The 230,686-nt window shown below is 62.6% G+C and carries 206 protein-coding genes, 1 tRNA gene, 2 pseudogenes and 2 riboswitches (2 of these 211 running past the window's edge); of the genes and pseudogenes, 95 read left to right on the forward strand and 114 right to left on the reverse strand.

Annotated elements, in window-relative coordinates; all coding sequences use genetic code 11:
• The 3 genes from P3G66_RS11050 to P3G66_RS11060 all read left to right on the forward strand — a co-directional run.
• Positions 1-2,738 carry the end of a non-ribosomal peptide synthetase gene (locus P3G66_RS11050; RefSeq protein WP_276116533.1) on the forward strand. 13,957 nt of this gene lie to the left of the window's left edge, so only the last 2,738 of its 16,695 coding nucleotides appear in the window; its start codon lies off the left edge, out of view; its stop codon occupies positions 2,736-2,738.
• 150 nt (positions 2,739-2,888) lie between these two features.
• Positions 2,889-4,235: a SidA/IucD/PvdA family monooxygenase gene (locus P3G66_RS11055; protein ID WP_007734359.1), complete on the forward strand. Its 1,347-nt coding sequence runs from the start codon at positions 2,889-2,891 to the stop codon at positions 4,233-4,235.
• Complete coding sequence (locus tag P3G66_RS11060) at positions 4,232-4,480, forward strand: MbtH family protein (protein ID WP_003945538.1); 249 nt, start codon at positions 4,232-4,234, stop codon at positions 4,478-4,480. The genes P3G66_RS11055 and P3G66_RS11060 overlap by 4 nt, the downstream gene beginning before the upstream one ends.
• 83 nt (positions 4,481-4,563) lie before the next feature.
• Here the strand turns inward: P3G66_RS11060 and P3G66_RS11065 are convergent, their stop codons facing one another.
• Positions 4,564-5,991, reverse strand: a complete 1,428-nt coding sequence (locus P3G66_RS11065) for a threonine/serine exporter family protein (RefSeq protein WP_007734361.1) — start codon at positions 5,989-5,991, stop codon at positions 4,564-4,566.
• A gap of 122 nt (positions 5,992-6,113) precedes the next feature.
• Between P3G66_RS11065 and P3G66_RS11070 the strand changes: the two genes are divergently transcribed.
• Positions 6,114-6,185: transfer RNA gene (locus tag P3G66_RS11070), tRNA-Thr, on the forward strand.
• A gap of 91 nt (positions 6,186-6,276) precedes the next feature.
• Here the strand turns inward: P3G66_RS11070 and P3G66_RS11075 are convergent.
• From P3G66_RS11075 to P3G66_RS11095, 5 genes are all read right to left on the reverse strand, one after another.
• Positions 6,277-7,074: a GAF and ANTAR domain-containing protein gene (locus P3G66_RS11075; protein ID WP_276116534.1), complete on the reverse strand. Its 798-nt coding sequence runs from the start codon at positions 7,072-7,074 to the stop codon at positions 6,277-6,279.
• 477 nt (positions 7,075-7,551) lie between these two features.
• The gene (locus tag P3G66_RS11080) at positions 7,552-8,367 is read right to left on the reverse strand and encodes a hypothetical protein (protein ID WP_003945831.1); all 816 of its coding nucleotides are present in this window, start codon (positions 8,365-8,367) and stop codon (positions 7,552-7,554) included.
• Positions 8,368-8,414: 47 nt separating this feature from the next.
• On the reverse strand, positions 8,415-8,729 hold the full coding sequence (locus P3G66_RS11085) for a multidrug efflux SMR transporter (RefSeq protein WP_007734365.1): 315 nt from the start codon (positions 8,727-8,729) through the stop codon (positions 8,415-8,417).
• A 14-nt stretch (positions 8,730-8,743) separates the two neighbouring features.
• A riboswitch (guanidine-III (ykkC-III) riboswitch) is annotated at positions 8,744-8,809 on the reverse strand.
• A gap of 43 nt (positions 8,810-8,852) precedes the next feature.
• A complete protein-coding gene (locus P3G66_RS11090; RefSeq protein WP_276116535.1) occupies positions 8,853-10,124 on the reverse strand; it encodes a hypothetical protein in 1,272 nt (423 codons plus the stop codon).
• Complete coding sequence (locus tag P3G66_RS11095) at positions 10,111-10,446, reverse strand: hypothetical protein (protein WP_007734367.1); 336 nt, start codon at positions 10,444-10,446, stop codon at positions 10,111-10,113. The genes P3G66_RS11090 and P3G66_RS11095 overlap by 14 nt, the downstream gene beginning before the upstream one ends.
• A gap of 49 nt (positions 10,447-10,495) precedes the next feature.
• Here P3G66_RS11095 and P3G66_RS11100 point away from each other — a divergent pair, with 49 nt between their 5' ends.
• Together P3G66_RS11100 and P3G66_RS11105 are read left to right on the forward strand one after the other, a co-directional pair.
• Positions 10,496-11,212, forward strand: a complete 717-nt coding sequence (locus P3G66_RS11100) for a response regulator transcription factor (protein ID WP_007734368.1) — start codon at positions 10,496-10,498, stop codon at positions 11,210-11,212.
• On the forward strand, positions 11,209-12,660 hold the full coding sequence (locus P3G66_RS11105) for a HAMP domain-containing sensor histidine kinase (protein WP_003945873.1): 1,452 nt from the start codon (positions 11,209-11,211) through the stop codon (positions 12,658-12,660). The genes P3G66_RS11100 and P3G66_RS11105 overlap by 4 nt, the downstream gene beginning before the upstream one ends.
• Positions 12,661-12,685: 25 nt before the next feature.
• Here P3G66_RS11105 and P3G66_RS11110 read toward each other — a convergent pair whose 3' ends face one another.
• Complete coding sequence (locus P3G66_RS11110; protein ID WP_276116536.1) at positions 12,686-13,957, reverse strand: alanine racemase; 1,272 nt, start codon at positions 13,955-13,957, stop codon at positions 12,686-12,688.
• 86 nt (positions 13,958-14,043) lie between these two features.
• Positions 14,044-15,519 carry an amidohydrolase family protein gene (locus P3G66_RS11115; RefSeq protein ID WP_218695518.1) on the reverse strand — a complete coding sequence of 492 codons (1,476 nt, stop codon included), beginning with the start codon at positions 15,517-15,519 and terminating at the stop codon, positions 14,044-14,046.
• A gap of 203 nt (positions 15,520-15,722) precedes the next feature.
• Between P3G66_RS11115 and P3G66_RS11120 the strand changes: the two genes are divergently transcribed.
• From P3G66_RS11120 to P3G66_RS11150, 7 genes are all read left to right on the forward strand, one after another.
• On the forward strand, positions 15,723-16,568 hold the full coding sequence (locus P3G66_RS11120; RefSeq protein ID WP_276116537.1) for a M55 family metallopeptidase: 846 nt from the start codon (positions 15,723-15,725) through the stop codon (positions 16,566-16,568).
• A gap of 208 nt (positions 16,569-16,776) precedes the next feature.
• Positions 16,777-18,057 carry an MFS transporter gene (locus tag P3G66_RS11125; protein WP_276116538.1) on the forward strand — a complete coding sequence of 427 codons (1,281 nt, stop codon included), beginning with the start codon at positions 16,777-16,779 and terminating at the stop codon, positions 18,055-18,057.
• A 14-nt stretch (positions 18,058-18,071) separates the two neighbouring features.
• A complete protein-coding gene (locus tag P3G66_RS11130; RefSeq protein WP_276116539.1) occupies positions 18,072-18,929 on the forward strand; it encodes a tryptophan 2,3-dioxygenase family protein in 858 nt (285 codons plus the stop codon).
• 143 nt (positions 18,930-19,072) lie between these two features.
• Positions 19,073-20,167: a M20 family metallopeptidase gene (locus P3G66_RS11135; RefSeq protein ID WP_007734375.1), complete on the forward strand. Its 1,095-nt coding sequence runs from the start codon at positions 19,073-19,075 to the stop codon at positions 20,165-20,167.
• Between the two features lie 2 nt (positions 20,168-20,169).
• Positions 20,170-21,108, forward strand: a complete 939-nt coding sequence (locus tag P3G66_RS11140) for a GNAT family N-acetyltransferase (protein ID WP_202426978.1) — start codon at positions 20,170-20,172, stop codon at positions 21,106-21,108.
• Positions 21,105-22,220 (forward strand): o-succinylbenzoate synthase, encoded by a 1,116-nt coding sequence (gene menC, locus P3G66_RS11145; protein ID WP_064111855.1) that lies wholly within the window; start codon positions 21,105-21,107, stop codon positions 22,218-22,220. Before P3G66_RS11140 ends, menC begins: the two co-directional genes overlap by 4 nt.
• A 47-nt stretch (positions 22,221-22,267) precedes the next feature.
• Complete coding sequence (locus P3G66_RS11150) at positions 22,268-23,887, forward strand: helix-turn-helix domain-containing protein (RefSeq protein WP_058039306.1); 1,620 nt, start codon at positions 22,268-22,270, stop codon at positions 23,885-23,887.
• Between the two features lie 71 nt (positions 23,888-23,958).
• Here the strand turns inward: P3G66_RS11150 and P3G66_RS11155 are convergent, their stop codons facing one another.
• The 3 genes from P3G66_RS11155 to P3G66_RS11165 all read right to left on the reverse strand — a co-directional run bounded on the left by P3G66_RS11155 (position 23,959) and on the right by P3G66_RS11165 (position 26,314).
• Positions 23,959-24,855: a serine hydrolase gene (locus tag P3G66_RS11155; RefSeq protein WP_007734380.1), complete on the reverse strand. Its 897-nt coding sequence runs from the start codon at positions 24,853-24,855 to the stop codon at positions 23,959-23,961.
• A 156-nt stretch (positions 24,856-25,011) separates the two neighbouring features.
• On the reverse strand, positions 25,012-25,647 hold the full coding sequence (locus P3G66_RS11160) for a ScbR family autoregulator-binding transcription factor (RefSeq protein ID WP_007734383.1): 636 nt from the start codon (positions 25,645-25,647) through the stop codon (positions 25,012-25,014).
• 238 nt (positions 25,648-25,885) lie between these two features.
• The gene (locus tag P3G66_RS11165) at positions 25,886-26,314 is read right to left on the reverse strand and encodes an HIT family protein (RefSeq protein WP_042449536.1); all 429 of its coding nucleotides are present in this window, start codon (positions 26,312-26,314) and stop codon (positions 25,886-25,888) included.
• A 102-nt stretch (positions 26,315-26,416) separates the two neighbouring features.
• On the opposite strand from P3G66_RS11165, the gene P3G66_RS11170 reads away from it, so the two are divergent.
• Positions 26,417-27,643 (forward strand): glycosyltransferase, encoded by a 1,227-nt coding sequence (locus P3G66_RS11170; RefSeq protein WP_230359881.1) that lies wholly within the window; start codon positions 26,417-26,419, stop codon positions 27,641-27,643.
• The gene (locus P3G66_RS11175; protein ID WP_276116540.1) at positions 27,640-29,787 is read left to right on the forward strand and encodes a glycosyltransferase family 39 protein; all 2,148 of its coding nucleotides are present in this window, start codon (positions 27,640-27,642) and stop codon (positions 29,785-29,787) included. The genes P3G66_RS11170 and P3G66_RS11175 overlap by 4 nt, the downstream gene beginning before the upstream one ends.
• Before the next feature lie 85 nt (positions 29,788-29,872).
• Here the strand turns inward: P3G66_RS11175 and P3G66_RS11180 are convergent, their stop codons facing one another.
• The 6 genes from P3G66_RS11180 to P3G66_RS11205 form a co-directional block, all read right to left on the reverse strand.
• A complete protein-coding gene (locus P3G66_RS11180) occupies positions 29,873-31,174 on the reverse strand; it encodes an HNH endonuclease signature motif containing protein (protein WP_276116541.1) in 1,302 nt (433 codons plus the stop codon).
• A 70-nt stretch (positions 31,175-31,244) separates the two neighbouring features.
• Complete coding sequence (locus tag P3G66_RS11185; protein ID WP_064443151.1) at positions 31,245-31,892, reverse strand: ATP-binding cassette domain-containing protein; 648 nt, start codon at positions 31,890-31,892, stop codon at positions 31,245-31,247.
• Position 31,893: 1 nt separating this feature from the next.
• Positions 31,894-32,811 carry an ABC transporter ATP-binding protein gene (locus P3G66_RS11190; RefSeq protein ID WP_064443152.1) on the reverse strand — a complete coding sequence of 306 codons (918 nt, stop codon included), beginning with the start codon at positions 32,809-32,811 and terminating at the stop codon, positions 31,894-31,896.
• Positions 32,808-33,629: an ABC transporter permease gene (locus P3G66_RS11195; protein WP_020906350.1), complete on the reverse strand. Its 822-nt coding sequence runs from the start codon at positions 33,627-33,629 to the stop codon at positions 32,808-32,810. Before P3G66_RS11195 ends, P3G66_RS11190 begins: the two co-directional genes overlap by 4 nt.
• Complete coding sequence (locus P3G66_RS11200) at positions 33,622-34,656, reverse strand: ABC transporter permease (RefSeq protein ID WP_082654891.1); 1,035 nt, start codon at positions 34,654-34,656, stop codon at positions 33,622-33,624. The genes P3G66_RS11195 and P3G66_RS11200 overlap by 8 nt, the downstream gene beginning before the upstream one ends.
• Entirely contained in the window at positions 34,653-36,275 is a 1,623-nt protein-coding gene (locus P3G66_RS11205) for an ABC transporter substrate-binding protein (protein WP_065456111.1), read from the reverse strand. Before P3G66_RS11205 ends, P3G66_RS11200 begins: the two co-directional genes overlap by 4 nt.
• A 171-nt stretch (positions 36,276-36,446) precedes the next feature.
• On the opposite strand from P3G66_RS11205, the gene purD reads away from it, so the two are divergent.
• Positions 36,447-37,703 carry a phosphoribosylamine--glycine ligase gene (purD, locus tag P3G66_RS11210; RefSeq protein WP_007734401.1) on the forward strand — a complete coding sequence of 419 codons (1,257 nt, stop codon included), beginning with the start codon at positions 36,447-36,449 and terminating at the stop codon, positions 37,701-37,703.
• Between the two features lie 242 nt (positions 37,704-37,945).
• On the forward strand, positions 37,946-39,514 hold the full coding sequence (locus tag P3G66_RS11215; RefSeq protein WP_197487702.1) for a GMC oxidoreductase: 1,569 nt from the start codon (positions 37,946-37,948) through the stop codon (positions 39,512-39,514).
• A 74-nt stretch (positions 39,515-39,588) separates the two neighbouring features.
• Here the strand turns inward: P3G66_RS11215 and P3G66_RS11220 are convergent, their stop codons facing one another.
• Positions 39,589-40,101 carry a MarR family winged helix-turn-helix transcriptional regulator gene (locus P3G66_RS11220; protein WP_231917207.1) on the reverse strand — a complete coding sequence of 171 codons (513 nt, stop codon included), beginning with the start codon at positions 40,099-40,101 and terminating at the stop codon, positions 39,589-39,591.
• A 42-nt stretch (positions 40,102-40,143) separates the two neighbouring features.
• Between P3G66_RS11220 and P3G66_RS11225 the strand changes: the two genes are divergently transcribed.
• Complete coding sequence (locus P3G66_RS11225) at positions 40,144-41,226, forward strand: ABC transporter substrate-binding protein (protein WP_231917208.1); 1,083 nt, start codon at positions 40,144-40,146, stop codon at positions 41,224-41,226.
• Here P3G66_RS11225 and P3G66_RS11230 read toward each other — a convergent pair.
• A complete protein-coding gene (locus tag P3G66_RS11230; protein ID WP_207624134.1) occupies positions 41,162-41,995 on the reverse strand; it encodes a phosphatase PAP2 family protein in 834 nt (277 codons plus the stop codon). The two genes, P3G66_RS11225 and P3G66_RS11230, sit on opposite strands and share 65 nt — an antisense overlap.
• A 117-nt stretch (positions 41,996-42,112) precedes the next feature.
• On the opposite strand from P3G66_RS11230, the gene P3G66_RS11235 reads away from it, so the two are divergent.
• Positions 42,113-42,787: a response regulator transcription factor gene (locus P3G66_RS11235; RefSeq protein ID WP_037132434.1), complete on the forward strand. Its 675-nt coding sequence runs from the start codon at positions 42,113-42,115 to the stop codon at positions 42,785-42,787.
• 3 nt (positions 42,788-42,790) lie between these two features.
• On the opposite strand, the gene P3G66_RS11240 is transcribed toward P3G66_RS11235, so the two are convergent.
• From P3G66_RS11240 to P3G66_RS11255, 4 genes are all read right to left on the reverse strand, one after another.
• The gene (locus P3G66_RS11240; RefSeq protein ID WP_208689855.1) at positions 42,791-44,179 is read right to left on the reverse strand and encodes a HAMP domain-containing sensor histidine kinase; all 1,389 of its coding nucleotides are present in this window, start codon (positions 44,177-44,179) and stop codon (positions 42,791-42,793) included.
• A gap of 87 nt (positions 44,180-44,266) precedes the next feature.
• Positions 44,267-45,664: a serine hydrolase domain-containing protein gene (locus P3G66_RS11245; protein WP_007734413.1), complete on the reverse strand. Its 1,398-nt coding sequence runs from the start codon at positions 45,662-45,664 to the stop codon at positions 44,267-44,269.
• Positions 45,665-45,684: 20 nt separating this feature from the next.
• On the reverse strand, positions 45,685-49,053 hold the full coding sequence (locus P3G66_RS11250; RefSeq protein WP_218749169.1) for a serine hydrolase: 3,369 nt from the start codon (positions 49,051-49,053) through the stop codon (positions 45,685-45,687).
• 54 nt (positions 49,054-49,107) lie between these two features.
• A complete protein-coding gene (locus P3G66_RS11255; RefSeq protein WP_276116542.1) occupies positions 49,108-50,718 on the reverse strand; it encodes an ABC transporter substrate-binding protein in 1,611 nt (536 codons plus the stop codon).
• Positions 50,719-50,880: 162 nt separating this feature from the next.
• On the opposite strand from P3G66_RS11255, the gene P3G66_RS11260 reads away from it, so the two are divergent.
• From P3G66_RS11260 to P3G66_RS11280, 5 genes are all read left to right on the forward strand, one after another.
• Positions 50,881-52,041, forward strand: coding sequence for a pyridoxal phosphate-dependent aminotransferase (locus P3G66_RS11260; RefSeq protein WP_037132442.1), 1,161 nt, complete (start codon positions 50,881-50,883; stop codon positions 52,039-52,041).
• 64 nt (positions 52,042-52,105) lie between these two features.
• Positions 52,106-52,711 carry a TetR family transcriptional regulator gene (locus P3G66_RS11265; protein ID WP_003945736.1) on the forward strand — a complete coding sequence of 202 codons (606 nt, stop codon included), beginning with the start codon at positions 52,106-52,108 and terminating at the stop codon, positions 52,709-52,711.
• A gap of 55 nt (positions 52,712-52,766) precedes the next feature.
• Positions 52,767-54,188 (forward strand): adenylosuccinate lyase, encoded by a 1,422-nt coding sequence (gene purB, locus P3G66_RS11270; protein WP_276116543.1) that lies wholly within the window; start codon positions 52,767-52,769, stop codon positions 54,186-54,188.
• A 66-nt stretch (positions 54,189-54,254) separates the two neighbouring features.
• Positions 54,255-54,668 (forward strand): HIT family protein, encoded by a 414-nt coding sequence (locus P3G66_RS11275; protein WP_042920316.1) that lies wholly within the window; start codon positions 54,255-54,257, stop codon positions 54,666-54,668.
• Positions 54,669-54,723: 55 nt separating this feature from the next.
• Entirely contained in the window at positions 54,724-56,112 is a 1,389-nt protein-coding gene (locus P3G66_RS11280; RefSeq protein ID WP_276116544.1) for a DUF1254 domain-containing protein, read from the forward strand.
• Positions 56,113-56,125: 13 nt separating this feature from the next.
• On the opposite strand, the gene fes is transcribed toward P3G66_RS11280, so the two are convergent.
• Positions 56,126-57,361, reverse strand: coding sequence for an enterochelin esterase (gene fes / locus P3G66_RS11285; RefSeq protein ID WP_070162186.1), 1,236 nt, complete (start codon positions 57,359-57,361; stop codon positions 56,126-56,128).
• Between the two features lie 66 nt (positions 57,362-57,427).
• On the opposite strand from fes, the gene fepB reads away from it, so the two are divergent.
• The 3 genes from fepB (at position 57,428) to P3G66_RS11300 (ending at position 60,507) form a co-directional block, all read left to right on the forward strand.
• A complete protein-coding gene (gene fepB, locus P3G66_RS11290; RefSeq protein WP_037132295.1) occupies positions 57,428-58,423 on the forward strand; it encodes a Fe2+-enterobactin ABC transporter substrate-binding protein in 996 nt (331 codons plus the stop codon).
• A 111-nt stretch (positions 58,424-58,534) separates the two neighbouring features.
• Complete coding sequence (locus tag P3G66_RS11295; RefSeq protein WP_276116546.1) at positions 58,535-59,848, forward strand: histidine kinase; 1,314 nt, start codon at positions 58,535-58,537, stop codon at positions 59,846-59,848.
• Complete coding sequence (locus P3G66_RS11300) at positions 59,845-60,507, forward strand: response regulator transcription factor (protein WP_003945911.1); 663 nt, start codon at positions 59,845-59,847, stop codon at positions 60,505-60,507. The genes P3G66_RS11295 and P3G66_RS11300 overlap by 4 nt, the downstream gene beginning before the upstream one ends.
• A gap of 96 nt (positions 60,508-60,603) precedes the next feature.
• On the opposite strand, the gene P3G66_RS11305 is transcribed toward P3G66_RS11300, so the two are convergent.
• Complete coding sequence (locus P3G66_RS11305) at positions 60,604-61,536, reverse strand: tyrosine-protein phosphatase (RefSeq protein WP_054781000.1); 933 nt, start codon at positions 61,534-61,536, stop codon at positions 60,604-60,606.
• Positions 61,537-61,786: 250 nt separating this feature from the next.
• Between P3G66_RS11305 and P3G66_RS11310 the strand changes: the two genes are divergently transcribed.
• The 3 genes from P3G66_RS11310 to P3G66_RS11320 all read left to right on the forward strand — a co-directional run bounded on the left by P3G66_RS11310 (position 61,787) and on the right by P3G66_RS11320 (position 65,981).
• Positions 61,787-62,821, forward strand: a complete 1,035-nt coding sequence (locus tag P3G66_RS11310; protein WP_276116548.1) for an ABC transporter substrate-binding protein — start codon at positions 61,787-61,789, stop codon at positions 62,819-62,821.
• Positions 62,822-62,976: 155 nt separating this feature from the next.
• Complete coding sequence (locus P3G66_RS11315; RefSeq protein ID WP_003945463.1) at positions 62,977-63,870, forward strand: phosphoribosylaminoimidazolesuccinocarboxamide synthase; 894 nt, start codon at positions 62,977-62,979, stop codon at positions 63,868-63,870.
• Positions 63,867-65,981, forward strand: a complete 2,115-nt coding sequence (locus P3G66_RS11320; protein WP_158170189.1) for a S9 family peptidase — start codon at positions 63,867-63,869, stop codon at positions 65,979-65,981. The genes P3G66_RS11315 and P3G66_RS11320 overlap by 4 nt, the downstream gene beginning before the upstream one ends.
• A gap of 44 nt (positions 65,982-66,025) precedes the next feature.
• On the opposite strand, the gene P3G66_RS11325 is transcribed toward P3G66_RS11320, so the two are convergent.
• On the reverse strand, positions 66,026-66,715 hold the full coding sequence (locus tag P3G66_RS11325; protein WP_003945570.1) for a response regulator: 690 nt from the start codon (positions 66,713-66,715) through the stop codon (positions 66,026-66,028).
• Positions 66,712-68,298 carry a sensor histidine kinase gene (locus tag P3G66_RS11330; protein WP_276116549.1) on the reverse strand — a complete coding sequence of 529 codons (1,587 nt, stop codon included), beginning with the start codon at positions 68,296-68,298 and terminating at the stop codon, positions 66,712-66,714. Before P3G66_RS11330 ends, P3G66_RS11325 begins: the two co-directional genes overlap by 4 nt.
• Before the next feature lie 119 nt (positions 68,299-68,417).
• Between P3G66_RS11330 and P3G66_RS11335 the strand changes: the two genes are divergently transcribed.
• Entirely contained in the window at positions 68,418-69,830 is a 1,413-nt protein-coding gene (locus tag P3G66_RS11335) for a C4-dicarboxylate transporter DctA (RefSeq protein WP_007734438.1), read from the forward strand.
• Between the two features lie 128 nt (positions 69,831-69,958).
• Here the strand turns inward: P3G66_RS11335 and P3G66_RS11340 are convergent, their stop codons facing one another.
• From P3G66_RS11340 to P3G66_RS11350, 3 genes are all read right to left on the reverse strand, one after another.
• Positions 69,959-71,182 (reverse strand): acyl-CoA dehydrogenase family protein, encoded by a 1,224-nt coding sequence (locus P3G66_RS11340; RefSeq protein WP_054188015.1) that lies wholly within the window; start codon positions 71,180-71,182, stop codon positions 69,959-69,961.
• On the reverse strand, positions 71,179-72,456 hold the full coding sequence (locus P3G66_RS11345) for an acyl-CoA dehydrogenase family protein (RefSeq protein ID WP_003945638.1): 1,278 nt from the start codon (positions 72,454-72,456) through the stop codon (positions 71,179-71,181). Before P3G66_RS11345 ends, P3G66_RS11340 begins: the two co-directional genes overlap by 4 nt.
• Positions 72,457-72,581: 125 nt before the next feature.
• Positions 72,582-73,406: a sucrase ferredoxin gene (locus P3G66_RS11350; RefSeq protein WP_276116550.1), complete on the reverse strand. Its 825-nt coding sequence runs from the start codon at positions 73,404-73,406 to the stop codon at positions 72,582-72,584.
• Between the two features lie 277 nt (positions 73,407-73,683).
• On the opposite strand from P3G66_RS11350, the gene P3G66_RS11355 reads away from it, so the two are divergent.
• The 4 genes from P3G66_RS11355 to P3G66_RS11370 all read left to right on the forward strand — a co-directional run bounded on the left by P3G66_RS11355 (position 73,684) and on the right by P3G66_RS11370 (position 77,573).
• Positions 73,684-74,622: an iron-siderophore ABC transporter substrate-binding protein gene (locus P3G66_RS11355; RefSeq protein WP_042452648.1), complete on the forward strand. Its 939-nt coding sequence runs from the start codon at positions 73,684-73,686 to the stop codon at positions 74,620-74,622.
• 47 nt (positions 74,623-74,669) lie between these two features.
• Positions 74,670-75,167, forward strand: a complete 498-nt coding sequence (locus tag P3G66_RS11360; RefSeq protein ID WP_003945816.1) for a glutathione peroxidase — start codon at positions 74,670-74,672, stop codon at positions 75,165-75,167.
• A 94-nt stretch (positions 75,168-75,261) separates the two neighbouring features.
• Positions 75,262-75,966: a DUF2334 domain-containing protein gene (locus tag P3G66_RS11365; RefSeq protein WP_007734443.1), complete on the forward strand. Its 705-nt coding sequence runs from the start codon at positions 75,262-75,264 to the stop codon at positions 75,964-75,966.
• Between the two features lie 227 nt (positions 75,967-76,193).
• Positions 76,194-77,573 (forward strand): Ig-like domain-containing protein, encoded by a 1,380-nt coding sequence (locus tag P3G66_RS11370; protein ID WP_276116551.1) that lies wholly within the window; start codon positions 76,194-76,196, stop codon positions 77,571-77,573.
• Between the two features lie 8 nt (positions 77,574-77,581).
• On the opposite strand, the gene P3G66_RS11375 is transcribed toward P3G66_RS11370, so the two are convergent.
• On the reverse strand, positions 77,582-78,229 hold the full coding sequence (locus P3G66_RS11375) for an MBL fold metallo-hydrolase (protein ID WP_007734446.1): 648 nt from the start codon (positions 78,227-78,229) through the stop codon (positions 77,582-77,584).
• A 165-nt stretch (positions 78,230-78,394) separates the two neighbouring features.
• Between P3G66_RS11375 and purS the strand changes: the two genes are divergently transcribed.
• Together purS and purQ are read left to right on the forward strand one after the other, a co-directional pair.
• The gene (gene purS / locus P3G66_RS11380; RefSeq protein WP_003945817.1) at positions 78,395-78,634 is read left to right on the forward strand and encodes a phosphoribosylformylglycinamidine synthase subunit PurS; all 240 of its coding nucleotides are present in this window, start codon (positions 78,395-78,397) and stop codon (positions 78,632-78,634) included.
• Positions 78,631-79,308, forward strand: a complete 678-nt coding sequence (purQ, locus tag P3G66_RS11385; RefSeq protein ID WP_050655460.1) for a phosphoribosylformylglycinamidine synthase subunit PurQ — start codon at positions 78,631-78,633, stop codon at positions 79,306-79,308. The genes purS and purQ overlap by 4 nt, the downstream gene beginning before the upstream one ends.
• 85 nt (positions 79,309-79,393) lie before the next feature.
• On the opposite strand, the gene P3G66_RS11390 is transcribed toward purQ, so the two are convergent.
• Positions 79,394-80,614 carry a pyridoxal phosphate-dependent aminotransferase gene (locus P3G66_RS11390; RefSeq protein ID WP_276116552.1) on the reverse strand — a complete coding sequence of 407 codons (1,221 nt, stop codon included), beginning with the start codon at positions 80,612-80,614 and terminating at the stop codon, positions 79,394-79,396.
• 138 nt (positions 80,615-80,752) lie between these two features.
• Between P3G66_RS11390 and P3G66_RS11395 the strand changes: the two genes are divergently transcribed.
• Together P3G66_RS11395 and P3G66_RS11400 are read left to right on the forward strand one after the other, a co-directional pair.
• Complete coding sequence (locus P3G66_RS11395; protein WP_276116553.1) at positions 80,753-82,159, forward strand: PLP-dependent aminotransferase family protein; 1,407 nt, start codon at positions 80,753-80,755, stop codon at positions 82,157-82,159.
• Between the two features lie 55 nt (positions 82,160-82,214).
• Positions 82,215-82,661 carry a MarR family winged helix-turn-helix transcriptional regulator gene (locus P3G66_RS11400; RefSeq protein ID WP_276116554.1) on the forward strand — a complete coding sequence of 149 codons (447 nt, stop codon included), beginning with the start codon at positions 82,215-82,217 and terminating at the stop codon, positions 82,659-82,661.
• Between the two features lie 6 nt (positions 82,662-82,667).
• Here the strand turns inward: P3G66_RS11400 and P3G66_RS11405 are convergent, their stop codons facing one another.
• Positions 82,668-83,876: a macrolide family glycosyltransferase gene (locus P3G66_RS11405; protein ID WP_276116555.1), complete on the reverse strand. Its 1,209-nt coding sequence runs from the start codon at positions 83,874-83,876 to the stop codon at positions 82,668-82,670.
• A gap of 164 nt (positions 83,877-84,040) precedes the next feature.
• Here P3G66_RS11405 and P3G66_RS11410 point away from each other — a divergent pair, with 164 nt between their 5' ends.
• Entirely contained in the window at positions 84,041-84,331 is a 291-nt protein-coding gene (locus tag P3G66_RS11410; protein WP_054800678.1) for a YiaA/YiaB family inner membrane protein, read from the forward strand.
• On the opposite strand, the gene P3G66_RS11415 is transcribed toward P3G66_RS11410, so the two are convergent.
• Positions 84,315-85,436 (reverse strand): ATP-binding protein, encoded by a 1,122-nt coding sequence (locus tag P3G66_RS11415; RefSeq protein ID WP_276116556.1) that lies wholly within the window; start codon positions 85,434-85,436, stop codon positions 84,315-84,317. The two genes, P3G66_RS11410 and P3G66_RS11415, sit on opposite strands and share 17 nt — an antisense overlap.
• Positions 85,433-86,146, reverse strand: coding sequence for a response regulator transcription factor (locus P3G66_RS11420; RefSeq protein WP_276116557.1), 714 nt, complete (start codon positions 86,144-86,146; stop codon positions 85,433-85,435). The genes P3G66_RS11415 and P3G66_RS11420 overlap by 4 nt, the downstream gene beginning before the upstream one ends.
• A 212-nt stretch (positions 86,147-86,358) precedes the next feature.
• On the opposite strand from P3G66_RS11420, the gene P3G66_RS11425 reads away from it, so the two are divergent.
• Together P3G66_RS11425 and P3G66_RS11430 are read left to right on the forward strand one after the other, a co-directional pair.
• A complete protein-coding gene (locus tag P3G66_RS11425) occupies positions 86,359-87,009 on the forward strand; it encodes a DUF305 domain-containing protein (RefSeq protein WP_276116558.1) in 651 nt (216 codons plus the stop codon).
• Positions 87,010-87,181: 172 nt separating this feature from the next.
• On the forward strand, positions 87,182-89,200 hold the full coding sequence (locus tag P3G66_RS11430; protein ID WP_276116606.1) for a heavy metal translocating P-type ATPase: 2,019 nt from the start codon (positions 87,182-87,184) through the stop codon (positions 89,198-89,200).
• Positions 89,201-89,218: 18 nt separating this feature from the next.
• Here the strand turns inward: P3G66_RS11430 and P3G66_RS11435 are convergent, their stop codons facing one another.
• The 4 genes from P3G66_RS11435 to P3G66_RS11450 all read right to left on the reverse strand — a co-directional run bounded on the left by P3G66_RS11435 (position 89,219) and on the right by P3G66_RS11450 (position 93,096).
• The gene (locus tag P3G66_RS11435; RefSeq protein ID WP_003945805.1) at positions 89,219-89,989 is read right to left on the reverse strand and encodes an alpha/beta fold hydrolase; all 771 of its coding nucleotides are present in this window, start codon (positions 89,987-89,989) and stop codon (positions 89,219-89,221) included.
• Between the two features lie 142 nt (positions 89,990-90,131).
• Complete coding sequence (locus tag P3G66_RS11440; RefSeq protein WP_228401920.1) at positions 90,132-90,713, reverse strand: hypothetical protein; 582 nt, start codon at positions 90,711-90,713, stop codon at positions 90,132-90,134.
• Between the two features lie 8 nt (positions 90,714-90,721).
• Positions 90,722-92,323, reverse strand: a complete 1,602-nt coding sequence (locus tag P3G66_RS11445) for an ABC-F family ATP-binding cassette domain-containing protein (RefSeq protein ID WP_276116559.1) — start codon at positions 92,321-92,323, stop codon at positions 90,722-90,724.
• Positions 92,324-92,541: 218 nt separating this feature from the next.
• Positions 92,542-93,096, reverse strand: coding sequence for a hypothetical protein (locus P3G66_RS11450; RefSeq protein ID WP_003945732.1), 555 nt, complete (start codon positions 93,094-93,096; stop codon positions 92,542-92,544).
• A 96-nt stretch (positions 93,097-93,192) separates the two neighbouring features.
• Here P3G66_RS11450 and P3G66_RS11455 point away from each other — a divergent pair, with 96 nt between their 5' ends.
• The 3 genes from P3G66_RS11455 to P3G66_RS11465 all read left to right on the forward strand — a co-directional run bounded on the left by P3G66_RS11455 (position 93,193) and on the right by P3G66_RS11465 (position 97,565).
• Complete coding sequence (locus tag P3G66_RS11455) at positions 93,193-95,010, forward strand: penicillin-binding transpeptidase domain-containing protein (protein WP_276116560.1); 1,818 nt, start codon at positions 93,193-93,195, stop codon at positions 95,008-95,010.
• Between the two features lie 107 nt (positions 95,011-95,117).
• Positions 95,118-96,797: an NTF2-like N-terminal transpeptidase domain-containing protein gene (locus P3G66_RS11460; protein ID WP_276116561.1), complete on the forward strand. Its 1,680-nt coding sequence runs from the start codon at positions 95,118-95,120 to the stop codon at positions 96,795-96,797.
• Between the two features lie 30 nt (positions 96,798-96,827).
• The gene (locus tag P3G66_RS11465) at positions 96,828-97,565 is read left to right on the forward strand and encodes a sulfite exporter TauE/SafE family protein (protein WP_003945554.1); all 738 of its coding nucleotides are present in this window, start codon (positions 96,828-96,830) and stop codon (positions 97,563-97,565) included.
• 6 nt (positions 97,566-97,571) lie between these two features.
• On the opposite strand, the gene P3G66_RS11470 is transcribed toward P3G66_RS11465, so the two are convergent.
• The 4 genes from P3G66_RS11470 to P3G66_RS11485 all read right to left on the reverse strand — a co-directional run bounded on the left by P3G66_RS11470 (position 97,572) and on the right by P3G66_RS11485 (position 101,907).
• Entirely contained in the window at positions 97,572-99,044 is a 1,473-nt protein-coding gene (locus P3G66_RS11470) for a peptide MFS transporter (RefSeq protein ID WP_003945468.1), read from the reverse strand.
• Between the two features lie 57 nt (positions 99,045-99,101).
• Entirely contained in the window at positions 99,102-99,479 is a 378-nt protein-coding gene (locus P3G66_RS11475; protein WP_042453523.1) for a DUF3054 domain-containing protein, read from the reverse strand.
• A gap of 64 nt (positions 99,480-99,543) precedes the next feature.
• Positions 99,544-100,092: a YceI family protein gene (locus P3G66_RS11480; protein ID WP_003945643.1), complete on the reverse strand. Its 549-nt coding sequence runs from the start codon at positions 100,090-100,092 to the stop codon at positions 99,544-99,546.
• 78 nt (positions 100,093-100,170) lie between these two features.
• Positions 100,171-101,907, reverse strand: a complete 1,737-nt coding sequence (locus tag P3G66_RS11485; RefSeq protein ID WP_270008400.1) for a 2-isopropylmalate synthase — start codon at positions 101,905-101,907, stop codon at positions 100,171-100,173.
• A 163-nt stretch (positions 101,908-102,070) separates the two neighbouring features.
• Between P3G66_RS11485 and P3G66_RS11490 the strand changes: the two genes are divergently transcribed.
• Positions 102,071-102,751: a FadR/GntR family transcriptional regulator gene (locus P3G66_RS11490; protein ID WP_007734477.1), complete on the forward strand. Its 681-nt coding sequence runs from the start codon at positions 102,071-102,073 to the stop codon at positions 102,749-102,751.
• Here the strand turns inward: P3G66_RS11490 and P3G66_RS11495 are convergent.
• Together P3G66_RS11495 and P3G66_RS11500 are read right to left on the reverse strand one after the other, a co-directional pair.
• Complete coding sequence (locus P3G66_RS11495; RefSeq protein WP_256933134.1) at positions 102,748-103,854, reverse strand: YbhN family protein; 1,107 nt, start codon at positions 103,852-103,854, stop codon at positions 102,748-102,750. The genes P3G66_RS11490 and P3G66_RS11495 overlap by 4 nt on opposite strands.
• A gap of 9 nt (positions 103,855-103,863) precedes the next feature.
• On the reverse strand, positions 103,864-105,342 hold the full coding sequence (locus tag P3G66_RS11500; RefSeq protein ID WP_003945952.1) for an adenylate/guanylate cyclase domain-containing protein: 1,479 nt from the start codon (positions 105,340-105,342) through the stop codon (positions 103,864-103,866).
• A 192-nt stretch (positions 105,343-105,534) separates the two neighbouring features.
• Between P3G66_RS11500 and P3G66_RS11505 the strand changes: the two genes are divergently transcribed.
• The 4 genes from P3G66_RS11505 to P3G66_RS11520 are packed head-to-tail and all read left to right on the forward strand — an operon-like array spanning position 105,535 to position 109,327.
• Entirely contained in the window at positions 105,535-106,713 is a 1,179-nt protein-coding gene (locus P3G66_RS11505) for an AI-2E family transporter (protein ID WP_007734480.1), read from the forward strand.
• Positions 106,706-107,929, forward strand: coding sequence for a DUF5931 domain-containing protein (locus tag P3G66_RS11510; protein ID WP_003945490.1), 1,224 nt, complete (start codon positions 106,706-106,708; stop codon positions 107,927-107,929). Before P3G66_RS11505 ends, P3G66_RS11510 begins: the two co-directional genes overlap by 8 nt.
• Before the next feature lie 28 nt (positions 107,930-107,957).
• Positions 107,958-108,590 (forward strand): response regulator transcription factor, encoded by a 633-nt coding sequence (locus P3G66_RS11515; protein ID WP_047269712.1) that lies wholly within the window; start codon positions 107,958-107,960, stop codon positions 108,588-108,590.
• Positions 108,591-108,607: 17 nt separating this feature from the next.
• Positions 108,608-109,327 carry a DUF1707 domain-containing protein gene (locus P3G66_RS11520; RefSeq protein ID WP_007734485.1) on the forward strand — a complete coding sequence of 240 codons (720 nt, stop codon included), beginning with the start codon at positions 108,608-108,610 and terminating at the stop codon, positions 109,325-109,327.
• 4 nt (positions 109,328-109,331) lie between these two features.
• Here the strand turns inward: P3G66_RS11520 and P3G66_RS11525 are convergent, their stop codons facing one another.
• Both P3G66_RS11525 and P3G66_RS11530 read right to left on the reverse strand, forming a co-directional pair.
• Positions 109,332-109,784: a MaoC family dehydratase gene (locus P3G66_RS11525; RefSeq protein WP_003945664.1), complete on the reverse strand. Its 453-nt coding sequence runs from the start codon at positions 109,782-109,784 to the stop codon at positions 109,332-109,334.
• A gap of 35 nt (positions 109,785-109,819) precedes the next feature.
• Positions 109,820-110,347: a cupin domain-containing protein gene (locus P3G66_RS11530; RefSeq protein ID WP_204856190.1), complete on the reverse strand. Its 528-nt coding sequence runs from the start codon at positions 110,345-110,347 to the stop codon at positions 109,820-109,822.
• A 152-nt stretch (positions 110,348-110,499) separates the two neighbouring features.
• Here P3G66_RS11530 and P3G66_RS11535 point away from each other — a divergent pair, with 152 nt between their 5' ends.
• Positions 110,500-111,072, forward strand: coding sequence for a TetR/AcrR family transcriptional regulator (locus P3G66_RS11535; RefSeq protein ID WP_042920278.1), 573 nt, complete (start codon positions 110,500-110,502; stop codon positions 111,070-111,072).
• A 121-nt stretch (positions 111,073-111,193) separates the two neighbouring features.
• The gene (locus tag P3G66_RS11540; protein WP_204856191.1) at positions 111,194-113,056 is read left to right on the forward strand and encodes a DUF2339 domain-containing protein; all 1,863 of its coding nucleotides are present in this window, start codon (positions 111,194-111,196) and stop codon (positions 113,054-113,056) included.
• Here P3G66_RS11540 and P3G66_RS11545 read toward each other — a convergent pair.
• The 3 genes from P3G66_RS11545 to trmB are packed head-to-tail and all read right to left on the reverse strand — an operon-like array spanning position 113,031 to position 117,443.
• On the reverse strand, positions 113,031-115,970 hold the full coding sequence (locus P3G66_RS11545; protein WP_007734492.1) for an MMPL family transporter: 2,940 nt from the start codon (positions 115,968-115,970) through the stop codon (positions 113,031-113,033). The two genes, P3G66_RS11540 and P3G66_RS11545, sit on opposite strands and share 26 nt — an antisense overlap.
• Before the next feature lie 10 nt (positions 115,971-115,980).
• Positions 115,981-116,688: an NYN domain-containing protein gene (locus P3G66_RS11550; protein ID WP_003945733.1), complete on the reverse strand. Its 708-nt coding sequence runs from the start codon at positions 116,686-116,688 to the stop codon at positions 115,981-115,983.
• Positions 116,685-117,443, reverse strand: coding sequence for a tRNA (guanosine(46)-N7)-methyltransferase TrmB (trmB, locus tag P3G66_RS11555; protein WP_007734493.1), 759 nt, complete (start codon positions 117,441-117,443; stop codon positions 116,685-116,687). Before trmB ends, P3G66_RS11550 begins: the two co-directional genes overlap by 4 nt.
• 199 nt (positions 117,444-117,642) lie before the next feature.
• Here trmB and P3G66_RS11560 point away from each other — a divergent pair, with 199 nt between their 5' ends.
• From P3G66_RS11560 to epsC, 6 genes are all read left to right on the forward strand, one after another.
• Positions 117,643-118,539 (forward strand): GTPase domain-containing protein, encoded by an 897-nt coding sequence (locus P3G66_RS11560; protein ID WP_209911800.1) that lies wholly within the window; start codon positions 117,643-117,645, stop codon positions 118,537-118,539.
• Positions 118,532-119,872 (forward strand): hypothetical protein, encoded by a 1,341-nt coding sequence (locus P3G66_RS11565; RefSeq protein WP_245361541.1) that lies wholly within the window; start codon positions 118,532-118,534, stop codon positions 119,870-119,872. The genes P3G66_RS11560 and P3G66_RS11565 overlap by 8 nt, the downstream gene beginning before the upstream one ends.
• 134 nt (positions 119,873-120,006) lie before the next feature.
• Positions 120,007-120,345 carry a DUF6802 family protein gene (locus P3G66_RS11570; RefSeq protein WP_063314962.1) on the forward strand — a complete coding sequence of 113 codons (339 nt, stop codon included), beginning with the start codon at positions 120,007-120,009 and terminating at the stop codon, positions 120,343-120,345.
• 277 nt (positions 120,346-120,622) lie between these two features.
• The gene (locus P3G66_RS11575) at positions 120,623-122,452 is read left to right on the forward strand and encodes a phosphoenolpyruvate carboxykinase (GTP) (protein WP_003945806.1); all 1,830 of its coding nucleotides are present in this window, start codon (positions 120,623-120,625) and stop codon (positions 122,450-122,452) included.
• 181 nt (positions 122,453-122,633) lie between these two features.
• Positions 122,634-123,569 carry a cysteine synthase A gene (gene cysK / locus P3G66_RS11580; RefSeq protein ID WP_003945916.1) on the forward strand — a complete coding sequence of 312 codons (936 nt, stop codon included), beginning with the start codon at positions 122,634-122,636 and terminating at the stop codon, positions 123,567-123,569.
• 5 nt (positions 123,570-123,574) lie between these two features.
• The gene (gene epsC / locus P3G66_RS11585; RefSeq protein ID WP_054187999.1) at positions 123,575-124,153 is read left to right on the forward strand and encodes a serine O-acetyltransferase EpsC; all 579 of its coding nucleotides are present in this window, start codon (positions 123,575-123,577) and stop codon (positions 124,151-124,153) included.
• Between the two features lie 57 nt (positions 124,154-124,210).
• On the opposite strand, the gene P3G66_RS11590 is transcribed toward epsC, so the two are convergent.
• From P3G66_RS11590 to P3G66_RS11600, 3 genes are read right to left on the reverse strand one after another with little or no spacing between them, the layout of a single operon-like run.
• Positions 124,211-124,513, reverse strand: a complete 303-nt coding sequence (locus P3G66_RS11590; RefSeq protein WP_065351988.1) for a hypothetical protein — start codon at positions 124,511-124,513, stop codon at positions 124,211-124,213.
• Positions 124,514-124,541: 28 nt separating this feature from the next.
• On the reverse strand, positions 124,542-125,489 hold the full coding sequence (locus tag P3G66_RS11595; protein ID WP_042452614.1) for a cation diffusion facilitator family transporter: 948 nt from the start codon (positions 125,487-125,489) through the stop codon (positions 124,542-124,544).
• Positions 125,490-125,499: 10 nt separating this feature from the next.
• A complete protein-coding gene (locus tag P3G66_RS11600) occupies positions 125,500-126,438 on the reverse strand; it encodes an alpha/beta hydrolase (protein ID WP_161120897.1) in 939 nt (312 codons plus the stop codon).
• A 52-nt stretch (positions 126,439-126,490) separates the two neighbouring features.
• On the opposite strand from P3G66_RS11600, the gene P3G66_RS11605 reads away from it, so the two are divergent.
• From P3G66_RS11605 to P3G66_RS11625, 5 genes are all read left to right on the forward strand, one after another.
• Positions 126,491-127,099, forward strand: coding sequence for a TetR/AcrR family transcriptional regulator (locus tag P3G66_RS11605; RefSeq protein WP_075832324.1), 609 nt, complete (start codon positions 126,491-126,493; stop codon positions 127,097-127,099).
• Positions 127,100-127,115: 16 nt separating this feature from the next.
• A riboswitch (cobalamin riboswitch) is annotated at positions 127,116-127,253 on the forward strand.
• Positions 127,254-127,368: 115 nt separating this feature from the next.
• Positions 127,369-128,376, forward strand: a complete 1,008-nt coding sequence (locus P3G66_RS11610; RefSeq protein ID WP_161120960.1) for an iron ABC transporter permease — start codon at positions 127,369-127,371, stop codon at positions 128,374-128,376.
• The gene (locus P3G66_RS11615) at positions 128,373-129,191 is read left to right on the forward strand and encodes an ABC transporter ATP-binding protein (RefSeq protein ID WP_161120895.1); all 819 of its coding nucleotides are present in this window, start codon (positions 128,373-128,375) and stop codon (positions 129,189-129,191) included. Before P3G66_RS11610 ends, P3G66_RS11615 begins: the two co-directional genes overlap by 4 nt.
• Positions 129,188-130,249, forward strand: a complete 1,062-nt coding sequence (locus P3G66_RS11620; protein ID WP_209911485.1) for an ABC transporter substrate-binding protein — start codon at positions 129,188-129,190, stop codon at positions 130,247-130,249. Before P3G66_RS11615 ends, P3G66_RS11620 begins: the two co-directional genes overlap by 4 nt.
• Positions 130,246-130,947 (forward strand): (2Fe-2S) ferredoxin domain-containing protein, encoded by a 702-nt coding sequence (locus P3G66_RS11625; RefSeq protein ID WP_070162153.1) that lies wholly within the window; start codon positions 130,246-130,248, stop codon positions 130,945-130,947. Before P3G66_RS11620 ends, P3G66_RS11625 begins: the two co-directional genes overlap by 4 nt.
• Positions 130,948-131,277: 330 nt before the next feature.
• Here P3G66_RS11625 and P3G66_RS11630 read toward each other — a convergent pair whose 3' ends face one another.
• The 5 genes from P3G66_RS11630 to P3G66_RS11650 all read right to left on the reverse strand — a co-directional run bounded on the left by P3G66_RS11630 (position 131,278) and on the right by P3G66_RS11650 (position 136,888).
• Positions 131,278-132,723, reverse strand: a complete 1,446-nt coding sequence (locus tag P3G66_RS11630) for an aldehyde dehydrogenase (RefSeq protein ID WP_003945530.1) — start codon at positions 132,721-132,723, stop codon at positions 131,278-131,280.
• A gap of 4 nt (positions 132,724-132,727) precedes the next feature.
• On the reverse strand, positions 132,728-133,897 hold the full coding sequence (locus P3G66_RS11635) for a hypothetical protein (RefSeq protein WP_209911488.1): 1,170 nt from the start codon (positions 133,895-133,897) through the stop codon (positions 132,728-132,730).
• Position 133,898: 1 nt separating this feature from the next.
• Positions 133,899-135,086 (reverse strand): phosphotransferase family protein, encoded by a 1,188-nt coding sequence (locus P3G66_RS11640; protein ID WP_269613246.1) that lies wholly within the window; start codon positions 135,084-135,086, stop codon positions 133,899-133,901.
• Positions 135,087-135,225: 139 nt separating this feature from the next.
• Complete coding sequence (locus tag P3G66_RS11645) at positions 135,226-136,113, reverse strand: ROK family protein (protein ID WP_209911494.1); 888 nt, start codon at positions 136,111-136,113, stop codon at positions 135,226-135,228.
• A gap of 4 nt (positions 136,114-136,117) precedes the next feature.
• A complete protein-coding gene (locus P3G66_RS11650; protein ID WP_003945692.1) occupies positions 136,118-136,888 on the reverse strand; it encodes a class I SAM-dependent methyltransferase in 771 nt (256 codons plus the stop codon).
• Positions 136,889-137,061: 173 nt separating this feature from the next.
• Between P3G66_RS11650 and P3G66_RS11655 the strand changes: the two genes are divergently transcribed.
• Entirely contained in the window at positions 137,062-138,276 is a 1,215-nt protein-coding gene (locus P3G66_RS11655; RefSeq protein WP_019747129.1) for a glycosyltransferase family 4 protein, read from the forward strand.
• Here the strand turns inward: P3G66_RS11655 and P3G66_RS11660 are convergent.
• On the reverse strand, positions 138,223-139,962 hold the full coding sequence (locus P3G66_RS11660; RefSeq protein WP_209911497.1) for a hypothetical protein: 1,740 nt from the start codon (positions 139,960-139,962) through the stop codon (positions 138,223-138,225). The genes P3G66_RS11655 and P3G66_RS11660 overlap by 54 nt on opposite strands.
• 33 nt (positions 139,963-139,995) lie before the next feature.
• On the opposite strand from P3G66_RS11660, the gene P3G66_RS11665 reads away from it, so the two are divergent.
• A complete protein-coding gene (locus P3G66_RS11665) occupies positions 139,996-141,222 on the forward strand; it encodes a polysaccharide biosynthesis protein (RefSeq protein WP_042920247.1) in 1,227 nt (408 codons plus the stop codon).
• On the opposite strand, the gene P3G66_RS11670 is transcribed toward P3G66_RS11665, so the two are convergent.
• Both P3G66_RS11670 and P3G66_RS11675 read right to left on the reverse strand, forming a co-directional pair.
• Positions 141,203-142,159 (reverse strand): ABC transporter substrate-binding protein, encoded by a 957-nt coding sequence (locus P3G66_RS11670; protein WP_064074119.1) that lies wholly within the window; start codon positions 142,157-142,159, stop codon positions 141,203-141,205. The two genes, P3G66_RS11665 and P3G66_RS11670, sit on opposite strands and share 20 nt — an antisense overlap.
• A gap of 169 nt (positions 142,160-142,328) precedes the next feature.
• The gene (locus P3G66_RS11675) at positions 142,329-143,462 is read right to left on the reverse strand and encodes a DUF3068 domain-containing protein (RefSeq protein WP_064443181.1); all 1,134 of its coding nucleotides are present in this window, start codon (positions 143,460-143,462) and stop codon (positions 142,329-142,331) included.
• 216 nt (positions 143,463-143,678) lie between these two features.
• Between P3G66_RS11675 and P3G66_RS11680 the strand changes: the two are divergent.
• Positions 143,679-144,794, forward strand: a pseudogene (locus P3G66_RS11680) (acyltransferase); the annotation flags it as partial.
• On the opposite strand, the gene P3G66_RS31960 reads toward P3G66_RS11680, so the two are convergent.
• The 4 genes from P3G66_RS31960 to P3G66_RS11700 all read right to left on the reverse strand — a co-directional run bounded on the left by P3G66_RS31960 (position 144,752) and on the right by P3G66_RS11700 (position 151,034).
• Positions 144,752-149,086 (reverse strand): alpha-(1->3)-arabinofuranosyltransferase family protein, encoded by a 4,335-nt coding sequence (locus P3G66_RS31960; protein WP_209911502.1) that lies wholly within the window; start codon positions 149,084-149,086, stop codon positions 144,752-144,754. The pseudogene P3G66_RS11680 and the gene P3G66_RS31960 overlap by 43 nt on opposite strands.
• 43 nt (positions 149,087-149,129) lie before the next feature.
• Complete coding sequence (locus P3G66_RS11690) at positions 149,130-149,303, reverse strand: DUF2613 domain-containing protein (RefSeq protein ID WP_003945488.1); 174 nt, start codon at positions 149,301-149,303, stop codon at positions 149,130-149,132.
• Positions 149,304-149,432: 129 nt separating this feature from the next.
• The gene (locus tag P3G66_RS11695; protein WP_065351998.1) at positions 149,433-150,521 is read right to left on the reverse strand and encodes an isochorismate synthase; all 1,089 of its coding nucleotides are present in this window, start codon (positions 150,519-150,521) and stop codon (positions 149,433-149,435) included.
• Between the two features lie 45 nt (positions 150,522-150,566).
• Entirely contained in the window at positions 150,567-151,034 is a 468-nt protein-coding gene (locus P3G66_RS11700; RefSeq protein WP_003945900.1) for a universal stress protein, read from the reverse strand.
• A 101-nt stretch (positions 151,035-151,135) separates the two neighbouring features.
• Here P3G66_RS11700 and P3G66_RS11705 point away from each other — a divergent pair, with 101 nt between their 5' ends.
• Together P3G66_RS11705 and P3G66_RS11710 are read left to right on the forward strand one after the other, a co-directional pair.
• Positions 151,136-152,314 carry a glycoside hydrolase family 3 N-terminal domain-containing protein gene (locus P3G66_RS11705; RefSeq protein ID WP_003945797.1) on the forward strand — a complete coding sequence of 393 codons (1,179 nt, stop codon included), beginning with the start codon at positions 151,136-151,138 and terminating at the stop codon, positions 152,312-152,314.
• 72 nt (positions 152,315-152,386) lie between these two features.
• Positions 152,387-152,986 (forward strand): TetR/AcrR family transcriptional regulator, encoded by a 600-nt coding sequence (locus tag P3G66_RS11710; RefSeq protein ID WP_003945885.1) that lies wholly within the window; start codon positions 152,387-152,389, stop codon positions 152,984-152,986.
• Positions 152,987-153,102: 116 nt separating this feature from the next.
• On the opposite strand, the gene P3G66_RS11715 is transcribed toward P3G66_RS11710, so the two are convergent.
• Positions 153,103-153,966: a MaoC/PaaZ C-terminal domain-containing protein gene (locus P3G66_RS11715; RefSeq protein ID WP_007734551.1), complete on the reverse strand. Its 864-nt coding sequence runs from the start codon at positions 153,964-153,966 to the stop codon at positions 153,103-153,105.
• Positions 153,966-155,312 (reverse strand): 3-oxoacyl-ACP reductase, encoded by a 1,347-nt coding sequence (locus P3G66_RS11720; protein ID WP_003945596.1) that lies wholly within the window; start codon positions 155,310-155,312, stop codon positions 153,966-153,968. The genes P3G66_RS11715 and P3G66_RS11720 overlap by 1 nt, the downstream gene beginning before the upstream one ends.
• Positions 155,313-155,442: 130 nt before the next feature.
• Between P3G66_RS11720 and P3G66_RS11725 the strand changes: the two genes are divergently transcribed.
• Entirely contained in the window at positions 155,443-156,798 is a 1,356-nt protein-coding gene (locus P3G66_RS11725; RefSeq protein WP_003945465.1) for an acetyl-CoA C-acetyltransferase, read from the forward strand.
• A 294-nt stretch (positions 156,799-157,092) separates the two neighbouring features.
• Complete coding sequence (locus P3G66_RS11730; RefSeq protein WP_042452579.1) at positions 157,093-159,315, forward strand: VanW family protein; 2,223 nt, start codon at positions 157,093-157,095, stop codon at positions 159,313-159,315.
• 4 nt (positions 159,316-159,319) lie between these two features.
• Here the strand turns inward: P3G66_RS11730 and P3G66_RS11735 are convergent, their stop codons facing one another.
• The 3 genes from P3G66_RS11735 to P3G66_RS11745 form a co-directional block, all read right to left on the reverse strand.
• Complete coding sequence (locus P3G66_RS11735) at positions 159,320-160,303, reverse strand: LLM class F420-dependent oxidoreductase (protein WP_007734562.1); 984 nt, start codon at positions 160,301-160,303, stop codon at positions 159,320-159,322.
• Positions 160,304-160,388: 85 nt separating this feature from the next.
• On the reverse strand, positions 160,389-160,877 hold the full coding sequence (locus tag P3G66_RS11740) for a hypothetical protein (RefSeq protein ID WP_007734564.1): 489 nt from the start codon (positions 160,875-160,877) through the stop codon (positions 160,389-160,391).
• Positions 160,874-161,119 carry a helix-turn-helix domain-containing protein gene (locus P3G66_RS11745; RefSeq protein ID WP_007734566.1) on the reverse strand — a complete coding sequence of 82 codons (246 nt, stop codon included), beginning with the start codon at positions 161,117-161,119 and terminating at the stop codon, positions 160,874-160,876. Before P3G66_RS11745 ends, P3G66_RS11740 begins: the two co-directional genes overlap by 4 nt.
• Positions 161,120-161,184: 65 nt before the next feature.
• Here P3G66_RS11745 and P3G66_RS11750 point away from each other — a divergent pair, with 65 nt between their 5' ends.
• Positions 161,185-161,763, forward strand: a complete 579-nt coding sequence (locus P3G66_RS11750) for a nucleotidyltransferase family protein (RefSeq protein WP_007734569.1) — start codon at positions 161,185-161,187, stop codon at positions 161,761-161,763.
• Here the strand turns inward: P3G66_RS11750 and P3G66_RS11755 are convergent.
• Positions 161,760-163,772, reverse strand: coding sequence for a YhgE/Pip domain-containing protein (locus P3G66_RS11755; RefSeq protein ID WP_007734572.1), 2,013 nt, complete (start codon positions 163,770-163,772; stop codon positions 161,760-161,762). The two genes, P3G66_RS11750 and P3G66_RS11755, sit on opposite strands and share 4 nt — an antisense overlap.
• Positions 163,773-163,777: 5 nt before the next feature.
• Positions 163,778-164,500 carry an ATP-binding cassette domain-containing protein gene (locus P3G66_RS11760; RefSeq protein ID WP_064111899.1) on the reverse strand — a complete coding sequence of 241 codons (723 nt, stop codon included), beginning with the start codon at positions 164,498-164,500 and terminating at the stop codon, positions 163,778-163,780.
• A gap of 179 nt (positions 164,501-164,679) precedes the next feature.
• Between P3G66_RS11760 and P3G66_RS11765 the strand changes: the two genes are divergently transcribed.
• A complete protein-coding gene (locus P3G66_RS11765) occupies positions 164,680-165,312 on the forward strand; it encodes a hypothetical protein (RefSeq protein ID WP_230359540.1) in 633 nt (210 codons plus the stop codon).
• Between the two features lie 85 nt (positions 165,313-165,397).
• Here the strand turns inward: P3G66_RS11765 and P3G66_RS11770 are convergent, their stop codons facing one another.
• The 4 genes from P3G66_RS11770 to P3G66_RS11785 form a co-directional block, all read right to left on the reverse strand.
• Positions 165,398-167,233, reverse strand: coding sequence for an acyl-CoA dehydrogenase (locus P3G66_RS11770; RefSeq protein WP_007734578.1), 1,836 nt, complete (start codon positions 167,231-167,233; stop codon positions 165,398-165,400).
• An 89-nt stretch (positions 167,234-167,322) separates the two neighbouring features.
• Positions 167,323-167,955, reverse strand: a complete 633-nt coding sequence (locus tag P3G66_RS11775; protein WP_037132341.1) for a class I SAM-dependent methyltransferase — start codon at positions 167,953-167,955, stop codon at positions 167,323-167,325.
• Positions 167,956-167,976: 21 nt separating this feature from the next.
• Entirely contained in the window at positions 167,977-170,460 is a 2,484-nt protein-coding gene (locus tag P3G66_RS11780) for an ABC transporter permease (RefSeq protein ID WP_276116562.1), read from the reverse strand.
• Positions 170,460-171,242: an ABC transporter ATP-binding protein gene (locus P3G66_RS11785; RefSeq protein WP_276116563.1), complete on the reverse strand. Its 783-nt coding sequence runs from the start codon at positions 171,240-171,242 to the stop codon at positions 170,460-170,462. Before P3G66_RS11785 ends, P3G66_RS11780 begins: the two co-directional genes overlap by 1 nt.
• Before the next feature lie 109 nt (positions 171,243-171,351).
• On the opposite strand from P3G66_RS11785, the gene P3G66_RS11790 reads away from it, so the two are divergent.
• The 4 genes from P3G66_RS11790 to P3G66_RS11805 all read left to right on the forward strand — a co-directional run bounded on the left by P3G66_RS11790 (position 171,352) and on the right by P3G66_RS11805 (position 176,135).
• Positions 171,352-172,590: a sensor histidine kinase gene (locus tag P3G66_RS11790; protein ID WP_276116565.1), complete on the forward strand. Its 1,239-nt coding sequence runs from the start codon at positions 171,352-171,354 to the stop codon at positions 172,588-172,590.
• Positions 172,578-173,219, forward strand: coding sequence for a response regulator transcription factor (locus tag P3G66_RS11795; RefSeq protein ID WP_003945784.1), 642 nt, complete (start codon positions 172,578-172,580; stop codon positions 173,217-173,219). The genes P3G66_RS11790 and P3G66_RS11795 overlap by 13 nt, the downstream gene beginning before the upstream one ends.
• Before the next feature lie 161 nt (positions 173,220-173,380).
• A complete protein-coding gene (locus P3G66_RS11800) occupies positions 173,381-174,409 on the forward strand; it encodes a beta-ketoacyl-ACP synthase III (RefSeq protein WP_003945837.1) in 1,029 nt (342 codons plus the stop codon).
• A gap of 97 nt (positions 174,410-174,506) precedes the next feature.
• Positions 174,507-176,135, forward strand: a complete 1,629-nt coding sequence (locus tag P3G66_RS11805; RefSeq protein WP_276116566.1) for a lipid II flippase MurJ — start codon at positions 174,507-174,509, stop codon at positions 176,133-176,135.
• On the opposite strand, the gene P3G66_RS11810 is transcribed toward P3G66_RS11805, so the two are convergent.
• The 3 genes from P3G66_RS11810 to P3G66_RS11820 form a co-directional block, all read right to left on the reverse strand.
• A complete protein-coding gene (locus P3G66_RS11810) occupies positions 176,121-177,275 on the reverse strand; it encodes a nucleotide pyrophosphatase/phosphodiesterase family protein (protein WP_054826163.1) in 1,155 nt (384 codons plus the stop codon). The genes P3G66_RS11805 and P3G66_RS11810 overlap by 15 nt on opposite strands.
• A 135-nt stretch (positions 177,276-177,410) precedes the next feature.
• On the reverse strand, positions 177,411-178,184 hold the full coding sequence (locus tag P3G66_RS11815; RefSeq protein WP_042452552.1) for a VOC family protein: 774 nt from the start codon (positions 178,182-178,184) through the stop codon (positions 177,411-177,413).
• Between the two features lie 262 nt (positions 178,185-178,446).
• Complete coding sequence (locus tag P3G66_RS11820) at positions 178,447-179,391, reverse strand: alpha/beta hydrolase (protein WP_042452549.1); 945 nt, start codon at positions 179,389-179,391, stop codon at positions 178,447-178,449.
• Positions 179,392-179,610: 219 nt separating this feature from the next.
• Here P3G66_RS11820 and P3G66_RS11825 point away from each other — a divergent pair, with 219 nt between their 5' ends.
• Positions 179,611-179,748 (forward strand): hypothetical protein, encoded by a 138-nt coding sequence (locus tag P3G66_RS11825; RefSeq protein ID WP_003945592.1) that lies wholly within the window; start codon positions 179,611-179,613, stop codon positions 179,746-179,748.
• Here the strand turns inward: P3G66_RS11825 and P3G66_RS11830 are convergent.
• Positions 179,730-180,491 (reverse strand): SDR family oxidoreductase, encoded by a 762-nt coding sequence (locus P3G66_RS11830; RefSeq protein ID WP_042452547.1) that lies wholly within the window; start codon positions 180,489-180,491, stop codon positions 179,730-179,732. The two genes, P3G66_RS11825 and P3G66_RS11830, sit on opposite strands and share 19 nt — an antisense overlap.
• 205 nt (positions 180,492-180,696) lie before the next feature.
• Here P3G66_RS11830 and P3G66_RS11835 point away from each other — a divergent pair, with 205 nt between their 5' ends.
• Positions 180,697-180,846 (forward strand): hypothetical protein, encoded by a 150-nt coding sequence (locus P3G66_RS11835; protein WP_021343080.1) that lies wholly within the window; start codon positions 180,697-180,699, stop codon positions 180,844-180,846.
• A gap of 109 nt (positions 180,847-180,955) precedes the next feature.
• Here the strand turns inward: P3G66_RS11835 and P3G66_RS11840 are convergent, their stop codons facing one another.
• Positions 180,956-181,801: a hypothetical protein gene (locus P3G66_RS11840; RefSeq protein ID WP_007734601.1), complete on the reverse strand. Its 846-nt coding sequence runs from the start codon at positions 181,799-181,801 to the stop codon at positions 180,956-180,958.
• A gap of 108 nt (positions 181,802-181,909) precedes the next feature.
• Between P3G66_RS11840 and P3G66_RS11845 the strand changes: the two genes are divergently transcribed.
• From P3G66_RS11845 to P3G66_RS11860, 4 genes are all read left to right on the forward strand, one after another.
• Positions 181,910-183,145, forward strand: coding sequence for a cytochrome P450 (locus P3G66_RS11845; RefSeq protein WP_042920218.1), 1,236 nt, complete (start codon positions 181,910-181,912; stop codon positions 183,143-183,145).
• Positions 183,142-183,705 carry a helix-turn-helix domain-containing protein gene (locus P3G66_RS11850; protein WP_007734604.1) on the forward strand — a complete coding sequence of 188 codons (564 nt, stop codon included), beginning with the start codon at positions 183,142-183,144 and terminating at the stop codon, positions 183,703-183,705. The genes P3G66_RS11845 and P3G66_RS11850 overlap by 4 nt, the downstream gene beginning before the upstream one ends.
• Before the next feature lie 99 nt (positions 183,706-183,804).
• Positions 183,805-184,116 (forward strand): hypothetical protein, encoded by a 312-nt coding sequence (locus P3G66_RS11855; protein WP_276116567.1) that lies wholly within the window; start codon positions 183,805-183,807, stop codon positions 184,114-184,116.
• The gene (locus tag P3G66_RS11860; protein ID WP_276116568.1) at positions 184,113-185,717 is read left to right on the forward strand and encodes an alkyl sulfatase dimerization domain-containing protein; all 1,605 of its coding nucleotides are present in this window, start codon (positions 184,113-184,115) and stop codon (positions 185,715-185,717) included. The genes P3G66_RS11855 and P3G66_RS11860 overlap by 4 nt, the downstream gene beginning before the upstream one ends.
• Before the next feature lie 34 nt (positions 185,718-185,751).
• Here P3G66_RS11860 and P3G66_RS11865 read toward each other — a convergent pair whose 3' ends face one another.
• From P3G66_RS11865 to P3G66_RS11875, 3 genes are read right to left on the reverse strand one after another with little or no spacing between them, the layout of a single operon-like run.
• Positions 185,752-186,372: an L-threonylcarbamoyladenylate synthase gene (locus P3G66_RS11865; protein WP_276116569.1), complete on the reverse strand. Its 621-nt coding sequence runs from the start codon at positions 186,370-186,372 to the stop codon at positions 185,752-185,754.
• Between the two features lie 26 nt (positions 186,373-186,398).
• On the reverse strand, positions 186,399-186,824 hold the full coding sequence (locus P3G66_RS11870; protein ID WP_276116570.1) for a MerR family transcriptional regulator: 426 nt from the start codon (positions 186,822-186,824) through the stop codon (positions 186,399-186,401).
• Between the two features lie 35 nt (positions 186,825-186,859).
• Entirely contained in the window at positions 186,860-188,359 is a 1,500-nt protein-coding gene (locus P3G66_RS11875) for a SulP family inorganic anion transporter (protein WP_276116571.1), read from the reverse strand.
• A 297-nt stretch (positions 188,360-188,656) separates the two neighbouring features.
• On the opposite strand from P3G66_RS11875, the gene P3G66_RS11880 reads away from it, so the two are divergent.
• The 4 genes from P3G66_RS11880 (at position 188,657) to P3G66_RS11895 (ending at position 192,227) form a co-directional block, all read left to right on the forward strand.
• The gene (locus P3G66_RS11880) at positions 188,657-189,871 is read left to right on the forward strand and encodes an Ig-like domain repeat protein (RefSeq protein ID WP_276116572.1); all 1,215 of its coding nucleotides are present in this window, start codon (positions 188,657-188,659) and stop codon (positions 189,869-189,871) included.
• Between the two features lie 55 nt (positions 189,872-189,926).
• Positions 189,927-191,045, forward strand: coding sequence for an Ig-like domain-containing protein (locus tag P3G66_RS11885; RefSeq protein ID WP_064074103.1), 1,119 nt, complete (start codon positions 189,927-189,929; stop codon positions 191,043-191,045).
• 289 nt (positions 191,046-191,334) lie between these two features.
• The gene (locus tag P3G66_RS11890) at positions 191,335-191,703 is read left to right on the forward strand and encodes a hypothetical protein (protein ID WP_029537646.1); all 369 of its coding nucleotides are present in this window, start codon (positions 191,335-191,337) and stop codon (positions 191,701-191,703) included.
• A 353-nt stretch (positions 191,704-192,056) separates the two neighbouring features.
• Entirely contained in the window at positions 192,057-192,227 is a 171-nt protein-coding gene (locus P3G66_RS11895) for a hypothetical protein (protein ID WP_007734610.1), read from the forward strand.
• Positions 192,228-192,252: 25 nt separating this feature from the next.
• On the opposite strand, the pseudogene P3G66_RS11900 reads toward P3G66_RS11895, so the two are convergent.
• From P3G66_RS11900 to P3G66_RS11910, 3 genes and pseudogenes are all read right to left on the reverse strand, one after another.
• Positions 192,253-192,987: pseudogene (locus tag P3G66_RS11900) on the reverse strand (HNH endonuclease family protein); the annotation flags it as partial.
• 78 nt (positions 192,988-193,065) lie between these two features.
• Positions 193,066-193,431 carry a pyridoxamine 5'-phosphate oxidase family protein gene (locus P3G66_RS11905; RefSeq protein ID WP_047269305.1) on the reverse strand — a complete coding sequence of 122 codons (366 nt, stop codon included), beginning with the start codon at positions 193,429-193,431 and terminating at the stop codon, positions 193,066-193,068.
• A gap of 112 nt (positions 193,432-193,543) precedes the next feature.
• Entirely contained in the window at positions 193,544-193,912 is a 369-nt protein-coding gene (locus tag P3G66_RS11910; RefSeq protein WP_276116573.1) for a hypothetical protein, read from the reverse strand.
• Positions 193,913-194,616: 704 nt separating this feature from the next.
• On the opposite strand from P3G66_RS11910, the gene P3G66_RS11915 reads away from it, so the two are divergent.
• Positions 194,617-195,087 carry a hypothetical protein gene (locus tag P3G66_RS11915; RefSeq protein WP_003945723.1) on the forward strand — a complete coding sequence of 157 codons (471 nt, stop codon included), beginning with the start codon at positions 194,617-194,619 and terminating at the stop codon, positions 195,085-195,087.
• 7 nt (positions 195,088-195,094) lie between these two features.
• On the opposite strand, the gene P3G66_RS11920 is transcribed toward P3G66_RS11915, so the two are convergent.
• From P3G66_RS11920 to P3G66_RS11930, 3 genes are all read right to left on the reverse strand, one after another.
• Positions 195,095-196,018, reverse strand: a complete 924-nt coding sequence (locus P3G66_RS11920; protein ID WP_003945794.1) for a DUF2797 domain-containing protein — start codon at positions 196,016-196,018, stop codon at positions 195,095-195,097.
• Positions 196,019-196,083: 65 nt separating this feature from the next.
• Positions 196,084-196,740 (reverse strand): DUF305 domain-containing protein, encoded by a 657-nt coding sequence (locus tag P3G66_RS11925; RefSeq protein ID WP_007734614.1) that lies wholly within the window; start codon positions 196,738-196,740, stop codon positions 196,084-196,086.
• Entirely contained in the window at positions 196,737-198,302 is a 1,566-nt protein-coding gene (locus P3G66_RS11930) for a hypothetical protein (RefSeq protein ID WP_003945495.1), read from the reverse strand. Before P3G66_RS11930 ends, P3G66_RS11925 begins: the two co-directional genes overlap by 4 nt.
• A 178-nt stretch (positions 198,303-198,480) precedes the next feature.
• Here P3G66_RS11930 and P3G66_RS11935 point away from each other — a divergent pair, with 178 nt between their 5' ends.
• Positions 198,481-199,068 carry a TetR/AcrR family transcriptional regulator gene (locus P3G66_RS11935; RefSeq protein WP_276116574.1) on the forward strand — a complete coding sequence of 196 codons (588 nt, stop codon included), beginning with the start codon at positions 198,481-198,483 and terminating at the stop codon, positions 199,066-199,068.
• A gap of 45 nt (positions 199,069-199,113) precedes the next feature.
• Complete coding sequence (locus P3G66_RS11940; protein WP_047269279.1) at positions 199,114-200,250, forward strand: GIY-YIG nuclease family protein; 1,137 nt, start codon at positions 199,114-199,116, stop codon at positions 200,248-200,250.
• An 80-nt stretch (positions 200,251-200,330) separates the two neighbouring features.
• Here the strand turns inward: P3G66_RS11940 and P3G66_RS11945 are convergent, their stop codons facing one another.
• From P3G66_RS11945 to P3G66_RS11960, 4 genes are all read right to left on the reverse strand, one after another.
• Positions 200,331-201,548 carry a Dyp-type peroxidase gene (locus tag P3G66_RS11945; protein ID WP_276116575.1) on the reverse strand — a complete coding sequence of 406 codons (1,218 nt, stop codon included), beginning with the start codon at positions 201,546-201,548 and terminating at the stop codon, positions 200,331-200,333.
• Complete coding sequence (locus P3G66_RS11950) at positions 201,541-202,041, reverse strand: copper chaperone PCu(A)C (protein ID WP_276116576.1); 501 nt, start codon at positions 202,039-202,041, stop codon at positions 201,541-201,543. The genes P3G66_RS11945 and P3G66_RS11950 overlap by 8 nt, the downstream gene beginning before the upstream one ends.
• Before the next feature lie 25 nt (positions 202,042-202,066).
• Positions 202,067-203,497: a PepSY domain-containing protein gene (locus P3G66_RS11955; protein ID WP_042920206.1), complete on the reverse strand. Its 1,431-nt coding sequence runs from the start codon at positions 203,495-203,497 to the stop codon at positions 202,067-202,069.
• Positions 203,498-203,605: 108 nt separating this feature from the next.
• On the reverse strand, positions 203,606-204,136 hold the full coding sequence (locus P3G66_RS11960) for a hypothetical protein (RefSeq protein ID WP_007734626.1): 531 nt from the start codon (positions 204,134-204,136) through the stop codon (positions 203,606-203,608).
• Positions 204,137-204,356: 220 nt separating this feature from the next.
• Between P3G66_RS11960 and P3G66_RS11965 the strand changes: the two genes are divergently transcribed.
• Entirely contained in the window at positions 204,357-205,064 is a 708-nt protein-coding gene (locus tag P3G66_RS11965) for a hypothetical protein (RefSeq protein WP_064112938.1), read from the forward strand.
• A gap of 309 nt (positions 205,065-205,373) precedes the next feature.
• Positions 205,374-206,540 (forward strand): MinD/ParA family protein, encoded by a 1,167-nt coding sequence (locus P3G66_RS11970; RefSeq protein ID WP_003945525.1) that lies wholly within the window; start codon positions 205,374-205,376, stop codon positions 206,538-206,540.
• A 40-nt stretch (positions 206,541-206,580) separates the two neighbouring features.
• Here the strand turns inward: P3G66_RS11970 and P3G66_RS11975 are convergent, their stop codons facing one another.
• The 3 genes from P3G66_RS11975 to P3G66_RS11985 form a co-directional block, all read right to left on the reverse strand.
• Positions 206,581-207,615 (reverse strand): hypothetical protein, encoded by a 1,035-nt coding sequence (locus tag P3G66_RS11975; protein WP_007734628.1) that lies wholly within the window; start codon positions 207,613-207,615, stop codon positions 206,581-206,583.
• Between the two features lie 201 nt (positions 207,616-207,816).
• A complete protein-coding gene (locus P3G66_RS11980) occupies positions 207,817-208,899 on the reverse strand; it encodes a M48 family metallopeptidase (RefSeq protein ID WP_042452503.1) in 1,083 nt (360 codons plus the stop codon).
• Positions 208,900-208,976: 77 nt separating this feature from the next.
• Positions 208,977-209,180, reverse strand: a complete 204-nt coding sequence (locus P3G66_RS11985) for a hypothetical protein (protein ID WP_003945456.1) — start codon at positions 209,178-209,180, stop codon at positions 208,977-208,979.
• 145 nt (positions 209,181-209,325) lie between these two features.
• On the opposite strand from P3G66_RS11985, the gene P3G66_RS11990 reads away from it, so the two are divergent.
• Complete coding sequence (locus P3G66_RS11990) at positions 209,326-209,481, forward strand: DUF6131 family protein (protein ID WP_003945912.1); 156 nt, start codon at positions 209,326-209,328, stop codon at positions 209,479-209,481.
• Here the strand turns inward: P3G66_RS11990 and P3G66_RS11995 are convergent.
• A complete protein-coding gene (locus P3G66_RS11995) occupies positions 209,475-210,653 on the reverse strand; it encodes a glutamate--cysteine ligase (RefSeq protein WP_276116577.1) in 1,179 nt (392 codons plus the stop codon). The two genes, P3G66_RS11990 and P3G66_RS11995, sit on opposite strands and share 7 nt — an antisense overlap.
• Before the next feature lie 1,273 nt (positions 210,654-211,926).
• Between P3G66_RS11995 and P3G66_RS12000 the strand changes: the two genes are divergently transcribed.
• Positions 211,927-212,652 (forward strand): GntR family transcriptional regulator, encoded by a 726-nt coding sequence (locus P3G66_RS12000; RefSeq protein ID WP_081305440.1) that lies wholly within the window; start codon positions 211,927-211,929, stop codon positions 212,650-212,652.
• On the opposite strand, the gene P3G66_RS12005 is transcribed toward P3G66_RS12000, so the two are convergent.
• The 10 genes from P3G66_RS12005 to P3G66_RS12050 are packed head-to-tail and all read right to left on the reverse strand — an operon-like array spanning position 212,612 to position 223,165.
• Positions 212,612-213,880: an FAD-dependent oxidoreductase gene (locus P3G66_RS12005; protein ID WP_065456070.1), complete on the reverse strand. Its 1,269-nt coding sequence runs from the start codon at positions 213,878-213,880 to the stop codon at positions 212,612-212,614. The two genes, P3G66_RS12000 and P3G66_RS12005, sit on opposite strands and share 41 nt — an antisense overlap.
• A 13-nt stretch (positions 213,881-213,893) precedes the next feature.
• The gene (locus P3G66_RS12010; protein WP_064112942.1) at positions 213,894-214,739 is read right to left on the reverse strand and encodes a M55 family metallopeptidase; all 846 of its coding nucleotides are present in this window, start codon (positions 214,737-214,739) and stop codon (positions 213,894-213,896) included.
• A 52-nt stretch (positions 214,740-214,791) separates the two neighbouring features.
• On the reverse strand, positions 214,792-215,886 hold the full coding sequence (locus tag P3G66_RS12015) for a serine hydrolase domain-containing protein (protein WP_065456069.1): 1,095 nt from the start codon (positions 215,884-215,886) through the stop codon (positions 214,792-214,794).
• A complete protein-coding gene (locus P3G66_RS12020) occupies positions 215,883-216,674 on the reverse strand; it encodes a creatininase family protein (protein ID WP_276116578.1) in 792 nt (263 codons plus the stop codon). Before P3G66_RS12020 ends, P3G66_RS12015 begins: the two co-directional genes overlap by 4 nt.
• Positions 216,674-217,633, reverse strand: a complete 960-nt coding sequence (locus P3G66_RS12025; protein ID WP_003945892.1) for a serine hydrolase — start codon at positions 217,631-217,633, stop codon at positions 216,674-216,676. The genes P3G66_RS12020 and P3G66_RS12025 overlap by 1 nt, the downstream gene beginning before the upstream one ends.
• Before the next feature lie 59 nt (positions 217,634-217,692).
• The gene (locus P3G66_RS12030; protein WP_276116579.1) at positions 217,693-218,673 is read right to left on the reverse strand and encodes an oligopeptide/dipeptide ABC transporter ATP-binding protein; all 981 of its coding nucleotides are present in this window, start codon (positions 218,671-218,673) and stop codon (positions 217,693-217,695) included.
• Positions 218,670-219,668, reverse strand: coding sequence for an ABC transporter ATP-binding protein (locus tag P3G66_RS12035; RefSeq protein ID WP_276116580.1), 999 nt, complete (start codon positions 219,666-219,668; stop codon positions 218,670-218,672). The genes P3G66_RS12030 and P3G66_RS12035 overlap by 4 nt, the downstream gene beginning before the upstream one ends.
• Positions 219,665-220,558, reverse strand: a complete 894-nt coding sequence (locus P3G66_RS12040; protein ID WP_276116581.1) for an ABC transporter permease — start codon at positions 220,556-220,558, stop codon at positions 219,665-219,667. Before P3G66_RS12040 ends, P3G66_RS12035 begins: the two co-directional genes overlap by 4 nt.
• A complete protein-coding gene (locus P3G66_RS12045; RefSeq protein ID WP_276116582.1) occupies positions 220,551-221,582 on the reverse strand; it encodes an ABC transporter permease in 1,032 nt (343 codons plus the stop codon). Before P3G66_RS12045 ends, P3G66_RS12040 begins: the two co-directional genes overlap by 8 nt.
• Positions 221,579-223,165 (reverse strand): ABC transporter substrate-binding protein, encoded by a 1,587-nt coding sequence (locus P3G66_RS12050; RefSeq protein WP_276116583.1) that lies wholly within the window; start codon positions 223,163-223,165, stop codon positions 221,579-221,581. The genes P3G66_RS12045 and P3G66_RS12050 overlap by 4 nt, the downstream gene beginning before the upstream one ends.
• 150 nt (positions 223,166-223,315) lie before the next feature.
• Here P3G66_RS12050 and P3G66_RS12055 point away from each other — a divergent pair, with 150 nt between their 5' ends.
• A complete protein-coding gene (locus tag P3G66_RS12055) occupies positions 223,316-224,269 on the forward strand; it encodes a hypothetical protein (RefSeq protein WP_276116584.1) in 954 nt (317 codons plus the stop codon).
• 81 nt (positions 224,270-224,350) lie between these two features.
• On the opposite strand, the gene P3G66_RS12060 is transcribed toward P3G66_RS12055, so the two are convergent.
• Together P3G66_RS12060 and P3G66_RS12065 are read right to left on the reverse strand one after the other, a co-directional pair.
• A complete protein-coding gene (locus P3G66_RS12060) occupies positions 224,351-225,757 on the reverse strand; it encodes a serine hydrolase (RefSeq protein ID WP_276116585.1) in 1,407 nt (468 codons plus the stop codon).
• A 184-nt stretch (positions 225,758-225,941) separates the two neighbouring features.
• Positions 225,942-226,829 carry a class I SAM-dependent methyltransferase gene (locus P3G66_RS12065; protein ID WP_276116586.1) on the reverse strand — a complete coding sequence of 296 codons (888 nt, stop codon included), beginning with the start codon at positions 226,827-226,829 and terminating at the stop codon, positions 225,942-225,944.
• Between the two features lie 384 nt (positions 226,830-227,213).
• Here P3G66_RS12065 and P3G66_RS12070 point away from each other — a divergent pair, with 384 nt between their 5' ends.
• Positions 227,214-227,699 carry an RNA polymerase subunit sigma gene (locus P3G66_RS12070; RefSeq protein ID WP_276116587.1) on the forward strand — a complete coding sequence of 162 codons (486 nt, stop codon included), beginning with the start codon at positions 227,214-227,216 and terminating at the stop codon, positions 227,697-227,699.
• A 44-nt stretch (positions 227,700-227,743) separates the two neighbouring features.
• Here P3G66_RS12070 and P3G66_RS12075 read toward each other — a convergent pair whose 3' ends face one another.
• The 4 genes from P3G66_RS12075 to P3G66_RS12090 form a co-directional block, all read right to left on the reverse strand.
• A complete protein-coding gene (locus tag P3G66_RS12075; protein WP_003945779.1) occupies positions 227,744-228,514 on the reverse strand; it encodes a glucose 1-dehydrogenase in 771 nt (256 codons plus the stop codon).
• Positions 228,511-229,098 carry a TetR/AcrR family transcriptional regulator gene (locus tag P3G66_RS12080; protein WP_276116588.1) on the reverse strand — a complete coding sequence of 196 codons (588 nt, stop codon included), beginning with the start codon at positions 229,096-229,098 and terminating at the stop codon, positions 228,511-228,513. Before P3G66_RS12080 ends, P3G66_RS12075 begins: the two co-directional genes overlap by 4 nt.
• A 51-nt stretch (positions 229,099-229,149) precedes the next feature.
• Positions 229,150-229,677 (reverse strand): SRPBCC family protein, encoded by a 528-nt coding sequence (locus P3G66_RS12085; protein WP_054187956.1) that lies wholly within the window; start codon positions 229,675-229,677, stop codon positions 229,150-229,152.
• Positions 229,678-229,788: 111 nt separating this feature from the next.
• Positions 229,789-230,686, reverse strand: partial view of a zinc-dependent alcohol dehydrogenase gene (locus tag P3G66_RS12090; RefSeq protein WP_042452468.1) — the 3' portion only. 290 nt of this gene lie beyond the right edge of the window; only the last 898 of its 1,188 coding nucleotides appear in the window; the start codon falls outside the window, past its right edge; the stop codon is at positions 229,789-229,791.

Genomic DNA, 230,686 nt, shown 5'->3' on the forward strand with positions numbered 1-230,686 from the left:
AAAGCTCACGGATCGAGGATGTGGTCGGCGTCGAGCGAATCCTCCTGGACGATCCGCTGATCCGTGCGGAACTGGACGAGGCAGTGATCGTCGAAACTCCCCGGCCACCAGTTGGCGTCAGCCACGCTGCCTATGTCATCTACACCTCGGGATCGACCGGCAAGCCGAAGGGAGCCGTCCTCTCCCATGACGGTATTCCGAGTCTTGTTGCCACAGCCGAGGTTCGGATGCGACTGGTACCGGGTTCGGTGGTGATGCAGTTCGCTTCGGTCGGCTTCGACGTCGCGGTATTCGAGCTGGCGATGGCACTGTGCACGAGCAGCACCCTGGTGATCGTGCCGCAGAATGCACGAGTTGCCGGTCCGGCGCTGACCGATTTCATGACGAGCAATCGTGTCACCCACGCGATCATCCCTCCCTCGTTGCTGGCCGCTCTGCCGGCAGGATGTGAAGTGCCGCAGGGCTGCACCGTGTTGGTCGGAACCGAGACGGTGCCACCGGAGCTGATCGGGCGATGGGCGGAGCGGCTGAATTTGCTTGCCGCGTACGGACTCACCGAAGCCACGGTGAACAACACACTGTGGCAGGCGGAACCCGGTTGGAACGGTCCCGTGCCCATCGGAATCCCGGACCCCAACGAACAGGCGTACGTGCTCGACGATCAACTGCGTCCGGTTCCGCCGGGAGTATCCGGCGAGCTGTACATCGCGGGACGCGGCCTGGCGAGAGGCTATCTGGGCCGATTCGATCTGACGGCGCAGAGATTCATCGCCGATCCCTTCACCGCGGGCGATCGCATGTATCGCACCGGGGACCGCGCGCGGTGGCGCACTGACGGGAACATCGACTTCCTCGGCCGCGACGACGATCAGGTCAAGATCCGCGGTTTCCGAATCGAGTTGGGCGAAATCATCGGAGCTCTCAGTGCCCATCCTTCGGTGAAGCAGGCAACGGTCGTCGCGGATCGGCAGGGCGAAATCACGCGCCTGGTCGGTTACGTGTCACCGGAACCCGGTGTCGTCGTCGACACGACGGCCGTGCGGAACCTCGCGGCAGTGTCGTTGCCCGACTACATGGTTCCGACCATGGTTGTCGCCCTTGACGGTCCGCTGCCGTTGACGCCCAACGGAAAGCTCGACCGCAAGTCGTTGCCCACTCCGGACTGGTCGGAGCTGGCGGGTGATGTTGCTCCTCGCACGGCAGTGGAGTCCACGGTTGCGGCTGCGTTCGCGGAAATCCTGCAACTACCGAGCGTCGGAGTCCACGACAGTTTCTTCGAACTCGGCGGCCATTCGATGGCTTCGATGAAACTGGTCGGTCGCATTCGTGAAGCGTTCGGCGTGGACGTCAGTATTCGAGACGTATTCGACGCGCCGAGTGTTGCGGAGTTGGCGGCCGTCGTCGCGCGTTCGGAAGGTGGGCGTCCGATACTGGCGCCGGCGGTGAAACGTCCCGAGACGATGGGTCTGTCTGCGCCGCAACGTCGTCAATGGGAGTTGTTCCGCGTGTCCGGCGCGCAACCGCAAGCAAGCCACGCTCTGGCTCTGACCCTGAAATCGAAGATCGATCCGGAGATTCTCGGGCACGCCTTGGACGATGTGACTTCGCGGCACGAACCCCTGCGGACCACCTTCGTCGAGGTCGACGGCATCGTCGTGGCAAGAGAATCGGTGCGTCCGACTGTCGATGTGGTCGATGTCGGCGCCGGCGATGTGGGTCGAGTGGTGTTCGAACTGGCTCAACTTCCGATGGATCTGCGTGAGCAATCACCGTTGCGGGTTCATCTGGTGCTCGGTGAAGACGGCTCTAGGACACTGCTTCTCGTCATGCACTACATCGCCGTCGACGAGTGGTCCGTAGTGCCGCTGTTGGGAGATCTGGTCTCTGCTTATGCAGCCCGGTCGCAGGGAGATCAACCGGTTTGGGACGAGCTTGCATTGACGTACGCCGATTACACCGTGTGGTCGGACGAGCTGTTGGGAGACCCCCGAGACGTCGACAGCCGAGCGTCGAAGCAACTTGCATATTGGCGGGATGCGCTCGACGGAATACCGACCAGTGTGAATCTTCCGTTGCCGGAAGGTGACTCGGAGCCTCGAGGTGACGTGATCGCCGTCGACATCGACGCGGGTCTGCACGCCGGAATCGACGCCCTGGCTGCGCGCACCGGCACGAGTATGTTCATGGTCCTGCAGGCCGCACTGGCCAGCGTTCTCACGAAGGCCGGCGCGGGTACTGATCTTCCCATCGGTTCACTGGTTGCGGGCAGGTCGGATCCCCGTCTCGAACCGATGATCGGATCGTTCTTCAATGTTGTTCTCCTGCGCACGGATACGTCCGGTAGTCCGACGTTTGCAGAATTGCTGGCTCGCATCCGGGAAAACAATCTGGAAGCGCTGAGCAATCAGGACGTCTCGTATGTGTATGTCGAGCAGGCACTGGGTAATCCGGCGTCCATGAGGCCTCAGGTGATGGTGATCCATCATCAACAGGCCGATTTGGACGGGCTCGGCGACTTCGGTTCTCTCGTACCGATTCCGGTGGGAGTGCCCGATGCGGATGTGACGTTGAGTTTTTACGAGCCGGTGGGCGATGGGCCTGTCTTTGCAACTCTCGGGTTCCGTGCCGACCGCGTCGATGCGGGTGCAGTCCGCGTATGGGCAGGTCAGTTGGTCGACGTGATCGAGGCTGCAGTCGCCGCCGAAGGGGATGACGCGAGCGAGGGGGCGAAACTATGACATACGTCGCATCGTTCCGTGGGGTCGACCGCTATACGGGGGCTCACAGTGTTGATACCCTCACCTCATTAAGGGTAGCCTTTGCTACTTACTTCGGGACATCGATTGGCGGCCGTACCAGGTCGTTCCGTCGGGGATGGACTACCTGTAATGAGTGAATCACCAAGAGACTCCAGCGCCGAACCTGCCATTGTCGACATCGTCGGCGTCGGGTTCGGTCCGGCCAACCTCGCGTTGGCCATTGCTGTCGAAGAACACAATGCAAATTGTGCGGCCGTTGATCGGGTGAACGCGCGGTTCTTCGAAAAGCAGTCTCAGTTCGCGTGGCATCCCGGGATGCTGCTCGACGGTGCCACCATGCAGATCGCGTTTCCGAAGGACCTGGTGACGTTCCGGAATCCACAGAGCGGATACAGCTTCTTCTCGTATCTGTTCGAGCAGGGTCGACTGGTCGACTTCGTCAACCACCAGACCTTCTTCCCCACGCGCCACGAATTCAACGACTACCTGTGCTGGGCAGCTCGACGAGTCGACGCGGACGTGCAGTTCGGTACAACCGTCGACGGGGTCGAGGGCATCAAGAACTCCGACGGCGTTGTCGATCGCTTTGCGGTTCGCACCGCCGACGGTGAAACGGTGATCGCGCGCAACATCGTTGTCGGAGCCGGACTGAAAGAGCGGATCCCGGAGTGGGCGACGCCTTCGTCCCGGTGCTTCCACAATCACCAGTTCCTCTTCCATCTGGAAGCAATGCCGGAGCCCGTACACAACCGGTTCGTCGTTCTCGGCGCCGGCCAGAGTGCCGCGGAGATCGTGGACTACCTGCACGCGAACTACCCGAACGCCGAAGTTCACAGTGTTTTTGCCCGCTACGGCTACAGCCCGGCAGACGACAGCCCGTACGCGAACCGCATCTTCGATCCCGAAGCCGTCGATCAGCTGCACGGTGCAGACGCCGCGGAACGACGCCGACTTCTCGATTTGCACCGCAGTACCAATTACTCGGTCGTCGACATCGAACTGATCAACAAGCTGTATGCCACCGAGTATCAGGAGATGGTTCGTGGGCCGCGGCGACTGTTCATGCGTCGGGCCTCGGAGATCACGAGTGCCGTGGAGACCGAATCCGGCATCGAACTGGCTGTCCGTAGCAATCTCGACGGCTTGACCGACACGCTGGCGTGCGACGCACTCATTCTGGCCACGGGTTTCACCCCGGCACCTCTGGACGATTTGTTGGGTGAACTCGTGCCGGATTCGTCCGTTCCGCGTAACGTCAGTCGGGATTATCGACTGGCTGTAACGGAGGACGTGACAGGCGGTATCTATCTGCAGGGTGGGACAGAACAGACTCACGGATTGACGTCGTCGCTGCTGTCGAACGTGGCAGTGCGGGCGGGGGAGATTCTGGCGTCGGTGCTGAGCCACCAGAACCGAACTGGTGCGCTTGCTAGTCTGGGCGCACAAGACACGTACGTAACGAGTGAGGCGAGATGAGCACTAACCCTTTCGATGACGAAGACGGCCGCTTCTACGTGCTGGTGAACGACGAGGACCAGCACTCGCTGTGGCCCACGTTTTCCGAGGTCCCCGCCGGCTGGCGAGTGGTGTTCGGTGAAGACAGCCGCAAGGCGTGCCTCGAATACGTCGAGGCCAACTGGACCGACATGCGTCCGAAGAGCCTGCGTGAGGCCATGGAAGCCGATCAGGCTGCCGGTGGAAAGCACGCAGTCGAGAGCTGATTCTCTCACCGCTCGGAACCCCCGAGTGAACAGAAAAGAGCTGGGCACCGTCAGGTGCCCAGCTCTTTCTGCTTGAACGACGCCTACTTCTCGGTGACGGGAACTCGACGCCTGCGCTTGCGGACCATCGGGCGACGTAGCGAGTCCACGCGCATCAGAATCCGTGGACGACGCAGCGTGCGCGCTCCCCATTCGCCGAGCGTGACGCCCGCGGCCAGGGCACAGCCGATACCGAACGCCGACAGCAAGGCAGTCAACCCGATCAGTACCTGGTCGTTGAGCAGCGCGTACAGGCCTCGGTACAGCGACAGACCGGGGAGCAGCGGAGTGATGCCTGCGACCGCGACAACCAGCGGAGGCGTCAGTGCGCGGCGAGCCATCAGACCACCGGCAAGACCGACCACGGTTGCGGCGATTGCGGCGGCGATCACGGGACCGACGTCGAGTGTCTGCACGAAGATCGACACACCACTGCCTGCCGCACCGCCCAGGAACGCCGCGGTGAGTGCACGCCGCTCGGCGTAGCAGGCGAGCGCGTAGAACACCGACGCACACGCACCGGAGAGCATGAGGATCGGCAACTGCGTGATGGTGGAGACTTCCACATTGATCGGTGGAAGCGTCGAACCCAACATCCCGGTCATTCGCAACGAGATTGCGACGCCCGCGATGATGCCGCCCGTCATCATCACCACTTCGAAGAATCGCGCGACAGCTGTAATGGGTGCACCCATGATCGCGTCCTGGACCGAGCCCACCAACGACAGCCCGGACAGCAGGACGACCACTCCGGCCGCGATGACCAACGACGGCCGGATACTGATCCCCAGCTGGTCCTGAAATGTATAGAGCGTGGCGGCAGGCGCAGCGGCGATGAGACCACCGACAACCTGCTGGAAGAAGAACGGCAACCCGAACCGGTTCAGTACGCGGTTGACTCGATCGATGACCATCGTCGTCAGAAACGCGACTGTGGCAACGAGGAACCCGCCGCCGAGCAGGACGGAGACCGAAGCCGCCATCGCCGCCCAGGCCATGGTCGCGGTCCACCGGTTGTACGGGTGCGGCGCCGTCGTGATGGCTGTGAGCGCGTCATGCGCTTGGTCCGGTGTGATCGCCTCACGGCGGATACGACGTGTCAGACGGTCGACGGCCGCCAGCCGCGTGAAGTCCATCGAGCGGTAGTGGACGATGCGCATCGTGCTCGCCGGCGGTCGCGTCGGGCCGCGATAGGCAGAGAGCACAATCGAGTTGTAAGTGACGTCGACGTCACACTGGGCAAGGCCGTACGTGGCGGCGATGAACTGCACCTGCTCAGCGGTGTCCATGGCCGCGGTTCCGGATGCGAGGAGGACTTCGCCTACCCGAACCGCGAGGTCCAGGACCTCTGCGACGACGGCGTCGTCTGTCAGGTCGATCGGTTGAAGCGGTGCGGGAGCCGACGTGACCGTGTCGACGGTGGCTTGCCGGTTTCCCGTCAGGCGTGTGAGTACTTCGGTGAATTTCGCCATCAGGGGGCGGAGTGGGAGTTGCGCATGGGGCCCACGCTATCTAACGTGACCCGGGCGCGGCCACCGTGACGGCTTGGATATGATGGCTCCGCAAAGTCAGTCGCGGCAACGCGTCGGTCTTCGCCTCCTTAGCTCAGTGGTAGAGCACTCGCCTTGTAAGCGAAAGGTCGTCGGTTCAATCCCGACAGGAGGCTCCGAAACTCAGAGGCACTCACCGAAGATTTGGTGGGTGCCTCTGTGTTTGCTCGGGTGCTGTGTTTGCTCAGGTGCTGCGTTCTGCCAGGTTCAGTTGGTCTCAGGCTTGCTCGAAGCCTGGCGCGGGTCGATCGCGCCGTCGATGTACTGCTGGGCAATCACTCGCAGTTTGACGTTGCTTCGCTGCGAGTCCTGGATGAGGATGCGGAAGGCTCGGTCGGCGTCGACGCGGTGGGTGCCCATGATGATGCCCTTGGCCTGTTCGATGACGCCTCGCGATTCGAGTGCACGCTCGAGGTCCATCGCGTGCTTTCTAGCCATGTCGAGGCGCTGCGAGCTGTGCAGTGCGTAGGCCGAGGTGACAGCGAAGAGTTGGAGCAATGCCGCGTCGGCTCCGGTGAAACCTCGGAGGTCGTGGCTGTAGAGATTGAGAGTTCCGAGCGGGCGATCTCTACCGGGTAGCGGCATCGACAAGAAGCTGACGGCGCCGACTGCCTTTGCCGCGCTTGCGAATTGAGGCCACCGGCTGTGGGCTTCGCTGGCATGTGCGCGTACAACCGTGCCTGTGCGTGATGACGTCACACTCGGTCCGTAGTCCAGTCGGAATTGAATCGAGTCGACGGTGCGGACAAGTTGGTGGGTGGCGGCTACGGTTCGGAACGTCGAATCCGAACCCCCGATGGTAATTCCGGCCATGTCGGCGTCGGCGATGAGGTCGACGGCGTGTTTACAGACTTGTTCGAGGAATTGCTCTGCCTGGGCGTGTGGATCCAGGTGCGCGTAGAGCGATTGCAACGCGTCCGAGGCGGCGTCCAGGCTGTCTTGCGGCGCGGATTTTCGGCCCCCGGTAGGGCCGCGGTGTTCCCTGGCGATGCGCGGCGCCGTCATTGTCTCAACCACCCTTCCCATCACGTCGCAGGCATGTCCGATTCGTCTCATTGTTGCACCGGACTAACTGTTGTGCACTCTGTTTCGGTGGACAAGTGTCTGATGGGGCGGACGGTTATGTGAAGCGGTCTGCGTATGCCCAATCGTGATGTTTGATTCGGCCGTTAGCGGGTAGTGCGCCGATCTTGGAATTATGTTGTCCTGCAACAGTTAACGTGGAAACTGCGACCGGGGTACAAGTTTTCTCCGCAATGGCGCGCAGGTCACGAACTTGGCCTATTGTCAGCGCCAGCGCACAATCTTGTACGCGTAACCCGTAGACAGTGAAGGGGATACGACGATGAACGGACTGATCGCGGCTCTGAACAGTGGAATGACCGTTGGCTTGGCCAACACGATCCTGACTTTCGGCGGAATCATCATCAACCTCAACATCGTGATCAACAACTGACCGCGTAATCGGGGAGTAACCGTTTGTTATGCCGATTCGATCGGAAGGTCAGGCCCTGGGCGGTCGCTCTTGCTCTTGAGCCACCGATTGGGAAGTTTGCCGGCAAGTTCTCCGAGTGGACCGACTGCAGCGCTGAGGATTCCGACGGTTTCCTGAAGGACCTCGATGCTCGCGCTCATCCGCTCGAGGTTGGGGGCGAGGGAAGTCAAGGTGTCGGACAGTGCAACGATCTGGTCAAGCGGGCCGCCTTCGGCGATGAGCCGTTCGAAGGCGCCGTTCTCTGCCAGGAGTGTTTCGAGGATGCCGTTCTCGGCCAGTGCGCGATCGATGACACCGTCCTTGGCAGTCAGGCGTTCGACGGCACCGTCTTGCGCTGTCAGGCGTTCCAGCGGACCGTCCTCCGCCATCATTCGGTCGAGGAGACCGTCCGGCGCGAGCAAGCGTTCCAATGCGCCGTTCTCGGCGAGCACCCTATCCAGCGGTCCGCCGGGGGCAAGAAGTCTTTCGAGTGGTCCGCCGGGAGCGAGTAGTCGTTCGAGAGTGCCGTCGGGTGCAGTCAGTTTGTCGACCGGGCCGCCGGGAGAGAGAAGTCGATCGAGTGGCCCACCGGGGGCCAAGGCCTGCCCGATGGGCCGATCGTCAGCGGTGAGTGATGACAACTGCTGGATCATCTGCATGGGTCCGCGGGGGCTTGCCAAGCCGGCAGCACCCGCCGTCACCGCGCCGGTATTACCGACGGCGATACGAACTGTCGTGACCGTCAGCTCGGCGATTCCCAAACTGATCTCTGCGGCTGCAATGCCCGCGCGTAGGGGAAGCGTGAGCATCTCCAGCAGTTTCATGCGTTAACTGTAACCGGTAACACACAAACACTCACCAGGATCGCCGGTCAGTGAAGGACCTTCAGACCGACGACACAGCCGACGATGCCCAGGATCAGCAGTATCTTGACGATCGACGTGGACTCCGCGCCGGTGATCATCGCATATCCCACAGTCAGGGCGGCGCCGATGCCGACCCAGATCGCGTAGGAAGTCCCGATGGGAAGGGTACGCATTGCATACGCGAGGCCGGCCATACTGACGATCAGGCCGAGGACGAAGACGATCGTGGGCGACATCTTGCTGAATCCGTCGGACTTACCGAGTGCGGTAGCCCAGACAGCTTCGAAAAGTCCGGAAATGACGAGCACGATCCATGCCATGGTGAACAACTCCCAAGGCACCGTCTTTTCGCTGGCCGGGTACGGTGCGCTCGTCCGGATGTCGTCGTTGACCACCCAACCATAGCAACAGAATTCTGCGTTCCGACCCGATCAGCTGGCGATTTAGGTCACCACCGCCGGTCGAACCCGCTTCAGATGGATGCTCGTCACGGCCACCACGATCGTCGCCGTCGCAGCGAGAACAGCCAGAGGAATCGGCGTGTTCACGGCGGCCGGTCCGTGTTCGACGAGCGGACCGGTAGACCACCCGAATTCCCGCGAGCCCGGGTCCAAGAAGGTCGGTGAAACCGAGAACAACGTGAAAGCGACGGGCAGCATCGCCCCGCTCGAGACTGCTTCGACGGCAACAGGCATGCATGACGTGACGGCCAGTCCCAGCGCAAGCGGGAGGACGAGGACGTAGGCAACCGTGGTCGGGGCGGCATCCAGCAATCCCGAGAGTGCAGTCACGGCAAGGAGTCCCAGCCCGAGTTGCGGCATCGGTCTTCTCCAGCCGACGACGACGCCCAACGCCAGGGCAGCAGCTCCCGCGGGCATCGCCCAGGTCCAGTCGGATGGAAAGGAAATCGAGCTGACCGAAACCGCACTGACTGCCAGTCCGACGAGTACGAAACGACCGTCGTGTGGCGGCAACCGCCAAGCCAGTGCGACGGTAACGGCAACCGCCAATACCACCGCGATCACCCATGACCCAGGTGATGTCGTCGAGCCCAACCACACATAGAGAGCCGTGAATACCAGGGGCAGAACAACTCCCAGCTTCACCAGGCGTGCGTCGATGTCGCCCGGCTCCTGATTCGGTCGTGCGAGTGCGGCGACTCCACCCACGAGAAGAGTTGCGGCGAGCAGAATCCAGACGGGAACCGTGGACGGCACGGGGTAGGAATCGCCCGGAAGTGTGAGCGACCACCTGGGGACGCGATCGCGCCACAAGTCCGCTGCGCCGAAGTACAAGGTCGTCGTGGTTACGCCGAGTCCGAGAGCGGTTTGTGCTCCGCGGTGACCCTTCGTCGGAAATGCCGCTGCCGCGAGGAAAGCGCCTGCTCCGATTGCGTTCAGAGTCACCGAAATCTGGGCGGAGGCGGGGACGAATGCAGGTAGCGCGATGGCGAGGGCGCCGACTACAGCGAAGGCACTCGCGAGACCGCCACGTCCCCAGCGATGCAGTAGCGCTACGCCGACGGCCGCAACCACCGCGGCAGTTGCTCCCGCCCACTGCGGCGTGATCACCACCGAGATAACGCCGGCGTCGGAGAAGGAGAAGTCGTCAACTCGGGACTCGGACACTGCGTACGCGGCCACCACACCGCCGACTAGCGCGGACGCCACCGGACCGTAGAGCTGAGCGATTTGAACTGGGCTACGTTGCTGCATAATTCGTCGAATTTTTGCACAACCCGCCGATACGACTGATCGTCACATCGCCGTGCGGATCCATCCACACCGGTTCCCCGTCTCGAAGTCGAGGAACCAGCAGATGGCGTCCTCGACTCGGCCACTGAACGAAGTCGTAGCCGGCCAAATTTGTCTGAACTGCGTCGGCGACCCACACCGCAGCGTCCGCGAATACAGTCTCCATCGACAGTGCGTTGAAGTAGCTGAATCCGCTGATGTCACGTGTGCCTTGCCAGCCGATCGAAGCCTGGATCCTTGCCGGGATCCTGCTGTCAGCTTTCACCTGCACCCGGCCGTTCACAGGAAGCTCCCAGGGAACATACAGCGGGAATCCAGTGGCAGGGGAGAAGATGGTTCTCGTGACCGACAAGACGCCCGAAGCCCGCATCCTCGTTGTCGACGACGAACCCACCATCGTGGAGTTGCTCTCCGTGAGCCTCCGATTCCAGGGTTTCGAGGTGGCAACTGCTTCGAGCGGCGCCCAAGGCCTGGACGTCGCACGGACATTCCGTCCCGACGCGATCGTTCTCGACGTCATGATGCCCGGGATGGACGGCTTCGGTCTGCTTCGACGCCTGCGCGCCGACGGCGTGGACGCGCCGGTCCTGTTTCTGACGGCGAAGGATTCGCTCGACGACAAGATCAGCGGCCTGACCCTCGGCGCGGACGACTACGTGACCAAGCCGTTCAGCCTCGAAGAAGTCGTGACGCGGTTGCGGGTCATCCTGCGCCGCGCCGGTCGCGGTGTCGCGCCGGAGCAGTCGCCGCGGGTGAAGTTCGCCGACATCGAACTCGACGACGACACCCGCGAGGTCTGGAAGAAGGGCGAGTTGGTTGCACTCTCGCCCACCGAGTTCACACTGCTCCGATACTTCATGGTCAACGCCGGGACGGTTCTCAGCAAACCGCGGATTCTCGACCACGTCTGGAATTACGACTTCGGTGGAGAGGTCGGAGTTGTCGAGTCCTACGTTTCCTACCTGCGGCGCAAGGTGGACACGGGGGAGACACCGCTGATTCACACATTGCGTGGGGTCGGCTACGTGATGCGTGAACCGCGGCAATGATCGCCGCCGCGGAAAACGATCAGCTTCCGAAGCGGGGTCGTTTCCGTCTCCATTCACTGCCGCTGCGCTTCACCCTGGTTGCGGCCTTGCTGGTGTTGGCCGCGCTGGGTCTGTTGGCGTCGGGTGTAGCGGTCACTTCTGCTCTCGAGAACTCACTGACCCAGCGAACCGACAAAACGCTGTACGAAGCGGTCGACGGTTGGGCAAAGCCGCACAGCAGAGACCTGCAGCCGCCCAGTGACGTCGGCCCGGGCACCCGCCCACCCAGCCCCTTCTTCGTTCGGACCGTGACCCCGGACGGACGGGTGATCATCCTGAACGACAAGTCGACGACGACCGAACCCGACCTGTCGAAAGATTCCACCAACGGCCCGATCACCGTCGGATCGAGCGACGGTTCGGACGTGAACTGGCGGGTTCTCACGACGGTCCGCGACGGCACGACCACGACTATCGGTGTGCGACTGACGGATAACGAGCAGACCGTCGACGACTTGGTCGGCCTGCAACTCGGCATCGGCCTGGTTGTCCTGCTGATCCTCGGCGGCGCAGCGTATTTCGTGGTTCGTCGGAGCCTCCGTCCGCTTGTCGAAGTGGAGGAAACTGCCGCTGCCATTGCCGCCGGCGACCTTCATCGACGTGTTCCGGAGCGCGATGACCGCACCGAGGTCGGTCGACTGTCCGTGGCGCTCAACGGAATGCTCGCGCAGATTCAGCACGCATTTGCCGCGACCGAGGCTTCGGAGGAATCGGCCCGGCGTTCCGAGGAGAAGATGCGTAGGTTTGTCGGCGACGCGAGCCACGAGTTGCGCACACCCTTGACGACTATTCGTGGGTTCGCCGAGTTGTATCGCCAAGGCGCCATGACTGATACGGAAACGCTGATGAACCGGATCGAGGGCGAGGCGTCGAGGATGGGACTTCTGGTAGAAGATCTGCTCATGCTGGCAAGACTCGACGAACAGCGTCCACTCGAGAACAAGCCTGTGGATCTGCTTGCAGTTGCGGCGGATTCGGTACAGGCGGCACGAGCGATCGCACCGGATCGAACTGTCGAACTTCAGATGACCGGCGGCCCAGGCCTGCCCGAAGTGCATGGTGACGAGGCCAGACTGCGTCAGGTAGTTGCCAATCTGGTGGGCAACGCGATCAAACACACGCCGCCGGATGCGCAGGTCACCGTTCGTGTCGGTACGACCGAGAACTCCGCGGTGGTCGAGGTTTCGGATACCGGTCAGGGTTTGAGTGACGAGGATGCCGCGCGGATCTTCGAGCGTTTCTACCGCGCCGACACCTCTCGCACCCGTGAGACCGGGGGCGCCGGTCTCGGCCTGTCCATCGTTTCGGCTTTGGTTGCAGCGCACGACGGAACCGTCAGCGTCGAGACCTCCCTCGGGCAGGGGACGACGTTCCGCGTCGAATTGCCGCGTGACCCGAAGGACGACTGACGCCGGATTGCCGCAACCGGTCCCCTCAGAAGTAGGTGTGCACCGTGCCGACGACGCGGTAATCCGAATCGACCTCGGGAATCAGTGACCACTTGTCGAATGTGGTGCAGGGATGCGAGATTCCGCAACCGAGCAGATCGCCGACCTTCACGTCGAAGTCAGCCGGAATGTCGACGTACGCGTGCTGGTCGTTGAGTGCGGTGATCGTCAGCTCTCGCGCTGATCGGTTGGATCCGTCGCGTCGGCGCCACAGGACTATGGGAAAGCCTGCGTCGGAACCGACATCGCGGCGGCCGAAGCCCAGGATCACCCGTCCGGGTTCAGGTATGGAGAGCACTACGCCCCAGACCTCTGCGGCTCCCTGCAGAGTTCGCGGACCGTCAGCCCACGGCGAAGTTTCGGCATAGAGACCGTGATCATGGGTGATATAGCAACCGCTGCGCAGCACGATGCGTACACCGTTGTCGAGTGCCCACCGTCCGGCCAGTTCGCGCACAACGAGATCGTGAAATGCGCTGCCGCCGAAAGTGACCAGTGGCCGGGGAGCCTTCGGAGAATTGTTCTCGAAGAGGTTCTCGGCCACACAGATTTCCGTGAAAACCCGCGCGGATTTGAGATACGAATCGACGGAGATACGGCGGGCTGCTACCGAGGCTCCGGGCATCATGCCCTCGAACCCCTCGACTCCGGTGAGAATCAACGAAGGTGCCTGCGATGCTGCGCGTGCGACGTCGAGTGCTTGCTCGACAGTGCGAGCGCCCGCGCGTCCGCTGTCGTAGCCGAGTTCGACGAGAACCCGGATACGGCTGGCCGGTGAGACTTTCGCGATCAACTGTTCCATCAGGCGGACGCTCTCGACCGAGTCTACGAGGGTGGTGACGAAGAAATCGGGGTCGGTGGCCTGGGCGTCGCAGATCCACCGAATACCGGCGGGATCGAGAACCTGGCTGGCGATGATGATGGTGTCCACACCGAACTCACGCAGAATGCGTGCCTGCGCAACGGTTGCGGCTGTCATCGCCCAAGCCCCGGCGTCGAGTTGCCGTCGAACCAGTTCGGGGCTCATCGTGGTCTTCGCGTGAGGCGCCAGATCCACATCGTGGTCGGAGCAGAACTGTGCCATGAGGTCGACATTGTGCGCGATCGCTGCACGGTTGAGTGTCATCACGGGTAGCAGGAGGTTGCCGTCGAGTGCCGAGATCCCCAGCGGCTCGAGGTCGGAACCGTCGCGACCTTCGAGGTCGGTGCCGAAGGCCTTGTGCTGCCAACCGATCGGGGGGTTCGCGAAATCCGTCATGGCATCGATTGTGCCGTTGATTGCAGACGATGTGTTCATGTGTGGTGACTTTCTGTCAGAACTATGCAGGTCAGGATGAGATCCGGCTACGAGCGGCGTACCGGGCGACCAGGCAACGCGTCCTGGACCACGACACCGTCTTCGACGACGGGTACTCCGCCGACCAGCACGCGGCTGATACCGGTGGAGGGGCGGGTGCCGTCGATGTACGTGGCGTTGTCGGTGATTCGCTCGGGGTCGAAAACGAGGATGTCCGCGTCGCTACCGGGGCTGATCCGACCTTTCGTCGCCATCGAGGGAACCGACTCCTCCAGAATCTGCGCAGGGATCAACGAGCAGCGCGCGATTATCTCCGACAGCGACAGCAGTCGACGCTCGCGGTACAGCGTACGAATCGCACGTGCATAGGTGCCGGCGCCGCGGGGGTGGCCGAGTGCCTTCTCCGGCAGTGGCCACTGCAATGCGTCGGCAGGCGAACGGCCGGGCCAGGTCAGTGGCATCGCGTCGCTCGCGATGGCGGCGCGATCGAAAGTCATCGCCCGTTCGAGGAATTCGCGCTGCACGGTGTCGTTCTCGTCGAGGAACTCCACCAGCACCAACCCACCGGGGTCGGTGGCCCGAAGATGTTCCAGCTGCTTGCGGTCCGCGATACGTTCACCGGTGGGTACGAATGTCAGCGACCGTGGTGTCAGATTCATCAGGTGCAGCTTGTCGGGATCGAGAAACGCAGCTCCGACGGCCGTCGACCCGGAACCGTACGGATACGCCTCCGTCGTGACGCGCGATCCGGCTGCCTGAACCTGTGCCACCACCGACAGCGCGTGGTCGACGTGCATTCCCGAGGTGCTGTTGACGTGGCAGTAGTGCATGTGTGCGCCGGTTTCGGCTGCTGCACGGGCGATTTCGACGGCACCATCCACCGGGCTCGACGGATCGGCCGAGATGAGAGGGCGCGCATGGGTATAGGTGGGAACACCGGCTCGCGCCGCGAGATCCGCCACCTGTAGGTACTCCACCGGATCGGATTTCGGCGCGTACCCGACCACCACGCCGATGCCGAGAGCGCCTGCGGCCAGATCGTTTTCGAGGAGTTCGAGAATGTGGGCGCGCTGAGAGGCGGTGGGCTCGCCCTGCCAGCTCGGGGAACCGAGATGGTGCAGGAGCGTTCTGATGTCGCCGTCGGGATCGGCCCCTGAGAGTTCGATCATTCGGGCGTGCGCCCACGACGTCGCGTAGCCGTAGTTGATCGGGCGGCCCTCGGCGCCGGCCCGGGCATATGCCTTTGCAACAGGAATGACGCCGGCTTCCAGTTCGAGGGCCGTCGTGACTCCGTCCAATGCCTGAAGTCGCTGCTCGGCGATTTCCTGTCCGTGGCTGTGCAGGTCGATGAATCCGGGGCAGATGACCTGACCGGTCACGTCGATCGTCTGCCGGGCTTCGATCGCGTCGCGACCCCACGCCGAGACCTTGCCGTCGGTGATCGCGATGCCCCGAACCTCGTCGGTCCCCGATGCGGGATCGACGACACGGCCGCCGGTGAACACGATGTCGTGGACCTGCATCAGCGCTGCACTCCTGTCGTTGGTCGAACCGCCTGGCCCGGCGAATGTCCCGATGGTTTCACGGCTCGGGTATCGGATTCTGGTGTGAACGTCCCAAATGGAGGCCGACTCACCGTTCGAGCGGACAAGAAACGGATGCGCTCGAGTGTGAAGGTGAAAGCGAAGTTATCAATTCAGCCGATTGAGATCGATGGAGGACAGGAATGCACGTCTATATTTCGGTGGACATGGAGGGTATCGCGGGTATCGCGACGCTCGATCAGACGATCCGCGGCGGTGGCGGCTACCACCGTGCGCAGATGCTCATGACCGCCGAGACCAATGCCGCGATCGCCGGTGCGTTCGACGCCGGTGCGACGAGCGTCCTGGTCAACGACAGCCACGGAACGATGGACAATCTGCTTCACGCCGACCTGGATCCACGGGCGCGTCTGATCTTCGGAACACCGAAGATGCAGTGCATGGCGGAGGGACTGACGTCCGATCACGACGTCGCTCTGTTTGTCGGCTATCACGCACCAGCCGGTGGGCCCGGCGTCCTGGCGCACACGTTCTCGAGCTTGTTCGCCGACGTCCGCCTCGACGGCAAGTCCGTCTCGGAGACCGACGTCAACACCCTCTACGCTGCCACCCAGGGCGTTCCCGTCGGCCTGGTGACGGGTGACGACATCATCTGCGGCTTGGTCGACGCGGCCTCGCCGACAACCGAGACCGTCGAGGTCAAGAACGCACATGGATGGTCGGCAACCAATTCGCTGCCGCCGTCGCTGGCGTGCGAGCAGATCCGAGCAGGAGCCGAGCGCGCAGTGCGTAAGGCCGACACACTGAAGCCGGTCGAGCTGCGTGACGAATGGACCCTCGAGATCGTTCACCCCACCACCACGGGAGCTGAACTCGCCGAGGCTGTTCCCGGCTCGCGACGGATTTCGGATCGTACGATTTCGCACACACTCGGCAGCGTCGACGACATTCTCGGTCTGATCACTGTCAATGCCCGGCTTGCAGCCGCAGGCGTCTCGACGATCGTGGCAGTCGCCAATCGCACGTGATGAAGTAGCGACTCCATCGCGAAATGCCGTCGACGCCGTGTGCGCCGGCGGCATTTGTCATCTCTTGGGGCAGAACATGTTCCGACCGACCAGACGTTGCTTCGGCTATTGGTGAAACGGACCAATGCGGTAGACGTGTTCGCTGTCACACTTCATCAGTCTTTTCAATGTTTCAGTCCATGCGGCACAAGACAATTCGGGAGGCTTGATGAAGGTGGAACGCGTCACAGTGGAAGCGCCGTCGCGGGCGAGCGACGGTTCGGTTCGAAAAATGATGGACAACAAGTCGATTCGTCGTACGACCACCGTTACGGTGGGGCTGCTCAGTACCATCTGGTTGATCGACATGGTGGATCGCGTCATGATCGGGCTTGCGCTTCCGATGATCGGCGACGAATTCTCGCTCAGCAGTACGCAGTTGGGTGGCGTGGTCTCGGTATTCGCGATGTTCTACATGCTCGGGCAGGTCCCCGGCGGAATGTTGGCCGACCGCTTCGGACCCAGGCCCCTGTTGATCGTTGCTTTGATCCTGTGGTCGGTGTTCACAGCGTTGACAGGGTTCGCGTGGGGTCTCGTCTCGCTGATGGTCATGCGTGCGATGTTCGGCATCAGCCAGGGGCTCTTTCCAGCGGCGTCGTTCAAGGCTTTGGCTGAGCGGACGCGTCCGAAAACCAGGGCGACCGCGATGGGTTTCATGCTCGGCGCCAACAACCTCGGCCCCGGCATCGCACCGCTGATCATCGCGCCGGTCCTCATGGCCGTGGGGTGGCGTGACGCGTTCTGGCTGGTGGCGATCGTCGGCGCAGTGATCGGCACGGTGGTGTGGTTGGTGCTGCCCGCACCGCTGGACACGGAAATCTCGGAAGATCCCGAGGCAGCCTTGCAACCTCTGGCGAGCGAGCACTCTCGCGCCGCGGTGTTCAAGTCCGCGTCGGTGTGGAAGTTCGCGATTCTGTTCTGCCTGGCCAACATGTCCGCGTACGGGCTGATGACCTGGGTGCCGAGTTATCTGCTCAACGACAAGGGACTCTCGCTGATCGACACGGGAATCTTTGCCGCAATCCCCTTCATCGTCACGGCGCTGGCCACGATTGTGGGCGGGCGGTTGGTGGACAAGTACTTCCACGACCGGGCCAGGATCCTTCTGGTTCCGTGTATGGCCACGTCGGCAGTCCTTTTGTTCCTGATGACCACCGCTGACACCGTCGCGATGTTCACGTTCTACGAGACGTTGGCTCTAGGCATCAGCGGTCTGTGTTCGATGTCGATCTTCGCGATGCCGTTGCGGGCACTTCCGGCCGAATTCCTCGGTTCCGGAATGGGTTTGATCAACGGTTGTGGTCAGTTCGCCGGTTTCATCACCCCGCTCGTGATGGGATGGATGGTGGACCAGTTCTCGTACATGGCTGCATTCGGAGTCCTGGTCGGAGCGACGAGCGCTGCCGCATTGGTGGCCATGATCGTTCCGCAGACCCCGGCGAAATTCTGACAAGGAGACCGAAGATGTCGGCAACGGACGGCACACGAAAGATCGAAGACGACGTCGTCGCCGATTTTTCCGGGAAGATGAGTTACGGGGCCTACCTCGGACTCGATACCCTCCTGGATTCGCAGCACCCGGTGAGCGAGCCGGAACACCACGACGAACTCTTGTTCATCATTCAGCACCAGACCAGCGAGTTGTGGCTCAAGCTGTTTCTCCATGAGATTCGGGCGGCCAGAGCAGCGATCGCTGCCGACGACATTCGGGTTGCGTTCAAGCGGATCGCACGTGTCAAACACATTCAGGCCACCTTGACCGAGCAGTGGTCGGTGTTGGCGACACTGACGCCGGCGGAGTATGCGGAGTTCAGGGGCGTTCTCGGCAACTCATCGGGGTTCCAGTCGTACCAGTACCGCGCCGTGGAATTCGTGCTCGGAAACAAGAACGCGGGCATGCTGAAGGTGTTCGAATCGGATCCGTCCGCCCATCGATTGTTGGAGACCCTGCTCGGGGAGCCGACACTGTACGACGAGTTCTGGCGGTACCTGTCCAGGCAGGGGTACGACGTTCCGGCGTCGGCTCTCGAACGAGACGTCAGCGCGCCCTACGTGCGAAACGACGAACTGATTCCGCTGGTCAAAGCAATCTACGAGAACGTCGAACAGCACTGGACGGCGTACGAGGCGTTCGAGGAGTTGGTCGACCTCGAGGAGAGCTTTCAGCTGTGGCGGTTCCGGCACCTTCGGACCGTGCTGCGGGTGATCGGCATGAAGAAGGGGACCGGCGGTTCGAGTGGTGGTGCCGGCTTCCTGCAACGTGCGCTGGAGTTGAGCTTCTTTCCCGAGCTGTTTGCCGCCCGAACAGAGATCGGTACCTGACACACCTGCTTGATGACACCCAGCTGTTCGTGACACACGACGAATCCGAGCCCGAAGGACAGGAGTCTTGGACAAGATCCGACAGGGTCGCTTCGACCAAGCTTGACTGCGAAGTTGCAAGTCGGTGACAGGAGAGCGTCGGAGTGGACAAGAAATCAATGGTGGCAGACCTGGCGGCGTTGGTAACCGCCGAGTCGCCCAGTTCCGATCTCGGCGCAGTCGATGCATGTGCGGACGTGGTGGCCGAAATCGGCGAACGCCACCTCGGAAGCACCCCCGAACGTATCCGCATCGACGGGCGCCAGCACTTGCGTTGGTCGTTCGGCGCGGAGCCGAAGGTGATGCTCCTGGGCCATTTCGACACCGTCTGGCCGCTCGGAACGCTCGCGGAGTTGCCCTGGTCTGTCACCGACAACATCGCCACCGGACCCGGAGTCTTCGACATGAAGGCCGGCATCGTCCAGCTCTTCCACGCGCTCGCATCGCTTCCGTCGCTCGACGGGGTGGTCGTGCTCCTCAATTCCGACGAGGAAATCGGCTCCCCGACCTCGCGCGCACTGATCGAGGAGCAAGCACGTCAGGTCGACGCGGTGCTGGTCCTCGAAGCCGCAGCCGACGGCGCAGTGAAGACCGCGCGCAAGGGTATGTCGCTGTACTGCGTCGACATCGAGGGACGCGCTGCACACGCCGGACTGGAACCGGAACGAGGTGTGAACGCTGTAGTGGAGCTCGCACACCAGATTCAGGCCGTGGTGGAGCTCGCGGACCCGGCGGCGGGAACGTCGGTGGTTCCGTCCGTGATCAGTGGCGGCACGACCACCAATACCGTTGCAGCGCAAGCGCAACTGTGGTGTGACGTTCGAATGTGGTCCGCGAAGGAACAGGAACGCATCGACCGTTCGATCCGTGCACTGACACCGGCGCTGGCCGAAAGCCGAATTTCGGTATCCGGAGGACCCAACCGTGGGCCACTGGAATCAGCGTCTTCGGAGAAGCTGTACTTTCTCGCTCACCAGGTCAGCAGTGAGAGCGGGTTGGGAATGCTTCGCGACTGCGCAGTCGGCGGTGCGTCGGACGGAAATTTCACCGCTGCAGTCGGAACTCCCACGTTGGACGGCCTCGGTGCCGTCGGCGGTGGTGCCCACGCAGCGACAGAACACGTAGAGATAGATCAGATGATCCCGCGCGCCACCTTGTTGGCCGGTCTGGTGACTCGAATCCTGGAGGGAGGACTGTGACGATGACGTCGCCGAACAATGTCCAACGCAAGACCGTTCAACCATTCGGAGGTGTATCGCCTTCACGGATGCGGCAGGCAATCAGCCAGGCCGAGCAGGCCGCTCTGCTTGCATGTGTGACTATCGAAACCGTCACCGGGCATGCCGAGTTGGAACAGGTATTCGGTCTGTTCGAGAAGGTATGGCAGCCGGAGAGCGGTAACCCTCCCGTCCATCGGGACATGATGAAGGCGCTCGCACACTCCGGTAACTACGTCGCCGGCGCGTTTCGTGGCGGGGATCTGATCGGCGGCTCGGTTGCATTCTTCGAGGAACCGCAACACCGTTCGTTGCATTCGCACATCACGGGGATCCTCCCGAACGTGCAGAACGGGCACATCGGCCTCGCGTTGAAACTGTTCCAGCGTGCGTGGGCACTGGAACGGGGAATTCTCCACGTGCGGTGGACTTTCGACCCGCTCGTCGCACGCAATGCCTACTTCAACGTCTCGAAACTCGGTGCGTTCCCGATCCAGTATCTGCCGCGTTTCTACGCGCCGATGAACGACAGCCTCAACGGCGGCGCAGACAGCGACCGGTTGTTGATCGACTGGGAAATCGGTAGTAGCAAGGTTGCCGACGTCGTCGCCGGTTCGGGAGAAGTCCCGACTCCCGAGTCCTTGGGGGCGAGCGAACTGCTGTCCGTCTCCGAAGCCGGCCTGCCCGTGTTGAAGTCGACCAAGAATCGATTCGTCACGGTGGCTACACCGAATGACGTGTACACACTGCGTAAGTCGGACCCGACGGCAGCGAACGACTGGCGCCTGGCAGTCCGCGAGACTCTCGGTGGTGTGCTCGCCGAGAACGGAGTGGTTCTCGCAGTTACCAGAACCGGAAAGTACGTGCTGGACCGTGCGCCGGGAACACAGGCAGGCAGGACAACAGCGGAGGTTACATCGTGAAGATCGAAGGAGTTGAATTACGCCGGGCGGCAATGCCGTTGAAAGCGCCGTTCCGTACCTCGTTCGGCACCGAGACCACCAAGGACGTGTTGTTCGTCAAGGTCGTCACCTCGGAGTCGGAGGGCTGGGGCGAGTGCGTGGCGATGTCCGAGCCTCGCTACTGCTCCGAATACACGGACGGCGCCGCCGAAGTCCTTCGTAAGTTCCTGATTCCGTCTCTGGGTGAACTCACCGATCCCGACGTGCACGCACTGAGCGCGACGATGGAACAGTTCGCCGGGCACCCCATGGCCAAAGCGGCATTGGAAACCGCATTTCTCGACGCCGAGTTACGGGCTGCCGGGACGAGCATGTCTTCGTACCTGGGTGCAGTAGTCGATCGCGTACCCGCGGGTGTCTCGGTGGGTATCAAGAATTCGATCGATGAGCTGCTAGAGGAGGTAGGCGGGTTCCTCGATGCCGGATACCTGCGCATCAAACTGAAGATCGAACCGGGCTGGGACATCGAGCCGGTTCGCGCAGTCCGCGAGAGGTTCGGCGACGACGTACTCCTCCAGGTCGACGCGAACACCGCGTACACCCTGGCTGACGCCCGCCATCTCCAGCGGCTCGACGACTTCGACCTCCTGCTGATCGAGCAGCCGCTTCCCGAAGAGGAACTGCGTGGCCACGCCAGGCTGGCCGAGATGATGCGGACGCCGGTCTGCCTCGACGAGTCGATCACCTCCGCGAAGGTCACCGCCGACGCGCTGGCAATCGGTGCGTGCAGCGTGGTGAACATCAAACCGGGACGTGTGGGCGGTTATCTGGAATCGCGTCGTATCCACGACGTCTGCAAGGCCAACGGAATTGCCGTGTGGTGCGGCGGAATGCTCGAGACCGGAATCGGCAGGGCCGCCAACGTCGCGCTTGCCGCGCTCCCCGGATTTGCCCTACCAGGCGATACATCGGCTTCCGACCGGTACTTCGCCGAAGACATCACCGAGCCGTTCGTACTCGACAACGGTTACGTGAAGGTTCCGGAAGGACCGGGTATCGGCGTCGAACCGATCCCCGACCTGCTCGAAGCAATTACCACGTCGGTCGAATGGATCGGCATGGATCGGCTTTGACGAATCACTATGACACACTTCGTTCACCGGACGAAGGAGTGATAGACGTGGGCACCGTACGACCTCGCATCAGTTTGGTGCGGCTTCTCGAAGACGTGGGAACTACGGTGCTGAATCCGGTTGTCGGCGACCCGGAGGCGGTCCAGGAGATCGCCTCGGTGGTCATTCACGACCCCGACGACGACTCACCCTCGACACCGGACTCCATGGTGCTGCTCGTCGGCGTCACCGGAGGCGAACGTATCGCGGAGTCCGTGGCCGGCCTGGCCGAGCGCGGAGTACGCGTGGTGGTCGCGCGAGTGACCGCCGAGGTCAGCGATGCGGACCGCGAATCCGTCATCGCCTCGGGCGTCGTGCTGTTGGCCTTGGCGCGAGGAGTCTCGTGGGTTCAGCTGACAAGCCTGCTTCATTCGGTGCTCTCGGCCCGAAACGAAGTCGGGCACATCCACTCACGCGGAGGCGGCCCGGCCGGCGATCTGTTCGCCTTCGCCAACGCTGTCAGCGCACTTCTCGATGCGCCGATCACGATCGAGGACCGCAGCTCACGGGTCATCGCCTTCTCCGGCCGCCAGGAAGAAGGAGACGGTCCACGTATCGCGACCGTTCTGGAGCGGCAAGTTCCTGACCAGTACATTCGAGTGCTCGAAGAGGCCGGGGTCTTCGACCGGCTCTATCGCAGCGACGATCCGGTGTGGGTCTCGGCCGAGACCCTCGGTACCAAAATGGGTCGTATCGCCGTGTCCATCAGAGCCGGCGACGAGTTCCTCGGCTCCATGTGGGTGGCAACCGGTGAGCCGATGTCCGACGACCGGATGCGTGCTCTGCGCGATTCTGCCGGGTTGATCGCGCTGCAGATGTTGCGGTTGCGCGGCGGTGCCGACGCCGAGCGCCGACTGCGCGCAGACCTGATCGCAACCCTTCTCGACGGTGGGTCAGGTGCGGTCGACGCGATGAATCGCCTCGGTCTCGGGACCGGTCCCGCACTCGTGATGGCTTTGGGTCGTAGGTCTTTCGAAGGATCGTCGAAGCCGGACGATGCCGCCCACGTGGTGCGACTGACCGACGCTCTGGCCATGCACCTCGGCGCCGTCCACTCGCAGTCGGCGGCAGCCTTGGTCAACGGAACCGGCTACGCGGTGCTGTCTGTGCGAGGGCATTCCCCGGCCGAAGCCGAGTTGCAGGCGTTCCGTGTGGCCTCGGACTTCCTGGACCGCACCGGAGCGTCCGGCGACACGATCATCGGGATCGGCCGGGTCGTGACCAGACCGGCGCAGCTGAGCCGATCGAAGCGCGACGCCGAACATGCCCTCGAAGTGTTGTTGGCGGGACGAGCGTCGGGCAGCGTCGCCACCTTCAGTAGCGTCCACGTCGATGCCATCCTGTTGGAGATCGCGTCGGAAGCTGCAGCCGAAGGGTTCTCGGACCTCGGACCGATCGAGGCGATCGCCAGCCACGACGCCGCTCATGCGACCTCGTTCGTGGACACTCTCGATGCGTGGCTCAACGCGTTCGGTGATGTCGGTGACGCCGCGGCGTCATTGCACGTGCACCCCAACACCTTTCGGTATCGTCTCAGCAAGTTGAAGGGTATGGCCGCGTTGGATCTCGACGACCCCAACGTCCGCTTCCGGTTGATGGTGCATCTTCGTCTGCGCGGTCCACGCTAGCTCGAAAGCCGAAAAATGCGGGTCGCACTGATTTCTCAGCGCGACCCGCATTCTTTGTCAGTGGGTTCGGATCAGCTGTTGTTGCGAAGTGCTTCGACAGCGATGCGGCCGACGGTTCCGATGGAGGCGTCGATCTTCGGGGCGCGGTGGGTGAGCTCGTGGGACTTGGTGAAGACACCGACGGCGTAACGCTTGCCGTCCGGGTACGCCACGACGCCGGCTTCGTTTCGTACCAGTCCCAGCGTTCCGGTCTTGGCGGCGACAGTGACCTCGTCGGGGAAACCGGACGAAAGGCGGTGCGGCCAGACCTGCTTGCTCATGATGGTTCGGACCTCTTCACAAGCCGATGCGGGGCCGGCTTCATCCCTCCAGATTGCAGCCAGCAACATTGTGATCTCACGAGGAGTACTGGAATTGGAGCGGGCGGGATCCATGACGGAAATTGTCCGAAGAATTTCGATGGGGGGCATTTCCAGCAAGGTGCCCTTGTCGACGCCGAGGTCGTCGTAGACCGTCTTGAAGAGGCCTCGGCAGTCACGGACCAAGTTGGTCTTCTCCAAACCGAGCCCGCGCAGCGTTGCGACGATGTTGTCGAGTCCGAGACGCTCGTACAAGAAATCCGTGGCGGCGTTGTCGCTGAAGCTCATCATGAGCAGAGCGAGGTCTCGCCAGCTTGCAGTCACGTCGTCGGCGCAGCCGCCGATACCGATGCCGCCGGAGCGGAACTCGGCGGTCACCGTGGCGTGCTCGGTCGGATCAAGGGTGCCTGCCGCTACTTCACGGGCGTACTGAAGCACAACAGGAATCTTGAAAACGGAGGCGAGGATGACACCTTCGTCCGCGCCGTAGCCGAACTCTTCGCCGGAATCGATGTCGCGTGCGTGGACGTAGGCATCGGTCTTCGCTTCGGCGAGTACAGCAGCGATCTCCTGCTGTGCGCTCTCAACGTACGTGGCGGTTTCGGTCATTCGAGAAGCCCTTTCGTCGGTATCCATGTATCTGGGTTATTCGTGGATCTGACGATAGTGAGTCGACGACGGGGGGTCTTGTACGAATCGACGAAGGTTGGCGCACGGTTCGGTGCTGTTGCGCCGAATCATCCGGGCGTCGGGGTGTTCTCCGGATCAGGACGCATAAGTTTCGAGGCGACATCCGACCAGTTCGGCGACGGCGCTGCGTCGCTTGTCGGAGACCACGCCTGCCAACAGGAGGGTGAACAATTCGTCGATACGGTCGTTCAAATCGCTTCGTCTGGTGAGCACGTTCGAAACCAGTTGAACGCCGGTGAATGCCGAGATCACCACGCGACCCACCGATTCCGGCTCCACATCGTCGCGGATGTCGCCTTCGAGCTTCGCGGCCTCGGCCAGTTTTCGAAGCTCGCGGATCCACGCGACGTACGGGCCTTGCGAACCGTCGGCAGAGGCCAACTCGAGGGTAAGTCGGATTCCCGCACGAACAATAGGCTCTGCGACGAGTTGGCGGCCCATCTCGTGGCACACCATGACGAGCTGTTCCAGTGCCGGTGCGCCTGTGGCTGCAACTGCGGTGAAGGCACTGATCGAGATCTGGTGCTGTTCTTCGATCACCGCCTGAGCCAGTTCGTCTTTGGACGAGAAGTGAAAATAGACCGCGCCCTTGGTCATCTGCGCCGCGGACACGATGTCATTCATGCTCGTGCTGCCGTACCCCGTGACTTCGAACCGATCAGCAGCACCTTGAAGAATCTGTCGGCGACTGATCTTGGCACGTTCCTGCATTGCTCCCTTGTCCTCCGACTGTTAACACGTGAACCAGTTTTAGGGCCCTAGGTCCCGGACCAGCGACCCACGGTAGCAGCGAATCTCGTGCTCGCGCGACAGCGCGAAACGGACTGTTCGGTGTGCAATCGCAGGTCACGGTCGGTAGGAGCGACAAATGCGACCGCCGCAACCTCCGTTGGAGGCTGCGGCGGGGAGTCCAGTTATCGGCCAGCGAAATTCGGTCGAAGGTATGCGATCAACGAGTCGAGACAGTTGCCTCGAAGCCGAGGTCGCGTAGCGCCGACTTGAGCTTGGTCTGTGCCTCGTCGAGAGATTCGGGTGACGGCGAGGTGTCGGCGCCACTGATGTCGAAGTTCCCCATGTCGTATGCGGGGAAAACATGAACGTGAAGATGCGGAACTTCCAGACCTGCGATGAGGAGACCCGACCGAGGCGCGTCGAACGCCTTCCGCACGGCTTGGCCGAGGTTGCGGGCAACAGCGGTGACCTTGGCAAAGAGTTCAGGATCCACGTCCTGCCACTGATCGACCTCGGCTCGCGGAACCACAAGCACGTGGCCCTGCGTTACCGGCGCGATGGTCAAGAACGCGACGACGTCCTCGTCCTCCCACACGAAACGTCCTGGTAGATCCCCGTTGATGATGGCACTGAAGACTGAAGGCATACCCCGAGATTAGCCCGCGTCCGGTTGCCAGGAAACTCCCAGGCTGGACGCAGGTTCGTCGGAGCCGGCCCGACAAATCTAGGACGCATGACGACAGAAGCCATGCAGACCGCGGGCAGCACGGACGCAGAGGAGGTCTCCGCGACGACTGTAGTGCTGGACGTGGTCGTCCCGGTATACAACGAAGAGGCAGGCCTCGAGGCGTGCGTGCGGCGCCTGCGCCGGCATTTACGCACGCAGGTGCCATTCTCTGCACGAATTACCATCGCGGACAACGCCAGTGTCGACGGCACGTTGGCACTCGCCCGTTCCCTCGCCGAAGAATTCGACGACGTCCGGGTCGTCCACCTGGATGCGAAGGGTCGTGGTCGAGCACTGCGGCAGGTATGGAGCGACTCCGATGCCGACGTGGTCGCGTACATGGACGTCGACCTCTCGACCGACCTCAACGCCCTGATGCCGTTGATTGCTCCGTTGCTCTCCGGACACTCGGACATCGCCATCGGTTCCCGGCTGGCACGATCGTCCCGCGTGGTGCGCGGCCCCAAGCGTGAGTTCATCTCACGTAGCTACAACCTCATCCTCCGAAGCGCACTGCATGCTCGCTTCTCCGACGCCCAGTGCGGATTCAAAGCCATGCGCGTCGATGTTGCACGCCAACTACTTCCGCTGGTGGAGGACACCGGGTGGTTCTTCGATACCGAATTGCTGGTGCTGGCCGAGCGAGCGGGCATGCGGATTCACGAGGTCCCTGTCGACTGGGTGGACGACCCGGACAGTCGGGTGGACATCATTGCCACGGCAGTTGCCGACCTCAAAGGTGTGGTCCGTGTCGGGCGAGCACTGTCTACCGGTTCCCTTCCATTGGCCGAGCTCAGGGCAAGTTTCGGACGTGAACCGTTGGTTCCCGGAGTTCCACGAGGAATGGTCGGGCAGCTCTCACGCTTTGCCGTGGTGGGAGTCATTTCGACGCTCGCGTACGCGCTGCTCTACCTCGCTCTGCACTCGATCATGGGTGCGCAGTGGGCCAACGCCGTCGCATTGCTGGTGACCGCGGTATTCAACACCGCCGCCAACCGGGCCTTCACCTTCGGGATCCGAGGGTCGGAAGGATCCGCTCGTCACCAGATGCAGGGCCTGCTCGTGTTCGGGTTCGGTCTACTGCTCACCAGCGGATCGTTGTTCGTGCTCGACGTCATGGCGCCCGATGCTTCCAAGCACGTGGAGCTTGCCGTACTCGTCATCGCCAATCTTGTTGCCACAGTCAGTCGATTCATCGCACTGCGCTGGGTGTTTCGCACCGCACAATCCGTAGGAGCCAATCGATGACCGCCATTGCAGAGACACTCGCCGCGCCGCTGCCAGCGCCGGAACCGCAACGTCAGGTGCGCTGGGAACCGTGGGCACTGGGAGTGTTGTTGGTGGGCACCGGAGTCGCCTACATCTGGGGCCTGGGTGCGTCCGGATGGGCCAACTCGTTCTATGCCGCTGCGGTACAGGCAGGTTCGGTGTCGTGGAAGGCTTTCTTCTTCGGCTCCTCGGACGCTGCAAACTCGATCACCGTCGACAAGCCGCCCATGTCCCTGTGGTTGATGTCGCTGTCGGTTCGCATCTTCGGACTCAATTCCTGGGCGATGTTGGTGCCGCAGGCACTCCTCGGGGTCGGATCGGTTGCACTGTTGTGGGGAACGGTTCGACGGTATTTCGGTGCGGCCGCCGGCCTCCTCGCGGGCCTGGTACTTGCGCTCACACCCGTAGCGGCGCTGATGTTCCGGTTCAACAACCCGGATGCTCTGCTGGTGCTCCTGATGATCGCAGCGGTGTGGGCGATGATGCGCGCCGTGCAGGACGGCCGCACCCGCTGGCTCGTGTTGGTCGGTATCTTCTGCGGATTCGGTTTCCTGACAAAGCAATTACAGGTCATGTTGGTAGTTCCACCGCTGGCGCTCACCTATCTGATCGCCGGACCGCCGAAACTGGGTAAGCGCGTACTCCAACTGTTCGCGGCACTGGGCGGACTGATCGTCTCCGCCGGATGGTGGTTGGCAATCGTCGAACTGTGGCCGGCCGACTCGCGTCCGTGGATCGGTGGTTCACAGAACAATTCGATTCTCGAACTGACGCTCGGCTACAACGGGCTCGGGCGCTTGAGCGGCAACGAGACCGGAAGCGTCGGCGGCGGCGGAATGCGCGGTGCTGGTGATGCCGCGGCCGGCGCTGCTGCGGGCGGTTTCCCAGGTATGGGCGAGGCCGCAGGTGGTATGGCCGGGGGAGGTATGGCACCAGGTGGTGGGGCCGGCGGTGGTATGTGGGGGAGTACCGGCATTACCCGACTGTTCGAATCGGCCCAGGGCGGACAGATCGCCTGGTTGATTCCTGCTGCACTGATACTTCTGGCGGCTGGAATCGTGCTGCGAGGCAGTGCACCCCGCGCTGACACGCAGCGTGCGTCATTCATCGTCTGGGGGCTCTGGCTGTTGGTGACCGGACTGACCTTCAGTTTCATGGCGGGAATCTTCCACGCCTACTACACCGTTGCGCTGGCGCCGGCGATCGCCGCGCTGATCGGTTCAGGATCGGTAGTGGCGTGGCGTCATCGTGACGTCCTCTGGGTTCGCATCATTCTGGCGGTGTCCTTGGCCGCAACCGTCGCGATGGCGTGGGTACTGCTCGGACGCTCGCCTTCGTTCGTACCGTGGCTTCGCTGGACCATTCTGGTGGTCGGCATCGTCAGCGCCGTGGCAGTGCTGATGCCGGCAGTGACGCGAGGTCGATTGGCTGTGGGAGTGATTCTCGCAGCGATCTTCACCGGTCTGGCAGGTCCGACTGCATACGCGATCGACACGATCAACACTCCGCATACCGGTTCCATAGTTTCGGCCGGACCGAGCGTCGAAGGTGGAATGGGCGGGCCCGGCGGTGGCCGCGGAGGCTTCGGTGGATTCGGTGGCACGGCTGATGGCGGTAACCGTCGGACTGACGGGGCTGGGACCGGAATGCCGGGCACGCCCCCTGTAGGAATGGGTCAGATGCCCGGTGGTGCAACAGTTCCGGGCGGTACCACGCCGACCACCGACGGGACGCGAGGCGCAATGGGAGGCGGTGCCGGTGGTCTACTGCAGGGCAGCACGCCGGGAGCCGCTGTTGTGTCCGCTCTCGAAGAGAACTCCGACCAGTTCACGTGGGTAGCCGCGGCAATCGGGTCCAACAGCGCATCGGGTTATCAGCTTGCGACGCAGTCACCGGTCATGGCTATCGGAGGGTTCAACGGGAGCGATCCGTCGCCGACGCTCGCGCAGTTCCAGCAGTACGTGGCAGAGGGCAAGATTCACTTCTTCATCGCCGGCGGTGGGATGGGTGGCGGTATGAACGCCGAAGGCACCGCTACCGCCATCTCGACGTGGGTGACCGAAAACTTCACCGCCACAACGGTGGACGGAGTAACCCTCTACGACTTGACGGTTGCAGGCTGACCAACAGGAACGCACGCCAGGTCCGCATCGGAGGTGCTTCCTCCGATGCGGACCTGGCGTGACGTTGTATGCCTGAGGTTCGTCCTCAGGTTTTGAAGGTGGTGTTCGCCGGCCTGGGTTGCTGCCCGGGGTCGATCGAGGGTGGCGGGATGAACCAGGGTTTGTTGTCGGCGCCGATGCGGATTTCCCATTTCCCGACGAACCCTGATTTCCGGTGCATCAGTCGGTGGTGTGAACGGCACAGCAGGACCAGGTTGTTCATCACCGTCGGGCCGCCGTTCGCCCAGTGCCGGATATGGTGCGCATCGGTCCAGGCGGGCACGCATGTGCAGCCCGGGAACGCGCAGCCTCTGTCGCGGGCAATCAACGCAGTCCGTTGTTCGGCGGTGACCAACCTCTTTCCTGGTTGCGCATCCAAGGGCGCGCCGTGATCGTCGAGCAGCACGGTCGAGAGGAAACAATCACACCCGAGAAGCCTTGTCTGCGAAACGGACAGCGGTCCGAGCCACGGCATGTGCCCGACATCAAGATCAGACACAGCCACTCCACCACCATCAGTTGGTGTGGCGGCGCAGTCCCGATGCTCAGCCAGATCCCGAGCATTGATGTGCACGTTTACATGCGGACGCTGACCACCATCGGTACCGGTCTTGGCGCAATCGCGATAGCGGCGAATCAGTTCGGTGAACCCATCCGCAGTCCGCTTCGCCGCCGACCGAGAATCCGGCGTCCCGTCCGGTGCCGGAGTCGGCATCGTCAGACTCGACAACGCCGACAACAACATCTCACCGGTCAGGGCGTCGAAATCACCACGCACCACCACCCGACCATTCAAGGTCGACGCGATCCGCAACTCGTTGAGATCGACATCCTCGGCGGGCGGGATCTCATCGGACTCGAACAACCGCTCCAACGTCGCGATCACGTTCCGCACCTTCGTCGTCGTCGCCTCCACACCCGACGCAGCAGCCAACAACAAATCGATACAGCGCGGGAGTGCCTCCTCCGGCATCCCCTTCGGCGGTGACTCACAGAACGCCACGATCAACACGGCATGATCGAACGAGCAATCCCCGTCATCGAACCGAGCAGCCACCGCCGGAAACGGCCGCAACGCTGAACCTAACGCGGCGATCTTTTTCCCGTCCCGAACCTGCAGCATCGTGTTGGCCGCCAACCACGCACCCACCCCGCGGCTCGTGATCACCTGATCATCCGGGCGCATCGACAACTCGTCGACCACGGCCACCCGCACGGCCTCGAGGCGCAGAATCTCCGCACTCGCCTCGACAGCAGCCTCACGCAACTCCGCAGCAGTCAACTGCCACAGGCGTCCGCGCAAACCCACCGCAGAACCAGACACCACATCCGACAACAAGACACTCATTGAATCCCCCGATCCCCTGCCCAAATCATACTCGAACATACGTTCGGGTCAAGGGTCGATTTCGCAGGGGCTAAGCGCTGATACCGTCGAGGTCGTGGACCACGTCGCAGCAGGCGCCGAGTAATTCGCGATCATGGCTGATGAGTAATACACCGACGCCGGTTTCGGCGGCGCGACTCTCGATCAACCGAATGAGCGCGGCCGTCGTGGCGGCGTCGAGCATCGCCGTCGCCTCGTCACAGATGAGGTATTTCGGTTGTTGCGCCAGCGATCTCGCCAGGCAGGCGCGCTGTAGTTGGCCGTCGCTCACCTGGTGTGGTCTGCGCGACAAGAGATCGGGAGTGAGGCCCACTTCTGCTGCCAGCGCGGCCACATCGATTGACCTACTGGCAATGTCACCGGGTTGGCCGATGATCGAGGCGAGCGTCTGCCGAGGGTCGGTCGATGCGCGAGGTGACTGAAACAGCATGGACACCGTGCCGCGTAGTGCCGCGGGTACCGAGAATTTGGTACCCACAACGGGTGATCCGTCGATCCGCACTTCGCCTGACCACGGTGCATCCAGCGAAGCGAGAATCCTTGCAAGTGTTGATTTTCCGGTGCCCGAAGGCCCGGTCAGGCCGATCAGCTTTCCCGACGGAATCTCGAGCGAGACGTTCTCGAGAACTGGCCGGTTGCGACGGTAACCGCTGGTGATTCCCAGAGCTTGCAGACTCATGTCAGCCCACCTTCCGCAGCGTTCGGTACGTGCGGTCACCCAATGTGACCAGTTCGGTCGGGCCACCGGATTGTTTCGACTCCGGGCGTCGTAGGTGATAGACGCACTCCTCGGGGAGATCGGTGAGTTGCGGTGGCGATCCCGGCATGGGAGTCAAACCTCTGGAAGGTAAGGCGCCGAGAAGGTCTCGGGTGTAATCGTGAAGCGGATCTTGGAACACCAGCGCGGCCGGACCGGTCTCCATGATGCGTGATGCGTACATGACCGCAAGTCGATCCGCGACACCGTTGCGGGTAAGGGATGCCAGGTCATGGGTGACGAGCAGGACCGCCGCTCCGGCGTCCGCGCACTCTCGAAGTAATCCCATGACGTGGTCGGTGAGTTCGCGGTCGAGGTTGGCGGTGGGTTCGTCTGCGACGATCACCGACGGATTCCCGGCCAGCGCACCGGCAATGGCCACGCGTTGCGCCATGCCGCCCGACAGTTCGTGCGGGTAGCAGTCCAGGGCCGACGGTTCGAGTCCGACGCGAAGTGCCAAGGCATCGCAAGTGTGATCGCTGCCGAGTGCGTCGATCGTCTCCTGTAGCTGCGATCGCGCAGTCCGGACGGGGGTGAGATGTGTTGCGGCGGATTGTGGAACGAGAGCCACGTGCCGCCCACGGAACGCGGTGCCGGAGAAGACGTCGATCTCGAGGTCCGGTGTTCCGACGGTGACCGTTCCGGTTCGAGAAGCATTCGGCGGCAACATGTTCATGACCGAGGTGGCGATGATCGACTTGCCACACCCCGATTCCCCGACAAGTGCGGTCACCGTGCCGGCTGGAACGTCGAGGTCGATGTCGCTCGCAGCGTGAACTACCGATCCTCCGAGTAGAGGGATCCTGACGGTGAGAGATTCGATGCGCAGGCCGTGGTTCACAGTCGCAACTCCGAAGGTCGAGGTGGTGTGAGCATCGACCGCAGGGCCGAACCGGCGACGGCAACTGCGACGGTGGCGATCACGAGAACTGCGGCGGGGAATGCCAGCGTCCACCAACCGCCGAGGAGTAGAGAACTGCGTGCCTCTTCGAGAAGCGTCCCGAGACTGGGCTTGTGCGGGGGAAGGCCGAATCCCAGGAAGGACAACGTCGATTCGTGCCAGACGGCGTGGGGCAGCAGGAGAACGACTGCGATCAAAGCCTGCGGCGCCGTCGCCGGCACGAGGTGGCGCATGATCACGTGACGTCGACTTGCTCCCGCGAGAATGGCGGCGTCGATGTAGGGACGCTCGCGCAGACTCAAGATCTCGGAGCGGATGATCCGGGCCACTTGGGTCCAGTGGGTCAGTGCGATCGAAAGCACGATGGCGGCAATGCTTCCACGGAACATCGCGACGATGACGATGCCGAGCAACAGGTGGGGGAGTGCGTTGACGGCATCGGTGCCGCGCATGACGAACCTGTCCACCCAGCCACCGACCAGTCCGGCCGTAGTGCCGACGGCGACGCCGATCACCGTGGCGAGCAGCGCGCAGGCGAGTGCGATCAGAAGTGAGGTTCTGATGCCTGCAGCTATGCGCACGAATAGATCTCGGCCCGCCGAGTCAGTTCCGAACGGGTGATCGAACGACGGAGCCAGGCGAGCCGCCGAGAAGTCTGTGACTCGGTCGTCGACGTCGGCCAACCATGGGACCAACGCCGCGTACAGCGCCACGAGGATCAGCACGCCGAGGGCGATCTTGAAGCGTCGTTCAGCCATCGGTACTCACTCTCGGGTCGAGTACTGCAACGAGGACGTCGGCAAGCAGTGAGCCGAGCATGACCGTCAATGTCGTACCGACGGTGAGGAACGCGAGCAGTGCCATGTCGAGGTCACGGGCTGACGAGACGATGGCGCCGGCGATCCCTGGCCAACTGAAGACCTCTTCCACCAGCACTGCCCCGACTATCAGCTCGGGCAGTCGCACGCCGACGATGTTCACGAAAGGCGCCAGTGAGGTCGGCAGTATGTGGCGTTTCGTGATGGTCGGCGTCGGGATTCCGCGTGCTACGGCGCCCGCGACAAATCCCTCACTTTTCGAACCCACGACGGATTCTCGGACCGCGAGTAGGAGCCACGGCATCTGCGAGATGGAGAGGACCGTCACCGGTAGGACCAAGTGCCGGATCACCTGTCCCGGTGTGGGATCGGCACCCCCGTCGGTCAACCCGGCGACCGGGAGCCAGCCGAGAGTCAACGCGAAGAGCGCGATGGCACCCAGCGACAAGACAAACGGCGGAAGTCCTTGGACCACGACGCTCAGCCCGGACACGGTCTTGTCCAAGAATCCTCCACTGCGGATTCCGGCGAGAACACCGAGTGTCAGCGAGGCGAGAATCGCGATGAGGAGTGAGATACCGACCAGCAGCAGGGTCCATGGCAGACGCTCGGAGATAACTTGGGAAACAGGCTGATTGAACGATCTGGAGATCCCGAGATCACCGGTGAACACGCCCTGGAGCCAATTCCAGTACGTGCTGTACCAGGGGTTGTCGAAACCCATCTGATCGGCGATCAACGCTTTGTCCGCGTCGCTGGTCGTCATGTATCGCGTGCCCAGGTAGCCGACAAGTGGATCGAACGGTGAGATCGCGGCGGCGGCAAAGAGTCCCGCGGACACCACGGCGATCACCGGCACGATGAACAACGCCCGCCGACCGACCATCGTGAGGATGGCCTTTCGGCGGGAGTTGCCACGGTGGTCGAGCGATTGCCGCGCGTCTACCCGAACGTCGACCGCTGTCATTGCCCTCTGGCCCACGTCTGCAGTGACCACCACGGGCCCCAGGTCACACCGTGTGAGTGTGGCTCGAGTACAGGTCCGGACATCTGCCAGTCGGAATCCTTCGAAACGTACGTATGGTCGAGGAATACGAGGATGACAAATCCGGGATCCTCGACGTACGCCTGCTGCACGTCGCGATACGCGGCGTCACGCGTTGCCTGATCCAGGCTGCGGCGTCCTACTTCCAAGCCTGCGTCGACTGCTGGATTGGAGTAGTCGCTGGCGTTGTCGTAGATGCTGCCGACCCCGGGCGCTATGTACTTCGAGTTCAGCGCGTCGTACGCCTGCGTGTCTGGATCGAAAGGTTCGTCTCCACCACCGAGAAGCGTCGAATCCTGGTTGATTCGAGGGTCTATGCGGTCCCAGGAGAGCGCTTCGAGATCCACTTCGATGCCGACAGCGAGAGCATCGGAGGCAAATGCCTGAGCGAGATCACGTCGAACGGTGTCGACGGAGTTGTACATGATCGTGAACTGCGCCCGCTGACCGTCTTTCGAACGGATTCCGTCGGCACCTTCGATCCAGCCCGCTTCGGTGAGAATTCGCTCGGCCTCGGCCGGGTCGTAGGCGAAGGTTGCGTTCGGGTTGTACGAATCGCCGTAGACCTCGGGGATCGGAGTGGCGGCGACGCGGCCGTGTCCGCCCAGGACGTTGTCGATCATCGACTGGCGATCGGCGGCGAGGTTGAGCGCCATCCGTACGGCTTTGTCGCCTGCCACGGGATTGTTCGTCGGAAGTGAGAGACCGCGCCAGTCCGCTGACTGATGGGCAGTCACCGACATGTTGTCTTTGCCTGAGAACGTATTGGCAAGCAGTGGAGGGAGATTGGTTCCGTCGATCTCGCCGGATACCATACGTTGGGCGCGGGTGTTGTCGTCCGGAACGTAGAGGAGAGTGAGCTTCTTGATCTCCGGTGCACCGTCCCAGTAGTTCTCGTTCGCCTCGAAGACCGCTCGATCCGGTGAGAGATCGACGAGTGTGTACGGACCCGTACCGACAGGCGCGGTGTTCAACGGCGATTCGGCGGCCAGTCCGGGTGTCGCGAGGGATTCCGACGGGACCATGCCGATCAGCATCTTCGTCAGCAGGGGCGCATACGAGTAGGCGAGACGAAACTCGACTGTGCTGTCGTCGACGGCCACGACGTCGCTGATCATGTCGTACGACGACCGCGCTTCGGAGGCGGAAGCCGGATCGAGGATCGCCTTGTACGTGGCAACCACGTCGTCGGCGTCGAAGGTCGACCCGTCGGAGAAGGTGACGCCGTCACGTAGCTTGACCGTCCAGACTGTCGCGTCGGCATTGGCAGTGGGCATCTCCGCGGCCAGAGACGGCTCGAATCCCGGCATGCCGGTCCCTCCGGTGAGCCGGACGAGGCCGTCGTACATCTTGGCCTCACCGGCAGCGCCGAAGCCTGCGACCGGGTTGTAGCCGCCCAGCTCGTAGCCGTCGGCCAAGACCAGGCCGTCGTTGTTGCCCGAGGAGTCGGTGCCAGTCGGGCTACTGCACGACGTGATCAGAAGTGCGCCGATTGCGGCGGTTGCGGTGAGCGTCAGAACGCCTGGTTTGTGGAGTTTCACGGGTGTCCTTTCCTTGGTGGACAGGTGTCCGAAAACATCTGTTCACCTATTCAGGTATTCATATGATCTCATCTCGAAACGGATATTTCGCACAAAGGCCGAACGCTGGGACCTTGGCCCCGCCAGTGGCACTCCGAGAGCGCTGTTATCGCAGGCCGTAGTCTGTTCCCCGTGCGCGTACTAGTAATCGGCTCCGGAGCCCGTGAACATGCCCTCCTTCTCTCTCTTGCTCGCGATCCAGGTGTCACGGCCCTGATCTGCGCGCCTGGCAATGCCGGGATCGCAAAAATCGCCGAGCAGCACCCCATCGACGTCGCTTCGGGTGACGCGGTTACCGCGCTGGCCCAGAAGGTCGAAGCCGACCTCGTCGTCATCGGACCCGAGGTTCCGCTGGTCCTCGGTGTCGCAGACGCGGTGCGCGCAGCAGGTATCGCCTGCTTCGGGCCTTCGGCCGACGCCGCCCGCATCGAGGGATCGAAGGCTTTCGCCAAGGACGTGATGGCTGTCGCCGGCGTCAAGACCGCTCACAGCGAGATCGTCGACAATCCGGCCAAGCTCGACGAAGCACTCGACCGCTTCGGTCCCAACTGGGTGGTCAAGGACGACGGATTGGCCGCGGGTAAGGGCGTAGTCGTCACGACGGATCGTCTCGCCGCGCGCGATCATGCCGCAGAACTGCTCGAGACCGGACACCCGGTTCTCCTCGAGTCCTTCCTCGACGGTCCGGAAGTTTCGCTCTTCTGCCTCGTCGACGGCGAAACCGTGATCCCGCTGCTCCCGGCACAGGACCACAAGCGAGTAGGCGACGGAGACTCCGGACCCAACACCGGCGGCATGGGCGCGTACACCCCATTGCCGTGGCTGCCCGACGAGATGGTCACGCAGATCGTCGACGACGTCGTCAAGCCTGTCGCTGCCGAGTTGGTCGCGCGCGGTAGCAGTTTCTCCGGCCTTCTCTACGCCGGTCTGGCGATCGGTGTCGACGGCCCGGCCGTCGTCGAATTCAACTGCCGGTTCGGTGACCCCGAAACTCAGGCCGTGCTTGCTCTCCTCGAAACGCCGCTGGGCGGTCTACTCAATGCGGCCTCGACCGGAACACTCGATTCGGTCGGTCCGTTGCAGTGGCGCGACGGTTCCGCTGTCACGGTCGTGATTGCCGCGGAGAACTACCCGTCAACCCCACGCACCGGCGACGTGATCACCGGAGCCGACGCCGACGGAGTCCTGCACGCCGGTACCAAGAAGCGTGAAGACGGTGCCGTCGTCTCGGCCGGCGGGCGTGTGCTGAGTGTTGTCGGAGTGGGCAAGGATCTGACCGAAGCTCGCGACGACGCCTACGCAAAGATCGCCGACGTCAAGCTTCCCGGCGGTCATTTCCGCAAGGACATCGGGCTCGGCGCCGTCGAAGGTCGTATCTCAATTCCCTGACTCGTTCTTTCGGAGGGCCGGTGAACTTTCTGTTCATCGGCCCTTTTCATGGAAAATCAACGGTTCCTTGAAGTTACCCACGAGTATGGACTTCTCGTTCGGTTTCTCCCGGTATATCTCAGCGCGGGGGTCACGGAAAGAGAAGGGCACACTTGAGCATTCGCGCTGGATCCAACGAACGGCACGCACGTACCAATTCCACGCTCTCGCGTAGAAACTTCTTGGCAGCAACAGGATTAGCTGTGGGGGCCGCCGCACTCTCGTCCTCGTGGACCACGGCGGCCGCTGCGCCCAGACGAGCATTGAACGACGGAGACCGTGTCCCCGCGCTCGTGATCGGCAGTGGATACGGCGGTGCCGTTGCGGCACTTCGCCTGACACAGGCCGGTATCGACACGCACATGGTCGAGATGGGGAAGTCGTGGACCACACCAGGGTCCGACGGCAAGATCTTCTGCCCGATGCTCTCGCCCGACGGTCGGTCCTTCTGGCTCAGAGACCGTACAGTTCAACCGGTTTCACACTTCTCCGGCGGCTCGGTGGACAAGAACATCAGCCGCTACGTCGGTGTTCTCGACGCCGAGGACTTCGGCGGGATCAAGGTCTACCAGGGCCGAGGGGTCGGCGGTGGGTCGCTGGTCAACGGCGGTATGGCCGTCACACCCAAGCGTAACTATTTCGAAGAGATCCTGCCCGGTGTCGATTCCAACGAGATGTACTCGACGTATTTCCCGCGCGCGAACGCTGCGCTCGGAGTCAACAACATCGACCCGGCCTGGTTCGAATCGACCGAGTACTACAAGTTCGCGCGGACGGGGCGAAAGACCGCTGAGAGATCCGGTTACACAACAACGTTCGTGCCGAATGTCTACGACTTCAACTACATGAAGCAAGAAGCTGCCGGCCAGGTCACCAAGTCCGCTCTGGTCAGTGAGGTCATCTACGGCAACAATGCCGGAAAGAAATCTCTGGACAAGACGTACCTCGCTGCGGCATCCGCCACCGGCAAGCTCACCATTTCAGCTCTGCACGTCGTGACCTCGGTTTCCCCGGCCGCGACCGGCGGTGGCTATCAAGTGGTGATGAACCAGATCAACGAGCAGGGCAATACCGTCGGCACCAAGACAGTGACGGCGGACAAGGTCTTCTTCGCGGCCGGCAGTATCGGGACCAGCAAGCTCCTGGTCGCGATGAAAGCGCAAGGGCAGCTGGCGAATTTGCCGGGTGCAGTTGGACAGGAATGGGGTCACAACGGCAACGTGATGGTGGGCCGCGCCAATCACATGTGGGACGCCACCGGTGCGAAGCAGTCGGCGATCCCCGTGATGGGTATCGACAACTGGGCCGACACATCCGCTCCCGTCTTTGCGGAAATCGCACCCTTCCCGGCCGGTACCGAACTGTGGGTCAGCCTGTACTTGGCGATTGCCAAGAATCCGCAACGTGCTCAGTTCCAATTCAACTCGGCAACAGGCAAGGTCGGATTGAACTGGCAGCGCTCGCAGAACCAGCCGTCGATCGACATGGCGAAGAAGCTCTTCGACAAGATCAACAAGAAGGAAGGCACGATCTACCGGACCGACCTCTTCGGCCCGACGCAGACGTGGGGCGATCAGTTGACGTACCACCCCCTCGGCGGTTGTGTGCTCGGCAAGGCGACCGACGGTTACGGTCGTCTGCCGGAGTACCCGGGTCTGTACGTCATGGACGGATCCCTCGTACCGGGCAATGTGGGAGTCAATCCGTTCGTCACCATCACCGCTCTGGCCGAACGGAATATCGAGAACATCATTGCGAACGACATGAACTAGGGCGGTAACTCGTCAGCAGGTGCGGTGCGGTGCGGCAGGTGCTGCACCGCACCGCTTCTGTATGTCCCGGAGTGTCATCGCGGTGCGTGATCTCGCAATGATCGATTGACTCGGTCGAGGATACCGACGGCAGTGGTCAATGTGTCGAGGTCGCCCTCGTCGAGGGCCGCCAATTCTTCGGCGAGAACGCCGATGCGTAGTTCGGATCGACGGTCTCGTCGCGCGCTTCGCTCGTCCTTCACGAAAAGTGTGCTCACTCGGCCGTCCGTGGGATCGGGTCGCCGCTCGATCAGGTCTTTGTCGGAGAGGATGCGCACCAGCGTGCTGACGGTGTTCGGGCGTCTGGAGAGGCGATCGGCCACGGCCCCGATGCGAGTGCCCGGATGGTGTGCGACATCGTGAAGTACTTCGGATTGTGCCTCTGGCAGAGTCGCGTCGGTACCCGACGTATCCATGTATTCCCGCAGCGCTCGACGCAATTCGAACGCCGCAGCGATGAGTGATCTCGATGCTTCTTCCGCGGTGGGCACGCGATCGGAGTAGCGATCGACCTCGTGTGATCCACGCCCTGGAACTGTATCTGACACAGATATAGTTTACAGTTCTTCAAAGGGTAGGGTCACCTAACCATGACGGAAGATGAAGCTGTCATGCTTCACGACGTACGGGACACGATCATGAATTTTCGAAAGAAGTCACGCAGTGTAATGCTGATCGGCGCACTGACATTGGTGGCAGCTCTCAGTGGCTGCTCGAGCGAGGACGCCTCGCCCACAGATGCCGAGATCAGTGCGTCGGCTCCGGCGGACTCTGCGTTTGTCGCTCCGCGAGAAGTCCCGGTTGGAATGGGGAGCGGAAAGTCGGACGGCGAGTTCCCTCGTACCGTCTCACACTTCAAAGGGGACACCACGATCGAATCGCAGCCCGAAAAGGTTGTCGTCATCTCGACCGGGCAAGCAGATGCTCTCCTGTCGCTCGGTGTCGTGCCCGCAGGTTCGACGCGTGGTGACGGTGCGGACCTGGTGCCTCCGTACTTGTTGTCTGCATACCCCGAATTCCGTACTCAGCTAAGTGATGTCGTTGACGCAGGTGGACGCTTCACACCGAATTTCGAAGCGATCGTCACGCTCGATCCTGACCTGATCTTGATGAATGTTGCAGGAAAGGACGCTGATTCGCTGTACGACCAGCTTTCTGCCATCGCACCCACGGTGGCAACACAGGGAACCGGCGTCTACTGGAAGCAGGACTTCCTGCTGGTTGCCGACGGGGTAGGTAAGACGCAGCAGGCGACGGTACTGCTGGATACCTTCAATACCGATGCCGCGGCCCTCGGTGCTTCCCTCTCGTCGCCGCCGACGGTGTCGTTCACGCGCCAGAACGGAAATCGTCTGCGCATCTTCGGTATTCCTTCGTTCACCGGCAGTATCGCCGAGGATGCCGGCTTGACCCGTCCGCAGTCGCAGCAGTTCGACGACACTTCCCGAGACATCAGTGAAGAAGAGTTGAACGTGGCGGACGCCGACTGGATCTTCTACGGCGTGCAGGGCGGGGACCCGGCGACATTGACGAACGCGCCGTTGTGGGCGCAGTTACGTGGTGTGGTCGCCAACCACGCCGTCGCTGTTGACGATGACGTCTTTTACCTCAATACCGGGCCGACTGCGGCTCGTGAAGTGCTGAAGGTTCTGCAGAGCGCATTGCAGCAGTAGTCGATTCAGCTTGGTTGTGAGTGCCGACGAATCGGAAGAGGGCTCCACCCACCGTGACTGCAAGCGTCGCGAGAATAGCTCCGGCGATGACGTCGGTGAGCCAGTGCGCACCCAAGTAGAGGCGAGTCAGCGCGACGACGACGGTGACCGTCACGGCGAGGAGCATCAGAAGGCGTTTGACGGCCGGTGTTCGGTCGACGCTCACAACGAGAACGGCAATGCCGAACAGCGCTGCTGTGCCCGTCACGTGACCGGAGGGGAACGAGTGGCCGGTCTCGAGAAGAACCTGGATGTTGGTCGGCGGACGTTCGCGACCGACGAGCGCTTTGATTACCGTGCTGGCGACCGCCGCCCCGCCAACGGTTCCGATCACGATCAAGCCCGGAACGACCGAACGCGCTCGCCATGAGATGAGCACTCCGCAGGTGATCCCGAGTAGCGCGGTGGCGACCGGGCTACCGAGATCTGTGACGGCGACCGCGATCTGGTTCAGGGCGCCGCTCCGATGATCGACCATCCAGTCGGTCACCGGCCCGTCGAAGCTCGTCAACCACCCGCTTCCATACACCTGGATCGACAGCGTCACCAGTGCAAGCACGAGTCCGCACGTGCGAAGGGCTGTAGACCGAACGCCGGAAGCTCGGTAGATCGAACCGAACGCGAACAGAGCTGCGGCCACCACGATTGCGGCAACCGCGATCTCTGCGGTGGTGCTCTCGGTCAGGACTTCGGTGACCACGTTTCGCACGGTCGACACAGTTGCAGGCATGAATGCAGTGTGACGAGCCGAAGCTGAAGAAACGCTGAACGGAACTCGGCTCTGGGTCTACCGTCTGCTCTACTGGGTGCATCCGAACAACTGCGTGGCGACGAAACGGGGCCGGTGGTGCGAGTACTGGTGGTCGAAGACGAAGTGCGCCTGGCCGAGACGATCCGGCGGGGATTGGTGGCCGAGGGATTCGTGACCGCCGTCGAACTCAACGGTGACGACGGATTCGCGACTGCGTGCAGTGACGAATTCGACGTGATCGTTCTCGACATCATGTTGCCGGGCAAACACGGGTACGACATCGTGCGGGATCTACGCGCCCGGGAGATCTGGACGCCGATCCTCATGCTCTCGGCAAAGGACGGCGAATACGACCTGGCTGATGCATTCGATCTCGGCGCCGACGACTACCTGGTCAAGCCATTCTCGTTTGTCGTGCTTCTCGCTCGGCTGCGCGCACTGGTGCGTCGCGGCGCTCCACAACGTCCGGCGATACTCTCCGTTGGAGACCTGTCCCTCGACCCGGCCAAACATCAGGTGAGCAGAGCGGGAATCGAATTGACCCTGACGCCAAGGGAGTACAGCGTTCTCGAATTCTTGATGCGCAACAATGGTGTGGTGGTCACGAAGACCGAGATCGTTCGCTCTGTCTGGGACACCAACTACGAAGGTGACGAGAACATCGTCGAGGTGTATATCGGTTACCTTCGTAAGAAGCTCGACCTCCCGTTCGGAACTCAGAGCATCGAAACGGTCCGAGGCGTCGGGTACCGCTTTGTCGGCACTGCCTGATCTTCAGTCGTTCGGTACCGGAATCGTCACCTCGAATCGACTTCCACCGCCCGCCCTCTCGCTGACGGAAATGGTTCCGTGGTGCGCCGCAACTATTTCCGACGCGATGGCGAGTCCAAGTCCGGACCCGCCTCCCTGCCTCGACCGCGGCTGGTCCAGGCGGACGAAGCGTCCGAAGATTCGTTCGCGTTCTGCTTCAGGGATTCCGGGCCCGTCGTCCTCGATCACGATGTGGGCTTCGTTTCCGGCTTCGGAGCACTCCAGATACACGAGGGTCTCCGCATGCCGCACTGCATTGTCCACGAGGTTTCGCACCATCCGCGTCAATGCTCTCGGGTCTCCGGAGACCCGAACCGGAGCCACGGCAGCGGCGACCGTAACTGCGGAGATACCGTCGATCCTTTTCTGCTCGGCGAACAAGATGTCATCGAGGTCGACGTCGACGACGACGCCGAACTTTTCGAGTTCGCTTTCGTCAGAGCGCGCGAGAATCAACAGGTCTTCGATCAACTGCCGCATTCGGCGCGCCTCGGGAAGTAGTGCGTCTTCGATCAACGCGTCGTCGAGGAGATCCGGGCGTCGGTGTGCCAGTTCGAGGGCCGTCGTGATCGTCGAAAGCGGACTGCGTAACTCGTGTGAGGCATCGCTGACAAATCGTTGCTGGGCCAGCGCACCTTCGTCGAGGCGCGCCAGCATGTCGTTCATTGTTGTTGCCAGTCGGGCTATCTCGTCGTTCCCTGACGGGACAGGCACTCGTTCACCTTGACGCCCACTCGAAATCGACGCTACCCGAGCGCGGATGCGTTCGACGGGAGCGAGGGCCGAACCGACAAGGCGGTAGGTGGCAAACGCTGCCAGCCCCAGGACCAGAGGTCCGACTATGGCCAGCAGAACGGCAACGGTCGTCACCACGGTTTCAACCGGTTCGCGGTCGGCGCCGACGAAGACGGTGACTGGTCCGGTCGGCGTCTGAGCGCCTCGCCCGATCAGCCAGTAGTCCTCGTCGTCGGACTTCTTGACCCTTCCGAGAGCGTCCGACTCGTCAGGGCCGAGAAAACGTTCGGACAGGAGGTCGCTGTCGGTTCCCGGTGATTGGGCGACTATTCGGTGATCGGCGTCGACGATCTGCACGATTCCGATCTGACTGTCTGTGGACAGAAGCGAAGGGTCGAGATCGGCCGGATTCTTTCCGTTGAGCTGCTGGACCAATTGCGTGGCGCGAGCGTCGGAGCTGTTCAGCGCGGACAGATGCAGGGAGTTTGCCAGCACGAAAACCAGTGCAAGCCCGGCGATCACCAGGCAGAAGGCGATCACGAGTGTCGAAGCCACGGTCGAACGGGCACGCACGCTCCACCGGGAGGGGTGCAGAATCGACTCGCCGATGAAGTTCATGGCGTCCAGTCTGTACCTTCTCGGCTGTGCATTTACGAAGACGGGTGACGCGGTCCCGTAATCGGACCGCGTCACCCGTCTAGAGGATCAGGCCACTCGCTTGGCGGTGCGGCCGCCGAATTCGAGCATCACGGCGCGACCGGTGTCGTCGGTGACGAAGCGGCCCAACGCCCGGGTGGTGTCGGCGCGAGCAGCGAAGTCACGGTCGTTGAGGAAGGCGATCGGGATTGCCGGCGGCCAGACGATGTCCTCGTATTCACCGAGATCCTGCGCGCTGCCCATCCGGATGCCGATTCCCTCGTCACCGGGGGCGACGGTCATCGTCAGTGAGCCGGCCTGATACTTGCCCAGGACTGCGTCGACGGCAGCGGGTTCGGGCTCGACCACGTCCAGGGATGCCGGCGTGGGTAGTTCAGTGAGGTTGGCCATGCACCAGTCGACGATCTTCTTGCCGATTCCGCCGCCGAGGGCGTTGGTCAGCACGGTGACGGCGAAGTTCTTCTCGGGCACTGTCATGAACTCGGAGACCTGGAGGTTGCTCACGTTTCCGCCGTGCCGGACTACCTGTGTGGTTCCGTATCGAGTCAACAGCCATCCCAGGCCGACTTCTTCGAACATCATCGCGGCGGGACGCTGCGGCTTCTGCATCAACAACCGGGTGGACTCGTCGAGTGGCTGTCCTTCGCCGGGGTGTTCGCCAGACAGTGCGTAACGTGCCCAGACGAGTTGGTCTCGCACCGAGGACCACATTCCGCCGCAAGGGATCATGCCGCGGTCCAGTCCGGTTTCGTTGGACACGAACGGCACACCGTCGCGGATGTAGTGACCGAGTGCGAACCGGTGGGTCATCACGTCCCAGGGCAGGAAGGCCGAGTTCTTCATTTCGAGGGGGTCGAGCACGCGCTGCTTGACCAGCTCTTCGAAGGTCAGTCCGCTGATCTTGGCCACGACATGTCCGGCGAGAACGAATCCGGAGTTGCTGTAGGAGAAGACTTCTCCGACGGGAAATTCTTGTCGCAGTTCGTTCAGCCGTGAAACCGAGCGTCCCAGGGCGTCTTCGCCCCAGCCTGCCGAGAGGCCCGCGTCGCCGGTGAATCCGCCGGTGTGGGTGAGGAGGTGACGCATCGTGACTGTGCGCGTGGCTGTTTCGTCGGCGAAGGTCAGTTCGGGGACGTACTCGACCAAAGGGGTGTCGAGATCGAGTAGGCCGTCCTCGACGAGTGCCATCGCGGCTGTTGCGGCGAACACCTTTGTGGTGGAGCCGATCATGAACATCGTCTTGTCGGTGACCGGGAGTTGGGTTTCGACGCTCTCGATGCCACTGGTGACGACGATGTCCTTGTCGCCGTGAACGATGCCGACCGAGACGCCGGGGATGTTTGCCTCGACCCTCCACTGATCGACGAGTTCTTGAAGCTGTTCTTGCATCTTTGATTCCTCGAGTTCGCTGGCGTTCTGTGTTTCGGCGTTCTGTGTTTCCGTCATCGTATGTGTATCGGTCATCGTCACGCGTTAACCCGTGGTAGGAAGCGGAATCCGACGTACACTCCGTCTCGGTGCGGCCGTACCGTCGTCCAACCGGCGGCCCCGGGTTGACGGGTGGTCCAGGTCCCCGGGATCTGCGACGGTACGAGAGTGGCTACCGTTGCAGGCTTCTTCGGAGCTGTTTCGTCTTCCTCGGGATTCGGGATTACGTCGCCGATGACGGTGATCACGGCCTCGTCAGCGGACTCTCCACGACGGAACTCGATTGCTATCCCGCCCGAGCTGTACTTTCCCAGAACCGAATCCGGAATCGACTCCACACTCGCGGGGTTCGGGGCGAGGGCTTGCGGAGGTTCGAGTCCGACCAACGCGGCCGCGGCTTCGGTGAAGAGATCACGGTAGAGGCCGTCGGCCTTGCCGCCGCTGGTCAGCAGTGCGATCGCGACATTGTGGCGGGGGAAGATACGCAGATATGCGTGTTGCCCGATGGTGCTGCCGTCGTGCCCGAAAATCTCTTCGCTCGACCAGGTTTCGTGGAACCAGCCCAAGCCCCAACCCGACTTGTCCGGGAACAGTTCACTGATGTCGATTTCCGGTGTGCGCATCGCGGCGGCCGATTTTTCCGACACGATCCGTACGCCGTCGACGCTCTGTCCTTCGAGAAGACCGAGTTCCGCGAACGTGAGTAGATCTCCGATGCTGGCAGTGATGCAGCCGGCGGGCCCCATCGAGCGGGTGATCGGCCAGACGGGCATCACGACGGAGTTCCCCGTATGACCCGCTGCCACAGAGTATCTCGGTGTATCTCCGGTCAACGTGAGTGTGTGCGCGAGGCCGAGCGGATCGATGATCCGCTCCTTGAGGATGTCGTCCCAGATGCCGCCGCGAAGAACCTCGACGATACGAGCTGCAAGGACGTACGCGGAGTTCGAGTACGCGAAGCCGTCCTCGAGTGGATGAACCTGACGGAAGTCACGCAGGCCCTCGACGTAGCGTTCGACGACGTCGTCGCCGCGACCCTTGTCGATGAACAGGTCACCGTCGATTCCGTTGCGATGGTTCAGAAGTGCGCGAACCGTGATGCGGGCAGCTGTTTCCTCGTCCTGCAGTGCGAAATCGGGCAGGATCGACCGGACGGTCGCGTCCAGGTCGAGCAAGCCTTCGTCGACAAGCTGCATGACCAGCATCGCGGTCCATACCTTGGTGATGGATCCGATCTGGAACAGGGAGTCGGTGGATACCTCGACCCCGGTGTCTGCATTGATCACGCCGGAAGCCACCGTCGTACGGGTGATTTCCTTGCCGTTGGAATCGAGTGTGAGAATACCGAATTGAGCACCGGTGACGCCGTAACGCTCACACAGTACGTCCAGCGAACGCTTCCACGCGTCGGCTCCGGCAGACGCGTTGGCCAGGCCGGTCTTGGGCAGCTTCGCGGAGGTGTATCGCTTGACCCATTCGATGAGTCGTGTGCTGTAGTCGATTCGGTGCGAGATCGAGCCGTTGACGAGGAACCCGTGGCTTGCACCGGGATACGCCACCAGACGGGTGGGTACGTGCTGCTGGCGCAGTGCGGCGAACCAGGCCTCGGCTTGACCCAGCGGGCACCGCTCGTCCGACTTTCCGTGCAGGATCAGCGTCGGGGTCACCACGTTCTTCACGGCGGCGAGCGGTGAGGCTGCCAGGAGCCCCGCGGAGTTCTCGGGAACAGTCGTGCCGGTGGCGAGTGACGCGAGGTGCGGACCGAAATCGCAGACTCCGGCCATGGCGTTGAAATCGCAGATCAGCCCGCCGGCAACCGCAGCGGCAAAACGATCCGTCGCGGACGTCAGGTGACACGTACTGTATCCGCCGTAGCTGTACCCGGTGATCGCCAGACGGTCCCCGTCGACAAGTCCCTCGGCGACAAGCGCGTCGATCGGCTCGAGGAAGTCGGCTTGGTCGGAGGTACCCCAGGCGCCGTTGACGGCGTACATGAAGTCTGCGCCGTACCCGTCCGACCCACGTGGGTTGAGGGTCAGGATGCGCCAACCCTGGGCGGCGAGAACCTGGTGGGCGGGGTGATAGGTATCTGCAACGCCGGTCCACGCGTTGTGCGGTCCGCCGTGAATGTCGAGCAGAAGGGGTGCGGCACCACTGGTTTCGGGAGCGGACAGTAACCAACCATGCACGGTGCGGCCGTCGGAGATGGTGAACTCGCGTTCCTCGGCGGCAAACAGTGTCACCTCGGGGAGTGCTTCTGCGGTGAATTTCGTCAGCGTGGTGACCGCGCCGCTGTCGAGATCGACGAGTGCGATCTCGCCGAAGGACTGCTGCGTGGTGACGATGACGGAGGCGACGCGGGCGTCACGGGCAACGGAGAGCGCCGAGACGACCTCGTTGGGATTGGCGACGAGGGATCGAGAGGTGCCGGTTTCGATGTCGGCCGCGTACAGATGCGTCCATCCACGATCGCGTAGGCAGAACACGATTTCGTCGCGAGTATTCGACAGTGCCGGTGTGCCGCCGGGGTAACCGGGTGCACCGGGCATCACGTTGCGATCGAGATGAGCTGTGAGGGTGACGTCGACCGGTGTCTCGGTTGGGCCGGGGACGGACAGCCGGATCAGGTCTGCAGTTCCGACACGGACCTCGGGAGTGCCGATGGCGACGACCGAATCTCCCTGCGGATGCCACAGTGTGGAGCCCTGCACTCCGGTGGCATGACCGAGTCGCTGCGGGGGAACCGACAGATCGTCGACGAGGATGCGGTAAGCGCTGAACGTGAGGTTCAGATCGCTGTCCGGTTCGAGATTCGCGGTGAAGGCAAGGGCCGTGCCGTCGGGCGACCAGGACGGAACGTCGGCATTCCAATCACCGTCGGTGAGCCGTCGAACTGCCTTCGTCTCCAGATCGACGGTGTGAAGGTGGCGACGGAAGGTGCCGAGCCAACCGGCACCGTCCACCTTGTATCCGAGTCGGTCGGTGACGATGGGAGCATTCGGATCGGCGGAGTCCGAGCGTGAGACCACAGCGGCGAACGCGATGGCATTTCCGTCCGGGCTCCAGGCTGCTGCACCGGCGCCGAGGGGGAGTGATGCTGATGTGGTGAGAGTTTCGGCCTCGCCACCGGCGAGCGGGATCAGGTGCAGCTGCGCGGAGTCGCCGACCTTACGCAGGAAGGCAATCGAGGTTCCGTCCGGAGAGAACCGAGGGGCAGAATCGGCGGGCCCTGCGGTGAGGCGGCGAGCCTGGGAATCGCGGGACACCGCCCAGAGCGATGTAGTTGCCTTTCCGGCAACAATTTCCGAGCGAACGAAGACGACCACGGTGCCGTCGGGAGAGATTGAGGTCTCAGTGGGTGTGACCACACGGTGGAGGTCGTCGAGAACAAATGGACGGTCAGTCATGTAGATCCTTCGAATCGGAGAAATAGATGCAGACGTAAAGCTTTGTCTTCCGGCTTATTTCAGAACGCGAATGCCAGGGCCGGCCAGGGTGCCGCCAACTGGTGCATACAGGGCCGTTGCGCCGTTGAAGAACATGAAGTTCGGCGACGTGGACACCGGAATGACGTCGGACGAGGTGAACAGTGCTTGTTCCGCTTCCTTCCACACCGAGCAGGATTCCTGCCCGGGCAGAACCGAGGCCTTCGCCGCCAGTTCGGCGTACTTTTGATTGTCGATCGATGCGAAGTTGACACCCGACGGTGGGGTGGGGCCGGCGAAGTACGGAACGAAGATGCTGGGGGTATCGCTCTGGACGGTCAGTCCGATCGAGATCGACCATGACGTCAGGTCTTTCGCTGCGAATGTGTTGGAAATGATGAAGTTGTTGTCACCACCACGAAGCTCTACCTTCGCACCGAGCTCCTGCCACTGCTTCATCGCGTATTCTGCTGCTGCAGAGGTGGTGTCGCGGTAGTTGGCAAAGATGACCGTCAATTGCAGCGCTTGACCGTCCTTGGTCAGGACACCGTCGGATCCGGGCTTCCAACCGGCGTCCGCAAGAGTCTTTTTCGCAGCGGCCATGTCGAACTTCGGAACTACACCGGTAACGCTGTCGAAGTCACACGCCCGCGGATCGACTACTGCCAGTGCCGTAGCTCGTGAGCCTTTGCCACCGGTGTTGATGTCCGTGTAATCGTCGAGATCGATCGCCTGCACGAGTGCGGTGCGTACGGCCTCGTCCTTGGTGGGGAGAGCCGCATTGTGGTTGAAGATGAACTGTCCGCTCAGGGTGTTGGACGTCATCGACTCGAGGCCTGAAGCTTCCACACGTTCGATATCCGCGCCGGCAACCGGGGCCGCGTTGACCGTTCCGGTGAGGACGAGATTCGCCGTCGTCGCGGCGTCGGTCACGACCTTGATCGTGACCGTCTTGGGCACTCCGAGCGTGTCCGACGTGGTTTCGCCGTTCGGCCCCCAGTTGTATCCGTCGCGGCGTTCGAGCGTGACGTGATCGTTGGCCACTACTTCGGTGATCTTGAACAGTCCGGTTCCGTTGCTGCTGCCTCGAACACTGGCAGGGTCGTCGAGGGCTGCCTGGCACGCCATCTTGAGAGCGCCGATGCGCTCGAGGAGGAAGGGCGCGGGTTCCGTTGTCTTGATCGTGAGCTCGTCACCATCAGCGGTTGCTACCGCAGTTTCGGGTACGGATGCTCCCAACCACGGCGAGCCGTTGGTCGTGTCGACGACCCAGTTGATGTTGTTTGCCGCTGTCTGGGCAGTGAAGGTCGTGCCGTCTTCACACGTGATCCCCTTTTTGAGGGTGAAGTTCAGCGAAGTTCCGTTCTCGCTCCATTTTTCGGCCAGATACGTGCCCGCTGCGCGGGTTTTGGGGTCGATGGCCAACAACGAGTCATTCGTATAGCTGTTGATCGCCTGCGTGGCAGTCAGATTGGTGATCAGGGGATGAAGGTTGCCGGGATCGGTGTTCACGATCGTGGTGAAACTGCCGTCCTTCGCGTAGTCGCCGGAAGAAGCGCCGCCAGGATCAGAGGTGCTTCCGCACGAGGCAACCGTGAGAACGCCGATCGTGACCAGAGCCGCAGTGGGCACTGAGCGAGCTTTCATCTGATGCACCTTTTGATCGAAGGAAGTCGTTGATCAATGTTGCGCGAGGGACGTGGCCCAGGTCTCGTTGAATCGACTCATGCTGAGCGCCTGAATCTGTCGGATCGTCACAATGGGTGGTCGTCGTTTCTTGTCGCACCACGGTTCGACTACCGTCGGAGTGTGCGCTCAGAATCTCGTCGATCAGATATCCAGACCTTCCATGTCATGGATGTATGGAAGGCCGCGACCGAACGTCAGCGGACACATGGTGACGTCCTGACCTTGGCGGCAGGTCAACCGTCGACGCCCGCGCCGGCACCGGTGCTACGTGCGACGCGAGAGATTCTGGGCACCGAACTACTCGGGTATACCGAGACTTTCGGGATCCTGCAGCTACGCGAGGCTATTGCGCGCTACCACAGCGAGCGATCGGGAATCGCCGTCGACGCCGAAGACGTGGTGGTGACGACCGGTTCGTCCGGGGCGTTCACCTTGCTCTTCCTGGCCGCGTTCGACGAGGGCGACACCGTGGTGGTTGCTCGACCCGGATATCCCGCGTACCGCAATACCCTTGCCGCTCTCGGCTGCAACGTCGTCGAACTCGACTGCGGGCCGGCAACTCGATACCAGCCGACAGTGGAAATGCTCGAGGCTTTGCCGTCGCCGCCTGCCGGTCTGATCGTCGCGAGCCCGGCAAATCCCACGGGCACGGTGATCTCGCCCGAGGAGCTCGCTGCATTGGCGACGTGGTGCGAGCAGCACGGAACTCTTCTGATCTCGGACGAGATCTACCACGGCATCGGATACGGCGATCAGCACACGTCGAGCGCCTGGGAGACCTCACGCGAATCCGTCGTGATCGGCTCGGTGTCCAAGTACTTCTCGATGACGGGTTGGCGACTCGGGTGGATGTTGGTGCCGACCTATCTTCGGCGCCCGCTGCAGAGACTCGCGTCGAACATGACCGTGTGTCCGCCCGCGATCTCTCAGTACGCCGCCGTCGAGGCGTTCTCGGACGAGGCGAAGGTCGAGTTGGACGGGCACGTTCAGCGGTACGCCGTCAATCGTGAACTGTTGTTGACCGGGTTGCCGAAACTGGGCATCACCGAGTTGGCTCCCGCCGACGGTGCGTTCTACGTCTACGCGGACATCGGCCATCTGTGTGGCGACGAGGGCGCCACCGCGTGGTGTGCCCGGTTGCTGACAGATACCGGGGTCGCGCTGGCACCCGGAATCGATTTCGACACCGTCCACGGAAACCGGATGGTCAGACTCTCGTTCGCGGGTGCGACAGCCGACATCCAGGAGGCACTGGCCCGCCTCGAGAAGTGGCTCGGGTAACAAACAGCAGGGTCTTCGAGCTGTTTCGCCATGCGGAGGTGCCCTCTGCTGGCACGATGTCGTGGTGTCTTCTGCAGCTACGCCCAAGGGCGAACGACGTCGCCAAGCTCTGGTGGCGTCCGCTGCTGAACTTTTGCTGGAGGGCGGGTTCGACGCCGTTCGTCACCGAGCGGTGGCAACCAGAGCTGACCTTCCACTGGCTTCGACGACCTATTACTTCGACTCACTCGACGATCTGATCGCGTGTGCCGTCGAGCTCAACGGCAACGCCGACATGGAAGCGATGCGCGCCAGAGTGGCTGCGGTGACCCAACGTCGGCGGGGCGCGGAATCAACCGTCGAACTGTTGGTCGAGCTGCTGCTCGGAGACGAAGAGAAGCGGCCGGAGAGCCGCGAGCGTTTGATCTCGCGCTACGAACGATTCGTCGCGTGTGCTCGTCATCCCGCACTTCGTGACGTGCAGTTGCGGCTACGAGCCCAGCTCGACGACCTGTTGACCGATGCGCTTCGACGCTCGGGCCGGTCGGCTCCCGAGGGGCAATTGCGCCGTCTCGTCGCGATGGTCGACGGTGCGATGATCACGGCTCTGGGGGAGTACGACCCGGACCCACGGGGGTTGGCCAGGGGAATGCTCTTGGAATCGATCGACGTGATGGCGCCGCCGGTCTAGCTCGGTCTCTATCGGGGGTAACGGCACTGCTTGGCCCCCGTTAGACTGAGGCCTCGTGAGCCGCATCCCGAATGTCCTTGCCAACCGCTACGCCAGCCCGGAGCTCGTCGCTCTGTGGTCTCCCGAGTACAAGATCGTGCTCGAGCGTCAATTGTGGGTGGCGGTGTTGCGTGCGCAGGCAGAGCTGGGCATCGACATTCCGGCCGACGCCATCGACGACTACGAGCGTGTCATCGACAACGTCGACCTCGAGTCCATCGCGGACCGCGAGCGGGTCACCCGCCACGACGTGAAGGCACGCATCGAGGAATTCAACGCACTCGCCGGGCACGAGCAGGTCCACAAGGGCATGACCAGCCGCGACCTCACCGAGAACGTCGAGCAGCTGCAGATCGTGCGTTCTCTCGAACATGTCTACAACCACGGCATCGCCGTCGCCGCCCGTCTGGGTGAGCGCGCCGCCGAGTACTCGTCCATCGTTATGGCCGGCCGCTCGCACAACGTCGCAGCTCAGGCCACCACCTTGGGCAAGCGTTTCGCTTCGGCCGCCGACGAGCTGCTGGTTGCACTGACGCGTCTGCGCCAGCTGATCGACCGGTACCCGCTTCGTGGGATCAAGGGCCCGATGGGGACCGCTCAGGACATGCTCGACCTCCTCGACGGCGATGCGGCCAAACTCGAGCAGCTCGAAGCGAAGGTTGCGGAGCACCTCGGATTCGCTCACGTGTTGACCAGCGTCGGCCAGGTGTACCCGCGTTCCCTCGACCACGACGTCATCTCCGCGCTCGTTCAGGTCGGCGCGGGACCGTCGTCGTTTGCACACACGCTCCGCCTGATGGCCGGCCACGAGTTGGTCACCGAAGGCTTCCAGCCCGGCCAGGTCGGCAGCTCGGCGATGCCGCACAAGATGAACACCCGCTCGTGCGAGCGAGTCAACGGACTTCAGGTGATCCTGCGCGGATACGGCTCCATGGCAGCCGAGCTTGCGGGTGCGCAGTGGAACGAGGGCGACGTCTTCTGCTCCGTCGTGCGCCGCGTCGCGCTTCCGGACGCGTTCTTCGCGATCGACGGCATGTTCGAGACCTTCCTGACCGTGCTGATCGAGATGGGCGCGTACCCGGCCGTCATCGAGAAGGAACTGACCAGGTATCTGCCGTTCCTCGCCACGACGCGCGTGCTCATGGCCGCCGTCCGCGCCGGCGTCGGACGCGAGACCGCACACGAGGCGATCAAGGAGAATGCCGTCGCAGTTGCGCTGGCGATGCGTGAAGAGGGCAAGGAGCCCGACCTGCTCGATCGCCTTGCCGCCGACGACCGTTTGCCGCTCGACCGCGTTGCACTCGACGAGGCCCTGGCCGACAAGGCTGCTTTTGTCGGTGCCGCTTCGGCTCAGGTCGATGCCGTTGTCGCCGAGGTGCAGAAACTTGTCGACGCCAACCCCGAAGCTGCGGCGTACGCGCCGTCGCCGATTCTGTAAGGGCTACGCCCCGTGCGCCTTTTCGGTGGTCACCACTACCGAAAAGGCGCACAGGGGCCGGAGACCATGGACTGCATCTTCTGTTCCATCATCGCCGGTGAGGCCGAGGCCAGTGTCGTCTACGACGATGCGAACGTTCTTGCCTTCATGGATATTCGGCCGTTCACATCCGGCCATCTCCTGGTCGTGCCGAAGCGCCACGCCAGTGGATTGTCCACGCTCGATCCCGACGACGGTGCCAGGATCTTCGCCGTCGCGCAGAAGATCGCCGCGGCGATGCGTACCGGATCTCTTCCCGTCGACGGAGTGAATCTGCACCTCTCCGACGGAGCTGTTGCGGGGCAGGAAGTCTTCCATGTTCATCTGCATGTCATTCCGCGAAATCGCGGCGACGGCTTCGGCCTGCGCGCCCTACCTCGTACGCCCAATCGGACAATCCTCGACAGCACGGCTGCCGTCATTCGAGGCGCACTGAACTAGAGGTTCACCCGGTGTGGGTGATTCGCGCCGAGGTTTCTCCCAGCACCATCTGGGTATGGCCGACATCGAACTGACGTATTCCTGCGGACTTGTCCCGAGGGACGGAGAGCTTCCCGCTCGCGAAACCATCGCAACGGTCTTCGACGAGCTCGACTTCCAAACAGCAGTGCAGGCGTACTTGTGGGCCATACCCATCGTGTCCTGGGCTCAGTGGATGGACGTGCATACCAACATCTTCGGAGCAACTGCCTCCGATATCGTCGTCTACCGCTCATATCGTGACCGACTAGGCCTGATCACCGCCAACGCGACGACTCCGTACATCTTGAACTTTTTCGATCTCGGTGCACCGGGGCCGTTGGTGATCGAATTGCCGCCAGGGCCGACCGCCGGGGGCATCGCAGATTTCTGGCAACGAGAATTCGCGGTGCTCGGTGAGATGGGCCCCGATGCAGGCAAGGGTGGCAAGACCCTGGTAGTCGGCCCAGGCCAGAGTGCCGAGGACACAGGCGATTACACCGTTGTCCACTCCCCGATGATGCACATCATGTTCGGCTTCCGCACGCTCGATCCCGACCCGGCGCGCTCGGACGCGTTGGTCGACGCCGTCCGGGTGTACCCGTACTCCGATCGTGAGAACCCGACTCCGACGCGTCTGGTCTCACCGGACGGCAAGCCCTGGAGCGGAATTCAGCCGCGAGACCTTCGATACTGGGAACTCCTTCACGACATCGTGCAGGACGAACCTGTCGAAGAGCGCGACCGCTTCCCGATGGCGTGGCTTCGGCAGCTGGGGATTGAGAAGGGCAAGCCCTTCGCCCCGGATGATCGAGTGAGAAAGATCTTGCAACGGGCCGTCGAAGTGGGGGAGGTGTTCGCCCAGGCGAATGCGTTCGTCAAACGCTTCCCCGGTTCGCGCTACTGGCCGGATCGCCAGTGGGACTTGGCGATTGTCCTGGACAACTCAGCTCAGCGAGGGGACAACTACGACGAGTTCTACGAACGCGCGTCGTGGTTCTACGAGGCGGTCACCTTCTCCGAGGCGATGAAGAGTACGACGCCCGGACTCGGGCAGGCATATCTGGGTAGCTACGCCGACGCCGAGGGGCACTGGTTGGACGGAGGAAAGAGTTACACACTCCACGTACCCGCCGATGTCCCGGCAAAGTTGTTCTGGTCCGCGACGGTCTACTCGGTCGACACACGCTGCCTTGTCGACAACCAGCAGGGCCGAGGCGACCGTGGCTCGCGAGATCCCGATCTTGTTGTCAACGAGGACGGTTCGGTGGATCTCTACTACGGACCTACAGCTCCGGTAGGGAAGGAACCCAATTGGGTTCAGACCATTGCGGGTCAGCACTGGTTCTCGTACTTCCGCTTCTACGGACCGCTCGAACCGTATTTCGATCGGACTTGGAAGCTTGGTGACATCGAGCCGGCCTAGAGCGTGGTCTGTCTCACGGACTGCCGATCAGTTCGACAACGGAGTCCAGAAGGACACTGCGCCAGCACAACCAGTCGTGGCCGCCGTCGAAGATCCGACACGATACTTGCGCTCCTGCGGCCTTCAGTGCCTGTGCGACCGCTGCGCTGTGCCCGACCATGTCGGACTCGTGCTTACCTACTTCGAGGACAACGCGTAAACCGTCCGGTACGCCGTCGCGCTCGATCCGTGCGGCTATGTCTCCACCCGGCGGGCCGTCTTCCCCGCGCTTCAATCCGGTTGGCCACCAGAACGAACCGGACCCGCTGGCGACCAGCGCGAAGTGTTCGGGGAATTCGAGTGCTGCGAACATCGAAGCCAGGCCGCCGAAGCTCTGCCCCGAGACCACCGTTCGCGTTCGATCAGACGAGAAGGGTGTGACGGCGCGCACCTGCGGAAGCAGTTCGTCGACGACTGCACTCCAGTAGTCGCGGTTGCACGGCAATTCCTGCGAACGGCGTTGATTGTCAACGGAATCGATGGCCAGCAGAACGCAGGATTTCAGTTTGCCGGTCTGGACCGCACGATCGAACGCGGCGCCTGCCGGCATGACCTCGGCCCAGTGACGCCCGTCGAGAAGTATCACGAGCGGCCGTTCTTCGAGCGGTGTCAATCCGTCGTCCACGGTCTCGTAGATCCACACCGGCCGCTCGACGTCCAAAGTCGAACTAGCCCAGGTGAGCTGTATCGACTTCCTGAAAACTGGAGCATCCCAACCGAACTGGACCGGCGCCGAGGGCATCTCGGCGACGGAACGCCTTGTGTCCACACCTGCGGAAAGCGGATTGAGTGGGTCGGCAATTCGGTGCTCGAGCAACCCCAACCAGCGGGTGCGGCGGGTCGAGTCTTCCTTGCCTGCTCCCGGATAGTCGAACTCGTCGACTACGGACTTCGGTACCGGGATGATGCTGTAACTGCTACGCCAGGTGTTCGAGACTTCGGCGGTGTAGAACCACACCGGACTGTCGCCGAGTCGCTGCATCACGCTGAGTTGTTCTGCGTGATGGTCGGTCAGCGAATTTGCATCCAGGTAAACGCGCTCGACCTCGGTCTCCTCGGGCTGACGCCAGAGGAACGTAACTCGAACAGTCTGTGTATCAATGCTTTCGATGATCGGCGTTCCTTGTTGCACTATCCGATTCCAGGACGTCTCGATGTCGGGCGAGGCTGCGAGGGTAGCGGACAATTCGGTCACCGCCTGAGTTAGCATGAGCACAGCCTAACCTAATTTGATGGGCTTTTGAATTCGAGGAGTGGTCCGCCAGTGGGCGTCACAATGAAAAAATCACGCACCCTGAAGGTGCTCTCCGCAGTCTTGGTGGCAGGGTTCGCCCTCGTCGGTTGTAGTTCTGCGGATGCCGATTCCGATGCTGACTCAGCTGCATCGCAGGGTAATTGGCCGCGTACCGTGGAAACGCCGAAGGGGCCGGTGGAGATCACGTCGAAGCCGGAGAGGATCGTCTCGACCAGTGTGACGCTGACGGGCACGCTGTTGTCGATCGACGCTCCGGTGGTGGCTACCGCATCGACGGGACCGAACACCGACGTCTCGGATGCGCAGGGGTTGTTCACACAGTGGGGCGACATAGCAGAAGAACGCGGACTTGCAGTGTTGCCGATGGGCGGTGCGAACGCGGAATCCGTTCTGGCGCAGAACCCGGACCTGATCGTCGTCTCGGCAACTGGAGGTGACTCCGTCGTCGATCTGTACGAACAGTTCACGGCCATCGCGCCGACAATCGTGGTGGACTACGGCGGAAGTAGTTGGCAGGAAGTCGCCGCTGTGCTGGGTAAGGCGACAGGTCTCGAAGACAACGCGGCGGCCACGGTCGCGAAGTTCGACAGCGCAGTAGAGGCCGCGAAGGCCAAGATCACACTTCCCCCGCAGCCGACCACTGCGCTGGTCTACTACGAGGACGGCAGCGGTGCCAACATCTGGACGCACGAGTCGGGGCAGGCGAAGTTGCTCACGGCGATGGGTTTCACGGTCGCCGACATTCCCGAGTCCGCGAAGAGCAGTGAATCCATGGGTAAGCGCAAGGACATCATTCAGGTCTCGGCGGAGAACCTCTACGACGGTATCGCGGGCAACACCCTGATCTTGGTCAGTGCCGACGACGGTGCGGTGAAGGCGGTCGAGGCACTTCCACTGTTGGCCCAGCATCCGGCAATTCGTGATCACCACGTCTATGCCGTGGGTCTGGACACCTTCCGTCTCGACTACTACAGCGCAACCAACATGGTGAACCGGTTGGTCGAGCAGTTCAGCTGAGCCATAAGTACTAGGCCTTTCACCTTCAACTAGTGCTTTGGTAGGAGTCGGGAATCGAACATTCCCTTCACGTTCGCCGAATGTGGGACCAAGTGGTGCGCGCATGCCACCATGAACGTCAATCATCGGATGCGGAATGGGGAGTGGATGTTCGACTCGGCTGGTCAGAATGCCCCGGGGCAAGCCCTGGCATCGCGAGGGTGGGGACGTTTCAACCTGAACAACCCGGCCACGGCGGCCGTGATCGTCGGCCTGCTGAGTGTGCCGTGGGTGTTCGGTCTCGCCAGTCTCAAGACTGAACCCGAGACGAGCAATCGAGTGCTGAGCGATCCGGGAACCGTCGTCGGCATCATGGGTTTCCTGACGGTGTTGACCGTTGTGGCGTGTGCGCGCCGGCGGTACCCGATCGCGTACTACCTCCTGACGTTGGCAGGATCCGGCGGATTGATGCTCTTCCTCGGCAGTCGATCGCTGGGGGCCACGCCGCTTTTCTGGTTCGCGATCATGGCAGTGTCCATCCGAGTGACAGGCATGCGCCTGGTCGGACTGCTGGTCCTCGGAATGGCGATGGACGTGATCTTGGCGATGTATCTCACCGAACGGGACGGGCTGACGGTCGCCGAGGTTCAGGTGGGGGAGTTGCCTCACTTGTTCCTCGAACCGGCGGCAAACACCGTCACGAGTTTTCTGGTCGTCGCAGCCATGGGAAAGATCGTCGCGCGCCTGCGAAAACAAGCAGTGGAGAACAGTCAGGCAGTAGCGGATCTGCACCGGGACCGCGAACGCAAGATCGCGAATGCCGTTGTCGCCGAACGGCAGGACATGGCACGTGAACTGCACGACGTCGCTGCCCACCACATGACGGGCATGATCATCCAGGCTCGTGCCGCCGACAAGTTCTTCTCGAGCAATCCCGAACAAGCGCAAGCCCTTCTGGGTGGCGTCATCGAGCAGGGACAGCGGGCCCTCAACAGCTTGCGGCAGATTGTGGGGATACTTCGCCTGGGTGAGGAAGACCCCGATTTCCCGACGCCCATGGTCTCCGACATCGACGAGTTGGTGGACGACTGCAGGCGCACCATCTCGTCGATCTCGCTGGAGAAGGTCGGCCGCTTCGACGACCTGGACAGCGGAGTCCAGTTGACGTGTTACCGCATCGTGCAGGAGGCGTTGTCGAACGTCCTTCGCCATGCGCCGGGTAGCGAGTCCAAGGTGTGTCTGAGTCGAGAAGCCGGTGCGGTGAGGGTACGGGTGGTCAATACTCTCGGGAATGCTCGCCCGGCCTCCGACGGGCAAAGCCTCGGAATTGTGGGAATGCGCGAACGCGCGACGCTCATGGGTGGTCAACTGGACGCCGGACCGAATTCGGAAGGTGAGTGGGCTGTGCAGGCACTGGTGCCGGTGAACGGGAGGATCAACGCATGATCGATGTCCTTATTGCAGACGACCAGCAGGTGGTACGGCAGGGGTTCGAGCTGTTTCTCTCCGGTCACCCCGAGATTCGCGTCGTCGGGCATGCCAAGACGGGAGTCGAGGCGTACGAGCAGGTGCGTGCACTGCGTCCGGACGTCGTGCTGATGGATATCCGAATGCCGCATGGCGACGGGTTGACTGCGACCCGGGAGGTCCTTGCCGAGTTTCCCGGGACCCGCGTCATCGTGATCACCACGTTCGATCTCGACGAGTACGTTTTCGAGGCGCTCGACAGCGGTGCCGCAGGGTTCTTGCTCAAAGACGCCGATCCCGAAGAGCTCTCGTCGGCAGTGTTGACCGTGGCCGAAGGTGGTTCGGTGCTCTCGCCGAGATTGACGTCGAGACTGATCGTGGAGTTCGCGAGGCGCAAGCCGGCACCGATGTCCACGGCGCGCTCCGGATCGGATCACGGTCTCAGTGCGCGTGAGATGGATGTGGTGCAGTTGCTGTCACAAGGCTTGGGAAACAACGACATCGCAGATTCCCTCAGCCTCGAACAGAGCACGGTGAAGTCGCACATCAGCAACATCTGCAAGAAGCTGCAGGTGCGTACCCGTGTGCAGATCGTCATCTGGGCGTACCGAAACAACGTGATCGCCGTATCGCGCTGACGCACGGGACGCTGCGGCGCATCCGCCGCGGCACGGGCATAGAAGTACACGTGCCCCGGGTCCGATCCCTCGTCGAACCCGGGGCATCCGTGCCACTCAGCCCAGCAGTTTGGCTTTGAGCGTCATGACAGTCGCCGGGCTCAGACCCAGGCCCTCGGTCAGGTACCGATCGACCGACCCGTAGGTCTGGTCCAACTGGGCGAGACCGGCATCGAGATAGCTTGCCTCGACACCCAACAGAGGCTCCATGTTGACGGCCATCTGTTCGCCCAGGCTCGCCGCGATGCCCGCGCGCGTGGCCTTCATGCCTTCGGCTGTGTACTCGTTGGTCAGCAAGTAGTCGTTCATGATCACCGAGCGGTCGACACCGGCGATACTCAGCAGCAGAAACGACGTCCAGCCGGTGCGGTCTTTGCCTGCGGTGCAGTGGAAGACCTGTGCACCTTCGGTTTCCGCGAGACCCGTGAGCAACTGCGCGAACCCGGCTCGCTCCGTCGCTCCGGTGACGAAGGCGCGGTTCATGTCCTGCATCATCGATCGTGAGTCCTCGGGGGACTTGATCTTCGCGATCATCTCGGCGATGTTCCCGGACAGGATCGGAATGTTCTCGTACGCAACCCCGTCGGGCAAGACATCGGGCTTACTGGCGATCTCGGGTTCCGTGCGCAGATCGTAAACCTTTGTCAGTCCCAGCTTTTCGAGATTGCTCATGTCATCGCCCTTGGGCGTGATCGCGTTCGCGCGGTAGAAGACTCCCTTGTTCACGGGCAGGCCGAAAGTTCCCGAGTATCCGGCGCCGGTGCCTGCGACGTCGCGGAAATTGTCGATCCCGGTCAGCCGCGGCGCATCTGGGGTCTGCTCGGAACTGCCGAAGTTGCTGGATCCGAAATCCAGCGAGCCGAACAGCGGAGCCGAGGGGCCAGGTTCGGCCTGCGCGATCGAGGCGCCGAAACCGGTGATGAGAAAGCTACTGGTCAACGCAATGGCCGCGGCAGACCGTAGTGAGCAGGTACGGGTGGATCGGGACATGTGTGAGCCCTTCGTCGAGCGGAGAGAGTGGCGAGTCGATGAGGTATCGCGAAGGCAAGGTAGCGAGTTCGCGTGTCCGATTCGAGAGGAATCTTGCTTTGCTCCCTCTCAGTGGGAGGCGTGCTGCTGTGAGCGTGGGCGGCTCGGGAGGCGCAGTTCATTCCTCGGGACCTTTGTTTGTGTAAAGGTCCAGTGCCCTGATATTGGTTAGCCTCACCAAATCAATTCCGGAGCAGTCCGGTGCGTTCAGATGGAGTTCAACATGCGGGTTCAAGGTCTGTCGCGGTTTCGCCGCGCAGTGGTGATCGGCGCAGCAGCTGCGCTGGCGGTCGGCGTCGCCGGCTGTAGCAACTCCGAGGAGGCGTCGTCCGAATCGTCGACGACAGCCGCGAGCTCGCAGACCCGTGTCTTCGAGGCGCAGAACGGATCCATCGAGATCCCGAGCGACCCGCAGCGGATCGTGGCCTGCGGATACGCAGTTCTGCTGCTGATTCAGGCGGGAGCGAACCTGGCAGCAGTATGCGAGTGGACCCGTGAACTCGGCAACATGGACGACAAGACCAAGGCCGCTTACGAAGCTCTGCCGAAGGTCGCGCCCGACGGCAACGTCTCCCAGCTCAACTACGAGGGAATCGTCGCTGCCGAGCCCGATCTGATCATCATGGGTGTTCCCGCTCGAGTCGAAAGCCAGCTGGACATGGCGCAGCTCGAGGCGGCCGCTCCCGTCGTCTTCCTGGGACCGACGGTTCCTGCTGATTGGCGAGTGCTGGGCGAGCAGTTCGCCGATGCCGCGAATGTCTCCGACACCTACGGCGAGTTCAAGGACGACTACGACGCCAAAACCGCCGAACTGGCCGCGAAGTACAAGGACAAGCTCGGCTCGTTGACCTTCGGCGGCGTGTGCAACGTCTGCAAGCCGGAGGCCGGCACCTTCTCACGCGAGTACGCGTCTTCGTACACGACCAATCTCTTCGACGGACTCGGACTGCAGTTCCCCGGCACCCCCGCAGACCCTGCCGACATCCATGTCGAACAGGTATCCATCGAGAAGATCGGCGAAAATCTCGGAAATGTCGACGTGATCGTCTACGGCCTCAACGCCGACGGCTCGATGTCTCCGCAGTTGCAGGAGCTGGTCAATTCCGAGCTGTGGAAGGAATTGCCCGCAGTGAAGGCCGGCAACGTCGTCCAGGTCCAGCATTCGCTGGCCGCGACCTATCAGACGGCTCTTCTGACGCTGGATTCGATCGACGAGGGCCTGTCGAAGCTGCCCGCAAACCAGTAGTTCATCGACTGTGACGGTGGCCTCTCGCCTGCTGGCGAGGGGCCACCTGCATATCCGGATGAGCAGGGCGGACAGCTCTCCGATCGGCGAGGACGCTTACCTGTCCCGGCTACCGGGGTTCTGTACGAACTGCGAACGCCCGATAGGGTGACCGGGTGCGTCCTACACTTGATTCCTACACTCATCTGGCCGGTGGCAAGGTCCGTGACCTTTACACGATCGACGACGAGCATCTGCTGCTTGTCGCGAGTGATCGGATCTCGGCCTACGACCACGTGCTCAGCACGCCGATCCCGGACAAGGGTCGCGTGCTCACCGCGATGAGCGTGTTCTTCTTCAACGTCCTCGGTGGCACCAACCACCTGGCCGGCGAGCCCGACGACGATCGCATCCCGGAAGAGGTTCTCGGCCGCGCTCTCGTGGTGCGCTCCCTCGACATGGTTCCCGTCGAATGCGTCGTTCGTGGCTTCCTCACCGGCTCCGGCCTGGTCGACTACAACAACACCGGCGCAGTGTGCGGCGTCGCGTTGCCCGAGGGCCTCGTCGAGGCGTCGCGTCTGCCCGACCCGATCTTCACCCCGGCGTCCAAGGCGGCTCTCGGGGATCACGACGAGAACATCAGCTTCGATCAGGTAGTGGAGAAGGTCGGCCAGAAGCTGGCAGTGCAGCTTCGCGAGGACACTCTCGACGTCTATGCCCGCGCCTCCAACTTCGCAGCCGATCGCGGAATCATCCTTGCCGACACCAAGCTCGAATTCGGTCTCGACTCCGCTGGAAACCTCGTGCTCGCCGACGAGGTGCTCACCCCCGACTCGTCGCGCTACTGGCCTCTCGAAGGCTACGAAGCGGGCAAGGTGCAGCCCAGTTTCGACAAGCAGTTCGTGCGCGACTGGCTCACGAGCCCTGAATCCGGCTGGGACCGTAGCTCGGACACGACACCGCCGCCGTTGCCGCAGGAGATCGTCGACGCGACCCGTGCACGCTACATCGAGGCGTACGAGCGCATTTCCGGTCTGTCCTTCGACGATTGGGTCGGTCCCAGCGCATGAGCCTGATCCCGCCGGTCGCAAAGAAGGTCCCCGCCGAACGTACCCATCACGGACACACGTTCGTCGATGACTACGAGTGGCTGCGGGACAAGGACAACGCCGAGGTGGTCGCATACCTCGAAGCCGAAAACGCGTACACCGACGAGCAGACGGCCGCGCTCGAGCCGTTGCGCGAGAAGATCTTCCAGGAGATCAAGTCGCGGACGCAGGAAACCGACATGTCGGTGCCCACGCGCATGGGTAAGTGGTGGTACTACTCGCGCAGCGTGGAAGGCAAGTCGTACACCGTCCAGTGCCGGTGCCCCATCGCCGGTGAAGACGACTGGACTCCGCCCGACCTGACGCCCGGCGTCGAGCTGGCCGACGAGCAGATCCTCATGGACGGTAACGTCGAAGCCGAAGGGCACGAGTTCTTTTCGCTCGGCGCGTTCTCCATCAGCGAGGACGGCACGTTGCTCGCGTACTCGGTGGACATCGTCGGCGACGAGCGGTACACCTTGCGGTTCAAGAACCTCGAGACCGGTGAGATGCTCGCCGACGAGATTCCCGATACCGCGCCTGGCGCCACCTGGGCGATCGACCACAGTCACGTCTTCTACATGACGGTCGACGACTCCTGGCGTCCGGACACGGTGTGGCGTCACAAGCTGGGAACGCCGCAGAGTAAAGATGTTTCGGTGTTCCACGAGCCCGACGAACGGTACTGGGTTTCGGTGGGGTCCACCCGCAGTGAGAAGTACCTGATGATCTGGGTCGGTTCCAAGGTGACCAGCGAAGGCTGGATGCTGGAATCGGCGAACCCGGAAGGCGAATTCCGCGTCATCATCCCACGTCGCGAGGGCGTCGAGTACGGGGCCGAGCACGCCGTGATCGGGGGAGAGGACCGCTTCCTGATCCTCCACAACGACGTCGTCGACGGCATCAAGGCAGAGAACTTCGTGTTGGTGGAAGCTCCCGTGTCGGATCCGACGAACATGACGACGCTGATCGAGCACAGCGCAGACGTTCGTCTGGAAGAAGCCGAAGCCTTTGCCGGACACCTCGTCCTGAGCTACCGCCGCGAGGCGCTCACTCGGGTTGCCGTGTGGCCGTTGACGGATGACGGCTACGGCGAACGCCACGAGATCGACTTCGACGAAGAACTCTTCAGCATCGGCATGGGGTCCAACCCGGAATGGGCGCAGCCCACCATCCGGCTCGGATTCACCTCATTCATCACTCCCGGGCAGGTGTACGACTACTACGTCGCCAGTGGTGAACTGGCACTGCGTAAGTCGCAGCCCGTTCTCGGAGACTTCGATGCGAGTAACTACGAGCAGCGTCGCGACTGGGCAGTAGCCGACGACGGAACCCGCATTCCGCTCTCGATCGTGAGGCGCGTAGGTGCGCCGGAAGGTCCCGCGCCGCTGCTGTTGTACGGCTACGGTTCCTACGAGGCGAGCATCGACCCGTCGTTCTCGGTTGCCCGCTTGTCGTTGCTCGATCGCGGTGTCGTCTTCGTCGTCGCACACGTGCGCGGCGGCGGCGAGATGGGCCGTCACTGGTATGAAAACGGCAAGACGCTCACCAAGAAGAACACCTTCACCGATTTTGTCTCTTGCGCAAAGCATTTGATCGACACCGGTGTAACGTCGGCCGACCGGATGGTTGCCGACGGCGGTAGTGCAGGTGGATTGCTGATGGGCGCTGTCGCCAACATCGCTCCGGAACTGTTTGCCGGCATTCTCGCCAATGTTCCGTTTGTCGACCCGTTGACGTCGATTCTCGATCCGTCGCTGCCGTTGACGGTCATCGAGTGGGACGAATGGGGAGATCCGCTGCACAACAAGGACGTCTACGACTACATGCGCTCGTACAGCCCGTACGAGAACGTGGAAGCCAAGGACTATCCCGCCATTCTTGCGATCACGAGCATCAACGACACCCGTGTTCTGTACGTGGAGCCGGCCAAGTGGGTCGCAAAACTGCGCGCCACCAAGACCGGTGATGCGCCGCTACTTCTCAAGACCGAGATGAGCGCCGGACACGGCGGTGTCAGCGGTCGGTACGAGAAGTGGAAAGAGGTCGCGTTCGAGTTCGCCTGGGTGTTGGACACCGTGGGCGCGAACTAGCTTCTGTGTCAATCAGGTTCGGTGACTGTCAGGTTCTGTGTCAATCAGGTTCTGCGGTAACGAACCTGAGGGCGCCCAGCGCGCCCGTACTCGGTCTCCCGGGTGAGCATGCCGTCGTCTGCCAGCTTTTCCAGGTAGCGCCAGGCTGTCACCCGGGACACGCCGACCGATGCTGCCACCTCTGCAGCGGTCACGGGTCCCTCAGAATCCCGGACAGACGCTGCGACGAGTCCGAGTGTTTGAGACGCAAAGCCTTTCGGTGCCGCTGCTCGATCGTCGGACGTTCGTAGCGCGGACATCGCGCGGTCGATGTCGTGTTGACTGACCGCAGACTCTCCAGCGGGAAGCGCTGCACGATATTCGAGGTAGCGCTCGAGCTTGTCGCGGAATGCTGCGAAAGTGAACGGCTTGAGAAGATAGAGGACGATCCCGCGAGCCACGGCGCTTCGGACCACCTCCAGATCGCGCGCCGAGGTAACCGCGATGATGTCCGGACTGGGCCGCAAACCGCCCAGGGCGGAAGCCACGTCGAGACCGCTGGCGTCGGGCAACCCGATGTCGAGCAGGACCAGGTCGATGGGCTGGTCGGTGGCGTTGGCCGCCGTAACTGCACGCACGGCGGCGTTCCCGGAATGAACCACGCCGTGGACCACGAATTCCGGCACACGCTCGACGTACGAACGGTGCGCCTGGGCGATCAACGGTTCGTCGTCGACTATCAGCACACGGATCATCGCGGTGCTTCCGCCTCGCGCAGCGGGATACGGACAACCAGCATGGAGCCCATCGCCGGCTCGCTGGTGAGCGTGCCGCCGTGCCGTTTCACAACTTGAGAGACCAGTGCGAGACCGAGTCCGCGAGAGCCGGATTTTGTGGAGTAGCCACGGCCCTTGGCCTTTTCGAGTGCTTCGGGTGTCATTCCCGGGCCGCTGTCGGCGACGGCAACAACCATCATCGAATCCTCTTCCATTACCGTCACTTCCACCCACGGAGACTCGCTCGCGCGCGATGCGTCAATAGCATTGTCCACGAGATTGCCGACCAGCGTGACCAACTCGCGTGCATTGAGCGAAGGAACCGGACCGAGCGCGGTGTCTTCGGTGATGGTCAGGTCGACCCCGCGTTCGGCCGCTTCACTCATTTTCCCGAGCAGCAGTGCGGCGAGCGCCGGCTCGTGGACCGCATTCATCAGACGATCTATCAACTGTTGGGACACTCGCAATTCATTGGTGGCGAAGGCCACTGCGTCTTCGTTCCGGCCCAACTCGACCATCGTGATGATCGTGTGCAGACGATTTGCACTCTCGTGGGCTTGCGATCGAAGCGACTCGGCAAAACTGCGTACCGAATCCAATTCCCCGAGTACGTTCTGCAATTCGGTGTGATCGCGAATTGTCAGCACGGTGCCAATTCTGTTGCCCTCCCACTCAACCGGGTGTTGGTTGACCACCAGCACACGCTTGTCGGTGAGGTGCACTTGATCCTTCGCGGGAGAGGCGTCGTCGACTCGCATGGTCTCGGGGATGGACGAAAGTGGCACGGGCCCGTCCGGTAGATCGAGGAGGCGACGCGCTTCGTCGTTGACGATATCCACTCGCGCATCTCTGCTTCGGCCTCGCCCGATCACCACCAGACCCTCACCGATGCTGTGCAGGACGGCGTCGTGGTGTTCGTACATGGTGCGCAGTTCATCCGGCGCCATCCCCAGGGTCTGTCGCCGGATACGCCGACTCACCAGAAGTGAACTCAGGAGGGCGGCAAGAAGACCGCCGCCGGCAACGAACAGGATGACCGGAACACTTTGGGCGAACTGCTTGCTGATCTGCTCGCGGGTGACACCGGCAGAAACCAGACCGACCAAGGTTCCGCCGGAATCGTAGACAGGAGTGACTGCGCGGATCGACGGCCCCAGCGACCCGGCGTACGTCTCTGTGAAGGTCACGCCGGCAAGTGCGCGGTCGATGTTCCCGGTGAAGAGTTGACCGATCAGCTCCGGGCTCGTGTGGGTGAACCGAGTGCGATCAGGCGCCATCACCACGATGAAATCGACGCCGGTTGCCTGTCGGATCTTCTCGGTCTGTGGTTGCAGAATCGCGGTCGGGTCCGGACTCGTCAGGGCTGCCGCCGTCGAATCCGACAGGGCGAGAGTCCGCGCTATCGAGCTCACCTGCCTGCGGATCGCGTCGTCGCTGTCTCGGCGTTCGTCGACAACTGCGAGCGCGGCCCCCACACCGATGACCAGCGCTAACAGCGCCAATTGCAGGAGCAGGATCTGCCTGGCGACGCTCATACGTCGGCCGGTCCTTCGTTCGACCATCGAGCGCCTCCTGAACGTAATGAACACAAACTTCCGGGCCCACCTGTTTGCAACAAGAATTCTCCACGACTCGAAGTGATCCCGATCACTTCACAGATATCCGATCCAAAGGACACCCCATGAGCAGCACGGCAACAGGGACAGTAGACGGTTCCCCACAGCCCGAGGGCACCAAGGCAAAGCGCGACAAGACGCATTGGCTCTACATGAGCGTCATCGTCGCGGTCATCGGCGGCATCCTCGTCGGTTGGCTCGCACCCGAGTTCGGTAAGTCCGTCGGTGTACTCGGCACGTTGTTCGTCAGCCTGATCAAGATGATGATCAGCCCGGTCATCTTCTGCACCATCGTGCTCGGCATCGGCTCGGTTCGAGCGGCGGCCAAGGTCGGCAAGGTCGGCGGCCTCGCACTCGCCTACTTCATCGGGATGTCCACCATCGCACTCGCGATCGGCCTGGGCGTCGGCAACCTGCTCAACCCGGGCAGTGGCCTGAACATCACGCCCAATGCGGCCTCCGTGGCCAAGCTTGCAGATCAGGCCCACAGCGCGGGCGGTACCTGGGACTTCATCGCGTCCATCATTCCGACGTCGATGCTGTCCTCCCTCACAGCCGGCAGCGTGCTGCAGACTCTGTTCGTCGCCCTTCTGGTCGGCTTCGCGATCCAGTCGCTCGGCAAGTCGGGTGAACCGATCCTCAAGGCCGTCGGATACATCCAGAAGCTCGTGTTCAAGATCCTGACGATGATCCTCTGGCTCGCCCCGATCGGTGCTTTCGGTGCCATCGCCAGCGTCGTCGGCCAGACCGGTTTGAACGCCGTCGTCCAGCTCGGCACGCTGATGATCGGCTTCTACCTGACCTGCCTGATCTTCGTCTTCGGTGTTCTCGGAACGCTGCTGCGCGCGGTCACCGGATTCAACATCTTCAAGCTGGTCAAGTACTTGGCCCGTGAGTACCTGCTCATCTTCGCCACGTCGTCCTCCGAATCGGCACTGCCGCGTCTGATCGCCAAGATGGAGCACGTAGGCGTCGAGCGCACCACGGTGGGCATCGTCGTTCCCACGGGCTACTCGTTCAATCTCGACGGCACCGCGATCTACCTGACGATGGCCTCGATCTTCATCGCCGACGCCATGGGACAGCCACTCGGTTTCGGTGAACAGCTCTCGCTGCTGGTGTTCATGATCATCGCCTCCAAGGGCGCTGCCGGAGTCAGCGGCGCCGGTCTGGCCACGCTGGCAGGCGGACTGCAGAGCCATCGCCCCGAGCTTCTCGACGGCGTCGGACTCATCGTCGGAATCGACCGCTTCATGTCGGAAGCGCGAGCGATCACCAACTTCTCGGGCAATGCGGTTGCGACTCTCCTGGTCGGCGCCTGGACCAAGACGATCGACAAGGAACGCGTCGTCGAGGTACTCGACGGGAAGATTCCGTTCAACGAAGCCACGATGCTCGACGACGAGGACGAAGAAGAGCAGCACAAGCTCGAAACGGCTCCGACCGGCACCAAACAGTCGTTCGTGAGCCATCACTAGAAACGTCCGCTCTGCTGAACGTTTGACTGCGCTGCAGGCGCGGAACCCGATCTACGATCAGTGATCCTGGTCGTAACGATGAAAGAGACCGCCGCACCAACCGTGCGACGGTCTCTTTCTGTTCGTGGCTAGGTGTACCAGGTCGGTTCGGGAATCTCGCCGGTCAGAAAACGACTACCGACTTCACGGCGCTTGTACGCGAGCGGATCGTGAAGGGTATGCGTCCGGATGTTGCGCCAGTAGATGTCCAGGCCGACGTCGTTGGACGTGGCTCGGGCACCGGTCAGTTCGAAGATCTTGTTGCTGATCTCCAAGGAGACGTCGGCGGCGCGAAGTTTTGCGGCCGCGATGCGTACGGCGAGGTCGCCGCGAGCCTGCTCGGTGAGGTTTTCGCGAGCGTCGTGGAGCACGGCGTCGGCCTCACGGCTGACCTGATCCACGAAGGCCTCCGCTGCCCACAGCTTGGATTGCAAGTCGCCGTAGCCCTCACGGAGGTACCACTCGTCGGTTGCGATTTCGCGGTTGTCACCGCCGTACGGCCATGGACGCGTACGGGTTCGGGTGTACTCGGCGGCAGTGTCCAGTGCGCCACGAGCGATCCCGAGGTAGAAGTTGGCGAACACGATCTCGATCGCCGGGAAGTTCAGGGTGTTGTAGACCAGAGGTTGGAATTCCTTGTCGACAAAGCCTGCCGCACTTGCCCAGTCGACCTCGACGTCGTTGATCTCGACGCTGCCGGAATCGGTGAGGCGCTGCCCGAGATTGTCCCAATCACCGCGGAAGACTATGCCGTCCTGAGCAGTCGGCACGATTGCGAACACATGCGTCGCAGTTCCGTCGATGATTCCTTCGAGCACAGTGAGGTCGGTGACTCGGCCGCCGGTGGAAAACGACTTCACACCGTTGAACACCAGGGTGTCTCCGCGGTCCGCGACGGTGAGGTCGGTGTCTCGAGGGTTGACCGCGCCGCCGAAGAAGAATCGGTTGCTCGTGTACAGCTCCTCGACAGCGGAGATCTGCGGATCGGTTCCGACCAATCTGGCTGCCCATGCCCACAGATAGTGGTATCCGAGCAGTTGTCCGATGGAGCCGTCGGCGCGGGCGATCTCCCGAACCACCTTGTAGGCGGTCTCCCATCGCTGCCCGCCGCCGCCGAACTCGACCGGGCCCAGGAGCGTCACAAGACCACTGTCCTTGAGCAGCTGAACTTCTCGGAACGGTGGTTCGCCGGCTCGGTCGCGGGCGAGTGCGTCGGCGGCAAGGATGTTGCTCACCTCGCGAGCCCGGTCGATCCAGCCCTCGGATGTGTCGGGAACGCCGACGAAGACTTCGGTTTCACTGGTCACGGTCATGCCTGTTCATCCTTTTCGGTCGGTGCGGTCCCGATGGCCCACACGTAAATCGGTTCGGTTCCGTTGATTTCGTAGTCGCCGACAACTTTGGATTTGAAGACGACCGGATTGTGGCTGGCGACGGTGCGGGCGTTGCGCCAGAATCGATCGAGATCGAGGTCGCGGCTCACTCCGGAAGCACCGAGTGCGTCGAAGATCTTGGCCGTGGCCGGAACGACGAGTCCGATCGAGGCGACCTGCCCTCGCCCCGAATCGATTTCGGCTGCGATGTTGGCGGCCTTCTCTTCCTCCGGCGAGCCGGAGAATGCAGCTTCGTATGCCCATTGGGACGACTGTGCTGCGTGCAGTGCCACGGCCTCGGCTGCAAAGGCAGCAGAGGACACCTCGCCGACAACTTGCTGGATCTGCGAATCCTGCGCGTATCTCGGAGCGTTGCCGTGACTGAAGGTTCGAGTGCGAGCGGCGACTCGACGAGAGATCTCGGTTGTCGCAGCCTTGGCGATGCCGGCGAGAGTGGCGAGATGGAACAGTTGGTAGAACGCGGTCTGGTATTTGAATCGCGTCGAGAAGTCGAAGATGTTCTCCGGCTGGACTATTGCGTTCTCGTAGACGGACGAGCCGGAGCCAGTCGTCTGCTGGCCGAACCCGTTCCAGTCGTCACTGTGTGTGACACCGGGTTGTCTCGCTTCGACTGCCGCGATCACGAATGCGCCGGTGTCGGTGCGCTGCGAGTACAGGTCGATCCAGTCGGCGAAGATGGAACCCGTGCTGTAGAACTTTGCCCCGTTCGCCAGGAAATGGTCGGCATCGGGTGCGGGCGAGACCTTGGTGTTGGCTTCGCCCAATGCAACGTCGCCGATTTCGGTCCATGCGTTGCCGACCAACTGTCCCTCCGCGAAGCGTCGGAGCCAGATGTCACGCTCCGGGCCGGGGTCGGCGACCAGTCGGTCTTCGACAAACGCGAAATGTCCGCGCAGGGCCTGGGTGATATTGGAATCGGCGCTCGACAGCTCGACTAGTAAGCGGATCAATTGCGGGATGCTCGCACCCGATCCACCGTGTGTTGTCGGCACCCGAACGGCGCCGAAGCCTGCATTCTTGAGTGCGTCGATCTGTTGGAAGGGAAGCACGTGATCGCGTTCGCGTTCGACGACGCCTTGTGCGATGTCCGCGAAGATCGGACGGAATTTCTCTGCCAGTGTTTCGTAGTCGACCTCACTTTTGATCGGATCAGCAGACCGGGGTACGGCATTCGGCGTCAGTGCGGTGGTCATGGGAAGAATGCAAGCTGTAAACACCAGGGGCGTCGATCCTTCATCGCGACCTGATTCGAAGTGTTGTCAGTCAGCGCAAATCTCGGTTCGATGGCCTGCCGGGCACTCTTGTCGAAATCGAGTGGTCAGTGGGGTTGCTCGCGAACGTGCTCGACGGTCCATCCGCTCCATTCGACGGTCCCTCCGGCACCACAATCATGTCGGAACGGCAGCCCTGGAGGACCGGAGCGAACGACGACGCGAAAGTCTCTCCCCTCCAACCGAAGATCGACAGTCGTGTGTTCTCCGTCGACACTCTCGCTGATGCTCTCGAGTGCGTCCGTGGCGACGATGTCGGTGGCGCGTCGGACTGCGTGTTCGGCGGCCTGAGCGGCCTGTGACAGTGCCGCCCGGCCGCGCAGGTGCAGCAGCTCCAATTCTCCGGCTTGGTATTTTTCGGCTGCATCGATTGCGGAGTTGCCGTCCAGTCGGCTGAAATAGACTGCGGCAGGCCACGCAATCATGTTGGCCGCGAAACGATCTCCGCCAATGTGACTGCATTCCCACACATCTGCGATCTGTGCCGCGTTCAGCGCCGAAACGACCGGGCGGCCGAGTTCCGCGCAGCACGCATCCTTCTTTCCATGCGTGCAGACTGCGAAGAGCGGTTCCGTGCGGGGGCGGCCGAAGTCGGGTTCCGCTCCGGCGGCCATCGATTCGAACGGCAGTACCGACAGGTCCTCGTATCGGTCGACCGCCCCTTCCCGCATCCATTGGCGTGTGCCGTCCGTCCAGGCGAGTACACACGTCGGGGTGAGCACCCGGCGGTTGCGGGTCCGCCGGATCACCACGACACGGATACGGCCCTGCGCTGCGTAGATCTTTTCGGTGAGCGCGACGGGGAGAACGTCGTCAGGGGCGGACGCCGGCCAGGGGCCGGGATGCTCGATCAATACCCACAGATGTGTCATTCCGGCGCGACCGACCATAGGTTCGCCGGCGGTCGACGACTGCCGTGTACAGGCGTGAGGGCGTCGACTGGTTTGCGGATTGGCGACAAATTCCGAAAGGCACTGCATAGATCCTTTCCCCAGGACACCGTCGCTGTGGCAGGGGAGGGAAGACATGATGAGGCTCCAGTCTCGTAGGTTAGGCTCACCAGACTATTGGATGGTGAATCCTTTGCTCAGCCGCGGTGAATGCACGTGGCTGTGACGGTCGGAAGCAGTCGGTAACAGGAGTTTGTGAATGAAACGCAGTAACTCGCGGACGAAGTACATGCTGGGTGGTTTTGTCCTCGCCGCCATAGTGGCAACGACAACGGCGTGTGGCAGTGACGACAAGACGGATACCGGCAGTCAGTCTGCCGACACCGTGCACGCGGTCACCCACGCCCGCGGAACTACCGACGTACCGACGGATCCGCAGCGAGTTGTCGTGCTCGAGCCGGTTCAGCTCGACACGTCGGTAGCGCTGGGCGTGATTCCCGTGGGCACCGCGGTACTCAGCGAGACGACCGGCGTTCCGGCGTACCTCGGTGAGAAGGCGGCGGAGATCGAGATGGTCGGAACCGTCGCGGCACCGAACCTCGAGAAGATCGTCGCACTGAGCCCGGACCTGATCATCGGAACGGAATCGCGGCACGGTGATCTGTACGAGCAGCTCGCTGCCATCGCACCGACCGTCTACATGGCAACTCAGACCGATCCGTGGCAGGACAACGTCCAGTTCGTCGCAGAGGCGTTGAACAAGACCGATCAGGCAGGTGAACTGCTCGGTGACTACACGGCACGCTGCGAGGAAGTGGCGAGCAAGCACAGCACCGAGGGCAAGACCGCTCAGCTGATCCGCCCACGCGACGACGTTCTGACGCTGTACGGACCCACGTCGTTTGCCGGAAGCACTCTCGAATGTGCTGGACTCACGATTCCCGCACGCGACTGGGAGAACTCGATCTCGGTCGACCTCTCCCCGGAATTCGTCTCCGGAGCCAACGCCGACCTCATCCTGGTCACCTCCGCGAAACCGGCCGATGCCGGCACGATGCCGAAGGCCGTCGCAGACAACGCCGGATTCTTCCCGAACCCGCATCTGGTGGACATGTCCTACTGGATCACCGGCGTCGGACCGCTCGGCGGCCTCACCGTTCTGGACGACCTCGATCGCATTCTCGGAGCGTCGAATTAGCAGTGCGCGAAGGAGCAGTGCGCGAGAGAGTCGCTAAGTTGGAGCCTATGACAACTCCAGTACAGAACATCGCGATCAACACCCTCGGTGGCGTGCCCACCTCTTTGGGTGAATACGACGGCCGCGCCGTCCTCGTGGTCAACGTCGCGTCCAAGTGTGGACTGACCCCGCAGTACTCGGCGCTCGAGAAGCTGGCCAGCGAGTACGCCGATCGCGGTCTGACCGTGATCGGTATCCCGTGCAACCAGTTCATGGGGCAGGAACCGGGTACCGCCGAAGAGATCGAGACGTTCTGCTCCACTACCTACGGCGTCACGTTCCCGCTTCTCGAGAAGATCGAGGTGAACGGCGAAAACCAGCATCCGCTGTACGCCGAGCTCACCAAGGCGGCCGACGCCGAAGGCGCTGCGGGAGACATTCAGTGGAACTTCGAGAAGTTCCTGATCGGACCGGACGGCACCGTCGTCAACCGCTTCCGTCCGCGGACCGAGCCTGACGCACCCGAGGTTGTCGCCGCGATCGAAGCTGCGCTTCCCAAGAACTAGAGGTTTCCAAGAACCAGTAGGTGCGCTGAAAACTGCCGCCGGATGATCATCCGGCGGCAGTGTGCTGTTCACCCACAGCTGCCACTATCGGAGTATGTCCGCAGAACTGATCGTGTCGGTATCCGGAATCAGAGACGAGACATGTTATCTCGCTGCCGGATTCGCAGACGAGATGGACACTCGAGGTGTCCGCTTGTCGCTCCTGGTGGCGCCGCGACTGAAGGACAAATACCGACTGGCCGACGACGCGGTGACGACGGCTTGGCTGCGTGAGCGTCGCGAGCACGGCGATGCCATCGTTCTGCACGGCTACGACCAGGCCGCGACCAAGCGTCGCCGAGCCGAGTTCGCCACTCTGTCGAAGCACGAAGCGAAACTGCGACTACTCGCTGCGGACCGCGTTCTCGAGCATGCAGGCCTTCGGACCCGGGTGTTCGCACCGCCGCGCTGGGTGGCATCGCCCGGTGCCATGTCGGTGTTGCCGGAGACGGGCTTTCGCACGATGGCAGGCCTCGGGGCAGTACATGATCTGACCCGCGGAACCTTGCAACGGGGAAGGGTTTTCGGGATCGGCGAAGGCTTCAAGGCCGAGCCGTGGTGGTGTCGCGCATTGGTTCTCGGAGCCGGGCGTGCCGCCAAACGTGGGGGACTGGTCAGATTGTCGATCACGGCCAAGCAGTTGGGAAACGAGGGCCCACGTCAGGCCGTCCTCGACGCCGTCGACCTTGCCCTCTTCCACGAAGCCGACTCGCAGGTGTATCGGTGGAACTCCCCGTCTCAGGAGCTCGGCGCTGCCTGAATTCGGCAGTTGGCAACTATTTGATAGCTACGAGACTATGTCGTCTGTCCGGGTTGTCCGAGCGGGCAGACTCTTCGCGTTTCTCCACTTCCTTGCTGGTAGTAGTGCAGAGTGGGTCAAAATCGCATAAAACGGACGTTCAATTAGAGCGCTGGGTCAGCCAACTCTCCCACTGCTAGAGTGCGTGCAGTTAATCTGCCGCTAGTAGATGGGATTGGGATCTCGCCATGCGCACGAGAGTGTTCTCCAAGTCGGCCGAGGGTCTTGTCGCCGTGGCTGTGGGCGCAGTCGTCTGTGCTGCGTTCGTTCCGGCGCTCGCGTCTGCCGCTCCGACCGGCGCGGTTCACATGCTGCCGACGGGCAGTGTCGACGGCGGGTCGAGCGGATCGAGCGGATCGAGCGATGGCGTCCGCACCGCAACCGTCGACGATGAAGGTGAGCAACTCACACTGCGCCTTCACAGGATGAACCTGCGGGGATCCGAGTTCTCGATGGCTGTGCAAGACAGCGACGGAGAGCTGACCGACGCGGTGATCCCGGCGCCCCGTTCGTACATCGGCAGCGTGGAAGGGCGTCCGGACGCAATCGTCTCGGCCATCGTCGACTCCGCCGGAACACTGCGCGGGCAGGTGATTTTCGATCGTGGTGTTTCGATAGAGTTCGTCGGATCCGAGGTGGTCGGTCGCAGCACGGCGCCGATCGACGCAAAACCCAAGTGGCCCACCGCGGCCATTGCGCCGGCCTCGGCCGCAAGGGTCGGCAAGACGGTCAAGCAGTTCGTGGTCGGACTGGACCTCAGTGGCGAGTGGTACTCCGCGCACGGCGCAGGCAGTGCCGCCGTCGCTCTGGATCGGGCCGAGGAATCAATGGCCCGCACCGCTGCCATCTGGATCAGAGACGTCGGGATTCGGCCGGTCCTCGGTCGAGTTGTCCTGCGGGCAGATTCCGCCGGCGATCCGTACTCGAGCAGTTGTGAAAATCTCGAGCAGTTAGAAGATCTGTGGTCCGATCAGGTCGGGTCGAGTGTCGATCAGGCGACCGTCGTGTGCGCATCCGGTGGCGGAAATGCCTACTACTCGAAGTTCGAACTCGACCACAGCTACGCGCATGTCGGTGCCGAGTCCGACGGCAACTTCAGCCGCGTTCTCCGCCACGAGTTGGGCCACAACTTCAATGCCGACGACTACCACGGCGGCGGCGCCGAGGGATCGACCATCATGAACGGTAACGACCTCTCGCGCTTCGACGGCACCGAATTCGCTGCCATCGTCGATGCGGCGGAGGTTGCCTCGGCTCGACTCGACGACGTCGGTCGGTACACGGCAAGCCCGATCCCACCGTACGCCGCACTCGACACCGCGCGGGTCCGCTCAGGCGGCACAGTCACCGTCGACGCCGTCGCGAATGATCATGACAGCAACGGAGATTCGATCAAAGTGACCGGCGTCGGGGCGACGTCACTTCTCGGTGGCACCGTGAAGCTCGAAAACGGCGAAGTGGTGTTCGAAGCCGGAACGAAGGCAGGCACCGACAGGATTCTCTACACACTCACCGACGCAGCCGGTGGCACGAGCACCGGCTGGATCATCGTCGATGTGAGTGCGTGAGAACCGAATCAGGCGACTTCGACGCTCGACTCCTCGTCGAGAACTCGGAACTCGGTGCCGTCGGCAGCCATTTCCGAGTAGCGACCGTAGAAGATGCCTGCGGCCTCGTCGCGGATGATCGCTTGATGAATGGGAACCGCAACGCGCGGCGCCACCGCGCGGAGGTAGTCGATGGCCTCCGAGATCTTGAGCCACGGTGCGGCGGCGGGGAGGGCGAGAACGTCGACCTTCTGTTCGGGGACGTAGAGGGAATCGCCGGGATGCATGAACCGTGCCGGGTTGGTGGCGTCACCGAGGAGGAACGCGGTGTTGTCGATCATCGGTAGGTCCGGATGGATGATTGCGTGCTCTCCGCCCGTTCCGGTCACCTCGACGTCGCCGATGCTGAACCGGTCGCCCGGCCGGACGCCGGTCCAGCGCCCACCGAGCTTTTCAGCCGTCTGCGGATCGCTGTAGAGCACGGCGTCGGGATTCGCTTCGGCCAGTTCGGGCAGCCGCGCAGGGTCGGCGTGATCGGGGTGTTGATGTGTCACGAGGATGGCGTCGAGGCCGGTGATGCCTTCGAATCCGTGCGAGAAGTTGCCGGGATCGAAGAGGATCTTCGAGCCGTTCAACTCCACGAGCACACAGGAATGGCCAAAATGTGTCAGTCGCATGATTTCGAGTATGCGCCGACGCGGAAGGGCTCGCAGGCGAGTCCGACAGGTGTTGGCCGTCACGCCCCGATCACTCGATGCGAACCATCTCGGGTGCGCCCGGTAAACTGGCCATCACCCGAGCGTTTCACTCCGGGTTCGCGCACTAGTACCGAGGAGCAGCACGTGGCCCGTGTCGTCGTCGAAGTCATGCCCAAGGCCGAGATTCTCGACCCCCAGGGACAGGCAATTGTCGGGGCACTGTCTCGCCTGGGCTTTGCAGGAGTATCCGATGTCCGTCAGGGCAAGCGGTTCGAGTTGGAGATCGACGGCAGTGTCGAAGACGCCGAACTCGAGAAGATCGCCGAAGGCCTGCTGGCCAACACGGTGATCGAGGATTGGACCGTCAGGCGAGTCGAGGCATGAGCGCACGTATCGGGGTTATCACGTTCCCGGGCACGCTCGACGACATCGACGCTGCTCGGGCCGTCAACCTGGCCGGCGGTGAAGCTGTTGAACTCTGGCACGGCGATGCAGACCTCAAGGGTGTCGACGCAGTCGTCGTCCCCGGAGGATTCTCCTACGGCGACTACCTTCGCTGCGGCGCAATCGCCCGGTTTGCTCCCGCGATGGGCAAGGTTGTGGAAGCAGCCAAGGGCGGCATGCCGGTCCTCGGCATTTGCAACGGTTTCCAGATCCTCTGCGAAGCCGGTCTGCTCCCCGGCGCCCTGACCCGTAACCAGGGTCTGCACTTCATCTGCCGCGACGAGTGGTTGACGGTCGAAGCCAACAACACGGCGTGGTCCTCACGCTACGAGGCCGGCGCCCAGATCCTCATCCCGCTCAAGTCGGGTGAAGGCCGCTTCCAGGCGTCCGAGAAGGTTCTCGACGAACTCGAGGGCGAAGGCCGCGTCGTCTTCCGTTACTCGGAGGAGAACCCCAACGGCTCGCAGCGTCGTATCGCCGGTATCTCCTCGGCCAACGGCCGCGTCGTTGGTCTGATGCCGCACCCCGAGCACGCCACCGAGGCTCTCACCGGCCCCAGTGACGACGGACTCGGCTTGTTCTACTCGGCACTCGACGCGATCGTCACTGCCTGATCGCCTGCTGATTTTCACCACTGAACGCCGACCGGAAATCCGGTCGGCGTTCAGTCGTTTGTGGAGGTGTCCCGGTGCCCGGGGACTACTGGCTGTAGGAACTGAGGAAGTTACCGAGGCGCTCGAGGGCGGTCGACAGATCGTCGGTGTTCGGCAGAGTCACCAGTCGGAAATGATCAGGCTCGATCCAATTGAACGCGCGGCCGTGACTGACAAGAATCTTCTCCGATTCCAGTAGATCGAGAACGAACCTCTCGTCGTCGACGATGCCGAACTTGTCGACGTCGAGTTTCGGGAACAGGTACAGCGCCCCGTCGGCCTGCTGGCAACTGATCCCGTCGATGCTGTTGAGCGTGCTGTGCGCGAGATCGCGCTGGGCCGTCAGTCGACCTTGTGGAAGCAACAGGTCCTCGATGGACTGGCGTCCGCCGAGTGCGGTCTGGATCGCGTGCTGCGCCGGCACGTTGGCACACATACGCATGTTGGCCAGCAGTTTGATGCCTTCGATGAAGCTCGACGCCCGTTCGAGTGGTCCGGTGATGGCCAGCCATCCGGCTCGGAATCCGCAGACGCGGTAGGCCTTGGACAGTCCCGAATACGTCAGACACAGGACGTCTCGCCCGGTCATCGTCGCAAGGTTTGTCATGGATCGGCCGTCGTAGACGATCTTTTCGTAGATTTCGTCTGCGAAGAGCATCAGATCGTGTTTGCGTGCAAGGTCCACGAAGCGTTGCAGCACCTCCGTCGAGTAGACGGCGCCCGTTGGATTGTTGGGATTGATGACGACAATCCCTCGGGTGCGCGGAGAGATCCGAGCTTCCAGATCGTCGAAGTCCGGTGCCCAGCCTTGACTTTCGTCGGTGAGGTAGTGGACCGGCGTACCGCCGGCAAGCGACACCGAAGCCGTCCACAAGGGATAGTCGGGAGCGGGAATCAGGATCTCGTCCTCTGGATTGCAGAGGGCCTGCATCGTCAGGGTGATCAGTTCGGAGACACCGTTTCCGAGGTAGATCTCGTCGACGGTGACGTCGGTGATACCCCGCGTCTGGTAGTACTGGACCACCGCAGTGCGCGCCGAATACAGTCCGCGAGAATCGCAATATCCCTGTGCGGTAGGGAGATTACGGATCATGGCCATCATGATCTCGTCCGGTGCTTCGAACCCGAAGGGGGCCGGATTGCCGACGTTGAGTCGCAGGATCGTGTGTCCCTGATCCTCGAGTTCTTCGGTCTTGTCGAGAATTCGCCCTCTGATGTCGTACCTGACATTCTCGAGCTTGCGGGCCTGATCGATGGGTGTGTTCACGCGGTTACGTACCTCTCCGGTTCGGGTGGGCGAGTTGTGTTTTAGATGAGAAGGGCGCCTCAGGGGTCGGTCTGGAAACGGACATTGATTCGCGATAGCGCTAGCGGTGAACGAGGAGTAGCGCTACTATGATTCGACATGTCCAATGATAGCAGTTCGAGGATTGTCGCAGCCTTGCGCGAGTGGATCGCGACGGCTCCTCCAGGCGCGAAGCTTCCGTCCACTCGGTCGCTCGTGAGCCTGCACGGGGCGAGTCCGGTCACCGTGCAGAAGGCGCTGCGAACACTGGTATCTCAGGGGGTTGTGGAGGCTCGTCCCGGTGTGGGGACCTTCGTGCGCGCGGCGCGCGTCGTGCGACCCAACGACTACGGGTGGCAGACGGCGGCGCTCGGATCGCCGAACTATCGTCTGCAGTTGCCCATGGCGCTGCAGTCCACCTCCAACGACGTGATCGCGCTGCATTCCGGCTATCCGGCCCGAGAGCTGTTGCCGGAAGGTCTGGTTCGTGCAGCCTTCACCAGGGCGACGCGAACCGACGCCGTGTTCAATCGGCCCCTCGCTGCCGGACTTCCGGAACTGCAGTCCTGGTTTGCCTCCGAATTGGGTTCCGCCACTCCTGCCGGGATCACGCCACCGGGGCCGAACGACGTGGTTGTACTTCCCGGCAGTCAGGGCGGGCTTGCGACGTCCTTCCGCGCGTTGGTGGGGGAGGGGCGTCCGTTGCTCATGGAATCGCCGACCTACTGGGGTGCGATCCTGGCCGCCGCGCAGGCAGGAGTCACAGTCATTCCGATCTCCAGTGGTGCCAACGGCCCCGATCCGGAAGAGCTTTCGCGTGCATTCGAACAGACAGGCGCTCGGGCGTTCTACGCACAACCGAGTTTCGCGAGTCCGACGGGGGCGTTGTGGTCGCCGACATTGGCTGACAAGGTGCTCGAGACCGTCCGTCGGCACGGAGCCTTCCTGATCGAGGACAGTTCGGCGCTCGACTTCGGCATCACCGCCGATCCCAGCCCTATTGCTGCTCGAGACGACAGCGGACACGTTGTCTACCTCCGTGCGCTGACCAAGAGTGTGTCCCCATCGGTGCGAGTTGCCGGCTTGATCGCTCGCGGACCGGCGTACGAGCGGATTCTTGCTGGTACACAAGCAGATTCGATGTACGTCAGCGGAATGCTGCAGGCAGTCGCCCTTGACGTCGTTACCCAACCGGCCTGGCGAACGCACCTGCGCAGGCTTCGTCACCAACTCGAGGCCAGACGCGACCTCCTCGTGTCGAGTCTGCGCGAGCATGCGCCGGACGCTCACCTCGACGCCGTACCGCAAGGTGGACTCAACCTCTGGCTTCGGCTTCCGGACACCACGAATCTCGAACGCGTCGTGCAGGACTGCCGGTCGGCCGGCGTGATCGTCGGGGCCGGAGACGATTGGTTCCCGGCGGAACCGACCGGAAAGTTCCTGCGGCTCAACTACGCCGGTCCGAACCCGGGCGAATTCCCCGACGCCGCCCGCATCATCGGCGGAGCAATCACACAACATATGTAGAACTCACCGCCTTGAGGTTGACCTGAACTTCCGTTGAGGTTTTATCGTCGTGTCCATGACCAAACAGCCAATGCAGCCACCGGCGAATCAGCCGATCGGATTCTGGACCGCGCGTGCAGGCGAAGCGATTCGCGCACGCACGCGCGGGGCACTCGAAGCAATCGGCGTGACTCAGCCGCAATGGTGGGTCCTGCACCAACTTTCGCTGCACCCGGAAGGGGTCGAGCGAGCTGTCCTCCTACGGACGATCGGTCCGAACGAATCAACTGACGTCATCGACGACGCCGTCGACTCTGCCCTCGAACTGGGGTGGGCGCGCGAAGACGGGTCTGTCCTTCGCCCGACTGATGCGGGCTCCGAGCAGTTCGATCGCGCCGCGCGGGTACAGCAGATGCTGCAGGAAGAGCGGATGCAGGGAATCACCGAAGAGGAGTTTGTCACCACCATCACTGTGCTGCAGCGAACCATCAAGAACGTGGGCGGCGACGCCTGGCACTGGTAGCAGACATTATCTGGGCCCGCTGCCGGGTAGAGCGGCTTCGATCAATTCGACGGCGCGGGACACGCCGCCCGCCGCTGCGAGTTCTTCTGCCAACTCCGCGCTGCGTCGGCGGAACTCGTCGGCGCTCACCAGCGTCAGCGCCTCACGAAGCTCTACTGCCGTGACGGTAGCGCTGTCGACGCGTACTGCGACACCGGCGTCGACGAGCGAGTCGGCGTTGCCGAACTGGTCAACGGCTTGCGGCACCGCGATCATGGGTGTCCCGGTGACGAGTCCCTCGCTGGATCCGCCCATACCCGCGTGGGTCACAAATGCGTCGGCCTGCTGCAGAATCGCGAACTGCGGTACCCAGCGGTGTATTTCGACAGTTCCGGGCACAGATCCGAGATCTGAGATCTGTACCTGCTTCCCGATTTGGAGGACGACGTGCCAGCCCTCCATTTCGCCGAAAGCTTCGACGCAGATGCGGTAGAAATCCGGGTGATCGGTGAAGGCAGAACCCAGCGAAATCAACAAGAGCTTGCGTTCCGGATCCGGGTTCACCCAGGGTTGACTGCTCGGTTCGAGTGCGGGGCCGACGAACGTGTAGACGTCGCGGTTCACTCGATCGGCGTTGGGCTGCATGGATTCTGCGATCAGAACGATCGCACGCGGTGGGCGTCCGGTGAACTCACGAGGATCGACCTCGACGCCTTCGCTGCGGAAGAACCGGGCCTCCCGATCGAGCAGGTCCACGCCTCTCGGATCGGAACGAATCTCGTCGTACATCGGTGCGGCGTCGGCTTCGTAACCGTCCCAGGCAACGTACGTCGGCGACAACTGCATGATGGGAACATTCCACTGCTGAGCCAGTATTCGTGCCGGAATGCCGGCGATGTCGTAGAGAAAGAGGTCAGGTCGATCGTCTTCGTAAATACGGCGCAGTTGCGGCAGCATCGACTCGTAATCGTCCTGGAACAGGGTCAACTGATCTATCAGATCCCCGTCCCAGCTCTTCTCCGGTTCGGCGCCGTCAGGGGAAGGAGCGAGGCTGGGCAGCGTGGATACGTACGGTGCGAATTCGGCCCCGGTCGCCTCGATGATCTCACGCATCGACTCGTCGTTGGCATAGGTGACGCGGTGACCGGCGGCCACGAGACGCGCGATGATCGCCAGGCTCGGATTGACGTGGCCCGGTGCCGGAATGCTCACCATGGCGATATGTCTGCGGGTCATCGATCACTCCTGCCGTCTGACTGTTCTCGAACATCTCCGTCTACCGAACCGAGACTATCCACCACTATGGGCGACGGCATCTGATTTTTGCCGGGGGAAGTACCGTGGGCTCTCGAGTAGGACTACGCATCCGAGTGTTGCGGCGAAAGGCCAGACTTCGAAGCATGAGCGCACCGACAACACCTTCGAAGACCACTGCAGCCTTCTACCTGCAGGCCGGAATCGCCTTTGCCGTCAGTTTTGTCGGCACCCTCCTCGGAATTGCCTATCTTCCGATCGATGCGTGGCAACGCGGATTTCTCGGAATGTCCTTGCTGTTCTTGGTCACCAGCACGTTCACGTTGGCCAAGGTGATTCGTGATCAGCAGGAGGCATCGACGGTCAGAGTTCGGGTGGACGAGGCTCGACTCGAGAAGTTGATCGCCGAACACGATCCGTTCAAAGCGGCAGCGTGAAACCTGTCGGCAAGGTCAGGATCAGCGTGCTGCCGAGAGGTTGCTCGCTTCGGCGTGCCGACAGATCGCCGCCGTGGGCGAGCGCGAGGCTGCGCGCAATCGTGAGCCCCAAACCCGAACCGTCGGATCGGTCACCACGATGAAAACGGTCGAAGACGGATTCGAGCTGGTCTGAGGGAATTCCGTCGCCGGTGTCGGTGACGGACACGGAGAGGTGATCCTCTCCCCGCGCGAGTGTCACCGTCACCGAACCTCCGGTTGGAGTGTGCCGCAACGCGTTCTCGAGAAGGTTGGCGAGGATCTGTTCGATTCGTTGGCGATCGACCTCGGCCGTGATTGTGTGCGGAGGCAAGACGGTCGTCAATTCGACCCCACGATCGACAAATCGTGGCCGCGCTGCTGCCGTTGCGCTGGCGACGATGTCGTCGAGATCCTCGGCCCGTCGATCGAGTTCGAGTGCGTGCTCGTCGGCAGCGGAGACGTCCGCCAGATCACACGAGAGCCGACGAAGTCTTTCGAGTTGGTCACGCATCACCGACCATGAAGTCGTGTCCGTGGGTAGGACGCCATCCTCGATGCCGTCCACGTACGCAGCCAAAGTCGATACCGGAGTGCGTAATTCGTGGGCAAGATCGGCAAGCAGGCGTTTGCGGACCCGATCCGAATGATCAAGGCGTGCCGCCATGTCGGCAAAGGCAGTTTCGAGACGCGTGAAATCGGCATCTACGTCGGACCTGCCGATAGTCACGTCGAAGTTCCCGTCTGCGACGCTTTGAGCCGCCTCCGCCAGCGTTGAGATCGGGGCCGTGATGCGTCGGACGATGTAGACCGCGGCGATGCTTGCGCCCACCAGTGCGACCGCGATCCCGCACAACAGTGCAATGGTCATGGTCTGAGCGAATGCCTCTTCGGTGTGGGTACGGACATTCGAGTCTTCGATGCCGGCCATCATGAGGTGGTTGTGAAAGAGCGGGGCAGCGACGGCAATGGCGACTGCGGCGATGGCGAGGCAGGAGACGAACAGGACGACAAGCTGCGCCAGCAGCAGTTTTCCGCGTAGCCCGAGTTTCTTCATGACGACCTCGTTCATGACGACCGTGTTCATGACGACCTCAACGAGTATCCGACGCCCCTGACGGTTCTGATGAACCGCGGATCGGTCGCGTCGTCGCCGAGTTTGCGGCGTAATGCACGGACATGGACGTCGACGATGTGCTGGTCCCCGAACCACGACGACCCCCACACCGAGGCGATGATGTCTGCTCGACTCCAGGCCGCGTCAGGTCGGGTAGCGAGGGCGGAGAGCAACGCGAACTCGGTGGGAGTGAGATCGATCGGGCGGTTGTCGACATGCACGGTGCGGGCGAGGACGTCGATGTCGAGACCGGGTGGCGTCGGCAGCGCTTCCGGCAGCATGCTCGACGCACGTGGCCGTCTGAGCAGTGCTTTCACTCGCGCAACCAACTCGCGGGGGCCGAAGGGTTTGACCACGTAGTCGTCTGCGCCGGCTGCCAGTCCGCTCACCTTGTCCGACTCGTCACCGCGGGCGGAGAGCATCAGGACGTACGCGTCGGAAAACGTACGGATCCGCCGGCAGACTTCCAGACCGTCGAAGCCCGGGAGCATCAGGTCGAGCACGATCAGTGCGGGCTCGAATTCGCGGACCGCACGTACCGCGCTCGGACCGTCGTGTGCGATCCGAACCGTGAAGCCCTCTCGGCTCAGGTAGTTGGAGACAACCTTCGCGAGCGCAGGTTCGTCGTCGACGACGAGTACGCGCCCAGGCTCCTCGCTCGGTCGTAGTTCGGCGCTCATCAGTCCGAGGCTAGTCGACTGCGCCGCCTTGTTGCCGCCGCCTGATGGTTTCGTTCGACTGTGAAGATTCGATGAAGGAACATCGTATGGGCCGGTTATCGGGCCTCTCGGCGGCCTCGCGCCGGTAGTCTGGCAATTGTGCAGTAGCGCCCACAGTGATCAAAACAGTTGTGGGGCAATGTATATCGAATCAATTTCTGGGAGTGGAAAACATGTCTTCGACGTTCAAGCGGAGCGCCGCGCGGTTCGTTCCAGCGGTGGCAGCGGCAGCACTGTTGATTGCCGGATGTTCGGACAACTCCGGGGAGAGTGTCACCCATTCTTCCGAAACAACCAGCGTCGCAGCACAGTCGGCGATTCCGGCGGGTGTCAATGCAGCCGACATCGAGTTCCTCGAAGGGATGTACCCGCATCATGCGCAGGCATTGGACATGGCCCGGATGGTGGAAGGCCGAACCGACAATGCCGAACTTCTCTCTCTTGCAGCGCAGATAGAGGCAGCGCAAGGCCCGGAGATGGCTCAGATGACCGAACTGCTGACGAAGTGGGGACGCCCCGACCCTGCGTCGAGTTCGATGGAAGGAATGGATGATTCGGCGCATGCGGGTCATGGCGTCGGGATGGCCGACATGCCGGGCATGATGTCGGCCGATGACATGACGGCTCTCACCGACGCGAGCGGCGCGGAGTTCGACAAGATGTGGCTGACGATGATGATCGAGCACCACAAGGGCGCCATCACCATGTCCGAGACCGAAATCGACAACGGGCTCGACCCCTCGGCGGAGGCGATGGCAGAAGCGATCATCGCTGGTCAGCAGGCAGAAATCACTCAGATGGAAGCGATGTTGAAGGGCAGCTGAACAGGAGACCTTGGCCGCGTGACCTTGCTCGGGTGACTGCCTGGGCATACGTTCGAGGCTGATGGCTTGACTGGTGCTGTGCTGCAATCACACGCGAGGGGATGACCGCCACATGGATCACAGTCAGATGGACCACGGCCAGATGGACCATAGCGAGATGAGCCATGGCCAGATGGAGCATGGGGCACACGGTGGTCACGGGGATCACGTCGCACAGTTCCGGAAATTGTTCGCGGTCATGCTGGTCATCGCCGGTCCGGTTGTTGCGGCAGACGCGATGTTCGCTGATCTGGTCGGGTACACACTGCCGGAAAACTCTCTGGTGGAATGGATCTCACCGGTACTCGGCACGGTGATGTACTTCTGGGGTGGCAAGCCGTTCCTCACCGGTGGCGTGTCCGAAATCCGTTCTCGGCAACCGGGAATGATGCTGTTGATCGCGCTCGCGATCACCGTGGCCTTCTTCGCGTCATGGGCTGCGAGTCTGCACTGGGTGGATCACACTCTCGATTTCTGGTGGGAGCTCGCGCTTCTGATCGTGATGATGTTGTTGGGCCACTGGATCGAGATGCGTTCGCTCAGTCAGACATCGAGCGCCTTGGATTCACTTGCCGCTTTGCTGCCCGACGAGGCAGAACGGGTGGTGGGGGAATCGGTGGAAACCGTGCCCACCGCAGCTCTGGCGACCGGCGACCTGGTGATAGTTCGTCCCGGCGCCCGTGTTCCCTCGGACGGAACGGTGGTCGAGGGAAGCGCCGACATGGACGAATCCATGATTACAGGCGAGTCGAAGACCGTCCGCCGGACTGTCGGAGATCAGGTGGTGGCCGGCACGGTAGCCACCGACTCGGCACTTCGGCTTCGAGTCACCGCCGTGGGAGAAGACACCGCGCTCGCCGGTATCCGGCGCCTGGTCGAGCAAGCCCAGAACTCGTCGAGTCGCGCGCAGGTGTTGGCGGACAAGGCCGCTGCTCTGCTGTTCTGGTACGCACTCGGCGCGGCAGTGCTGACCGCGATCGCCTGGAGTATCTGGGGCACCCCGGAGAGCGCAGTCACCCGGACGATCACCGTTCTGGTGATCGCCTGCCCGCACGCGCTCGGGTTGGCGATTCCACTGGTCGTCTCGATCGCGACGGAACGGGCGGCTCGGGCTGGGATCTTGATCACCGACCGCATGGCCCTCGAGGCGATGCGTAACGTAGACACCGTTCTCTTCGACAAGACCGGCACTCTCACCAAGGGGGAGCCCGCAGTGGTCGGTGTACGCGGTGTCGACGGGTATTCCGACGACGAAGTTCTCAGCGCAGCGGCTGCCGTCGAGTTCGACAGCGAACATCCACTCGGGCGCGCCGTCGTCGCGGCGGCGCGGGAGTTGTCGCTCGAATTCACTTCGGGTTCCGACTTTCAGGCGCACAACGGGATCGGGGTTGCTGCGGACGTCGCCGGTGCACGCGTCGGTGTCGGCGGACCGGGGATGCTGCGATCGGTCGGGGCCACCGCGATCCCGGGGACCGAAGAGTGGCTCAGTGACGGGTCGACCGTCCTGCATGTAGTGCGTGACGAGAAGGTAATCGGCGCATTGGCATTGGCCGACGAGATTCGCCCGGAATCAGCATTGGCCGTCGACGCCCTCCATGCTCGCGGTGTGCGGGTGGCAATGGTCACCGGAGACGCGGAGGCCGTGGCCCATTCGGTGGCTCGCAGGCTCGGGATCGACGAAGTTTTCGCCGAAGTGCTTCCGCAGGACAAGGGAGCGCAGGTATCTCGGCTTCAGGCTGCGGGCCACCGCGTGGCGATGGTCGGTGACGGGGTCAACGATGCGCCGGCACTCGCCCAGGCGGATGTGGGTATCGCGATCGGTGCCGGAACCGACGTGGCGATCGCGTCGGCGGGAGTTGTTCTGGCCAGCGATGATCCGCGTTCGGTGAGCTCGGTCATCGAGCTCTCCCGCGCCACCTACCGGAAGATGGTTCAGAACCTTTGGTGGGCAGCGGGATACAACGCGATCTCGGTTCCCCTCGCTGCGGGAGTACTGGCGCCCGTCGGGTTTGTGCTGCCGATGGAGGTCGGAGCAATCCTGATGTCGGTATCCACTGTGGTCGTTGCCGCGAATGCCCAGTTGTTGAGGCGCTTGGACTTGCGGCAACCACCGGTGACCGCGCTGGAGTCGAGAGTGCTCACATCGCAGTAGCGAGAGGTTCAAGGCGGACTACTGTCGGCTGAGGAACGGAATGAGCGCACGCAGTACAGCATCGGAGTCTGCGACTGCGCTTGCGTGGTCAGCCCCTTCGATCACAGTCAAGGCACTGTCCGGGATCAGCGATGCGAGATGCTCGGTATCCGGCAGGCGCTCGCGATCTCTCGATCCGACGAACAACAATGCCGGTGTGGTGATCCGTTGCAGCACGGCGTCGTCGATGCCGTGCTCCTTCTCTGCGCGGCGCATGTAGGCAGCGAGCGCGAGGGCATCATTGATTCGGAAGGCAGTCGCAGTCTGAGGATCCACCGGTTTGCCGCGCCTCACGCCCCAACCGGTCAGAAATCCCTCGATACCGCCGCTTTCGAGTACGTCGATGCAACCCGGGAAGAACAATGCGTCGAACGCGCCCGTCATCGGTCGGCTGCTACCACCCCCGACGGTCAGCGATCGCACCCGTTCGGAGTGCTCGACTGTCAGCGACATCACCGAGCGTCCGCCGAACGAGTATCCGAGGACGTGTGCCGGTTCGAACGGAGACTCCGTGTCGAGGATCTCCAGGAGATCGCCGACCACCAGATCCATTGCATACGAATCGGAGTCGTGTGGTTTGTCACTGCGTCCGTGACCCCGCATGTCGACGAGGATCAGACGATATTGCTCCTGAAGTGCCTTGACGTACCCGAAGCCACGCCAGATGGAGCGCGACAACGCTGTGCCGTGCACCATCAACAGGGGCGGGCCATCGCCCACGATCTGATAGGTGATCCGCGCACCGTCCACCGGATTTCTCACGTCGTGCAACACCCGTCCAGTATGGGTGCCAGTTGCTACGCACGTGAACTCGAGTAGTCGTCCGGACCCATTCGACGGATGGCGTGGACTCTCACGAACAGTCGGGCCGTCAACTCGGCCTCCCTCAGAGCTACCGGTCACTGCCCGGCGGGGCAGTACCCACTGTTCCAAGCAATGCATCGGTTGAGGGGTCTGCAGTGCTGACGCCTGCGGCTATGCCCCGAATCAGAGCCTCGAAATCAGCGGCGACGATGGTGACCTCCTCGAACTCCGGCTCTCCTCCACGGACAACCTGACCGTCGGGTGCGAGCGCCAAGTACTCGTACCCATTGCGCACCGACAGCAGGACCGGGAGGTGAGTGGACCAGAAGGCGTTGATCGCCGCGCGCTCCGCCGGCCCGGAAGCGACCGCCAGGCTCTCGTGCCGGAACGCATTCCAGGGAAACGCCTCATCGCTGACGCCAACGCCACCGGCATAGTTCTCCGCCGAGAGAAACCACACCTGGTCGTCGGAACTGGCAAGTACGGAGAACGAACTCGCCCACACTACGAGTTGGTCACAACCGCCGACCAGTGGTTGCGGAACTGGGGCAGAGGCCGATCGAGTGGGTTCTTCGCGAACCCAACCTGCGAGCGACAGCGCGGCGGTTGCGTCGAGGTGAAGGCACATCGCCCCACGGTAGGCCAGACCGTCGAGCACCGATAGCGTCAACCGTCGGCCTACTCGGGATCGATGTCTCGAATACCATTCTCGTCCATGCTGATCCATCGCGTTATGCCGATGCCGCGAAGGAACGGCAGATCGTGACTCACCACCACCATGGCGCCGCGAAAATCGGAAAGTGCCTGCGTGAGGTGGGCGAGACTCGGTAGGTCCAGGTTGTTGGTCGGCTCGTCGAGAAGAAGCAGCTGGGGCGCGGGCTCGGCCAGCAGGATCGTGGCTAACGCCGCACGTAATCGTTCACCGCCGGAGAGCGCGGATGCCGATACGTCGGAATCCGTTCCCCGGAAAAGGAACCGTGCCAACTGCCCGCGAATTTCCTCGGCTGTCGCGTGTGGCGCGGCCAACGCGACGTTGTCCGCCACCGAGAGATCCTCGTCGAACACGTCGAGACGTTGGGGGAGCGCACGAGAGGCTACGAACGGAGTAGACGCGGCGAGTGCATCGAGCAACGTCGTCTTGCCGATTCCGTTGCGTCCCACTATCGCAATCCGCTCCGGCCCGGTGATCTGGAGCGATACCACTTGGCCGCTCTGCAACGTCACCTCGTCGAGCCGCGCAACCTGCTGCCCCGGATGAACCTCTGTAGCAGGCAGATCCAGACGAATCTCGCGATCGTCTCGAAGGAGTTCCTCTGCATCCGACAGGACAGACTTGGCCTCGTCCACCTTCCCGATATGGTTGAGGGCCAGCTTTCCCGCTGAAACTTGGGCCTGACGTTTTCGTGTCTGCGCGATGATCGGCGGCATCCGCTTGTTCTCGAACATCTTCTGCCCATAGCGCTTACGCCGGTCCAGTTTCGTTCGAGCGTCGATCAGCTCGCGGCTCTGCTTTGCCAGATCGGCCTTGGCGTCGCGAACGGTGGCGAGTGCGTTTTCCTGCTCAGCGGTCACGACCTCCTGGTAGTGCGAGTAGTTGCCGCCGAACACGCGTAGATCCCCCCGACGTAGTTCGATCGTGTACTCCGCGGTGTCGAGCAGTTCCCGGTCGTGGCTGACGATCAGTACGGTTCCCGGAAACTGTTGGACTGCAGCATGAACTCGTGATCGAGCGTCGCGGTCCAGGTTGTTGGTCGGCTCGTCCAGGAGCAGTACCTGTGGATTCTTCAGCAGCGTTGCGGTCAGGCCGAGTAGGACGGTCTCTCCGCCGGAGAGGGTGCCGACAGTTCGGCTCAATGCTGCGGTATCCGGAACCACCTTCTCGAGGCCGAGTCGATGCAAGGTGGAGAGAGCGCTCTCCTCGATATCCCAGTTGTTGTCCACGAGCGCAAAGTCGGATTCGGAGCCTTCGCCGGTTTCGATGCGGTGCAATGCGTTTCGGAGTTCGTGGATACCGAGGATGTCATCCACCCGAACGCTCGGATCGAGTGTGATGTCCTGACGGAGGTAGCCGACCTCGCCGGAAGCGGTCACGGATCCGGATTCCGGTGAGAGCTCTCCTGCGATCAATCGCAGCAGAGTCGACTTTCCCGATCCGTTGAGTCCCACGAGACCGACACGGCCACTGGGGAATACAAAATTGGTGTGGGAAAAGACTGATTCGCCGTCCGGCCAGATGAAGGTGAGATCCGAGAGCGACAGAGAAAGGTGGGATTGGGTCATGAGTACTCCAGAGGGTGCTTGGACTGTGCGCCCGGCTCAGCAAGTGCTGATGGGTGCGAGTGCCTTCGCGTGATGAACCTCTAGAGGAGCAACGGCCCGTTTCCTGTTCTGTCGGGAATGATTCGTGTTCCAGGTTAGAACACTCGAACGGTCCCGTGCAATCGAATTATTCTGTGCTGTCGGTCTCGTCAGTGTTCGGTGCTCAGATTTTCGGGCCTTCAGATTTTCGGACCCTCGGATCGGAGGTCGTCGACCTTCGACATCGCTTCGCGGAGTTCGGTGAGCCATTGTTCGCTGTGCTTGCCCGCCAACCGGACTGTCCACATGAGGGCGTCCGCTCGCGAACGAGCAACACCCGCGTCCACCAGAGTGTCGAGAACCTTGCGTTCGGGCTGACGTAGTCGTGTCATCACCGGAACTGCGAGATGTGTGAACAGGACGGTCTTTTCGTCCAGACGTACACCCCAGGCGACCTTGCGCCCGTAGCGAGCCTCGGCCTCGTCGGCGATGCGCATCCGGTCGGCGCGCGTGGTTTCGCGAAAGCGTGAGATCCTTCCGTCCGCGGCGGCCTCGCCACCGTCGACTGCCGGGAGTTCACCGATCACGACGATTTCTTCGCGGTCGACCTGGACGTCGGCCGTTCCGGTGAACCAATCGTCGGGAAGTCGACCTGCAAACCAGTCGGACGCATCGCTCGCGTCGGGAACCGACGCCTGTTGCCAACCTCCGGGACGGCCGAACCTGCGGTCGCCGGAGTTTTGTGAGTTCTTCATGGCGTTCTCCTCGGAGAGCTGGTGGAGTGTGGCGTGCGTTTACTGCACTGATTACATGATTACACCGATAGTCGAACTGGCGCCACAAATTCGGGCATGATCGAAGTCGTGCGCCTTTCACACGCTCGTCAGAGCTTCCGAACTTTCCGTCGTCCCGTGGCTGCCGTAGCTCTGGGGGTATTGGCCGCAGGATCGGTAGTTGCCTGCAGTTCTGGCCCTGACCAGCCGAAATCAGTGGCAGAGGAGTTCGCCTCCGCGCTCACGTCCGATGACGTGCAAGCGGCGGCAGCCCTGACCACCGATCCGGCGGCGGCGTCGACCGCGATTTCGGCTCTGATCGACGGGCTGGGCAAGGACGAGGGAACATTCACCGTCTCCGACGCCACCGAGTCCGGTGATTCTGCGGGGACGTTCACACTCGATGCGGCGTGGAAGTTCGGTGAAGGTCAGGACTGGAACTACTCGACGCAGGGAAACGCGTCGAAAAGCGGGGACAACTGGCTGATCCAGTGGGACCCGGCACTGCTCGCTCCGGACCTGACCGCTTCGACCACGCTGCGCTACACACCTACGACAGGCGCGCCGCCGTCGGTGCTGGACGCTGCGGGTCAGCCGATCATGGAGCAGCAGGTAGTGACGCTGGTCAATCTCGATTCCGCTGCCGTTCCCCCGGTGGACACGGCAGCGGTCGCCGCCCTGCTCTCGCCTGTCGCTCCGACGATCACGGCTGCATCTCTGAGCGGCGACCTTGCGTCGGCAAGCGGGAAGCCGGTCACCGCAATCACTTTGCGTGCCGAGGATCTTGCACCCATCGAAGAGCGGTTGGCGGCGATTCCCGGAGTGAGCTTGGCGCCACAAGCGCGATTGCTCTCGGTGGACAAGGCGTTGGCGTCGCCGACGTTCAGCGGGCTCTCCGACCTCTGGCAGGAGGGACAGGACAAATCCGCAGGCTGGGCGGTACAGCAGGTGAAGCAGAACGGAACCGTGACCACCGTCGCCGGCCAAGACGGGCCCGTTGCTCCGAATATCGCGACGACCATCGACCGACCGCTGCAACTCGCGGCCGAGAATGCGCTCGCCGGGGTGACACAACAGGCGGCGATCGTTGCGCTGCAGCCGTCGACCGGAGCGGTGTTGGCGGTGGCCCAGAACGCCCCCGCCGACGCACAGGGCCCGATCGCGTTGACCGGCCTGTACCCGCCGGGGTCGACGTTCAAGACAGTGACGACGTCTGCGGCCCTGCAAGCCGGTGTCGCTACACCGGACACTGTTCTGCCGTGCCCGGGTACCGAGAACATCGAAGGGCGTCAGATCCCCAACGACGACGAGTTCGACCTCGGATCGGTTCCGCTGCACACCGCGTTCGCGAAGTCGTGCAACACCACAATGGCGAGGATGGCCGTCGGTCTGCCTGCGGACGCCCTGCACAAGGCGGCACTGCAGTTCGGGCTCGGCGTCGACTACATGACCCCTGGGCTCACGACAGTGACGGGCAACGTCCCCGACGCGAACACCCCCGCCGAACGCGTCGAGTCCGCGATCGGACAGGGCACGGTGACCGCCACGCCTTTCGGGATGGCTCTCGTGGCGGCCTCGATCGCCAACGGAACGACACCCGCGCCGATGTTGGTCAAGGGACAGCCCGGCGTGGCAGATCAGACCGTTGCACCCGCTCCCGCGGAGGTGACCGAACAGTTGCGGGTGATGATGCGTGAGACCGTCACCGGCGGTACGGCGACGTCGTTGCAGGACATTTCGGGGCTTCTCGGCAAGACCGGCACGGCCGAAACCGAGGGTGGCCCGGCACATGGGTGGTTTGTCGGAATCAAGGGAGACCTCGCATTTGCGGTATTCATCGCGGGTGCGGACAGCTCTTCGCCTGCAGTGCAGGTAGCGGGCACTTTTCTGCGCTGAAACCTGTTTTCCGTTGCAGTTGGATCACACCGTCGTAGCTCAACCGTGACACGTTCGTAGGCATCCCGTGCTTGTTACTCGTGTGACAGAAGTAAAGAGTTACATGCATGGGGCCCGGAGGACAGCACAACCGTCGTGGAAAATATGTCGTTGCGTCGATAACTGCTGTCGTTCTGACAGTGGCGCTCGCGTCGTGTGTCATCGGTGGGGAGAAGAAAACCGACGCCGCGTCGGTGGTGGAGGACTTCGTCACCGCCCTCAACAAACACGACGCCGAAGCTGCTGCGGCGCTCACGTCGTACCCCAACGCGGCGCGGCCGTCGATCCAGCAGATGTTCGACGGACTGGCCGCCAAGTCCACCGACTTCGACGTCGCTCAGGTCATGGATCTGGGTAGCGACTCCGGACTCTTCACACTCGACGCGTCCTGGAACTTCGGCGAAGGCAAGGACTGGAGCTACCAGTCGCAGGGTGAGGTTCGTGATCTGTCGGTCGGCTGGCGTGTGTCCTGGGACCCGTCGGTCCTCGTCCCCGACCTCGGCAACGGTCGCACCGTTTCGTACACCCGCACGGACGCAGCGCCGCCGAAGGTAGTCGACAGCACCGGCACCCTGCTCATGAACGAGCAGACCATCAACGCGATCACTCTCGACCCGGCCACCATGCCGGACCCCGTCGACACCACTCGTCGCCTCGCCACGGTGCTCGAACCTGTCGCCCCGTTGGTCACTTCGGAGTCGATGTTGGCCGACCTCGCCGCAAACCCCGGCAAGCCCGTCACCGCCGTACTGCTCCGCGATCCCGACTACGCCTACCTGGAAAGCGATTTTGCGATCCCCGGTGTCGTCGTGGTCAAGACACCCAAGCTGATCGCCTCCGACCGTCGAATCAACTCGCCGTTGCTGGACCCACTGCGGACCGTGTGGCAGGCCAATCGCGACGCCACCGCCGGCTGGGCGGTCAATCTGGTCGAGCCCAACGGATTCCCGATCAAGCAAGCCGGCTTCCAGGGACCTCCCGGTCCCGACGTCGCCGCGACCCTCGACTCGCACGCTCAACTCGCCGCGATCGAAGCTGTCGTCAGTGCAGGTACTCCTGCGGCCATCGTCGCGATCCGCCCGTCGGACGGCGCCATTCTGGCTGCCGCACAGAACAATCAGGCCATCGAACAGGGCCCGATCGCCTTCACCGGGTTGCGCCCGGCCGGCGGCGCCCTCGATCTGGTCCGTCTCGCATCGTCGATGCAGAACGGCGTCGACCCCGGCGCCGTGTCACCCGAGCAGTTGGCCGACACCGGGCAGCAACTCGGACTCGGCAACGGCTTCCACATTCAGGGACTCGAACAGCAGACAGCAGTGCTTGCCGCGAACCGCCCCGGCGTGGACCAGGCGATGAACAACGTCATGGCCAACAAGACGTCCAACGACGCGAGCACACCGACGGTAACTCCGTTCGGAATGGCGATGCTCGCGGCATCGATCGCCCGCGGCAGTGCCCCGATGCCGATGATGGTCTTCGGACAACCGGCTACCGCCGACGTCACGCCGACGGCATTGCCCGGCGACGTCAACAATCGTCTGCGTGACGCCATGCGAGGCGCCCGCGGACTGGCTGGGTACCCGGACATGATGGCGGCCGGTGCAGCGAGCGGTGACGATCGCTGGTTCTACGGATCACGCGGAGACTTCGCGTTCGCGGTGTTCGTCGCAGACGCCGACGGCGGTGATCGAGCAATGCAGATGACGGACAAGCTCTTCCAGGAACTCGGCAAGCCTGCCGACAAGTAGTACCGGGCACCGCGAGTAGATTCCTGGTTCGTGAACCTGCTCGATTTCCTTTTCCTCGTCGTAGCGGGATTCTTCAGCGGTCTAGTCGGTTTTGTCACCGGTCTTGCATCGATCGTTTCGTATCCGGCGCTGCTGAGCGTCGGGCTCTCACCGGTCAGCGCGAACATGACCAATACCGTCGCGTTGGTGGCCGTCGGCGTCGGAGCGTTGGCGAACTCGTCCCGTGAAGTTGCCGATACCGGTCCGAAACTTGTTCGCTGGTCTCTCTATTCGGCGGCCGGTGGCATCATCGGTGCCCTCATCCTGTGGTTGGCACCGGAAGGTTCGTTCGAATCCGTTGTGCCGGCGATGGTCGTGTTCGCCTCGCTCGCGCTGCTGCTGCAACCGAAGATTCGTGAGTTGTCCGGCGGCGGTGACCGCCCCGGAATCTACTCGGCAGCACTGTTCGCCGTCGCGGTTTACGGCGGCTATTTCGGTGCCGGTGCCGGAGTCATCTTCCTGGCTGCGACGCTCATCCTCACTTCCGAAACGGTGTGGCGTGCAACGATCCTGAAGAGTTTCTTTCTCGGCATCGCCAATCTTGTGGCTGCACTCATCTTCGCCTTCTCCGGACAGGTGCATTGGGTGGCCGCGTTGGCGATGGCGCTCGGCGCGTTGGCCGGAGGTTGGTGTGGCCCGCCCGTCGTCAAGAAAATCCCGCCATCGGTACTGCGTGTGGCAGTAGCGATAGCGGGATTCGTGTTGGCTCTGTGGTTGTGGGTGAAGTGAGCCCGTCTACTTCACGCCCTGCATCAGCTTCTTGATCCACGGCGAGGCAAGAGCAAGAATCACTCCGATTCCGATCGACGAGAAACCGATGATCAGGAAGAACGGGCGACTGTCGTCGATGTCGAAGTAACCGGCCAAGGTTCCCGCCATCGAAGAACCCAATGCAACGGACAAGAAGAACAACGCCACCATCTGAGTGTGGAAATGCTCGGGCGCGAGTTTGGTTGCAAGGGAAAGGCCGACGGGGGACAGGAAGAGTTCGGCGAAGGTGAAGAGCAGAAGCACACCGGCAAGGCCGAGGAGCGGTGCACTGTTCGGTCCGCCCCCGGTGATCGGGATGAACGCCAGGAACGCCAGACCCATCGTGCCGGTACCGAGCGCGAACTTGATCGGCGACGACGGCTGACGGTCACCGAGTTTGGTCCACATCGCTGCGAACACCCCGGCAAAGATGATGATGAACACCGGATTGATCGACTGTACCCACGTCGGCGGGAAGTCCCAACCGAAGAGATTGCGGTCCAGGAGCTTGTCTGAGATCACCGGCACGGTGGTGAACTGCTGCTGAAACAGCGACCAGAAGGCCGCGCTCGCGATGAACATCGGGATGAACGCAAAGACTCGACTGCGTTCGACCTTGGTGACCTTCTTGCTGGTGAGCATGAGGAGGAAGTAACCGACCGACGCGACGATCGTGAGTCCGACAACGACGTCGGACATGTTGTCCGCCGTGATCAAGCCGGTGACGGAGGCGACCGCGACGACGACGATCGCGGCAATGCCGATCCCGATGTAGAGTGCGCGCTTGTCCGCGGGCAACGGGTTGCCTGGTTCGGCACCGATTCCGTGAAGATGCTTGCGGCCCAGCGTGTACTGGATCAGGCCGAGCGCCATGCCGACGGCAGCGAGAGCAAAACCGGCGTGGAATCCCCAGGCGTCCTGGACGGCTCCGGTGAGCAGCGGACCGACAAGACCGCCGATGTTGATGCCCATGTAGAAGATGGAGAATCCGGCGTCGCGGCGAACATCCTGTTCGGAATAGAGATCTCCGACCAGAGAGGTCGCATTGGCCTTCAAGCCGCCGCTGCCGAAGGCGACCATGACGAGGCCGACGCCGACACCCCACATGCCGGGAAGAACCGACAGTGCGATGTGGCCGGCCATCACCAGCGAAGCACTGTAGAAGAGCGTGCGCTCGGAGCCGAGCAGTCGGTCGGCCACCCACGCCCCGAGAATCGTCGACAGGTAGACGGTGCCGCCGTACGCGCCGACGATGCTGGTCGCTGCCGCCTGGCTGATGCCGAGGCCGCCGTCGCTGACGCTGTAGTACAGGTAATAGATGAGGATGCCTTGCATCCCGTAGAAGGAGAACCTCTCCCACATCTCGACGCCGAACAGGTTCGCCAGCGCAAAGGGTTGGCCGAAGAACCCCCGGTCTTCCTTCTCGCTACGTTCGACGGGCTCCGTAGTGTTGCTCATCCGAAAAGTGTCCTACGTGCTCGGGCATTTCGGGTGGTTCCGAGCCGTGGAGTTTGGTTACGACTTGGTGCGGATTCTCACTACCAGCGGAGCGAGTGCGCGCCAACCGAGAAGGAACGCGCCGAGGACCAGCGTCGCGACGACGATGAAGCTGAACTGGGTGCCCTGGCCACTCAACACTCGCAGGATCATCCCGAAGACGACGGCGCCGAGCCAAACGACAACGCCGGTGGGAACAAGGAGAACGGCGTTGAACTTGTCGCGGTAGAGCGCGAACGTGGCAGCCCATCCGATCACCAGGCCGGTCAGGAAGGGCCAGGATGTCTTCGCCAGACCGGCGAGCGCATTGGCTTCTTCGTGGGTACGGCGCCCTATCGCGCAGAAGATTATGACAAGAATGGCGTCGATCAGCAGGAATGGTGCGTACTTCTTCACGCTCACACCATACGACTGTGCGCCTTTATTAACCGCGGGCGGTTAATAAAGGCGCACAGTGTTGTTAGGCCTGGAGGCCGGCTTCGATCTCGAGGGTGATCGTGATCTTGTCGCCGACAACTGCTCCGCCGCCTTCGAGGGGCATCTCGATGGAGATGTCGAAGTCCTTGCGGTTGATGACGGTGGTGGCCTCGAATCCGGCGACGGGGCCCTGGCCCATGCCCGGGTTGACGCCGTTGAACTCGAGGTTCAGCTCGACCTCGCGGGTGACGCCGTGGAGCGTGAAGTCGCCGGCGAGGACGAAGTCGCTGCCCTTGGAGCGCACTGCGGTGGACTTGAAGGTGGCCTTCGGGAACTTCTCGACGTCGAAGAAGTCAGCGGACTTGATGTGGCCGTCGCGCTGCTCGTTCTTGGTGTTGATGGAGTCCACGGAAATCTCGGCCTCGACGGCGGGGGTTCCGTCTTCGGCAACGGTGATCGTTCCGGAGAACTCGTCGAACGTTCCACGAACCTTGGAAACCATGAGGTGGCGAACCGAGAATCCGACAGTGGAGTGGACGGTGTCGATGACCCAGGTTCCGGCGGTCAATGCGGGCAAGGTTGCGGTGGTCATGGAAGCTCCTGAATAAGTAGTTGAATGTTCAAGTTCTTGTAGCTTCAACTATGGACCCCGGGAAATCCTTCCGCAAGATCATGTGAGCTGCATCACAGTGTTTGTGCTTGCGCCATAGACCGCGTGAAGCGCCGACGCTGTCACCGACTGATGCACCGCAATGCCCCAGCGTCCTTCACCGTTCACCACGCACTCTGCAATGGTGACTGCCGAATTCGCACTCCCGGAAGAATTCGGGTTGCGGGGCAGTGAATGCTGGGTGAGCGAGACGACCTCGACAGCCGAGCCCTGTTCGGTCAGGATTTTGCTCAATGCCTCGACTGGGCCGGACGCACTGGCCGCGGCGGTGACCTCGCGCCCGTTGCGATCGATGGCAACGAACAACTGATCACCGTCGGCGGTGTGTTCCAGTGAGTACCGACGCACTCCTCCGTTGTACCCGTACTCGCGCAGCAGCAGTTTCCACAGTTGGTCGGCAGTCATTTCGGTGCCCGAGTCGTCGGTTTCGAGCTGCACCCGCGAGGCGAAGTCGATCTGCAGGCGCCGGGGGAGTTCGACCCCGTACTCGGTCTGCAGCAGATATGCGATTCCGCCCTTGCCCGACTGGCTGTTCACACGAATGACCGCCTGGTAGTCGCGGCCGACGTCGGCGGGGTCGATCGGCAGGTAGGGGACCGCCCACGGCGCCGATCCCGGATCGACGCCGGCAGCCTCCGCGCTCTCGTAGTGATGCGCGAAGCCCTTCTTGATCGCGTCCTGGTGGGTTCCGGAAAATGCCGTGTACACGAGATCGCCGCCGTACGGGTGGCGCTCGTGGACGGGAATTCGGTTGCAGTACTCCACCGTTCGACGGATCTTGTCGATGTCGGAGAAGTCGATTTCCGGATCGACGCCCTGTGCATGCAGATTCAGCCCCAGTGTGACCAGGTCGACGTTGCCCGTCCGCTCGCCGTTGCCGAACAGGCATCCCTCGACGCGCTGCGCGCCGGCCAGCACTGCCAGTTCGGCGCACGCAACGCCGGTGCCGCGGTCGTTGTGCGGGTGGACCGAGAGGATCACCGAATCGCGTCGGGCCAGATTCTGGTGCATGTATTCGATCTGATCGGCATAGATGTTGGGGGTGGCGATTTCGACTGTGGCAGGCAGGTTGTGGATGACCGGGCGATCGGGACTGGCGTCCCAGAGTTCGGTGAGACTGTTGCAGACCTGCAGGATGTAGTCGGGTTCGGTGAGGTTGAAGACCTCGGGTGAGAACTCGAATCGCCAGCCGTCGTGGCCTTCGCCGCCACGAGCAACGTCTTGCGCGGCGCGGAAAATCATGTCGTGCAGCTCTTCTCGCTCCTTGCCGAGAACGACGTTTCTCCACGTCGGCGCAGTCGCCGTGTACATGTGGACGACCGCGTCAGGCAGCCCCTCGATCGATTGATACGTCCGTTCGATCAAATCCGTACGCGCGGCAGTGAATACGACGATAGTGACGTCGTCGGGAACGAGATCGAAGCGCACCAGGTCGCGAACGAAATCGAAATCGGTCTGACTCGCGGAGGGGTAGCCGACCTCGATTTCCTTGTAGCCGATTGCCACCATCAGTTCGAACATTCGACGCTTGCGTTCGGGGTCCATCGGTTCTGCGAGGGCTTGGTTGCCGTCACGCAGATCGACGGGCACCCACAGGGGCGCCGCGGTGGTGCGATTGGACGGCCACGTCCGCTCGAAAGTCGGAATGTCGACGCGATCCCACGCGGCGCGATAGCGCTCGGACGGCATGGGTGACGGCTTCTGGTTGTTCCAGCGGTTGGCGCGGGTAGTACTCATCTTCGGTTTCTCCTGCGGTCGAGTCGAGAGACCGGCATGGCGAAACCCCGCGGAGGGGTGCCGGTCTTTCAGGCCCCGCCGCGGCAGTCGAGAAGGAGTGCTCCTGTAGCCATGCGGGCTACACTAGAACGAAATTACTTATCAGACAACCTGAGGAGTTCACGTGTCCCCGATCGTCGAGCGTCGGCTGCTCACCGACCAGGCCGCGGAGTTGCTACGCGCGCGGATCGTGAGCGGTGAATGGGAAGTCGGCGCCAAACTTCCAGGTGAAACCACTCTTGCTGCGCAGTTGGGTATCGGGCGGTCCACTATCAGGGAAGCAGTGCGGACTCTCGCGGGCCTCGGCATGCTCGAATCGCGGCAGGGCGCCGGGGTCTTCCTACGGAGTACGACGCCTCCGGATCAGTGGCCCCGAGTGCTCGAAGCCGAGGCGATCCTTCACGTCGTAGAGGTGCGCAACGCGGTCGAGATCGAAGCAGCTCGCCTCGCTGCGCAGCGGCGCGATGCCGTTGACGTCGCGGCTCTGCGGCAAGCGCTCGACGGTAGAACTGCCGCAGCGCACTCCGGCGACGCAGCGTTCGTCGACGCCGACATCGCCGTCCACCGAGCAGTGGTGGACGCGGCACACAATCCCGTGCTGTCGGAACTCTTCGAGACCTTTGTACCGCGTCTGCGGGCTGCGTTGATCGAGTTGATCGCGGTTCTGGACCTGCATCCCCACAGCCAGCCCGATGCGGACGAGCATCGAATGTTGGTGGACGCCATCGAAGCCGGCGACGCGGAGGCAGCCGTACGGATCAGCCGGGCGCACCTCGACGACATGGCGGCAGCGTTGCGACGCTAGACGCCCGGTTGTTCGCGGCGTTCGAACTCGAGGTCCATCTCGAGGTCTTCGTGGTGGGTTGCACGGAACGACACAAGGAAGACGAGCCATCCCACCAGTGCGACGATAACGAAACTGACTATCCGATAAACGACTACCGCTGCTGCGGCCTGCGCCAAGGTGGAGCCGGCAGCGGTCAGCGTTGTGGCGAGTACGGGTTCGACGGCGCCGAAACCGCCCGGCAAGAGTGGAATACTGCCCACCGCTTTTGCCGCCGTGAATGCGATCAGCAGACCGGCGAACGACGGATCGGCTCCCACGGCCCAACAAGCGAAACCGAGACAGAGGACGTCGGCAGCTCGGTGAACGGCCGACCATCCGAAGGCAATCGCGGTGTCGGTGCGGCTCAGTTCAACCGAGTCCAGTTGCTTGAGGATTTCGGACCAACGGTGCATGCCGCGCCCGGCCGGGTTTTTGCGGGAACGGTTGTACAGCGCCAGAACTCGGTGTCCGATGCGCTCGATGCTGCCGGGATTCTGGGCTATGTATCGCAACGCCAGGAACAGCGCTGCCATGCCGACGAGCGAAATCGTCAGCGTCACCGGGCTGACCTTGGTGCCGAATGCTATTGCGCCGGTGGCGCCGAGGAGTGCCAAAGTGGCAGCGGCTATGACACCGCACATTGCCAACTGCCACGACGCGACTACCGGCGTCGCCCCCCACTTTCGAGTCTGCTTGTACGTGAACGCAGTGGAGAAGACTTGGCCGGCAGGCAACGTCAGCGCCATCGCCGTGCTGGCGTAAATGACCGAGAGGTTCTTGACGTGACCAGCGACCACGCCGGCCGCATTGAGAAGACGTTGCTGAACGGACGCGTATCCACTGAGCGACAATGCCTGGGCCGCCACACAGGCAGCCACCCAACCCCAGTGAATCTCGGTGAGCGCTTGCCAGTACTCATTGAATCGGGGCCACAGGATGATTCCCTCGACGATCAGAAGAGCGATCAGAGCCACCCCGAGCAGCCACTTCAGCCACCAGAAGCGCCCTGTGGACCGACTGGTCTCGGCCACGGGCGAGCGTGGTCGTCTCAGTCGCCGTGGGGTGTTTCCAGGCTGAGCCATCGACTCACCCTAACCAATTTGATCCGGATCGACCTCTGGATACTTTTCCGGCCACGCCAGATGCGTCAGTCGTCGGCGCCCACGCAGTTGGACTTGCTCTCCGAGTTCCCACTCGGCCTGTTCCTCTTCGTCGGCGAAGTACAACGCGCTCGTCGACGCCAGCACCCGGCTGGGCCGAAGTTTCGCGAGCTCGGTGAGCCGTGACGCCTCGTTGACCGGATCACCGATCACGGTGTACTCGAAACGTTCGGCAGCACCGATGTTGCCGGCGACCGCGAGCCCCGCGCTCACACCGATTCCGACGTCGAGGCCGGTGATGTCGTTGAGCTTGAACCGCAGCTCGCGAGCCGCCGCCAAGGCCGCAGTCGGAGCGTCGGGCCGATCTAGTGGTGCACCGAAGATGGCGAGTGCCGCATCACCCATGAACTTGTTGACAAAACCATGGTGACGATCGATGACGTCGACGACCACACGGAAGAACTCGTTGAGCAGTTCGACCACTTCACCCGGCGGGCGCTCGGCCGCGGCACCGGTGGATCCGACCATGTCGACGAACAGAACTGCCACGAATCGAGTTTCGCCGCCCAGCTCGGTACCGAACTTCAACGCGCGCCGGGCCACGTCCTCGCCGACGTGCTGACCGAACAGCTCACGCAGCAGACGACGCTCGTCGGACTCTTTCATCATGCGGTTGAAGCCGACCTGCAGCCGGCCGATCTCACTGCCGTCGAACACCTCGACGCGTACGTCGGTGGCGCCGCGCTGCACCCGCTCGATGGCGCGTCGCAGTTGGCGGATCGGATCGGAGATCTGGGTAGCCGTCAGCATCGACAGCGCAAAGGCCTGCACGATCGCCATGATCGAGATGAGCAGGATCGCCCACGCGAGCGAGTCGGGGGAGAACTCGAGATCGGTCGTGAGCTGCGTCGAGCACAGCAAGATGATGCCTGCGACGGGCATCAGCGTGCCGAGACCCCAGGTCATCGCCAGCCGGGTTCCGACGCCAGGCGCCATGGTCCGATCGAATTCGCCCTCGCTCAAGGCCTGGGCGGCGACCGGACGCAAAATGCGCTCACCGAGCATGTAGGTGAACCCGAAGGTCGTGGTCGCGGCCATGCAGACCGTCACGATCACGGCGATCGCGAGTCCGGGCATCTCGGTGATGGTCAGGAACACGAAGATGATGCCGCCCAGAATCCACAGCACCAGGTGGACGATGGCCTGGCGAAGCGGCGCGTGCAGTGCCGCCATCTGCTCGGACCTCGTGGGTGGACCCCCGCGCAGCCGCCAGCGAATGACCGACTTCAACATCATCGCCGCCGCCGTGAGGCTGACGGCGCCGGCAAATGCCAGGTACACGCCGAAGATCGCGAAGTTGCGGACCCGGTCGGCAACTATCGCGTCGGACTCCTGGATCGGCACGCCGTACCGGACGAAGGCAAAGACCAGTACCGCGCCGATCAGATTGGCTGCGAGCATGGAGAGCATATAGAGGGGCCACCGGCTGCGGATGGTCACCGCTATTGCTCTGTATGAGGCCCGCACAGGGTTCAATTTAGCTGGCAGAGGTCGAAGTGTTGGTACGCGCGTCCGATTATTCGTCCGCTCACCTGTGTCGGCCGGGCCGGTTAGGCTCGCGATGTGAACGCAAACAGGGGGCGTGCGGAGCGAGCATCGAGGATGAACAAACCCATCTCCGCCGACGCTCGGGCGGTGCATCCCGGCGTGCGCATCGCTGCGGAATGGTCGTGGCGCCTCATTGTGATCTTCGCCGGACTGTTGGTTCTCGGGTACGTCGTACTCCGCCTCGAAACCGTGCTCATCCCGGTGGGGCTGGCTCTGCTGGCATCAGCTCTGCTGATCCCGATTGTCGATCGGCTACAGGTGTGGGGTGTTCCCCGCTCGGCAGCCGTCATCGTCGTTCTGCTTGCCTCGATCGGACTGGTCGCGGGAATCATGACGTTTGTCGTCGAGCAGTTCATCGACGGGTTGCCCCAGCTCACCGACCAGTTCACGGCCAGCGTCACGCAAATTCAGAACTGGCTCACCAGCGGTCCGCTGCACTTCAGCGAGGATCAGATCCGCCAGGCAGGTGATTCGGTCGTCAAGTCGGTGCAATCCAATCGTGAGTCCCTGACCAGCGGCGCCTTGACCACGGCGACAGTCATCGGCGAGATCTTCACCGGGGCATTGCTGACGCTGTTCACTCTCATCTTCTTCCTCTATGGCGGCGATCAGATCTGGCAGTTCGTCACCCGGATCGTTCCCACCGACGCGCGTCGTCGCGTACGGATCGCCGGTTCTGCAGGTTTCGGGTCGCTGATCGGCTACGTGCGCGCCACGGTCGCGGTTGCCGCCGCCGACGCGATCGGTATCGGTGCCGGCCTGGCGATCCTCGGGGTGCCGCTCGCCCTGCCGCTGGCGTCGTTGGTGTTCATCGGCGCGTTCATTCCGATCGTCGGTGCATTTCTGACCGGTTTTCTCGCGGTGCTTGTCGCTCTGGTCACGAAGGGTTTCCTGACGGCGCTGATCGTCCTCGGCATCATCATCGGCGTCATGCAGCTCGAAGCGCACGTGATGCAACCGCTGTTGTTGGGTCGCGCTGTTCGCCTGCATCCGCTGGCAGTCGTTCTCGCCATTACAACGGGCATCGTTCTCGCTGGAATCGTCGGCGGGCTCTTGGCTGTTCCGATCGTCGCGGTCCTGAATACCGCTATTCGTTCCCTCCTCGCCGACGACCCGGACATCGCGTACGCCGAACTGCACGTCGAAGATCCGGAGACCCCACTGTTCCCCGCCGAACCCGACGAGCCGCGTGCCGAGCCTCGCATCGTGAACCCCACTCCTCCCGATGACTGAGCCCACCCGCCGTCGTCGGCTGCACTATCAGCCGACCGTTCGCGAGGCGTCGGGTGTCGACACCGACCCTGATGCCCCGCTGTGGCGGGCGGCGCAGGCATTTCGGCTCGTCACGCTGGTGTACGCGATCAGCTACCAGTTCGCCTCGGCCTCCGACTACACCAACTCTCGGCTCAGCTGGTTCTTCGTCGCTCTGATGGCCGTGTGGACCGGGGTGTCGGCACTGTTGCTCGGGACATCCGGTGCTTTGTTCGGGAAGAAGCTGCCGCGGTATCAAGTGGTGATCGCCGATCAGGTGGTCGTCATCTTGCTGATGGCGTCGACGAGGCTGGTCTCCGACCACGAGTGGTATCAGAATCACCAGACGCTGCCCACCACGCTGTGGGCCACCAACGCGGTCATCTCCGCGGCAATTCTCGGCGGGCCGTGGCTCGGTATGGCGTCCGGAGTTGTCATCTCGGCGGCCAGCGCGATCATCCGCGACCAGGTCAACCTGGACCTCTGGCGCGATGCGACGGCTCCCGTGCTCGTATCGGTCGGCCTGGCGTTGGGCTTGGCCACCACTACCGCTCGGCGCTCGCATCGACAACTCGAGCAAGCCGTCCGTCTGGCGGCGGCCACCGAAGAGCGCGAGCGTTTGGCACGCGAAGTACACGACGGCGTTCTGCAGGTGCTGGCGATGGTGCGCAGGCGAGGTGCGGCACTCGGCGGCGAGGCAGCTGAACTGGCTGCTCTGGCCGGTGAGCAGGAGGTCGCCTTGAGAATGCTGATCTCCGAGCAGGTTTCGGGCGCCGCGGCAGACGTCGGCGGACAGACAGTGGATCTGTGTCCGCTGCTGACCACGCAGGCAAGCACGTCGGTGTCGGTGTCGACGCCCGCGCACCCCGTCGTGATCGAGCGTGATCGAGCCATCGAACTGGCAGCCATCGTCGACAATGCTCTGTCCAATGTCGGGCTTCACGCCGGGCCCGCGGCGAAGGCATACGTATTGCTCGAAGATCTGCCGGACGAGGTGATCGTCAGCGTCCGCGACGACGGCGTCGGAATCCCCGAGGGTCGCTTGGCGCAGGCCGAAGCCGAAGGCCGCATGGGAGTATCGAAGTCCATCCTCGGTCGAGTGCAGGTGCTCGGCGGCACTGCAGTCCTGCAAACCGGGCCGGGGGAGGGCACCGAATGGGAGATCAACGTTCCGAAGGGGAAAAGTGAGCGTGGCTGACGAACATGGCGAGAATCCGGTGACGGTGATGGTCGTCGACGATCACCCGATGTGGCGCGACGGTGTCTCCCGGGACCTCGAAGCTGCCGGCTTCACCGTGAGCGCCACGGCGGAGGGTGTCGAGAGTGCGCGCCGCCGGGCCGCCGCCGTGCAACCGGCGGTGGTTCTGATGGACATGAACCTTCCGGACGGAAACGGTGCCGACGCCACCACCGCAGTTCTCGAGGTTTCGCCGAAGAGCAAGGTACTGGTGCTTTCGGCCTCTGCCGAACGTGACGACGTCCTCGACGCGGTCAAAGCCGGAGCGTCGGGTTACCTGGTCAAGAGTGCTTCGGTGGCGGAACTGCTCGAGGCCGTGCGAGCGACATTCGACGGACAAGCCGTCTTCACCCCCGGCCTCGCCGGATTGGTGCTCGGTGAGTACCGCCGGATGTCGACGGCACCGGCCGACGATCGCGCACCCGAGCTGCCTCGGCTCACCGACCGTGAGACCGAAGTGCTCCGTCTTGTCGCCAAGGGGCTGAGCGCAAAACAGATCGCCACGAGGCTCTCGCTCAGCCACCGGACCGTCGAAAACCATGTGCAGGCAACGCTTCGGAAGCTTCAGTTGGCCAATCGCGTCGAGCTCACGCGATACGCGATAGAACAAGGTCTCGAATAACGTTTATCCTGGAAATCATGGAGGCCAGGAATCTACGCGTATCCGATGCCGAACGAGAGCATGTCGGCGAGCTGCTGCAGAAAGCTGTCGGTCAAGGGATGCTCTCGCTCGGTGAGTTCACCGAGCGCATGGACACTGCCTTGGCCGCAAAGACACGAGGTGAGCTCAACTCGGTTCTCGCCGATCTTCCGGGCATCACACTGATCTCCGACTACGACCCACCCGCGTATCCCAATGCGGGTCAGCCGATGTACCAAGGCCAGCCCTACCCGGCGCCGACGTACCAACCCCAACCGCCGCCGGTTCACCCGAGCCCGCCTTACCGCGCTCCCGTCGGGGCTCCGGTTGTAGGTACTTACGGAGCGGCAAATGCTGCCGTGATCCGTGGACGAATGGCGACGGTGACGCGGAACGGTGCCTGGATCGTTCCACCAGCTGTCGTGGTCGACACCAGAATGTCCAGTGTGACTATCGATTTCACGCGCGCGGTGATGCAGACGCAGGTCGTGAACATCTCGATCGACGACTACGCCAGCTCGATTTCACTGATCGTTCCCGAAGAGGCGACGGTGGACATGAACGGTGTCGAGGCAGTCGGGGGAAGCGCGTCGAACAAGGTTCGGTCCGGCCCACAGATGGGCCCGCTGCATCTGGTGGTGCACGGCAAGGTGCGATTCGGCAGTGTCACCGCGAAGCATCCCTTCGGTACCACGATCCGAAAGATGTTCGGCTCCTGACCTTTCAGTGATACGCGCGGGTCAACATCTCGGCGACGCACACGGGCTTGTCACCGTGTTCTCGTTCGAACGTCTGCGTCACCGTGATCTGGACACCGCCGTTGATCGGTTCGACTTTGCTCAACGTTGCGCGCATGCGGACACGAGAGCCGACCGGAAGCGGAGCAGGCAACCTGACCTTGTCGAATCCGCAGTTGAGAGCAAACGCAAAACCTTCGAGCGAGAACATTGCGTACGAGAACTTGGGGCCGAGTGAGAGCGTGTAGTTGCCGTGCGCGATGGTTCCGCCGAACGGTGACTCCTTCGCGCGATCCACATCGACGTGAATCCACTGATCGTCGCCGGTGACCCGGGCGAACTCGTCGATGGACTCCTGGGTGACATCGTGCCAGTCGCTGACGCCCAGCTCTTGGTTCAGGTTGGCGCTGAGGTCTTCTGCTCCGGTGAGTACAAGCATGAATCTTCCTTCGATCGGTAGGTGCTGACAGTCGGTCAGTGACTTTCGATGCCGAATCCCACACCGTGTGTCTGTGCGATCTCGGCGGTGGCAACGAGATCGAATTCGATCCCGAAGTCTGCTTCTACCCGCGCTGCAACCGATTCCGCGGCGGAACCTGCTTCGGCCAGTAGTTTCGGCATCAGTTCGAACAGGTCTTCCATTCCTCCGGGCGTGATGATTTCGAGAATCCGCGCTGGAGCGTCGTCGGGATTCCACACGGCGTGCCACTGGCCACGCGGTTTGAAGATCATGGCGCCGGTCTCCGCGTAGACGACCTCGTCTCCGACCATCGCTGCGACGCGGCCACTTTGAACCACCGTGTACTCGTCTTCCCGGCTGTGGCGATGGACCGGTGAGGTCATCGAATGCGGAGCGATGCGGTGTTGTACAAGAGAGAAACCTCCCTCGGTTTGTTTGCTACGAACCATCATCCGGACGCCGGTGGCCGCGAGGGTCCCGCCGAGGTCTTCGTCCGGTCCGAGGACGGTCGTGGTGGTGTTGTTCGGGGAATTCGGTGACATCGATTCAGTCCTTCGTCGTCGTGAGCGTCGTTGGCCGCGCTCCGGTTTGTTGATTCCCGAATCATGTACCAATCGGTCTAGTGATGCAAGGTTTTGACAATTTATGCACTTCAAGTGTTGTCGATATGTGTACTGATCGGTATATTGAACATATGTCTACGAGGGATTTGTTGGTCGATGCCGCTGCCGATTTGTTGCAGCGGAAGGGCTACGCCGGAACGGGGGTGTCGGAAGTTCTCTCGGCTAGTGCGACTACCAAAGGTTCCTTGTACTTTCACTTTCCCGGCGGCAAGGAAGAACTCGCAGGCGAGGCTCTGAGGCGACGTGGCGAGGCAATGGCCGATTTCATCCGGCACCTGCTGGAGAGCTCACCCGATGCAGCCACCGCGATCTCGGCATTCGCCGCCGCATTGGCTGCGCGTTTGTCGGATTCGGACTACGAACGTGGATGCGCCCTGGCTACGGCAACACTGGATGCCGCAACCGAATCCGAGGTCATCCGCGGTGCTTGTGCGGACGGGTACAACTCGTGGCTCGCACTGCTGGCTCAGCGCCTCGAGGCAGACGGTTGGTCCCGCGAAGACGCCGAGTCCGAGGCAATTCTCGCTCTGTCCGCACTCGAGGGCGCGCTGGTCCTTGCTCGGGCGCGTCAGGATCCCGCTCCGCTTCACACTTCGGGTCGGCTTCTGTCCGAACGATTGCGGAATGCGGCACCTCGGCGTTAATGCCCTGTCAATCGAGGGTGCTGTCAGTCGAAGGTGTCCTCAGTTGAGTACGAGAAGTCCCCAGGCTGATCGAGTAGTACTACTCATCTGATCGGTTCGGCCACGCAGCAAGCTCGAAGCCATGACCACACCGAGCTCTTCCGCCGTCGATCCGCGACTGGTGACCGCCCTCTCGGCCGAGTGCGACAGCATCGGCCGGCAGTTGCGTCACATGGGCCAGAACCTGTCGATCCTGCAGACTCAGCTGGCCTCGGCTACTGCGATCCCGCCCATGCCGGTAGTTCCGGCACCCGCAGCTCCGGCGCCACAGGTGCCGCAGGTGCCACCAATGCCTCCTCAGCAGAGCGTGCCCGCGTGGCAGCCGCCGACGTATCCGGTTGCGGCACCTCGCCAGCCCTGGTGGCAACGCGACGGTGTCATCAGTCGACTCCTGGCCGCGGCAGGTGTTGCCGTCACACTGATCGGCGTCGTGATGCTGCTGGTACTTGCAGCGCAGGCCGGATTCTTCGGACCTCCGCTGCGGGTGCTCGGCGGTGCGCTCCTTTCCGGCGCCTTGGTGTTTGCCGGGGTGCGGGTCCACGGACGACCAGGGGGCAAAGTGGGGGCAATTGCCCTGGCTGCCACCGGTTTTGCAGGGATGTATCTCGATGTCGTCGCAGCCTCCGTTCTCTACGGTTGGGTGACGACACCGCTCGCGGTGGTGATTGCCTTCGGAATCGCCGCCGCCGGCGTTGCCCTCGCCGTGAAGTGGGATTCCGAATCGCTGGCGCTCATGATCGTTCTGGGAGCAGCGCTCCTGGCTCCCGTGTTGACGTCGGGAATATCGTTGACCCTCATCGGTTTCCTCTTCGCGATCCAGTCGGCGACATTCTCCGCCCAGCTCGGTCGTGACTGGAAGTACCTGGGCATGGCGCGCACCGTACCGGTGGTTCTCGCACTGCTCGCAGCGATAGCGTCGGAGTCCATCTTCGGCGAATCCGGTAACAGTGCAGTGCAATTGGTGATCAGTGCCGGCGTGGTTGCAATCGTGGGGGCCGGCTGCGCGATGGTTATGCAGTGGACGGGTTCGCCCTCGCGTGACGGCATTGCAGGGGCGTGGTCCACCGCTACCTTTGTCGTCTCGTCCCTTCCGCTGATGAGCGTCGGAGCCGTGCTCGGGCGCACCGAATCCGCAGTGCTGTACGGAATTGCTGCGGCACTACTTCTTTCGGCTGCAGCGGCGGCCAAGCCTTTGCCGACGCAACTGCGATTCGGACTGGGCGCAACCGGCGCCCTCGCATTGTTGCTCTGCTGCTTCTCCGGGGCGACTGAATCTCTGGTCGTACCGCTGATCCTCACGGTCGGAATGATCTTCCTCGGAGTCTCGCTGTATGCGGGTTCGCGCTTCGTCTTCGCACTCGGAACCGCCTTTGCGGCAATCGGATCGATCGGATACCTCACGACGGTTCCGCCGGAGGCGTTGACGACCGCTCGCGCCGCATCCATGCAACTCGGTGCGATCACGGCACTCTCGAGCCTGACGGCGATAGGTGCACTGGTGATGCTGGTCTGGGCGATTCACCGACTGAAGTTGATTGCCGATTCGAATGCAGCGGTTCTATGGGCGGCCGCAGGGTTCGGTGTCCTCTACGCGGTGACATGCGCGCTCGTCTCATCCGGCGTCGAAATTTTCGACAGTGCAACCGGTTTCGTTGCCGGGCACAGCGTTGCAACCATCGTCTGGATGCTTGCCGCCACGTCAGCGCTGGTGCTCGGATTGAACAACCGCCAGCACGCTCGCGTCTTGCTCGGAGCCGGGCTTGCTCTCACCAGTGCGGCCGTGGCAAAGCTGTTCCTCTTCGACCTGGCCACACTCAGTGGGCTGGTGCGTAGCGTTGCCTTCCTGGTGGTCGGCTTGCTGCTCCTGCTGGTCGGGACACGTTATGCACGAGCCTTCGCCAAGCAGGAGCAGGAGCAGGTCAGCTTCGCTTCTGGCGAGCGATGAGCTCGCTCACGCTGATGGCGCCTGCGTCGTCAGGCCGGTGCCTGCCGGTGGCGTTGTCGTCGCCGTCAGGGGTGGCGTCCGAGACTCGGGGCTCGTTGGTAGGCGAAGGCGAATCCGTGAAAACCCCGTTACGACGCTCCGGAGCGGTCGGTGGAGGCGGCGACTGGGGGGTCGCCTCCACCGAGGTCGGGGCTGAACCGTTTGTTGCAGAGCCGTTGGTAGCACCGTTTGCGGAGCCGTTCCGGCTCGCGCCGTTGGAGCCTGAACTGCTGCTGGCAGCACCGTTGGTCGCCGAACCGTTTGTCCGCGAAGGCGTCCGGACCACCGGCAGTGGACGTGAGGCCGGCGGAGTCTGTTCCCGGGCCCGCAGGTCCGACAACCAACTCTCGATGGGACGCTCGGCCGGCGCAGCGGGCGTGGGGTTTCTGCGCTTGTCGCTGGCATTCGGTTGCGGCCGGTACGAGGGATTGGGTACAGGTGCCTCGATCAGGTTCTGGGGGGCGCTGGCTGCACTCCCGATATCCAGACGACGTCGCGGTGCCGGCTTCTCGGCGGCGGGAGCCTCCGTGTTGGGTGCCTTGATCGCCATTTCGCTGAGCGGAATGGGCTCGGTGAGAGGATCGGGAACGCGAGGTCCGCTTTCCGGCTGTGCAGCCGGGGCAGGCGGCGGCATGACCCGCGAGGCCGCTTCGATCTTGCGCGGCTGCCCCGGTCCGGCGATCGCACCGACAGGCGCGATCTGCGGGACGTTCGCGAGTACCAGCTCGTTGTCGAGGATCGGCTCGCCCAGCCCGATCTTCTGCTGGATCCGCTTCATCCAGGCCGGAGCCCACCAGCAGTCGTCGCCGAGCAGTTTCATGGTCGCGGGGACCAGGAACATTCGGATGAGAGTCGCGTCGATGATCAGCGCGGAGATCATGCCGTAGGAGATGTATTTCATCATCACCAGATCGGACAAGCCGAATGCGCCGGTGACCACGATCAGAATCAGTGCGGCAGCGGTGATGATCCGGCCGGTATGTGCCGTGCCGATACGGATGGATTCGGTAGTACTCGCGCCCTGCGCTCGCGCTTCGACCATGCGGGAGAGCAGGAACACTTCGTAGTCGGTCGACAGGCCGTAGACGATCGCGATGATCAACACCAGGACGGGAGACATGATCGGTCCCGGCGTGAAGTTCAAGAGACCGGAACCGTGCCCGTCGATGAAGATCCAGGTCAGGATTCCGAGCGTCGAACCCAGTCCGAGCGCGCTCATCAATGCGGCCTTGATGGGCAGGACGAGCGAGCCGAACGTCAAGAACATCAGCAAGGTCGTCAGCAGGATGACGGATACGACCATCAGCGGCAGACGATCGAGCAATGCGTCGACGCTGTCCTGCTCGATGGCCGGAGTACCGCCGACCAGCACAGTTGTGCCCTCGGGCCAGTCCGCGGACCGCAGATAGTCGATGGTGGGACGTGCCTCGTTCCGCTCCGTCAGACCGGCCTTGAGGACGTTGACACCGTCCTTCGTCGCAACCTCCGGGGTGAACTTCTCGACCAGACCCGGCGCAGCATTTGCGGTCTTGGAAATCTGACCGAGGGTGGTGTTGTCGGCTCCCTCGATGACGAGTCGAACGGGCTCGGTGCGATTGCCGGGGAAGAGTTCGTCGAACTGCGCCTGCGCGACACGCGTGGGGCTGTCCGGGGGCAGGTACGTCTCGTTGATACCGCCGAACTTGATGCCCGTCAGCGGAATGATCATCAGCAGTAGAGCCGCGACGATCGGGACCGCGACCTTGAGCGGATGCTGCATGACCCAGCGGGTGAGCTTGCCCCAGAAACCGTTCTCGATTTCCTCGTTGGTCTTGGTCTGGCGCAGCTTCTTGAAGGTCAGCGCGTCGATCCGCTTGCCGAGAATGCCGAGAATAGCGGGAAGAATCGTGATGGACGAGATCGCGGCAAGCATGACGGCAGCAATGGCGCCGTAAGCCACCGATTTGAGGAAGCCCTGCGGGAACAACAGCAGACCGCCGAGGCTGACGGCAACCATGGTCGCCGAGAACATGACCGTTCTACCCGCCGTCATGACCGTTCGGCGTACAGCGGTCGGGGTGTCGTACCCCTCGGCTATCTCTTCTCGGAAACGGCTGACGATGAACAGTCCGTAGTCGATCGCGAGACCCAGGCCGACCAGAGAGACCACGGGCGCAACAAACGCGTTGACCTCGGTGAAGTTGGTGATCAGTCGAATGATGCCGTTGGCGCCGATGACGGTCAGACCGCCGACGATCAACGGGAGGGCAGCAGCGACGACGCCACCGAAGACGAAGAACAGCAGGACACCGACAGCAGGAATCGCGAGCATTTCCATGCGCTTGATGTCGTTGGCCATCGTGTCGTTGAGCGAATTCGCGACAGGTTGCAGGCCGGCGAGTTGCACGTCGACGCCGTCGATGTAGAACTGCGACTCGACGTCGCGGAAGTTGTTGGACACCGCGGTGTCGTTGTCTCCGGCGATCGCGATGCTGGTGACCGCGTGTTGCTTGGTCTTGTCCGCCAGGGCCGCCACCGAGAGACCGTTGTCGACCTTGAAGTACGAGCCGTTGATCTTCATGATCTGGTCGGGGTTGTCGGCGACGAGTCGCTGCAGATTGTCGATGACCTTCGCTTGGAACTCGGGGTCGTCGACGGTCTTGCCCTCCGGCGCCGTGTACAGCGCCAGAACGTCACCCGTCGTGCTGCGTCCGAACGTGCCGTCAGCGAGTTTGGCAGCCTCTACCGATTCCGACCCCGGATCGTCCCAGCCGCTCTGGCTGAGATGATCCTGCAGGCTCAGGCCGTACGCAGCGAGCCCGAGGAGCCCCGCCACCATGACAGCGATGACGGTGAAGCGGGCTCGATAGACGATGCTTCCCCAGCTGGCGAACACTGATCAACTCCTACTCGGCAACACTTTTTCGCCCGATGAGCAGGGCAGAAAGCGGTCGGAACGGCTGCAACCAGGCGCCCTCGTCGGGCAGGGTGTCCAGGCTTACCCGTGGCAGAGGCTCACGGAAGACACCTGGGATGTCCTCGAGATCGACGAAGTCCAAGATATCGGACGACACAGCCCAGCTGGCGTGTTCACGGAACCCGAGAACCTGGACCGGGATACCGGTTGCTGCGATGTCCTCGAGAGGTTCGCGGAACGCTTGGCCGTCGGCGGACGCGACCATGATTCCGGCGAGGCCCTCGCCGTACCGGAGCGCGATGTGCTCGAGCATGTCCGAATCGACATCGCTGTCTTCATCGACCTTCGGCTTGGCGAACACCGCGAAACCCACGTTACGCAAGGCTTCGACCCAAGGACGAACGACGTCGGCGCTGCCGGACGCGATGTTGGTGAAGACGGTCGCTTCAGGCTCGAGCGTGCCGCTGTTCTGTGCGGACAGTTCGGCGGTGCGAGAGAGCAGCCAACGACCCAAAGCGTCGAATCGTGGCCGGTAGGCGGCGGTAGGCCGGCCACCGAGGATGGCGCCGAGGCCCATGTCGAGGTTAGGGGCGTCCCAGACCAGAAGCACCCGCTTGGGGTGGCGGGAGTCACGACCGAAGTCGAGAGGAGATTCCGACGACGTCACGTCGTCGGATAGCTGTTCGCTGACGCTCATGCTCTGATCTTCCCCCATATAAGCTCGGTGATTGCACTTCCGACCTTATGGGCTTTGTCCTCGAACTTGGTGACCGGACGCTCGTGGGTCATCGGAGACTCCCAGTCGAGTGCGGTCAGCAGCGGCTCGGCATTGCCGGCTTCTTCGATCCATTCGGCGTACTCGGCGTGATCGGTTGCCACGTGCAGCACTCCGCCGGGCTTGAGGCGGTTGGCGATCAGCGAGAACGTCGGCCCCTGCAGGAGGCGACGCTTGTGATGGCGGGCCTTGGGCCACGGATCCGGGAAGAACACCCGGACGCCTGTCAGGGACTCGGGGGCGACCATGTTCTCGAGTACGTCCATCGCGTCACCGCGCAGTACGCGCACGTTGGGAATTTCTTCGCGTTCGACCTGCTGGAGAAGCTGCGCGAGCCCGGGGCGGTACACCTCGATCGCGATCAGGTTCACGTGCGGTTCCGCCTTGGCCATAGCGGCCGTCGCGGTGCCGGTACCCGAACCGATCTCGATGATCAGGGGTGCCTCGCGTCCGAACCAGGCGTTCGCGTCGAGCGGTGTGTCCGAGACGTCGGCGCCGATGAGCGGCCACTGACGGTCCCAAGCCTGCTGCTGTGCGTCGGTCAGCGCACCCCGGCGAGAGCGAAAGCTGGTCACTCTCGGATGGAGACGGGACCCCTTGGTGTGGTCCGTCTGCCCCGTGTCAGGGGTCTGCGGTGCATGCTGATCGGCTTCGTTCACGAACCCATTGTCACGCATGACCCCCGTTTAGCGCAGACGGGTCTGAAGTTTGAGTTGAGACTTTCCACGGAAAGTCCTGAAACCGTCGACTTCGGACTGTCGGCGAAAGGGTGGTGTCACCTGCCGTCCTTGCCGAGAACCTGACAGAATCTCACCGACACGATGGGGACGTGGGGTGGGGATGAACACAGGATTTGCATGCAGTAATTGGTCACGAATGTTGCCCGCAGAATCGATCGACGACGCCTGCTCGGAGCCGATCGATCAGCTGCGCGCTCTGGCATATCGGCTGACATCGATCGATTCGGGAGCCGCAGAGGCGGTCCACTCGGTGCTCGGATCGCTGACTGCGCCGCTCGAGCTGGTGGTCGCCGGACGGGCCGGGGTGGGGCGGTCGTCTTTGGCGCGAATCCTGAGGCGCGACGACCGGTTCTCGCGCAGAGTTGTCGGCGCACCGGTTGTGGTGACCGAGTCGAGGGCATTCGATGTCCCTGGAACGTCGAACCCCGATCTGGGTCGTCGTTGCGTTGTCTACGTGGTGGTCGACGCGGTCCGCGACGTCGACGGCCGAGCCATTGCCCGAGTTTCCGATCGTGTGGTCGTCGCTGCGAACAAGGCTGACTTGTTCGGTCCGCGCTGGGACGAGGCGCTGGGACGGGCGGCGGAAATCTCGGAGAACGTCGGCGTGCCCACGGTTCCGGTGGAGACACTGACCGGGCGCGGCGTCGAAGAGTTGTTCGCGGCTCTCGGACCTGTTCTGGAGGCGCAGTGGTGGGGCCGGGTCGAGCAGATCGGCCCGGCGCTGAGGCGATCTGCCTCGCGCAGCATTGCGGGCAGGGACGAGATCGAGTTGTATCTGAGTTCGGACTCCGCGGTGTTGTTCGGCGCTGCGGCGGCGATGATGAGCCCCGAAATTCGAGCCCTGCGTCAAGGCGAGCCTCCCGATCCTCGTACCGCTGACGACGCGGGCACGTGCAGCCGGCGGTGGAGCGAGCTCGTGGACGAGTCGGAACAGTGTCCGCAACAACGGGTCTCACTGATTCGACGCGGGTATGTGCGTCGGTGGGCGCAGCTCGGAGGCGATCGCTCTGCCCCGGCGGTGACCGATGAATAGCGTTTCGGTACTTCCGGATTCGGTGCTGCGCGTGGTGCAGCGATGGAATCCGGCATCCGATCCGGGTCGCCGGGTCGCCGCCGAAACATCCAGTGGCACTCGCATTTACGTTGTCGGTCCACCAAGGTGTGGACGGGAAGACGTCGCGCAGATGTTCGATGCTTCGGATGATTGTTCGTCAGTGACACGCGAGGTGGACGCCGACGTCGTACTTCTGGTCGTCGACGCCGCCAGTGTGATCGGACGCGAGGATCTCCTTCTCCTCGGCGACGCTGCGGCGAGCGGAACCCCGGTGGTGGTGGCGCTGACCCGCGTCGACGTCTATCGAGACTGGCAGGCGGTGCGCCGGCGTGATGCCGAGATTCTCGCTTCGCACTGCACCGCTTTTGCTCAGGCTCCGGTGGTCCCGATTGCGCCTGGTCAGGAGCAGTCACTCGTTGCGGTCGTGAGCCGGGCGGCACGGGAGAGGGAAGCAGGTGGTTCGGATTCCGGAGTCATCGCACAGACGCGCCGGATGATCGAGATGGAGATCCGGAATCTACGTGACAGTGTTCCTGGTGCCGAATTGCGGGCCGAGCGATCGCAGCTGCTCGCAGACCGTGACGGCCGGCGAGGCGAACGCCTGGTGCAGGTGCGAAGCCGACTACAACGAGCGCGCGGGGATCTGTCACAACAAATCGCCGAGGCAACCCGGGCGACGGTCGCCGGGGCACGTGCCTGGGTCGACACGGCCTCGCGAGCCGAATTGGGCAGCGTGCCGACGCGACTGCAGCACGAGGTCGACCACCACACCCGGGTGTTCGACGCCGCGATGGCGGCAGCGGTGGAATCTGCGGGGACGAACGGATACATGCCTTCCCCGCAGATTCCGGAGGGCCTGCCGGGCCGTCAGCGCGGAAACGAGGACCGGGTGACAATTCTTGTCGGCGCGTCCGCGGGTCTCGGCCTCGGCCGTATCGCAGTGACTCCGCTGGAAATGATTCCGGCCTTGGAGTTCGCAAGTATCCCCGTGACGTTGATTCTGGGTGGCGCCGCGGCGTGGTGGTTGGCGCGAACTCGCGGGCTGACGGCCGATCGTGCCCACTCCAGGTCGTGGATCGTCGAATCGATGTCGGCGGTTCGCGCTCAGTGGGAGCAGCGAGTGCAGAGCGTGCTGCTCGAGGCCGAGGCGGATCTGGGAGCGGCGATCATGGCGGAGAGTCGCGAGCAGTTGGCGTCGGCGCAGGCTCGAATCGTGGAGATCGACGGTGAACTTCGTGAGCTCGCCGCGGCCAGATCGGGTCAGCTCGCGTCGTGCGAGCGCGACCTCGCCGTTTTGAACACCGCCTACTGATCATTTCGCGAGCGCAGAGTTCTCCACAGTGCCGCAATTTCGGCCACGACTGATCGTCGGGGTCTGGTAATACTGAGCGGACGGTTTCGGTAGGGGTTGCCGAAGCAGTAGGTCACCATCCAGTAGGGGGAGTAGTGGAAGCATTTCTGATCACGGCCGGACACATCGACGGGCACGAAGCCGAAGCGCTCGATCCTGGGCGTATCGAGCCCGAGACCTTCGGGCCCGCGTCGGGACCGGTCGATGCCGGCGACCTGAACTTCGACGCCTTCGACTTGGACGGTGACGGAACGGTCGACAGCCGTGTCGTCCACTCCGACGACGCTGTCGTGATCGTGTCCGATTTCGATCGCGACGGTAGCGCCGATCGCCTCACGATGATCGAGTCGGACGGCGACTACTCGGCCTGGGAATGCAGTCGAGACGACGAAGGCGCCCTCGTGTGGCAGAAAATCGATGCCGGAGCGCTCTGAAAAGCTTCCGTTTATGTGCTCTGAGCGCCGGGTAGGCACCTGAACACACCAACTGAATCGTTTCTGTGACATTTCTGACCGCACCCGATTACCTGCAGGTGAACAGCCAGCGTTAACCTCAATACATAGGACACCCGGCGTCCGTGAAATCCACGTGAGTGGATGACGCGGCTGGACCCCGTCGAGAGGGGGACACCGGGATCGACTGGTATCGGGGCGCTGCAGTTCGCATCCGGTGTCACGAGAACCCGGTTCCGGCTCACCCCAGGAGAGTTTGATGACCTCAGCGACCATTCCCGGTCTCAATGGAACTGACGGCACGCCCCCCACGCAGCACAAGGAACTGCTTGCATGGGTGCAAGAGGTTGCCGAACTCACCCAGCCTGATCGCGTCGTCTTCGCAGACGGCTCGGACGAAGAATGGGACCGACTGACAACGAAGTTGGTCGAGGCAGGAACCTTCACCCGCCTCAACGACGAGAAGAAGCCGAACTCTTTCCTCGGCAACTCCGATCCGTCCGATGTCGCGCGAGTCGAATCGCGTACGTACATCTGCTCGAAGGAAGAAATCGACGCAGGTCCCACCAACAACTGGATGGACCCGGCGGAGATGCGCACCCTCATGGGTGACCTGTACCGCGGTTGCATGCGTGGACGCACCATGTACGTCGTGCCGTTCTGCATGGGCCCCCTCGACGCCGAGGACCCGAAGCTGGGCGTCGAGCTCACCGATTCCGAGTACGTCGTCGTATCCATGCGCGTCATGACCCGCATGGGCAGCAAGGTTCTCGACAAGCTCGGCACCGACGGATTCTTCGTCAAGGCGCTGCACTCGCTGGGCGCTCCGCTGGCCGAAGGCCAGGAAGACGTCGCGTGGCCGTGCAACGACACCAAGTACATCACCCACTTCCCCGAGGATCGTGAGATCTGGAGCTTCGGTTCCGGCTACGGCGGAAACGCTCTCCTGGGCAAGAAGTGCTACTCGCTGCGTATCGCCTCGGCAATGGCGCACGACGAGGGCTGGCTGGCCGAGCACATGCTCATCCTCAAGCTCATCTCGCCCGAGGACAAGGCCTACTACATCGCGGCGGCATTCCCCTCCGCTTGTGGCAAGACCAACCTCGCGATGATCCAGCCGACCATCCCCGGGTGGCGCGCCGAGACCCTCGGTGACGACATCGCCTGGATGCGTTTCGGTGAGGACGGACAGCTGTACGCCGTCAACCCGGAATTCGGTTTCTTCGGCGTGGCTCCCGGCACCAACTGGTCGTCGAACCCCAACGCCATGCGCACCATCGACCAGGGCAACACGGTCTTCACCAACGTCGCTCTGACTGACGACGGTGACGTCTGGTGGGAAGGCCTCGAAGGCGACCCGCAGCACCTGATCGACTGGAAGGGCAACGAGTGGACGCCCGAGTCGGGCACCCATGCGGCTCATCCCAACTCGCGTTACTGCACCCCGATGTCGCAGTGCCCGATCATGGCTCCCGAGTGGGACGACCCGAAGGGCGTGCCGATCTCGGCAATCCTGTTCGGCGGACGCCGCAAGACGACGGTTCCGCTGGTCACCGAGGCTCGCGACTGGCAGCACGGCGTCTTCATGGGTGCAACGGTCGGCTCCGAGCAGACCGCAGCAGCCGAAGGCCAGGTCGGTACGGTTCGCCGCGATCCGATGGCAATGCTGCCGTTCCTCGGCTACAACGTCGGTGACTACTTCCAGCACTGGATCGACCTCGGCAAGTCCGCGGACGCGTCCAAGCTCCCCAAGGTCTTCTACGTCAACTGGTTCCGCCGCGGCGACGACGGACGCTTCCTGTGGCCAGGCTTCGGCGAGAACTCTCGCGTCCTGAAGTGGATCGTCGAGCGTATCGAGCACAAGGCTGCCGGTATCGACACCCCGATCGGCGTCGTTCCCACCGGATCGGCACTCGACATCGAAGGCCTGGACGTGTCGGACGCCGACATCACCGAGGCCCTCGCGGTCAACATCGACGAGTGGAAGGCCGAGATCCCGCTCATCGAAGAGTGGTTCGACTTCGTCGGCGAGAAGCTGCCGACCGGCATTCGCGACGAGTTCGAAGCTCTGAAGCAGCGGTTGGCCTGATAAACCGCCCCCGTATGTAGTGGCCTGATGCCGCATTGGTTCAATTTGATGAACCGATGCGGCATCGGTCGTCTGTATGCCCTTGCCTGTAGCCGTTAAGCAGTTCAGCCGTTATGCAGTTCAGCCGTAAAGCAGTGATCAGCGAGCGGGTCGACACACTCGATCCTCAGGAGGACCAGATATGAGCGGGATCTACAACAACGTGACCGAATTGGTCGGGCGCACCCCGATCGTGCGGCTCAACCGTCTGACCGAGGGCCTGGACGCACAGGTCGCCGTCAAGCTCGAGTTCTACAACCCGGCCAACAGCGTCAAGGACCGGATCGGCGTGGCGATTATCGACGCCGCCGAGAAGTCCGGTGCACTCAAGCCCGGTGGCACCATCGTCGAGGGAACCAGCGGTAACACGGGTATCGCACTCGCCATGGTCGGTGCTGCTCGCGGCTACAAGGTCATCCTGACCATGCCCGAGACCATGTCCACCGAGCGTCGCGTGATGCTGCGTGCTTACGGCGCCGAGATCGTGCTGACCCCGGGATCCGAGGGCATGGCCGGTGCGGTCGCCAAGGCCAAGGAAATCGTCGAGCAGACCGAGAACGCTGTCTCGGCCAGCCAGTTCGCGAACCCGGCCAACCCGGCCATCCACGAGGCAACGACGGGCGAAGAGGTCTGGGCCGACACCGACGGCGCCGTCGACATCTTCGTGTCCGGCATCGGCACCGGCGGCACCATCACCGGCGTCGGACGCACCCTTCGCAAGTACAAGCCCGAGGTCAAGATCGTGGGCGTCGAGCCCATCGACTCGCCGATCCTCAACGGTGGCCAGCCCGGCCCCCACAAGATCCAGGGAATCGGCGCGAACTTCGTGCCCGACGTCCTCGATCGCGAGATCTACGACGAGATCATCGACGTCTCGTTCCCCGATTCCATCGAGGTCGCTCGCGCACTCGGCACCAAGGAAGGCATCCTGGGCGGCATCTCGTCCGGCGCCATCGTCTGGGCAGCACTCGAGTTGGCGAAGCGTCCGGAAAACGCCGGCAAGCTGATCGTGGCTGTCGTGTGTGACTTCGGCGAGCGTTACATCTCCACCCCGCTGTTCGAACACATCCGGGACTGAGACTTGTGAGTATCCTCGGGACAATTCGCGAGGACCTGCAGGCTGCGCGCGGTCAGGATCCTGCCGCGCGCAGCAATGCGGAGAACGCGCTCGTTTATTCAGGGCTGCATGCTATTTGGGCGCATCGGGTTGCACATCGCATGTGGGCCGTCCCTGCGCTACGCGGCCCGGCGCGAGTGCTCTCGCAGCTGACACGCTTCGTCACCGGCATCGAGATTCATCCCGGTGCCACCATCGGTCGACGGTTCTTCATCGACCACGGCATGGGCGTCGTGATCGGGGAGACGGCCGAGGTCGGTAACGACGTGATGCTCTATCACGGCGTCACTCTCGGTGGTCGCTCGCTCGAACAGGTCAAACGTCACCCGACGCTGGGTGATCGGGTAACCGTCGGCGCTGGTGCCAAGATCCTCGGACCTGTCGTCATCGGTGAAGGTAGCGCTATCGGCGCCAATGCCGTTGTCACCAGAGATGTTCCGGCCGAATCCATCGCGACGGGTATCCCGGCGGTGGCGCGGCCACGGACCACCAAGGAAAAACTGGTGGACCCGAACAGTTACATCGACCCTGCGATGTACATCTGAACGTATTCCTCGGATGGCCACCCCTCGTGTAGACGACGGGTGGCCATCGGCGTCTGCTCAGGCTCGCGTCAGGTGCCACCCGCGACGTCCCAGTACGACGGCAGTCAGAGCGCCCAGTGCTGCTCCGATCAAGGGATAGCAGGCCAGGACGAGCCAGCGCGGTCCGTCTAAGGGTTCGTAGGCGGTGGCTATTGTCGACTCGTAGTCCCGAGCCATCTGCACGTCCCGGAACGGTACGTAGGAACCCTGATAGACGATGGTCTCGTCAGGGCTGGTCATCACGTCGATCAGACTGCCCACCAGGGGAATTCCCCCGACGACAAATCCCAGAACCGCCAGAATCACGATCAGTGTGCGCATCGCCCGAGCCTATCGCCCGGCAGGAAGTTCAGACTGTGATCGACGGTTCTTCGGGGGTCGAGAGGGTCAGGATCGCCCGCACGACACGTGGGCTCTGCTCGAGTGAGCGCTCGAGTTCGCGCAACGTGTGGGCCACACGGGATTCCGCGTAGTCACCGACCAGGTCGACGCTGGCCACCAGGTAGACCTGCCGCGGCCCGAGGTATTCCATGCGTAGGAACGTGATTCGGTTGATTTCGGGTAGTTGAGTGAGAGCTTCGACGGCTGCTGCCCGCAGCGTCGGTGAGGCCTCTTCGCCGACCAGGAAGCGGCGGTTCCGATCTATCAGAATGATTGCGATGACCCCGAGGAGAATGCCGACGAAGATGGAGCCGAGGGCGTCGGGGATCGGCGAACCGGTGACCTGGTGCAACAGAACACCGACGAACGCGATGACCAAACCGATAAGTGCCGCAGCATCTTCGGCGAACACGGCCCGAGTCGTCGGGTCGGATGTGTTGAGTGCCTGGGTCATGACGTCGCGGTTCACGGCGGACGCTTCGTTTCGGAGTTGTTTGTACGCCTGCCGGAACGAGATGCCTTCGAGGATGAACGAGACGCCGAGGACGGCGTAGGCGACACCGAAGTCGGACGCCGGTTCGGAATGGAACAGTTCCTGGATGCCATGAGTGATCGAGACACCCGCGCCGAGTGCAAACAGTCCGAGAGCGGCGAACATCGACCAGATGTATGCCTCCCGGCCGTAGCCGAGTGGCTGGTCTCGGTCGGGAACCCTTTTCGAGCGGCGGTTCGCGATCAGCAGCAGCACTTCGTTGCCGGTATCGGCCCAGGAGTGGGTGGCCTCTGCGACCATCGATGCAGATCCGGTGACGATGGCGGCCGCCGTCTTGGCACCGGCGATCAGCGCGTTCGCCGCAAACGCCAGTACGACCGTCGTGGTGCTCTCGTCGGCCGATGCTTCCGTTTCGGTGCTCACGATTCTCAGGCTAGGCGGGTGACGACGGTTTCGTGCGGTGACGCTCGGCGACGGAGTGCAGCAGTGTGGCGACGGCGTCGTGGAACTGCGTCAGGCCCGGCTCTTCGACGGGAAAGTGCCCGCACCCGTCCAGCATCACGAATTCGGTGGGTGCGTTGATGCGGCGGAGGAACTGCAGGCTCAGTTCGGGTGGCGTCCATCGGTCGTCGGCCGGGTGGGTGAGCAGAACGGGCGTCGTCCGAAATGCTTCGGGTGCGGTGTGCTCGAACGAGAAGTAGCTGCTGAGGAATCCGAGTGGCAACCGAACACCGCCACCGCGCGGATCGGTTGCGCACAGCGTTGCGAGCTCCCGATTGCTGCTCATGTTCGCCACGTCGGCGACCCAACGGATGGGCACGCGGATACGGCCCACCAGTCGTTCGGTGCGCCGCATCAGGGGAGTGCCGTAGACACCCATCGGGCCGAACCGCGCCGCGGCAGCTCTGGCCGATGGATCCGAGGGATCGAGCAGGCAGGTAGCGACGACGGCGTCGGCCAGACCGGTCCGCGCGGCTACCTCGTAGGCCAGCAGACCGCCGATGCTGGCTCCCAACAACACCAGCGGCCGATCGTCGGCTGCCTTCTCGGCCCGGACGAGATCGCAGAGGAGATCGACCCACTGCTCGTACCGGACGCCGGCGGGATCGGCTACGACGGTGTCGCCGTACAGCGGAAGGTCAGGGAAGAGGACTTCGGCTCCGAGTTTCACGCCGATCCCGGCGAACGGCCACAACGCGCCCGAGTAGCCGCCGGCGCCGTGGATGCCGAGAACACGAACCGGCGCGTCTGGAACCACGGCCCGTGCGACGTGGACGGTGTTGCCGTTCCACTCCCACCACGTCGGGGTCGGCGCCGGCATGTGGTCGGTGTACCGGTCGGGCATAAACTTCGAGTAATCGGCGCTGGTCACCTACACAATTCTCGGTATCGGCGTCGCGGCTGACAACTCGCATCGGAGGACCGTGTCGACTCGGCGGAAAAGGCCCTCCCAGCAGCGCTCGAGGGCTACCTACGACGCGATCCTGGAGGCAGCTACTCGCGTTTTCGCTTCGGAAGCCATGGCAGCGACCACCAACCGAATCGCTGACGAAGCAGGGGTGTCGGTGGGCTCGCTCTACCAGTATTTCAGCGACAAGTACGAGATCCTTGCGGAGTTGGCGAACCGTCACGTGAGTGCTGCGCGGGAGAGTTTTGCGCTCTGCCTTGCCGACATCGTCGAGCGCGAACTCTCCCTGGACGAGGCCGTGAGGATGTTGGTGGAGTGCGCGGTCGAAGTGAACAGTAAGCCGCGAGAGTTCTTCCACCTGCTCTACGATCAGGTTCCACGTACGCGTGAGCTCATCGAGCAGGTCGAAGGAATGAATCGTCAACTGGTACTCGGCTTTTCGGAGTACCTCCAGAGCCACGGTTTCAGTGCGGAGGATGCGTTGTTGACGTCGCGGCTGACCGTGACTGCCGTGGACAGTCAGGTGCATCGGGTTGTGCTGGAATCGGATTCACCCGAAGAACTTCGAGTGCGAACGGAAGCCGTCGTGCGGCAGGCGAGATCGATGATCGCGTCGGAATCCTGATCCGGTGTGCGGAATGGTGACCACAGTCCGTTATGGTTCTGACGTCATCATCGAGGTAATGGGAAGTCGGTGCAATTCCGGCGCGGTCCCGCCACTGTGAGGTCGTCCCTGCGTCGACCGTAGCCAGATACCACCCTCGTTGACGTTGTGTCATGCCACGAGGATGGATCGGTCACACCATGAATGCTGTTGGCGGAGCTCTGTCTCCACCTACCCACCTGCCTTCGCCGAAGGCTGGTGCGCCTCGAGGACGGCTCAGTCCGGGTATCGTGCTGCCCGCTCTGCTGGTCGTCACCGTGCTCTCTGCTGTGTGCGCGTTGGCATTCGGATCCGAGATGCTCCCCGTGTCCACTGTGGTGGACGTGGTGCACTCGCGCTTCGGAGGCCCACCCGTCACGCGTTCCGAACTTGCGATTGTGTGGGGGATCAGAGCACCTCGGGTACTGCTCGGTCTGGCCGTCGGCGCTGGTCTTGCCGTCGCCGGCGCGGTGGTGCAAACCCTCGTCCGTAACGCTCTCGCCGATCCCCACCTGCTGGGAGTGTCGTCCGGCGCGAGTGTCGGTGCCACCGCCGTCATCACCACCGGACTGTTCGCCGGCGCGGGAGTGTGGGCGCTCAGTTTCGGCGCGATGATCGGGGCGCTGGGAGCTGCGATTCTCGTCTTCACCATCGCGACGCTGCAAGGCGGTATCACTCCACTGCGATTGGTTCTGACCGGCACCGTTACCGCATCCGCCTTGTCGGCGATCGCGAGTTTTCTGGTGCTGCGTACCAATGATTCCCAGGCCGCGCAGTCCGTATTGTTCTGGCTCCTGGGAAGTTTGGCCGGGGCATCCTGGGACAAGTTGTGGGCGCCGGTCATCGTTGTGTTCCTGCTCACGGCAGCGGTGTTCGCGCTGCACGGTTGGCTGGACGCGCTGGCGGCCGGACCGGACGTCGCGGCTTCGCTCGGTATTCCCGTCCTAACCCTGCGAAACGTGCTGTTCGGCGTGCTGGCAGCGTTGGTCGGCACGATGGTTGCGGTGTCCGGCGCGATTGCCTTCGTAGGCTTGGTCATACCGCACGTCACACGCATGCTTGTCGGAGCCAGACATCGAGTGGTGTTGCCGGCGGCAGCGCTGATCGGCGCGTCGTTCCTGGTGTGGGTCGACGTCGTGGCGCGGACCTCGTTGCGGCCGACCGAGATCCCGCTGAGCGTGGTGACCGGGGTGATCGGTGCACCGCTGTTTCTCCTGCTTCTCGGCCGTCGGCGCTACCGATTCGGTGGCAGTTCGTGAGCGCCCGAGCCCTGGCGCTGACCGCGTCCGGAGCAGTTGTCCGCATCGACCGTCGAACCATCGTCAAAGGCGTCGACATCGCGGCCGACGCCGGCGCAGTGGTCGGCGTGGTTGGTCCGAACGGCTCGGGCAAGTCGACGTTCTTGCGTGCTCTCGCCGGTCTCGGGCCGATCGCCGGCGGTGACATTCGTGTCGGCGGCGAGTCCGTGCACGCGATGTCCGCGCGGTCGAGGGCCAAAGCCATTTCCTTTGTGGCGCAGGAAGAGCAGAGCCCCGCCGATTTGTTGGTTCACGAGTACGTGAGTCTGGGCCGCACGCCACATGCAAAGCCCTGGAGCGTCGGTGGAAAGCACGAGAATGCCGTCGTCGATCGTGCTCTGGGCGAGGTCGGAATGATCGAGCACCGGTTCTCTTCGATGGACACGCTTTCCGGCGGTGAGCGTCGGCGGGTGTTTCTCGCCCGAGGTCTCGCGCAGGATGCCGGTGTGCTCATCCTCGACGAGCCGACCAATCATCTCGACATCCGGCATCAACTCGAACTGCTCGATCTGGTCCGGTCGTTGGACCGGACGGTGATCATGGCACTGCACGACCTCGATTTGGCTGCGGCAGTGTGCGATCGGGTGCTCGTGCTCGCGGATGGAGTGGCCAGGGCGTTCGGACATCCATCCGACGTACTCACCACCTCGGTGGTGGCAACTGTTTTCGGCGTCGAGACTTTCGAACTCGTGAACCCCGCGACAGGCCGTTCACACCTCGTATTCGAATCACGAAATTCTCAACCACAACAATCATTTTCGGAGAGTGCACTTTGATACAGGTCAAGACCCGCGCGTCGTTCGGTGCGGTTGTAGCCGCGACAGCGTTGTTGACAGTTGCCGGCTGCTCGGCAACTGCACCGGTGGACGAAGCTGCAGACAAGACTTCGGTGACATTGGAGAACTGCGGGACCGAAAGCACTTTCCAGCTTCCGATCGAGAACGTCGTTGCGACAAGCAATGCGGCCAATATCGGCACCATTCTTCGAGTCGGCGGTTTGGATCGTCTCGCTGCCGTCGTGTTGAACACGAACAACGACGCGGTCATGGAGTCGATGTTCGGCCCTGGAATTGCGGACGTCCCACACCTGGACGGAACGATCACGATGGAGACGATTCTGGGTAAGCAGGCGGACCTGGTGGTCGGCTCCTACAGTGGCTTGTTCAAGGGCGCCTCCGGTGTGACGCCGGAATCGCTGCAGAGCAACAACATCGATGCATATGTGATCTCCGATAGTTGTCGGCAGAGTGCCGCAGCGGATTCCGCGCTCGGCACGATGGGTCCGTGGGATGCCCTTCGTGCGGACGTGACCAATTACGGAAAGCTGTTCGGAACCGAGGACACCGCCGCCGAGGCATTGACCGAATTGAATTCACGTTTGGCACGTCTGGAGTCCGCGCCAGATGCCGCCGACAAGCCGAAGGTGCTGATCTACGACAGCGGTGAAGAAGATCTGTACACCAGCGGAGGCAACGGAGCCCCCAACGGAATCATCGACGTCGCCGGGGGAACCAATGTGTTCGCCGACGTCGACAACACCTGGTTCAAAGCGAGCTGGGAGACCGTCGCGAAGTCAGAACCCGACATCATCGTGATCATGGACTACAAGAAGAGTGCCGACGAAGTACAGGGCAAGATCGACGCGATCAAGAGCCGAGAAGGCCTGCGTGACCTCGACGCAGTCAAGCAGAACCGTTTCGTCGTACTCCCGCTCGCCATGTTCACCAGTGGGTTCCCCAATATCTACGGCGCGGAACAGTTGCGCGCGAAGATCGAAGAGTTCGGGCTTGCTCCGTCGAGCAGCATCGACTGGACAACCGCGCCGTCGGCATGAGCAACAACCGGTGCTCGCGTCGGGTGATTGTCGTCTTACGGCCGACTGTCAGCGGCCTGGACGAGTCGGCTGCACGACGGATGCTCGACGCTGTTCGGGCCGGCACCGACGCCGACGTTCGCGTTGCGTACCTCGATGTCTCCTCGCCGAGCCTTCACGAGGAACTCGATCGAGCCCATGTCGATGACGTCGACAAGGTCGTGTTGATTCCAGTTGCGGTGCCGAGGGATCGGTACCTGCTCACGTGGACAAGCAAGGCGGTTGCGAACTGGCGCGAAACCCGAATCGACGCCGAACTGGAAGTGACGCTCCACGAATCGGAAACGCTCGAAGGTGCGGTGGCCGGGCAGGTGATCGACGAACTCGACTCGGCGGGAAAGCCGATCACCGCGAGTCCGGCGTCGTATCGCAGTCCGGCGTGGTCCGTGATCGAGCAGCACGATAGGCATCTGTTGGTGTGCAAGGGCCCTCGCTGTATGGCGTACGGAGCAGGACCGTTGCACCGGGCGATGAGCGCGGCGGCCAAAGGTACCTCGTCGAAGGTGACCGGAACCGGTTGTCTGAGCCCGTGCAACCTGGGGCCGTTGGTGATCGCGAACCCCGGCGGTACCTGGTTCGGGCACGTGGACGCCGGTGATGCCGAGGCCTTGGTCTCCGGTCATGAGGATCGATTGGTGGATCACGTTCTGGATCGGTAGATATAGGTCGGCGAAACAGAGAACCCGCTGAGCGCGAAGTGCGCTCAGCGGGTTCTGTTGTCCTGTCTCAGGAACCGAAGGGAAGGGTTCCCGGCGGGATCTGGTATCCACTGCTGCCGACGGAGGCGCTGCCCCAGAGTGCGAGGAAAGCGTTGATGGCGTTGGTGAGCATATGAATGTCCTTTGTGAGATGACTGATTCGTTTTCGACGGTACCGGGTGGATCTGTGGATTCGCTGGGAGTTGGCACCCATTTCATGGGGCTGGCACCCGTTCCGGCAGGTCGGAACGGGTGCCAACTGTCAGCAAAGGGTGCCAACTCCCGGGTGGGTCAGCCCACGTAGCCGGGCGGCATGAGTACGGACTTGGTCTCGCAGAAGGCTTCGAGGCCCTCAGGTCCGTTCTCGCGCCCGATACCGGAGTTCTTGTAACCACCGAACGGCGATCCGGGATCGAAGGCGTACCAGTTGATCGCGTAGGTACCCGTGCGGATCTGCGCGGCAACTTCGAGTCCGTGATCGATGTCGGTGGTCCACACCGATCCGGCGAGGCCGTAATCCGAATCGTTGGCGATCTTGATGGCCTCGTCCTCGGAGTCGTACGGGATCACCGAGAGAACGGGTCCGAAGATCTCCTCGCGTGCGATGGTCATCGAGTTGTCCACGTCGGCGAAGATCGTCGGCTCGACGTACCAGCCCTTGTCCAGGCCGGCGGGGCGTCCACCACCGAGTACGACGCGCGCGCCTTCTTCCTTACCCTTGGCGATGTAACCCTCGACGCGCTCGCGCTGCTTCTCGGAGATCAGCGGGCCGAGTTGTGCTGCGGGATCGGACGGATCGCCGACGGTCATGAAGCCTGCGGCGGTCTTCATTCCCTCGATGACCTCGTCGTAACGCGAACGGGGAGCGAGGATTCGGGTCTGAGCGACACAGGCCTGACCGGTGTTCATCAGGCCGGACATGACGAGCATCGGCATTCCGGCGGCGATGTCGGCGTCCTCGAGGATGATCGCGGCGGACTTGCCACCCAGTTCGAGGGAGCAGCGCTTGAGGTTCTGTGCGGCGATGGCACCGATCTTGCGGCCGACGGCACTGGATCCGGTGAACGTGATCTTGTCGATGCCCGCGTGAGAGACCAGGTATTCGCCGGTCTCGGCTCCGCCGGGGAGCACGGAGATGACGCCTTCGGGAACGCCTGCCTCGGTGAAGATCTCGGCGATCACGTGGACGGAGAGAGGGGATTCGGGTGCGGGCTTGAGCAGTACGGTGCAGCCGGCGAGCAGCGCGGGGGCCAGCTTGTTGATCGCCAGGAACAGCGGGACGTTCCAGGCCAGCACGGCGGCGACGACGCCGACGGGCTCACGGGTCACCTTGGTCTGCCCGAATGCGCCGGTGCGCTTCTCTTCCCACGCGAACTTGTCGGCCAGCTCGGCGTAGTAGCCCAGCGTCGCCATCGACGGGGTCTGCTGCATCATGCCGACCATGGCGGGCGGCTGGCCCATCTCGTTGGAGATGAGCTGGTTGATCTCCGCGCTGCGCTCTTCGATCAGCTTGGCGGCCTTGGCGAGGATCGCGCCGCGCTCGGCGGGGGTGGTGCGTGACCACGGTCCCTCGAACGCCGCGCGGGCTGCGGACACGGCCGCGTCGATGTCTGCCGGTGCTGCGATGGGACAGCTGCCGACGCGCTCCTCCGTTGCGGGAGAGAACACTTCGAGTACCTGGTCGGTGGCCGGGGCCACCCATGCTCCACCGATGTAGAGCTTGTCGTAGTCAGTCATCAATTCATTCCTCGGTGTTGTCGGTCGCCGCGAGGGCATACGCGTCGTCTGCCTGTGCGGTGTCGGTGAAACTGGTGAATCCGTATTTCTCGTGCGGTCCGATGGCGGCTACCTCGAAAAGGCCGGTGCCGGTGTTGGTGTTCGTGCCTTCGGTGAGAGTGAAGGACGCGAGATTGTCGACGGGGGAGAACATGCGTTGGAACGGTTCGATCTCGTGGACCTTGTGGCGCAGTCCCTGTACGACGAGTTCGCCCTGCCACATTCCGTGACGCCAGTCCTGTTCGAGCCCGTAGCCGGTGCCGATTCCGATGTAGTTGGCCAGCAACAGTTCGCAGGTGACGGTCAGGACTTCACCGCCCGGCCGGTGAAAGGTGACTCTCGCCCCGGTGACGTCGCGGGTGTCGGGGCAGAACGTCAGTTCGTGTTCGGGTCGGCCGAGCCATTCGTTGTCCCTGGCTTCGTCCGGCCACACTCGCATGGCTTCTTCGACGATGCGCCTGCCCTGCTCGTCTTCCTGCATGATCACCGAGATCGTGAACTCGTCGAACTGCATGACCGCGTAGATCCAGAAGAAGTTCTGGATTCCGTCGACGGCGCGTCTGCCTTGCGGTTCGGCTTCACCGACCGGACGCACACCCCACGAGCGGTCGCGGTTACCCCGCCACGTCTTCGGGTCGATCGCGAACTCCTCCCCGTCGACGGTGAGCGATCCGGTCCAGGTTCCGGTCTGCAGGAAGCGCGAGGTGTCGAACGTGACTCGTTCGAGTTGACGGCGAAAGTGCTTGGGCTCGAGCGCCGCCGGGATGGTGGCGTCGAAGGTGATGTCGAAGGAGAGATCGTATTCGCTGCCAGGTCCGAGGACGACGCGGAGCTTCTGCAGTCCTTCGAGCACTTCGATGCGCAAAGGTCCGACGGTGGTGTCGGTGCGGTCGGCGCCCAGAGCCTTCGACATACGAGCAACGATGTGGTCGTCACCGCGGCGCAGTACCGCGAAGGCGTCCATGACACCTAGGTTGGGGTACTGGCCGAGTCCGACGATGAGGAACACGTCGGGGGATTCCGTGGGGTAGCAGTTGAAGTAGTAGCGGTCGTAGAAGTTTCGATCCGAGGTGGCTACGTGACGGATCGGTTCGGCGATCTGGTGAACGGGGTAGTCGTCCATCGGTGAGAGCATGTCAGGCCAACCTCTCCCAGTAGGTACCGTCCAGCATGGCGGCCAGCGAAGCGCGGTGCATGATCATGTCGTCGGGGTCTTCGGGTCGCTGTGACTGGCCGAAAGCTATGGCACGGGCCTGGATTCGCCACATGATCACCGCCTGGCGAAGTGCAGCGTACGTAACGTAGAACTCCAGATCGTGTGGGGTGTGGCCGGTGATCTCGGCGTAGGTCTGCGCGAGATCCGGCAGTCGAAGGAAGTCGGGAAGGCCGGGTAGGTTCGCAAGTCCGGCGATGTCCTCGAAGAACCTGTGCAGGAATGCCATCCAGCCCAGATCCATCTCTCGTGGGCCGAGAGTTGCCATTTCCCAGTCCAGTACGGCTACCGGCGCGAAGTCCTGGTACATGACGTTGCCGATGCGCGAGTCGCCCCAACAGAGCACGGCCGGAGAATCGTCCGCGGGATTGTTCTCCTCGATCCAGTCGAGGGCACGTTCGATGAGCGGTGATCTGATCCCGTCGGAGACCACCCACTCGTAGTACGCGCGCTGCTCGGCGATGTGCGCCGTGAATGCTTCTCGTGCAGTCGTTCCCGAATTCGGGAGTCGGAGGAAGTCGAAACGCTCACCAGCTTTGTCGATGGCATGCAACTGAGCCAGGACGTCGACCGAGCTGCGTTGCAGGGTCTTTCGCTGCTCGGGGGACGCTTCGGTGACCCACGATCCGAAGTTGTACGGCATGACGTCCGGTGGCACGTCGCCGGAGATGCGTTCCATCACGAAGAACGGCGCACCCAACGCGTCCGGGTCGGATTCCGACCAGTACACCGCGGGTACGGGCACTGCCGAGTGCTCGCGCACCTGAGCCATGGTGCGGAACTGGGATTCGAGGTCGTAGGCAGGAAAGACCGGCATGGTCGATTCCGTCGGCGCCACCCGAGCGACCAAGGGATGATGTTCGCCGTCCCAGGTGGCGTCGAAGAGGATGGTTTCGCTGGACATGCCGTTGGCTGCGGGCAAGGTGACGTCGGCGACGGTCACAGTGGATCCGCTCGGCACCTTGCCGGCCATCCACCGTTCCAGGCGCTCACGGAGGTCTTCGGTGTCGCGGAGGGAATCGCTTGGTCGGGCGACCTGGGCGTGATGCTCGGTTTCATCGGTCGAAGAAGCGGTCGAGGCAACGTCAGATGAGGAAGCGTCTGGGCTCACGGTCACCTCCTTCCCGTAGGCGTCACGTGCAATGCCCGTAACGGTGTGAGTCAGAACACTAAAACACGTTACAGAAATTGGGAACAGGTGGCACCCGTTTAGTGGGACTCCCTGCGGATTTATCGGGGAAGAACGCGTGTCAGATAACGGCGGTGAGCGCGAGCAAGCCCGCACCGGTCAGAGTTCCGGCGCCACCCAGCTCGGCGGGAACGATCCGGAGCCCGGCGACGAACGACAAACGGGCATGTCGGGCAGCCGCGTCGAGCATCGGTTCCCACAGCGGTGCACCCGACTGGGCGAAACCGCCGCCGATCACCGCGAGGTCCACGTCCAGGAGGGCAGCCGCCGAGGCGATGGCACCACCGAGCGCCGTGCCTGCACGGTGAAGCGCGTCCACGGCGATCGCGTCGCCGCTGCGTGCACTTTCGGCTAGTTCACGGCCGGTGTTTCCCGACCAGCCCTGGCTACGAGCCCATCGCACCGCGGACGGTCCACTGGCCACCGTCTCGAGGCAGCCGACGCCCCCGCAGCTGCACGGTTCGGAAGATCCTGGAACGACGAGGTGGCCGATGTGACCGGCGTTCCCCGTGCGACCCCGAGCAATCTCACCGCCGAGAACGATTCCTCCGCCGATTCCCGTCGAGACGACCAGGCTCAGGAGGTTCGGGGTTCCGCGTCCGGCGCCGTGGTGGAACTCCGCCAATGCCGCTGCGGCTCCGTCCATGGCGAGGGCGGTTCCGGCATCGGGAAAGACGCTGCGGACGCCCGCTACGAGCTCGAATCCCTGTGCCCACTCGGTGATGTTGATGGGAGCGACAACGCCGGCGACGGTGTCCACCGGCCCGGCGCACGCGATGCCGACACCGTCGACCTCTCGGCCGTCTGCGACTCGTTCGAGCAGCGCCGCACACGCTCTCCACGGGTCGGTCTGCGGCGTCGGCACGCTGTCGAACACGGGAACGCGGCCGTCCTCGGACACGACCCCGGCAGCCATCTTGGTACCACCGATGTCGACTGCGAGGCGCATGTCGCTATCGCTTTTCGAGAACCACGACGAGGTTGCTCACCAGGAACTCCCGCAGACCGGGGACTCGGACCATCCACCACGCCCACGACGGGTGGTAGCGCGGGATCGCGGCGAGCAACGTGCCCTGGCTGGTTCCACGGGCCCAGCGTAAGCCGTCCGTGGCGCCGACTTTGAACAACGACACCCCGAATCTGTTCTTCGGTTCGCGCCCGGTCTTGCGGAGGTACCGCTTGGCTGCGTACTCGCCGCCCAGCGCGTGCCACGGTCCGGTTTCGTGGCCGCCGAACGGACCCCACCACAGGGTGTACGAGAGAACCATCAAGCCGCCGGGCTTGGTCACGCGCAGCATTTCCTCGGCCATCAGCCAGGGCTCGCTGACGTGTTCGGCCACGTTGGAGGAGAAGCAGATGTCCACGGACGAGTCCAGGAACGGCAGTGCCAAACCGGATCCACGCACCGCGCCGCCCACGGTCAGACCCGCAGCATGCATCTCCGACGGATCGGGTTCGACGGGAATGTAGCGGGCACCTGCGGCTTGAAAGACCTCCGCGAAATAGCCCGGACCACCGCCGACGTCGAGGACGGTGAGACCGTCGAGGGATCGTCCGGTGTGACCTTCGTGCAGGTCCGAGATCAATTCGACGGAGTCGCGCGCGAGCGCGCCGTAGAAGATGTCGGGCGCGGACTGCTCGTGGCGGAAGTCGCTGAGCAGGCCGAACGAGCGTTTCAGGGTTGCCCGTCGGCCGAAAATGCGGGTCACTGCGGGCTTGGTCACGGGTAGCAACTTTAGCCACTGGGGCACCCGGTCCACGAACACCGTCAGGAGCGCGGCAATACCGACGCTCGAACAGTTAGGGTGTTCGGCAGGGTTACCGGCCGGTCAGGCGGGGCATCCCGCAGGATCGCCCGAACCGGGGTGGCCACCGACCAACTCAGGGAGTAACGCACGTGCGCGAGGTTCTGTTGCTCTGCTGGCGCGATACCGGGCATCCCCAGGGCGGTGGAAGCGAGCGTTACCTCGAGCAGGTCGGATCCCAGTTGGCCGAGCGCGGTATCAAGGTGACGCTGCGGACGGCGTCGTATCCCGGGGCGCCCGCGTCGGAGGTTCGAGACGGCATCACGATCAGCCGGGCCGGTGGACGTTTCAGCGTGTACCCCCGCGCTCTGGCCGCCATTGCCGCCGGACGTCTGGGTTTCGGATCGCTCAAGGGCATTCGCCCCGACGCGGTGATCGACACTCAGAACGGCATCCCCTTCTTCTCCAAGACCGTGGCGGGTGCGCCGGTCACGCTTCTGGTCCATCACTGCCATCGTGAACAATGGCCGGTGGCAGGCAAGCTCGTCGGCCGGATCGGCTGGTGGGTCGAATCGCGATTGTCACCGCGCACCCATCGACGTAGTCAGTATCTGACGGTGTCGCTTCCCTCAGCGGAAGAATTGGTGGACCTCGGTGTCGAGCGCGAACGAATTGCCGTGGTGCGTAACGGTGCCGATCGGCTCCCCGTCGGCGTCGACGCGGGTGGATCGATCACCAGGGCCGAGCGTCCCACCATCTCGGTTCTCTCACGACTGGTGCCGCACAAGCAGATCGAGGACGCACTCGAGGCCGTCGCAGCCCTGCGTCCGACGCTTCCGGACATCCATCTCGACGTCATCGGTGGTGGTTGGTGGGAGCAGAACCTGCGAGATCGCGCCGCCGAGTTGGGAATCGGTGACGCCGTCTCGTTCTACGGTCACGTCGACGAGGCTCGTAAACATGAACTCCTTGCGCAGTCGTGGATTCACCTCATGCCTTCGCGGAAGGAAGGGTGGGGCCTGGCGGTCATCGAGGCTGCGCAGCACGGTGTTCCGACGATCGGTTACCGCAGTTCCAAGGGCTTGACCGATTCGATCGTCGACGGAGTGACCGGGCTGTTGGTCGGCGGTGAGCACGCCGGCGACGGCGACATCGCTGATCTGACGCAGGCGGCAGGCACCCTGCTCCGCGACCACGAACTCCGCACGGTGCTCGGTGAGAAAGCTCGGGTGTGGTCGGGCGAGTTCTCCTGGGAGCAGACCGGCACCGGAGTGCTCGAGGTGCTGACCGCGCACAAGGACGGTCGGTGGGTCTCAGGACTGGCCGCGCCTCGCGAGTCGAATTCGGTTCTGGTTCAGTCCGACTGAGATCAGCGCGATCACGCCCATCAGTATCCAGGCGAGATGCGCAACTATGACGGCCGTTCGGGCGCCGGTCGAGGCTTCGTGCGCGGCAACATCTCCGGGTACCCGGTAGAGCTCGAGATCGTTGTCGGCAAAGACCTGTTCCAACCCGGCGAGTGTCGCTGCCGCCTTGCCGAGCTGGCCTGGTGTCTCACGCTCGATCAGTACCCATCCGACTCCGAGATCGGCCAACTGCGTAGGACTCCCGCCGGCAAGCAGCACATCCTCGACCTGGGTGGCCCGGGTTCCTTCACCGCCGACAGCACCACCGGCAACCACCAGTTGGCCGGTCTGCAGCACGTCGAGGGGTAGGAAGCGTGGTGCTGGATCGAGTACCGGCGCATCACCGCTGTAGGGGAAGGCGCGGAACATCCCGGCGGGAAGCACTGCAACGTCACCGGTTTCGTCTCGTAGTTGCTCGGCAACCACGGTCCAGGACCCGGGATAGTGCACGGGCTTCAACGCGCCGCCGACACCCCACACCAGATCCGGTAGCGCCACGATCGTCACCACGACGGCGGCGATCGAGAATGTCGGGCGGGGAAGGGAGAACCGATTGCCCGCCCACATCACCGCGGCGGCGGCAGCGAGTGCGTAGAACGGTACGGCCAGCGCGACCCACTTCTGGGCGTCACGCAGTAGACCGGCGCCGGTGAACACCTCGACCGACCATCGGCCGACGTCGAGCCCCCACGGAGTAGCGCCCAGGGTCGGAGCGAGCACCGCGAACAGGGCCAGCGCGCCGAGTCCACTGGCAACGGGGTTCCGGCGTCGGCGCCACAGAGCGGGCATACCGGCGAACACGACGACGAGCAGAAGAACTGTTCCGACCAACGCGAAGAGTGTTGTGCGCGTGGACGGTACCGCTGCCGAGTTCCAGAGACCGCCGAGCCCGGCGAGGCTGCCGAGCGTCGCGAGTCCCGGTTCTGCTCGGGCGGCAAAGGCGGCGACTCCCGCTGGATCGGAACCGTCGCCTGCTGCTCCGGATACGAAGGTGGCGACCAACCACGGCGAGGCGGCGACGAGGAACAGCCCGATAGCGCCGCAGACACGCCGCATGGCCGAGGTTCGGCCTCCGGGGGTGGCTACCACCACCAGCGCGGCTGTCAGAGCGAGCAGAGCGCCGGTAGGTGTCAGACCCGCGAATGCCAGTGACGCGGCCAACGCCCACCAGGACCCGGGCGTGGCTCGGCGAACTCCGATTCCGGCACACACGATCCACGGCAGTGCGGCATAACCGGTCATCAGGCTCCAATGTCCTTGTAACAGGCGCTCGGCCACGTAGGGGTTCCAGAGCATCACCGTCGACGCGACCAGTTGTGGACCGAGACCGGCCGTCGGCAGCAGGACGGCGACCATGCGCGCCGCACCCCAACCGGCGAGCCAGAGCGCCACGAGCAGGATGAACTTGACCACCAGTCCGCCGTCGATCACGGTGCTCAACGCTGCGATCAGCGCGTCCTGGGGAACGGCGCGGGCTGCGGCGTCGGTGAGTCCGAGGGCGGAGTCGGTCAAGTACGAGCGCGGCGTGCTGACGGCGTCGCGCAGCAGGAGGTAGCCGGGGCCGAGCAGCGGTCCGAGGATCAACAGTGCCAGCGCCAGGCTGTACGCCGCAGGCAGGTAACGGCGGTATCCGGCTTGCACTGTCATGACGCGCACGATACGTGGTGCATCATTACTGCCATGCCTCGCCAACCACTCGATCGCGCCGCCGCGGCCGGGGTCGGCATGGTTTTGGTGGGATCGATGACGGCCAATGTCGCGTCGTACCTGTTGGCATGGTTGGCCAGCCGATGGTTGGGTCCGGTCGGCTACGGCGAGTTCGCGAGTCTGCTTGCCGCCCAGTTGGTGCTTGCGGTTCCGGCTTTGGCGTTGCAGACGGTGGTCGCCCGCGAGGCGGTGCGTGGCAAGAGCACAGATGCGTTGCGGTCGTTGGGGTATCGATGCACCGCGATCGTCGCCGTCCTCGCGGTGGCGCTCACTCCGGCGATGGCGTGGCTGCTCGACACCGGAATCGTGGCGTCGTTCTCGGCTTTGGTGACTGCGCCCATGTTGGTTCTGCTGGCAACGGAGCAGGGGTTGTTGCAGGGACACGGTCGGTTCGGCACTCTCAGCGCCGTGCTGGCCGGAGCCGGGGTGATGAAAGTCCTTCCGGCAGTGATCGTTCTGGCTTTCGGTGGCGGGGCAGGCGCGGCATTGGTCGCGGGCGCGGCCGGAACTGCGTTGCTGGTGGCGATAGTTCGAGTGGTCGACCGAACCGTCTCGGTGAGCGAGGACCGTCCGGTGCGTATCGGCGTCGTCTCCGTGCTCGCGGCGTCACAAGTCCAGCTCGCGCTGATCGCGTTGTCTTCGCTGGACCTGCTGATCGTCCGTGTCGTTCTCAGCGAATACGACGCCGGTGTCTACGCACTCGGCGCCGTCGCGACGAAGGTGGCGTTCTGGCTGCCACAGGCAGTGGGCGTCGTGCTGTACCCGAAGATGGCGAATCCGGCGCACTCGGCGCAAGCGGTTCGCTCGGCGTTGGCTGTGCTCGTCGGCATCGGCGCCGTGTTGGTTCTGGGGGCGGCGGTTGCCGGCCCGCTGGTGCCGATGCTCGTGGGCGACGCGTACGCCGCCGTGGCTCCGATGCTGTGGGCCTTCGCACTGCACGGTGCAGCGCTAGCGGTACTCCAGGGTGCCTTGCTGTCCGCAATCGCGTCAGAACGCACGCGAGTGGCCCTTCTGGCGTGGGCAGGACTGGCCGTGGAGGCGACGGTGATGCTGGTGTGGGCGAAGACGCCGGGAGAGTTGATCGGCGTCGCCGTGGTGGTTGCGTCGACGACGGCGTTGGCGGTGTCCGTCGCCGCAGTGCGAAGTGCCGACCGCGCCCGGCCGGCACCTCACACCGGCGTCAGTTCTCCAGACGCGTGAACAGATCGTCGAAGTAGTCGAGCGTACGCATCGCGGTGTAGACGGATCCGTAGTTGATGTTCCCACCCGTGTAGACGACGTTGTCGCCTTGTACTGCGCGGATACGGTTCCACATCGCGCGGTCGTCGCTGACGGGATCAACGCCGGGCGCGGTGGTGACGATCATTCCGTCGGCCGAGTCGAGAGCAGTCACGAGGTTTTCGGTAGAGATCTCCTTCTGTCCCTCGACCGGCCACTGGAGCTGGACGCCGAGGTCTTCGGCCACCTGCGTGGAGATGCCCTTGCGGTTGACGCCGTTGACCTTCTGATTCACGTAGTTCAGCAGCACGATCTGCTTGCTCGCCAAGCTCGGGGCGTGACGTTCCTTCAATCCGGCTGCCTTGTCCTCGTACGCTCCGATGACCTGACGGACGTCGGGGTTCTCGGTGCGATTCAGCCAACTCGCCAGCTGATCGATGTTCTCGCGCCACGGGCGCGTGAAGTCCATCGGAAGCACAGGCGCTGTCTGGCTCAACTGCTGTAGCGGCCACATGTCGGAGGCCTCACCGATGTCGGTGCAGATGATCAGGTCCGGTTCCAGCGCGAGAATTGCCTCGACGTTGACCGGTGCCTCGAACACCTGTGCCGTGGGATCGGCCGGAACCCACGGCTCGGCGGCGTCGAAGCTGTACGCGATGACCGGCAGGCCCATCGCAACGGCTGGTTCGAGGTCGAGTCTGGAGTCGATGGCGACGACGCGCTTCGGGGTGACCGGAATGTCATAGGTTCCGAGCGAGGTCGTGACCGTGCGCATCCCGGCCGAATCGCCCTCGGTACCGGCGGACCTCGCGCAACCGGCGGCGAACAGCCCGGAGAATGCAGCCGTGCCGACAACAAATCTCCGTCGCGTCAGATCGCTGACACAGATGTGCGAACCCAGAACTGTTGATGCGGGCATGTGGCTCCTCGTGTTCGGGGTGGTCTGGACTTCCAGAAAACGCTAAGCCCGCAACCACGCGGAGGGAACGACCCGTTGCGCCAATCCGTACGCCGATCCGGCAACAAAGCCCCGAAACGCAGCAGAGCGCCCCTTCCGTGTGGAAGGGGCGCTCTGCTTACTGTCTGAATCAGTCCTTGCGCAGATCCGGACGCGGAATCACCTGAGTGTCGTCCGAGGTCCAGTCGTGCTCACCCGGAGCCGGCTCGGGCGAGCCCTGGCCGCTGGGATTCTGGTTCGTTCCGCCGTGTGCAGCGCGGGCCGGAGTTCCGCCCTTGCCGCCGCGAATGCCGAGGAAGATACCGGCGATCAGCGCGATGACGCCGAGCACACCTGCCACGATCGGGACTGTGCGGCCGAACAGCGAGAGCTTGTCCATGCCGTCACGTGCCTGCTGGACCTGGTACTCGATGGTTGCTTCGTCGAAGGGCAGCGTGACCTTGAGAACCTCGACGTCGACCGAGTCCTTGTTGCGTCCGTAGTACTGGTGCAACTGCTCCTGGCCCTTGACGACGACGCCGGTCTTGGGCTCGACCCACAGGTCACGGACGTTGGTGTACCAACGCGTCATCGTGATCGGAGTAGCGCCACCGGGAACGCCCCAGGTGTCGGCGGGCAGGCTCAGCTTGTTGGTGGGGGAGTTGACGACCTTCGACAGGTCGACGGGATCGATCGTCTGCTGGAAGTGGTACACCTTCAGACCGTTGATCTCGGTCTCTTCGACGAAGTCGATGTCCTTCGTGGCGCGAGCGTTCAGGTCGAAGTAGGGGTAGCTCTTCTGTTCCGTGTTGAACGGGAACTTGTACTGCAGACCGTCGCGGGAAACTTCTTCGGCGGGCTGGTCGCTGGACGTCTGGACGGTTCCGACCGGATCGTTGGTCGGCATCGAGCTGACGCGATCGAGCGTGACGCGGTCCAGGGTTGCGGTCAGCAGTCCGGTGTCGCCCTGCTTGTCGGTACGACGGACGGTCTGGCCGGCTTCGACGGTGATGATGTCGGCGTCGGACGGGTCCTGCGTGGTGACGTAGCGCTGAGCGACGATCGGCACGTTGTTGTCGACCTGCGCCTTACCGGCGAGGAGGGCCGCCGAGTTGAGGACGCTACCGGTGCCTGTGGCGACGGTGGTCACCTCGAGGTCGAGTGGCGTCTTCTCCAGCTTGCCTACCGTGTAGGTAGGAATGAGGATGGCGATGGCCAAAAGGAAGGCACCGAGGCCCACCAGAATGCAAGGAAGTATCCGGCTCGGCCCTGAGCGTTCCGCCATGCTGTGACTCCTAACCCGTTAAGTCTTTCGAGGTTCCCCAACCGGCACAATATGAGCTGCGCAGATCGCATGGGGCCCCCGATGGACACCATGTGTGGCAGAACACTAACAGTCCACCGGCCCGGTTTGTCGCATGAGGGCATGAATTGGCCAGGCATTTTGTTGTGAGTCCCTGGTGGTTTCCCTCAATCGGCCTGGGGTGCACACTTATCCGTGATGATCAGTTCCACGAATTCCCCTCAGACGGTCCCGCCACAGGCTCGGGGCTTCGTTCCGGCTTTGGACGGTATGCGTGGATTGGCGGCGCTCGGTGTCCTCGTCACCCATGTCGCGTTCCAAACCGGTGAAGCGCAGTCCGGCGCGATCGGGCGCGCGTTCGGTCGACTCGATCTCGCCGTAGCGGTGTTCTTTGCCTTGTCCGGATTTCTCCTGTGGCGCCCCCACGCGGCAAAGGCCCGCGGAATCGGGCAGCCGCAGTCGACCGTCCGGTACTGGATCTCCCGCGCGACGCGCATTCTGCCGGCGTACTGGGTGGCAGTGGTCCTGATCCTGCTGTTCCTGCCCGGTGCCGGCGGGGGCTACCAAGTGTGGTTGGCGAATCTCGGGTTGGCGCAGGTCTTCGTGCCGTTGACACTCACCGAGGGCCTCACGCAGATGTGGAGCCTGTCGGTCGAGGTGGCGTTCTATGTTCTGCTGCCGCTGTTCGCGTATCTGATGGTGCGACTACGCGGAAACTCGGCCCGGTTCCGGCTACCGCTTCTGCTCGGGGTGTCGGTGTTGGCGCTGACGTGGGCTTTCATTCCGATCCCGACTCCGGACGCCATTCACCACGACAACTGGCTGCCGGGCTACCTGCCGTGGTTCGGCGCAGGCATGGTGCTGGCCGAGTTGGCCGTGGGCCCGTCGACGTGGATGCATCGCCTCGCGCACCGGCGGGTGCTCCTGACTTTTGTTGCGTTTGTGGCCTTCGTTCTCTCGTGCACCGATCTGGCCGGGCCCGAAGGTCTGGTGCGGCCTGAGCCGTGGCAGTACGCGATCAAGATTGCACTCGGTGCGATCATCAGCTTCTCGTTGATCGCTCCACTGGTTCTGCGCGATCAATCGCAGCATCGATTCCTGGCGAGCCCGCTGGCGCTGGCAATCGGACGCTGGTCCTACGGCCTGTTCATCTGGCACCTGGCCGTACTGAACGCTGTGTTCCCCGTGTTCGGCATAGTTCCGTTCTCGGGCAGCTTCTTCTACGTCCTGGCGCTGACGGTCGTCCTGAGCGTCGCTGTGGCCTCGGCCAGTTACGCCTTGGTGGAGGAACCGGCGCGCGTCGCGGTGACGCGCTGGGAGAAGCGCCGCCATATCGGTGAACCGGCAAAGGGCAACGCGGCCAACCCGGTCACGACCAAGGCCACCAACATCGAGAACTGAATCGCGAACGAGTCGCCCACATAGCCGCCCGGTGCTCGCCACGGTCCGGTCGAGAGCAGCGTGATGCCGATCATCGCGGCCACGCCGGCGGTGCCGACGAGAATGCGTGCGGTCCGAGCCGGGCCGAAGATTCGCAGCGCGGCAAGTCCGAGGATCGAGCACACAACTGCGATCGCCGCTCCCACTCCGCCGCCGATGACGGTGGCCGCCGCGAGCACGCCCACCCATCCTGCCGCGACGCTGCGCCACGGTCGGGGTGGTGTGAGGGGCTTGGGCTCTCGGCGCGTGGGGACAAGAGCCGCGAACAGCAGCGGGATCAGCAACACGAGCCCGCCGAATATGCCGAGGCGGTACCAACGGTCGCTGGGGAAGTCGATGGTGACGGTTCCCGCGGTGCCTGCCGGCACGATCCAGCCCTGCTGCCAACCGTTCACGACCACCGGCGTCAGCTCGGAACCGTCCGGCGCCGTGGCGATCCAACCGATGCTGGTGCTCTCGGGATTGACGATCAGCTGATCGGCGGACGAGTTCGTGACGGTGAGTTCGCGGTGATTCGCCGTCCACGCGGTCGATTCGAGCGGTGTATTCCGCTGCGCGGCTGAAGGACCGACCGCCGCCAGGTCGAGATTGTCGACCGAGAATGCGGGGCCTGGTTCGACGACCACTTCAGGCTGTCCCGCCGGCAAAGTCGCCGAAGCGTCCAGACCGCACACACGTGCCTCGACGGGTGCGCCGGTCCGAAGTTGCGTCGCCGTCGCCGTGATCGAGGTGGGGAATTGCTGTCCGGCAACCGAAATGGTCGGGCCGTCGCCACAGGTGACGGTGACGGTGCGGTTGTCGAATGAGTCCGAGCCCTGCACTCCCGAACCGGCGATCGGGGTTCCGTCGGCACCGATGACGCCGACCTCGGCGAGGCCGGTGGGCTGCGCCTGGGCGAAGCCGAGCGCCGTCTGATCGAGGACCGGTTCCCAATCGGTGATGCTCAGGACGATCTTGTCGGCGACGAAGGGGGAGAGGGTAATTCGACTGGTTCGAGGCGTGTCGTCCGAGGGTTCGGGCAGCTCTCGCACCTGCGGCCCGTTGCCGAGATTCACCGCGACGCTGGTCGGCAGCGACGGCAGGGTGCCGAGTCCCCGGGTGATGTCCAGGCCGGTGACCAGGGTGGGCTCGGGAAGATTGAGAGTCAGCGTCGGTTTCGGGCCGCCCGGTTCTGTGGTGCTCTGCGGCGCCGACCACGTGGTGCGTGCGTCGCCGTCGGTGGCAGCGAAGGCAGATCCGCGTGTGTCGCCGATGTCGCTCGAACCCGAAGCCGTGATTCGGCCTGGGACGGCAAGCAGATCTTCGAGGGCGTTGCCCTGACGCGCTCGGACAGTCAGTGTCGGTGTAACGACTGTGTTTTCGGGCACCGTGAGCGTGCGCTGGAAGCGGCTCGGCTCTTCCGGTATCGCCATGAATGCATTGCTGCACCGCACGCGGTCGGTCGAGTCCGCGCACGCGTTGCGACCGGGGAACTCCTGGCTCAGATTCCAGGCGTTCACGGATGCGCCCGTCGGCGTATTCGGCAGGACCGTGTCGAAACGGATCGGTACGGTCTTCGGTGCGCTGCGATCGGAGAAGTCTTCGACGGAGAGTTCGCTGATGCCGAACTGTGTTCCAGGCGATCCGTTTTCGGTGTGAGTCGCTGTGATGCGTACCCACGGAGTGGTGCCGCCCGGGATCGAGACGGTGATGGGCTCACCGGGACGCTCCACCTTCACCGCTGTGCTGCCGTTCGGTGTCGAGACCTCGAGCCATTTGACGGGAGCTCCGATTGCCGCGGCACTGGTGGTCAGATGAAGCAACCCGCTGGAAATCGGTGTGTCGAAGTCGATCTGCAACCACTGGCCCAGTGCGCGCTCGATGCCGTTGCTGAACCAGCCGGTGGCGGGATCGCCGTCGACCGTCGACGCGGGACTGCTCGACGGTGAAGTGCCGCCCAGCTGGGTGGCATCCGAGGCGGCGCTGGAGACGGTGATCGAAGCTCCGATCCAACGGCCTTCCACGAGAGGCGTGTTCGCAACCGGGTAGTCGGGCACCAGATTGTAGGTACGACGAGCGTCGTCAGGGGTGCGCAGGGCGGAACTGTGGTTGTCGACCTGACCGAAATCGGTTTCCCGATCGCGCGGTGTGTCGGTGACGGTGACAGAATCGACGGGCAGTCCCGCAGCTTCGGCGTCGGCGGCAAGAATCATCGGCCCGGTCCCCGGAACCAGCCCGCTTTCGTGAAGTCGCACAGACGATTCCGGCCCACCTTGTACACGCGGAACCTGGTTCAGGTCGACGGAGTACGGGCCGCTGACCGCCGGGGTGCCGTCGGGCGGGGTGACCTCGAAGATCTCGATGGCTGGGTAACCGGGACGCAGATCGCTGTCCGCGACCAGCCCTTCGATCGGTTCGGGGCTGTCGTCTTCACCGAAGTGGGCGACTCGCTTGATCCCCGGCGAGCCTTCGACCGCCTGGTGCACGAGTATCGGCCTGGCCGAGCGCGACGTTTCGCCGTCGAGGTCGTTGCGCATCACCAGGTAGTGGATGCCCTGCCCCAGCAAGGTCTGTGCGAGGCCGTCCGACGGACGTCCGTCGGCGATGAGACGTTGCACCGAATCGAGCGCTCGGATGGCGCCGGGAGGGGTCAGCGGGACCGAGTCACGTACTGCCCACGGCGTACTCGCCAACGCCTGAAGCGGTTCGTCACGCGTCAGACCCCACACCTGGCTGCCGAAGGGCGCTCCCGGGACGACCAGGGCACGTTCGGCTTCCGATCCGGGGGAGGTGTTGTCCTCGAGCCACTGCGCCGCCTCGTTCCAGTACGAGGGGACGTCCGGATACGCACCGCGGGGAGCGAGCTTTCCCGTCCAGGCCAAGGCGGTCGAGAGGGTGAGGGCAACGAGGATCAGGCTGGTCAGTGCGACCATCGGTTCGCGCTCGGGATGGGCGAACGCGCGGCGCCATCGGGCGAGTGGAACCGATCCCGGCAGTGGCACTTTGGCCAGCAGGTGTGCGAGTCCGAGCACCAGCGGCAGACGGACCAACGGCTCGAGCTTGTGGACGTTGCGCAGCGGCGCGCCTGCCGAGTCGAGGAACAGGCGCACCGACTCCGACACCGGCGAGCTGAGTTCACCCACGTAACCCGCGGCCAGGCCGGTGATACCGACGAACAGGATGAGCGTCAGCCGGCCGCGAGCAGGCATGGACCGCATGCAGAGCCCGGCGAGGCCGGCGGCGGCAACCAGGCCGGTGGCGACGACTGCTGCGGGTTGGGTGACCAGGACGGCGCCGGCAATGCGTTCGGGGGAGACGAACGGGGTCCAACTGTCCGTGCCGCGAAGTATCTCGGCGAGCGATGCCCACTGAGTGGTGACACCGGCGGACTCGATGTAGTCGAGAAACGGTGGGCTGATCTTGCCGAGCAGAAGTAGCGGCACGATCCACCAGAGGGTGCCGAGAGCGACGAACAGCGCCCACCACGCGGTGAACGTCAGCCATGTTCGGTTGGGTTTGTGCGAGAGCCACCAGATGATCGCGACCAGGCAGGCCGCGGCGGTGGCGACGGCGTTGATCGAACCCATGAGTGCGACGGCAAGTGCGGATTGTGCGGCCAACCGCCTCAACCCCCGTGAGTGGTCAGGGAGTCCAGGGACTCCTTTTCCACGCACAGGGCCGAAGGCCAAAACCACCGGCAACAACACCCACGGCGCCAACATCATCGGAAGGGTTTCCGAGGAAATCGAACCGAGCGTGGTCAGCACGCGGGGAGAAAGAACAAAGGCAACCGCTGCGATCACGCGCGAACTACGGCTGCCGATGCCGAGAGCCTCGGCAACTCGGATGATGCCCCAGAAACCTGCGATCAGAAGCAGCGCCCACCAGATGCGCTGGGTGACCCACGGCGGAACGTTCGCCAACTCGCCGAGCGCGAAGAACGGCCCGTGCGGAAAGAAATATCCGTAGGCCTGGTTTTGAACCTGGCCGAGTGGGGCCTGACTACTCCACTGATGCGAGGCGCGTTCGAGAAAACCGAACGGATTCTGCGTCAGGTCGTACTTGGTGTCAGCGGTGATCAGACCCGGCGATTGCAGAAAAGTGAGAAGAAACGCTACGACGGAGGCGCCGAACAGCCACCGCTTCGACAGGGGCTCTGCCGACGGGGCGGTGTCTACCGAAGACACCGCTGCGTCGGCGGAAGAACGGGAACTCGCGAGGCCTGCGCTCTCAGCGGCTGCCGTACTCAACCTGGTTCAGCACGGAAGAATCTGCGTTTCCGCTGCGGTCGATCTCGGGACGAGTGTTGTCCGACGCGGCGGCCGTGACACCGAAGATGACGCCGGCACCCAGAACGGCACCGATGACAGCGCTGGCCACACCGGGGACAAGGAACTTCGTCATCGCGGATCTCCCAATTGGTCGTTAGTCGGTCGTTCGCGGTCGGACGGACTTACCGGCCCGTACGAACTGCTCGGGTCAAGGTATCACCCGCACTCGAGAATCCGGACGATTACCCTCGTGACGTGCTGGTCAGTCGAGGGTTTCGGCGCCAAGCGCGGTCAACAGAGTGCGCAGTTTCGTAGATGTCTCGTCGAGTTCGTCCTGCGGATCCGATTCGGCGACAATTCCACCACCCGCGCTGGCCCAGGCGTTGCGGCCGTCTGCACTGATCTCGGCGCAGCGGATGGCAACCACCCAATCGCCGTCACCGGCCTCGTCGCACCATCCCACGGCGCCGCCGTAGAAACGCCGAGGCTCCTCGGTCTCGCGGATGACCTTCAGTGCCGCGTCGGTGGGTGTTCCGCACAGCGCGGGCGTCGGATGCAGCGCGATGGCGAGGTCGAGCGCAGTGGTGTCGTTTCGCAGTGTGCCGCGGATCGGGCTGGCCAAGTGCCAGACCTCGTGAGTATTGGTCAGTTCGGGAGTTGCCGGCACCGACAGATCACTGCACATCGGTTGCAGGACCTGGCGGATCCACGACGTCACGAAGGCGTGCTCGGCCAGATTCTTCGTCGAATGCAGAAGGCTTTCGCCTGCCTCGCGGTCTTGATCGGCGTCGGCGGATCGCTTGGTGGTCCCGGCCAACGGGCGACACGTCACGACGCGCCCGCGTCGACTGACCAATACTTCGGGCGTCGCGCCGACCAGGCTGTGGCCCTCGAATTCGGCTCCCGCAGCAGAGAGGTCGACGGCAAAGGTGTTGGCGACGGGATTGAGCGCCGCCATGCGTGCGGCGAGCGCGGTTGGGGAGATCGGGGTCTGCGTGCGAAGTTCCACAGTGCGAGCCGCGACAACCTTGTCGATCTCTCCACTGCGGAGGCGTCCGATCAACTTTTCCACTCGACGAAGATGCTCCGACGACGACGGGATCTCTCGGTCAACCCGGGTCGTGGGCAGGGTCTGGGGATCGCGCGGTTGCCACGGCCGCGACGCGATCGTCGCCTCGGCAGGTTCGTACAACGCCGTTGCGGCAGCCGGGTCGAAGGGGAGCGCTCCGACGATCAGCTTTGTCGTACCTGCCGACAGAGCGTGGGTGGCCGCGTCGGAGCTGTCGAAGCTGCGTCGTACGCCGCGGGTGACCACGCTGTGATCGGGGCGCGAGAGAACAAAACCGTCCATGGTGCTTTCGACACTAGTCGGCCACGGATCAGGAATGCGCGAAGGTCACTTCCCCGGAGGGACGATCAACACCGGCCGATGACTGTGACGCAGAACATGATCCGCGACGCTGCTCTGCAGTAGCGACCGCAAACCCGTAGTGCCACGGGTGCCGGTCACGATGATGTCGACGTCCAATTCGTCTGCGGTTTCGCAGATTGCAGACCAGATCGCGGATCGGCACTCGGCGCTTCTGCCTTCGACGGTCAGGCCTGCGGCCTCGGCCAGTGCGACGCCCTCGGCGAGGGTGACTTTGGCGTCGGTGTACGCGATGTCCTCGACGTCGTCGTCGGGAACCCACTCCGGTTGCATCACCCCGGACAGGCCGGACATGCGAGCGGCCTGGCGAACCATGGGCTCCCAGGCAGTGACGAGAACAGCACGATTGGCGGAGAGGAAACGCCCCGCATAGTCGACTGCACGCTTGGCGTTGTCGGAACCGTCGTACGCGATGAGCATCAGACCTTGTGGCATCACGACCTCCTCGTCAGCGGGGGAATCGGTTCTCTTCCAGGCTACCGTCCCGATGTGCCCGTGAGGGAGTGTATGGGTACCGGGTCCGTTACGGTCGAGGTATGCGGATCAAGTTTCTGAAGGCTGCGACGACCATTGCTTTGTGCGGAGGGTTGGTTGCGGGATGCTCGGGCGAAAACGGGACCGCCGATCCGGTTTCGAGCGCCCCGACCAGCACCACCTCCGAGATCACGTCGACGCCTGCGGCATCGAGCTCCGCACCCGTCGCCGCGTCGTGCGGTAGTGACCTTCTAGCCTCGCTGTCCTTGCGTCAGAAACTTGCCCAGCTGCTCAACGTCGGCGTCACCGGGACCGACGACGCATTGTCGATAGTGCAGAACGAGGAGATCGGCGGCATATTCGTCGGAAGTTGGACCGATCAGTCGATGCTCACCAATCGCGAAGTGCCGCAGGTTGCTTCGGCGTCGAAGTTGCCGTTGATGGTGACGATCGACGAAGAAGGTGGACGGGTTTCGCGCGTCGCGGACATCCTCGGGCCCGATCCGTCGGCCAGGGAAACGGCGCAGACCATGACAGTGGAACAGACGTACCAGATGGCACTCGAGCGTGGACGCGGTTTGAAGGATCTCGGGATCACCGTCAACTACGCACCCGACGTCGACGTCAGCAGCCAACCCGACGACTCCGTGATCGGGGACCGCTCGTACTCCGACGACCCCCAGACCGTGGTTGCCTACGCCGGTGCGTACGCGCAGGGGATGCGCGACGCCGGAATCTTCCCGGTGATCAAGCACTTTCCCGGGCATGGCAGCGCGTCGGGTGACTCGCACCGGGGTGAGGTGACAACGCCGCCGCTACAGGATCTGATCGCGTCGGACCTGATTCCCTTCCGCGAGCTGTCGGGAACCGGAGTCGGCGTCATGATGGGTCACCTCGAGGTTCCCGGTCTGACCGAGCCCGGTACCCCTGCCAGCATCAGCCCCGCAGCCGTTGCGTTGCTTCGCGACGGAGTGGGTTACGGCGCAGCGCCGTTCACCGGCCCGGTATTCACCGACGACCTCAGCGGAATGCAGGCGATCACCGACCGATACGATATTGCCGACGCGGTTCAGGCTGCGCTGGTGGCTGGAGTCGATCAGGCATTGTGGCTGACAACCGACGACGTTCCGCGGGTTCTCGATCATCTCGAGCAGGCCGTCGCGTCGGGTGAGCTTCCGCAGACGCGGGTCGATCAGGCCGTGGTCACAGTTGCCGCTGCCAAAGGTGCCGTGACCTGCTGAGTCGAAGTCAGGATTCGACGCGCAATCTTACCGTAGAGTAAGATCGACATTTACCCTGTGGTTGGAGGAAGCATGGCCGGCGGTACCAAGCGACTGCCACGCGCAGTGCGTGAGCAGCAGATGCTCGACGCGGCTGTGGACGTGTTCTCCGACAGGGGGTTTCACGAAACTTCGATGGACACCATCGCAGCCAAGGCCGAGATCTCGAAGCCGATGCTGTACCTGTACTACGGCTCGAAGGAAGAGTTGTTCGCGGCGTGCATCCATCGCGAAGGGCTCCGCTTCCTCGAGGCCCTCGCCCCGGCCGGCGCGCCGAACCTGACTCCGCGTGAACAATTGCGCGCCGCTCTCGAGGGTTTCCTCGGGTTCGTGGGCGCAAACCGCAAGTCGTGGATGGTGCTCTACCGTCAGGCCGTCGGGCAGCAGGCTTTTGCGGGAACCGTGCAGTCCAGCCGCGATCGGTTGATCGAGTTGACCGCGCATCTGCTCGAGTCCAGCACCAAGGATCCTGATGCCGCGCACGATTACGGGATCATCGCCATCGCGCTCGTCGGCGCAGGTGAGGCGGTAGCGGACCGGGTCGCGGGTGGGGAAATCGAAGTGGATGCTGCAGCGGATCTACTCGAATCCCTCGCGTGGCGCGGTCTGTCGGGCAAGAAGAAGTCCGAATAGCCACCCAGTCACATCGCGTGAACGTATCGCTCCCCTTGTTGAACAGGGGGAGCGATACGTTCACACTGTCGGGGCGGGGTCGGAAACGCACCAGCCCAACCCAGTTCAGTCCTAGGTCAGCGCAGCGTCGCAGTGACGTGCGGGTAACCCTTCTTCGGGTGACGCAGTGACAGATCCCAGCCGTCGTCGGTGCGATCAGCGTAGGCATTCAGCGTCGCCGGTAGCAGAATCGGCTTCCCGAAACGCACGCTGTAGGTGACCTTGTCCGCGACGGACCCCTCGACGGTCCGCAGAACTGCCGCGGCACTCCACATTCCGTGAGCAATGGTCTTCGGGAAACCGAAAGCCTTCGCGCCCAGAGACGAGACGTGAATCGGATTACGGTCGCCGGAGACAGCGGCGTACTTGCTGATCGTGGTCTGGTCGACGCGGATGGTGCTCATCGGCATCGGGGGGACCTCGTCGGCCTTGGGCTCCGGACCGGGCTGGCCGGACAGGGAGGTCTTCTGCTGGTTCAGGAAGCTCGAGGTCTGTCGCCAGACCAGTTCCCGTCCCACCCGAATTTCGGTGATCACGTCGATCAGCAGGCCCTTGCGGTGCTCACGCAGGTTCTCGGCATGCACCGAGAGGTCCAGCGGTTCGCTGACGGAGATGGGCCGCAGCGATTCGATGACGTTCTCGGCGTGAACGGAGCCGACGGCGGCGAAGGGGAAGTCCTTCGACACCATCAGCTTCATCACGGTCGGGAAGGCCAAGGTGAAGGGGTACGTGATCGGCAGAGTGTCGCCGAACCGCAGTCCGGTCACGCGGCAGTACGCCGCCAGATTGTCGGTGTCGACCTTCAATCCGGTGAGGGTGAAGGTCTGCTGTGGCACCGAGCGCGAGTTGGACTTGTTCCACGGCAACAATCCCAGTACCGCGCGGGAGTAGATGTCGAGGGTCTTCGGCTGCTCGGTGAGCGCGACGGTCTTTGTTGCCATCATGCGCCCAGGAGGCTCTGGCCGCAGACGCGAACGACCTGTCCCGTAACGGCATTGGAGGCCGGGCTGGCGAAGTATGCGACGGTCTCGGCGACGTCGACGGTCTCGCCGCCCTGCAGGAGCGAGCTCATGCGACGGCCGGCTTCGCGGGTGGCGAAGGGGATGGCTGCGGTCATGGCGGTCTCGATGAAGCCCGGTGCGACGGCGTTGATGGTGATGTTCTTCTTCGCCAGGACGGGAGCTTCGGCGTGTACGAGACCGATGACGCCGGCCTTGGAGGTGCCGTAGTTGGTCTGGCCGCGGTTGCCCGCGATGCCGGCGATGGAGGAGACGTCGACGACGCGGCCGCCTTCCTTGAGGGCGCCCTTCTCGACGAGGTGCTCGGTGATCTTCTGCGGTGCAAGAAGATTGACGTTCATGACCATGTTCCAGCGGCCCTCGTCCATGTTGGCGAGGGTCTTGTCGCGGGTGATGCCGGCGTTGTGGACGATGATGTCCGCTCCACCGTGACGCTCGAGGAGGTGAGCTGCGAGGACCTCGGCTGCGTCGGCTGCCGTGACGTCGAGGGCGAGGGACGTGCCGCCGACCTTGTTCGCGGTCTCGGACAGCGCTTCGCCGGCGGCCGGGATGTCAGCGCAGACGACGTGCGCGCCGTCGCGGGCCAGGACCTCGGCGATGGTGGCGCCGATACCGCGGGCTGCGCCGGTGACGACGGCAACCTTGCCTTCGAGTGGCTTGTCCCAGCTTGCGGGCGCGACGGAATCTTCAGCGCCGACGACGATGACCTGGCCGTCGACGAAGGCGGACTTTGCCGAAAGGAGAAAGCGCAGAGTCGATTCCACGCCGGAGAGTCCGGTGGATGCCTTGGGGGAGACGTAGACCAACTGAGCGGTGGAACCGCGCTTGATCTCCTTGCCGACGCTGCGAGTGAAGCCTTCGAGAGCGCGCTGCGCGACATGCTCGTCGACGCTCGAGGTTTCTTCCGGCGTCGTGCCGAGAACGACGACGCGAGCCGACGGTGCGAGGTTGCGGATCACGGGCTGGAAGAACTCGAACAGCTGCTCGAGCTCGCTGACCTGAGTGATTCCGGTGGCGTCGAACACGAGTCCACCGAAGCTGCTGTCGTGTGCCTGAGCCGCCGGGTAGTCGGAGAGCAGTACGCGAAGTGGTTCTGCGAGTCGACCCTTGCCGCCGATGAGGACAGGTCCGGCGAGTGCGGGTTCTCCTGCTTTGTATCGACGCAGGTTCTCGGGCCTGGGCAGGCCGGCCTTCGACGCGATGAATGCGCCGGGGGCGGACGAGAGGAACTGTGAATAGAGGTCGGGAGCTCCCTTGCTGGCTGCCACGGTCCTACCTTCTGTTGTGTTTCGGGTTGTCTCTCACCGGGCAATCGAAAGAATGCGGCGATAGACAAGTAACTTACTACTGAGTAAGAATAGTCTTCAACAGGTAATCGCACCATCCTTGGAGACGCAAGTGACAAGCAAAGCCCGTTCAAATGCAAAGCCCGCCGCACCGCGCACTGCACCGGCCGCAGCCGCTGCAAATTCTGCAGGTCAGCGCCGTCCGGTTGCGATCGTCGGCGGAAATCGCATTCCGTTCGCACGCTCGGACAAGGCGTACGCACAGGCGTCCAACCAGGACATGTTCACTGCGACGCTCGACGGTCTGGTGAGCCGATTCAATCTGCAGGGCGAGAAGCTCGGCATGGTCGTCGGCGGTGCGGTGCTCAAGCACAGCCGTGATTTCAATCTCATTCGCGAGTCCGTTCTCGGCAGCGCGCTGAGCCCGTACACGTCGGCGTACGACCTTCAGCAGGCGTGTGGCACGGGACTGCAGTCGATCATCGCCGTCGGCGACGCCATTTCGGCCGGCCGCATCGATTCGGGCATCGGCGGCGGCACGGACACCACGTCCGACGCTCCGATCGGCGTCAACGATCAGGCACGCGAGTTCCTGCTCTCCCTCAATCGCGCGAAGTCCACGGGCGACCGCATCAAGCTGCTCGGCAACGTCCGTGCGGGCATGCTCGGCCTGGAGATTCCGCGCAACGGCGAGCCTCGCACCGGCAAGTCGATGGGTGACCACGCTGCGATCACCGCCAAGGAATTCGGCATCAAGCGCGAGGACCAGGACGAACTTGCCGCTGCCAGCCACAAGAACATGGCAGCTGCCTACGACCGCGGTTTCTTCGACGACCTCGTCACCCCGTTCCTCGGCCTGACCCGCGACGACAACCTCCGTCCCGGTTCGACCGTCGAGAAGCTGTCGACGCTCAAGCCCGTCTTCGGTACCAAGCTCGGCGACGCGACGATGACGGCAGGCAACTCGACGCCGCTCACCGACGGCGCTTCTGCAGTGCTCCTCTCCACCGACGAGTGGGCAGCCGAGCGCAATCTTCCGGTTCTGGCGCACCTCGTCGATTCCGAAACCGCTGCCGTCGACTACGTCCACGGCAAAGACGGGTTGCTCATGGCTCCCACGTACGCGATCCCGCGTTTGCTGGCCCGCAACGGTCTGACCTTGCAGGACTTCGATTACTACGAGATCCACGAAGCCTTCGCTTCGGTGGTTCTGGCAACCCTGCAGGCCTTCGAGTCGGACGAGTACTGCAAGGAACGCCTCGGCCTCGACGGCGCATTGGGATCGATCGACCGAAGCAAGCTCAATGTCAACGGATCGTCCTTGGCTGCAGGTCACCCGTTCGCGGCAACCGGCGGACGTATTGTGGCTTCCCTCGCAAAGATGCTCGCGGAGAAGGGTTCGGGCCGCGGCCTGATCTCGATCTGTGCGGCCGGTGGCCAGGGTGTCACGGCGATCATCGAGCGGTAACCGCTCCACAATCTCCCCATGCGACTGAAAACTGCGCTCACCTGCAGTGATCGTCGCGAGGGGATGCGTAATCGGGGATCCGGCCACGAGGGGTGGCCGGATCCCCGAACTCTTTGCAAACTTTTTCGCGCAGGCGTGTAACGCTGCAGAATAGCTACCGATATTCATGACAGCCCCGTGTTGCTGCCTGACCCCCGACCTGGCAGCAGCGCGGGGCTCTCGTATGTCCGGATATCCTGTATTGAGTTGTCGGTGAGCGCCGCAGCGACGGTTGATGCAGCGAGGAGCCAACAGGTGAGTGACGAAGAGGGTCCGTCCGTCGAGAAGACGAACAGCGAGGACTCGTCCCTCCCGGAACAGGAACTCGAGTCGGTCGAGGAACCTCAGGCGGTCGAAGAGACCGAGTCGGTCGAGGAACCCCAGTCGGTCGAGGAACCCGAGGCCCCTGAGGACACTGAGGCCGTTGTCGAGGCTGAATCAGTAGAACCGGAACCAGCCGAAGCACCAAGGCCTGTCGACGAAGAAGCAAGCGATTCCACGGAAGCGACAGTCGACGAATCGGCAAACGAGGTCACCACCGTCATCCCTGTCGTCCCAGCGGAGGACGCACCGCCGACGGAAGTAGTCAACTCGGCTCCGGCGACAGAAGCCATCGACGAGCAGACAGAGCAGTTCGAGCCCCCGGCAGTGGTGGTTCCCCCGAAGCCGCCGCGTCCCGAGTTCGTGCAGCAGTACGACACCCAGCAACTCGAACCCATCCAGCAGCAGTACGAGCCTGTTGTCCGAGAACCAGAGGTAGTTGCACCCCCGGCGCCGCAACAACCGGTGGCGCCCGCTTCGCAGTCTTCCCGCAAGTGGGTCAAACCGGCGATAGCAGTCGGCGCCATCTTTGCCGTCGCAGCGATTGCCTACGGAGTGGACATCTTCACCTCGTCCGGGAAGACACCACGCGGCACTCAGGTCGCCGGGGTGGACATCGGTGATCTCACGCCCGCCGACGCGGAAGCCACGCTGCGCGCCCAACTCGGCCCGAGGCTCGTCGAACCGGTAGCGGTACATGCAGGCGGCGTCGACTCCGAGATCGTTCCCGCGTCTGCGGGTGTGGACGTCGACTGGTCGGCGACGCTGTCGGGCGTGAACGCTCAGCCCATCAACCCGATCACCCGTATCACGTCGTTCTTCGGCTCCCGCGAGGTGCCCGTGGTGTCGGCAATCGACCAGGGTGCGTTGGATGCGTCGATGGCGCAGCTCGCGGCGAACAGCGATCGTGCGCCCGTCGAAGGTGCAGTCGTGTTCGAGAACGGGAAGGCGACTGGTGTTTCGCCCGCTGCCGGTCAGGCGCTCGAAACGCAGCAGGCGGGTTCGACCTTCGCCGCTGAATGGTCCGATGGTGGCGTCGTCGATCTTCCGGTCGACGAGGTTCCGGTGACGGTCACTCAGGCCGGTGTCGATCGTGCGCTGCAGGAGATCGCTATTCCAGCTGTCTCGGGTGACGTAGTGGTCAACGGCCGTGACGGCAAGGTCGCGACACTCGGCGTCGATCAGATCGGCGAGGTTCTGACCTTCACACCCGACGGCTCGGGTGGGCTGACTCCGCAGTACAACACGGATGCTGCGATCAAGATTCTGACTCCGCAGTTGGCGTCGACGGAAGTACAACCCAAGGACGCGTCGTTCACCTTCGCCGGTGGCAAACCGTCGGTTGTGCCCGGTGTCGTCGGTGATCTGATCAACTGGCCGGACACGGTCAAGGAACTTCCGGTTCTGTTGGGCAGCACGGCTTCTCGGGCAACGCCCGCCGTGTACGGACCGGTCCCGCCGGCGTTGACCACCGAAGCCGCGGAGGCCCTCGGCATCAACGAGGTGATCGGCGAATTCACTACCGGTGGTTTCGAATACGCGTCTGGTGTGAACATCGGCCTGGCCGCGTCGGAGATCGACGGGGCCGTGATCAAGCCCGGTGACACGTTCTCGCTCAACGAGTACACGGGCCCGCGCGGTGCGGCGCAGGGATACATCGAGTCGGGGATCATCAACAACGGTCGCCCGGACAAGGCTGTCGGCGGCGGTATCAGCCAGCTCGCGACGACGCTCTACAACGCGACGTATTTCGCAGGTATGGAGGACGTCGCGCACACCGAGCACAGTTACTACATCTCGCGGTACCCCGAGGCTCGTGAGGCGACCATCTTCGATGGTGCGATCGACCTGCAGTTCCGTAATCCGGCGAAGACCGGCGTGATGATCGAGACGATTGCGACGTCGTCGAACATCACCGTTCGGATCTGGGGAACCAAAACTGTCGATGTCACGTCGACGACCGGCCCGCGGACGTCGCCGACGTCGCCGAACACCGTGACCTTGCCGGAGGGGCCTGGCTGTGTGGCTTCGAGCGGTGCGCCCGGGTTCACGGTCAGCGACACTCGCGTGATCACCGACCACGCGAGTGGCGCCGAGATTTCCTCGAACACCCGGACCGTCAAGTACGACCCGGTGCCGATCGTGAAGTGCGAGTAGGGAACTACTTGCCGACGAGTGGGCCGAGGGTGCGGCCCGCGAGGTCGACGATGCCTGGCTCTTCGCCGTTGGTGATCAGGTTGATCACGACGCCGTCGATGCCGTGGTCGAGGATGCGCGTCTGAACCTGCTCGGCGACGTCGTCCGGGCTGCCGACGAAATGGCGTTCGGTGGCCTTGGCGACCACGTCTTCCGGCGCCGTGGTGATGTCGAGGCCACGCTCCGCGAGAAACGTTCGCTGATGGGCGCGAGCCTTGTCGCCGTCCTCGTCGATCATCATGAACGTGAGGAAGCTGGTCTCGAGGGTTGCGGGATCGCGACCGGCTTCGTCGCAGCGTGCCGCAAGTGCTTCCATCTTGCGCGGCAGTTCCGACGGGTCGCAGATGATGTTGAGGTGATCCGCGAAGCGAGCGGCGAGGCCGAACGTCTTTTTCTCACCGCCACCGCCCAGCAGGATCGGCAGGTCGTCGCGGACGCGAGGCTCGTTGATGGCGTCCTTGACGTGGTACCACTTGCCGTCGAAGGTGGGGCGATCACCGCGGAGCATCGGCGCGATGATCTGCAGTGCTTCGTCGAGTTTCTGGAAGCGCTCGGTGAACGTTCCGAACTCGTATCCGAACGAATTGTGTTCGAGTTCGAACCAACCGGCGCCGATGCCCAGGATGGCCCGACCGCCGCTCACCACGTCGAGGGTGGTGACGGTCTTGGCGAGCATGGGCGGATTGCGGTAGGTGTTTCCCGTGACCAGTGCAGACAACTGGATGGTCTCGGTGGCCGTCGCCAGCGCGGAGAGCGCCGAGTAGGCCTCGAGCATCGGGGCGTCCGGCGCTCCGATTCCGGGGAGTTGGTAGAAGTGATCCATCACGAATGCAGTGTCGAAGCCTGCGGCTTCGGCTTCGCGGGCCTGCGCTATGACGGTGGGGAAGAGGTCCTTGACCGGACCGCCGTAGCTGAAGTTGGGCATCTGGTATCCGAGGCGAGTGCTCACCGTTTCGACGTTACTCGCGATCGGTTGACCTGGCACGATTTTACCAACTCTATGGATTCCGTTGTGCTGGGCAGACTTCCGGAATTCAGAGAAGTTCTTCGGCCGCTTCGCGTCGCTTGGCTCGCTGCTGGTGAAGCTTGACTGCCGCGATTGCGATGCCGCCACCGACAATTCCGCCGACGAGAGCGCCGACCCAGGTAGACGATTCTTCGTAGGAATCGAATTTGAGACGCGCCATGATGCCGACTGCGGCGACGAGGTACAGCGCGATGCCGATCACGACCCGGGGGCGGTTGTAGTTGGACAATACGTAGACATCGACGTCGCACCGAAGTGCATAGATGATCGTGATCAACGAGCCGAACAACGCAACGATCAGCAGGGCGAGCGAGATCCACGCCCCTGTTCGGCCGGCGACCCAGGGCAGAATCGCCGAGCTGACGAATATTGCCCAGAAGACACTCTGGAGTCCCACCGCCGAGGCTTCGTTCCAGACGTCGCGCTGACGCTCGTCCTTGTAGAAGTCGTCGTCCAGATCTCCGACGAACCGCATTGCCTTCATCATGGTGCTCATGCCGTCTCCTCTGGAATTTCTGTGGTGAGTTCCGATTCGGGTAAGGGGAAGAGCGCTTCGACGGTGGTCCCCAGCGCCAGGGCCAGGCGAAGTGCCAGGTAGACACTCGGTGCATAGTCACCGCGTTCGACGGAGACGATGCTCTGTCTACTCACCTGACCTGCCGTGGCCAGTTGCGCCTGGGTGAGGCCGGCGAGGCGTCGGTGCTCCCGCACGTTGTTGTCGCCGGCCTTTCCAGTCATGCAAAAAGTAAAGAATACTTGTCACTAGATGTCAAGTTTGCTTGTCATATGAGAGGCTGAAGAGCATGCGTGAACGATTTCTCGAGATCGCCCTGGCCAATCCGGTGGTCGCAACGATCGTGGATCGTGCGCCGAAGCTGGGATTGCCGGAGTGGTACCTGACGGCGGGTGGGCTCTTCCAAACCGTCTGGAATCACATCGACGGCCGTGATCTCGGCGCCGGAATCAAGGACTACGACCTGTTCTACTTCGACGCCGGCGATCTGAGCTACGACGCGGAGGACCGTGTGATTCGTTCGGCGGCAGAACTGTTCGCCGATGTGGATGCCGATGTCGAAGTACGCAACGAAGCCCGCGTGCACCTGTGGTACGAGCAGCATTTCGGGATTCCAGGCGTTCCGTTCACCAGTTGCCGCGACGCTGTCGACCACTTCGCTTCCACAACTTGCTGTTTCGGGATCACCAAGGGATCGGATGGGACCTTGGACGTGTATGCCCCGCATGGATACGACGATCTTTTCGACATGATCGTCCGCCCCAACCCGGTGCTGGCGCCGAGAGAGGTTTACGAGGCCAAGGCAGCACGGTGGCGCAGGGAATGGCCTGCGCTGACCGTGGAGCCTTGGCCGGAGACCCTCGCCTAGACTTCGATCGGCGGATGCAGCCTGTCCATGGTCCATTGCCGATTTCGGCGTGCAGCAAGTGAACTGGCGCCGAGTGAGGCGACGAGAAGGCCGCCGAGGACGGCGATCGAGACCCACAGTCTCGAGTCGATACCGCCGACGGTGAGTTGTCGTAGCCCGTTCACCGCGTAGGTCATCGGGTCGAAGGGGTGGATGATCTGGAACGGTTTCGCGGTGGTTTCGACGGGATAGATGCCGCCGGCCGAAACCAGTTGCAGCATCAGGAACGCCAGGGTGATGACGCGTCCGACGGAGACTCCGAAGATGGCGTTGAATGCCTGGATCAACGCCATGTACGTGGCAGTGATGAGCATCAGGAATCCGACGGTGCCGAGGGCGTGTGTGGGGTGCAGGCCGACGGCGAAGTGCACGACCAGGTACATCACGATCACCTGGCAGATGCCGATGAGCAATGCCGGCCAGTACGAGGCGAGGACCACTCGCAGCGCGCCGAGTCCGTTTGCGATGGGCCGGTTCTGGAGCGGCTTGAGCAGCATCCAGGTGATGATGCCGCCCACGAACAGCGCGAGGGGCAGGAAGAACGGTGCAAAACCGGTACCGAACGTGCTTGCCCGGTTCTCGTACGTCTCCTGTAGTTCGACCGGGCTGGAGAGGGTTTGAGCGGTTGCGGTTCGCTGCTGATCGCTCCAACTGGGGACCTGACCGGCGCCCTCGGTGAGTTTGGTCGCGAGTTCGGCAGACCCGGCACGGAGTTGCTCGGTGCCGTCTGCGAGTTTGGCTGCACCATCGGAGAGTTGAACGCTTCCGTCGGTGAGTTGAACCAGTCCACTACTGAGGGTTTGAGCGCCGTCGTTGACTTGCTGACCGCCGTCACGCAGCTGTACCAGGCCGTTGCGGAGTTCACCACCGCCGTTGGCCGCGGCGCTGAGCCCGGCTCGGAAGGTGCTCGACGGATCGTCGAGTTGGTAGGCGAGTTGTTGTGCACCGCTCTTGAGTTCGCCCAGTTGGCCCATGGTCGCTTCACCGAAACCCTGAGTGCGCAGCATGTCCTGGGCAGGCGCGAGGGCATTGGCGATCTGTTGGCTGACGGGATCCGGGTTAAGTCGAAGGCTGGCCACTGCCTGCCCGACCAGCTGTGCGACGTCTGCTTGTGTGTTCCCGAGGACACTCAGTTGGTCGACGACCTGGGTGACGCCACCACTGAGTTGGCTTGCGCCGTCGCCAAGTTGGACGGCTCCGAGATCGAGCTGCCCCAGACCGTCGGTCAGTGCGAGGACGCCGTCCGTGGCGGTGTTGATGCCAGTCGAGAGTTGCGCTGTACCGCCGGCAAGAGTGGCTGCACCGTCACGTGCGGTAACCATGTTGTCGGCCAGAGTTTTCGAGCCCGACGCCAATTCGCCGGCTCCGGCGTTGGCAGTGTTCACTCCGGCCGAGAGCTGGAGCGCTCCGTCGGCGGCCTGCTTCAAACCAGCACCCGCATCGGTCAATCCGACCAGAACTGTCTCGACGGACTGCGCGCCGATCTTGTCGCTGACCTGACTGAGGACCTGCTGGGCGGCGTTTTGGCCGATGATGGTGCCGAGGTAGTTGTTGACGTCGTTGAAGGTGAACTGCAACTGAGCTTTGTGGGGGTCCTTGGTCGTCGGGGAGGCGACGGCCTCGCTGAAATTCTCAGGCAATGTGAGAGAGAAGTAGTACGTGCCGTCCGAGACTCCCTGAGCGGCTTCCTGCTGCGAGACCAGGTGGAGATCGAGCTCACCGGAATCGAGCAGCGCTTGGCTTACCTCGTCGCCCGCGTTGAGCTCCTGACCCTGCACCATCGCGCCGCGGTCGGTGTTGACCAGCGCGACGGGGACCTTGTTGACCTCACCGAACGGATTCCAGAACGCCCACAGGTACATCGCGCCGTACAGCAGTGGCATCAAGATGATGGTGACGAGTGCGATCCTGGGCATCGCGCCGCGGGAGAACCGCTTGAGTTCGGTTCCGAGAGACATTCCAGCGAGCATCGCGGTTACCTCGCCCCTTCTTGGTCGGGATTGGTGACTTCTTGGAGCAGGGTGACGGCATCGATGGGTGATCCGTCTGGCAGCGGGTTGACGGTCGACGCGATGATGGTCTGGTAGCTCCCCATCTCGACGAGTCGCTCGACGAGGTACGCACGTTCGGAGTCGCGCCGCACTTGTTCGAGATCGTCGACGACAAGCAGGGCCGGCTTTTTCGTGTTCGCGACGGCGATACGCAGCAGGATCGCCTCGAGTTCCCCGAGATCGCTGACGTACCGGCCGAGCGCAGGTAACGGATGATCGCCGAAGACGGGAGCGCACACCGCTTCGAGTTCGCGGTCTCCGGCGCGTCCGATGAGCTTGTACCAGGGCGCATCCCAGCGAATTTGTTCGGTGATCAGATCGCGGACGGTGACGGATTCGGCAAGCTCGTCGATGTCCTCGAACCCGGCGACCCCGGCGATCTCGAAGATCTCGCGGGGACGCGTCCGACCGAAGACGGACAGTGAGCCGGAACTGGCTTTCATTCGTCCGCTGAGTGTCAGAAGTAAGGACGTACGTCCTGAACCGGCCGAGCCTTCGAGGATCGTCACACCGCCCGCACGAATCTCGAGATTGACGGGTCCGAACACCGGCCCCCATGGGCCGTCGAGCGCCAAGTCCGTGGCGGTCAATGCCAGGTCGGGGGCGTAATCGGGTTGTGAATGCTCTGGTGCGACCACGATGATCACCTGTCTGTTGATCTACTCGGCCTGCGAAAGAACCGAGTGCTGGTTCAGTGGACGTTCGTGCTCACCCAATCACATCGGTAGCGGGCGAGCGGTCCCAGGAATGGGATGTGTCGGACACGTTCGATAACTTGAAGACCGAACGGTATGTATTCTGTTGGAAACGGAACGGGGGAGTCGAGGTGCCGGTTCGTAGACGCGGTATGTGTGCGTTACTGGTCATGGCCACCCTGTCGGTTGTCTCCTGTGCCGGGGAGCGCGAGTCGCCCCCGTTCGTGTCGAGCGAGAGGCTTTTCGAGTTCACCGGTCGCAATGTCGGACCCGTGACCGTTCCGCCCTTGCCTTCCGATCGGCACGAGTCCGAAGCAGCGCCGTACGGAGCCATCACCCTGTCCGGTGGGTGGAGCGGCGCAGCCAATGTCTCGCTGCCCGGATCCGTCACGTGTTTCGAGCACAACTGGGCGGATTCGCTGCCCGCCGGTCACCGCCAGTGGGCCTACGAGGTGCACACCAGTTCCTTTTACGAGTACGACGGCGGCGGCGAGTATCCGGGACGTGATTTCCAGTTGCAGGTCTACGTGAACGAAAAACCGGAACCAGGTCAGCACGGGTCGGCGATCATGAAGTTCTCGGATCAGAGCGGACAGTTCGTGTCCTTCGGGGGCGGTGACGACAAGTCCATCGAAATCGTCAGTTCTCCGGACCGCAGGCGCGTGGCGCTTTCCCTGGTGGGAAGGGCGGCACGGCCCGGCGAACAACCGACGACGTCCGTACTGTCCGCACAGATCAGTTGTCCGACCGTCGAGCGCAGATGACCTCGGATTCCATGGACTGCTGAGCATGAAAATGCCGGCCCCGAAACGTTCTCGGGACCGGCACTTTTCATGAATCAGGAACGAATCAGAATGCTGCTTCGTCGATCTCCATGATGTCGTTCTCGGTGTTCGCGATGATCTCGCGTGAAGCGGTGAGCTCGGGCAGGACGTTCTTGGCGAAGAAGGAAGCGATGGCGACCTTGCCCTCGTAGAAGCCCTTGTCCTTGTCGGAAGCGCCGTTGTCGAGTGCTGCGAGAGCGATCTCGGACTGGCGGAGCAGCTGCCAGCCGATGAGCAGGTCGCCGACGGACATCAGGAAGCGGACGGAGCCGAGGCCGACCTTGTACAGCTCGGTGGGCTGCTCCTGAGCTCCCATGAGGAAGCCGGTGAGCGTGGCGGCCATGGCCTGGACGTCTTCGAGTGCGGTGGCGAGCAGTGCGCGCTCCGCCTTCAGACGACCGTTGCCGGCTTCGCTGTCGATGAAGGTCTTGATCTGTCCGGCAACGTGAGCGAGCGCGACGCCGCGGTCACGAGCGATCTTGCGGAAGAAGAAGTCCTGAGCCTGGATGGCCGTCGTGCCTTCGTACAGCGAGTCGATCTTGGAGTCGCGGATGTACTGCTCGATCGGGTAGTCCTGCAGGAAGCCGGAGCCACCGAGGGTCTGCAGGCTGTCCGTCAGGTACTGGTACGCACGCTCGGAGCCGACGCCCTTGACGATCGGGAGCAGCAGGTCGTTGACGCGGAACGCGGTGTCCTTGTCTGCGCCCGAGACGAGCTGGGCGACAACCTCGTCCTGGTGAGCTGCGGTGTAGAGGTACACCGCGCGCAGGCCTTCGGCGTATGCCTTCTGCATTGCCAGGCTACGACGCACGTCGGGGTGGTGCGTGATGGTCACGCGCGGTGCTGCCTTGTTGGTCATCTGGGTCAGGTCTGCGCCCTGCACGCGCTGCTTGGCGTAATCGAGAGCGTTGAGGTAACCGGTGGAGAGGGTGGCGATTGCCTTGGTGCCGACCATCATTCGAGCGTGCTCGATGACGTCGAACATCTGGGCGATGCCGTTGTGGACCTCGCCGACCAGCCAGCCCTGTGCGGGGATGCCGTGGCCGCCGAAGGTGACCTCACACGTGGCGGAGACCTTCAGGCCCATCTTGTGCTCGACGTTGGTGACGAAGACACCGTTACGCTCGCCGAACTCTTCGGTCTCGAAGTTGAAGTGCGTCTTCGGGACGAAGAACAGGCTCAGGCCCTTGGTGCCCGGTCCGGCGCCTTCGGGGCGAGCGAGAACGAGGTGGAAGATGTTCTCGAACAGGTCGTCCGAGTCGGCCGAGGTGATGAAGCGCTTGACGCCCTCGATGTGCCAGGAGCCGTCGTCCTGCTTGATCGCCTTGGTGCGTCCGGCACCGACGTCGGAGCCGGCGTCGGGCTCGGTGAGGACCATCGTGGCGCCCCATCCGCGTTCGACGATGGTGGCTGCCCACTTCTTCTGCTCTTCGGTGCCGTTGTTGAACAGCACGTCCGCGAAGGCGGGTCCGGCCTGGTACATGTGCGCTGCAGGCTGTGCGCCCAGGATCAGCTCACCGATGGCCCACACGACGGATCGGGGAACCGGCACGCCGCCGACCTCTTCGCTCAATCCCATGCGGTACCACTCGGCATCCCACAGAGCCTTGAACGACTTCTTGAAGGATTCCGGAAGTGCAACGGTGTGCGTCTCGGGATCGAAGACAGGGGGGTTGCGGTCCGCATCGGCGAAAGATTCGCCAAGCGGTCCCTCGGCCAGGCGTGCGACCTCTGCCAGCATGTTGCGGACAGTGTCGGCATCCAGGTCGCCCCAAGCGCCTTCGCTCAGTGGCTTCTCCAGTCCGAGAACCTCGAAGAGGTTGAACTCCAGGTCCCGAACGTTGCTCTTGTAATGGCCCATGTCTTCTGCTTCTCCCAGTGAGGTGGTGCGGTCCAGCACTCCTAGTACCGCCCGAAGTTTATTACTCGTCGGTAACTTAATACATGTTACTAGCCGTTCTTTGCATTGCCAACACCGGATTTGCGTCCGATGACAAGCGCGTCGACCGCGATTCCCGTTTCGGTGTGCCTGTGGGGATTTCCGGCGATCTCGAACTCGAGCTTTCCGCGGAACTCCTGCATCAATTCTTCTGGTGTGTAAAGGATTTCGGGATCTTGCGGCCCGCCGACGCCGTAGTCGATGTTGCTTCGGTCGTGACCCAAAATCATGAGGATTCCGTCAGGTTTCAGAGAATTTATGGCACGGTTCACAACCAGGGTGCGTTGTGGTGCGGGCAGATGAAGGTAAAGAAGCAGGGCCAAGTCGTATCCCTGCTCGTTCCTCGAGGCGTAATCCGCGACGGTGACGTCGCCGCATCGGTAGTCGAGCCGGTCGAGAACCGATCGGGGTGAGCGGGCCGCGATCATGCGGGCTTTCTCGATCGCGACGGCCGAGTAGTCGATGCCGGTGACCTCCCAACCGCGAGTCGCGAGCCACAACGCGTTACGACCCTCGCCGCACGCCAGGTCCAGTGCCTGGCCGTGGGGGAGGGCCGTCGCGTATTCCACCAGCAATTCGTTGGGAGGAGCGCCCCAGACGAGCTCGGTTTCTTCGTACTTCTTGTCCCAGGCCGCCGCATCCATAGATGACGACGGTAGTGCCACTCAGTGGTTACGCACTCCGTCCATCGGGTTCTTGCGTAGAGCGGCGCGCGTCGGGATCGCGATGGAGACAAATCCCAGAACAGCGGTCACCGCGACGATGGAACCGTAAATCGCCGGTGAAATCGCCGGGATCGGCTGCCCGGACACCGCTACGGCAATGCCCATCAGAGGCGGCAGGGCGATCAGTGATCCGACCACGACGGCGATTCCCACCACCATCAACGACTCGATGCGCATCATTGCTCGGACCTGCCTCGTCCGCGAGCCCACCAGTTGAAGGAGCGCGAACTCGCGGGAACGCTCGGCAGTGGCGGCGACCAGGGTGTTCACGACTGCGACTGCGAGATAGCCGAGCAGGACGAGGACGGCGAGGATGCTGACCCACGACTGCATACGACGCTGATCTTCGCCCGCGGCCCCGAACTGGTCCTGGTTCATCGCGGCGATCGAGGGGAACGAGCGCAACGACTGCTGGACTTCGGCCGACCGTCCGGGTTCGGCAGCAACCAGAACGGTGTCGATCAGAGCGTCGGTGGAGTGCTGACGCAAAGTCTCGATCGGCATGGTCACGTCCCCGAATCCGAGGCCGCGACCATATTTTGCGACGACCATGGGATGTACCAGTGTTCCGTCACCCAGATAGAGGTCGACGCGCTGGCCTACCTTGGCTCCGAGGGTGAAGGCGCCGTCTTCGCTCACGGCAACGGTATCGCCGGTCAGAGCGCTGAGGTCGCCCTCGGTCACCGCGAGATCGAGGGTCGCGTCGGCGCTGGCGGCGTCGATGCCCTGGGCCGCGATCGCGCTGTCGGCTGAGCCGCCTTCCTCTCCGCTGGGTACCGGGAGGACTTGACTGCGGACCACCGGGTTTGCCGCACTCACTCCGGGCACCGATGCGATCGACTCGAGGAGCGAGGGAGCGATACCGGCTGGTGCGCCGACGATCAGGTCGGCGGTGACGCCCTTGATCGACTGGTTGGTCGCCTCGGCGGCGACGGTGCTCTGGCTGAAGAACTGCACCGAGCCCAGTGCGATTGCGAGAGCCAACGGAACAACCGCCGACGAGAGCCGTCTCGAATTGGATTCGGCGTTGGCGGCAGCGAGAACTTTGGACGCCGACCCACTGCGGCGCAGCGGACCGCCGATCACCTTGATGATGCCGCGCACCAACAAGGGGCCGAGCAGCGCGACCGAGAAGATCAACAACAGTGCGCTCGAACCGGCTCCAGCGGCCGCCACGCTGCCGGGCAGGAAAGCAGGGAGGACGCAGGCGCTGAGGCCGGCGGCGCCGAAGATCAGCCCGGTGACGATGCGTCCGCGGCTCAGTTTCGCCGGGCCGCTTTCGGATTCGCGAAGCGCTTCGACGGGGTCGAGCTTCGCCGGTCGTCGTGCCGCGATCGCCGCTGCCGCGCGGGCAGTGAGTACGCAGATCAGGAAAGCTGCGATCGCCGGAAGCGGGCTGTAGGCCAGCGCGAAATCGGTGGGCATGACCCCGGCGTCGGCGAACTGTGCGCCAAGCACTCGGGCGAGCAGGTATCCGGGCACCGCGCCGAGAGCTGCCGCCGCAGCAGCAACGAGCAGCACTTCACGTCCGATCATGACGTGCACTTGCCGCGTGGTGGCCCCGATTGCCCGCAACAGAGCGAACTCTCGGCGCCTGGCGTTGATCGAGAGCGACAGCGTGCTGGAAACGACGAACATACTGACCATCAACGCGAGACCGGCAAACGACGCGCAGAGCACGATCAACTGCGTCCGCGCAGCACCGGCGTCGAGGAATTCGATGCCTCCGCGTGCAGTGCCGGTCGAGACCTCCGCACCGGTTCCGGCGAGTGCATCGCGGGCGAGAGCGGCAGCATCCACGCCTTCGGGAGCGATCAATCCGACTGCGGTGACAGCGTTCTGGTGCGGCCACAACCGTTCGGCCTCTGCGTCGTCGAGGAAGACGAGTGCCGGACGGTCGGGTGACGGCACCGAAGCCGAATCAGCTGTGCCGACGACGGTGTACTCGTCCGTTACCGCGCCGTGAGCCAGCGTGATTCGCTCGCCGAGCGCGGCGCCCGTGGTCGAGACCACCTCGTCGCGGCTCTGCGGAGCGCGCCCCTCGGTGAGCGAGTACGGCGCCAATTGTGCTGTGTTCCAAGGATGTGCATCGAGTACGACGCCCTCGGCGGTGCTGACGGGGACGGAGATGTCGGGAACCACGGTGACATCGAGTGCGTCGAGCTTGCGGACCGTATCGCCGGCGAGGAGAACTCGCTCGGCAAAGGGCTGATCGGCGTCTTCCTTGACCTCGAGCGCCTGTGGCGCACTCACGATGGCGTCGGCACCGGCGTAGAGTTGTGGTGAGACACCGCCTCGCACTCCCGATTCCAGCAGCACACCCAGACCGCAGGTGAGGAGCGCTGCGCAGAATACGGAGACGAACACGGCGACGAAACCGGAGCGATGCGCTTTCAGGTGCGCAAAGGTGTGCGCTTTCATCATCACCAGTCCCCGAGGTGTGTCATGCGCTCGGCGATCTGCTGCGGGGTCGGGCGGTCGATGTGCCCGACAAGTTTCCCGTCGGCGAGGAACAGCACACGATCGGCGTACGACGCGGCCACCGGGTCGTGCGTGACCATGACGATGGTCTGGTCGAACTCGGCGGCTGTCCGGCGCAACAACTCCAGAACCTGCTTGGCGCTACGGGAGTCGAGGGCGCCGGTCGGTTCGTCGGCAAAGAGTGCGTCGGGGTGGGTGACGAGGGCGCGTGCGATGGCGACGCGTTGCTGCTGACCGCCGGACAACTCGGAGGGTTTGCGCTTGCGGTGCGATCCGAGTCCGACGGATTCGAGGACAAAGGTCAGGTACTGCTTGTCGGCTCGTCGCCCGGCGAGGAGTAGGGGGAGCGTGACGTTCTGCTCGACGTCGAGAGCGCCGAGCAGGTTGTAGGCCTGGAAGACGAAACCGATGTGATCGCGACGGAAGATGCTGCGGGCCTTCGGCTTCAGTTGTGAAATTTCGGTGTCGCCCAGCCACACCGATCCGCTGCTCGGTCGGTCGAGGCCCGCGGCGCAGTGCAGGAAAGTGCTCTTACCTGATCCGGACGGGCCCATCACTGCGGTGAAGGTGCTGCGCGGCAGAGTGAGGCTGACGTTGTCGAGGGCGGTCACGGCGCCGCGGCCGTTGCCGTAGACCTTGCTGACCCCTTGGAGTCGCACGGCAGATGTTCGAGCTCCCGTGGCACCAGGAGCCGGCGGGGCGAGGACCGAGTGTCGATTCTTCATGGGAAGAACGCTATGGAGATTCGCCATTCGTCGACATCCAGCAGAGTCCCGAATCAATGGTGTAGCTAGCTGTAGTGGATCGTGCGGTGTGGTGCGGCATGCTGGGGCAGTGAAGAAGAGAACCAGGGCTGCGGTGTACGTGCTCGTCGAGGGCGCGGCAGCTGTGGTTTCCCTGTTCTTGCTGATGGTCGGTCTCATTCTGTTGTCGCTCTCGATTCTGATCGTCGGCTGGTTGCTGTTGCCGTCGTACGTGCGAGTGCTCCGGTGGTGGGCCGGCCTGGCTCGCAAACGCACCGCTGCGTACACCGGACGCCCTGTTCTGCAGCGATACCCACCGATGCCCAGCAATCCGACATTCGGGGACTGGAGCCGGTTCCTCACCGATCAGTCGACGAGGCGCGACGCGGCCTGGTTGTCGATTCATGGTCTGGGTGCTTTCGTCGCGGCGATGCTGACCATTGCTCTGCCACTCGGTGCGCTCAATGCGATTGCCGTCCCGCTGTACTGGCAGCAGATGCCCGCGGGCGAACCCGTCAACAACCCGTACCCCGTGACGTCGTGGCTGGGCGCTGCCGGAATGCCGTTGATCGGCATCCTGTACTTCCTGATCGCGTGGTGGTTGATCCCCGCGATGGCGAAATGGATCAGCTGGTCGACCACGACTTTGCTTGCGCCGGATACGCGTTCGGACCTCTCGAAGCGCGTCACCGCCCTGACGGCCAGCCGCGCTGCGGCGCTCGACGCGCATTCGGCCGAACTCAAGCGCATCGAGCGGGATCTGCACGACGGAGCGCAGAACCGTCTGGTCGCGGTGGTGATGATGTTGGGGATGGCCGAGCGGTCGTTGCAGAACAATCCGGACCAGGCTCTGCCACAACTGCATCGGGCCCAAGATGCGGCCACCGAGGCGTTGAGCGAACTCCGGACGTTGGTGCACGACATCTACCCGCCGATCCTCGACGAGTTGGGTCTGGAGGGCGCGATCTCGGCGCTCGCCGGGCGCTCCGCCGTGCCCTGCGTACTCGAGATCGACGAGCTCCGCCGTGCCCCGGCTGCCGTCGAGGCTGCTGCGTACTTCGTCGTCGCCGAGGCCTTGACCAACGTCGCAAAACACAGCGGAGCGCGCAGTGTCACCGTCACGGCACGGACGGAGACGTCGGGCGACTCGTCGGGTGAGACGATGCTCATCGACGTGATCGACGACGGTCACGGCGGCGCGAACGAACGCCCGGGCGGCGGCGTGGCGGGTATTCGACGCCGGGTCGAGGCTTTCGAAGGAACCGCAGTATTGGAGAGCCCGGAGGGTGGACCGACAACGATGAGGGTGGAACTACCGTGCGGATTCTGATTGCCGAGGACGACGCTCTCCTGCGAGAGGGGCTGGCACTGCTGCTCCGCGGAGAGGGCTTCGAGGTGTCTGCTGTCTCCGACGCCGCGCAGTTCCTCACGGTGTTCGAGGAGACCGCCCCCGACGCCGCGGTGCTCGACGTCCGGATGCCTCCTACTTTCACCAACGAGGGACTTCGAGCGGCGATCGAGGTGCGCAAGCTTCGCCCGGGCTTTCCCGTCCTGGTCCTTTCCGCGTACGTCGAGGATCGCTACGCCGGTGAATTGTTGGCAGGAGGCGCCGGCGGGGTCGGGTACCTGCTCAAGGAACGGGTCGGCAAGGTAGCCGAGTTCGTCGACGCATTGAACCGGGTCGTCGACGGCGGAACCGTGATGGATCCCGAGGTCGTATCCCAACTGATGAGCCGTCGACGCGCCGACGATCCGATCAGATCGCTGACGCCACGCGAGTCCGAGGTTCTCGGACTGATGGCGGAGGGGCTGGGAAATCAGGAAATCGCCAGGAAACTGGTCGTCAGCGACACTGCTGTGAGCAAGCACATAGGAAATATCTTCGCAAAACTCGGCCTGTCGGCTTCCGAAAGCGGGCATCGTCGTGTTTTGGCAGTTCTAGCTCATTTACGCGCCTGATCGTGGATCTGGACTACATACCTGACCGAAGCGTAATGTGAGCCAGCCTCATGTTGTTGCCGTGATCGAACGGTGACCTGAGAGGCAGGGCCTTATGTCCTGTACGTAACGTGTGATGTCGAATGCGCGTCATCACCAGAAACCAACGAGGAGATCGATCAATGGGTAAGCCGATTGCCAGTGTGGCCGGAGGTCGGCAGTCCGTCCTTCTCGGGCTCGGCGTTCACCGCCCGGAGCGAGTCGTGACCAACGACGAGATCTGCGAGCTGATCGATTCCACCGACGAGTGGATCCAGACGCGATCGGGTATCAAGTCGCGCCGGTTCTCCGGCGAGGGTGAAGGCATCCTCGCGATGTCGATCAGCGCTGCCCGTAAAGCACTGGACGTCAGCGGCATTGCACCCGAGCAGATCGGCGCCGTGATCATCGCGACGTCGACGTGGGACCTGCAGACTCCCCAGGCTGCGTCCATCGTCGCCCACGAGCTCGGCATCAAGGGTCCGGCTGCATTCGACGTCGCGGCAGGCTGCGCCGGTTTCTGTACCGCTCTTGCAGTGGCCAGCGATCTCGTTCGCGGTGGCACGGTTGATCACGTACTCGTCGTCGGCGTCGAGTTGATGAGCGAGGCCACCGAGCCCACCGATCGCAGCGTGCGCTTCATCTTCGGTGACGGCGCAGGCGCAGTTGTCGTCGGCCCGAGCGATACCGTCGGAATCGGCCCGGTCGAGTGGGGTTCGGACGGCAGCCAGTCCGACGCCATCGTTCAGGAGCCGAGCTGGCTCGACTACACCAAGAACCCGACCGGACCTCGTCCGTGGATCAAGATGGCCGGTACCGCGGTGTTCCGCTGGGCTGCCTTCGAGATGGGCAAGGTCGCTACTCGCACCCTGGAGAAGTCGGGGCTGGGTATCGAGGACATCGACGCTTTTGTGCCGCACCAGGCAAACCAGCGCATCAACGAGGTCATCGCTCGCAGCATGAAGCTGCCCGAGGGCTTCCCCGTCTCCAACGACATCGCCGAGACGGGCAACACGTCCGCGGCCTCGATCCCGCTCGCCATGGAGCAGATGCTGCGCGACGGCCAGTGCAAGCCGGGCGACAAGGCATTGCTTCTCGCCTTCGGTGCGGGTCTGTCCTTCGCTGGTCAGGTTGTCGTCATGCCGCCGTTGGCTGGAGCGGAATCCGCCTGATTGTTCCTTACGGAAGGGCGCCTCGAACCCACGGTTCGGGGCGCCCTTCCGTTTCCGTCCGGATCGTCGAACGTCTGCGATGTGGCACTCTGGCGAGATGGTCGAGAACGTGGGGGAGTCCGAACGGGAGTCCGAACGTAATGGTGTGACGGGCGGCAGCTTGGCGAAGATGGGCGGGCAAGTGGCGCTCGCCAGCACGGTCAGTCGGATCACCGGCTTCGTCCGCACCCTTGCCCTTGCCGCGGTCCTGGGCATCGCCCTCGTCAGTGATGCGTACAACGCGGCCAACAGCTTCCCGAACATGGTCTATCAGCTCCTCCTCGGCGGGATTCTCGCCAGCGTCCTGCTTCCGTATCTGACGCGGCAACGGAGCCGTGGGCGGACGCTCGAACGAGAGCAGACGCAGCGCGTTCTCACCGTCGGAGCGCTGGCTCTTGCGCTCGTGACGGTAGTGGCCGTGGTGTGCGCGCCGCCTCTGGTCTCGGCCGTGATCGATGATCCGGCTCAACGAGAGCTGACGACGCTCTTCGCGTACTTGCTTCTTCCGGAGATCTTCTTCTATGGCGTCACGGCGATGATGACGGCTGTGCTCAGCGTTCGATCGGTGTTCGGCGCGCCGGCCTGGGCACCGGTGATCAACAACGTCGTCCTTCTGGTGACGGTCGCGGTCTTCCTGTGTATCCCGGGGCCGGTGGCTCTGACTCCCGAGTCGATGACCACCGCGCAGGTTCTGGTGATCGGTGTCGGCACTTTGCTCGGGATCGTGGCGCAAACCGCCGTCGTTGCTCGAGCGCTGCACCGCAACGGGTTTCGGTGGCGCCTTCGCGTGCGCGTCGTACCGCACACCTGGCGACCGGTGCGCGTCGGGGCGCCGTTGCTCGGCTGGGTACTTGTGTACGTCGTTGCCGGCCAGATCGGTGTGTGGGTGACGATGAAGGTCACTCTCTCCCGTCACGTCTACTCGATGTACACGCACGCGGATCTGCTGTTTCAAGTGGCGTACGGTATTCTCGGTGTGTCGTTGTTGACGGTGCTGATGCCGCGGATCGCCAGGTCGGTTGCTGCGGGTGACGACGTCGGCGTCGTATCCGATCTCGGCCGGGGAGCCCGGTATTCGGTGGTGGCGCTGATTCCGGTCACTGTGGCGCTCATGGTGTTCGGCCCCTCGTTGACCACCTTGATCTTCTTCGGCCGGGTCGACGGCAGCAGTGCCCGGTTGATCGGGACGGCCGTTGCGGTCAGTGCATTCGGGCTGGTGCCCTTTGCGATGGTCATGCTTCAGCTGCGAGTGTTCTACGCCGACAACAACACCCGAACTCCCGCGGTGATCGCCCTGGTGATGGTGGTCGCCAAGACTGCGCTCGTCCTTCTTGCGTCACTGTCGGCGAGTGACGAAAGGCTGGTCCTGGCCGTCTGTGCCGCCGGCTCGTTCTCCTACGTGTGTGGAGCGGTGCTCGGCCACATCCTTCTTCGAAAGCGATACGGGCTGTTGGGATTCCGTCGCGTGCAGGCCACCGTCGGAAGGATTTCGGCGGCGGCAATTCTGGCAGGTGGTTGTGCGCTCGCTTTGGTGGTGGCGGTTCAGAACCGAGTTCCCGAGCCCAGGCTTGCTGCTGTTATTTCATTGTCGGCGGGTGCGGCCGTCGGTGCCGTCGTCCTGTTGGGCGCATGCAAGGTCGTCGGTGTTCCCGAGATTCGCCGGGCGCGAGCCCTACTGCTGTCCTGAGGACAAGAGCGGTACCAGCAGTTCGTCCGGAGTGAGGGCGCCGTGCTGTCCACGGAGGCCGGACAGTCCCGATTCGACAGATCGACGTACGACGGCCACGTCCCCGGACGCAATGGCGATGACATCCCCGATCCGGCCGTGATACTCGGAATGCACTGCAGGCCCGAACAATCCTGCGACTATGCCCTCGGATCTCGTCCCGATCCACATGCGGTCACCCAGTTCGGCGCGCCAGCGGTCCGCAACATCTTGTGCAGCGCCTTCTCGGGTGTGGATGTGACGACATCTAGGTTCACCGGCAAGAGCGAGTACATCTTTGGACAGAATTGGAGTGTTGTCGAAGTCGATCTTGTTCTCGTCCGACACGTCGACCATTCCGTGGTCTGCCGTCACCAGCAATCTCACGTCCGGGCCGAGTGCAGCGGCGAGTTGCTCGACCAGTCGATCGACCAGCATCAGTTGGAAGATCCACGGCTCGGACTCGGGTCCGTAGACGTGGCCGAGTGCATCGATCTCGCTGATGTAGCAGTACGTGAACGTGCGGTCGGCAGATTTCGACGCCGCCACGGTGCGAGCGAGGAGGTCTCCGTATGCCTGGATTCCGGCGAACTGGGCACCGCGCATCCCGGCACGGGTGAGGCCGCTGCCGTCGAACTTCGACGGTACGACGGTTGTAACGGTGATGCCGGCCGCGGCGGCGCGATCGAACGTCGTGGCCTGCGGCTGCAGGGTTTCCGGGACGATGGAGTCGGTCTGAGATTCCTTCTTGCCCGCGCTGTGCCAACCCAGCCAGTTGAACACCGAATCGGCTTCTTCGACGTAGGACTGGTAGCCGGTGATGCCGTGCGCTCCCGAAGGCAGACCGGTCCCCAGTGAGACGATGCTGGTGGCCGTCGTCGTGGGGAAGCCTGCCCGGATGGGCGTTCCGATCAGTGAATTCAGGAATGGTGCATGTTCGACGTTGCGGGCGAGCAAATTCGCGCCCATCCCGTCTACCAGCAGAATTACGGTCTTCTTGCTGGGCTGTAGATCGAGACGGTTCGCTTCGCCGCTCACTCCGAGAGAAGCGAGTACCGACGGCGCAAGCGTCGACAGAGTCGGCTGCGAGTACACATCGAGGAGAGGGGCGGGGGCGGGCATCCCATGAGATTAGGCGTTGGACGCAGAAAACTGCATACCTTCTGGGCGAGTGTTCAAATCTGTGCGGTCAAATCCGGACTTTCCAGATGATCAGCGCGCAGAGACCGCGGACCGGTGCGGCCTCCGCGCGGAGATTCATTCCATGATCGTGGAGATCTGGAACTTGGCACCTAGTGGATCGGCCACCGACGCGAGACGGCCGAAGGGCGTGTCCTCGGGATCGCGCAAGACGCTGCCGCCGAATTCGACGACCTTGGCGACGGCCGCATCGGTGTCGTCCGCCCCGAAGTACACCTGCCAGAACGACGGCGCCTCTGCCGGGAGGAACGAGCTGGCATCCATCAAACCGGCGACGACGGTGTCACCCTGCTTGGCCTGTGAGTACCGGAACTCGTCGCTGTCACCGATCGACTCGTAAGTCCAGCCGAACACGTCGGTGTAGAACGGCAGGACCGCGGCGTAGTTCTTGGACAAGGTCTCGTGCCAGACCGGCGCTCCGGCCTCGCCGACCAAACCGAAGCCGTGATGCTGATCTGCCTGCCAGATGCCGACGACGGCACCGGCCGGATCGCCCACGATCGCCATGCTGCCCTGAGGACCGACCTGCATCGACGGCATCATGATCGTTCCGCCCGCGGCTTGGGCCTTGGACGCCGACGCTGCCGCATCAGTCGAGGAGATGTAGGTGGTCCACACGTTGCCGTAGGGGTTTCCCTCCTGCTGGGGTCCGAGCCCGGCGATAGGCTGCCCGTCTTTGCTGAAGATCGCGTAGCCGCCGTACTGCGGGTCGTCGTTTGTGTCAGCCTGCCAGCCGAACACGTTGGTGTAGAAGGATTTGGCAACCTCGGTGTCGGAGCTGGTGAGGTCGATCCAACAGGGTGTTCCGTCGAGCGCTGTGCGTGCGGGCATCTGAAAACTCTCCTTGACCGAAACGGATACACAAGCAGGGGACGCGGAAATGCTTGGCCGAGAAAGGCCTGAATCTCACGCTACGCGCGTACCCCGACACATTCCCAGGGTTCGAGAGCTTTGGGGTATGTGTCTGTTTCGCGTTCCCCGGTGGGCCGGACCTGCCAACGTAGACGACCGCCGAATCGTTCTTGATACTCCGAAGTTGATGGGGCACTTGCTCGATCGGCAAGGGCGTTCCACCGGGGAGTGTTGGTACGTGTCAGCTCCTGATCAGCCCCGTGCGATCGAGCCACGCGAGCGCATGACGGGTGAACTCGTCCGGAATCTCCAATTGTGGGGTGTGGCCGGTGTCGCCGAGAATGATGGTGGTCCAGTGTGGATGTGCAGCAGCGGCTGCCCGTGCGGCCTCGACCGGGACAAGCCGATCGCGATCGCCGTGCATCAGGAGCGTCGGAGTCGTGATCTCTCGCAATGTCTTTCGATAGGAGGCAGGACGGGCGAGGGTCATCAGCAGTGACCGTGCTGCCTGAAGGAATTCGGCATCCTGGGTAGGTTCGTTGCGGCGAATCGCCGTCAAGGCAGCGCCCGCGTCGAGGACCGCGGGGTCGGCTCGCGTCGGATCGGCAAAACACAATCTGGTCATCTGAGCGGCCAACTGCCGGTCTGACATCTTTCGGCGTCCGAAGCCGAGAACCTGCTCACCGACGTACGGCATCGAGTAGAGCGCGAATTGGGCGGCGACGGTCAGATCGGGAAGTTGGACGGGCAGGGGGAGCGCCGGATCCACCAGCACCAGGCCGGCGACTGATTCGGGACTGGCATGGGTCGACATTGCCGAGACCATTCCGCCCATGGAATTGCCGAACAGGACGGCGGGCTCACCCACCACTGTGTCGAGAAAGCGATTCAGAAGTACTGCGTTGGCGTCGACGCCGGTGTGTCGCCCACGGGCAGAGGTGAGTCCGAATCCGGCGAGGTCAAGTGCGTACACGCGCGTGCGCGCCGCCAGCGCCGGTGCGACCCGCACCCAGTTCAGGTGCGAGCCGCCCAGACCGTGAACGAGCACGATGGGCGGCGCTCCGCTGGGACCGCCGAAGTCGATCCAGTGAACGTCACCGCCGAGATCGGTGATGTTGCTTGTCCCGCCCCACGGGTGTGTGAGGGTGCTTCCGTCGGTGAGTTGGGCCGAAACAGCGGATTCCATACCTGCCAGGATGCACCGAGGTGTCGTCGTAGTCACGCACGCGTTCCGGTTCGGGATCCGAATATGTGTCATCGATCACGGATTCTCAAGAAGCTCAGGAAACGGGCAAAACGGAATTTGACTGGTGTTCAGCACCTTTCGAGGCTGTCGCCGCTTTCCGACGGCCGTGGCGCGCGTCCGGCGGAGGTCGGTTCGGGCATACTGAAAACCATGTGGTGGATGGTCGGGCTCATAGTGCTGGCCGCGCTGGTTTTGGCATCCGTTCTGGTCGGTTTCGTTTTCCGCCGCCCGATCGCCGAAGCCAAGTCGGCGGTGCTTGCCTTCGACGACGCCAGCTCTCAGCCCCAGCGCGACTGACCACCGTCGAGCGGAATTGTTGCTCCAGTCAGATACGCGGCATCCGGGCCGACCAGGAAAGCCACCGCGGTGCCGATGTCCGTCTCGCAGTCTCCGATCCTGCGGAGCGGAATACCGGCAACAAAAGCGGCAGCCTCTTCCGGGCGTGCATCTGCCCAACGCTGCAGCCCCGGCGACGACGCGTGGGGAGCAACCGCGTTGACCCGGATCCCGTCGACGCCCCATTCGCATGCTGCCGCGCGACTGAGGGCTCGGACGGATTCCTTCACGGCCGCGTAGCCGCCGTAGCCGGCAGCGTCCCAGCGGACGGCCACGGAGCTGACCATGTTGATGATTGCCCCGCCGCCGCGCTCCTTCATGAACGGGTAACAGGCTTGCATGGTTCGCAGAGTCGCGACGGGGCCGGACGTCAATCCGTCGGCAAGGCGCTCCGGAGTGAGGTCGAGGACGTTGCCGAGCGGGTTGAGGCTGGCGTTGTTGATCAGAATGTCGACGCCGCCGAACAGTTCCACCGTTCGCGCCACGGCTCCGGTGATGGAATCCGCGTCGGCGATATCCATGAGCACCGGTTCGGCACGGCCTCCGCGTTCGGCGATCTCGTTACATGTGACGACGAGTTTCGACTCAGTGCGGCCCGCGACCGCGACGGAAGCGCCCTCCTTGGCGAGCGCAAACGCAACTCCCTGGCCGACGCCTTGCCCTGCGCCAGTGATCAGGGCCACTTTTCCATCCAACTTGCCCACTGCTGTTCTCCTGCTCGTCATTCAACGGTTCCCGAAGCGTTGTCCGAATCGCGCATTGTTACTCGTGGGTTCCCGCTGGATGAGATGTGAGTTACGTCCCACTCAGCGGTGCCGCTTCAATTTTCGGTCGTCTTACGTATATTGTGAGCGCCGTTACATACCGGGCGCGCGGACCGCGTACACATTCCATGATGAGGAGCTAGACATGGCATACACCAGCAGCATTGCAGCCAACGCAACCACCGGACCGCTCACGGACCTGGCCAAGGTTCTCGGCCCGATCGCCGGCATCGTTAGCGGCATCGCAGCCGTCGCCACGATTGCTGCACTCTTCGGTGGCAACAGCGCTTCCTGATCTGCTTCTGCAGTCAGATTTCCTCCGGCTCGCATTCTGAAGATATTGCCTTCGTGGATGCGAGCCGGAGGTTTATCTGCACCTGAATATCTGTGTCTTGCAGGAACATTCAATTCTGTGATACGTCCATTGCTGCCGGCACATCCACACCTTCTTCGTGGACCTGGGGCCCGAAGTTCGGCAGCGGAGTGAAGTCGAGTGCCGCCTCCGAACCGCGGTAATGGCGGAAGTAGAAGAGGGATCGGTCGGGCCGCACCAGGCTGTCCGGTTCGCTTGTCTTCCATCCCCAGTGGACGTCTGCTCGCAAAATCTCCGACAGCCTCAGTATGTTCTTGCAACCATGGCTCTGTAGCCCAAGGCATTTCAATTCCTCGACGTCTCGCAATTGCCCGTCGCGCGTCCACCTGGATTCGTAGACCAGAGCATCGAGAACGACGCGGTGCGAACCCGCTTGAGTAACGCCGGCAAGTAGAACCTCCCAGTCCAATCCTGGTGCGTGTTGGAGGTATTCGTCGGCGTCGACGAATGCTGCCCATGCGACGGTGTCGCGGTACCGGCTCACGTAATCGACGTACGCCTCTACCTGTCCGTGCACGATCCGACCGTCCGCGTCGCGCGGTTGCCAGTCGACGATCGTCACCGGAAGGTCGTGCAGTTCTTTGCGGAATGCGACCTGAACTTCACTGTCCGACATCGATCGGGTGAAGGCGCCGTAAGAGTTGCCTCTCTTGTCCTCGCTGCGGCCGTGCCAACGGTTGAGGCTGAATGCGCTTGTCTTGCGGGTGGACCCGACGGAACCGGTGTTGTCGTAGAGAACAACCTCCCAGCCTTGCTCGATGTGGTGCAGGCACCAGTCCCTGATGAAGGGGAGATGTTCGCGGGGGAGCAGGACCGCAACCACGGCGCGGCGCCCGGCGTCAGAGCTGTTCGGATGATTCTTCGGATCCGTGATCACCCGACACACGATAGTGCTCTGCGTGGATGCGAGTTACTCAATGCTGCTCGTGGGAACGGTTGATCGTAGAACGTTGACACATTCGGCTATTTGTCTCATAGTCGAGTCATGACAACTTCTGTGTCACATTCGCCACGGTTTGTACCTTCCACCGGGGAGTCCTGGCGTTCGCCCTGGGCCATGTACGACGCATTGCGCGAGAACGACCCGGTGCACAACGTTGTGCCGGAAGCTGCGCCGCAGGACGACTACTGGGTGCTCACCCGTCACGAAGACGTCTACAACGCCGCTCGCGACTACGAGACGTATTCGTCGGCAAAGGGATTGACCACTGTCTATGGTGAACTCGAACAGATCGGGATGCAGGACAATCCGCCGTTCGTGATGCAGGATCCGCCAGTGCAGTCGGAGTTCCGGCGCATGGTGTCGAAGGGTTTCACTCCGCGTCAGGTATCGGCGGTCGAGCCGATGGTTCGCGAATTTGTCGTCGAACGTATCGAGGCGCTGAAAGCGCGTGGCAGCGGCGATATCGTCGTCGAGCTCTTCAAACCGTTGCCGTCTATGGTTGTCGCACACTATCTGGGTGTGCCGGAATCGGACCGTGACCAGTTCGACGGCTGGACCGAAGCCATTGTCGCTGCCAATTCGGCAGGTGGTGTGGCCGCGGCAGCGACGACGGCGCAGGCCGCCACCGGTGAGCTGATGATGTACTTCGCTTCGCTGATCGAACGCCGCAAGGTCGAACCGGGTGACGACACGATTTCGCACCTACTCGCCGCTGGACTCGGTGAAGACGGCGACATGTCCGGCCTGCTGTCGATTCTGGGCTTCGCCTTCACCATGGTGGCCGGGGGAAACGACACCACGACAGGAATGCTGGGTGGTTCGGTGGCGATGCTGACCGAACGCCTCGACCAGCGTCAGATCCTGCTGGACGATCCCGCATTGATCACCGACGCGGTCGACGAGTTGCTTCGACTCACCTCGCCGGTCCAAGGACTGGCACGCACCACGACGCGAGATGTGGCCTTGGGTGGCAAAGTGATTCCGGCAGGACGTAAGGTTCTGCTGATGTACGGTGCGGCCAATCGTGATCCCGAGAAGTACGGACCCGACGCGGCGGAGTTGGACGTCTTGCGTCGACCGCAGAAGATTCTCACCTTCAGTCATGGCGCCCACCACTGTCTGGGGGCGTCGGCAGCTCGGATGCAGGCTCGAGTTGCGTTGGAAGAGTTACTCTCCCGGATTCCCGACTTCCATGTCGACATCGACGCGATGCAATACGCGCCGGGCAACTACGTGCGCCGTCCGCTCTCGGCTCCGATGTCGGTGACTCGGCCATGAGCAACGACTGGCTCGGCGAGGGGCGCGCCTTGGCGGCAGCCGAGAAGATCCTCGACAGTGCGGCGCAATTGTTCGTCGAGAAAGGCGTCAACGCGGTCGGTATGGCGGAGATAGCCTCTGCTGCAGGATGTTCCCGGGCCACCTTGTATCGGTACTTCGAGAATCGGCAGGCTCTTCACATTGCGTTCGTTCACCGCGAAGCTCGCAGGCTGGGAACTGCGATCGCGGAATCGGTAGCGACCATCGACGATCCGAGTGAGCGTCTGGAGACGGCCATACTCACTGCAGTGTCCGCGGTGCGTAGCACTCCGACGTTGGCTGCATGGTTCACTCCGGGTGATGCGAGTCTTGCCGGTGAACTTGCCAATTCATCCGACGTCATCAACGGACTTGGTGTCGCGATGCTCGGTGAACTCGGAGCAGGCACAGCGTCGCGGGCGCGCTGGATCGTGCGAGTGATTCTCTCGCTGCTCATGGTGCCGGGGGCGGACGAGAACGACGAGCGGACGTTGGTGCGTGAGTTCGTCGTTGCGCTGTTGATTGCTGGACGGGCCACCTGATCATCCCTTCCGGGTGATGTGCGAGGGCTGCGTGGGGATCGAGGATGAACCGATATCCCGACACAGGTCACCGCGAGTTCCCGAGGAGCGTAAGAGAAGATGACTACACCGTCCGAACTCGACCCCAAGCCCGCCACCGAAGCGACTCGCCTGGCAAATGCCCAGGTTCTCCGTGACCTTCCTTTCGACGACACCTTCGACTTCGAACTGATTTCTCGAGGTCTCGTGGCACCGCTCATCGATGGCGGACTGGTCAAAGGTGACAAAGGGCAGTTCATCTTCTCGTACGACGCCTACGGGTTCGCCGACGGCGATGCACCGGATACCGTCAACCCGAGTCTGTGGCGCCAAGCCACTTTGATGGGAAGGGCGGTGGACTGTTCAAGCTGGCTGATCGTCTGTACCAGGTGATCGGCCAGGACTTGTCGAACACGACGATCATCGAGGGCGACACCGGGTTGATCATCGGTGACACTCTGATGTCCGCGGAAACAGCCGCTCTCGCGCTGGAGTTGTACTACCAGCACCGCCCGAAGGTTCCGGTCAAGGCAATCATCTTCACGCACTCCCACGGCGATCACTTCGGCGGTGTCAAAGGATTTGTCACCGACGAAGAGATCGATTCCGGTGCCGTAAAGGTCTACGCACCAGACAGTTTCACCGAGGAAGCGATTTCCGAGAACGTACTTGCCGGCACGGCAATGACACGTCGCGGAATGTACATGTACGGATCGTTCCTGCGTCCGGGGCCACAAGGGCAGGTATCCGGTGGTCTCGGCCTGTCCACTTCGCACGGCACTTCGACGTTCGCCGTGCCTACCGACGTCATCACCGAACCGGTGCACGAAGAGGTCATCGACGGTGTGCGCGTGACGTTCATGCTCGCGCCGGGAACCGAAGCGCCATCCGAAATGCTCTTCTATTTACCAGATTTCAAGGCGCTCGGGTCAGCTGAGGACGTCACGCACACGATGCACAATCTATACACGTTGCGCGGCGCCAAGACTCGCGACGCCAAAGCGTGGTCGCACTACGTGCGTCTGGCAATGGAACTGTTCCCCGACGTCGAAATCATCTTTGCGCAGCATCATTGGCCCACGTGGGGTAACGACAAGATCTTGAAGCTGATGTCGGATCAGGCAGATCTGTACAAGTATCTGCACGATCAGACGTTGCGCCTTGCCAACAAGGGACTGACACCGGTAGAGATTGCCGACCAGATCGAGGTACCCGACGCGATCGGAAAGCAGTGGTACAACCGTGGGTACTACGGCTCGCTCAGTCACAACGTCAAAGCGATCTACACCTTCTATCTCGGTTGGTTCGACGGCGTTCCCGCTCACCTCAATCCCCATCCGCCGGTGGAGAACGGCAAGCGCTACGTCGAAGCCGTCGGCGGGCCGGACGCACTTCTGACCAAGGGCAAGCAGGCGTTCGGCGACGGCGACTACCGCTGGGCCGCGGAGTTGGTGAACCATCTGGTGTTCGCCGATCCGAGTAATCAGAATGCGCGAGAGTTGTTGGCGGACACGTACGAACAACTCGGCTACCAAGCCGAGAACGGAACGTGGCGCAACTTCTACCTGGTCGGAGCGATGGAATTGCGGCATCCGCTGGCACCGATGCCGTCCAACAACCCCACCGGCCCGGCCGTGGTCGCAGTGATGCCGCTCGAACAGATGCTGGATTTCTGGGCAGTTCGCCTCGACGGTCCCAAAGCAGCCGATGTAGACCTGTCGTTGCGATTCGTATTGTCCGACACCGCGGACAACGTCCTGGTCACAGTGCGCAACGGCGTGCTGAACTACGACATGGACAAGGCAGATGCTTCGGCCGCCCTGACTCTGACCTTGACCCGTGCCGTGTTCAACGAGGTGTATCTGGGAACGACCTCGCTCACCGAATCCATCAAGGCCGGAACGGCAAAAGCTGTGGGAGATCAGTCCGAACTGGAGACGTTCATCTCGCTGCTGGAGGACTTCGATCTGTGGTTCGATATCGTCACGCCGTGACTGGTCGACTCCATGATGTGGCCCGGGCGGGGGATCATTCGAAACGAGAAGGATCTCCCGCGCCGACCCGCACGATTTCGGGAACACCGGACGAATAGTCGACGACTGTGGTGGGTTCGGTTCCGCAGTCACCCGAGTCGATGACGGCGTCGAGTTGGTGGTCGAGTTCTTCCTTGATCTGCCAGCCGTCCGTCATCGGTTCCTCGGCGCCGGGCAGGAGAAGGGTGCTGGAGAGGATGGGTTCACCCAACTCTTGCAAGAGTGCCCGCACTACCGGGTGGCTGGGGATACGCACTCCGACGGTCTTCTTCTTGGCGTGTGCCAGCCGACGCGGAACTTCCTTCGTGGCGGGAAGGATGAACGTGTACTGCCCAGGCGTAGCCGCTTTCACCGCGCGGAACGCCGAGTTGGTGACGTGAACGAAGTGCCCGAGCTGCGCGAAATCGGCACAGACCAGCGTGAAGTGATGGTCCGAACGCAGATGACGGATCTCGCGGATCCGATCGGTGCCCGAGTGATTGTCCATTTGGGCGCCCAGGGCGTAGCAGGAGTCGGTGGGGTAGGCGATGACCGCGTCGTTGCGCAGCATTTCGACGATCTGGCTGATCGCGCGCGGCTGCGGGTTTTCCGGGTGAACGTCGAAGTATCGGGCCATCAACTCAGCTTAGTTCAGCTTGCAGATCACGAATGCCGTTCACCGTTGAGACTGTGGTCGGCGAGCAAACCCGTCAGCTCTTCGGCGTAGGCGAGTTGCTTACGTAAGTGTGTGCAGCTTTCTTCCGCCCGGGTGTGGCAGTCGGTGACGAATTCGGTTGCAGCGGTGCGCGTTGACGCGTCCGAAGCTTCGTCGCCGAGCACTGCCAGAGAATCGAGAAGTTGTTTCATTTCTTCGAGACTGAATCCGAGCGGCTTCATTCGTCGGATTACCAGTAGCCGTTGGACATCGGCCTCGGTATAGAGGCGGAATCCTCCGGCGCTCCGCTCGGACGGAGTAACCAGACCGACCTCGTCGTAATGACGAATCGTCTTGATCGACAGTTCGGTGCGTTCGGCAGCCTGTCCGATCTGCATGTTCGGCCCTTGGCCCGCATGTTCCGGCTCAGACATCACTCCCACTTTCCTCGCGCTGGGCCTCCATACTCTCAGTGACCGTCACCCAGGCGACCGGACAGGCGCAGGTGGCGCTCGGCCGATGCGTCGTCGAGCCCCACGATCTCGAAATTCTTGCCTCTGGCCGCGTACTTGGTGGTGATGGCGTCCAATGTCGCGACGGTCGACGCGTCCCAGACATGAGACTCGGACAGATCGATGACAATGTTCTTCGGGTCGCCGGCGTAGTCGAACTGGTAGATCAGATCGTTGCTGGATGCGAAGAACAGTTCGCCTCGAACCGCATAGACACGGGTGTCCTCGTCCGGATGCGCGACGTCGATCGCTTCGGTGAGATGCGCGACGCGGCGAGCGAAGATGACCAACGCGGTGATCACTCCGACGATCACGCCGTAGGCAAGATTGTGGGTCGCGACGGTGACTACCACGGTGACCAACATGACCACTGTCTCGCCGATCGGCATGCGGCGCAGGGTCTTCGGATTGATGCTGTGCCAATCGAAAGTGCCGACCGAGACCATGATCATGACGGCCACCAATGCGGCCATGGGAATCAACGCCACCACATCGCCGAGGCCGACGACGAGTATCAGCAAGAACACGCCCGCCAGGAAAGTCGAGATTCGAGTGCGAGCGCCGGAGACCTTGACGTTGATCATGGTCTGGCCGATCATCGCGCACCCTCCCATGCCCCCGAAGAAGCCGGTGACGATGTTCGCGACGCCTTGGCCCCACCCTTCTCGGGTCTTGTTCGAGTGCGTATCCGTGACGTCGTCGACGAGCTTGGCCGTCATCAACGATTCGAGGAGTCCGACGAGCGCCATGGCCAATGCGTACGGCGCAATGATCGACAGTGTGTGCATGTCCAGGGGGACATCGGGGAACAGTAGCGTCGGTAGGCTCGACGGAAGCTCGCCCTCGTCGCCGACGTTGGGGACATCGAACGCGAAAACGACTGTGGCGGTTGTCAGTAGCACGATTGCCACCAGTGGAGCCGGGACGGCGTTCGTCAGTTTCGGCAGGAATACGAGTAGCAGAAGTGCGACTGCAAGGAGTGGGTAGACGAGCCACGGAACATCGATCAGGTGGGGGAGTTGGGCGATGAAGATCAAGATGGCGAGTGCGTTGACGAATCCCACCATGACGCTGCGCGGAATGAAGCGCATCAACTTTGCGACGCCCAGGAGGCTCAACACGATCTGGAGAAGGCCGGCCAGAAGGACTGTCGCAATCAGGTAGTCGATTCCGTACTCGCGCGTCAGTGGAGCGACGACCAGTGCGACGGCGCCGGTAGCTGCGGAGATCATTGCGGGTCGTCCGCCGACGACGGCGATGGTCACTGCCATCGTGAACGACGCGAACAGTCCTACCCGCGGATCGACGCCGGCGATGATCGAGAACGAGATCGCCTCGGGAATCAGTGCCAACGCCACGACCAGTCCGGCCAAAACCTCCGTTTTGAGACGGTGAGGTGACCGGAGCGCGGCCCGAACCGAATTGTCGTTGGTGGATGAAGCGATGGTTACTGCCATGAGATTCCGTCCTGACGAGGTTCTCATACTCTACCCTCCTGTAAGGGTAGAGTATGACCGGAGATCTCGCTATGGTGCGAACTTCTGTCGAATTGTGTTTCCCTGCAGTGAATCTCGAATTGCGAGATTGATCGAGAGGGGAAAGGCCTGCGGCGGCGGTCAGATGTGACGACCAGCAACTCTTACCAAGTATTTACCTACTGTGTGGGTTTTGTTTATTGAAAACGGGTCAACTCGGGCGCCGGCTCCGTTACAGTTCGGCGGCAAACGTCAATCAGGTTGTTCCGAGAGGACATCATGTCAAAACGCCTACTGAGTGCTGCGCTCCTTACCGGCCTCCTTGCCGGTGGAACCGCTGTGGCCGTGATTCCGGCAACCGCGGCGCCCGTTGCAGAAACCACGTCGACAACGTTCCAGGTCACGTGCCGCGCAGTTCCGAGTGCGTTCTCCGGTCCTTCGTCAGACGGAAAGCCTGCCACGGTGCGGGTTTCGGCTCCTGCGGTAGTCGCGCCAGGTCAGGTCTTCGACATCGACGTGGATCCGGGTAGCGTCCAGATCCCGAACGATGTGAGCGGCGCAAGCGTCAAGAAGATCTCGCGTCTGAAGATCGATCTGCCGATTCCGACCAACGCGGAGTTCGTTTCGGCGACGGTCACCGATCCGGGCAATGTTATTGCCGGGAAACCTGCTTCGGTGATTCGTGTCAACGAAGACGGTGCTCCCGCAGCGGACGGTCCGATACTCCGGTTGTCCGGCGCAAACGAAGCGATCGGCAACAGCCCGTCATCGTCGTCGGGTGCGCACGGTGGGCTGGCGATCAATGCTCAGTCCGGTGCCGAGACGGACATCGTCTTTCCGAAGATCAGAATCACCGTAAAGGCCGGGCCTTCCGGCGCAGTCGAAACCAATGTCCGGACTTCGGGTGCTGCAGGTACTTTCGGTGGGCCGGAGTCATTTTTGACCTTCCTCCCTCAGGTCAGTCACTGGCTCGCGGGAACCATCTGGGCGCCCACATCCTGCTCGCCGCGCGACGCTGAGACCGGCCCCCTCAATGCCGGTGCCGGCGCCCTGGCATCCACGAAGATCGACGGGGACCTGGGGCCCGTTGATCCTGAGCCAGGCGCGGACATCGTGACTAAGCTCGAAGGACCGGCTACCGCCGCGACCGGTACCAAGGTGTCTTTTGCTTCTCACGTCGATCCGGAAAACGCAACGGGAACAGTACAGTTCATGGTCGACGGCAAACCCGTCGGTGACCCGCGGCCGGTGGTTCGCGGTATTGCGCGCCTGGATCTCACCTTCGGTAAGGCGGGTACCAAGTCCGTGACTGCAGTATTCACCGCTACCGGAGACGAGGCGAAGTACACGTCGGCGGCACACGTACTCACGGTGACCGGTGACACCACAGGTCCGGTCGATCCCAACCCGACCGATCCGGGCACCCCGGGTGGTCTCGGCAGCCTCGAGTCCGTTCTGCCGCAGCTGCCGACGGGTTCGCTCGGTGGCAAGTGATCACGGTCCTACCTCACTGAACTTTCAATGGCCGAGTTCTTCTGAAAGGCAACACATGAACCCCCGCACTCTGGCAGTTTGCGCTGTCGTACCAGCACTCGCGGCCGGACTCCTCGCTGTGTCCGCGCCGGTGGCAGCGGCTTCCGATACCGTGACGCGGACAGTTTCCTTCGAACACAAGTGCCGGGTCGACGGCGCCACCGATTGGGATTCGTCGTTCTCCGACAACATGGAGGTAACGGCGCCCACGTCCGTGCGTCCCGGCGAACAGTTCACAGTGAAATTGCATCCAGGCACCATGCGTAGTTCGGATTCGGACACCGGTCGAATCAAGTACGACATCGCATTACCGCAAGGGGCAACCCTGGTTTCGTACTCCCTCGTCGGTGATTCGTCGTCCAACTTGACCGGCGAGACTGCGGTGCTGCTCCGGGTGGGCGCAGACGGAAACGCAAACCCGGCGGGTGAGTACCTGCGAATTACCGGTGCCGGCAACAAGACAGTCAACGACGGTCCGAGCGCGAACGACAACAAGCCCAAGGAAGGGCTGCAAGTCAAGGCGAACACGGACTTTCGTTTGCCGGCAGTCGAATTGAAACTCGAAGCTCGGTCCGACGAGGGAAATGCGACGACGCACCTGCGCGCCGGGGCGACGAGCCCGAGCATCAAGATCAAAGACACGAGCATGAGTTTCGGTGAGTCCCGGTGGGTCAATGCCGCTGGGTATTGTGTTGCTGCGGGGGAAGGACGCAACGCCCTCTCGACTACCGAGGTCTTCACGACCAACCAGACCGAGACGATGGTCGCTGTCGCGCTGGAGGCACTGACGGGCGAAGACGTCAAGATTGCGGCGAGTATCGACCCGAACCCGGGTGAGGGAACGGTCGAGTTCTTCGACGGCGACACGAAGATCGGCAGCGCCACAGTCGATTCCAATGGCCATGCAGAACTGGTCTGGCCGTTCCGCGACCAGGGCGAGCATCGCATCACCGCAAAGTTCTTGGGTACCAAGAAGTTCAGTTCTTCGGAATCTGCGGACAAGACCGTGACCGTCACCGTGCCTGGTGTCATCGTCGTCGAGCCGGTGGATCCGACGGAACCGGAAACTCCTGGTGGAACCGGAAGCCTCGGGGACATCTTCTCGAAGCTGCCGACGGGCTCACTCGGAGGCTGAGTCACCCAAACGGCAGGGGAGCGTCGACGTTTCGGCTCGAAGACGGGTGTGTGATCGAATACTGGAATGACAGGTTCGAATCATGCCGAGAGCCGCAACGCCGGCGTTCTCTGATCTTCTCAATGGGAGTCTCCGTCACGGAAATCGGGCCAGAACCACAAAAAGGTAGCTCACCAAAACTCGTGCCCTTTTACTACCGTTAGTTGAAGAACTGCGCGAACCGCGGGTTCTTACATCAACAAGCCTTCGAACTCGCCGCTGCGGTTCAGGTATGAACAAGGTAGGGAAAATGCGCAAGGTTAGTTTGCTCGCGTCCGCTGCAGCAGTAGCTGTCGGTGTGGCAATGATCGGGACGTCTGCGGCCTCAGCAGCGCCGGGAACGATTCCTGGTCACGGACTGTTCGACGTGCCGTGGGAGGTGTTGCCGGGAACCTACACGACGTCTGGGCCCGTATCAGCTGACATGCCGTGCATATACGGCCGAGCGAAGGTCGACGGCGATGGTGAATTGAATGTCCTCGAGTTCGAAAGCACCCTCGAACCGGCGACAGTCACGATTCTCTTGACGGATTCTCGCTTCACCACCGCATATTGCGCTGATTGGAAGCGAGTGTCGTCAGTCGGATCGTTGGATCTCGGATCACTTTTCGGGTCATAGACGTCTCCGCTCTGATTCCAGATGGGCCTCTGGCCGTGGCCACGGACCTCTGCTATCTCGGCTAACGCTCGCCTCGCGGATGTGCTCGTTCGTCTCGAGTTTCCGACCACTCGTCGCATGAGTCCATGACCAGGGACTTTAGCCCTCGGTAATTACCTACCAATCGGTATATTCTGCGAAGGTACGGACTTCGTGAACCGATGTGAGTTGGCTCCGGGGGACGTGCCGGCCTCGCAGGACCGCCCGCAAAGTCAGCCCGGTGAGGCCACCGGAGTTCGCGCATTTCGACAGATTGCCGCTGGGTCCGTCCGCTACGAGGGGAGCGGACGGACCAGACGGCACGAGAGAGTGCCATGCCTGAACGTGGTCAAAGCAGAGTGGACGCGGGGATCATTGCCGTCGTCGCAGTCATCACCGGTGTGTTCGTCGCACTGACCGGTCACGGTCTGGTTGCAGCGCTCGCCACCGTAGTGGGCCTCGCGCTCGGAATGGCGATTGTGCGGTATCTGATCAAGGGCCGCTGATCACCGCAAGAGTTCAGCAGGTCGCGAGAATGTCTGCGATGGTGTCGTGTTCGGCTTGGGTGACCCACAAACCGTATGCCGCTTTGACTTCCACTTGAGCAGTCACGTACTGGCAGCGGTAGGCCTTGTTGGGTGGCAGCCACGACGCCGCGTCGGAATCCGACTTCTTCTGGTTCGTGGGCCCGTCGACAGCGCGCAGGTTTCGAGGGTCGTTGGCCAGATTGGTTCGCGTCTGTGTATCGAGTTGTTGTGCGCCCTTCTGCCAGGCGTCCGAGAGTGCGACGACATGATCGATCTGGACTGCAGAAGACGTGTCCTGGCCGCGGGTGAACGCGATGGTCTTGTTCGTGTACGGGTCACGGAGCGTACCGGTTTGGACCGAGCAGCTTTTGGAGCCGTCCTTGAATGTCAGGTCGGTGAGGTCACGCCGCAGGATGTCGTTGCGAGTATCGCAGCCGTTGTGGCCGAATTCGACGGTGACGTCGTCGGTCCAGGCGGTACCGAACAGCGCGCGGTCGTATCCGGTCTTGGGTGCGCGTCCCTTGACGGGGATCTGTGCCAGCAGTTCAATTGCGGCGGACGAAGGAGCCGAGGCTTCGGTCACGACCGTCGTGGTGACACCGGATCCGATTCCCGAACCGAGAGAAGATGTTTCGGGCGCGTCGGCGTTGGAATTGGCGCAACCTCCCAGCACGATCACGGCAGCAATGCCGATGGTGACGCCGGTGATGCCGCGCCTGTGATGTGCCGTGCGTGCCATGTGTGAGAGTCCATTTCTGCGAGAGATGAACTACAAGTATGTCATTCACGACAATTCGGGCCTAACCGGCACTGTCTGTCAGTCCGGTCGAAGGAACCATCGAGTCACCGGGACCGAGACGAGGACCCGCGGACCGTCACGAGTTTCGTCTGCGGCATCCCAGCCGTCGTACTTCTCGCCGAAAAGTCTCAGGAGGTCGACGAATTCGCCGACGTCGTGATGAATTGTCGCGAGGCCCTGTGCGACCCACGGGTCGCCAGCGGATCCGTCGACTGCCAACGAGACCCGAGGATCGTCCAGCAGGTTCCGAACCTTACGATTCTGCTCAGCGCTCGGTATCCAGAATGTGTTCTGATGCAGTAAGAACCAGACCGGAGTCGTGTGCGGCGAGCCGTCGCTTCGGAGGGTGGTCAACCACACGCAAGGAGCATCCGCGATAGTCACGGTCCCAGTATCGGCGCCGGCGCGAGGTTCACCAATCGAGTGTTCGGAACGAACAATGCCCGGCCCTCGCCGTTGGCGAGGACCGGGCATTGTCGGGAAGGGAGTGGAAGCGTCAGATCTCGATCTTGGGGGTCTGTTCGCCCAGCTTGTGGCGGGCCAGCGCCAGGTTCGCACGCGCACGGTCCAAAACGAGGTACACGAACAGCGTCGACAGTCCGGGCGTCTCGAGGATGCGAATGAGGTGGTACTGGTTGCTCAGGGTGATCAGGATGTCTTCCAGGGTGTCGGTAATCCCCAAGTTACTCATCGTGCGGAGCTTTGCTCGCACAACCTCGGAGTTGCCGGCGCCGGCGTACTCGAGGCTGAATGACGGGTTGCCGCTCATGCCGAGAACCATTCCGCTGTCGGCGTCGACGACGGCTGCACCGCTGGCACCGTCGATGCGCATCAATTCGCCGAGGATCTTGTCGATGTTGCTCATTGCTTCTCCTTGGTAGGGCCGAGTCGCGCGGGGCGACTCCAGGTGATGCTTCGGTGGTGAAGTCATCGGTACATTTCGAGGTGGAATCGTTGGTTGCGGCGTCGGGAGTGGGTCGGGCGGCAACTTTTCAGTTTGTGAGATTTGTGGGCTCGTTCCGTTCGGTGCAGATGGGCGGCCATTCGACGACTCGAATTCGTCGATGCGGTCTGCGGGTAGCCAGCCGTCTCCGGCGGGTGCGTTGAGTGGCCGTCTCGTATCCGTCTCGTAGTCCGGGGCCGGCGGCTGGAGTTGCGGATACACCGGTGCGGTCAGCGATCGCTTGTACGGAATCGGCTGACCACCCGCGTCGGCGACGTTCGCGAACCAGGCGGCGTACCCGGGGTCGCTGCGATCGAGGTTTTGCCCGCGATCGTCGTCTTCCTCGCGGGAACCTCGTCGACGAAAAAGTCCCACTCGTTCCAGCCCCTTATAGACGAACTATTTCCGATCGGAGCGTTCCGGATGAACGCGGCAGACCGGACAATCCCACCCGTAGTTATTTTGCAGTTAAGTCACCGTAGCATGGGTTCGCGAACGGGGCATACAGTCCAATCCCGCAGTCGGGAGGGCGAGGCGCTCGGATTCGGCCGGATGCTCGGGCAATTGGCGCTGACGGGCGATGCCGGTCCGTTCGAACGCCAGTGGCCCTCTGGCATCCTTGAGGGATGAAGAAAACGATCACCGGGTTCATCGGTGCCTGCTCGCTGGTGGCGCTGGTTGCCTGCGGTTCAGACGGAGACAAGCCGACCGAGGTCGGAACACTAACTTCCTCTGCTTCGGCGACCACCACGGCGACGTCGACGACGTCATCCGAGGCTCCGGCGACGTCGTCGGAAATACCTACCGAGACACCTTCGGTCGACTCGAGTGCTCCGGCTGAGGTCCCGTCCGACCCGAATGTGAGTTCGGCGCTGCCACGGACCTACGCGCAGGCGTGCTCCGACGTTCTCCGGTACCTCGACGCATACCAGCCGGCCATCGACGAGTCCGGAGAGGAAATGGGCATGACGCGTGAATCATTGGCAAACGACATGCTGACCTCCATCCAGGCTTATCCCGAATGGTCGAGCCTGTCTGCCGACGAGCAGGCCGAGGTCACTCGCGGATTCGCCGCAGCGACCGCGGGAAGTTGCTGACCTACTTTCAGAACAACGATTCCTGAATCGCCACGCCAGGGGACTCGAACTCGCCGACGGTGATGGTTCGACCGACCAGTCCGGACACATCCGCGACGAAGCGTGGCGATTCAGGATCGGGGTCGATCCGCAGCGAGGCGATCGAACCGGCAAGGCCCTCCAGATACAAGGAATGTTCCCCGGACTCGAAAGTGTGCGGATACGCGATCAACGGTGCCGCATCGAAGACCACGTCAGCGCACGCCGGCGCCGTCCATTCTTCGGGAGCCTCCAGGATCTCGATTCCGTCGATGTCCGATCCGATGTCATTCAGCTCGTCTTTGATCGACGATACGAAGTGGTGCAACGACTTTCGTAGTTTCTCTCGATCCAAGGGACCTGTCAACGCTTCGATCTTCCGAGACGTACGTATTGCCTGGCTCAAGTGGAAGTGCTCCGAAACTCGGGCTTCGAGGGCGCGAATGCTGTAACCGTCCGTCGACCGCGCTACGAACAATGCGCAGACTGCCCCTTGTTCGGCGACTCGCGGATGCTTGCGGAACTCGGACGCCGTCCCCACCTTCATCTGGCCGCCGGCGAATACGTCGACGTAGAGCCATTGTGGTTGTGCGAGGTAGGTACGCACATTCGGATGAATGTGCGCGCCGCTGACGTGTGCCTGATGAACCGTGGTGAACCCCTCACGATTTCGGCATCGGTCGCATTGGCGTCCTGCGGTGACCGTCGCCCCGCGGTCGCACGGCGAGTGTCCTGGACCTTCGGCGGTGAGATCTCGCCAGCCGAGGCAGCGGCGGCCCTTCGTCTCGTCGACGGAGAATCGCAGCACCGAGTCGTGAGTGAAGAAGGTCGTAGCGGAAGTGGTGTCGTCGACGCATCGGATCCGCGGTGCTGTCGGGTTCGACCAATCGATTCCGCGAACGAGCAGGGTCATGATGAAGTGTCGATTCCTTCTGTAGTTCGCAGGTCGACACCTATGGTAGTCACTGCACATGCGGGTCAGTGCAGTGGTTGTGCCCCACGTTGTTCGAGCATCAGCGTCATCAGCCCGGATTCCTGACTCTGGGTGTTGATCATGTCGCGGGCGGACTGTTTCACCGGCCCGCTCTCGAGTAGGGCGTCGGCGGCCTGCGCCATGGCGATCCCGCCACGGTGGTGGCGTTCCATCAGTTGAAGGAAAAGGACCTCGGCGTCGAGCCCGCGAGCGCTGCTCAGTTTCTCGAGTTCTTCGGTCGTAGCCATACCAGGCATGGAGTCGGTCTCGGTGTCCAGCGTTGCCGGGTGATGACGAGAGTCACCCGCGCCGCTCGGCGACGCCTCCATCCACGCCATCGGCGTTCTACTGTTCGGCGGGACACCGGCCAACCTCAGCCAACCGAGCATGACACCGATTTCCGTTCGTTGAACATCGTCGATCTGCTGGGCCAGTCTCGTCACCGCCGGGTCCACATCGGGACTCAGACGCGCGAGAATGAAGAGGGCCTGTTGATGGTGGGCCGCCATGTCGTGCACGAATCCGATTTCGGTTTCGCTCAGAACAGCTCTCTGCGTGTGGTTCTCGGGTGCGAACAGCGGACGTAGTGCTGCGCCGAGTACGAGCAGCATCAGTGCTGCAGCCACGAGTGCGACGGCTTTGACCGCTCGCGGTGCCGTCATGATCCCACGGTCGTCTTCTGGTCAGCCGGTGGTGTGTAGACACCGTTTTCGAGTTGCATGGCAACAAAGCCGTTGTCGGCGCACGTCGCCCACAACGTGGTCCCGCGCCATTCGGGCGGGGAGAAGCACCAATCGGTCGAGATGTCGCCGAGAGCGACCATGCCCGACCGCGAACTCAGTGCTTGGCCGGGGTCGAACTGGCCCTGCGCGATCGACTGCGCGATTGCCGGGGTGCTGAGAACGGGTACCCCGATGAGCGACGCGAGAGCGTGTGGCGAGTTGGCGAGTTCGAGATTGCCGCCGGTCCGAGCAGGTGGGTTGAAGTACGCAATTTCGTGGACGTCGAAGGGATCTCGAACATCGAAGACCCGAATCCCGCTCGAGATCCATCCACATGCCAGCGCCGTCGGGTCGACCGGGCGATCTGCCGAACAGTAGTGAGATTCGTACGCGAACAGCGATCCACCGGCCGCGGACGCCAGCGCAGCGTCTTGATTCTCCGGCAGATTGATTTCGAGCTTCACCGAATTGACGACCGACGGTTCGTCGTCATCGGAGACGTCGATCAATTTGACTCCGCCGGAACCACCTTCGTCGACGGTGAACAGGTACGGCGAACCGTCGTAGGTGACCGGAATGCTGTGTTGGGTGGCCCAACCGTCGGTCCACGAGAGCTGGGACAGTTGGCGCACCCGAGGATTCGGGACGCGGCGCTGAACCTCACTGATGTCGAGGACATGTATTCCGCCGAGATTGTTCGACAAGTACATGCGATTTCCGTCGGGACTGATTCCGAAGCCGTGCGTCGACAACCCGATGAGGTCCTGCCAGACGACGCGTGGGTTGGCGGGATCGGTGAGATCGACGGCGCTCACCACGCCGGGAGCGGTGCCGGAAGACCAGTAGGTGTTCCCGTCCGGTGAAAATCCTCCCTCGTGATTGGTGATGGGCAGCAGCATCCCCAGATCGGTTCCTGGTCCGGGGTTGAGTAGTTTCGGGTGCGCGCAATCGGAGATGTCGTAGACCGACATCAGGCCGACGCCGGTCAAGAGCGGAACGCCCGTGCCCACCAGCAGCTTTCGCGCGGTGTTGACCTTGAGGCTCTCCCACGTTCCGGCCAGCATCGCGGGTTCGGTCAGCGTGGCGGTGAGAGCGGGATTGGCAGGATCCGACACGTCGAGAACTTGGACGCCCTGTGCGGGGCCCAGGAGGTTCCCGGGGAAGAAACTGCCGACGTACGAGCAGTGTTCGAAGTTGGTGGACGTGATCCCGCCGCCGCGACCCGAGTAGCCGCCGATCTGAGACATGTTGCAGCTGTAGCCGTCTCGGCTGCGTCCGCTGTTTCGGTCCTCGGCCGGAACATCACCCTGCAACCCGGTCTCGGGCATCGATCCCGGGCCGCATTCGGCGCGGCTTGCGGCGGTGGAAGCGACACCCGGATTCTCGTGGATCGAGCCCGGGGCAGTGGCGGGCTCAGCCGACGCGACGCACACGGGAAGGACGGTGATCAAGGCGACGAGTGCGATGGCAGATCTGGTTCTGATGGTCGTGAACGATTTCATCGAGTCCAACTCCCGGTGCGGGATTGCCTTTCGTATCTCACGGGCAGACGTATCTCACGGACAGGCAGCACGGAGGGCAGGCGCGTGTTCGAGCGCTCACGACGATCGGGTCGGGGTGTGAACCGGTGTCGGGCCGCAACCAACCGGACAATGCTGTCCGGTTGGTATCGTAGTGTGCGTGACATCGTCTGGCCGCGTCAATAGCGGATCTCTCAACAGAGGGCCGAGAGATGCGGCGCGCAATCGTGCGGCACTCGTCTCAGCAGCTCGTGAGGTGTTCGCCACTCAGGGTTTTGCTGCTCCGCTCAGCCTGATCGCCCGCACGGCCGGCGTCGGTCAGGGCAGCCTCTACCGGCACTTTCCCACTCGCGAAAGCCTCGCACTCGCGGTGTTCGACGAGAACATCGTCGAGCTGCAAGATATGTCTGCCGATCCGGATTCGACTCTCGACGATCTTTTTCGATTGTTGGTAGACCAGATCACCACCTCCATCGTGTTCGTGGAGGTCATCAAGCCCGTCTCCTTCGGCGACTCACGACTGAATTCGGCAGGCACCCGCCTGACCGATCTCCTCGAAGGACGCCTCGAGGAGGCGCGTCGAGCTGGGAAGATACGCGAGTCCGTGACTGCTGAGGACGTGATTCTGGCGATCGCGATGTTCGCCGCGATCATGGAACGGACTGCCGAGAGCTCGCGAAAAGAAGTCGCGCACTCGGCCTGGAACCTACTTGTGCAGGGACTGGCCGGGCCGGCAGCGGCGGGCTGAGTCGCGTTCGCCTCGCGCCTCGAGGTGATCGCCTAGGCTCGTGGCATGGCTATTGTCTGGACAGTTCCTCGCGCTATCGGCTCCACTTTGCTCGTTGCTCCGTTGATCAAGGAGTTCCTTGTCGAGGGTGACGGCACCCTCGATGCAAAACTGACTGCGGTCGGTACGGTCTCTGCCTCTCTCGAGAAGCAAGTCGGCCGCACGTTCACCTCGATCAGCGCTGCTTCGGCGGCAATCTTTTCCGGTGCTGCCGGTTCCACCAGCGTGCCAGACGCACTACGTCTGGCCGTGATGCGCACTCTGTCCACCGAGGTCGTCGTCAGGAAGCCGGCTCCGCAGCCGTTCTCCGAGAAGGTCGGGAAGAGGTTGGGGCAGTATGTCTTTGCTTTGCGTGACCCGCGTAACGACCAGGTGTTCCATGTCGGGCACGGCACGGGAAATCAAGTATTCGCGCCGGTATTCGAAGCGCTCGGTGAACTCGCGAACCTCGAAGGAGCGGACGCTCCGGCCGAGTCGAATGCTGCTGTGACGGCAGCCAAGATCGCTCGGATCCGCGAGATCTACGACGCAGGTTCGGCGGTGGAGCACTTCGTACTCCTCCGCTCGGTCTCTGCCGCCACGGATTCGGCCGCCACTACCGACGAGGTCGTCCGAGGCATCGTGGAAGCCTTGCGGATCACCGACGCGGGAGAGGGTCTGACCAATCTCGCGGGCGATACCTCGGACAAGGACGCCCGTGCGACGCGCGTCGAGGAACTCGCATTGCGCTACTCGGCTGATCCCGCGCCGGAACTCCCGACGCCGAGCATCGTCCTCCACGTACCGGCCTCCGCCCGTCCGGGAGCAACGCCGGAAGAGATCTACGAACTCGCGCGCGCCGAGTGGTCTGCCGGTGCGGCTGTTCGTGCCGAGATCGGAATTCCCGTTCTGGTGTTTGCCGACAGCATCATTCGTGGTGCCTTCCGTGCTCAGTCATGGGAGGTGTCCACCCGCAATGCCGACGGAAGCCAACTGTGGCGGTTCAACGGAACCGTCGACGACGAGCTTGCTGCCAAGTACGTCGGAACCGAGGTCACCCCGCACAACGTCGGCCTGAAGAAGTGGCCCGTCAGCGGTTGGGTCACGAGGTTGACTACCGCCCGTCCAGGTGCGGTCATGCCGGGACCTCGTAAGTCCAAGTAACGCAACAACTTCAGGTAGAAGTCATTGTGGGGGCGGGATCCGTTCGGATCCCGCCCCCACAATATCGTTGCCCGGGGTTGTCAGCCGAGCAATCCGCTTCCCAGATAGTCGTTCTCGGTGCATCCCGGCGGAATGAGATACACCGCAGAACCGATCGGCGTCGTCCACTCGTTGAGTGCGTCGAAGTCACTCAATCGCTGTTGGACCGGTAGATATTGCTCGGCGATGTCCCGTTGGAATGCTGCGAAGATCAATCCCGAATTCGAGGTCTGCCCGCTCTCGGGTGCGTCGTCGTAGTTGTATGCCCGACGGAAGAACTGCTCCTTCTCATGCGTCTGGTGGGCTCGCGCGATGTGTGATCCTGGCGGGATCACCGGAATCCCGAACTTGTCCGTGAGTGTGAAATCCGCTTCGTCGAATTCGTTGGTTCCGTTGAGCGGAGCGCCATTGGACAACGTGCGCCCCATCGTGAGTTCGCGCCCCGAACGGTCGAGTTCGTCCCAGGTATCCATTTCCATGCGAATGCGTCGCAGTACCAACGAGGTTCCGCCCGCCAGCCACGACTGACCCGCGCCGTCGTGCCAGATCAGTGAATCGAAATCCACTGTTCCCGGAGCAGGATTGACGGTCCCGTCCACTTGGCCCATGAGATTGCGCATCGTGGTTCCCTCAGGCGTGGTGCCGCGAGCGTTGCGGAATCCCTTTTGCGTCCACCGGATGGTCGTCAGTGATCGGACGTTCTTGGTCAGAACTCGCACAGCATGAGCAATGGTCACCGGATCGTCGCCACAAATCTGCAACAACAGGTCCGATCCGCCCCATCGATCGTCAAGTCGGTCGATCGCGTAGCTCGGCAACGGCTCGAACCAGTCCGGTTGACGTGCTTGCAATCCCAGCTTGGTGAACAGGCCAGGGCCGTAGCCGACGGTCACTGTCAAGCGTGCCGGATCCACAGCCAGTTCCCGTTCGGTGTCCGCCAACGCCGGGTTGCCCGCGGTGAGCCGTGACGCATCCTCGGACCACATCTTCATGATTCCGACGACGACTGCTCGATCGGTTCCAGGCAAGAGGTCGAACCCGATGAACGTGCCGTGCGCTTGCGGCGTGGTGTCGATGCCGGCTTGGTGGACGCCGTAGAACGGTTCCACCAGCTTGCCTGCTTGCTGCTCGTGTTGGCTGCGCTCCACCACTGTGGTTGCGCCCCAAGTTATTCCCGCGACGCCGAGCGCGGCGGCGCCTCCTCCGAGAAGGCGCCGCCGGCTGAGTGCTCGGCTGGGCGGGTTCGTGTTCTCAGCCACCGTGATTCGGGTCGTAGTTCTCCTGATTACCGGAGAAGTCGCGAATCTGGGCTGTGAACGTGGTGCTGGAACCGTCGTCGTAGATCAAGGTGAGGTCGGTTTCTGCGCCTGGGAGCAGCGGCGCGGACAGGTCCATGAACATGAGGTGGTCACCGCCCGGGGCGAGGGAGGCGGACCCGTTGGCAGGGACCAGGAAACCGCCGTCCTTGGGACGCATCGTCATCGTTCCGCCGTCGCCAGTCACGACTTCGTGCAGTTCGAGTCGAGACGACGCGGGGCTGGTGGCCGAGACCACGCGTACGTCCTTGTCACTGGAGTTGACGAGTTCGGCGAACGCCGCGCTCATTCCTTCCGGCGCGGCCTTGACCCATTGATCCTGAACTGTGATGGATTGTGCAGCTTCGGTTTCCTTGTCGGAGTTGGAAGAACAGCCGGTCAGGGCGAGAGCTGCGGACAGTGCAACAGCTGCGAATATCTTTGTGCGAACAGTCATGTGTGTCTCCGTAATTCGTGAAGTGTCAGGTGGTGGCACGGCGTTTGAACGCCGCAAGGCACAGGTCGATCAGCAGGAATGCGAGAAGGCTGATGCCGAGTAGCGGAACGAACCAACCGACCAACGCCGTGATCGCGACGAGCGCAACGAGGCCGACCGGGGAGAGGTTGCGGATTCCGCCGCGGGCAGGAACCCGGCCGGCTGCCCAGTCGGAGCCACGAGTGGGGCGTCGGCGCCACCACATGATGTAGCCCCGAATGACCACGCTGACCAGTGCGAGTGCCAGTGCGGCGAGTGCGATCTGGTTGGCAAGACCGAACAGCAGGCCCATGTGGAGTTGGATTCCCCAGGCCGAAAGTTTGGCTGCGAGTGGCCAATCCGAGAACCACAACTCGTCGGTGACCTTTTGCGTCGCTCCGTCGATTGCGATGGTGTTGTTGCTGTACACCCAGGGCTGACGTGTCTGGGCGACGGTGAACGCCGTCTCGGCGTTCGCGGGTATCGATACTTCGACAGGACCGGTGATCCCGTTGTACCTGGCGATACCGAGGACGGTGTCGACGCGTCCGACGTTGGTGTCCGTCAGCGTGCCGGTGGCGGCGGGGGCCATGTCGTGACCCTCGTGCCCGCCTGTCGCCGGAGGGGGAGCGTCGCCGAGAGTTTTCACAACTGAGGGCGTCGTCCAACTCAACGCGGTTCTCAGATTGCTGACGTTCTCTCCGGCGTAGGTCGACCACGTGAGGCCGGTCGCCGAGAGGAAGACCAATGCAACTGCTATCCAGATGCCGACGACACCGTGCCAGTTCAGGGTCCGGCTTCGTCCGGTGGATGCTCGGTCGATCGTGAGCAGTCGAGCGTTCCGGGCGGTGCGGTAACGACGGAACCAGAGGTAGACACCGCCGAGTGCGACCACCCACATCCACGACGCGGCCAATTCGCTGTAGAGGCGGCCGGGTTCGCCGAGATGAAGGTGGCGATGCAGTTGGGAGATCCAGGTTCGCAGCGGCAGCGAACCACTGCTTCCGTAGACCGCCAGCTCGCCGACCGGCTGTGCGAGCACCGGATCGACGAAGACGGCGAGCCTCTCCGATTCGCCCAGTGACGGATCGGTGAACAGGACTCGGGTGGTTTCGCCGGCAGCAGGGGACGGACGTACTGCCGAGACCGTCAAGTCGGGGCGGTACTGCTGAGCGGAACGGATCTGGTCGTTCAGTGACGCGATCTGTCCGGTGGTGTCGGTCTGGAGGTAGTCGCTGTAAACGAACTTCTCGATGGTGGGTGCCATCGCGTAGAGGCCGCCGCTCAATGCGGCGATGAGGATGAACGGTCCGATCAGGACGCCGGCGTAGAAGTGCAGACGCAGGATCAGTGGTCTGGCCCCGCCAACCTGCTTCTTCGGGGGAGAACTGTCGTTGGACGCGCGCGTCTGTGCGCGCTCCAATTCGGGTGCGGACATGCGTGTACTCGATCCCGCTGTGCGCCTTTGTTAACCGCGGGCGGTTAATAAAGGCGCACAGCAAAGTGGCGCACGTAATCACGTGCGTGAAAGGAAAAGGGAGGTGAGTTACACGAATGCCGGTGGGCCGCGAGTGCCCAGGCCAGAGGTGAGAAGTTGACGCAGAACAACTTTGGCGCGGTATCGAGTACGTGCAGCGAACGGCGACGGTTCAGCTGCCCACGGGCGCAATAGAACGGCGACGATTGCCGCTACCGTCGATGCGGCCACGACGTATCCGCGTTCTGCGCCGCGGATCAGCACTGCGCACACTCCGACGGCAGCGATGTGTGCTGCGAGCATCGGAAGGGACAGGAGCAGGCCGTGTTGATGATCCGAAGCGATGGTCAACGTCGCGTGACCGATGGCCTGACCCGCAGCGAGCATGAGGGCGAGCAAGAGCGCGGGGGAGCGACGGGTGTCGATGGACGTGACCACCGCGCCGACGCTCGCGCAGGCGAGGATCAGCAACACGACAGCGCTTTCGGACGGGGCCATGCCGCCGCCACCGAGCGCGTGGGCTGCGACGGAAACCGCGCCGGAGGTGCCGCCCACGAAAGCACCGCGCAGCTGCGCGACATCTTTCGGTCCCGGCGTCATACGCGAAAGGATACAGGCGCCTACTACCGGGCTTAGTAGGTGATCGGTCGGGATCGTTTCGGTGGCCGACCGACGAACGCATTAGGTGGGGGATTTGTCCGATTCGCCAAACTTTGCCGAGGACCGGGTGAAACAAACGTGACGGTCATTTTCCGGTGCCAGACTTGGCTCTGGTCGCCGGCAACGGGTCGACGGCAGGGCAAACACATAGGAGAGTTTCATGAGGCGTCGATTCTTTGCGATATTCGCCCTGATGGGTGCGTTCGGTCTCTTCCTGTCTTCGGTGGCCTCGGCGGACCCGGTCACACGCTCCGTGTCGGGCACCCTTGTCAACTCGTGTAGCGATACTGGCGATCCGGTCGGGATATGGATGGTCGTATGGGATGGCTCGACGCAGATATCCTCGGCCACTGTCGGGGTGGGTGGCGGATACACGATCACGAACGTTCCTCCGGGCAATTACACGGTCAGTCCATACTCGCCGGCTGGATGCGGATCCGTACCCGACAGGACGGCGGTAGATCTGACGACGTCCGACGCGACCGGGATCGACTTCGAGTTGGTGAAGGTGTTCAGCATCGTCGGAACTGTCACTGGGTGTCCGGGTGCTGACGGGGTCGGGGCGTCTGACGTGACGTTGAATCTCCTCGATGCCGGCACGCAAATCGCGACGACAACGACGGATGATTCCGGTGACTACTTCTTTCAGTACAAGCCGGCCAAGGACGGCTATTCCGTAGAAGTGGTTCCCGGCAGCGGATGCGGTGCCGATCCAGCAGTAATTCCGGTGAATCTGAGCACGAATGACGTCACCGGTGTCGACTTCGCGCTCACTGCCGACGGCTGCGATACGGGCAGTTCGTTCGGAAGTGTGGATCTGTCGACGATTTTCGGAAGTCTCGGTAGTTCGGAATTCTGCAGCAGCTGAACACTTGTCCATGAAGGGAGGGTGATCGCCGAGGCGATCGCCCTCCCTTTTCTCGTTTGTTACCAAGGGATTTGCCCTGACATTGCGGAAGGCTGTTTCTAGCGGCAGATGAAGATATCTGTGCCGCATATCGTTACGACGTTCGTATTTGCTGAGATCGGCACAAGCTTGGGGACCAAAGTCATCGAAGTGCGGGTGTAACGGTCTGTTGTGCCACGACGGTATTGAGCAGAGAACGGCAAGCCCGCCAGAGTGATAGCGTCCGAGAGGCTATGTCCGAAATGATTCCGAACTCGACCTAGGAAAACGGTGCGCAGCGATAACAACGGTTCGAATAACGGAGTCCTGGGGAACAACTCCGGAACGACTCAGGGCGACGGCCATTTCGACGCGTCCGACGACGGCTATGCAACGTCGATTCGAACCGTCACCTTCACACCACAATTCGACGAGCCTGCAGCAAAACCGTTGCCCAGTCAGCGGATGCGCCAGCAACGTCGTGAAGAGCCGACCGATTTTCGGACCTCGACGCCCAGGCCTATGACCTCCGTCGACGACCTGGACATCATCAAGCGGGCGAAGCGTCCACCCGAACGCGGTTTGGGCAGTGTGTTGTTCAAACTCACCGGGGGCCGGATCAACACTGGGCAGTCGGCTGCCGAACTCGAACACCAGGCTCTCGTGCGCCGTGCCAACCGAACGGTGCGCGGCGTGTACAAGATTGCTTTCATCTCACTCAAGGGTGGAGTGGGGAAAACCACGGCGGCCAAAACTGTCGGTTCGACGTTCGCATCGATCCGTGGGGATCGAATCGTAGCCATCGACGCCAATCCCGACCTGGGGACTCTGGCTGATCGCGAACGACGTGAACATCACCTGACCGTTCGTGATCTGTTGGCCGACGGTGACATTCGTACGTACAGCGATGTTCGCTACTACACCTCGCAAGGCGACAGCCGACTCGAAATCCTTGCGAGTGAGGCAGATCCGGAAACTTCGGAGTCGTTCAACGAGCAGGACTACCTCGATACTCTCCGAATTCTCGAGGTGCACTACAACATCGTCATCACCGACTGTGGCACCGGAATCATGCACTCGGCCATGTACGGAATTCTCGACGAAGCAGATGCTTTGGTTGTCGTCAGCCCGACGGCTCAGGATGGTGCCCGTAGTGCTGCAGCAACGCTCAGTTGGCTGACCAAGCACGGATACGCAGATCTGGTGAGCAGGTCGGTCGTGGCGATCAATTCGACGCGGCCGGGTTCGTCTTCGCTCGACCTCGATCAACTCGAGGACGTTTTCGCTCAGCGTGGAGTGCGAGCGGTCAAGACGTTGCCCTACGACGATCACCTGGGCGAAGGCGGTCCGATCGACTTGAAGTTGTTGAACAAGCGCACGGCACGGGCATATCTGGAACTCGTCGCAGCAATTGCCGATGGTTTCCCGGACTCGGTGGGCAAGCACGCTTCTCGATAGAACGTGCTCGCCACCGAATCTGATCAGCAGGCTCCGGCGTTCAAGGGTGCCGAAGTATCGCGCCGTATCCGTCGGCGAGAACGAGGCGTTCGTCGATCTGTACCAACTCGGTGCCGGTCCCGATTGCGATGTAAGGGAGTACGCGATCGGCGGGCCCGATCAACTCTCCACTGGTGACTTCCTTGTCGTCAGGATCGGTGAGCAGCAGCGTCTCGACCTTGCCCTGTTCGAGGGCGTCGAGGACGCGTGCGGTCCCGTCGATGGAGAGGCCGGAGTCCCGGCCCTGCTCGGCGACGTAGCGTTCGGTTTCCACATCCATTCTGCGCAGTCGCTGCGTGTCGATCAGTTCACGAATCGACTTGGACACCTCGGCGGGTGTCGAACCGACTGAACGCGAACCCTTTTCGACGTCCACCACCCGTAGCGTCGACGGCAAAAGCTGTGCAAAAGCTTTGCGGGATTGTACTTCTCCGATGACAACTACCAGCGCGACCTTGTGTTCACGGGCTAGCGCCGCCGCGCGCTCCACAGCCTGAGTCAGGTTCTTCCGGATATTCTCCTCCACGAGGCTTTGGCTGTCGGTGTATCGCTCCTGACCGCCCACGTGTGCCTTGTGGACCGGGAAGCCGTCTCCGTCTACCGTTTCGCCGTACACGTCACGCCCGCGAGCATCGCGCACGCACAGGTCCGCGCCAGTGTGGTCGACCTTGGCGATGAGGAACGGTTCGGTGTCGTATCCGTGTGCGATCAGTGGAATCAGGTAGGGCAGTTCGCCCAAGGTCGCGATAGTGGAGCCGGCAGGTTCGAGCAGAATATCGTCGATCAGCACTGCCTCGGAAGTGGCGACGATCGCGCGCCCGGCGCGACCTGAGATGCCGTGATGGTTGTCCTTCACCTCGTCCAGTCGTGCGATCAGCGATTCCGATGCTCCCTGTTTCGTGAGTTGATTGCGCATCGAGCGCCATTCGAGTTCGAAGCGCTCGCGCGCATCTTCCCGGTTACGGACGTCTTCGAAGTACACGGAGGCAAACGGGCCGTCACTCGAACCGACCTTCTTCAGTCGCCCAGCATGCATGTCGGCTCCCTTCTGTAGTGGTCCTATGCCGCGTACCCGACAACCGGTGATTCGACACGACCGCTTTCAGTTCGCACGTTTGTTCGACTGCTGGTACTGTCTGTGAACGTGAGGGTGGTGCAGAGGGAAGCCTGCATCACCTTCACGCCAAGAGCCCGGGACCTGCCGCCGACTGCCTTCGGCGGCAGGTCCCGATTCTGCTTACTCGGCGTCGTCAGTGCCCTTCGACCTGTCGGAACTCTTGCGCCAGTGGGTGAATCGTTCCTTGATGTCCGACGCTACATCGCCGACGCCATTCCCCACGGCGCCCACCGCACCGCCCAATCCGCTACCGATGTCGCGCACCATGCGGATCAAAGGGTCCTCCGACTCGTCGAAGTTCTGCTTGTAGGTCTTGGCTGCATTCTTGAACTCGTCGCTGATCTTCGCTCCGTCGTCATCGCCGCGACGGGGGTAGTTTCCGCGCAGAATCGCGGCGTAGTCTCCGCTGTCCACCCACTTCTTGAGCTCGGCGGCGCGAAGCACCGAGAACGGGTGAGAGAGCAGTTCGATGTTGAGGAGCTTGAGTACACCGTCGCGGAGGTCGCCGCTGGCGTCGTACTCGGCGGCCTGGGCAAGAAACGCGTCGATGTCGATTTCACTGACTCGGGATCCGCCCGCCAATTTCATCTGGACGCGAATCGCGGTGTGTACGTCCTGCCCGCACAACAGTCCGGCACGATCACCGGACAGTTCTGACTTGCGCTGCCATTCCATGAGGGCGGCGATGATCGCGCGCAATGCCCACCCGCCGACGGGCAGCCATCCGATGGTTCCGGCCAGTCGCATCAAATGCATCAGGATGGTCCGATACACAGCATGACCGGACAGCGCGTGGCCAAGTTCGTGGCCGATGATGAACCGCTGTTCCTCGTAGTTCATCACGTCCAATAGGCCGGTAGTGACCACCATGAACGGCTTGTCCATGCCGATGGTGAAGGCGTTGACCATCGGGGTCTGGAGTACGAACAGCTCGGGTGTCTCGTCGGCCTGCAGGATGTCGACGCAGTCACGGCGCAGGTCGTTCAGGTCGCTGAACTGGCGTTCGTCGACTCGCACCGACGTGGCGAGGTACATGAGGCGGTGCTGACGTTCTTGGAGCAGTCCGGACAGCGTCCGCAGGACAGTGTCGAACCCCCGAAGCGTCCGGAGCGTCACCAATGCAGCCCGATCGGCTGGGTGTTCCCACGCACGCGAGCTGATGTCCGGGAACTCGATTCGGGTGCGATCTGGTGCAGTGGTCATGGTGGCCCCTCACTTCGATGTGTGTCGACTCACCTCCAGGGTAACGACTAGTCGGTTTAGCGTGGATTTCCGGCAGCTCACTCGGTGGGCTGGGGGAGCGTGCAATCGGTGACTTTGGGGTTGACGCCGAAGTAGTTCAGCGGACCCGCGATGACCGTGAGCGCGATGGTCCCGACGCCGGCGCAGTTGGTCGGCGAACTGCTGTAGTAGCCGCGTTGGCCGGCCGCGACGGCCCCGACTATCAGCCAGATCAGAACGATCAGAGTCACAATTCTCATCATGGCGGGCTCGATTCTTCAAATATAATGGTGCCCAGCGAAATACCCGGTCAGAGTGGGTATGAAACGCTCTGCCGACGGGTATCCACGGTGTATGCGGCTCGAGGCGGGCGTATCCGCCCGAGTGAACGCACTGAAGGAGCTTGTGATGATCATCCTCGGCGTGATCCTGCTGATAATCGGTTTCGTGGTGAACATTCCGATCCTGTGGACGATTGGTGTCGTCTTGCTGGTGATCGGAATCATCCTGTACGCGCTGGGCGCGGCTGGGCACGCCATCGGTGGTCGGCGGCATTACTACTGATCCGTTGTCGGCTCGTCGTGCGTATCCGTGCCAGTCGGCGCGGTCGGTACGGTGCGCTGAACGGCACGCGCAATCAGTTCCCGAAGGCAGACCTGGTGCAGCGTTCGCTGTTGCCAGTCGCTGCCGTTGCCTGTGACTGACTTGTGCTGCAGCGCCGACTCCACGCTCGCGTACTCGCCCCCCTCGTCGAGGGAGTCACGGACATGGATCAGGAGCCGGTGCAACAGTTCCGTGGCTGAAATTCTTTGTGAGGTAATCGGATCGATCGACGCTCCCAGGACGCCTTCCTTCGCGGACACCCAGGTTGCGAGGCGGAGGCTCTCGAGGGAAATGTTCGGAGCCTCGATGCCCCGGTCTATCGCGCGCAACGCAGTTGCCACCAGAGCCCGTCCAAGGGTTGCAAGTAGCGCTGCGTCCTCTGCTGTCGGCTGAACGTCGCAGACTCGGATCTCGACGGTCGGTAGGTGGCAGGAAGGTCGGATATCCCAGTAGGCCATCCGCTTGTCGAGCATCACGCCGCAATCCACCATCTTCGCAACCGCGGTGTCGAAGTCCCCGGTGGTCTCGAAGTACGGCGGCGGCCCGGCGACTGGCCACCTGGACCATTGGATCGCCCGCCAACTCGCGAAGTCGGTGTCGACTCCTTGGTGGACACGGGAATTGGCGCTCAGTGCCAACAAGGCGGGCAACCAGATGCGCACGTGATTGCAGACCTGCACGGCCTGTACTTGATCAGCGACGCCCACATGGATGTGGCAACCGCAGATGCTTTGTTCGGCAGCGAGGGCGCCGAAGCGTTCGCCCATCCGGCGGTAGCGAGGCGAGTCGCTGATCTCGAAACGCGAAGGCCCCGAAAGCGGTGCGCCGACGGCCAACAGCCTGCAGCCGTTCAACTCGGCAGCTTTTGCCGCGAGCCGACGCATGTCGATCAAGTGGGTTCGGAGTTCGTCGATGCCATGGCACACGGGAGAGTTGGTCTCGACTTGGCAGCGGGACAACTCGAGTTGAAGATCCAACCCCAGTGTCGACGCGGTTTCCGCAACCGCAACATTGTCGGTGGACGGCAACCAGGAGGTTGGGTCGACGAGGATGAATTCTTCTTCGACGCCGACGGTCGGGGTCGTCGATTCGTGGCGGCCAGCGGTAGATTCGGCCGAGCAGGTGGCGCCCATGCTCGCGTCTACCCGGTCGGTCGAAGGCGGAAACCGACCCGAGGAAGCCCCGTTCTCGTCGGGAGAACGGGGCCTGTGGTCGGCCTTGCCAACATCTCGGAAGCGTCAACGAGTCCTTGCACACCGTATGAATCTGGGGACTGGCGTGCCTGGGAAAACGTACTGTGTCGGACTCGGTAAAACGAGACCCCAAGGCATGTCTCACCCCCTATTTCACCCTCGTGTGGACTTGTCCGCACACCCTTCGCCGAGTCGCGGATCATGACCTGGCGGCCTGCGGTGGTGCAGTCTCGGTTTTATCCGTGGGGCCGCCGTTATCGAGCAGATTCCGAGAATACGAACCCATCTAAACTAACGTCCAGCATTCGGATGTGACGTTCTGGCGGAGTGTGTGGGTTCGGTGAGTCAACAGATATTTGATCAGTTAATCGCGTGCACAGCATCCGGAGAAGTTGTGGAACTTTCGAACTGGTATTGCCTTTCACCAGCGCAAATCTTCAGTGGTCATGAGTAAAAGTCAGAAGATGGGAGAAAGTGCCTGGGATTGTGTTGCTACCGGTTCGTTATCGCATACGAGTGTCCACTATGTGCGTGGATGACGACTCTTGAAGGCGGGCAAAACTGCGTGTCAGCTGTGTCGGAGCTTCCTCTGCCTTTGTGTTCTTGGATTGAGAGTTTCACCAGGAATATCTTTCGTGATCGACGCGCCGGGAAATTTTTCTCAAGATTTACCCACTTGCTAATTGGGGAATTCAGCGGGTTGCGGAAGACCGAAATATTGCGGGTGGGAGCTGTTATTTCCGGTGATTTGCCCATATCTTGCTGAGTGACGTATTTGCGACCGAAGTGTCGCGCGGTCGAGAAATAATGCTTTTCATGCTTTACATTGGAAATTGCAAGATGCACGTTTCATCCTCAGTGTTAAACGAAAGGACGAACGCAATGGGTAGCTTGGAAGATTTCGACATCGCGGCACTTCTTCAGAAGGTCATCGCATTCTTCGACGGATTCTCGTCGGACGAGACCGAGACCCCCACGGGCTAAGACTTAGCGAAGCCGCTGTGCATCCGGATGACACTGGATGCGCAGCGGCTTCTTTGTATCAGGACCCCATCTGTCAGCCCAGCCGGATCTGTCAACCCAGCCGGGAACTGAGCTCGGTATCTCGGCCGGGGCGGACTCAGCTTGCACATCGGTGCGAGCTGGAACGATCTTTGTCACATAAAATGTTAGGTATTACATATTGGACATCGATGAGTATTAGGGTGCAGGTATGGGGACGAAGCAGCCGGCCGGTTCAAGCGCAGATCGTAGTATCCGCGACGAAAAGCAGAGTGCCGTATTCCAACCACTGGCACGGACCAGCTTGCGCAGCGATGCCACGAGACTGCTTCGGGCCCGGATCTCGAGCGGTGAACTGGAGTCCGGCCGGCTCTACGCGATTGGCGACATCGCAGCGCAACTCGAGGTCTCGCCCACCCCGGTGCGTGAGGCTCTACTCGATCTGAAGAGCCAAGGGCTCATCGAGATGGTGAGGAACCGCGGCTTTCGCATCGTCGAACTGACGGATGACGAACTCGCGGACATCGTCGAAGTCCGGCTGATGCTCGAGCCACCTGCAATGGCGAAGGTTGCCGTGCTCGAACCCCCGCTGGATCTCACCGATCTCTGGAAGCTGAGCAAGCGCGTCGAGAACGCCGCGGCCGAGGGGGATCTGGTCTCATTCCTGACCCTGGACAAGGACTTCCACCTGGAGCTGTTGGCTGCACTGGGTAACGCACGGCTGGTCAAGGTGGTGGAGCAGTTGCGCGATCAGACTCGCCTGTCCGGGCTGAAAGGCATTGCAGGCAGCAAGGACTTGGTCGGGTCGGCTCGGGAGCACGATCAACTCCTGCAGGCGTTGGAATCACGAGATCCGGTTGCGGCCGAAGCTGTCATGACTGCACACCTCCACCACGTCAGCGGGTTGTGGGCCGGACGCTCCGAAAAGTCCGACTGAAGCGGTCTGGCCCGAACACGCCGGCATAGGCCGGGAGGCTTCGGCCGAACACGCTGCGAGCGACCAACTCTCCGGTGACGGGGCCGAGGGTTATACCGAGCATCGCGTGGCCGGTGGCGACAGTGACATTCGGATGGTGAGGTAAGCGACCGATGATGGGCATCCCGTCGGGTGTCATCGGGCGTAGCCCTGTCCACGGGACTGCATTCTGCGGAGGTTCCCAGGTGTCGAAATAGTCGGCTGCCGAGGTCAGTATGCCTCCGGCCCTTCGCTTGTCGATGTGTTCACTTCGGCCTCCGAATCCCATGGTGCCGGCCAGTCGAGTCGCACCGGACAACGGCGTGACGGCAACTTTGGCTTCCGACAGATACGACGCCCGAGTACCGACGGGGAAAATCGGTGGAACGTCGAAACCGTAGCCTTTGCCGGATTGGACGGGGAGTGTGTACCCGAGTGCTCGCACCACATCGGCGCTCCAGGTGCCCGCCGCGACCACAAAATGATCGGACGTCATCGGCCGTTCTACTCCAGAAGCTGTCACGTTGCCGGCGGAGTCTGCTGACAGTGTGAGTTCGGTGCCTTCCACGATCTCGACCCCGAGGCTCTCGCATTGTGTGATCAAGCTTTCGACGAAGGCTGCGGGGTCGAGGAATCTCTCGTGGGGACAGACGATCCCACCGACGACCGAGCTCGAGAGTCCCGGCATCAGCTGAGCCGTTCGGGCACTGGTGTGTACGTCGAATTCGTCACCGCCGAGTGCTCGCACCAGCGTCATTTCTTCGGCGTGGGAGTCGAGCGACTTCTGTGTGCGAAACAGCTGCACCAATCCGGATCGGTGGTTTTCGAACTGAAGCCCAGTGCGCTCGAGTTCGTCGAAAAGCTCGAAAGTCCGATGATTGAGTGCCATCAGATTTCGCAGACCGGATTCGAATCTCGTTGTGGTGCAGTTGCGAAGCATCGCAATCAAGAAGGAGGCAAGGCGAGGGTCGCGGCTGGGGCTGATGTACAGCGGGCTGTCAGGACGCAGCATCCACTTCAACGATTGGGTCAGTACTCCGGGGGCAGGGACGGGGGCCGACATGCTCGGGACGACCCACCCGGCGTTATGGCTCGACGCGCCGGTTCCCGCATCCCTCGCGTCGACTACACACACGTCGGCTCCCTCGGCAGCCAAAGCCAGCGCCGAACACAACCCGATCGAACCGGCACCGATAACGGTCACTCTCATGGAAATTTGCCCTCTACTGACGGTTGGCGATCGTCATCTGTCCGCGGAGGCCGGCAGATGCCAATTGATAGTTGACGGTGATCAGTCCGATGATGTCGTCGACGGTGTTCAAGCGATGCTCGATGGTTCGATCTGACGTTCGCCGAGAACCGGGGACACCCTCCGCCATCTCCGCAGCAGTTGTTGTCGGGTGAACGATTTCGAGGACCCACTCGTCGCGTAACTCCGTCGGCTTCAGCGAGTCGCACTGTTGCACAACTCGTCTGGATGCATCGCGAATGGCTGCGCACGCCAGACTCGGCGGAAGCGAGTTGGTAGCAGACCACCCGTGCGCCTGCTTCACCACGACGGTTTCGGTCGAAGGAGACGTAGCGCTGACCAACCCGCAGATCACGTCATCTCCAGTGACCAAGCCGACCGGCACGCCGTGAGTAGCCGCGTAGAGCGAGTTCACATCGCTTTCCGACACGGTCCTGCCGTCGAGACGAACATCCGTGAACAGAGCCGAGAACGTATGTGCCAGCACACCCGGACCACCCGCAGGAGCGTGGTAGCCGACGAAAAGGGCCACGTCGTGTTCAGCGGTGAGACCCTCTGCCATGCACTGCAGTTTCGGCGATCCGAACAGAACCCGCGCCCGCGGATCCAGTTCGGCGTGCAGCAGATTGTCCATCGTTCCATGACTGTCGTTGACGAGCACCGATTGCGCGCCCGCGTCGAATGCTCCGGCGATTGCCGCGTTGGCCTCGGCCGTCATCAGTGCTTGCGCACGTTGGTATCCGTGACCTCCACGAACTATCTGGTCGAGCGTCGCAATTCCTGCGATGCCTTCCATGTCCACCGAAATATAAACGTGCATAGTGAGACTCTCCGTTTGTCGATTGTCTTCGTGACGACTCGGTCCGGGGCGGTCAACCGTTCGGGATGGACAAAGCTTCTCGTACCGTATTCGCCAGGACGACCGAGGCCGGCACCTCGAGAGGCGTCGTGGCAACCAGTCGATTCTTCGTGAGCGCGAAACTCAAACCGTAGTCCGGATCGGCAAACCCGTACGAACCGCCGAACCCGCTGTGGCCGAATGAATTCGACCGTCCGCCCATTGCAATCCCTTTGTCGCCCAGTAGATAACCCAAACCCTTGCGGACCGGCGCCTTGTGCGTTTGATCGTACGCATCGGTTTCCAGCGTCGTTGCCAGAGTGGTCCGCGCTGGCGGGAGTAGACGCACTCCGTCCACACCATCGCCGATCAACGACGCATAGTGTTTGGCCAAGGATCGAGCGGAGGTGATGGCACCTCCGGCAGGGACAGCTGATGCCTGAATCGACGGAGTGTTGAAGAGCTCCGCCATGATCCGAGTATCAGGGCTCGACGCGGGACCGGTCAGAACTGATTCGTCGTTCGCGAGAACCGCGATGCGGTCCCTAACCGAAGGAGGGACGCCGAAGAACAGATCCGTGATACCCAAAGGCTCGCAGATCAGTTCGGCGACGATCTGGCCGAAGGGCTTCCCGTACACGCGACTTGCTACCTCGCCGAGAACGAATCCGGAAGACAGTCCGCGGTACGCGGTCTCGCTACCCGGAGTCCACATCGCCTCGGACTCGGCCAGGCGAGCGCAGGTGCCGTCCCAGTTGTCGAGGTGAAAGTCGTGTGTTATGTCCTGGACTCCGGACGTGTGGACGAGGACCTGTCGAATAGTCGCCTCTCCCTTGCCGTTCTGTCCAAACTCCGGCCAATAGTCGCTGACCCGTGCGTCGTAGTCGAGTTCGCCGCGTTCGGCAAGCAGATGCACCGTCGTATACATGAGACCTTTGCTGCACGAGAAGATCGGGAACAAGGTGTCACTTCGGACGGGCGCACTTCGAGTGGGTTCGGTGTGCCCGGACCAGGCATCTACGATCAACTGACCGTGCTGGTACACCGCAACCTGGATGCCGAGTTGGGTGTCTGCGGCGACCATTGCGTCGAGTTCGGCCTGAACCACCCGCTGTACGTCGACAGTCATCTTTTGCGTCCCTCGTGCTGGGCGATCTCGGTACGAAAGTACTCCGAGACAACGGTGGTCAGTGATTCGAGGTACCGTTCGCCGCGTGACTCCAGTGCGGCGACGGGGTCGCCCAAGATACCGTTCACCGACAATGCTTTTGTCCCGCCGTCGAACAACGCGGTGGCAGTGTCCTTGTCGAAGCGTCCAAGGAATCCGGGCTCGGCGGCGTTCATGTCGACGAGGTCGGGTCGCAGTGCGAGGACTATCGATGTTTCGAAATCGCCGGCATGAGAACCGCAGGCCTCGGGAGAGATCGAATCCTCCTCAGCCACTGCTTCGAAAGCTGCGAGCAACTGGAGAAGATCGGTGTGCGCATGAAACCGTGTCTCGCCGATCCGGGGTCCGACTCTCTCGATCAGATGCGCGAGGGGTTCGAAGTTGCCGCCGTGGCTCGAGATGACGAGGATATTGTCGAACCCATGAGCGGCGAGACTGCGAACGTAATCTTCGACTACGTCGAGAAACGTCGCCTCGCGCAGAGAGACCGTTCCGGGAAACGACATGTGGTGCGGGGAAACTCCGAACGCGATGGTGGGCGCCACCATTGTCGCCCCGATCCGTGTGGCGACGGCAAGCGAAGTGGCAGTGCCGATCAGGGTGTCCGTGGACAGAGGCAGGTGCGGGCCGTGTTGTTCGGTCGCTCCCACCGCGAAGATGACGTTGCGGATCCCGTCGTTCATCGCCTCCTGCATCTGGGTCCACGTCATCTCCGCCATCGAGGGGGGTGCGCCGAGCGTAGGGCTCATCAGGCTGTTACCGCCGTCGCAGCGGCGTCGCGGCTTGCGTTCCGAAGGCTGTCGATCGCAAGTGCGGCGATCTTCCCGATTGCCGCGTCCACCTTGCTGTTACGCATGTAGTTGTTCTTGTCCCTCAGGAAGATCGCTACAACGTAGAGATCCTCGTCGCCGAAGTCGACGACGCCCACCTCGTTGCGAACCCCGGCAAGGAACGTGCCGGTTTTGCCGGAGATCGTCGGTCCGTCGACGTACGCGGAGGAGAGGCGGTGAGGCGCGAACTGCAGGCCCATCACTCGGCGTACTTCTGCGCAGGCTTCGGCGTCTGCAGCCTTGTCCGTCCAGATGAGGCTGAGCAGTTCGGTCATCTCACGAGGGGTACTGGTGTTACCGCCGCGCGCGTTCAACGACTCGCCTGCTGCGATGGCCGCGACGAACTCGTCCTCGGGAAGCCCGAACGGGTTGCCGGTGGAGGTGTTCTGCAAAGTTGCGTATTCATCGGTCGAGAGTTCCTGGAGAGCAAGCGAAATGATGCCTTCGCAATCGGTGGTGATGGAGGTCGAGTTCAATCCGAGCGCGCGGAGTCGGCTCATGATGTTCTCGGTACCTACCATCTCTTGCAGAATGTCAGTGGCGGTGTTGTCGCTGACCTGCATCATGAGCAGGGCCAAGTCCCGGATGGATACTTCCACGTCGTCCGTCATCGCTGAAATCCCGGAGGGCCCGATGGTGCGCCTGTCTGCAGGGACCTTGATTCGGTCGGCCAGTTGTATGCGTCCTTCGGATGCTTGGGCGGCGACCTCGAGCATGACGGGGACTTTGTAGGTCGAGGCGGTCACCGAACGTGCATCGGCGCCGGAACCGATTTCGAGGTTTCCGTCGAGGCTGCGGACGTGAAACGCAACGGTGGCGTTTGCGTCGTCACACACGTCGGCGATGGAGGCGAGGATCCTGAGGGGATTGGTGCTCATGGTATTCCGTTCCGGGGGTTGGTGTGAAGGAGAATGTTTCGGTCAAGGCAGTGACGTGTTCATGAACTCGCGGAATTGGGCGGGGCGTAAAGATGACAACGCGCCTCACCTGACGGCGTGGAATAGGTCGGGGGCGAAACCGTGTCGCAGATCGCGCCGATGCGTAGGTGACATCTCTCGTGAAAGACACAGCCGCCCGGCGGGTTGTCAGGCTTCGGGGGCTCGCCGGTGAGGATGATTCGCTCTCGCGCAGCTTCGGAGAACAGTGTCGGCGATGCCGAGGCCAATGCGCGTGTGTACGGGTGTGCGGGGTCGGTCAGAATGCTCTCGGTCGAACCGTACTCCTGCACCTGACCCAGATACAGGACGGCAACCTCGTCGCAGAAGAATCGAACGACTCCAAGATCATGACTGATGAAAAGGAAGGATGTTCCGGAGTCCTCTTGAATGTCCTTGAGGAGGTTGAGAATCTGCGCCTGCACCGAAACGTCCAGGGCGGAGACAGGTTCGTCGGCGACGATGAGTTTCGGTTTCGCTGCGACGGCGCGTGCGATCGCCACTCGCTGGCACTGCCCACCCGAAAGTTGGTGTGCGTACATGTCTCCGTACGAAGCGCTCAGTCCGGCACGGTCGAGCAAATCGTCGACGTCCTGGCGACGCGCCGAATGCCCGCCTATGCGTAGTGGTTCGGCGACGGCACGCCAGATCGGCAGCTTCGGATCTATCGATGCGCGCGGGTTCTGGAAGATCATCTGCACCGATCCCGGGGTTCGCTTGCGAGAGGACTTGCCGGTGACACGCTGCCCCAGTATTTGCAGGTTGCCACCGGACGGCTCGAGCAGGCCGGTCACAACTCGACCGAGAGTGGACTTGCCGCTTCCGCTTTCACCGACCAGTCCGAGAGACCGCCCTGCCGGGATCGACAGGTCGACGCCCCGAAGCGCCTGCACGGCGCGGCCGCCCAGACGTGTCCGGAAGGAATGGGTGATCCCTTCCAAGCGGGCCACTTCGTGTGTGGAAACTAACTGGTGTTTGGTCATCGAGCCACCTCACTTGCCAAGACGCGCTGATGTGAGCCGGTCATCGGGTGGAGACAGGCCGCGAGATTGTGTCCACTTCTTTCGAGTTCGGGCGAGCCTGAAAGGCATTCGTTGCCCGCACGGTCGCAGCGTGGGGCGAAGTGGCAACCGTGGTTTCGGTCAGACAACGGCGGCACGATCCCTCGTACCGTCTTCAAACGCCGAGCACCCGAGTTCATGCTTTCCAAACAGTCGACCAGTGCGTGCGTGTACGGATGCTCCGGTTCACGCAGTACGTTGTCGACGGATCCGGATTCGACGATCTTGCCCGCGTACATCACGTACGCCCGGTTGCAGTGTTGTGCAACCAGCCCGAGATCGTGCGAGATGAACATCATGGACATCCCCTCGTCTTCGATGAGACTGTGCAACAGATCCATGATCTGCGCTTGCACTGTTGTGTCCAATGCGGTGGTCGGCTCGTCGGCGATGAGCATCGTCGGTTCGCAGGCCAGAGCCATTGCGATGAGTACACGTTGGCGCATCCCACCGGACAATTCGAAAGGAAAGGCACCGGCGACCCGATCCGGGGCCGGAATCCCGACTCGGGCAAGCAGTTCGTGTACTCGTTTGCCTGCAATGCGTTTGGTGACCTTGTGATGTATACGTACGAGATCGCCGAGTTGTCGTTCGATGCTCACCACTGGGTTCAGCGAGGTTCCGGGGTCCTGGGGGATCATCGCAATGTCGGTGCCTCGAAGCGGGGCCAGCGCACCACGGTCGGACATGTCGAATTGCCGGCCGTCGAAGACCATCTCTCCATGTGCCGCCAGGGAGCCTTCGAGGAGGCCGAGTACGGAGTACGACGTCACTGATTTGCCGCAGCCGCTCTCACCGACCAGTGCGACGCTCTCACCCGAATTTATGTGGAAGCTGACTCCGTCCACTGGTCGCAGTGCGGGATTGTCTGCCAGTGCTACACGGAGATCCGTGATCGACAGCAGCGGTATCGTCATCGGTTGCTCCTCGGGTCGAGCGCGTGGCGAAGGCCGTCTCCACAGACCAGCAAAGTGATGACGACGAGGGCGATGGTGCATCCGGGGACTATCGACATCAAAGGCAGGTCGATGCTGTGGGTCGACCCGAGGGCGAGCATGTTGCCCAGAGACGAGGTCGGTGGCTGGATGCCGAGGCCGACGAAGCTGAGCCCGGCTTCGGCGATAACGGTGAAGGCGAAGATCAGGGTCAGCTGAACCGACACTGATTCGATCATGTTCGGCGTGACGTGCCGAACGATGATGCGCCAGGTCGGAACTCCGCTCACGGCTGCGCTGTCGATGTATTCCTCTTCACGAATCTTGAGTACGACACTGCGTGTAACCCGTGCGAGATACGGCGTGTAGCCCGCAACGAGAGCGATGACCGTACTGGTGACCCCCGCTCCCATTGCGGCGATGAGCGCCAGTGCGAGCAGCAATGAAGGCAAAGCCAGCCCGACGTCGATGACCCGGGCAATGACGGTATTCGCAATTCCACGGGTGAAGCCTGCCAGCATTCCGAGTGGTAGCCCGATGATCATGACGCCCAATGTCACTGCAGCACTGATGGCGAGTGAGGTGCGGAGTCCGAACAGTAGACGGCTCAACTGATCTCGACCCAGATCATCGGTGCCGAGGAGATGCTCACCGTTGGGTGGGGCGAGAGTCGACGTGAGATCTTGGACGTTGGGGGAGTGCGGCGCGAGTACAGGTGCGAGCACGGCAGCTGACACCAGTAGGAACAGAATGCTCCACGCCAGCTTCTGTCCGGGTAGGGAGAGAATGCGGGCCATGAATCGACGCCGCTGACGGGTTCGCGGCGCGATTGGCGAAGACGGGGAAAGCGCAGCCCCGAATGACTCAGTCATTGTCGGTCCTGACTCTGGGATCGATGAAGGAATAGACGACATCCATCAGAAGATTTACGGATACGACAACGATGACCAGCACGAGGATGCAACCCTGCACCACTGTGTAGTCGCGAGCCAAGACGGATTGAACGAGGAGCCGGCCCATGCCGGGTACGGCAAAAGCATTTTCGACGAGGAGCGCTCCACCCATCAGCGCGCCCATCTCCAGTCCGGCGATGGTCACGGTGGGAAGTAGCGCGTTCCGTAGTGCGTATCGAGAGTAAACGCGACGCTCGGGAATCCCGAATGACCTTGCCGTCCGGACGTAATCGGAGTTGAGTGTTCCGATCAAGGATGCGCGCGTGGTCTCGAAGAGCAGAGTCGACATACCGACACCCAGCGCGATGGTCGGAAGAATCATGTGTTGGAAATGCGCACCGATACCGTCACTGATCGACGAGTATCCAAACGTCGGCAAGACGTTTTGGAACGCGATGATCAACAGGAGAGCCAACCAGAAGCTGGGTACTGCGATACCCAGCGTTCCGACCAGTCGGACACTCCGGTTCGCGCGATCGCTGGTGAACCTCGAAGCGAGGACGCTCAGTGGTACCGCGACCAACAATGCGAAGCCAAGCGCATACATGCCCAGTTGGAGTGTTACGACGATGCGGTCGGACAGTAAGGTCGTCACCGAGTCGTTGAGCACCAACGACTTTCCGAGGTCGCCGCGAGCGGCGGCGGACAGCCAGTCGAAATACTGGACCACCACCGGCTTGTCGAGACCGAGTTCGGAACGAATACGTGCGATCTGCTCAGGACTGACAGATCCGCCCGGCCCGCTCACTGTGCGAGCGGGGTCCCCGGGGATCGTCCGAAGAAGTACGAACATCAGGAATGTTGCGGCGAGTCCGACGATTCCCAGTTGTGCGGCATTGACCAACAGGGTGCGCGCGATTCGACGCAGCCGGCCGGACGAGGGCGCGGGCTCTCGCTCCTTCGGCGGCATATCGGAATCAGGTACCGCTTCGATCACGCTCACTTGGCGAGCCAAACCCTCGACAGTGGATTGGTGCCACCGTCCGTGAATTCGTATCCACCGACCGATGGGCTGGTTGCGGCGATCTTCTGCGGGTACACGGTGAACGCTGCGTAGGCATTGTCCGCGATCAGCTTGGATGCCTGCTGGTACATCTGTGCCCGTTGCTGCGGATCCTGTTCGGCGCGAGCAGCGTCGAGCAGTTTGTCGAGTTCGGGATCGTTGATCGAAGAGGCGTTCAGATCGCCCTTACTGTGGAACAAGGGGTAGAGAATCTCGTCGGGATCGACGGTGGCCGTGGTCTGACCGCTGTTCATGACCGTGAAATTCTTTGCTGTGTAGATCTTCTGAGCCCAGGATCCGAACTCCTCTTTGCTCAGGTCGACCTTGATGCCGACGTTCTGGAGCTGTTCGGCAACCGCATCGGCTTCTGTCGAGAACGGAGTCTGGGTGAAGGTGCTGAACGGAACCGTCGTACCGAGGTCGAAGTTTCCGTTCTTCAGGAATTCCTTTGCCTTGTCTGTTGAAAACGTCTGTGAGGCAAGACCGGAGAGGTCCGAGTAGGCATCGCCGATTTTCGGGCTGAGGGGCCCGCTCGCCGGATCGGCGTATCCCTGGTAAATGCCCTGTGCGATACCGTCACGGTTGATCGCTGCAGAGAACCCGCGGCGTACGTCGACGTTGTCGAAAGGCTTGACCGCCTGGTTGAAACTGACGTAGTTGAACGTGTTGCTGATCGACGTCTTGATGACCGAGTTGCCTCGGCTTTTGACTTGTGCGAGTTGGGCCGGTGTCACACCGAGAACATCGAGTTCCCCGTTGACGAATGCCTGCATCGAGGTGGTCGGGTCGGGAAGGATCGAGATCTTGATCGAATCCAGGTAGTTGTCGTCAGCCCAGTAATCGTCGTTGCGGACGAGCCTGATGTACTGACCGGTCTTGTACTCCTCGAACTTGTACGGACCGGTGCCCACCGAAGCTTTGAACGGGTCGGTCTTGGCGTACTGCGTCACGGCGGTTGGGGACATCATCATCACCCGTCCACGGCGCAACGAGGCGACAAATCCACCGGCGGGGGTCGAGAGATTCATGGTTACTTCATGGGGTGCGCTGACCTCAACCGATTCCAAAGACGGCGGCAGGTTCGCACCGGTTCCATTCGGGTCGAGCAATCGATCGAGATTGAATTTGACTGCTTCGGCATCGAACGGCGTTCCGTCAGTGAACTTCACACCATCGCGGAGGGTGAAGACGTACTGCGTGGGGGAGGTCTGCTTCCAGGACGTAGCGAGTTCGGGTACCGGTTGACCGTCCTTGAAGTCGACCAGACCGTTGTACGCGAGGGTAGCGATCGATGCTGTGCCCACCGAGGTGACGGCCATTGTTCCCATGTCGAACGCAGGTGCAATCGGTTCTGCGCCGATCGAAACTCGCAGTTCACCGCCCCGCTGCGGCTCGCCGGCGGCCTCGGACGAGGCGCCGGCGTCTTTAGCTGCGCCTGAACAACCACCGAGAACCAGTGCGAGTGCAGTTGCAGTTCCCACCAGAGCGGTACGCCTCGAGAACCGCGTCATTGTCTTGTCCATCAGATCCACCTTCGGGCCGTTCGTTCGGAACGGCGGGTTCGTACGGAGCCTTGCGAGGATGCATTAGGTGTAATACCTTACCGATTGGATGTCAAGGAATTTCAGTGAACTAGCCCTGAAGTACACCCCGAGAAACGGAATCGGAAAACGATGGAAATCGAAGATCATGCAGTGGCTCCACACATCGCCCTCGCCAGGCTCGACTCGTTGATTCCCGTCGGGGTCGCCGTCGCAGCGGTGGCCAGTGCCATCACCGAACTTCACGAGGGGCGGCTCGAACAACCACCGCGAACGGTCGTGGCGGACGGCCAGTTGCTCGTGATGTCCGCACTGCATCGGACCACCCGAGACGCCGTTGTCAAGACGCTGACGATCTACGACATCGACGGAAGCAGGCGCATCGAAGGAACTGTGCTCTGGTACGACGGAGCCACCGGACTTCCGCGGTTCAGCGTGGAGGCCCACCGGTTCACCGCGCTGCGAACCGGTGCGGTCTCCGGTGTGGCAACGGACGTGCTGGCGCCCGAAAAGGTCCGGCGTCTGGCGATCCTCGGCTCCGGCGCCCAGGCCGCGACACAACTTGATTCCTGCTGCGCAGTAAGGGAATTCGAGGAGATTTCGGTATACAGCCGGACTCTCGCGCATGCACAACGCTTTGTCGACGAAGCAAAAGTGAGGCATCCAGGACTCCGGCTCTCGGTAGCAGGATCGGCAAACGAATGCGTCGGAAATGCTGACGTGGTGTGTTGCGCGACCGGCGCCACGTCACCGTTGTTCGACCTGGAAGCATTGCCGGCAAACGTCCACGTCAATGCAGTCGGATCCTTCCGTCCGTCGATGACGGAACTCCCTGCCGGGCTCATCGATGCTTCGACGGTCACCGTCCTCGACGACGTAGCCGGATGTCTGGAGGGATCGGGCGAAGTCAGGTCGGCAATCGAGCGAGAGTTCCCCATCTCCGACCTCCGATCACTGGGCGCGGTAATGGAATCCGGCGTGGAGCGTCACGGTCGCACGGTGTTCAAGTCGGTCGGGTGTGCAGCACTCGACTGGGGCGTCTGCAAAGCGATCGCCGACAGACTCGAGAGCGTCGTACTCTCCTGAGGGATGACAAGGCCTGCCCCAACGATTCGCATTGTCGGGACAGGCCTTTCGGTGATATGTGGTCGAGCTGGGAAGTGCGCTCTAGCTGGTTGCATCCTTCTGGATCAAGAGCATCGCGTCGTCGACCGGATCGAAGTACAGAGCTGGGTCGGCAACCAGTGCAGCGTCGTCACCATGAGTTTGCATGGTGACAACCCAGGCACGATCGTCGTGTTCCACGTAATAGGCACCCGCGAGGACCCCGATGGAGCTGCCGCCCTTGAATCCGCCGTAGGTGAACCATTTCGCGGACTCGTCGCTGAGCGCCGGATCTTCGGCGAGTATGTCTCGAACCGGTGCTCCGCTCTCGGTCTTCGCCATCTCTTGTAACGAGACCAACGCGGCACGCAGGTCGGCCGGACTGGCGAACCAGTCGATGTCGAAAGGCCATGCGGGGGTGGTGAATGCTGACGCCGGGATGTCCACCAGACCACCCGGCAGCGCCGCGAGTATCGCTCGACGCTCATCAGGAGTTCCGTCGCGCCAAGCGATACGTTGTGCGCCTTCGTCACCCCAGCCGAGTTGGAACAGTGCGCGGGTCGGCTTGAGCGGGATGTTGAGGGAAGGATCCGCCATGCCCATCGGCGCGAATTCGGCTTCGACCTGCTCGCGCCCGACAGCAGCGATCAACATGTCGGTGGCGGTGTTGTCGCTGATCGAGATCATCTTGCCGGCGGTTTCCCGGACCGTGACTTCAGTTCCCGATGGCAGATCCTGCAGGGTCCCACCGGGCATCGATTTGAGGTCGTCGGTGATCGTGAGTTTCTGATCCCAGGAGAGTGTCCCGTTCTCGACAGCCGCCGCGACCGCGCCGAGAACGTACAGCTTGATCGTTGACCCTGTGGGCTGGGGTGCGGTGTCGCCGACACTGAAGACTGCGGCGTTCTTTCCTTCGGTGACCTCGGTGACGGTCAGATTGGTCGGCGCGGGAAGCGCTTTGACAGCTGCCTCGAGCTCTGGCCACGATGCGGCCGGCACATGATCTTCTTTGGTCGGTGTGATCGCCATTCCGAGGATCAGCCCGTTGCCGTCGACGACGACGTTGATGTCGAACGCACCGCCGGTGGTGCTGGTGATGGAAACTGTGCCGTCGGTGTCGCCTCCCCTGTAATTCACTGTGGTCCATGGCTGTCCGGCTCGGATGGAGTCGAAGTCCGGAGGTGTCAGGACAACAGGTGCGGTGGGCCCGAAATGCTCGGCGATTCCTTCTTGGGTCAAGGGTGTGCTCGTGTTGACCGCGCTGAGAAGCCAGGTGATCTGCTTGCCGACGGCGCTGTCAGGGATCGTGACCGTTGCGGGTGCCTCGGTGGCGGAGACCTTTGTGCTGTTTTCGGAGGTTTGTGCGGAATCGGTCCCGGAAGTACATGCGGCAAGGGCGAATACCGCTGCGGAGGCAAGTGCCACCAACGTGAGTGGACGACTCTTCCTGCGTGTGTGTTCGAGATTCATGGACTTATTTCATCAGCATTCTCTTCGGCGCGCGTCCGTCTGAGGTGTAGACATACTCAGCCTGAGGTACTGAATCGCTTCATCCTGGAGTACCGTCAACCACTTGTAGTGGTGACACGCACCTTGCAGCTGGACAAATGGGAGAAAGGCTGCACTCGAGAAACTTTCGTGATGACTGAGAGAGCTAGTTCTTGGTCGCGGCCAAAAAGGAGGGTTGCGTTGACAGCGCTGCGATTTCTTCGGGGAGTTCGGGGATCCGGCGATCGTACAGTTCTGCCAACTCGACCGAGCTGAAGCGTCGGACAGTCCAATTGTGTTCAGCCAACCACTGGCCCGGATCGGATCGCTTGTCGCTGTAGAACAGTTGCGAAATGTCCAGGTCTCCGAACGGGTCCTTGGCGAAGTACTTGGATCTGATGGCCGCAAGCTTGCTCGGGTCGGTTCCGGCCGGAAAGTCGTTCACCGCCAAGCGACTACCGGTGGCCGAGAGTTTGTCGATCCGCTCGAACAGGGCGTCGTGGGCCGGGCCGGGGAGATAGGCGAGCAGGCCTTCCGCCGACCAGGCCGTGGGTTCGTTCGGGTCGAAACCAGCCGCCTCGAGTGCGGCCGGCCAGTCGTTTCGCAGATCAGTAGGCACAGTGCGTCTATCGGTCTTCGGCTGGGCGTCGTGCGCCGCGAGCACTTCGGCTTTGAACTCCAGCACCTTTGGCTGATCCACTTCGAATACCGTCGATCCTGAGCTCCAATCCAGCCGGTACGCACGCGAATCCAACCCTGCTGCAACGATTACCGCCTGCCTTACTCCGGATTCGGTTGACGACGAGAAGAATTCGTCGAAGAACCTGGTTCGCAACCCCATGAAACCGCCGAAGGGGGTGTCCTCGAGGAGCGTGGGATCTTTCAGAAGAGCTGTGAAATGCGGCTCGGATGCAGCTTCTACGAACCACGATGCGAACTTGTCTTCGATGATCGCGTCCGGACGGGTGCTCTCCAGTGCTCGGAACGTTGCCACTGCCAGCGCAGTAAGTCCGACGCTACTGACGATGTCCCACGTATCTCCATCGCTCCGCATTGTCTGGGTGTCCTTCCGCTCTTGACGACTGAGCCGAACTCTCTCGACCCTACGCCCGTGTGACCCCTCGTCGCCTGGAACGGAACGGTCGGACTTGGAGCAGCAAATACACGCTGACCGGATCGAAAAATTCTGCAGTGCAAGGCGTTCGGTTTGAATCAGCATCCTGCCAGGAATTTGCCAGGTCAGTGCCAGTGAGCGGCAAGGATGCAGGACTTCACTGGTGTGTGCCTCAGGGCTGAGAGAGAGCCTCGAGAATCCTTCGGGCAGGGGATTGATCGTGGCATGACCATCCGCCGGAACCACTTCGTGGGACCGTTCGGTTCCAGTTGATCTCTCGGACCGCACAACGAATGTCCCGTCGAGAAAGAGAGATGTGAGCCCATGTTGCAGGAAGGCTCGCTGGATGTATTGGCCGCCGCGGCGCGGAGCGGTAGCCGTGAGTCCATGGCCAGTTTGTATGCGGCGTTTCATCCGATGGTTGTGCTGCGGTGCCGCGCCGAGCTTGATCAGGCCGTTTCCGATTCCGCCGCGGATGCCGCGTGCGTCGCCGTTCTCACGGCAGTGTGCGACGGATCGGAGACGTATCAGCCTTTTCTACGCGTGCTGTACGCGAGTACAAGCATCGCGATTGCTCGGGCGGCATCCGACGGGTTCAGCGGTGGATCGCTCCCGCCTCCGACAACGCTCCCGATTGTCGAACGCGATGTCCTGGTGTTGCGGCTGATCGTCGGGCTCGATACAAAGGCGACCGCAACGTCGCTTGCCCGTACGACAGACGAGGTGTCGCTCAACCTGCATCGGGCGCTGCGGCGACTGCGAAAGTTGTCTTCTCCGAATGCAATCAGGGAGAGCTTGGTATTCCCCTGAGGGCGTTCGGAATGCGCAGATTCGGGCGGGAACGGATCCCTCCCTTACTGGCCGGCGATGTATTCGATCGACGGGCCGGCAGTCCAACCGCCGTCGACGGCGATCTCGGAACCCGTTGTGTACGAGGCATCGTCGGAAAGCAGGTAGGTGACCGCGCCGACCAACTCCTCCGGGCGACCGACACGGCGATACGGATTGTTGGGGAATGCGCCCTCTTCGAGGCTGATACCCGTCGGTGCAGTCATGGGCGTCAGGACCATGCCGGGGTGAACCGAGTTGACCCGGATCTTGTCGCGGCCGAGTTCGACGGCGGCGATCTTGCTCAGCCCACGCACGCCCCACTTGGCTGCGCCGTAACCGCTGGTCAGAGCCATGCCCATCAGGCCGGCGGCCGAGGAGATGTTCACGATGGATCCGCCGCCGGCTGCCTTCATGAACGGCACCACCGTGTGGATACCGGTGTGCACGGACACCAGGTTGATCTGGATGATGCGCTGGAACGTCTCGAGTGGTTCCTCGGCGACTGTCTGGCCGGACGCCGAGATTCCGGCGTTGTTGACCAAACCGTTGATCGCGCCGAACTCGGATACCGCGTACTCGGCGGCGGACTTCCAAGACGCTGGATCAGTGACGTCGAGGTGAACGTAACGCGCTGCGTCGCCGAGAGATTCGGCCACTGCTCGACCGTCGTCGTCGAGTAGGTCGCCGATGACGACGCGGCCGTTGCCCGCGACGATGCCGCGGGCAAACGCCTCGCCCAGGCCGCGTGCGCCGCCGGTGACGAGAACGATTTTTCCGGAGAGATCCTGAGTCATGATTGTTCCTTACCTGTAGGTGTTGCGAGATATGGCTTCGAGAACGCCCCGAGCGCGCGGGTGATGGCCTCGGGTGCGGGCGTCCGGAGGTCTGCCATCTCACGCAGTGCGGCGACTACCGCAAGTGTTGCCTGGCCCGAAGCCGCTGTGGTGTCGAGCGAGGTTTCCGGACGGTCGATCAGGCGTGCGACTTCTGGGCGGATCAGTTCCATCGTCTCGAAAGTTGCTGATTCCCAAACTCTCCGGAGTGCCGCATCACCGAAGATGATGGGCATCAGTGACCGGGTCATCGGCTCGAAGGACTCGCCGACCGATGCGATAAAAGCATTCTTCACAGCCGCTGCGAGCCCGAATTCGCGGGCTTGCGCGCTGAGTGCGGTGGCCAGACTGCGGTTTCCCTCGTCGAGCATCGGCCAGATGCTCTCCTCTTTGGTGGCGAAGCAACGGTAGAACGTTCGCTCGGAGATTTCTGCCCGCTCGGCGAGCTCCGCGATGGTCGCCGAAGTGTCGCCGCGTTCGACGAAAGCGGCAGCACAACTCTGCGAGACGCGGAGAAGTAGTGCAGTGCGGCGGGCTGTTGCCATATCCGCACTGTACCAAAAGTGGCAGAAACTGCCACAAATGGTGTCGGCCGGTCAGCCGACGTTGCCTTCGATTCCGGAAACCTCCTGCTCAACTGCGTTCTTGAGGTTCAGGAGCGTCTTGCGGATGTTGCCGCGCTGAAAGTCGGCGAAGGTTTTTCCTCCGGTGGCAATTTTGTCGAACATGTCGGCGGCGAAGTCCGGCCAGCCGCGCCTGTCGTCGGTCCACGTTTCGGTAACTCGGGTTCCGTCGGGCACCGGCGAGAATCGGTACTGCCAGGTTGCGATAGAGGCGGGGATCCGGGGAGTACTGAGGCCGATCTTGTGAACACGGAATTCGAAGAGCTTCCCGGCCTCGGCAGCGGTGACTGTGCATCGCGTGGTCCACTGCGCGCGCCCACGCTTGTTGTGCCCGTCGAACTCCATGCCCAGGAAAGCGCTTTCGCGGTCTCCCCGCAAGGTTGCGCCTATGTTTTCGGGACTCCAGGCACCCATACGAGTGGGATCGCTGATGACCTCGTAGAGGGAAAGCGCGTCGGAGCTGACGACGATGCTGTCGGAGACGGTAAGTTCGCGAGCCATTTCGGTTTCAGGTTCTTTCTGTCCAGCGTGTGTGAGGTGGTATGACGATCGGTGGTTTCGCGAACAAGATGAGGACGTGGCGGATGAACCGTCGACCTGATCGGCGTTGAACTACAGGTGCGGTTTCAGTTGGATCTTGACCGCGCCTTCCTGCTTCTTCTGGAAGATCTCGTAGGCGTGTGGCGCCTGATCGAGCGGCAGCTGATGGGTGGAAAAGGTGTCGACACCGAGTGGGTCGTCGTCAGTGAGCAGGGGCATGATGTCCTCTACCCACTTCTTGACGTTCGCCTGGCCCATCCTGAGCTGAATCTGCTTGTCGAACATGGTCATCAGCGGCAGCGGATCAACCATTCCGCCGTAGACACCGATCAAAGAAATGGTTCCGCCGCGCCGAACGATGTCGATGGCCGAATAGACAGCGCCAAGGCGATCGATTCCTGCGTTACGCATCGCAGGCGCGGCAAGAGCATCGGGAAGGAGTCCGACGAACTGCTGCGCGAGCTTTCCGATCGGAGACCCGTGCGCTTCCATACCGACAGCGTCGATCACCGAATCGGTTCCGCGGCCGTTTGTCGCGTCTCTGATGGCATCGCCGATCTTGCTGCCGTAGTCGTCCAGGTTGAGGGTCTCGATGCCGCGTTCGGCAAGGCGCGCAAGGCGTTCGGGTACACGGTCCACACCGATTACTCGAAACCCCTTGTGGTGGGCGATACGAGCCGCCATGTCACCGATCGGTCCGAGGCCGAGGATTGTCACGGACCCACCCGGCGGAATGTCGGCGTATTCGACCGACTGCCAAGCGGTGGGGAGCACGTCGGAGAGGTAGACGAATCGCGAATCCGCGGGACCTTCGGGAACTTTGATGTGTGTGAAATGTGCTTGCGGTACTCGGAGGTACTCAGCCTGCCCGCCGGGCACCGAGCCGTAGAGCTCGGAGAAGCCGAACAATGCTGCGCCCGTTCCCTGATCGCGGACCTGCGTCGTCTCGCACTGTGTGTAGAGGCTCGAA

The organism is Rhodococcus sp. C3V (assembly GCF_029269915.1).
In the GTDB taxonomy this organism is placed as follows: Bacteria; Actinomycetota; Actinomycetes; order Mycobacteriales; family Mycobacteriaceae; genus Rhodococcus_F; species Rhodococcus_F qingshengii.

Coding starts and splice junctions, on each gene's coding strand:
- P3G66_RS11155 (WP_007734380.1), bottom strand. CDS start 24,855: ATGACCGAAACCGCCACGTACGTTGAGAGCGCACAGCAGGAGATCGCT.
- P3G66_RS11700 (WP_003945900.1), bottom strand. CDS start 151,034: ATGCCACAAGGTCTGATGCTCATCGCGTACGACGGTTCCGACAACGCC.
- P3G66_RS11510 (WP_003945490.1), top strand. CDS start 106,706: ATGACTGAGCCCACCCGCCGTCGTCGGCTGCACTATCAGCCGACCGTT.
- P3G66_RS11160 (WP_007734383.1), bottom strand. CDS start 25,647: ATGCAGGAACGTGCCAAGATCAGTCGCCGACAGATTCTTCAAGGTGCT.
- P3G66_RS11415 (WP_276116556.1), bottom strand. CDS start 85,436: ATGAACACGGTCGTCATGAACGAGGTCGTCATGAAGAAACTCGGGCTA.
- P3G66_RS11450 (WP_003945732.1), bottom strand. CDS start 93,096: ATGAAGAACTCACAAAACTCCGGCGACCGCAGGTTCGGCCGTCCCGGA.
- P3G66_RS11355 (WP_042452648.1), top strand. CDS start 73,684: ATGAAACGCAGTAACTCGCGGACGAAGTACATGCTGGGTGGTTTTGTC.
- P3G66_RS11280 (WP_276116544.1), top strand. CDS start 54,724: ATGGCCGACATCGAACTGACGTATTCCTGCGGACTTGTCCCGAGGGAC.
- P3G66_RS11275 (WP_042920316.1), top strand. CDS start 54,255: ATGGACTGCATCTTCTGTTCCATCATCGCCGGTGAGGCCGAGGCCAGT.
- P3G66_RS11330 (WP_276116549.1), bottom strand. CDS start 68,298: ATGGTCGAACGAAGGACCGGCCGACGTATGAGCGTCGCCAGGCAGATC.
- P3G66_RS12075 (WP_003945779.1), bottom strand. CDS start 228,514: ATGACTCAGGATCTCTCCGGAAAAATCGTTCTCGTCACCGGCGGCGCA.
- P3G66_RS11800 (WP_003945837.1), top strand. CDS start 173,381: ATGGGTAAGCCGATTGCCAGTGTGGCCGGAGGTCGGCAGTCCGTCCTT.
- P3G66_RS11675 (WP_064443181.1), bottom strand. CDS start 143,462: ATGGCGGAACGCTCAGGGCCGAGCCGGATACTTCCTTGCATTCTGGTG.
- P3G66_RS11835 (WP_021343080.1), top strand. CDS start 180,697: ATGGCATACACCAGCAGCATTGCAGCCAACGCAACCACCGGACCGCTC.
- P3G66_RS11410 (WP_054800678.1), top strand. CDS start 84,041: ATGAGCGCACCGACAACACCTTCGAAGACCACTGCAGCCTTCTACCTG.
- P3G66_RS11140 (WP_202426978.1), top strand. CDS start 20,170: ATGACGTCGCCGAACAATGTCCAACGCAAGACCGTTCAACCATTCGGA.
- P3G66_RS11590 (WP_065351988.1), bottom strand. CDS start 124,513: ATGCGCACACTGATCGTGATTCTGGCGGTTCTGGGATTTGTCGTCGGG.
- P3G66_RS11665 (WP_042920247.1), top strand. CDS start 139,996: ATGCCTCGCCAACCACTCGATCGCGCCGCCGCGGCCGGGGTCGGCATG.
- P3G66_RS12030 (WP_276116579.1), bottom strand. CDS start 218,673: ATGACCAAACACCAGTTAGTTTCCACACACGAAGTGGCCCGCTTGGAA.
- P3G66_RS11560 (WP_209911800.1), top strand. CDS start 117,643: ATGTTGCCCGCAGAATCGATCGACGACGCCTGCTCGGAGCCGATCGAT.
- P3G66_RS11495 (WP_256933134.1), bottom strand. CDS start 103,854: ATGGCTCAGCCTGGAAACACCCCACGGCGACTGAGACGACCACGCTCG.
- P3G66_RS11870 (WP_276116570.1), bottom strand. CDS start 186,824: ATGTCTGAGCCGGAACATGCGGGCCAAGGGCCGAACATGCAGATCGGA.
- P3G66_RS11485 (WP_270008400.1), bottom strand. CDS start 101,907: ATGAGTACTACCCGCGCCAACCGCTGGAACAACCAGAAGCCGTCACCC.
- P3G66_RS11880 (WP_276116572.1), top strand. CDS start 188,657: ATGTCAAAACGCCTACTGAGTGCTGCGCTCCTTACCGGCCTCCTTGCC.
- P3G66_RS11460 (WP_276116561.1), top strand. CDS start 95,118: ATGGGGCCCGGAGGACAGCACAACCGTCGTGGAAAATATGTCGTTGCG.
- P3G66_RS11965 (WP_064112938.1), top strand. CDS start 204,357: ATGAGGCGTCGATTCTTTGCGATATTCGCCCTGATGGGTGCGTTCGGT.
- P3G66_RS11955 (WP_042920206.1), bottom strand. CDS start 203,497: ATGTCCGCACCCGAATTGGAGCGCGCACAGACGCGCGCGTCCAACGAC.
- P3G66_RS11255 (WP_276116542.1), bottom strand. CDS start 50,718: ATGAAAGCTCGCTCAGTGCCCACTGCGGCTCTGGTCACGATCGGCGTT.
- fepB (WP_037132295.1), top strand. CDS start 57,428: ATGAAAAAATCACGCACCCTGAAGGTGCTCTCCGCAGTCTTGGTGGCA.
- P3G66_RS11885 (WP_064074103.1), top strand. CDS start 189,927: ATGAACCCCCGCACTCTGGCAGTTTGCGCTGTCGTACCAGCACTCGCG.
- P3G66_RS11395 (WP_276116553.1), top strand. CDS start 80,753: ATGTCCAATGATAGCAGTTCGAGGATTGTCGCAGCCTTGCGCGAGTGG.
- P3G66_RS11535 (WP_042920278.1), top strand. CDS start 110,500: ATGTCTACGAGGGATTTGTTGGTCGATGCCGCTGCCGATTTGTTGCAG.
- P3G66_RS11515 (WP_047269712.1), top strand. CDS start 107,958: ATGGTCGTCGACGATCACCCGATGTGGCGCGACGGTGTCTCCCGGGAC.
- P3G66_RS12020 (WP_276116578.1), bottom strand. CDS start 216,674: ATGAGCCCTACGCTCGGCGCACCCCCCTCGATGGCGGAGATGACGTGG.
- P3G66_RS11740 (WP_007734564.1), bottom strand. CDS start 160,877: ATGAGCACCATGATGAAGGCAATGCGGTTCGTCGGAGATCTGGACGAC.
- P3G66_RS11405 (WP_276116555.1), bottom strand. CDS start 83,876: ATGACCCGCAGACATATCGCCATGGTGAGCATTCCGGCACCGGGCCAC.
- P3G66_RS11445 (WP_276116559.1), bottom strand. CDS start 92,323: ATGACCCAATCCCACCTTTCTCTGTCGCTCTCGGATCTCACCTTCATC.
- P3G66_RS11480 (WP_003945643.1), bottom strand. CDS start 100,092: ATGACCACCGCAACCTTGCCCGCATTGACCGCCGGAACCTGGGTCATC.
- P3G66_RS11425 (WP_276116558.1), top strand. CDS start 86,359: ATGTCTTCGACGTTCAAGCGGAGCGCCGCGCGGTTCGTTCCAGCGGTG.
- P3G66_RS11805 (WP_276116566.1), top strand. CDS start 174,507: ATGGTCGAGAACGTGGGGGAGTCCGAACGGGAGTCCGAACGTAATGGT.
- P3G66_RS11915 (WP_003945723.1), top strand. CDS start 194,617: ATGAAGAAAACGATCACCGGGTTCATCGGTGCCTGCTCGCTGGTGGCG.
- P3G66_RS11785 (WP_276116563.1), bottom strand. CDS start 171,242: ATGAAGAATCGACACTCGGTCCTCGCCCCGCCGGCTCCTGGTGCCACG.
- fes (WP_070162186.1), bottom strand. CDS start 57,361: ATGCTAACTCAGGCGGTGACCGAATTGTCCGCTACCCTCGCAGCCTCG.
- P3G66_RS11770 (WP_007734578.1), bottom strand. CDS start 167,233: ATGGGCCATTACAAGAGCAACGTTCGGGACCTGGAGTTCAACCTCTTC.
- P3G66_RS11575 (WP_003945806.1), top strand. CDS start 120,623: ATGACCTCAGCGACCATTCCCGGTCTCAATGGAACTGACGGCACGCCC.
- P3G66_RS11350 (WP_276116550.1), bottom strand. CDS start 73,406: ATGACACATCTGTGGGTATTGATCGAGCATCCCGGCCCCTGGCCGGCG.
- P3G66_RS11335 (WP_007734438.1), top strand. CDS start 68,418: ATGAGCAGCACGGCAACAGGGACAGTAGACGGTTCCCCACAGCCCGAG.
- P3G66_RS11715 (WP_007734551.1), bottom strand. CDS start 153,966: ATGGCAACAAAGACCGTCGCGCTCACCGAGCAGCCGAAGACCCTCGAC.
- purQ (WP_050655460.1), top strand. CDS start 78,631: ATGAGCGCACGTATCGGGGTTATCACGTTCCCGGGCACGCTCGACGAC.
- P3G66_RS11245 (WP_007734413.1), bottom strand. CDS start 45,664: ATGACGGAAACACAGAACGCCGAAACACAGAACGCCAGCGAACTCGAG.
- P3G66_RS11120 (WP_276116537.1), top strand. CDS start 15,723: ATGCACGTCTATATTTCGGTGGACATGGAGGGTATCGCGGGTATCGCG.
- P3G66_RS12080 (WP_276116588.1), bottom strand. CDS start 229,098: ATGGCAACAGCCCGCCGCACTGCACTACTTCTCCGCGTCTCGCAGAGT.
- P3G66_RS11985 (WP_003945456.1), bottom strand. CDS start 209,180: ATGATGAGAATTGTGACTCTGATCGTTCTGATCTGGCTGATAGTCGGG.
- P3G66_RS11810 (WP_054826163.1), bottom strand. CDS start 177,275: ATGCCCGCCCCCGCCCCTCTCCTCGATGTGTACTCGCAGCCGACTCTG.
- P3G66_RS11185 (WP_064443151.1), bottom strand. CDS start 31,892: ATGAGTCTGCAAGCTCTGGGAATCACCAGCGGTTACCGTCGCAACCGG.
- P3G66_RS11815 (WP_042452552.1), bottom strand. CDS start 178,184: ATGCCCGCACGCACAGCGCTCGACGGAACACCCTGTTGGATCGACCTC.
- P3G66_RS11180 (WP_276116541.1), bottom strand. CDS start 31,174: ATGAGTGTCTTGTTGTCGGATGTGGTGTCTGGTTCTGCGGTGGGTTTG.
- P3G66_RS11625 (WP_070162153.1), top strand. CDS start 130,246: ATGAGCAACAACCGGTGCTCGCGTCGGGTGATTGTCGTCTTACGGCCG.
- P3G66_RS12015 (WP_065456069.1), bottom strand. CDS start 215,886: ATGACTGTCGACGTACAGCGGGTGGTTCAGGCCGAACTCGACGCAATG.
- P3G66_RS11295 (WP_276116546.1), top strand. CDS start 58,535: ATGAACGTCAATCATCGGATGCGGAATGGGGAGTGGATGTTCGACTCG.
- P3G66_RS11305 (WP_054781000.1), bottom strand. CDS start 61,536: ATGTCCCGATCCACCCGTACCTGCTCACTACGGTCTGCCGCGGCCATT.
- P3G66_RS11225 (WP_231917208.1), top strand. CDS start 40,144: ATGACGGAAGATGAAGCTGTCATGCTTCACGACGTACGGGACACGATC.
- P3G66_RS11110 (WP_276116536.1), bottom strand. CDS start 13,957: ATGACGGATTTCGCGAACCCCCCGATCGGTTGGCAGCACAAGGCCTTC.
- P3G66_RS11975 (WP_007734628.1), bottom strand. CDS start 207,615: ATGCATGCTGGGCGACTGAAGAAGGTCGGTTCGAGTGACGGCCCGTTT.
- P3G66_RS11925 (WP_007734614.1), bottom strand. CDS start 196,740: ATGACGGCACCGCGAGCGGTCAAAGCCGTCGCACTCGTGGCTGCAGCA.
- P3G66_RS12025 (WP_003945892.1), bottom strand. CDS start 217,633: ATGAGCACCAATCCCCTCAGGATCCTCGCCTCCATCGCCGACGTGTGT.
- P3G66_RS12055 (WP_276116584.1), top strand. CDS start 223,316: ATGGAAATCGAAGATCATGCAGTGGCTCCACACATCGCCCTCGCCAGG.
- P3G66_RS11400 (WP_276116554.1), top strand. CDS start 82,215: ATGACCAAACAGCCAATGCAGCCACCGGCGAATCAGCCGATCGGATTC.
- P3G66_RS11865 (WP_276116569.1), bottom strand. CDS start 186,372: ATGGCCCGATACTTCGACGTTCACCCGGAAAACCCGCAGCCGCGCGCG.
- P3G66_RS11420 (WP_276116557.1), bottom strand. CDS start 86,146: ATGAGCGCCGAACTACGACCGAGCGAGGAGCCTGGGCGCGTACTCGTC.
- P3G66_RS11090 (WP_276116535.1), bottom strand. CDS start 10,124: ATGCAGCAACGTAGCCCAGTTCAAATCGCTCAGCTCTACGGTCCGGTG.
- P3G66_RS12070 (WP_276116587.1), top strand. CDS start 227,214: ATGTTGCAGGAAGGCTCGCTGGATGTATTGGCCGCCGCGGCGCGGAGC.
- P3G66_RS11995 (WP_276116577.1), bottom strand. CDS start 210,653: ATGGGCGCCACCTGCTCGGCCGAATCTACCGCTGGCCGCCACGAATCG.
- P3G66_RS11540 (WP_204856191.1), top strand. CDS start 111,194: ATGACCACACCGAGCTCTTCCGCCGTCGATCCGCGACTGGTGACCGCC.
- P3G66_RS11165 (WP_042449536.1), bottom strand. CDS start 26,314: ATGCCTTCAGTCTTCAGTGCCATCATCAACGGGGATCTACCAGGACGT.
- P3G66_RS11890 (WP_029537646.1), top strand. CDS start 191,335: ATGCGCAAGGTTAGTTTGCTCGCGTCCGCTGCAGCAGTAGCTGTCGGT.
- P3G66_RS11690 (WP_003945488.1), bottom strand. CDS start 149,303: ATGACGAAGTTCCTTGTCCCCGGTGTGGCCAGCGCTGTCATCGGTGCC.
- P3G66_RS11780 (WP_276116562.1), bottom strand. CDS start 170,460: ATGATGAAAGCGCACACCTTTGCGCACCTGAAAGCGCATCGCTCCGGT.
- P3G66_RS11375 (WP_007734446.1), bottom strand. CDS start 78,229: ATGCGACTGACACATTTTGGCCATTCCTGTGTGCTCGTGGAGTTGAAC.
- P3G66_RS11310 (WP_276116548.1), top strand. CDS start 61,787: ATGGAGTTCAACATGCGGGTTCAAGGTCTGTCGCGGTTTCGCCGCGCA.
- P3G66_RS11990 (WP_003945912.1), top strand. CDS start 209,326: ATGATCATCCTCGGCGTGATCCTGCTGATAATCGGTTTCGTGGTGAAC.
- P3G66_RS11845 (WP_042920218.1), top strand. CDS start 181,910: ATGACAACTTCTGTGTCACATTCGCCACGGTTTGTACCTTCCACCGGG.
- P3G66_RS11960 (WP_007734626.1), bottom strand. CDS start 204,136: ATGACGCCGGGACCGAAAGATGTCGCGCAGCTGCGCGGTGCTTTCGTG.
- P3G66_RS11340 (WP_054188015.1), bottom strand. CDS start 71,182: ATGACCGTGACCAGTGAAACCGAAGTCTTCGTCGGCGTTCCCGACACA.
- P3G66_RS11850 (WP_007734604.1), top strand. CDS start 183,142: ATGAGCAACGACTGGCTCGGCGAGGGGCGCGCCTTGGCGGCAGCCGAG.
- trmB (WP_007734493.1), bottom strand. CDS start 117,443: ATGCGTGACAATGGGTTCGTGAACGAAGCCGATCAGCATGCACCGCAG.
- P3G66_RS12085 (WP_054187956.1), bottom strand. CDS start 229,677: ATGGCTCGCGAACTTACCGTCTCCGACAGCATCGTCGTCAGCTCCGAC.
- P3G66_RS12060 (WP_276116585.1), bottom strand. CDS start 225,757: ATGAATCTCGAACACACACGCAGGAAGAGTCGTCCACTCACGTTGGTG.
- cysK (WP_003945916.1), top strand. CDS start 122,634: ATGAGCGGGATCTACAACAACGTGACCGAATTGGTCGGGCGCACCCCG.
- P3G66_RS11745 (WP_007734566.1), bottom strand. CDS start 161,119: ATGACTGGAAAGGCCGGCGACAACAACGTGCGGGAGCACCGACGCCTC.
- P3G66_RS11105 (WP_003945873.1), top strand. CDS start 11,209: ATGATCGCCGCCGCGGAAAACGATCAGCTTCCGAAGCGGGGTCGTTTC.
- P3G66_RS11525 (WP_003945664.1), bottom strand. CDS start 109,784: ATGCTTGTACTCACCGGAGCAGAAGACCTCAGCGCCAACCTGAACCAA.
- P3G66_RS11115 (WP_218695518.1), bottom strand. CDS start 15,519: ATGCAGGTCCACGACATCGTGTTCACCGGCGGCCGTGTCGTCGATCCC.
- P3G66_RS11820 (WP_042452549.1), bottom strand. CDS start 179,391: ATGGAATCCGCTGTTTCGGCCCAACTCACCGACGGAAGCACCCTCACA.
- P3G66_RS11320 (WP_158170189.1), top strand. CDS start 63,867: ATGAGCCTGATCCCGCCGGTCGCAAAGAAGGTCCCCGCCGAACGTACC.
- P3G66_RS11170 (WP_230359881.1), top strand. CDS start 26,417: ATGCAGACCGCGGGCAGCACGGACGCAGAGGAGGTCTCCGCGACGACT.
- P3G66_RS11895 (WP_007734610.1), top strand. CDS start 192,057: ATGCCTGAACGTGGTCAAAGCAGAGTGGACGCGGGGATCATTGCCGTC.
- P3G66_RS11635 (WP_209911488.1), bottom strand. CDS start 133,897: ATGCTCTCACCGATGGACGACTACCCCGTTCACCAGATCGCCGAACCG.
- P3G66_RS11080 (WP_003945831.1), bottom strand. CDS start 8,367: ATGAAACTGCTGGAGATGCTCACGCTTCCCCTACGCGCGGGCATTGCA.
- P3G66_RS11750 (WP_007734569.1), top strand. CDS start 161,185: ATGCGTGAACGATTTCTCGAGATCGCCCTGGCCAATCCGGTGGTCGCA.
- P3G66_RS11630 (WP_003945530.1), bottom strand. CDS start 132,723: ATGACTGACTACGACAAGCTCTACATCGGTGGAGCATGGGTGGCCCCG.
- P3G66_RS11200 (WP_082654891.1), bottom strand. CDS start 34,656: ATGACAGCGGTCGACGTTCGGGTAGACGCGCGGCAATCGCTCGACCAC.
- P3G66_RS12040 (WP_276116581.1), bottom strand. CDS start 220,558: ATGACTGAGTCATTCGGGGCTGCGCTTTCCCCGTCTTCGCCAATCGCG.
- P3G66_RS11550 (WP_003945733.1), bottom strand. CDS start 116,688: ATGAGCGTCAGCGAACAGCTATCCGACGACGTGACGTCGTCGGAATCT.
- P3G66_RS11325 (WP_003945570.1), bottom strand. CDS start 66,715: ATGATCCGTGTGCTGATAGTCGACGACGAACCGTTGATCGCCCAGGCG.
- P3G66_RS11100 (WP_007734368.1), top strand. CDS start 10,496: ATGGTTCTCGTGACCGACAAGACGCCCGAAGCCCGCATCCTCGTTGTC.
- P3G66_RS11470 (WP_003945468.1), bottom strand. CDS start 99,044: ATGAGCAACACTACGGAGCCCGTCGAACGTAGCGAGAAGGAAGACCGG.
- P3G66_RS11710 (WP_003945885.1), top strand. CDS start 152,387: ATGGCCGGCGGTACCAAGCGACTGCCACGCGCAGTGCGTGAGCAGCAG.
- P3G66_RS11130 (WP_276116539.1), top strand. CDS start 18,072: ATGTCGGCAACGGACGGCACACGAAAGATCGAAGACGACGTCGTCGCC.
- P3G66_RS12005 (WP_065456070.1), bottom strand. CDS start 213,880: ATGAGAGTGACCGTTATCGGTGCCGGTTCGATCGGGTTGTGTTCGGCG.
- P3G66_RS12000 (WP_081305440.1), top strand. CDS start 211,927: ATGGGGACGAAGCAGCCGGCCGGTTCAAGCGCAGATCGTAGTATCCGC.
- P3G66_RS11365 (WP_007734443.1), top strand. CDS start 75,262: ATGTCCGCAGAACTGATCGTGTCGGTATCCGGAATCAGAGACGAGACA.
- P3G66_RS11175 (WP_276116540.1), top strand. CDS start 27,640: ATGACCGCCATTGCAGAGACACTCGCCGCGCCGCTGCCAGCGCCGGAA.
- P3G66_RS11530 (WP_204856190.1), bottom strand. CDS start 110,347: ATGTCACCGAATTCCCCGAACAACACCACCACGACCGTCCTCGGACCG.
- P3G66_RS11230 (WP_207624134.1), bottom strand. CDS start 41,995: ATGCCTGCAACTGTGTCGACCGTGCGAAACGTGGTCACCGAAGTCCTG.
- P3G66_RS11060 (WP_003945538.1), top strand. CDS start 4,232: ATGAGCACTAACCCTTTCGATGACGAAGACGGCCGCTTCTACGTGCTG.
- P3G66_RS11360 (WP_003945816.1), top strand. CDS start 74,670: ATGACAACTCCAGTACAGAACATCGCGATCAACACCCTCGGTGGCGTG.
- P3G66_RS11775 (WP_037132341.1), bottom strand. CDS start 167,955: ATGGATGCGGCGGCCTGGGACAAGAAGTACGAAGAAACCGAGCTCGTC.
- P3G66_RS11520 (WP_007734485.1), top strand. CDS start 108,608: ATGGAGGCCAGGAATCTACGCGTATCCGATGCCGAACGAGAGCATGTC.
- P3G66_RS11370 (WP_276116551.1), top strand. CDS start 76,194: ATGCGCACGAGAGTGTTCTCCAAGTCGGCCGAGGGTCTTGTCGCCGTG.
- P3G66_RS11825 (WP_003945592.1), top strand. CDS start 179,611: ATGGTCGGGCTCATAGTGCTGGCCGCGCTGGTTTTGGCATCCGTTCTG.
- P3G66_RS12050 (WP_276116583.1), bottom strand. CDS start 223,165: ATGGACAAGACAATGACGCGGTTCTCGAGGCGTACCGCTCTGGTGGGA.
- P3G66_RS11055 (WP_007734359.1), top strand. CDS start 2,889: ATGAGTGAATCACCAAGAGACTCCAGCGCCGAACCTGCCATTGTCGAC.
- P3G66_RS11695 (WP_065351998.1), bottom strand. CDS start 150,521: ATGGACGGTTTTGTTCTCTCGCGCCCCGATCACAGCGTGGTCACCCGC.
- P3G66_RS11755 (WP_007734572.1), bottom strand. CDS start 163,772: ATGCTCGCTGGAATGTCTCTCGGAACCGAACTCAAGCGGTTCTCCCGC.
- P3G66_RS11345 (WP_003945638.1), bottom strand. CDS start 72,456: ATGACCACCGCACTGACGCCGAATGCCGTACCCCGGTCTGCTGATCCG.
- P3G66_RS11195 (WP_020906350.1), bottom strand. CDS start 33,629: ATGGCTGAACGACGCTTCAAGATCGCCCTCGGCGTGCTGATCCTCGTG.
- P3G66_RS11300 (WP_003945911.1), top strand. CDS start 59,845: ATGATCGATGTCCTTATTGCAGACGACCAGCAGGTGGTACGGCAGGGG.
- P3G66_RS11250 (WP_218749169.1), bottom strand. CDS start 49,053: ATGACTGACCGTCCATTTGTTCTCGACGACCTCCACCGTGTGGTCACA.
- P3G66_RS11645 (WP_209911494.1), bottom strand. CDS start 136,113: ATGCGCCTCGCAGTCGACATCGGTGGTACCAAGATGGCTGCCGGGGTC.
- P3G66_RS11075 (WP_276116534.1), bottom strand. CDS start 7,074: ATGACGGCGCCGCGCATCGCCAGGGAACACCGCGGCCCTACCGGGGGC.
- P3G66_RS11455 (WP_276116560.1), top strand. CDS start 93,193: ATGATCGAAGTCGTGCGCCTTTCACACGCTCGTCAGAGCTTCCGAACT.
- P3G66_RS11875 (WP_276116571.1), bottom strand. CDS start 188,359: ATGGCAGTAACCATCGCTTCATCCACCAACGACAATTCGGTTCGGGCC.
- P3G66_RS11705 (WP_003945797.1), top strand. CDS start 151,136: ATGCGGATCAAGTTTCTGAAGGCTGCGACGACCATTGCTTTGTGCGGA.
- P3G66_RS11660 (WP_209911497.1), bottom strand. CDS start 139,962: ATGACAGTGCAAGCCGGATACCGCCGTTACCTGCCTGCGGCGTACAGC.
- P3G66_RS12065 (WP_276116586.1), bottom strand. CDS start 226,829: ATGCGGAGCGATGGAGATACGTGGGACATCGTCAGTAGCGTCGGACTT.
- P3G66_RS11505 (WP_007734480.1), top strand. CDS start 105,535: ATGAACAAACCCATCTCCGCCGACGCTCGGGCGGTGCATCCCGGCGTG.
- P3G66_RS11670 (WP_064074119.1), bottom strand. CDS start 142,159: ATGCCCGCATCAACAGTTCTGGGTTCGCACATCTGTGTCAGCGATCTG.
- P3G66_RS11920 (WP_003945794.1), bottom strand. CDS start 196,018: ATGACCCTGCTCGTTCGCGGAATCGATTGGTCGAACCCGACAGCACCG.
- P3G66_RS11565 (WP_245361541.1), top strand. CDS start 118,532: ATGAATAGCGTTTCGGTACTTCCGGATTCGGTGCTGCGCGTGGTGCAG.
- P3G66_RS11085 (WP_007734365.1), bottom strand. CDS start 8,729: ATGGCATGGATCGTGCTCGTCATTTCCGGACTTTTCGAAGCTGTCTGG.
- P3G66_RS11940 (WP_047269279.1), top strand. CDS start 199,114: ATGGCTATTGTCTGGACAGTTCCTCGCGCTATCGGCTCCACTTTGCTC.
- P3G66_RS11500 (WP_003945952.1), bottom strand. CDS start 105,342: ATGCTCTCCATGCTCGCAGCCAATCTGATCGGCGCGGTACTGGTCTTT.
- P3G66_RS11910 (WP_276116573.1), bottom strand. CDS start 193,912: ATGAGCAACATCGACAAGATCCTCGGCGAATTGATGCGCATCGACGGT.
- P3G66_RS12010 (WP_064112942.1), bottom strand. CDS start 214,739: ATGCACGTTTATATTTCGGTGGACATGGAAGGCATCGCAGGAATTGCG.
- P3G66_RS11240 (WP_208689855.1), bottom strand. CDS start 44,179: ATGAACTTCATCGGCGAGTCGATTCTGCACCCCTCCCGGTGGAGCGTG.
- P3G66_RS11430 (WP_276116606.1), top strand. CDS start 87,182: ATGGAGCATGGGGCACACGGTGGTCACGGGGATCACGTCGCACAGTTC.
- P3G66_RS11980 (WP_042452503.1), bottom strand. CDS start 208,899: ATGACCACTGCACCAGATCGCACCCGAATCGAGTTCCCGGACATCAGC.
- P3G66_RS11125 (WP_276116538.1), top strand. CDS start 16,777: ATGAAGGTGGAACGCGTCACAGTGGAAGCGCCGTCGCGGGCGAGCGAC.
- P3G66_RS11950 (WP_276116576.1), bottom strand. CDS start 202,041: ATGACTGTTCGCACAAAGATATTCGCAGCTGTTGCACTGTCCGCAGCT.
- P3G66_RS11065 (WP_007734361.1), bottom strand. CDS start 5,991: ATGGCGAAATTCACCGAAGTACTCACACGCCTGACGGGAAACCGGCAA.
- P3G66_RS11855 (WP_276116567.1), top strand. CDS start 183,805: ATGACTACACCGTCCGAACTCGACCCCAAGCCCGCCACCGAAGCGACT.
- P3G66_RS12035 (WP_276116580.1), bottom strand. CDS start 219,668: ATGACGATACCGCTGCTGTCGATCACGGATCTCCGTGTAGCACTGGCA.
- P3G66_RS11930 (WP_003945495.1), bottom strand. CDS start 198,302: ATGAAATCGTTCACGACCATCAGAACCAGATCTGCCATCGCACTCGTC.